Source organism: uncultured Shewanella sp., from assembly GCF_947501225.1.
GTDB lineage: Bacteria > Pseudomonadota > Gammaproteobacteria > Enterobacterales > Shewanellaceae > Shewanella.
On the sequence record NZ_CANMUW010000001.1, the window covers coordinates 346,030 to 576,715 of the forward strand.

Here is a 230,686-nt window from a genome sequence, read left to right on the forward strand (position 1 = left end):
GGTGAAGTTCTTCGGACTGACGCAAACCAGCATGAAGCTTGAGGGGATAGAGCCGCACCTGAGACTGATCGAGAGCTATAAAAAGTTGCATCAGGCCCGTAAAGCTGCGAGTTAACGCCCGTTAATTTCTTCAGCCTATAGCATAAAAAGCCCATCAATCGATGGGCTTTTTGTTAGTGCTATTTGTCCCGTTCTGACCTTTTTATCTTATTTCTACTGCTTATCTTAGCCGTTGCAGTACCACGTTTTGATCCAGGATAGGTTGAAACGGTTCATATTCGATACCACTGTCGAAGATATATTCGGTGATTAATGTGGTGGCCATCTTCAGTAACTCTTCCGACTTCCAGGGTTTCTCAAAATAGCTCTCGACTCTGGCTCGGTTGATGGCGGCAATGGTGTCCTGGTGTGTTGCCTGGCCGGTTAATAAGATCTTTTTAGTATGATGATAACGGCGATCTTGAGAGATCTCGGTGAGAAACTCCACTCCGGTTTTTTCAGGCATGACATGATCAGAGATAACCAGGGCGATATACTCACCCTCGGCATCAAGATCGTCCATCACCTCCAGCGCTTCTATCGCCGACTCACAATCTTCAATATTGAAAAATGTGGTTAATGGTGAGAGATCTTGCAGCACAGCACTCAGCACTTCTCGTTGGTCATCAACACAGATGATATTAATTTTTTCCATCGGTTCCCTCGCTTTCCTGTGCAGGTACAGGCAGTTTTATCCTGAATATGGTTTTTTCATCATTGCTCATTACCGCAATACTGCCGCCGTAACTGTTTACAATTCGCTGAACGATTGAGAGCCCAAGCCCCAGCCCGAAAGATAACCCACCTTTCTTGGTGGTAAAGTTGGGTTGAAATATTTTTCTTCGCGTGACCTCATCAATCTCAGGGCCATTGTTAGCCACCGTTATCTGTACCATATTGCGTACGTGACGAGTGGATATCTCAATAGCCGGCTCAGAGGTATGACTCAACACATCACTGGCATTTTTAATAATATTGACCCAGATCTGCACCAGCTCAGTTGAACTGGCTTTCAGCTTGGGCAACACTGCCGGGCTTATTTTTACATTAATGCCACGTAAGCTATTGTGCAACAAGGCCAGGGCTTTATTGATGCTATCGTTAACATCCAACCACTCTTCGGTATCGGTATCGGTTCGGCCCAACTGTTTTACCGATTTCACAATGCCCACCGAATGCTTGGAAGCCAGTCGCATGTCATGCAGATCTCTGCCTATCTCCCAATAGCGCAGCGCTTGATCTATATCGGTTAACCACGAACTGTCGATTTCACCATGGGGCACGGCGCGGGCAAGCCTTCGGGCGCTATCACGGTCGATTCGATAGGTTTTCATCAGCGCTTTTGCTCGGGCTCTCACCTCTGATGAACTCGCCTTCTGACCATAAAGTAAACCATGTTCGAGAAACTGCCTGGTATTCGGGTGACACTCTTCTATCAGATCAAATATTACAGCCTGCAGCCGCTCCGTCTTGCTGTTAATCACACCGACCGCATTATTTAACTCATGAGCAATGCCCGCGGCCAGTTGCCCTAACGTGGTCATCTGCTCGGCGGTATTGAGCTTGTTCTGTACCGATTCACGCTCAACCGCCTCCATGCTGGCTCGGCGCTGTCTGCGTGCTAACTCTTTAACGATCACCGGGGTAAATTGAGCCGTTAGCGGGCCATATTTTTCCGGCGATACCACAGGGGTAGAGGTATCAATCCAGGCAAGCTCGCTGTTCTCTTTTGCGATCACGGTTGTAGACGCTTCGAGGGTTTCGGCAAAAAAGCTGTGCACGCCGATAAAGGTGCCGGCGGGGGCGGTAAATACCTTGGTCTGTTTATCCTTGGCTGTGGAGGAGAAAAAACCTTCCAACTCTCCGGATCTTACCCAATAGAGGCGATCGTTATACTCCGCCTGTTTTAAGACGACCTCGCCTGCAGGAACCGTTATCTGACGAAATGGGTTCTCGAAATAATCTTCTATGAGTCGTTGTAGCGTCACTTTTTCCATTGCTTTTCTCTAAAGAATATAACTCAAGGCTGACCAATAAAACCTGTGATGTTCAAGACCCACACCATCACAAAACTCAGAGAGACACCTAAAACGCCAAGAATAACCCCAATTTTTGCCATCTGCCTGGTCTGAACATGACCGGTTGCATGGGCTAAAGCGTTCGGTGGCGTACTGATTGGCAACGACATACCGAGCGAAGCGGCGAAGGTGACGACTAAAATCAATGTGATCTCACCTCCCAGCGGCGTCAAGGATGTCATCGAGGTGCCCAGAGCCGCCATAATGGGCATTAACAGGTTCGCGGTAGCCGTATGGGACATGAAGTTAGCCATGATTAAACATAAGCTCGCCGCACCTAGCAATACCACATATGGTGAGAAGGCATCAAATGGGATGCTGTGCACCACCAGGCGTGCCAGCCCTGTTTTATCGAGCGCGAGCCCTAATGCGATACCCCCCGAAACCAACCATAAAACATCCCAGGAGATCTTCTTAAGGTCCTCTTTATTGATTATGCCGGTTAACGAGAAGATGGCCACGGGTATCAAGGCAACGGTGTAAGCGTTCATACCATGACGCGACCCCATCAACCATAGCCCTATGGTCATAATAAAGGTGATGTAAACGGTAATCGCTTTTGGCGTCTTTAAAAATTTTCCTCTTATCTTAAGCTCTATCTTCTCCTGCTTAGCGGGAAACAGATGGTTGATCAGAAACCAGGAGGCGGTCATCATCACCACCACAAAGGGCACACCAAACATCATCCACTCACCAAAGGTGATCAGGTTATCGTCCACCAAATATTTAAGCGCAATCGCATTTGGAGGGGTTCCGATTGGGGTGCCGATACCACCAATATTGGCCGCCACTGGAATGCATAATGCGAACGCGATTTTACCTGGGTCTTTGGGACCAAACAGCGCGATAACCGGGGTTAAAATCGACAACATCATCGCAGTGGTGGCGGTGTTCGACATGAACATAGAAAAGATACCGGTGATCAACATTAATCCCAGCATCACAAAGCGAGGTTCACTGCCAAACGGCTTTAATAACACCCTGGCCAGGTTGATATCCAAACGATATTTGGTTGCCGCCATGGCCAGGAAAAAACCACCAAGAAACAGCATAATGATTGGACTGGCAAAGGTCGCCATTATCTCGTTGTATTTTAACAGTTCACCAAAGTTGCTTTGCTCTTCGGCTAAGCGAAATAGAATGAAACCTTTATCGGAGAGCAGCAATAACTCTAATACGATAATAACCACGGATGTTGCATAAATTGGAATCGGTTCCATCACCCAACACAATGCCGCCAATAGAAATATTGCAATCACTCGCTGTTGTATGACTGTTAAATCATCAAAAGGAAAAAAGCTGGTGGGGAGGGATAGAACAATCAGAGGGATAAGAACGGGGATTATGTACTTCAAGTATTGGCGCATACAGTGCTGCTTCCTTACTAAACAAATCTGGTCTCTATCTATATAAACAAGTTATTTACATAGTGAAGGAATTATCTATCAAACACACAACAGCTACTTGGCGTCAGATCACCATTTAGACAAACGGTAGGCTCACTATCGCGCGTACTCAACAGCTCGGGGATCTGCTACACTGCTTTTGATAAATTTTTAATTTAAGACCAGTTTGTTATGCAACGCCCACCACTACGTCAAGCCAAAACCATCGACAATGTTTTCAGTAGTGCCTATTGGCACCTTAGTCAGCAAGATTTTACCATCAATGAGATTCGCACCAAGCTCGAGCGCAAAACCGAAAACCGGGAGTGGATCGAGACCGTGCTCGCTAATCTGCTAGAGAGCGGTTACCTAAAAAATGACTTCGACTTCGCTGTGCGTTATTGCGAGCTGGCCTTCAGCCATGAGCTCGGTGCCGGTGCCATCAGAGGTAAGTTACAACGGCGAGGCATCGCCGTCACCGAGGTTGATACCGCAATAGAGCAGGTGATGGAGGAGCAAAACATCGATGCCTTCAAGATGGCGACATCCAGGCTGTTAAGCAGATATGAGAACTTCTGCGCGACGACCCGGGAAAAGGTCTATGCCTGGATGACCAGCAAGGGTTTTTCCCGGGGAGAGATTGACCACGCACTGTCACAACATCCGCAGCGTGAAACACTGCGCAGTAAGTTAGCCATAAAAGCAGACAAGGCCGACTTGGCCACCGAGATCATCAAACTATTTAACAAAGGCAAAGGCGAAACCCTCATCCTGCAGGAGCTGAAGCAGCGACTGATCGATGTCAGCGACTTCGAAGAAACCTTGTATCAATTATCGCTCACAGGTGATGTCGATTTCTATCAAAGCTGTAAGAATGAGCTGGCAAAGAAGCGCTATGATCTATCGGACTATAAAGAAAAGTCGAAAGCGTATGCCTATCTGTCCCGTAAAGGGTTCGGCAGTGACGAGATCAAAGAGGCGATGAGCCTGGATGATGAGTGACAGAAACTGCTTATGAAATTATTAAATAAAGGGCTCCGACCCCTTTATCTTCGTTCATAAGCTTATGGCTTTGCCATATTCACCCTACCTCTCGCTCGGAGAGTTTCACCTTGTGAAACCTCGCCCTGTCACGGACGGTCACAGCCGCATCTACACTGGGTTATGTTCTCTCTTCGATTTGGTTGTACTTGCTTCAATTAGATACAAGCTATTCTTTTTAAGGAAAAACTTTCACTAAAATGTGACAAAGCATGTTGAATCCAATATGTAAGATCGATTAAAGTGTGACCACTTAAGGACAGGGCCGGGCAAACTCGAACTCAATTATTGAGTACGCCATTTAGGGAAGAAGAAGCCAATCAACTCTTTTGAACACTTTACTCTGATCCCATTTATTGGTTATCTAAATTCTCGGTTACTCCGCAAAAAATGGTTATTGTTTCACAGGGATTTTGCTGATAAGTTGCTAAAATCATTGTGAATAATTGGCACTTTCACGATTACAGTTTACTCGCGCTCCGCGCATTATAGCAAAACTGTAATTTTTCTCTTAGAAAAGCGTTATATCACGAGGTAATTTATGAGCACTGAATTAGAAAGTCGATTAGTTTTTGTTGATACATCGGCATATGAAAGTAAAAACTATCAGTTTAGTGAGCATGCGTTAGGTAAGCTGTGTGACTTTCTTGAATCAGAAAGGCTTCACCTTCTAATTACTCAAATTACGATAAATGAAATAAAAGCCCATTTGCTAGAAAAATCAGAAGAGTCTGCACGAGCTATAAAGAAAATACAAAAAGACGCTATGTTTTTAAGAAACACTCCTGAACTTGCTTGTCATGGTGTTTTCGAGAAAGTAAAAGCAGACGATATTTATAACATTGCTTTAGAAAAGTTTGAAGGTTTTCTTGAAAAGAGTTCAGCTGAAGTTGTTGATATAAAAGGTGTTGATGCTTCAGTTGTTTTCGAAAAATATTTTAAATCAGAACCACCATTTGGTGGAGCAAATAAAAAATCTGAGTTTCCTGATGCATTTGTTCTAGAAGCTGTATCTAAAGTAAGTAAAGAGAGAGGTCATACTTTATATGTGATCAGTGATGATGGCGATATGGAAAAATATGCTGCAACTTTAGACAACTTGATTCACTTAAAGAGAGTTGATGACTTTTTAGACTTGGTTGTCAGAAAAGAAGAAGAGTTAAAAGAGCCTGTTAAATTTGCTGATAGCATTCTTGAGCAGCTAGAAGCGAATTTAATTGAGAGTGTTAATGAGATAATCAGCTCATCTGAATTTTATTCCGATGAGGCAGATGGACTCGAGGATGAAATATACCAAGTCGGTATTGAGTCAATTTGTATAAACAACAAAAATATAATTTCGGTATCTGATGAGCATGTAGAGTATGAAATCGATTTTGAAGTCACCTTAAAAGCTTATTATTCTATTGCTGATTACGATCGTTCACCTTGGGATCCAGAAGATAAAGTCTATATGTTTGTACTTTATAACGACATAGTGAAAAAGCATACAGAAGTTTTTTCAGCATATGTCTACATTGATTATATGGACGGCATAAGAGCTAATGCTGAAATTTCAGAATTAGATTTTACTGAATCTTCATTTGAATTGAATGAAGAAAATAGTGAAATAATTAGCGTAAAAGAGCTAGATTTAAGTGGTGAGTAAATCTAAAAACTTAGCTACGTGTAGCCGTGATATAGCAAGGCAATAAAGTCGGATTCGTAACAGTTTGCTCGGTTCCACTTCGTTTCACATTTTAGCAAACTGTTACTCACCGCTTATTGCGGCATTAAAATGTTCTGCAGAAGTGAAGATGACTCAAACAAAAAGCCACCAGAACTCAATGCTCGGTGGCTTTCTTTTTAGCTTTGAACTTACAACTTACAACTTACAACTTAAAACTTACAGCTTCCCTTTTTCAAAATCCGCTCAAGGCTATCCATAAGAACCGCTCAAGGCTGACTTCTATTTTTAAGAACCGCTCAAGGCTGAGACCTTTCCTCGCAACTGGCAACTGGCAACTCGCAACTCGCAACTCGCTACTCGCTACTCGCAGCTCGCAGTTGTCTTAAGCCATCCTCTGTGTCGGCTTCCAGCGCAGTAGCTCAGAGGGTAATTTTCCCCCTTTAGCGGTCACGAGTCTCAAAGATTAACTAAGGTAAAAAATATCTTAGTTAGAGAGGTATTGCCTTGACGAAGGGGAGCGTCCATAGATGGTTTAGTATGTTGTTTATCTTGTCCAAACGAATCAAACAGATAACGCCATAAATCTTAGGTTAGATTATTTACTCCCCTCTCTATAGGCGTAATCCGGCAAGGGTTTTGATTATTACCCACTATAATTGTAAGGCTATCGGTTGCTTTTGGACTGGTCAACGACCAACCCTACGTCGGTTAAACAGCCGTTAATATCACTTAAACAAAAAGGTAAACCAACAAGGTAAGTGAATTTCAAGGAATTTAATTATGAACAAAATTAGCATTGCTAAGGGGGAAAAAACTCCCCCGTTTATTCTCTTTGCTGGAATACTCTCTATGGCGTTATCTTTACCGGGGTGTTTTCATAGCGACTCGAATGACAGTAGCTCAACGGTACAAAATTTACCCCCGACAGCAGATGCAGGAGTTGACCAGAGTGCGAAGGAACAAGAAAGTGTCACTCTGGTTGGTAGCGGAACAGACAGCGATGGTACTGTCATCAGTTACGCATGGCAGCAAACTTCTGGCACAGAGGTTCTTTTAAGTGATGCAAGTAGTGCAACAGCGACATTTTTTGCCCCAATGGTTAAGTCATCAGCTGATTTGGTATTTCAGTTGACTGTAACTGATGATCAAGGTGCTACAGCCTCCGATACATTAACAGTGAATGTTCTCAGCACTTATGATGGTGTTAATGGCGGCCGTTTATATGATAAATTCTGGGCACAAGATCCGACAGGTACCGGATTCACGCTTAACAACTCCAATCTCAGTACACAGGAACAACTCGATGGCATTATAAGTAATGGGGATTTTTTCCGTTGTAAGCAGTGCCACGGATGGGATGGTTTAGGTCGAGATGGTGCCTATAGTAATCGCGCACCTAATACTGGCAGACCCAATGTAGCAGATCTCGATCTCACCTCCGTGATTACCCGCTACTCTGAACAAGAGTTGTTCGCCGCGATTAAGGCTGACAGTGCAAACCGACGTGATATAGATACCGATTTGTCTACTTATGATCCTACTGAAAATAGTGTTGTAGGCGATCAAATGCCCAATTACAGCATGATACTTACCGATGAACAAATTTGGGACTTGGTGAAGTTCTTTGCTCTTGAAGCAGTAGATACCAGTCAAGTTTATGATCTAACTCTTGGGGCTGGAACCTACCCAGATCGTGACCGCACATTCTCAAACATTGGTAAGGATGGCGATGCTGCTAATGGTGATATCTTATTTGCTAATACCTGTAAAGATTGCCACGGTGCTGATGGTACGGCCTTTATGATTGATGGTGGCAAGTATTCTGTTGGTGGACATGTCAGAGCTAAGCCTTATGAGGATATACTGAAAGTTAAATTCGGCCATCCTGGCTCAATCATGGGGCCTCAATTGACCGATAATAACGATATTATCGATCTCTTTAAGGCGCTTGCCAATGCAGATAATTATCCTGATGTTCCTCCAGGGGGAGCCGGCGAAGGTATTAATGGTGGGCGGTTATACGATAAATTCTGGGCAAGTGATCCTACCGGAACAGGATTTACCCTAGCCAACTCCAACCTTAATAGTCAGGCCGAGCTGGATAATATTATGGCCTTTGGCGATTTCTTCCGTTGTAAACAGTGTCATGGTTGGGATCGTTTGGGTCGTGAAGGTGCATACAGTGATCGAGCTCCTAAAACGAGCAGACCAAATGTTGCTGATCTGGATTTAGCTGCATTAGTTGAAAGTTACGACTTGCAACAGTTATTTATTGCGCTCAAAACCGGCACCGCAACAAGACGTGATATTGCAACCGACCTTTCTACCTACGATCCCAACGGAGATACTACGGTCGGCGACCAAATGCCAAACTTAAGTCAGATATTTACCGATGCGCAAATATGGCAACTAGTCAGATTCCTTAAAGAGGAAGCTGTTGATACAACCCAGCTATATGACATTACTCTTGATGATGGGTTTTATCCTAATAGAGGCCGGACATTCTCAAATATTGGTAAGGATGGTAACAAAGCCAATGGCGACGTTATCTTCGCGCAAAATTGTGCCGGTTGTCATGGTGTTGATGGCACGTCAATTATGGTTGATGGTGGCGAATTTACCGTTGGCGCACATTTCAGAGCTAAACCCTACGAAGATCAACACAAGGTTAAGTTTGGTAATCCTGGGACTATAATGGGCGCAGTTCTTGCCGAGTCTTCTACCAGTGATATTAAGGACCTATATAAGGCATTGGCAGATACGACTAAGTACCCTGATTCGGCGCCCGCCGCCCTTGATGGTGCCGCATTGTTTGTTGCGAACTGTGGCTCTTGCCATACCGGTAATGGCTTGGGGTCTGGGTTTAGTGATAAAACCGGACGAACAGCAGCTGAAATAGCTGCCGCAATCGCAAGTGTTGGGGCTATGTCTGGCTTGTCCAGTCTGACATCGGAAGAAATTCAGGCAATAGCTGATGCTCTGGCTCCGACCCCATAATATGCTCTTAAATGGACTCTCAGGGAGAATATAGTGAAATTTATGTATTCAACCGAGTGATAGGCTTTTTAAAGTAAGGCTCTGAGTTTGTACATTCGATCTATTTTGTCTGTACAAACTTTGTATATTGTCACGTCCACGGTATCTAACAACCCGATACGGGGGACTTGGATAACAAGAGGGAGTGAGTCACTTTTCAGACTAAATACTTTTAAAGTCAATATCAAAGGTGTTTATCAATATGAAAAACTGGCAACTTCAGGGGGATATAACTAATTTTGCTCTTTAGTTTATGGCTGAGCAAAACTAAAAAAGCCATCGGCACGACTTCTATCCAGGTAAGAAGTGCCCGATGGCTTTTGCTTTCTCTTATAGCTTACAACTTAAAACTTACAGCTTCTCTTTTTCAAAATCCGCTCAGGGCTATCCATAAGAGCCGCTCAAGGCTGAGACCTTTCCTCGCAACTGCTTGTGATTGCTTTAAACTCGCTACTCGCAGCTCGTCGCTGCTTTAAGCCATCCTCTGGGTCGGCTTCCAGCGCAGTAGCTCAGAAGGTAGCTTAACTCCTTGAGCGGTTAGCGAGTTAACGCGGTTAAGATAAGCTGCGCCATACATCAGGTGCTTAGCCAGATCGACTGCGTTACGGTCCTGGTAGTTATCCAGGTAACTGCCCTTGGCCCACTGGTTGAATGCGCCCAGTGCCGGGCCTGCCCAGATCTGGTAATCCATCTCACGGCCCGCTTCGCCCGAGTTTGACCAGCGGCTGGAAAGCCCCAGGTACCAGCGGAAGATAAGTGCCATCTTACGCTTGGGGTTACCCTCGGCACGTTCGATCTGCTTAGGGTCGCGCTCGTTAAAGTGCGCCACGGTGCCGGCCCAGATCTCATCGAGAGTCGAGCGGAAAACCTGCTTCTCCAGCTTCTCACGCTCATCCGCCGGAATCGCTTCGATAGAGTCGTAGCGGGTGTAGATATCGTAAAGCTTGTTAGCACGCATCGGGAACAGGGTGCCGCGCTTAACGACCTGAAGTTTTACGCCCATCTCGAACATGTCGGCAGCGGGTGCCATAGTCACATCGGCCATCTCGGTAGTGGCGAGCAGCTTACGGGTATGCTCGCTGGCACCGGCCTCGACACAGGCCTGGTTGATTGAGCCGGTAACGATATAGGCTGCGCCCATGTTGAAGGTGGCCAGCGCCGCATCGGGAGTACCCACGCCACCACCACAACCGACACGAATTGGTGTCGGGTAGTTGAATTTAGCCTGGATCTCCTCTTTAAGTGCCAGGATAGTCGGCAGCAGAGTAACCAAAGGACGGTTATCGGTGTGACCGCCGGAATCGGCTTCGGCCGTGATGTCGTCCGCCATAGGAACCAGCTGGGCCAGCTCCATCTGCTCAGCAGTAATAGAGCCATCATCGACCAGCTTTTGCAGCATCTTAGCGGGTGCCGGCATCATAAACTTCTCGGCAACCTCGGTGCGGCTGACTTTAGCGATGACCTTGTTGGCAATCTGAATGTTGCCATGGGCATCGCGGCTAAGGCCCGCTGCGCGGTAGTAGACAATCTGCGGTGTCAGGCCAAGAAACGCCGAGGCCTCAACGGTATGTACGCCATGCTTCAAAAACAGCTCGACGCTGCCACGCTCCAGCGCCGGCTCACTCGGGCTATGGATAAGGTTGAACATGTATGGGCCGTTTGGCAGTGCGGCCTGGATGCGGTTGATCGCGGCTTCTACGCGGCTCGGGATAAGACCCGCGGCACCGAATGAGCAGAGAATGCCGGCTTTGCCCAGTGCAATCACCAGCTCTTCCGATGAGATGCCGTTGGCCATCGCACCGGCGTAATAGGCATATTTTACGCCGTGAACGCGGCGAAAGTTGCTGTCGCCCAGGCTTTCGGTACCAAGAGCTGGTGCAAAGGCGCTGACAGGCTGAGCGGCAGATGATGCTGATCCTGTTACAACCTCTGCTTGCTGGGCGATGCCGATACCTTTCTCACTGTGGTTAACCAGGTAGCAGCTGCGGCTAAAGTCTTTTAACTGCTGCTCCATAGTCGCCACATCAAAGCTGATATCGCTGTTGCTTACAGCCCAAGGCCAAGGCGCCAGGTTTTCATTTGTTGTCGTAGGATTCATTGTTGACCCTTATATTATCTGTTTTTAAGCTTTTAGCTTTTTATTAAATCAAATTCAGTTCGTTGCATGAATTGAGTTAGGACGCAGATATTTTTGCCCAATTTCCCGAAAAAAGCGCGCAGCCTATGACTATAGGTGAGCACTTTTGACACAGAAATTGAGCAAAATAGCCAGTCTATAACTCAAATTCAAAGAGCTTCTTCTATGGATATTGCAATATCGAAGACTTCGTAGATACGCAGACCATCCTTACTCAGGCTGGCGTTACCTGTGATCACCTTCTTGCCGTTTTCATCTTTAACAGAGGTGATGCTGACATCCATAGACATCTGCTTGTTCAGCGGGTTGATCTGGCCGCGATACTTCCACTTGATGTTCGACAGGATCTGACCAAACTTAGGGTTCTTAAACCCGGAGCCCAGGTCTTTACTGATGGCGTAAGTCTGCATGGTTTCGATAATCGCTTCAACACCGAGCGAGCCCGGCATAACCGGATCCTGGTGGAAGTGGAACTGGAAGAACCAATCACTTGGGTCGATGGTGCGCTCGGCGTACAGGTAACCAAGACCTTCAGTGCCGCCGTTATCGACAATTTCAACAGAGTCGATAAAGTTCAGCTGACCACCGGCCAGGCGGTAGTGTGGCTTATCGGCCGGTGCATTGAAGTGACGAACGCTCTTATCTAGCAGGTTGACAGTCGTTGTTGGTGCAACGCCGTTAGCCACATGCCAGGGCTGAGTCACCTTACCGTTATCCAGACCAAGCTGGTCTTTCAATGCCTCAGCCTTGAAGTAACCGAATACCGCGGTGCCGCGATAGAAGGGCTCGCCATCTGTGCTCAGCTCGAAGCTGAAGCTCTGGATGATGTTGGTGCCAGCCATGACGGTCGACAACAGACGTGAATCGTTGACGATAGTTTTGCCGCGCAGGTCGACTTCGCGCAGCAACTCACCGCTGCCATCTAAGTTACGGAAGAATAGCTCGAGGCCCGGGAAGCCCAGGGTCGTGCCCATGTAACCCGAGATGAAGCCGTTTGGCTGCAGTGATATCTCCATCAATATCGAGTAGGGCATCACGGCGTGGTGGCTGTTTTTATCGAAATACCAGGCATCAACAGGCACTTCATACTCGGCGATACAGGATGATGGCTTCTTGAAGTCGCCACGCTTACCGTTGACCTCGATAACTCGTGTGGTCACCTGCAGATCGCCACAAGGTGTACGAGGTGGGATCATGCCGCGATAGATGGAGAACTCGGGGCCGAAACAGTTTTCGATATTACCCGTGGCAAACTCAAACATATGATACGGCGTGAATGGCACGGTATCGGGCACGCGGTTGGGGTAGTCCGGCGTAATTGGCGCCTCGACGTGTGAAAGCGGGATCACACCCTTATTCGGCTCCTTGCTCAGGTCCGGGATCTGTGCCATCAGCGGTGCGTTTACCGATGCGGGCTGGTATTCCTTATTAAGAGACGCCGCAGGCGCTTTATTAAGTGCCGCTGATGGCTCTTTTTTCAGAGACGCTGAAGGCTCATTATTAACAGAAGCCGCTGGCGCGCTTGCCTCAGTTGTAAGAAGTGGATAGCGGGTACACTCATCCTCCTCCTTGATCATCACACCCAGGTTCTGGAAGTCGACCACGGCTTTACCGTTGAGTATGATATCGATATTCGCCTTAGCGTAAGGGCGCGGACTGAAGCCGATTTCGGTGACTTCCATGCGATAGGTCAGGGTGCCGGACTGTGGCAGTACCTGTCCGCGGCAACGAACCTGCTGCGAGGCATTTTCCAGTGGCTGGAAGCGGCCATTCTTAGTATGGGTGTGCATGCCTAAGTGCAGCATGAAGAACTGTAGTAGCTGACCACAACCTTCGGCCATCAGTGAGCCCGCCATCACCTGATCGCCCTTGAAGTGACACGGGAAGTACCAGTGATCCGGTTCCAGTTGCTTATGGCCTTCGATAAGGCCAAGCCCCCAGGTGCCGCCATTGCGTTCAACCTTGCTGACCTGCTCGATCATCAGGAACTTCTCCGATGCGAAGCACAGTGAGGGTTGTGCCGGGCCCGCATGGCTCGGGCCGAAACAGCCTTCGATATCTGCGCTCAGCAGCTTGTGGATCTCGCCATAGTTGAAGCTGGTTTTAGGGCAGTCCAGTAGCGGGTTGAAACTCTTCTTCACGGCCAGACTGCGCGCCTTAATCTCATCTTCGGTGCGGATCACCCCTTTACCGTCGGCAAGCTCTTCGTCGGTGAAGAAACCGGCGCAACCGCCGTCCATCTTCAAAATCATCTTGTCGCCGACGAAACACTCGTAGGAGAAGAAGAACAGCAGGGTGTCGCCGTTACGGGCATAGTTGTTGATCTTAATATCGTAGCGAAGAGTATCGCCGCCACGTGGCAGATCGCCCAGGAAGGTGAGGGTACAGTCGAGCAGTCGATAGACGCGCTCACCCTTGTTTTCGAAATCGATACCAAGATAGCTGATCAGCATCAAGTCACACTGGCCAGATTCAACTGCTACGGCCCATGGGATCTGACCATCGACCAGATAGGGCGCATCGACCGGAATGTCATATTCTGTGGTCATAGAACAAGGTTTGAACTCGTTCATGGTGGCATCGAGTTTCGTTACGCGAGATACCAAGAGGTAATCTGTGGTCGGCAGGCGCACCCGGCGCGAGTAGCTGTCGATGATGGCGTAATCTGAGCCAAATACATTGGCGATATCGCCCTCGGCATACTCAACTAAGTCGGCGTAGTTCCAGATACAGGGCTTAAGTTCAGGTATCGGCGCCGTGTAGGGTGGCACGTTTGCATGATCAGGTTTGAGCTCTGGTGTGGTTTTCAAGGTGTTAGCGTATGAAACAGGCGCTGGGATCGCAGTGCTCGTTACTGGTGCAGGCTCTTGACCTGTCACTTGGGCTAGCTGTTGCTTAAGCAGGGCATCGGCTACTTTCATACCGGTTGAGCGGCTCTTCAAAAATGCCTGGTGCGCCTGCTGAGCAAGCTGCTGATTGTGCGCGAATGCAGCCAGGTCACCGGATGAAACATCGATAGGTGTGCTTGGCGTAGTCGTTAACTTAGATTGAGTTGTCATGGCTTTGGCTGTCACATTCTGTTTGATCGTAGGGGCATCCGGCGCCTGAGTGGGGCTTACCGGTGCTGCTTGATGTTGTTGCTGTGGGCGAGCGATTATTGCTTTTGGCTGCTTTACCACCGAAGACTCGGTGCCCTGGGCGACCTTGCTCTTAATGGACGTTAAGTTCGCCAGTGGTGCGTCGACGATATGTCGGTAGATATCTCGTCCACCTAAGGTCACCTGCTTCAACAGTTGATGCTTGGCGTCTGATATCAGTTCACTGCTTAAACGGCGCTGCAGTGCGCGTCGCTCTGCTTCACTTTGACTGATCAGCAATTGAGAGACCTGGTTTTCACTGATATTCGTGATAAGGGCTGCGTTGTTGTCAGTCATCTTGTGATGTCGTGAGACATTCAACAGGCCATGAAGCAGGCTCGCCATTCCCGCCGCGGCGAAGCAGTGGCCGACACGACTATCGGCGCTGGTGGCGATAGCATTAGGGAAAGCCGTGTCGGTTACACCGGTTTGTGCACTTACCAGGCTTCCCGGTGCGATATTGGTTTCAGCGACGCAGAGCTTGTTTGAATCTGTACCGGTTTGGGTCAATAACTTATCGGTAACCGATGGCACATCTAGTGCGTGGCCGAAGGCGAGGGCATCTATCTGGCCATATGAGTGCGCAGCGCGAGCCTCATCTTTGACTAATACTACAGCTCCTGCGCCTTCACCGACATTCCAGCCCTGCTTCTCTGCAGCATCGACTCGCTTGTTGGCCGGAGTCATCGCCACGGGGGCAATACTATTTTTGAGTATCACCTGCTCGAAGCTGCCGGAGAGATCGACGGCGGCAATCACCACTGCATCGAGTTCATCTTCTGACATCAGGTTCTGTGCCACATCGAGACAACGGCTGACCGATTGCTCGGCGGCCGAGATGGTAAATGCCGGCCCGTTGAAGTCCCACAGCGAGGCGATCCGCGACGCCATGATGTTACCGATAAAGCTGGTGTACTGATTGAGTTTGGCTGCATCCAGCACACTGTCCATCGCAATGGCTTCGAGTGCCTGATACTCGTTACTGCTCAGAGCGACGCCCATGGCTGCGAGGCTTTCACTCAATTGAGTATGCAGGTTGACGCGACCGCGGAACTGATGCAGCTCAAGCTCGGTTTCCATGGCAACCAAGACCGCTACTTTCTGGCCCGGTTTGAGTTTGGCATCACGAATCGCTTCGTCGGTGACCCGCATCAGCATCAGCTGCTGTGAGATCAAGCGGTCATCTTCATTCGGTGGCAGTTTGAAGCGCAGGAAGTCGAGTTCGAAACTGTCGATATAGGCGCCTTGTGGCGCGTCGCCAAGGCCATATTCGGCAAGTAACTCGCGATGTTGCTCGAGTCCCTTCCAGCGCTTCTTAGGCAGTGAGATAAAACCATTGCTGTTTGATATTACTGCATCGTTAAGCCGGTTAATGCTGCTGAGAGGACCGAAGTGAGAGGCAATACCGCTTATCTTCATCGCTTCAGGTTTTACTGCTTGTTTGCTTGCGGCTGGATGAGGTGAGGCGCCCGCGGCGTCTTTTGGAGGTAAATAGCTCTCCAGCAGCAGGTGCGCATTACAACCACCGAAACCAAATACGGAGACACCGGCATGACGTAATGTATTCCCCTCCTTCATCGGCCAGGGCTGAACCTGATTTGGTAGCGTAGCCGAACCAAACATGCCATCGGGTGAAGATATTGCATCGCTGATATTGATGCTCGGCGGCAGTGCCCCCTCTTTCATGGCGAAGATCATCTTCATGATCCCGGGCATGCCTGCTGCTGTCAGCAGATGGCCCAGATTAGACTTGGCTGAGCCTATCTGTGGTATCTCTTCGCCGGCCAGCTTATCTGCAAAGAAGGTCTCCATCGAGGTAAGTTCAATCTTGTCACCCAGCGGTGTTCCCGTTGCGTGACACTCGATCACTTCGATATCTTTAGGTTCGATATCACTCATCGCATAGGCGCGCTCGAAGGCTTTGACCTGGCCTTTCGGGTTAGGGCTGAGCACAAACTGTCCCTTGCCGTCGTTTGACAGGCCTACACCGCTGACAACCGCGTAGATCTTATCGCCGTCGCGTTCGGCATCTTCCAAACGTTTGAGTACCAATACTCCGGCGCCTTCGCCCGCAAACAGGCCTTTACTGTTGGCGTCGAACGGAGCCGAGAAGCCATGTTCCGGGTAGGCATGGAAGATTGAGAATCCCATGTTGATAAAGAAAGGATCTGCACCTGAGACAGCTCCGGCTAACATCACATCGGCTTTTCCCGTGCTGAGATAGTCACAGGCTAACTTTAGTGAGTAAACTGAACTAGCGCAGGCGGCATCCAGACTTAGCTGGGCGCTGCCTAAACCGAGTGCATCGGCTACTACCTTTGAGGTGTTATGGGCGATGGAGCCGTTAGCACTGTCGAGGCTTGTTTCCTGAGAGGCGCGCGCCGTTCCTGCATTGGTCGGATTCAGGCTGAATTTTTCACTTGTCAGTTTGTTACGCAGCGCCTTTTCAACAACGCCATGATAGATAGGCAGAAACAGATCGTTTGAGCGCTCCGTGGGGAAAGATAACGCCCCCATGACCACGCCCGTGCGCTGCAACAAATCATCATTGTGAAGTGCAATGCCCGCATCTTCCAGGGCTTTGCGGCTGGTGTCCAGGGCCCAGAGAAAGCTGTTATCGAGCCCGGTTAAACTGTCAGGTGATAAACGGTAGCCATTGGGATCGAAACAAAAGTCTTCGATATAGCCCCCCTTATCGCAGTAAAACCTGTCTGACTGTCCCTGTACACCCTGATAGTCGGCGCTGTTTGCACCGAGTTTTTCATTGGTTAAGGTGGTGCGGGAGTCGCGTTTATCGAGCAGGTTTTGCCAGAACTCCTGTGGACTCTTGGCATCGGGATAGAGGGTCGCCAAACCGACGATGGCTATCTTGCTCTGCTTAGTCATTTTTTTGGAGTCAGAGATGTTTTCTGAAGAAGACATTAAGCTTCCCCTTGTATTGTTTGTTTCATCGAATGCTCACTGTGCCTTGAGCCGGCAGCACCATCACCTGATGCCCGGGTCTCGAGCTTTGCCAGCGCTATCTCTCGATTTAATCCATCGATGAGAGGCGCAGCTGAAAGCGGCACACGGTGACTGATAAGTTGGCCTAACGCCTTGAGAAGGGTGGTGATATCATCACCTCCTTTGGCATTGACGGGCACGGTGCAGCATGGGTAGCAGCCTGATTCGCTGCCACAGCTTCTGTCTAGTTTGGCAATCTTGTCGATAAGGGTGCAGTTTTGCCTATCTGCGCCTAATTCGACAAACAGCTTGGCACCTTGGCTTTGCGCGCCATGGATCAGCGAGGTAAAGTCCAGGGTGTTGCAGAAGGTGTCGGCGATTGAACGTGCGACGACTTGACTGTCGAGAGAGCCTTGCGCATTTGATATAGCGGTTTCATCAGAGGCTGCACTGATAAACTTAATACCTGTCGGTAGTGATTCCTGCAGTGGCTGAGTATAAAACGCTATTACATTAGCATGCTCTTCAAGTGCCGGCGTGGTATGCATCGCCGTTACCCGATTTGCGGCTATGCCACGTTTTTTCATCTTAGCCAGCAGTTCACGGCACTGGGTTTCACAGCCTGCAATGACACAGGTATCCCCCTGGTTTATCGCAAGGTAGGCGTGAGGGAACTCAGGAAGCAGCGCTTGAATAGGCGCTGCCGCTGAGCGAACCACAAAGCTGTTCCATACAATATCAGCCGCTGATTCATCCAGCTGCCAGGCAAGGCGAACCGCACTGAGCCTACCCGAAATAGCGCTGGTAAACAGCGGATCAGTTTTAGTCTTCTCAATCAAGGCATGTGGGTTTTTCCATACACCCAGACTCGCCCACATCGACGCTTCACCCATGGAATAACCTAAGGCGAAGTTTGGCGTGATTTTAAACTCTTTTACCAGCAGTTGGGTCAGCAGATAGCTACTACCGACACCGGCAATAGCCAGATCGCCCAGCGGCATAGCTGGCGCCACTTTAGGATCTAAGTTATAGATGGCGTCGGCCTGGAACATGGACTTCAGGTCACCTTCACGTTCCAGTTGCGAATAGAGTGACGGGAAGTAACCATGGAGCTCACTGAACATATCGCTATATACGGTGCCTACACCCGGGTAGACAAAGGCAAGACCATTTTGGTCGGTGGAGCCCAGAGGCTCGGCGGTGAAATAGCTTCCCGCCGGTGTACGATATTGTCCTTTTTCACTCATCACCCCAGGCACAGCCTCAACCATCGCATCGAGTTCCTGAAGCATGGCTTCAGGGGAGCTTGCCTGCAGCGTGATGGCGTATGTGCCGTTGGCGGTTTCAAAAGCCAGAAGATTATCGCGCATCAAAGTCAGTAGTGGCTCCCGTTTAATTAGGGGAGTCGCGCTGAGGTCTGCTCTTAACTTATCCAGACCCGCTAATAGTCCGGTTTGGCTATCAGCCGACACTATAAACTGTAACCGCTTTGAGTCGATAATCGATTTTGGTGCAATAAAGCCTGTGCCTTGAGAGACCACGAAGCTGATGCAGTTTGCCGTGTCGGCCCCCTCTGTTGTAGTGGCACTATTGGTGAGGTTGATTGCCATCACGCGAGCCTGATGGTGTTCGGTAAACCAGTAGTGGCTGGCCGCCTGTTTAGGGCTAACCGAAGCTGGATCTCTATGGTGTGTACGAGAGGCAAGGTCTTTAATGAGCTCACAAACCAGATCGAACTGCTCTGTACTATTAAGTTGTGGCAGATCCACGCGTTTGCTGACGCTATCAGGCTTTCGCTTTGCCTGATTTAATGCTCGACTCATAGTCGCATCTGCAAGCGTTGTGATATCAGATGTTGATTCAGCCTGTATCTGCATGGCAGCGAGTTGAGCGTGGGGGTGGATTCTGTTTTGCGCCGCCTTTAGCGCATGCATCATCAGCAGTGAGCTGGTACCTGTCGAGATCTGCACTAGTTTTCCCTGCTCTATCGCTTCGATAGTAGCAGTTAAGTTCGCCTCAAAGTCTTCCACCTCGATAGTGACGAGCTCTGTGGTGTGAAGCAGTTCTGAGTTGTGCAGCTCAGGCATTAACCGGGGCAGCTGTTGAGCTACCTCGGGGGCATGAAGATCGCGTGCAGTGGGAAGCACCAGGAGTGCGATGCGCAATGGCATCCCACTCTTGATAACTTGATCACTGACGCTGGCGTTAGCTGAGGGGCTAACGGTTTGTGTCGATTTGACCATCAGGCTTCTGCTCCACTCTCACTATGGGCCCCATTGCTTTCATTCAAAAAGGCGCTATTGAGGTTCTTGCTGATAGTGACTTTCGCCCCTTTCATCATCGCACTGAGTTCACCACTTTCATGGTAAAGTGCGACATCAGCGACAAGTGAACGTCCACTCGTCTTAATGACCTTGAGTTCCAGCAGCCCTTTATCACCAAATGCCAGCGGTTTGTTTGAGATAAACTCACCGATAGCCGATGGTAAGCTCGCAGCTCCGTACTTAAGCCTTGCCCAAACCAACATCGCCTGCAGCAGTAGATCTTCTGCAAATGGCTGGCTGCCACCGATATGCTGCGTGGCAACAAACTGGCCGCAATCAGAATCACTCACTTGTGGTAGCTGGCAAGATGCAGTTAAACCAGAATCATTAAACTTAAATACCTGCTTTATGCCCTGCAGACGCGGCCCGTGGAATAGGGTTCCGTTGCTGTAAAGTTCACGTGCTGTAGTCACCGGCTGCTCTGCGCCTAAATCGAAGGTTTTAGGTGCCTGCGATTCATCTTGAGCAGAAACTAAGGTCGCCTTGTACTGGGGACGTCCCTGACAGCTGATTAAGGCCTGCATTTGGCCGCTATTTCCAAGAGCCGCTGAAGGCTCGCTTTCTATCGGTGTTAACTCAAGGGTCATCTCCTGAACATCACTGCTGTCGAAGATGATCCCCTTAAGCAGCTTGTAGTCGATTACTTTGACTCGAGTACCAAGCATCTCGCTCGCCGCCTCACGCATCCACTGAATTGCACATACAGTGGGAAGCACAGGGTTACCGCTAATGCGGTGGTCTTGGATAAAGACCATCGCATCAGGGTCTAAGGCTCTTGTTACAGAGACAGGTGCTAGCGGGCGCGATGCAGTTTGCACCTCACCCGCATTAAGCTTTTTTACAGAAGCGCCTTTACTGCTTGAATCATCGCCACCTTGCATAGAGGTACCGATAAGCAGCTGAGTGCCGGTCTCACTGAGCAGTTGGGTGGCAAAAAGCTCAGCCCCTGCTTTTAGTGGGATAACGTACACGCCACGTTCGGTAAACATCTTCTTGAGCGCATCGGTAACCATGCCGCCATCCCAGGGGCCCCAGTTAAAGCTCATCACTTTAGCTTGCGGGTTACGCGCAGTGAACTGCAGCGCCGCCTTGTTAAGGATGTCGTTAGACATAGCGTAATCGCTCTGACCTGTATTGCCGTAAAAACCTGCAGCAGATGAGAACATCGCCAGTAGTTTCACTTTGCTTGAATCGAGCGCAGCAAGCAGGGCTTTAAGGCCGTTAACTTTAGTGCCGTATACGCGACCTAATTCGTCAATCGTCTTATCTTGAATATGTTTATCGGCGAGTACGCCTGCACCGTGGATAAGGCCTGTGATCTCATTTGAGCGACCATTAAGAGCCGCTGTAATAGCGGCAGTGTCGGTCACATCCATGCTGACATATTCAGCACTTGCGCCAACCCCGGCAAAGGCTTCAAGGGCAGTGTTGATCTCGATTGAGCTCTTAATTGTCCAAACTAACGCTTCAACCTGCTTAGGTGTTGGCTTACTGCCTGTAGCGATAATATGCGCAATCGCTGCAGGTTTTAGCTCGCTTATCTGCTTGCCTGTTGCCCAAGCCGGGATAGCTTGAAGCTCACTGCGACCTGCAAGGATAAAGTGAGACTGAGTGCGCTTAGCTAATGCTAGGGCACATTCGAAGGTCACACCTTTTGCTCCCCCGGTCACCAGTATTTTATCTGCTCGGTTTAGCTCTGATGCTGCATGTTTGTTGCTCGCCTCACCTGCAATCAGCGTTGTACGTGCAAGGTTGCCGTTAGCATCGAGTGAAATACCGACTTCTGGTAACTGTGCACTTGAGTCGAACAGTTCGCTGGTGATCGCGTCGCTAAGGTGCGTTGCATCTAAGTCAGTTGCAACATCTAAAGCACGGCAGAAGACAGTTGGCCACTCATGGCTCAGTGTCTTAGTTAATCCAGCAAGTGCTGCCTGATTCAGCTCTGCATCTTGAAGCTGCTTAGCGTCCAAGTAACCGAAACCTCCATCGATACGGCTAACTGTGATAAAGCTGCGGCGCTTATCACTCGGTGCATTTAGCTTTGGCTGTAGCAACTTAGCCCAAAGGAAAGCTTGGCTAACGTGAATGAAGCTTTCACTGCTCAAGTTCACTGCATCGCTTACGTTGCTGCTTTCAGCTTCAGGTTGTAGGTGAATAAAGCCACCAATTTGACCAAGTTGCTGTTCGATTTGAGCAATCACAGCGTTGATACCTGATTCATCAAGACTGTCAGCCTGAAAGCTTGCTATATCACTGCTTAGCGGTGATTGAGCCGCGCCTTTAGGTAGACGAACAACGGCTACCTTAAGACCTTGCTTTGTTAGTTTCTCTGCCAGTACGCCTGCGTTATGACCATCATCGTTAATCACTACAGTTGTGTCTGCGGCGAAACAGTTGTTGATTTGATCCGCCGCATTAAGCTTTTTTAGCGCCACCTCGCTGTGAGGAGGAAGTTCAAGAGAAGAGGTGATAGTGTCTGCTACTGACTTAACCGCACCAGTTACTGCAGCGCCTGCCGCGGCACCAGCACTGGTAAGCTTAGAGTTCATGTAGCTTACGATTTCGCCCAATGTACGACACTCAGCAAGATCTTCCGGGTTTAGTTCAGGCAGGTCTGGCAGCTCATCCTGAACGGTTCCCAGGATCTCGACGCGCTTGATAGAGTCGATACCGAGATCCGCTTCCATATCCATGCTCAGTTCCAGCATCTCAGTCGGGTAGCCCGTCTTTTCGGCAACCACAGACATCATAGTGCCTTGGACTTGATCCGCGTTTAAACCACTCACTTGAGGAGCGGCCGCGGCGCTAGCTGGAGCGACAGTTCCGGCAGGCAACTTGCTATTCATATAGGTAACAATTTCGCCCAGCGTTCTACACTCGGCAAGATCTTCCGGGTTTAGATCGGGCAGACCCGGTAGTTCATCCTGAACGGTACCTAAGATCTCGACGCGCTTGATAGAGTCGATACCCAGATCCGCTTCCATATCCATGCTCAGCTCAAGCATCTCTGTCGGGTAGCCGGTCTTATCGGCCACAACAGACATCATGGTTGCTTGGACCTTTTTCGCGCTCAAGGCTGTATCCGCACTCAAACCAGTTGAAGCTGGCGCAGCACTCACTTGAGGAGCTACAGAAGCATTACCAGCAGGCAATTTGCTATTCATGTAGCTAACGATTTCGCCCAGTGTTCTACACTCGGCCAGATCTTCCGGGTTGAGCTCAGGCAGACCCGGCAGTTCATCTTGAACCGTACCCAGGATCTCGACGCGCTTGATAGAGTCGATACCAAGGTCCGCTTCCATATCCATGCTCAGCTCAAGCATCTCTGTCGGGTAGCCGGTCTTATCGGCAACCACAGACATCATAGTGCCTTGGACCTTCTCTGAGCTCAAGGCTGTCTCTGCACTTAGACCAGTTGAAGCTGGCGCAGCACTCACTTGAGGAGCTACTGAAGCATTACCAGCAGGCAATTTGCTATTCATGTAGGTAACGATTTCGCCCAGTGTTCTACACTCGGCCAGATCTTCCGGGTTAAGCTCAGGCAGACCCGGCAGTTCATCTTGAACTGTACCCAGGATCTCGACGCGCTTGATAGAGTCGATACCCAGATCGGCTTCCATATCCATCTCAAGTTCCAGCATCTCAGTCGGGTAACCGGTCTTTTCGGCAACTACTGACATCATGGTTGCCTGGACCTTCTCTGCAGAAAGACCATTAGCAACCGGAGCTGCAGCTTGAGAAGCAGAGCCTTCAGTGGCAGTTGTAGAGAGGTTAGAGCCTTCAGCGTCTGTTGTAGAGAGCTTAGAGTTCATATAAGCAACGATTTCGCCTAATGTTCTACACTCGGCCAGATCTTCAGGGCTTAGCTCAGGCAGGCCTGGAAGCTCATCCTGAACCGTTCCCAGGATCTCGACGCGCTTGATAGAGTCGATACCCAGATCGGCTTCCATATCCATCTCAAGTTCCAACATCTCAGTCGGGTAACCGGTCTTCTCGGCGACCACTGACATCATGGTTGCCTGGACTTTTTGTGCGCTCAGGGCTGTTTGCGCGCTCAAGGCTGTCTCTGCAGAAGCGCCTGCAGCGGCACTTGTATTAGTCCCTTCAGCTGGAAGCTTAGAGCCTTCAGCCAGTTGAGAGTTCATATAAGCAACGATTTCGCCTAATGTTCTACACTCGGCCAGATCTTCAGGGCTTAGCTCAGGCAGGCCTGGAAGCTCATCTTGAACCGTTCCCAGAATCTCGACGCGCTTGATAGAGTCGATACCAAGGTCTGCTTCCATATCCATCTCAAGTTCCAGCATCTCAGTCGGGTAACCGGTCTTCTCGGCAACCACTTCAAGCATAGTGGCTTGAACTTTAGCAGCGCTTAATCCGGCAGGAGCTGCAGGAGTAGTAGCGGCAACTGGAACGGGGGTCACTACTGACTGTACAGGAGCGGCTTGATGGCTAACAGTCTGTACTGGTTTAGCAACAGGGGCTGAAGCTACTGGAGTCGCCGGAGCCTTTGCAACTGGAGCGCTAACGCCAGGAGCCGCAGCAGTGCTTGCTGTTACTTGATTTGCAACCTGAGCTGGAGCAGCCAATTGAACAGGAGTTTCTTGAATGACAGCTGGTTGAGCTACAGGTTGAACCACTTGAGCTGGTGCACTAACGCTAACAGAGGCTGGCGCGCCGTTAAGCATACTCAGTGCCGCAGTGTTGCTGTGTGCTTGCATCTCTAGGAACTGAGTGTGGCTTTGCAGAGTTTGTGCCTGAAGCTGGTGGAACTGCTCCATTGAGCGTTGTAGGCTCTGTGGGATAGCAACACCTGTGCCTGCAAGTTTGGTTTGCTCACTCATCAAGGTTGTGAAGGTCTCACCGTACTGCTGCGGGATCTCCAGGAACTGCTGATGAAGCTCAGCAGCTTGCTGCTGCGCTGCAAAGAAATTAGTGAGTGCGTCATTGCTAACAGCCGCTGATGGCGTATTAGTTACGGTTGTTGGCGCAACTTGATGAGTCTGAGCGCTAAGCTCTTGCTTATTAGACATTGGTACTGCAATCTCCACAATCTTTTCGACTACTTTTTCAACTTCTACGATCTTCTCAACTTCCACCACTTTCTCTACTTCAACTATCTTCTCTTCTACGATAGTTGAGCTTGTGACTGTGCCAGTTTCGAGAGACTTAGCCATCTTAGCGCGGGTGGCTTTGCTGATATGGTTAACCGCATTAAGAGAGATGCTCATTGGAGACTTCTTCTCCGGAGCGGCAATATCGGCCTGGTATGGATCGATATTATCGAGCTTGATACCTGCAACGGCCATCTGGACTGCGGCCTGCTTAAGCTGTAGGTCGCTATCGCCTTTAGGGCTTGGGTTGATAGAGATCGCAGTCACACCAGCCTTGTCAGCGAGGGTGCCTTGAACCAGTTTCTGCAGGATATTCTTAGGACCAAACTCGACAAAGACACGTGCACCAGCGTTATACATAGCTTCAAGCTCAGCGGTAAAGCGTACCGATTGAAGCATATGTTTCTTGAACGAGGCCTTAATCTTAGCGCCTGTGTTGGCATAAAGCTCACCCGTGGCGTTTGAGTAAAGCGCGCGCGTCGGCTTAGTGAATTTAGCGCCGTCAATTGCTTTAGCAAACGGGGCTTGAGCGTGTCCAACGAGTTCAGTGTGGAAGGCGCCGGATACAGGCAGGTTGATCGCTTTATAACCGAGCTCACTCAGGGCCTTAGCCGCTTCACCTGTTGAGGCTGTTGGACCTGCAATGACAGATTGTGTCGGCGCATTGTAGTTAGCGACTTTGACACCATCGAATTTAGCGATAGTCGCTTCAACGGCTTCAAGGTCGCTAGCGTCTTTAGTGATGATGGCGAACATGGCGCCTGCGTCGGCCTCAATTCCATCTTTAGCAGGGGCTTTTGTTGCCATGGCATGACCACGGGCAAACGCCAGCTTGTAGTAATCATCGTTTGAGATTACTCCCGCAGCGCACAGGGCACTGAGCTCGCCGAAGCTGTGACCGGCGACCATGTCGGCGTTGAAGCCGGCGGCGGTGAACAGCTCATACTGACCCATAGAGATAGCACCGATTGCACTCTGTGCATTAGCGGTATTGGTCAGCGTGGCTTCCTGCGCCTTCAGGTCATCTCTGTTAAAGACAGGCTTTGGATATAGGGTCTGCGAAAGTGGTGTCTTTTCATGTGCGGCAAAGACTCTGTCTGCGGCCACAAACTGCTGACGCATCTCAGGGTAGTAACAGGCAAGCTCTCTGCCCATGTTGAGATACTGTGAACCCTGGCCTGCGAACAGTGCAGCGACCTTGCCTTCGACAGCATTAGCGCGGTAGCTGATACCAGCGGGTAACTGCCAGCTTGTCTCATCAGTAGCAAGCTTAGCGAGCGCCTGCTTGATCTGGGTGACCAGTTCTTCGCTTGTGTTGGCAACAAGGCCGATGCGCGGTGCATTGGCATCGAGTTCACGCAGGGCATATTTTTCCGCGGCATCTTTCACAATGAATTCAGCCTGAGTTGCCGATGCGGCTAAAGCATTCAGTTCCTCTACAAGCTTCGCCTTGTCTGTGGCGCTGACGAGGAAACTCTGTGCTACCTGGCGCTGGCGGTATCTGGCCTTTTGCGCATCTTCACGGCTGTGCTCTGCGTTGTACTCCTCCAACACGAAATGGAAGTTAGTACCACCGAAACCGAATGAGCTGATACCCGCACGGCGAGGCGTACCATCGACACGCGGTAACCAGGGGCGAGTCTCGGTATTGAGATAAAACGGAGAGTTTTCGATATCCAGCTTAGGACTAGGCTGGCTGACGTTAATCGTTGCAGGTAGCACCTTGTGGTGCAGCGCCAGTGCCGCCTTGATGAGACCAGCCGTACCAGCCGTAGACTTGGTATGGCCAATTTGAGACTTCACAGAGCCCAGTGCGATGTGCTGTTTAGTGTCGTTCTCATCGCGAAATACTGAGCACAGACCGGCAAATTCAGCTGCATCACCGGCCGCAGTACCCGTTCCGTGCGCTTCGATTAATCCCAGAGTGTGAGGCTCAAAGCCGGCGTCATCATAGGCGCGTCTCAGTGCTTTAGCCTGACCTTCGGGGCGGGGTGCATAGATAGACTTGAACTTACCATCAGATGAAGCGCCAATCCCTTTGATCACAGAGTAGATACGATCGCCATCACGCTCGGCATCCTCGAGTCGCTTTAATGCAACCATGCCGATACCTTCACCGATCATCATCCCTTTCGAGTCGATATCGAAGGGTTGAATGGTCTCGTTGGTGGTGAATGCCGGCGTCTTGGAGAAACTCATATACATAGAGGGTGAGTTATCGGTACAGACACCGCCTGTGATCATCATCTCACTGCGACCTTCGGTCAACTCCGTCAGTGCCATACGCATGGCGGCGAGAGAGCCGGCACAGGCGGCATCGACCACACAGTTCATGCCACCAAAATCGAAGCGGTTGGCGATACGACCGGCAATCACGTTACCTAATGAACCCGGGAATGAGTTCTCTTCCCAGTGTACGTATTGGTCCTGGAACTTTTTGATCAGCATTTCGCTGTCTTCATCGCTGATGCCGCTGTTAGCGAAGACTTTCTTAAGCACTGGGTACTGAAGACGGGCGGTTAAACTATGGCTGATCTTCTGACCACCACCGACACCCAGGGTAATACCGATCTTGTCTCTGTCGTAACCTTCAGGCAGGTTGGCATCCGCCAGGACCTCTTTTGCTACGATTAGTGATAGGAGCTGTGAGGTATCTGTCAGTTCAAGAATGTTTGGCGGCAGGCCAAACTCCATCGGGTTGAAATCAACATCCGGCAGAAAGCCACCGCGTTTGCAGTAACTCTTGTCCGGCGCGCTCTTGTCGGCATCGTAATACTCTTCCGGCTGCCAGTGAGTCGATGGCAACTCGGTGATCGCATCGATCTTTTCACTGATAAGATCCCAGAACTTGTTCAGATAACGAGAGTTGGCAAAGATGCTGGCCATACCGACGATGGCGATAGGCATATCTTTAAGACGTTTATTAAGGCGACTATCTTCAGCAGCATTAGTGGCTTGTGAGTCTTGTGCTGGCTCAGTCGCTTTAGCTGACTTCTTAGCATTCCTGGAAGGTTTAGAGGTTTGGCTCATTATGAGTCTCCGCTGGGTGCCTGATGTTCAGGCGTCTTGTTGTTAGTCTCCGCACTTTTAATTGTGGTACCAGTACTGAGCCTGGCACCGGGGAAGCGCTGTAAGAAAGAGTGGTAGTTGCGAACGAGCAACTTACGCAGATGAAACGGCCCGTGCTTCAGCACATAGGCTATGTATCTGTTTGTGGCGTGGGTATTGCTATCTTGGTATATGTCCAGATATATCCAGTCGCTGCCCGGGTCTATGCCAAGCAGTATTGAACTCGGTTGCTCTTCGGTTAACTGAGGCGGGATGGTAAGCGATACCACCTGTACCACGTTATCGCCATCGGGACTGGATATCTCCAATGTCTCGGCCAGAGTTTCGAAGTGGAGCGTATAGGTTTGAACGTTGCTGCCCTGAACGATCGGCAGTTGATTGAAGTATCGCTCGGGCACGTGAGGGCTCTCAATATCATTTACGCGCGATACGCCATAGCGCTTCAGACACCTTGCCAGACCGGAGCGGGAAACATTGGGATTAATAAAGGTCTGAGTCGCACTGAGCAGTTTATCCAGCGGCATCTTAAGTTGATACCTGAGTCCGACAACGACGTATTCCTGCAGAGGTGTCAATGTCGTGTTGAGATGGTGCGGTGTGTTGGGCGTATTTTCTACAGAGTCACGTTTGCGCCACTTGCGCACGGTGGCTTCACTGATGTTGAGCACCTTGGAAAGTTGCGTGACAGAAAGGTCTGACTCTTGAATGAATCGACGCATCTCGGGTGTTGTAGTCGCATTACGGTGCCTTGTCTCGGTTGCGCTTCGCTTACGCTTATCCGGATTTTTATGCTCCGCTTTCTTATTTTTATCAGCTTGCTCTGCCATAGATTCAGCGCTATTCCGTTAATAATCTACTGGGACTAAATGCGGATTCATGGACGGAAACTACTGCAGAAGTCCCGGATTCGCCGCTATTTATAGGGTCTTGTTTGACTAATGGTTGAGCAGACTACCTGACCTTAAGGTTCAACACAATCACCTGGGACTTAATATTCTCTCTTCAGACCAGTTTGGGCTTACACTTGTACTCTATGTGTGTGATTTATGTTTAAAAACAGGTAGGAAAAATAAAGCGTGATCCAGGTCAAATAACAGTCACTGGTACAGGTCTATACTCTATGTTAACAATTTCGTTTTCTTCACAAGTAGCTTGCTACTTTCAGTTAGCAGCAATGCAAAGGTTTAATCCATTGACTTAATTTAATGACATGAAGGAGGCCAATATGGCTGAGTTTATAACCGAGCAGATCAGAAATCTGGCGGTGCTCGGACACACAGGGTCGGGTAAATCCTCTCTACTGGAGGCGTTACTCTTCCAAGCTAAGGCTATTACTCAAAAAGGCAGGGTGGACAAGGGCACAAATCATGCTGATTTCACTGCCCAGGAAAAATCCCATCGCCACAGTTTAGAACCCTCCTTCTTAAATCTAGATTTCGACAATCACCATATTAACCTTATCGACACACCGGGCTTGCCAGACTTCTTTGGTCGTGCACTGTTACCCCTGCCCGGCGTGGAGTCTGTGCTGCTGGTGATCAATGCATCGACCGGCATAGAGACCCTGACCCAAAGAGCATTTGAAGCGGCCCGGACCATGGGTAAAGTGGTATTGATCGCGATAAATCACATCGATGGCAATGAAGAGAAGTTACCCGGCCTACTCGATGAGATTCAGCAACGCTTCGGTCCCCGCTGTCTGCCGGTAAACTTACCGACGGCATCTTTGGATGATGTTGTCGATTGCTACCTTCATTGTGACGAGGGGGCCGCCCAGTCATCGTTTCACTCGGCGTTGTCGGCAAAAGATGATCTTATCGACACTGTACTCGAAGAGGATGAGGAGTTGATGGAGCTCTATCTCGAGCAGGGGGAATCCCTCTCCCCGGAACAGTTACATGCACCTTTGGAAACCGCGTTGCGCATGGGACACCTGGTTCCGGTTTGCTTTACCAGTGCAGAGAATGAGATAGGTATCGCCTCGCTGCTGGAGCTTATCGTTAAGCTGTTGCCGAATCCGCTGGAGGCGAATCCGCCACAGTTTGTGAAGGGCACCGGCAATGACGCCATCCCGGTAGATGTGACCCAGAAGGCTGACGACCATGTGCTGGCTCATGTGTTCAGGATCTCAATCGATCCCTTCTTCGGCCGGATGGGGGTATTCAGACTCTATCAGGGGACAATTAATGTTGGCATGAAGCTGTTTATCGGAGAGGGACGAAAAGCCTTTAAAGTGACTCATATATTCAAGTTGCAAGGCGATAAACAGATCGGGGTGCCGCAGGCGGTTCCCGGTGATATCTGTGCAGTAGCAAAGGTGGAAGAGCTTGAGGTCGGCGCGGTGCTGCATGACAGCCATGATGAAGACCAGTTCCACCTTCCCGAGTTGAACCTTCCTCAGCCAATATTCGGTTTAGCCGTTATGCCCAAGCGTCGCGGCGATGAGCAGAAGATCGCCGAAGTTCTGCATAAGTTAGTGGCGGAAGATCCCAGCCTGAGTCTGGCTAAGAATGATGCCGAGGGACAAACGATACTTCAGGGGCAGGGAGATCTGCACCTTCAGATAGCGATTGAGAAGGCCCATGAGGTATTCAATGTCGATATGGATACGGATAAACCCGCCGTCGCTTATCGTGAGACTATCACAGGTACTGCCACTGCCCGTTATCGCCATAAGAAACAGTCGGGTGGTTCCGGCCAGTTTGGTGAAGTGGAAATGACGGTCGAGCCTCTTGAGAGGGGAGCCGGATTCGAGTTTGTTTCTAAAGTGGTGGGCGGTTCGGTACCCGGACAGTACATTCCGGCCGTCGAGAAAGGGGTAAAAGAGGCCATGTTGGCCGGTGCGTTGGCCGGCTTCCCGATGCAGGATATCAAGGTTTGCCTGCTCGATGGTAAGCATCACAGTGTCGACTCGAAAGAGATCGCCTTTGTTATGGCGGGTAAAAAAGCATTTATGGATGCGGTTGCTCAGGCAAATCCTGTGATATTAGAACCCGTCGTGGAGATGAAGGTGGTTGTCTCTCAGGAGCATGTGGGTGATATCACTGGTGATATCAGCTCGTGCCGGGGCATGGTGTGTGGCACCGACTCACAGGGGGATAGCAAAGTCGTTATCGGCGTTGAAGCGCCGCTTGCTACTGTCGATGATTACTCTACCCGACTCAAGTCCATGACGGGAGGAGACGGCCAGTTCAGCATGACTTTTGCCAGATACGATATCACTCCGGACAATGTACAAAAAGCACTGATGAAAGATGCCAGGGAGGTGGCATAGTTAATCGTTAAGCCCTTATGGGCGCTGCTGGTGAACAATGAAGTCGGCAGTATGGCGGTAGAGCTTGTTAAGTGATGGCAGGGAACTCAATACCGATGAGTTCTCTGCTTTTTTGTATTGGTCGGCTTAATGGTGTCGTCCTCTCGTCTCTGTGTGGGGATACAGTGACAGAACCAGGCTCCGTCATGGAAAGGGACACAAAAAACGCCTGACATGCAGGCGTTTTCCAGTTTGCAGTGTTTTATCTGTTACTGTTTCGGACCAATCTCTTCGCTGACACCGTGCCGGAAGTACTCAGACGGCGCTTCGCCATAGGCCTGACAATGCTCGAGTGCGTATTCGGCCTGAGCCTGAATGTCGCCTCTGTTGGTTGTTCCGGCGTATAGGTGACATAGGCTGAAACAGAAGCCCCGGTACCGGCTTCGTTGGTGGCCGTTACCGTGATGTTGTTAGTGTCTTCGTTCTCCACCCAATACGGCTTTCAACTGCCCCGGAAAATCAAAAGAAACATTAATTTTATTATCCTGCATCGATCTGTGTTTCGTTTTGTGCTCAATGGGTTATAGTTGAATGGGGTTAGATCTACCGGCTCCTGTTTATGGAGTCAAAACCTATGACTGGGGAGCTCAATTATGCGTCTATGGATCATGATAAAAAGCCTGTTAACAGGGATATTGTTAACCGTTTCTCTGTCGGCCTATCCGCATGCCGAAACGGCGTCAGAAATCGTTGATAAGTCAGATAAACAGATGCGTGGTGACTCGAGTTATTCGGTTGCGACCATGAAGATCATTCGCCCCGATTGGACCCGCACCATGAGTATGAAGAGCTGGACTAAAGGTCAGCAGCTGTCGCTGGTGCTGGTTACCGCCCCGGCGAAAGACAAGGGCAGCGCTTCTCTAAAGCGGCAAAAGGAGATGTGGAGTTGGATCCCGAGTATCGAACGGGTCATTAAGATCGCCCCCTCTATGTTGAGCCAGTCCTGGATGGGCTCAGATTTTACCAACGATGACCTGATCAACCAGTCCTCTATAGTGGTGGATTACGAGCACAAGTTAATCAAAGAGGAGCTGTTCGATAACGATAATACCTGGGTTATCGATGCCATCGCCAAGCCGGATGCTCCGGTGGTTTGGAGCAAGGTAAGGCTGTGGATATCGAAACAGACCTATCTGCAGCGAAAAGTTGAATTTATCGATGAGTTTGATGAGTTGGTTAATACCATGGAGACCTTCGATGTTCAGCAGATGGGCGGTCGAAATATCGCTACCCGTATGACGATGACCCCGGCCGATAAACCCGACCAGAGAACCGAGCTTATCACCCATGAAGCCCAGTTTAATTTTGAAATAGGCGATGACTTTTTCTCCCAGAGTCAGATGAAAGCGTTAAGGGATTAAGCTTTTTGCTACGAGCTACGAGCTACGAGCTACGAGCTACGAGCTACGAGCTACGAGCTACGAGCGTGAAAGCTGTTGTCTTTTGCATATCGAAACTCTCCGCTTTCTTAGCTTTATCTTGTGCCCGGAGCTGCTTTAAGGAAGATTTATGTTAGTAAAATTGGCTTGGCGAAATCTGTGGCGACAGAAGCGGCGCACCGTTTTAACCGCGATGGCGCTGGCGCTGGCATTGGTGCTCTCTCTGTTTATGCGCAGCATGCAGGAGGGAAGCTATGCCAACAACATCGAGAACAGTGCTAAGTTTTCAACCGGATTAATTCAGTTACAACATGTTGATTTTGAGGAGAGTCAGAGCATTGAGGACCTTCTTCCCGCCACCGGTGAGTTTATTGCCGCAGCCCGTGGATTAGATGATGTGGAGCGACTATTGCCCAGGCTGGAATCTTTCGCCTTAGCGGCCGCGGGCGATAAGTCGAAAGGTGTCATGGTGCTGGGGGTCATGCCTGAACTGGAAGATGAATACTCTAATATCTCAGATAAAGTGGTAGAGGGGGAGTTTATCGGGTCCGATGACAAGTCGGTACTCATAGGTCGGGGGCTTGCCGATTACCTCTCTCTGGCTGTGGGTGATGAGCTGGTGCTTTATGGTCAGGGATATCGGGGCCAGACTGCGGCGGGGCTCTATAAGATTAAGGGAGTTGTACATTTTCCCCTGCCTCAGCTTGATAACCTGCTTATCTACATGCCGCTTGAACTGGCTCAAACACTGTTCAGCACAGGTGAACAGGTTTCTGCCTGGGTCATAGATACCCGCGAATTAACAAGGCTGGAACAGACCAAGGCCGATCTGGAGCGTGTTTATTCATCTTACGGTTCATCAAATAGGGGGAACAGTGAGGTTAAGGTACGTGACTGGGAAGATCTGGCTCCCGAGATGGCGCAGCAGATAGCCATGGATAAAGCGGGTGGTATCTTTATGATGTACCTACTCTACGGCGTGGTGGGTTTTGGTCTCTTTGCCACCATCCTGATGATGACGTTGGAGCGATACCGGGAGTTCGGAGTGATGATGGCCACCGGGTTGGTCAGGGCAAAACTACTGGGTTTGGTGGTACTCGAGTCGGGTTTTATTTCGTTACTTGGGGTAACACTGGGGCTGGCAATCGGAACCCCTCTGGTGCTCTGGTTTTACTATAATCCTATCGAGTTAACCGGTGAAACGGCGCAGATGATGTTGGAACTGGGCTGGGAGCCTATTCTCCCCATGCAGTTATCACCTTGGCTGTTCATCGATCAGATAGTGATTGTACTTGGCTTGATGATGCTGTGTTTACTCTATCCTTTATGGCGGATCTTCAGACTCAATCTGGTGACAGCGTTGAAGGGAGGTGCCCATGTTAATTAAATTGGCCTGGCGCAACCTGTGGCGTAATAAGTTACGCACCGCGATCATGCTGTCTGCCATGGCTTTCGGCTTAATCGGTGTTGTTACCATGATAGGCTTTATGAATGGTATGTATGGCAACATGATCGACAATGCCATCTCCTGGCAGACCAGTCATGTTCAGGTTCATCACAAGGGCTTTGTGGACAACCCGGAAATTAGTCTGACCATTATCGAATCTGAACGTATCACGGACGAGTTGAGTCAAATGAGCGAGGTGGTCGCCTGGTCTGAGCGTTTCATTGTCGATGGTATGGTGGCCTCGGCGCGTTCATCCAGAGGTGTGCGGATCAATGGTGTCGATATTAATGACGAGGCCAGGGTAACGCCGGTAGCGGACAGCGTGAAGGAGGGCAGCTGGTTACCGGCCGAAGGTCGCCACCCGGTTGTGGTGTCGTTAAAGACGGCACAGCGCCTGCGCTTAAAGTTAGGCTCTAAGGTAGTGATCACTTTCAGTAATGCCGATAAAGATGTCATTGGTGCCGCCTTCAGGGTTTCCGGCTTTTTCAGCACTCCCTCCAGTAATTTCGACGATGGCAATATCTATGTGAGAAGGGCCGATCTGGCAGCGATGGCCGGTATCGATGGCAGTCATGAGATAGCGGTGTTACTCGATGACAGCAACAGGATGTCAAATGCTTTAGCCGTTTCGGTAAGGGATAAGCTCCGTCTAATCACATCTGATAAGAACAGTGTCAGGGACTGGCAGCAGGTTCAGCCGATGTTGGCATCAATCATCGCACAGATGGGGCCGAGCAACGCCATTCTGCTGGGTATATTTGTGGTCGCAATGGGGTTTGGTGTGGTCAACATCATGTTGATGTCTGTGTTTGAGCGAACCAGAGAGTTTGGGGTGTTGATGGCGGTGGGTATGCAGAAGCATAAGGTGTTTGCACTGATCATACTTGAGACCAGCCTCCTGGGGGTTACCGGAGCGGGTTTGGGACTGGCTTTCAGTCTGGTGCTGATCGAGCTGCTGCAGGTTACCGGGATCCCCCTTGGCAATATGGCGGAGGGGCTGGGAGCCTTCGGTGTCGACACGACACTATACCCCCAGATAGCCGCAAGCGAGTATCGTTATATCTTTATTACCGTGGTGCTGGCCTGTGTGTTAGCGGCGCTCTATCCGGCGAGACAGATCCTGAAGCAGCGTCCGGTCGATGCCATGGCTGAAAAACATTGAGCTTAGCGGGCGCGATTATGAGCCATAGTGTGCCCACAGATGAGATTAAGTCGTAATTTGTGCAGTCAGTAATTAAGACCGGCGTCTAAGGCCGGCTTCGAAGGAAGAGGGAGAGGGGATGAGTATTCAAACGACTCAGCTTCGTAAAACTTACAATCAAGATACGGATTTTCCGGTTCATGCGGTAAAGCAGCTCGATTTGAGTATCGAACAGGGGGAGTTTGTGGCCGTGATGGGGCCGTCCGGCTCGGGTAAAACCACGCTGCTTAACATGATTGGTGGTATAGACACCCCCAGCGCAGGTACTGTGATTATCGACGGTATCGATATCTGTTCACTGAAAGATCAAGCGCTTATCGCCTTTCGTCGCGACAATATTGGCTTTATCTTTCAGGACTATAGCTTGCTGCCGGTGCTGACGGCTCTTGAGAATGTCGAGTTTGTGATGCAGCTTCAGGGACATAGTGAGATGGAGTGCAGAGAGCGGGCGATTGCGCTGTTGACTCAGGTCGGACTCGCAGAGCAGTTACATAAAGTACCGGCTAAACTCTCCGGCGGCCAGCAACAGAGAGTGGCCGTTGCCCGCGCATTGGCGCCGAGCCCCAGGTTTGTGATGGCCGATGAACCAACGGCAAATCTGGATGCTGAAAGCACTGCCGAACTACTCGATATAATGCAGCAGCTCAATGAAAAAGAGGGAACTACCTTTATCTTCTCGACCCATGATCCCAGGGTGATAAAGCGTGCCAGAAGAGTGATCGTTTTCGAAGATGGTCAGCTGACAGAGGACAGAGTGCAATGAAACCGGTTCGGTTTTGTTGCTTATCTCTCATCGCCCTGTTTTTAGCTGCATGGAGCATGGGGCGGGTATTGGCCGCCCCGATTCCCGGTCTCGAGCCTGCATCGAACTGGGAGCTCGATGGTTATGTGAAATATTTGGGCACGGGGACTTTTCCTGATACCGGCGCGGATCTTGGCGACCATCTGCTCCATCAAAGATTCAACTTCGAATATCGATTCGATAGCGCATTAAGATTCAATGTCGGCATGAGGAACAGACTCCTCTATGGTGACACTCCAAAGACGCCTGGCTATGGCGATCTCATAGGGGGTGATCCTGGATTTTGGGATATGTCATCGACCTGGCTGGATAGAGATGGCTGGGTTGGTAATACTCAGTTTGACCGAGCTTATGCCGATTGGACAGCGGGCAATGGCTGGCAGTTAAGAGTGGGGCGTTTTCGTATCAACTGGGCCATGACAACCCTGTGGAACCCCAATGACATCTTTAATGCCTACTCCATATACGACTTCGATTATGAGGAGCGCGCTGGGGCAGATTCGGTGTTGCTCAGTAAGAAACTGGGTTTTGCGAGTGCGTTAGACTTTGTTTATAATCCTAATCAGGACAGCGACCTCAATAGCTATGCGGCGCGGTATCTGCTCAATCATGATGGGTGGGATATGCAGCTGTTACTGGGTAAGTCCGGTTTCGACCGTATAACAGGAGCTGGCTTTGCCGGAGATATCTACGGCGCCGGTTTTCGTGGCGAGTTCACCTATTTTGACCCTGTTTTTGACTATTGGCCAAGAGTTGATGAAGTTGGAAACGGCATAAGCAGACTATCAACTGAGCTTTTCGGCATGGCTCAATTTATGCCACTTTCACCAATGTCCACTCCCCCCCCCATTGCTGATGAACTTGAAACGACAACTGTTGCTACGCTCGAGGCCGATTACAGCTTTAGCGGTAAACGAAACTACTTGATCAGGGGCTCTGTTCTGCATATATCAAACCCGACAGAGTCTGACAGTGCCCTGCTTTACCTTAACCTGCCCCTGACGGCCAGAACCTTGAGCTTTAGCGATTGGACCTACTATTTCGATGTGGGTTTCGATATCTCCTCTCTGAGTCGCTTAACATTGACGAGTAGCTATTATCGGGACGGCTCCTACTTTATCGGAGCCAATGGCAGTTACTCTCTGGCAGATGATTGGCAGCTGTTATTGGTAATACAACGATTCGACGGCAGTAGCGACAGCCTGTTTGGCAAAACGGCGGCGACACTTGGGTTTCTGCAGCTTAAGTGGAGTTTTTGAAGGGGGGAGGCGAAACGGATTGGAGGGGGTAGAGTATAAACACCCTTGAATGCGCCGACCCCCCGGCGCATCTCAAAGACGTTGGATTAACTGCTTAATGATATCAGTTTGGCTATCACTCTTTTTCGTTCAGGTGCTTGATGATAGCTTCGGCAGCCTCACTCTCGGTAGCCTTCTCTTGACTGCACTCGATGTTGGCTGTGGGATTTACACCTGTGGCTTCCTCTGCAATATGCAACCAGTCCGGATGCCAATAGAAACTGGCACCGCCTATGGTACTCCAGTTGCGCACGCCGCCTTTCTCGCCCTGATAGATGAGATCTTGTATTTTGTATGACATTGTTTAACCCCGATAAATATTTGTTATTAGAGTGTGTCATCCTGCGCTTAATAGGATTAATAGTTTGGGAGCAAGGTCACAATTGGAGAGATTAACTGAATTATTTCAGCTTTAAGGAGGAAAAAACCGGTTTTATCTGCTACCGACGTTTTACGGACTGAAACAAGATAGGAGAGAGTGGCCAGCAGGCTGACCACTCTCTAAAGCTGGACTTTGTAAGTTACGCCTCCGGTCGGCTCAGGCGACGAATGATCTCCTCATGTTGTGGATATTGCGCCAGTAAATTCTCCTGGCTGAAGAGCTCAAAATCTTCGAAGGTAAATCCGGGAGAGACCATGCAACCGACCAGAGAGAAGCCGGGTCGGTTCATCGCCGAGCCGAAGATACAGCCCTTAGGTACAAGAAACTGTGGCCGTTCACCCGCAGCAAGATCCATCCCCAACTGCGCCGTGGTTAACTCACCCTCTTCGGATATCATATAGATGGTCAATGATTCACCGCCATGGTAGTACCACATCTCGTCCGCCGTTAAGCGGTGAAAGTGTGACACCTCACCGGTGCGAAGCAGGAAGTAGATGCTGCTCCATAGTGCTCGGTTGTCGTCGAAGCGGCTCTGGGATGTGAAGGAGGAGCGATAGTAACCCCCTTCGACATGTTGCTCTAATGCCAGAGCCTGAATGAGTTCATCTGCTGATTGCATACTTTTACTCTCAATAAAGTGGTTTACTGAGTGTATGACACACCATGACTGAACTCAGCATCGGTAGCTGAAAAATTAGAGTTGTAGTCACTTTTCTTGGAGAGAGGGAGCAACAGTTCAAGTTATTGGGTGGGTTAGCGGGCAGGTATTACCCGACTAACCCTTTCATCTATTACTCTCCAAGCAGCCAGGACTCGACGAGTTCGCGGTTCGGGACACTGCCCTTATGTATCAGCTGCTCATCTATGATCACCGCCGGTGTCGACATCACCCCATATGCCATGATCTGTGATAGATCTGTGACCTTTTCCAGATCTATCTCTATCTGGTTCGCTTGCGCAATATCGATAATTATCTGGGCCGTTGTTTTGCAGTTGGTACAGCCAGAACCTAATACTTTGATATTTTTCAAAATGTTATCCTATAAGTATGGAGAGAAAGCATTGAACACCCAACCCACCAGAGTAAAGGAGGTCAATAGTACAAAAAATAGGGTCGTTAACAGACGCCATTGCATCACCTGTTTCAGCAAGATGAATTCGGGAAAACTGGCGGCGACTGTGCTCATACAAAATGCCAGTGTGGTACCTATGGGCAGGCCGTTGATGATAAGACTCTCCATCACGGGAATAACTCCGGTGGCGTTAGAGTATAACGGAATGCCGAGCAGTACCGCAGTTGGTACAGACCACCACTGCCCCTGACCTAAGTGTGACTCTATCCAGCCAGCCGGAACGAATCCATGTAGTGCGGCACCAAGTCCCACACCGATGAAGACCCATTTCCAGACCCGCTTGAAAATATTAACCGTTTCCTGCTTGGCAAACTGATGTCGCTCTTTCACTGTCAAACTTTCAGCCGGGGCGCTGTGAACCTTATTCTCCCTGGACAGCTGGTTCTGACCCCGCTTCAGGGCTTCGGCGGCAAAGGAGTGTAACCAGCGCTCAGCCTTTATCGTATCGAGAAACAGACCGCCCAACATGCCCACGCTCATGCCTACGGCGATATAAACTAAGGTAAACTTCCAGCCCAACAGACTCATTAACAAGAGCACGGCGACCTCATTGATCAGCGGTGAGGTGATCAGAAACGCCATCGTGATCCCAAGTGGGATCCCGGCTGAGGTGAAGCCTAAGAATACAGGGATACTGGAGCAGGAGCAGAAAGGGGTGACGACGCCAAACATGGAGCCAAGCATATAGCCGACGAAGCGGTTTTTACCGGCCAGGTAATCGCGTACCCGTTCGACATTCAACGAGGCCCGAATGACGCCGATAAGATAGATCATGACGATCAGGAGTACAAATATCTTGCTGGTATCTTCTACAAAGAAGTGAACTGCATCTCCCAGTTTGGTTTCGGCCTGTAAGCCGAGCAGAGTAAATACCAGGTAGTCGGCAAAATCGGTGAAAATTTGGAACATCCATTACCCCATTACATCTTTGAGTCATACTAACTGTGCGGCCAATGCCTGGAGAAACCTCTCAAGCTTGGCGCTGATTTATCATAGAGACGCAGCTAAAGTGAAAAGGATGCAGAAAAAAGAGAAATAATATTATTTTCGGGGGGTGTAGCAGCAAACATTGTGATTTTCATCAAGTTTTACCTGGCATGAGATACTCAGTTGCTGCTTTAATTTTATTCGGGCCCGGAGCAGACGCGACTTAGTCGCACTAAGCGTGAGCCCGTGGCGAGAGGCATACTCACACTGGGACATACCATTAATATCACATGCCTGGATAATATCGCTATCCGGAGAGGAAAGTTCAGTTAATACCCGGGGCAAGCAGTGGGCTAATTTATCGACCACATCTTTATCTGCGACAGGGGAGTGGGCTTCATCCGTCTCCTGAATCTCTACCAGAGAGAGGTTTTTCTGTTTCCTTGTATGGTCGATGAGCAGGTTCGAGGCTACCTTGAACAGCCATGCCTTGCTGTTTTTAATCTTGCAGAAGGCTTTTCGTTGCGCCATGGCACGAATAAATACCTCATGCAGTATGTCCTGTGCCAGTGAGTCATCATGGGTTTGGCTTTTTAACCAGTGAGATAGCGGGCTATGGTGTAGCTGCCAGGCTTCCATTAAGCATGGCATTGTGCTGTTTTCATTGGGGGGGAAACTTGCTTCGTTCATTAGGCTTACAATCGCGCCAACTTCAATCTGATGGTGGATAATAAATAACATACAAGCCGGATGAAACATAACTCCTTATCTGAAAAATGAGAAGAGCGCGCGGCCGGGGAAAATGTGCAAGCTTGGCGGCGCTCCACTGCTTATAGCTGAATCCATGTGTTTGAATCGTGTCTAACGGGAGCTACTGGCTTGCTCCGCGAATGCTATCGCCGATGGCGATGCTGAAGCACCTCTCTTCGTGGCCGATGGCCAGGTTGACGACATCGGCATCCAGCTTACCACTATCGGTAGAGGTTTCTAAAATCTGGCGCACCTCATCTAACTGCATACCATTCCTGTACGGCCTGTCTTGTACTAAGGCCTGAAAGATATCGGCTACGGCAATGATCCTGGCCTCAATGCTTAACTCTTTTTTGTTAGGGTGAAATGGATAGCCGACACCGTTGAGTCCCTCATGGTGGAAGGCCGCCCAGTGGGCAATCTCATCGAGCCCATCAATATGGCGAAGAATTTCAAAGGTTTCGTAGCTGTGCTGCTTCATGATGGAGAGCTCTATCTCATCGAGCGGTCCGGGTTTCTCTAAGATGTTGTCAGGAGTGTGCAGCTTGCCGAGATCATGCAGTAAGCCTGCTACTTCGATTTTCTCGCACTGCTCTGCCGATAAACCATAGATAGACGCAAGGTAGCGGGCTAGTTGCGCTACTCTCATCGAGTGCTGTGCCGTGAAAGAGCTCTTCTGATCGACGATATAGGCCAGAATTAAGGAGAGCTGTTTTAACTGGGCAATGCTCAATGACTGGCTGGACTTTAACTGTCCCATGTCCCATGTATAACGGGTGATATGGCGGTTTTCCAATGCAATCCAGAAGGCTTCCGATGCTTCGACCCGTATGAACGCTTCGATGAGGGAGGGATCGAAATAGGTACCACCATAATTGCTGATGGTGTTTACTATCTCTTTTCTCGCAAGCAAGATGTCGGATTCATAATGTGTCGCAGCCATGATATCTATGCGATCGGAGAGAAAAATCAGGTTGGCCATGCGTGCATCTTGTTGGGTCAGCTCTATCTGTGTGAGCTCCTCCCAAGGTGTGTGATGATACAAGATTGGTGTGGCAAATTTTGCAAGTGGTTCAAAGTCTTTTAACAGTCGATAGCCAACCTTGCAGTGGATATCGGCGTTATTCCAGTCAAAATGGTTGACCAGGTTGGTATGCATCTGTTCGGTAGAGACGCCGCAGTCATGGAGCATTCCCAGTTCAAATGCATATTGAATCTCGCTATCGCTGAAATTGAGTTGATTACCTATCTGGCTGGCGATATAGCCGACCCGTTTACCATGATTGGTATCGTTCATACCGACCTGAGACACGGCGGTCTCGATCGCAATAATCATCTGCCGAAGATCTACCTGTAATTGTGAAAGCGAACTCATGATATCACCCTGATTTTATAGCTATTATATGAATTACAATTAGCTATAAAATTCCATGTGCATAGCTCTCATACAGAGATGAAAACTACTCCGAAATGTACACTATTGAGTTTAGTTCAACTTTCCCTTTTGTGGCTTTCTTTACTCCGGTTAGATTAAGTATTCAGCTTGAAGTGAGCACAGGCCTCCTGCAGTGAGGAACTCGACTCCATCAACTGCCGACATTGCTCTACCGTCTCTATGGCTGTCTGAGAGGTCGAGTGAATAACACTGTCTATCTCATGCAAGCCTTGATTGAGCTCGACGGTTGCAGCAGTGTGCTCTTCGGCTCCCTGGGCGACCAGTGTCATCTGCTGCGCCGTTTCATTCATCTGCTCTACGATTCGCTCGAATGTTTCTGCGCTCTTGAGTGAATCATGCTTGCCGGTATGAATGTTATCTATGATCTCTTTGATAAGCTTTGAGCTACGCTCGGCAGCCTGACTCGAGCGAAATGCGAGGTTGCGAACCTCTTCGGCGACGACAGAAAAACCCCGGCCGTGCTCGCCGGCTCTCGCAGCTTCAATGGCGGCGTTCAGTGATATGAGATTGGTTTGCGACGCTATCTCTGTTATATCGGCCATGATCTGTTCGATTCTAGCACCGGATTGAGCCACATCCTGCATCGACTGGGTTAACTTCTCCATGGATCTCATTCCTGACTTTGCCTCTGTCAGGGCCTGTTGAGAGTGTGAGTGCAGACTCGAGACCGAATCGGAGTTGAGTGTTACCTGACTCTCTATCTGGTTCATTGCCGCGCTGGTGGACTCAATCGACCTGGCCTGAACACAGGTTCCGTCGGCAACTAAGTTTCCATGTTGGGCTAATTTCACCGAGCTGTTATCTATTACCCCGGCTCTATTTATCACATTGGCAATGATCCGGTTAAGGTCGCCCTGCATTTTTTTCAGCGAAAGACCTAACCTGTCGACATCACTGCATGGGACGATTTTCCCGGTGAGATTGCCGCTAGCGATATCGCCTGCGTGGGAGATATGGTTTTTTTGTACCTTGATCAGCCCCTGAAGCGCATTGGCAATCTGGCCCAACTCATCCCCCCTGTTTAACAGAGCTCTCCATGGGGTGTTAGAAATTGATTGAAGCTCAATGTCTCCCCTTGCAAGATCATCGATGGCAGTGACTAAGAGATGGATCCTGGTCGAGATATGGTTAATCAGGAGTATTAATACGCTCAGAACGAGGCAAGCAGTCAATAAGGCTATCCCAAGGTTTGAATATATCATTCTAACCCGTGCCGCGGCCAGCTTAGATTGCTTACTACCTGATATGACAACCCATCCTGTGTTGGGTTCTCTTTCTATCCAACCGGTGTAGGGTTCTCCCTTCTCATGCCACTCAATGACACCATTCTGGTTACAAAGTGATAAGTACTCTTGACTCCTGCTACTAACTAACTCAGGGTCAGGGTGAGCCAGAGGCGTGCAGTCGCGGTTTAATATGAAGCTTAAGCTGTCTCTGTCCTGCTCTGTGATATCTATGTAGCGGTCATAGAATTCACCCAAGGGTAAGCTGATAAACAACACATGGTTATATTTCGTTTTGGCAGAGATAGTCAACAAGGGCTTAGCGTCAACCCGGCTCAGGCGGGGAGGAGCAACATACAGCTCTGCTCCCTTACTAATCTCATTAAAATAGTTCATATTCCGATAGCTGGTGCCAATACGACCCGGATTACTCGCCGAAATTGCCACACCTTCATGATCTAGCAGAGCGGCGTTTCTGAGATGGTAGTTATCTGCAAAGCGACTTAATTTATCGGAAAATAATTCAGCATCGCTGGTTTTTTGTCTCAGCAGGCTCACGTCGGGAGCACTTTCGGCCAATGATGATGCAAGTCGTGTGTTGAGGAAGTACCAGTTGCTCAGATTTTTAACGAGCAGTGCATGGGACGATCTTACTTTTATCTCGTTAAGCTGATTCATCTGTTGACTCGACTCGCGAGTCGAGAACAGTGTCACTCCCAGCAAACCGATTAAGATCACCGGGAGAACACAAGCAATAAACTGTCCTTTTATCCGCATCAAACACCTCTATAAGACTCCGATGTAATAGTGGTTATTCTTACATGTAAAAAAGTCTGATTGTATGATCTGGTCGAGATTAGTTGTGATTGCTTTCTGGTGAAATATGTTCAGGTTCACAGTTTGACACCTGTTCTGATACAGAGGTAGCCATCTTAATCAATTTTTCTATTGAGCAATCTCAATCGGGGCAGCTTCCAGCTTATCAATCACTGCGTACCAGCAAGGCGGCTTAACGAATGGGCGGTGAACTGTTAAAATCAGTGGGATATGGCAGTCCACTTTTTGCAACCCCCTGGAGTTCGTTTGGCACCTACATCATCAACTTTGCATACCAGGCCGACAGTTAAGCTATTTTTTTGCCCCCTGGTTCTTAACTCGTTGAGCCCTGCGCAGATTCAGTTGATACACTCCTGGCTGAGCACTGAGGAGTCGTCAAAGGTTTCCCGGTATACTCAAGCCTCTGCACGGGACAGAGGGCTAATGGTGAGAGGCTACCTTCGTGCCATCCTGTCGCTCTGCTCAGGCTTTGAGGGGATCAGTTGTGACAGGGCTTTAGCCCCAGGTGATTGGCGGTTCCAGTATGGTGATAAGGGGAAACCCAGCCTTGTTCCTGAGCAAAGGGATAAGTCTGGGTTGGAGTTCAACATCAGTCATAGTGGAGACTGGTTGCTTATCGCGGTGATCAAAGATTCAATGACTGCGCCGGGCCACGTAGAGCTGGGCGTCGATATTGAACGATCTCGGGCCAGCACTGATATCTATCCGATTTTAAATCACTACTTTACTCAGGATGAGTCCGATTCGTTATTAGCCCTGGATGAGGAGGGGCAGCGTGATCGCTTCTTCGATCTATGGGCGCTCAAAGAGTCATATATCAAGGCCAAAGGTTTAGGCCTGGCTCTCTCCCTTAAGACGTTTAGTTTCGGCTTTACTCAAGTCAGGGAGGGGACCTTAGCCCTGCATGAGAATGGCAGCCTTATCGAATCATTGAGTTTATTGAGTCATCTTGATCTGTATATACATGATGAAGGTTCTTCTGCCAGGCAGAATGAAGAGGAGAGAACTCACTTAAAAATCGCCGATGATGAGTGGTCGGTGTTTTTAGGCAGGTTAGATAGCGAGTATCGTTTCGCGGTTACTGTCGGCTCCCGGGCTCGTTATGCTCTGGATGCAGATAGAATGAAGTTGGCTTGTTTGCTGGCACGCTATCAGTGAGTCAAAGCTTGGGTAAATCAAGCATAAAAAAGAGCAGGGAGTTAAGCGAACATTCGCTTCAGACCTGCTCAAGAGGGAGCGAGAAGAGAGTCTTTGTTTAATATATTGCCCTGATTAAACACCCCTGAACTATGAAAAGGACAGAGTTGACCCTCTAATGCACTTTTGCCTGTTGCTGTAAAATCGTTTACAGCTTTGTACTGAGTACAATCAACTTGCACTCAGTACATTGACTTAGTGTTATGCTCTAGTACTTAGCTTGTAGCGTTAGCCATAGCTTGTCGGTATCGTTTGAGAAGCCATAACCTGCATCGGCACCGCTGAAGCTGGCATACTTAACACCAACGCTGTAGTGTTTGGCAAATGGATATGTTGCTGCAACGCCCCACTCCTTACCCATGTCGATGTCACCATAGTCAGACTCGAAGGTGTGGTATTTTGCCAGTAATTTAAGACCCGCAAGCTTAGCGGTTAAAACTACATGTGTATCTACGATACCATTTTCCCAGTTACCCTTGCCGCCGAACAGGAACTTATCGGTCCACCCGTTGAAGGCATGTAGAGTTGCCAAAGGAGTGATGAATCCGGCTACGCCGTCATCAGAACCCAGTACTTCGTAACCGACTTTAGCGCCGAATGCACCGAAACCAATCCCGGCACCTAGCTTGTAGTAGTCTGCAGTATATTTAGTTGGGTTATCGCCACCTTCAGACTGCTGTGCATATTCAGCTTCATAGCTAAGCTTAATGGCGTCCAGCTTTAGCTTACCGGCTGCACGAATACCATAGGTATCGGTAGAGAATGCGGCAACATCTGTGTTATCTATCAGGTATGCGTAACCTGTGATGTTGGCAATATCACCCGCTTTGTAGTTCAGGTTGAGCAGGTTGGTTTCGTTTGTGTGCGACTCTTTACCGCTACCTTCAGGGAAGATACGGTTTACATTGTTCACATATGAGTAGTAAGCCGTTAGATTTTCAATCGCAGTATTTTTTACCGAGAACGCATCATAGGTCTGCTCGTTTTGACGGAAGCCGACACCACCAACGAAACGTTGGTTGTCCAGCAGGATGCGCTGACGACCATATTTCAGTAGTGTATCTGCTGGCGCCTTATAACCAATGAATGCCTGGTTAATTTGCGTGTACTCATAATCGGCAATGAGAGGCTCGTTATCGGTAGAGCGAACATCGTCAACTTCTGCCAGTGCGAAGAAGTTATACATATCGCCCGTCTTGTAATTTAAACGAGTACGGATTGTTGTTTGGTCTTGTTTATCTACGGTATCGACATCGGCTTGCTCGAAACGTAAACGGAATTGAACTTTAACTGCAGAATCATCGATAAATGCTTTCTTTAGTGGGTCAACCGTCTCTGCGGCGACAGCGGAAGAGGCTAAACCAGCTAAGATTGCTAGGGTAAGTGCACGAACTTTCATTTTACAGTCCTTTTGTTTCATTATTGTTTCGTCATCATCTCAGGAGTGTTATACGCCTTGTTGTACCATGGTTTTCTTGATCTGAAACAAGTCTGGAGTTTTTTTTATGTTCGCGGTGATTAATTGTGATTAAGATCAATAGCTTATACTTACAAAGGAGTACCTCCAAAGTAGTAGTTTTTTTGGGGGGGAGCGGTTTGTATTGAGGGATGTTTGTTTTTTGTTGCACCTGGAGCTGTAACTGTAACAAGGATCTCTTTGGGGCGCTAACGATATTGTTTCTGTATTGAGTTTTTATCAAACGGATATTGCGCCTGTTTGCAATGGCTTATCAATATCTGTACATAGGCTGCGACAAAGCCCCTGGCACTGGTTATCTGTCAGGGGCTTTAGTCTATTTGTGTTATAGCAGTTGGTGTTAATGAGCTTTCAGTGGGACAATTTCGAAGTTGCTGTCAAACTCGACTAAGGTGGAAGCAATTTTGTCAAAGGCCTTGCTGTCACCGGTTATGTTTGCCTTACCTTGCTTTAACAGAACCTCTATCTTCGCCTCTCCTAACAGGATGCGGGTGATATCGGCTTGGTTGACTGTGAGAGTCGCATCCGCTTTCTTAACCTGATCCACTTCGATATTGCTTAGGTTGCCGTTGCTCATCTCGACGTAGAGAATTTTGTTATTGTCAGGTGTGACGATATTCATGGTTATCAGACCAAGTTCAGCCGCTTTCAGGCTATCAACTTTTACGGCTAAAAAGTCAAATAGAGTCGGCAGATCCATCTCGCTGATGACATCGGCGGAGGCTGATTTTGGTGCGCCGGGTTTAATGCCGAACCTTAACTCTTGAGCTCCGGTGAGATAGATGTTTCTCCAACCCGCTCCCTCGGCTTGATAGCCCAACTGCTCATAGGTGTCGGCAAGCAGATGACGTGCAACCTGGTTACCGGGATCTGCCATCACCACTTTATTGAGTGCGGTGGCGACAAAACGGTACTCCCCTTGAGCAAAATCGGCTTGAGCTTTAGATATCACATTTTTGGCACCGCCCATATACTCGACAAATTTCACCGCTTCCGGCTGAGTCGGGAGCGGGTTCAGGTTGGCCGGATTCATGTCGAAATAACCCAGGTACATGTTATAAACTGCTTTAGCGTTGTGGCTGTAGGTACCATGGTACCCATTGGTATGCCAGGCTTTGAAAATAGACTCAGGAATAACCTCCTGGATCGCATCACCGATATCTTGAATCGTTACTCCCTGGTTGGCCAATCTTAGAGTCTGATTATGAACGAAGCCGTAGTTATCCCGCTGTAACCTTAGAAAGTCATTGATCTCTTCATTTCCCCATATCGGTGCTGAGTGAGAGGCAAACAATGTCTCGACCTCACTGCCGAAAGCATTAATCATCTCGTTGATATCTTTTGACCATTTTTGAGAGTCACGCACTTTAGCCCCGCGTAGGGTGTAGATGTTATGCATACCCTGATAGGTAAGCTCTGCAGTCCATAGTGCCTTCATCGAAGGGATATAGGTGATCATCTCTGATGCCGCTTCTGTGCCGGAGGCGTCCATGAAGATCATCTCCAGACCATCTATGGTCAATGTCTCCCATTTTCCCTTGCCATTGAGGGTGTAGTCGGGTCTAACGTAGGTTATTTCACCCTTTGAAATTCCCTTACCCAGCGCCGCATCGACGATACCATGGTCATGTTTACCTAAGGTGGCGCCGTATTGATAGGCGGCCCGACGGCTCATGGCATTACCTGCAAGCACGTTCTCATCGACGATCTCTTTGGTTATGTTGTCTGAACCATACACTTTTACATCGGGATAGAGCTCCTGCACACCCCGGGCTCCACCGAAGTGATCGGCATGGCTGTGTGAGTAGATCATGGCTACAACGGGTAGCTCACCACCTTCGGGAAGGTTTTTCATGGCAAATTCGAGTGACAACTTCGCCGCCTCTTTTGTCAGCAACACATCGTAGGCTATCCAGCCATTATCACTGCGGATCAGGGTTAGATTTGACAGGTCCGTACCGCGTACCTGATAGATGCCGTCACGAACCTTATATAGTCCATTAGCAACCATGTTGAGTTGTGCCTGACGGTGCAGAGATGGGTTGATCGAATCCGGTGCCTTATCAGTCAGGTATTCAAATTCAGAACGCATGATGGCTGCCGTCTTCTCGTCGAGTTCGGCTATCAGGTTTTTTGATGATTGTTCGAACGCGGCTCTATCATCGAAGTTGAGCGTTTTCGCCATCGCCTTGTTGGCGCTGACTGTGTGCGGGGTTGCATCTTTACCTTGATAGCTTACGCTGATGTGATCATGCTCATGTTGCGCCCCGATTGCGTTGAATGAGAGGCAGGCCATGATCGATATGCAAATAACTGATCTGTTCATAATATTTACCTTTAAATGTTGATTAAATTGAAATTTAAAAAATCTGTCAAATCACATCAGGTAACCATTGAGTTGCTGATGGCTGATTAGTTGAACTCACTATACTGAGAATGAAATCATTTATAATTAATGCAAACTAGTGATGTAACATTTATATTGTGAATGTTACTTTGAGTGAATTGATGGATTCGGCTAGAGGTGTATTCTCAGAGAGTGGCTCGGCGTTGCTGCTTATGCCCCCTTCAGAGTTTACAGAGTTTGCGGTTAATATTTATCGGATCAATAGGTGAGCGAGTTATGCCCCAGAACAGACAGTTTGATCTTAACTTATTACGGGTCTTTCTTGTGGTGTGCCGAAGAGGGTCTTTTACCCTTGCGGCACAAGAGCTGGATCTGACACAGTCTTCGGTGAGTAATGCGATAGCCCGTTTAAAAGCAGTTGTTGGTGAAGAACTTTTCCTCCGGGTTGGGCGGGGTATAGAGCCGACGGCGACGGCAAAAAATCTGTATGAGCAGTTAGATGGTCCCCTGTTATCGATTGAGAAGGTTATTCTCGGCATGGAGTCGTTTGATCCAGTTAAGACCAAGCGTCAGTTTCGGGTATACGCTAACGATGTGATTATCAGTACGCTGCAAGTACCGCTGGAGAAGATGCTGAAAGCTATCGATATCGACATCATCTTTTGTGAACCTCCCAGTCAGGATATTGAACTGGAAACCGCCTTGCAGATGGAGCAGGTCGATTTAGTTATCGATGTGAACCTTCCACACCAATCCTCACTCTCCAGACAGAAGGTGATGGAAGACACGCTGGTGTGTGTCGCTGCCAATGATCATCCAAGGATAAGAGGCCAGATCACCCGGGAGCAATATTTCAAAGAGAAACATGTATTTATGAGGTTGCGCAGGGCTAACCTAACGATTGCCGATCTATTTACTGCTCAGGCGCTTCCCAGGCGACAGATGCACAGCGAGCAGTCGTCTTTATTAGGTTTGTTGGCAACCATAGCAAAGAGTCAGGCGATAGGCTTGTCGACTAAAAGCTATGCTCAGGAGTATGCTCAGGTCTTAGGGTATCAGGTGTTAGAGGCGCCCATCGAGGCATCCCCTGTCGAAATTTATATGGTGTGGAAGAGCAAGCTGACACAGAACCCGGCTCACATGTGGTTGAGAGAGACGATTGTAACTGCCATAGAAAATGCTGAGCTGAACTCATCTGTGTAGGAGCTGTTGATGAGTTGATGCCATAAAAAAGCCCGATATCTCTATCGGGCTTAGCAGATTGCGAGCGAGGCGTTATTGTCTGGCCAGTCTGTGGTTTTCCGGTGGGTTTTCAAAGTCACTGCGATATGGGTTGATATCCAGTCCGCCACGTCGGGTATAACGTGCGTATACCGTTAATTTTGCACAGTTACAGAAGCGTTTCAGGTCGACAAAAATTCGTTCGATACACTGTTCATGAAATTCGTTATGCTGACGGAACGAGATGAGATAACGCAGCAGTTTCTCGCGATCGATCTTGGGTCCCTGATATCTGATCATCACGCTCCCCCAATCGGGCTGTGAAGTGATCAGACAGTTAGATTTAAGCAGGTTTGAGGTGAGCGTTTCAGCAACCATTACCTTGTCATCTGTGCTGTCCAGCAGGTAGTCAGGGTTGAAGCTGTAGTCACTGATTTCAATATCGAGATCATCGATGCAGCTGCCGGGGAGCTCTACGACACGTTGGCTGGAAAACTGTTTTGGTTCAAAAATTTTGACCGAAACTTCCCCGTTGGCGCATCGACTCAGATCATTAGCCAGAGTGGTTTGGACCTGCTCGACGCTGTCAAATTTAGTTTGGTTAAAGGTGTTCAGGTAGAGCTTAAAAGATTTAGATTCGATCAAGTTCTGACTGTCATAGCTTAAATGAAATTCGGCTATGGCAACCATAGGCTTGCCTTTGGCATTGAGCCATGACAATTCGTAGCCTGTCCAGATATCGGTTCCATGAAAGGGGAGTGTTTCAATCAGGCCAATAGCATCACGGTTAAGTTTACGGGGAACCCCTTGTAACAGAGATGCATCGTACTCAGCCTGATAGCCTGTCGCTTTTCCAAGCGTTAGTTCAGATAGAGCTTCTGCACCAGTATAGGGATCATGAACTTGTGTCATCAATAGGTTTTCCATGTCAAAATAGCCCTACATTATACTTAATTTTTGGACATCTGCTAAGTGTCTTCTTTACCTGCATTAGATAATTTTCTTAAAAAATATCACCAAGCTTATATCGACAGGTTAGGTGAATCTCCCCGTTATTACCCACAGGGTGAGAACTCTGTCTGTATAGAAGGGGAGTTTGATACAGACTCATCTACCGATGAGACTGTCACCTGGCGACCGGTTAAAAGAGATGAAACCGGAACTTTTAGTAATGTTGATAGCGCATTGGAGATCACATTACGTTCAGAAATTGATGACTTTTATGGTGCTTACTTTTCAGCACCTCTGTTGTTCGACTCTAAGTGGGGGGATGGGGAGCTGTTGCAGGTCTGGAATGATACCGACTTTGAATATCTGCAGCAGAACATCATTGGTCACCTGATGATGAAACGCAAGTTGCAACAGCCGCCAACCTGGTTTATCGGAGTGTTGGGAGATGGCGACAGAATGCTAACCGTAGATAATAGTGATGGCAGCGTATGGATTGAGATTCCGGGTGAGCAGCCTTGTGAAAAGTTAGGGGATAGTTTGAATGAGTTTATCGCCTCTTTAACACCCAGAGTCGCTCCGCCTGAACTTCATATAGAGGAGTCGATGCCAGAACTGGATCATCCTGGGATCTGGCATCGTATCAAGTTGATGTGGCGAAATTTAAGAGGTCATTAGAGTCCAGGTTCTAGGACCTAGCTCCTAGAATCTAGCTCTCCTTTAAAGATGATCCCAGGAGATGTTTGAGACAATCCTGCACTCGTCACAGCGGAAATGAAACATATCCAGAAGTGGTTCATCGAGTAACCACTCCTTGTTTCCACAACGAGGGCAGGGTCGTGTCTTCTCTGTTGCCAGGTTATCGCCGCCAACGCGATAGAGGTAGTAGTAGGTCGGGATCTTTGTCAGGTATTCAATTCTCCCCCTGAGATCCCAGCCACGACGGAAGAGGTCGCTCTTTGGCGAGGTTAGCTCTTCAAGTGCCGCAAATTCAGCTTTAGTGGCCGCAGCCATCTGTAGCTCATCACAGGCTTGCCACTCCGTTTGCCAGCGAATTATTCGTTTATGATCGCCGTTGAATGTCGCCGGAAGTTGATATAAAGGGATAGGTTGCAGTGTGTCGCCGTTACGAACCGGGGAGCACATATGCACGTAGCTGGTATAGAGCAGCTGCCAACTGGGTGTTTCTGTGCTGCTCACCTCGGAATTGATATCCTGGCCGATATATTTTTCTCTCGGGGCAAGAAGTTTCGCCTCTGTTAACTCGGTCAGTGCTCGCTCGACCCAAGGGCTGTTATATCGCTTGGCTAAACTGCTCTTCTCCGGCATCAAGAGTCTGACTCTGAATTCACCCTCATTGAATGCGACGGCAAACTCACGTCCTAATACCTGACCGTTAGCCCTGTAGGCTTCCAGTAATCCATTGATCGCTTTTTCGGCAGCGGTAATCGTCGTGTTGTCAAAACACTCAAATCTTAGTTCAACAACATGCATTACTTTTTCGCCCTATCTTGGTTGTTTTTCTCTAATGAGTTGAGCCGTTCACTCATCTCCTTATAAGCCGCCTTCAGTTGCTCGATCTCCTGTTTTAGTTCAGCGATTTCAGATTGTTCCTCCTTCGGCTTGGCTTTTTTCTGTGTCACAGATATCTCAGGAAGTTGATCGATTAAATCTTGTGGCATGGATTTAAACTGCTGTAAGCCTTGAATGAGGATCGGCATCGGAACACTGTTACCCAGTTTAGCCTTGATCAGTGCAAGGCTGGGAACCTTTCCGGAACCGGAGATCGATTTTGCTGCGGCTAATACCTGTTCTAAAGGGCTCATAATTAGTTAATTTTCTCATTGGTTAGTCGATATGACTAACATAAAAGTTGTAAAATAAATAAAAAGCAAATTAAAACAGTGTGATACGTGTTTTGGCCTGCGATTTGCTTTACATCCTGTCATCATAATAAAGAAACAGGAAGTCATAGTGAAAACAAATTTAATTGGTTTAGCATTTATTGGGATTACCAGCTTAGGCTTAACGGGTTGTGTGATCAATGTTGGTGAGGGTGAATCCGGCTGGGATAGTAAGGTTAGCTGGGAGAAGACTCAAATCCAAAATCGAGCTAACCTGACCAGGTTGAGTCTGGGTATGAGCCGGGAGCAAGTGCAGGTATTGATGGGACAGGCCGATTTCAACGAAGCCTATATAGAAAAGGATAAAGAGGTGCATGTGCTCTTTTATCGTACCCAGCATGTTAAAGGCGATGGCAAGACCACAAAAGATGAATGTACTCCAGTGGTTATCAGCAATGATGAACTCGTAGGTTGGGGCGAAAAGGCATACAGTAATATTTAATGCCAGTCGGCCCTATATGCAGGTCAGTCTGAGCTTAACTGGTGTGGTGTTTTGGGTAACATCTCCTGGATCACCATACCCTGTATGCCTATCCCGGCGTAGATACATAAGATAACCCAGTTACTTTCGCTAAAACGTGGCGGCACGCATACGCCGCCCATCGGCTGATCTCAATGTGGTTACTGTGGTGTTTAGAGTTTTTCGCTTAACCCATCGGGTAGCATCGCTCCATCTCTTGCAAGCCCCCCTTCGAGGTTGAGTGAAGTTTGAGCCAGAAAGGGACACAGGTTCCGGTTACTTTCTTAATTGGGTGTCCAGGTGGTCTATGAGCTCAGACCATTGGGCGTCCTCTTCGAGAGACTCCTTTAAAAAACACCTTTGAGAATCATTCCAAAACTCTGCCTGAGTGAGAAGCACATCATCAGGGATTTTGTATTTGCTGATAAACTCAGCGATGCTCTCTTCGCTATTTTCCAAACCTAGCTGTTCAAACAGGTGACTTAGATCTTGTGGTGTAGTATCCATCTCTGGCTCCGAAAAATCAGTTGTTCGTAATGAGAAAAGACTTATATCAGTATGGAACAAACTCAATAATGTGACTATTTTTAAAACGATACCTGATTAATATTTACACGGATAGGGCAGCTTGCTACATTGTTAAATAATTGATCCAGATCAAAGGTTGATTTTCATGACAATTACCGATGAACAACAATTAGAACGGTATCGGGCGGTTTACCTTACCGCCGAAGATCTACGGGTCGCCGCTTCCATTCTCTATAACGCCTACCATGATGATTCATTCTTTATCGACGCCTTGTATGGGGGGGATATGTCGATCTATGAGCAGAAGCTAAGAGGTGCTATCCGTGAAGAGTTAAATGAATTATGGCAGCAGGAGCAGGCATTAATTGGATTATTCGATGAGGAGCGTATGGTTGGTGTTGCCTGCATCGTTACCCAGCAAGTCCCTCTGGGTGAGTCCAGGTACTGGCACTGGCGGTTAAAGATGTTGATCAGCACGGGATGGCAATCGACTCAAGCCTTAATGAATAAAGAGACCTACTTGTTAGAACATCTGCCGAGCCCCTGTTGTGGTATTTTACAATTTATCGCGATATCACCATCTGAACAGAATAAGGGGCTGGGCAGTCAGTTGGTTGAAGCTGTTTTGAGCTGGTGTGACGAGCAACCTGAGCTAGATGGTATAGGTGTATTTGTCAGTGAGCAGAGTCATGCCCACCTCTTTAGTCAGCATGGTTTTGCCGTAACAGAGGCGATCACCATAGGGAAAGTAGAGGGAGAGTTACTCTTTTATCGCGGTCACGAAAATGAGTAATGAGATGAACGAACGTGGCAAGCAAAGCAAGAGATACAATAGCTTTAAAGATTTTTACCCCTATTATTTATCACAGCACCAGAACCCAAAGTGTCGGGGACTACACTATATCGGCAGCCTTTTGGTGGTAATACTCTTGATGTCAGCCATTATCAGCGGTAGCTTAGAGTTACTTATGTCGATACCTGTAGTCGGCTATGGTTTTGCCTGGCTGGGTCATCTGATGTTTGAGAAGAACAGACCTGCGACTTTCGAGTATCCTCTATTTAGTCTTATGGCCGATTGGTTGATGTTTGGTGAAAAACTTGCTCGGATTTGGAGTGGTAGTAAGTATAACCGACCTCTTTGATAACCTTATGCCTCTCCTTCTTGTAATTAATTATTTACCTGTTTATTCAGCTGGTTAACCTTAAATTCATACCGATTTCTTTATACTTCACAAAATTGCTGGATCGGTGATCTCTGTATCTTCAGCGCCCGGTGTAAGAGATCTCTCACAAGTATTCAGGTTAACTGGGCTTAATTTGTGATAAATGTGAATATAATCAAATTATTTCAGTAGGTTATTTTACATGCTATCATTTACAACCCGTTAACACTTGTGATAATCATGGGTGAAGCGTTCCGCTAGCGGAATATATTGTTGCTGTGAGCGAATTCCACAGAGCCGCTTTGATGATTCTGCCTCTTTCATCGATGGCTTGATATGCAAACATTAACAGGTAGGGCTCATATTGCATCTGTTGCGTGCGAGTCTGTCTCTTAATTCTCAAGTTATTACTCTTATAAACAATATGATAGGTAACTTTTTTTGGCTGCAAACTGTACGTTTTTTTCCAAACGGGAGCAAAGCGTCCCTTGGGTAATTCTGTTCAGGAAACATGCTCTGCATGCTTGTTTATGCTTTTATGGCAACTCAAAGAAAGAGGCATATTTTTTACTTATATCCAATCTGCCAGGCTTCTTGTGAGAGATCTCTCACATGAGTGTGAGAGATAGGAATTGTTTTGTTGTGGCAAAACCTCACCTATATTAATTTGTCTATATGAAACAATATTTTAAATGAATTACTAAAGTAAGAATTAGTTTTCATTAATGTTAAAGTTTAGTATTTGACCCGTTTTTATCTCAATTTGCTCTAAAATTTAACTCGTAAAAGGAAATACACAAACGAATGGATGCAGTGATCAGGATGATCATCAAAGTGACTGACGGAACAGCACTGAAGGGACCTATCAAGGATGAGGCACACCAGGATGGCGTGCCATACCGCTACTAAGGAAAGCTAAACAATCCAGGATGGAAGGTTTACTGTCTGGAAGGCAGATTACAGGGAGTGTATAGAAGGGATGCTACAGGGAAGATGTCGGACACGCTTATGGAGTGAGCTAGCTCGGTAAATGGATTACTGAGAGCATGGACGAGTAACTGCTCATTATGAGCCGCTACAAGGAATAAATGGATTTTGCAGGGAGAGACAGGGAAGACGTTGGACACGCTTATGGAATGAGCCAGCTCAGTGAATGGATTACTGAGATCAAGGAAGAGTAACTACTCATATGGGTAGCTACAGGGAAATAAATGGATGTAACATGGATAGTGCAGGGAGCAAATTGAACGCATGGAAGGTGCAGGGAGCACTATAAATAGCGGGATAGCTTAGCAAAGAGATAAAAGGCGCGACTTCGAAAGGGGCCGCGCTTTTTCTTTTTAATATCAGTTAATGGGTTAACTCGCTGCTCAGCGGCTTACGTCTATATCCCATTGTCAAATTATTTACATTTACCGGAATTACAGCTTCCACGTGAGCCACAGCTCCCTCCCACCGAACCACGCGCTTCTGGGGCCTCAGACCACTCAGGCTCAGGAAAGATTGGCCATTGTACTTTCTGAATTTTTTTCCCGTGCATCCAGATGTGAGCACGAAATTGATTTAAGCCATCAGTACTAAACTCAAGAATATATTTTGCCTTCCATGTCAGGCCGCTGCTGCCACCTATGCTGGGCCTGGCCGATTCCATTGCAATTGCAAGCAACTGTACCTTCTGTTTCTGACACTCACGTCCCGCGAATATTCTGCTAAGTTCAGCCATCTGTCGAAGTTGCCAGAAGAAGGCGGCAATAACTACAAGTAAAACAATGAGTAAAAAGTCTGACATCATGCTTTTGTAACCTTAAATAATCCACCAATGGCAGCTGACAGCTGCGGACTCCTGTTAGGGTTGCGAAGCTCGGTAAGCATTTGAGTTCGTAACAACGGGATCATCACAATATCAGCAAAGATTTGATTAAAAAAGTGCTGCTGTTGTGTTGCGAGAGCTTCGAGGTAAATTGTGCGGGTTGTATCGTGTTTAAGTACCGTCCAGTTTCTTGCGGCGATGGTGATCAAGGCATCGGCATCGAGTAACTGAGTTTCGGCCAGATGTAATATGGCTTTCTGCCCCAGTTCAGCATGTGATGCCAGTGCCCTGAGGTAATAGAGCTTTGTTGTTTTATCTGCGGCGATTAACTTAGCTAAAATTATTTCGGCCAATGCTCTATCTAAGGTCAGATGTTCCAGACATTGACAGATAGCTATCTGGACCTCTATCGAAGCATAATCGAAGCAGGCTTTGAGGTGCTTAAGGTGATCTAATTCATTGGCTCGAACACAGATATCGGCGATGCCTTGCAAACCGATATCTTGCCAGTTTTGTGCCTTTACCTGACCGGAGATATATTGGTAAGCAAATTCATACTGAGGTGACGCCTTTTCATTTAGTTGCTTACGTACCAAGGCGTTAAAGACGGCTAATTTTTCAGCCGAAGGCTTAAAAGCAAATGGATGGTTAGCCAATTTCTGTTGCTGCTCTTCAGACAATGCCTGAGCCGGATCACGACCCAAAGCTTCAACAACCATCTTTATAAATTGTGTTCGTGGTGCCGGTGACAGCAAGCCTCGCTCATCCAGGGGCAACTTCAGAAACCAGATATAGTGTTGCTGGCTGGCATCCCAAAATACAATCGCAAACTGAGCGTGTCCCTGCAGTGGTGACGGGTAAGGGGAGTTCAGATTCTCTATCTCGTTAAAAGCCATCATGTCGATATGCTGAACTCTTCGTCCCATATCATAAACTTGAAATTGAGTATTAGCTGTTGTGAGGAACTGGGTGAGGGTCGTTATTTCTGTCATGTGGCTGTCGTAACATCCGAGATCTGTTATTTAATGCAGGCTATTATACCCAAGCTACTTTAAGATGCGAGTGTCATAAGAAGCTGCAAAAATGTTTGCTTTTGACTGGCCCTGATCAGATGTCGATAGGCATGAACTTTATGGAGGTGGTATTATTACTAAGCTCAGTAGGGAAGAGGGGTTATAAAGCGTGCAAGTTATGTTTGTGTCATTATTTTTGTGGATGTTAAGGTAAGTAAAATGCTCTATGTAAAGACGATGGCGTTACTCGAACAGTTAGAGAGTGAGCTTAGAGTACAAGGCTTATGGTCGTCACAGAAGCCTTCAGCAGCAGCCATGAACGATAGTTCTCCTTTTAGTTGTGAAACTATGCCATTTGAAAACTGGGTTCAGTTTATTTTTCTTCCAAAGATGCATGAGTTGATAGACAGAGCTCTGCCTCTACCGGAGAAGATTGCGATTGCACCTATGGCCCATCACGTATGGGGCGGCAAGCCGGAGTTACACACTATTATTTTTATATTTGAAGAATTGGATAGATTGCTCAGTGAACAAAGATAACATGCCGGAAGAGACGGTTAAGAAAGCTATTGATAAGAGTGAGTACGAGGAGAGTCATCTCGATGCTGAAGAAGAGTTAGCGCCTGAGATTGAGATTTTATTTGAAGATGATGATCTCGTCGCCATCCATAAGCCGGCCGGTCTGTTGGTGCATCGATCCTATCTGGCACGTAGGGAACGATTTTTTGCGATGCAGTTAACGCGGGATAAAGTGGGCTGTCATGTCTTTCCGGTGCATCGCCTCGATAGGCCTACTTCCGGTGTCTTGCTGTTTGCCAAAAGCAGTGAGATGGCTAATATTTTGTGTGAGCAGTTTGCGGCTAAAACGGTCGATAAGCACTACTTGGCTATAGTCAGGGGGAATATGCATGAAGCCGATACTCTGGATTATGCCCTGAAAGTTGAGCTCGATGATTTAGGCGATAAGGATGTCGATCCTGACAAGGCGGCACAAGATGCCGTTACCAGTTATGAACCGCTGCTGAATACCGAGATCCCCTATCCATCGGGTAGGTATGCTACCAGCCGGTATGCCCTTGTTAAATTAACTCCTCATACTGGGCGTAAACATCAGTTACGACGTCATATGGCTCACCTACGGCACCCTATCGTCGGCGATACCACCCATGGTGACGGCAAGCAGAATAAATTTTTCAGGGAGCATTTCTCTATAAATCGCCTCTGGTTGATCGCTAAGCACCTCTCCTTTGACCACCCCAGAACCGGGGAGCGGATCACAATAGAAACTGAGTTGGAGGAGCAGTGGTTTACTCTGTTTGACTCTTTCGGCTGGGGAGAGGAGGAACTCTCTCCCCAAGGCTCTTGTTTAATCGCCTGATACCTTTAGTGAGGGAGCATAGCCTGGCAGCCCGGTGAGCTGGGTTAAGTTCCCCATCCCTCCAGAGTCCATGGACTAAGCTATAATCAGTAGGTTACTCTTTTTAGAGGAGATATTCATTTCTTCGTGGCGCTTAGTGTCTTAGGAGAAGTGTCGTGATGCAGGTAGCTGGTGTCAGTCGAGGTTATTGGACTGGATGGAACATTTAAGCTATTGCAGCCCTGAGCCGTTCTGAAATAACACATACGTCTGATGTGAGCCGAGCGGTGAAGGTGTTTCAGGTGCTTTTGTCGGTTAGAGCGGCGCATCTATAGAGTCCTTGAAACTTCGATTGAATCAGTTGGCAGGAAGCTGTCAATAAAGTATGTTGGGATTATAAGTCTAAATTGAACACAGGGCGATCTGAAACATGAGAAAAGTGAATCTGATTTTTGGAACTGTGTATGGAAACGCTCAATTTGTCGCTGAAACGCTATGTAATGAGTTTCAAGGTGAGGAGCGGGATGTCTCTCTGTTTCAGCATGATGAGTTAGATGACTTTATTCCTCCACAAGATGAAATCCTGCTGATTGTCTGCTCGACAACCGGTCAAGGTGATGTGCCGGATGACATACTTCCCTGGTTTGAAAGCCTCAAAAACAGCGCGCCTTATCTGCCGGAGCTGAGATATGGCGTTATCGCACTCGGTGACTCCAGTTATGAAACATTTTGTCGTGCAGGGTTACAGTTTGATGAACTGCTTACCGATCTAGGTGCTCAGCGTATTGGTGAGCTGCTGAAAATAGACGCCTGTGAAACAATGGAACCTGAGGTAGAAGCAAAGGCATGGCTGAAAAGCTGGAAAGAACTAATCGACATGGAAACCCTTGTCTAAAATATATTAGTCAACATTGGTTTAAATTTGCGCAGAGACTCAGTCAGGCGCTGTTGATCCCTATTGCTATTTTACCTGCGGCCGGGGTCATGATCGGCTTGGCGAGTAACCCCATTCCCTTCATGCCGGACCTGCTTTCGGTACTCATGCTGACGGTGGGAAATCTCATCTTTACCATGATGCCGATGCTTTTTGCCGTAGCCGTAGCCATAGGTTTCTGCAAAGATCAGGGAATAGCGGCGTTTACTGCTGTATTTGGCTTTGGTGTTTATCTGTCGAGTATGGCTGCTCTGGCTGAAGTTTATCAACTTCCAACCCGTACGCTTTTGGGGGTTGAGACCATAGATACCGGCATTGCCGGTGGAATGCTTATTGGCGCCGTTACCTGTTTTGCGGTCAATCAGAGTCAAAAGCTAAGGCTGCCTGCGGTTTTCTCTTTCTTTGAGGGGCGCAGGAGTGCTCCTTTGCTGATGATCCCGTTCAGTATCATGCTTGCGTACCTGCTCATTCACATCTGGCCGTCACTATCTCTTTGGATTGAGCGTTTTTCAAATTGGGTGGTTTATCAAAAGCCCGCCGAAGCTTTTGCGATGTATGGCGCCGTTGAAAGGTTACTCATTCCCCTGGGCTTGCATCATATCTGGAACGCCCCCTTCTACTTAGAGATGGGGCAATATGTGAAAGATGCTGAGGTAGTCCGGGGGGAGGTGGCTCGATATCTGGCCGGAGACCCGCTGGCCGGAAATTTAGCCGGCGGTTATCTGATTAAAATGTGGGGCCTGCCTGCCGCCGCTTTGGCTATCTGGCGTTGCGCCGACAGAGGGCAGAGAAACAGGGTCGCTGGCATCATGATATCAGCGGCATCAGCAAGTTGGCTTACCGGTGTCACAGAGCCGATCGAATTTGCATTTATGTTTATAGCTCCGCTGCTGTTTTTATTGCATGCTGTGATGACGGGGCTTGCTTATGCGGTCTGTATCTCTCTGGAGATCCGTCACAGTATTGTATTTTCCCACGGACTGGTTGATTTTACCCTGCTGTTTGCTAATGCCAGGAACAGTGAGTGGTTCCTGATATTGGGACCACTCACCTCTGTGATCTATTACCTGGTATTCAGGGGAGCCATATTGCTCTTCAATCTTAAAACGCCGGGTCGTATGGAGAAAGAGTCGCGCTCTCAACTGGGTCTGTTAACAATTGTCAGGGCGTTAGGTGGTGCCGACAATATTGTCGAACTAAGTGCCTGCCTGACCCGGCTAAGGATAAGTGTGAAGCAGCCGCTGTTGGTTGATAAATTAAAGCTGAAGCAACTTGGTGCCAAGGGGGTTGTCGTTGTCGGCAATGGGGTTCAGGTTGTTTATGGCACTAAGGCTGAGAGTATACGCAGGCTGCTACAGAGGTATATCGATACTCGATCTTAATTATATTGGTAAAGATTCATTTTTTAACTTTGGTTTGGGGAGTTCAGATGGAACGTAAAGTATTGATCACCGACTGCGCCGATGCGCAGGGGCTGATCACTAAGATCACCGGGGTCTGTTTTAAGCATGGCTTAAATATCATCAAGAACAGTGAGTTTGTAGATAATGCCCAGGGGCGCTTTTTTATGCGCACCGAACTCGAAGGTGAGTTTGATGATGCGTTGATCTTGTCTGATATTGATGCAGTTTTGCCCGAGTCGAGTCATGTTAAACTGGTCAGTACCGCCAAAAAACGGGTCGTTATTTTGGTGACTAAAGAGGCGCACTGCCTCGGTGATATTTTGATGAAAGCCTACTATGGTGGTTTGGACGTGGAAATTGCAGCAATTGTCAGCAATTACGATATTCTGAAGCCATTAACGGATAAGTTTAATATCCCTTTTCACTATATCTCTCACGATGGAGTATCGCGTCTCGAGCATGAGCGTATGATGAGTTCAGTGATAGAAACGTATCAGCCCGATTATCTGATATTGGCAAAATTCATGCGCATTTTGACCCCGGAGTTTGTAGAACAATACCCTAATAGAATTATCAATATTCATCACTCGTTCCTGCCCGCATTTATCGGTGCGGCTCCTTACCGGCAAGCATGGGAGAGGGGAGTAAAAATTATCGGTGCAACGGCTCACTTCGTTAACAACTGCTTGGATGAAGGTCCCATTATTAAGCAGGATGTCATTCCGGTCGATCACAGTTATAGCGCAGAAGATTTAGCCAGATGTGGCCGAGATGTGGAGAAGAGTGTGCTCAGTAAGGCGTTACAGCTGGTGTTGCATGAAGAGGTGATAGTGTATGGGAATAAGACCGTGGTGTTTTAAATGGTAATTTGTATTGAATGACGATATCAACATATAAAGGTGCAGTTAGTACCTTTATATGTTTTCCTCATCAGATGTCACTACCGAATAACAATGTCCTTGTTGAATATCTGAGAAAGAATAAGTTTTACCATGTTTTTTGCTAAATATATCTGAGTGTAGGTGTTAACTCAGTTGTTCTGGTAAAGTAACAAAACATGTAATATTTAAATTTACATCTGTGTCTGATTGGAAAATTAATTGTTTTACACAAAATAGAAGTGACCTCGATTGAGGCAACTTCTATTATTTGTCGGATATTTTTAGAGGCTTAAAAGTTTACTGCCATTATTTCGTCTGAACTGTAAGTCATAGCTAGATCTTTAATTGTGACTTTACCTTGCATGTATGGCGCAATCTTGCTGGCCGTTCTATCTGCACCCCGGCTCAGTGCAAATTGATGATAAGTTTGACCATTACATACTAAGCGAGGAAATATTCTTTGCTTATTAATGCGATAGCCTTTCATTGTATCGTTGAACTTAAACAGGCTGTTACTGGCTCCGGCCTTACAGACTTCCACCAAAGTTTTTTCAATCTGAGGGGACATGGCTGCAGAAGCACTAAAAGCTAGTGGAGTCAGAATTATGGCTGCGATGGCGATGAATTTTTTCATGGTAACTCCTGGTGTCCTTTTTTTCGGGTGTGTTATGAGTTAAGACCCTTTCCGGATGAAATGCTGTAAGTGATTTGTAGCTAAGTGTATCGAGATGTGCAGGTGGGATCAGGCTGTTTCTGTGGGTAACAAAGTGTGTATTTTTAACATTTTTTGCTCTGGATATTACTCCCATTGTTGACTAAGTTTAAGGTGTCTCTTTAGGTGATGCCGCTTGCGTGTAGTTGATTTATTTGCGCCTACTATTATGAGGTTAAGTTTGTTTTTGCAAAGGGAGTTGATATGAACAAGCAGACAAAAAAGGACTTTTTTTTAAAAGCCTCTGAAATCCCTGAAAATATATCTGTTGCCTGGGCAATTATAGACAAGCAGCTGCGCCTAAAACGTCTAAGTGAAGCATTTTTTTTACAGGTTAATAAGCCAATATCTTTAATTCTTAATCATCCAATTAATAAGTGTTTCTCTTCGATAGATATCTCAACTATCACACTTCCTCCTCATGGAACTATGGTTTTGAATTGGGTCGATGATAAAGGCAATGGTGTACAGGGGATGTTTACGCCGTTACCTAATTCATCGGATTTATGGTGTCTGCAAATTATCGAATTAAGTTTGGATGAAAAGTGGTTAATGGAATTACACCCTGACTATCATCATGCTATTCAATCTAGTGATGAATGGCTGACTCAAATAGAAAAGGTGATAGTTTCTAAACCTGAGTCTGTGTTCCAAACGGCGGTGAATCAAGCGATATCATTAACCGATAGCCAGATTGGATATCTGCATCTATACGATGAAAAGCGCAGCGAAATAACCCTCACCACCTGGTCAGATTCGGCAGTCGCTCAGTGCCGGATCCCTGAAGAAAAACATTTGAGGTTGGATGATGCAGGCTTATGGGCCGATTGCATAAGAACGCGAACGGCAGCCATTCACAATGATTGTGGTAGCGAGCAGTTGATTCAGGGATTTCCCGCAACGCTTTTTGAACTAACCCGGCATATGAGCGTTCCCATTATTTACCGCAACCGGATCGTAGGTGTGATTGGGGTTGGCAATCGCGAATTTCCATATACACCCGTCGATGCTAAATCACTGGCAGTCTTTGCATCTATCCTGTGGCATAGCGTAGAGCTGCCTCGCTCGATGAAAGTGTTATCTAAACAATCCCAGGTGATAAGAACCCAGAGAGAGAAGTTATCACATGCTTTAGAGCAACTCATCGGTGCGGTCTCAGATGCGGTTGAGTTGAAAGATGCCTATACAGCCGGGCATCAAAAAACAGTGGCTCAGCTGGCTTATCTGATAGGGGAGCGGCTTGGGTTGAGTCATGACAGGTTAGAGGGGTTAAAGTTAGGTGCGCTTATTCATGATATCGGTAAGTTAGGTATACCTACACAAATTCTATCTAAGCCTTCGAAACTCACTGATGAAGAGTTTGCTCTGGTTAAAATGCACTCAGAGCAGGGGGCTGACATCATCAGTGAGGTTGAGTTCCCATGGCCTATCATGGAGATGATTTTGCAGCATCATGAGCGCCTGGATGGCTCAGGTTACCCCAAAGGGTTAACCGAGAGTGACATTATTTTAGAAGCCAAGATCATAGGTATCGCCGATGTTGCCGATTCCGTTTTGAGCCACCGCCCCTACAGGCCCTCTTTAGGCATGAAAAAGCTCAAAGAGATCTTACTCTCAGGTAAAGGAAGCCTTTACGACTCCAAAATTGTTGATATCTGTATAGATATGCTCGCTTCTCATCAGATTGAAAATATCCAATGTTTGTCTCATCTGCCTTTAGAACCTGTTGTTTGCATCGAGCCGTATAATACTCTGGCAGAAGCCAGAGAACTGCTTTGTGAAAGTGAAGCTAAAGTCGGCGTGGTGCGTGACGAATCTAAGGGAAAAGTTATCGGGCTTGTCGATCAGATGATCCTGGATGTGTGGCACAGTCCTCTACTCGATACCGCTTCAGAGCGGACAGTAGATCGCAATATTCAAAACAAGAAAGTACATCAGGTGATGCGACATAAGGTGCCTTTAGTGGCCTCTAATACGATACTGAAAGATGCTAAACATCAGCTGGAAAATGAACTGTTGGAATATTTAGTGGTGATAGACGGAGATGAGCCGCTGGGTTGTGTGACCTGGAAAATAATGGCCAATGCACAGTCTTTTGATTTTGATACGGAACTTCAGCGGCATTAAAAAAACCAGGCAATATCTGCCTGGTTTCATTTCATGTACAGGGCTAGGTACCCGGATTAATCAACAATACGCAGAAGCTCATTGATACCTACTTTGCCGCGAGTCTTGGCGTCGACCTTCTTGACGATGATGGCAGCATAAAGATTATAGGTTCCGCATTTTGAGGGTAGGGTGCCCGAAACGACCACCGAGCCGGCCGGTACTCTTCCGTAGTGGATCTCACCTGTTTCACGGTCATAGATACGGGTACTTTGGCCAAGATAAACGCCCATAGAGATAACGCTTCCCTCTTCAACGATCACCCCCTCTACAACTTCAGAGCGTGCGCCGATGAAACAGTTATCTTCGATGATGGTTGGACCGGCCTGTAATGGCTCCAGAACACCACCGATCCCAACGCCACCGGAAAGGTGTACATTTTTACCGATTTGAGCGCACGAGCCGACTGTGGCCCAGGTATCAACCATAGTGCCTTCATCGACATAGGCCCCGAGGTTTACATAAGAGGGCATCAGTACCGTGTTCTTAGCGATGAAGGAGCCTTTGCGTACCGTCGCCGGCGGCACGACTCGTATCGCTTCCTCTTTGAAGCGTGCTTCGTCGTAATCGGCAAACTTCATTGGGACTTTATCAAAATATTTTGTTTCGCCACCATCGATAACACCGTTATCGAAGATACGGAAAGAGAGCAGAACGGCTTTCTTTAACCACTGATGTACGTGCCACTGACCATCAATTTTTTCAGCAACCCTAGCCTCACCTTTATCCAGCATGCTAATTGCTTTCTCTACGTCAGCACGAACACTCGGATCTACTGAATTAGGGGTTATTTCTGCGCGAGCTTCAAAAGCTGCCTCTATGCGTTGGCGTAAAGCCTCCATTAACGTCTCCCGATTGTCTCATTGAATAAAAATTTATACTGATTGCTATTATATACACAAGCGACCACATAATGCCGCCAGGATATGAAATATGAAAGAGTGAATTAGAATAACTCACTCATATTCATATATTCTTCATCCGAAATGTACAATTTCTTCACTATTTTGTAATTAATATGGCGGGTATTAATGTTGAGCCGGCTGAGTAAGCGCGGCGATCAACCCCTGTCTCAACTTCTCTTGTTGGGCCTCATCGAGCTGTTCGCCAGCCCCGTTTTGTAATATAAAGAAGTCTTCGGCCCGTTCACCTATGGTGGTGATTTTTGCCGCTATCAGGGTGACTTCACAGCGGTAAAATATTTCACCGAGTCTTGCTAACAGCCCCGGACTGTCGAGTGCGATCAACTCCATCATACTGGTTCCGTGTCGCCTCGAGGGGAGGAAGTTCACCTGAGTTGGCACCCTGAAAGGTTTCATCTTCCGGGAGAGTTTCTTGAATTTTGGCAACTTAGGCGTGTCACTGCTTAATGCTTTGATAAGCGTCTTTCTAAGTCCCTGGATTCTGGATATACGCGAAACCGGGCTGCCGTCCTGCTCTAAAATAACAAAAGAGTCCAGCACATAGTTGTCCTTGGAGAGCATGACCCCGGCATCGTGAACATTGATGTTTTTATTATCCAATACAGCCATGACCGTGGCGAAGAGCTTGGGCCTGTCTTTTCCGTAGATAAACAGCTCTGTGCCCCCTCTGGTGGTATGTTTGGATATGAGCACCAGAGGCTCATCTTGTTTATGTTTTAGTATGGCTTCGGCGTGCCAGGCTATCTGGTTGGGTTGATGACGCAGGAAGTAATCGGCTTTAAATCTTTGCCATAAAGCATCTAGGCTCTTCTCTTTCACGCCACGTCTGAGCAGCTCCTTTTTCGCCTTGGCCTGATGCTCCCTTACTCTGGCCCGGATATCCACAGGCTTCTCTTTTCCCCTCGCCAGTACGCGCTGAGTAGAGAAATAGAGATCCCTAAGCAGTGAGCCTTTCCAGCTGTTCCAGGTCTTCTCGTTTGTAGCACATATGTCGGCAACAGTTAGGCAGTACAGGTAGCTCAGGTGCACCGCATCTCTGACCTTATCGGCAAAGTCGGCAACGACATCTGGGTCTGATATATCGCGTCTCTGGGCCGTAACAGACATTATCAGGTGGTTTTCAACCAGCCAGGCTACCATACGCCCATCATGGTCATTGAGGCCGTGAAGCTTGCAGAAATTGAGTGCATCGATTGCACCGAGTTTACTGTGGTCGCCGCCACGCCCCTTACCGATATCGTGAAACAGTGCCGCTAAGACAAGCAGCCCCTTCTTGGGGAGCTGGTTGATGAGAACAGACCCTAATGGAAACTCATCTTTCTGCTCGGTTTGAGCGAAGTTTTCAATATTCTGCAGCAGTCTGTGAGTATGCTCATCGACCGTATAGGCATGAAAGAGGTCAAACTGCATCTGACCCTCAATATCTCTCCATGCCGGCAGATAGGCGGATAACACGCCGTGTCTGTGCATAAGCGACAGGGCGGCTATTCCTCTGGGGTGGCGTAAAATCTTCAGGAAGACCTCTCTGCAGGCGGGGAGCTCCAAAAGTGGCTGTGTCAGGGAGCGTCTGGCCTTTCTCAGACTTCGCAGGGTAGGGGCATATATCCCCTGAATATTGGAGTTCTTGGCTGACAAGAGAAACAGCGTCATCAGCTGAACCGGATCATCGAATAGCCCCTCTGTGGTGCTTTCGATGAACCTGCCGCGAAGCTGGAAATCGTCATTGATCTTCTTTATTTCCAACGCCTTGGTATGACCCAGGGTGGCCCGCTTAAAGAGCTGCAGTAACATCTGATTGAGTTCCATCACACGCCTGACGGTGCGGTAATAGCGTTTCATCATCTGTTCCACCCCCAGCTCAGTCGCATCCTCATAACCCAGCAGGTCAGCGACCTGGCGTTGAAGATCGAACAGTAAGCGGTTCTCGTCCCGCCCAGAGGTAAGGTGGAGCGCAAACCTTAACTCCCACAGGAAAGATTGGCACTCGAGTAGTTCGTCCAGTTCGTCGGACTCGAGAAAGCCATGACCAACGAGATCTTCGATGTTGGCCGCATCAAAATAACGCATAGCGACCCAGGAGATGGTGTGGATATCTCTCAGACCGCCTGGGCAGCTCTTGATATTAGGTTCAAGATCGAATGCGCTTGCCTTGGCGTGGCGCGCTATCTGTTCGTCACGCTTGGCAATGTAAAAATCACTGGCAGGCCAAAAATCATCGGCTCGGATGCTCTGATGTAAAGAGCGGTACAGTGCCTCGGGTCCACAGAGTAAGCGCGCCTCGAGCAGGTTGGTAGCTATGGTAATGTCGTTTCGCCCTTGCTCTAAGGTTTGCTCCAGGCTTCGAACGCTGTGACCTACTTCGAGTCCAGCATCCCATAAGAAGGCGATATAAGCACTGAGCGCATGTTCAGCTTCGCAGGAGAGCTCTGTTTCAATAAGGAAGAGAAGATCGACGTCAGATTGAGGGTGTAGCTCTGCCCGGCCATAGCCTCCGACAGCAATCAGGGCGATAGGAAATAGATCTAACCGCTGTTCTTTCCATTGTCGTTGCAGTAACTCATCGACGAATTGACATCGCTGCGCGACCAGACTTTTAATTGACTCCACATGACGAAAACGGGTGAGTAGATCGTGATTGAGTGAGAGCAGTTGAGCTTTGGCTAGTTGAGCTGATTCCGTGGTCATCGATTCCCTTGAGCTGGCAGTTCACTGGCTTAACCTTGAAGTAGCTAAGCCAGTGCAGATTTTCCGGTAATTAGTATTTAGTGATTGATCACTCTCGGGAAGTCCTCCTCCTCACGCAGGGTAAGTACTTCGACTCCGGTCTTAGTGATCAGTAGTGTATGCTCCCATTGAGCTGATTTTTTACCATCTGATGTCGTCACTGTCCAGTTATCGTCTTTATCAAGAATACAGGTATGGCGACCGGCATTGATCATAGGTTCGATGGTGAAACACATACCGGGACGAAGCACGGTTTTGTCATTGTTTTTGTAGTGCATGACCTGAGGCTCTTCATGAAAGCCGGCACCGATACCGTGACCGCAGTAATCTTTTACGATGCTGTATTTTTCAAGACCGGTTTTCTTGGTCTTGATGAATTTCTCAACTGTGGTGCCAATCTCACCCAGCTTCATGCCCGGACGAACCTTTCTGATGCTGGCATAGAGGCTCTCTTGAGCGACACGGCACAGGCGCATATCCTTGGCACTGACATCGCCAATCAGAAACATCTTAGATGTGTCACCGTGATAGCCATCTTTGATCACTGTGATATCGATATTGATGATATCGCCATCTTTCAGCGCGCGTGAACTCGGGATACCGTGGCAGATGACCTCATTGATGGAGGTACATATAGATTTTGGAAAGCCATGATAATCGAGTGGTGCAGAGGTAGCCCCCTGCTCTTGTGTATATTTTGCGCAGATATCATTTAACTCGTCGGTTGTTACACCAGCCTTCACAAAAGGTGCCACCATCTCCAGAACGTCAGCCGCTAATTTTCCCGCTGCACGCATTTTTTCGATCTCTTCAGCACTCTTTATCACTATACTCATTTAGCTTTCTCTCGTGTCTCTATTTATGACTTTTTCGGCGAGCATATTTTACGGCAAAAAACAGCAAAAGTTTGTGTTTGCGGTCGTAATATGGTATAAAGCGCGCCGTTATGTTTGACTCTAACCACTTGTTGGGTGATGCAGGAGATTCCGGCAATATGCTCAAGCGGTTAAAGTTAAGATGACGGCCATTATACATGGCTATTAATTAAATACTAAATCACACACGTTTCGACACATTCTTCGGGGTGCCTACATAGGTCGAAGATATGGGAAGCGTGGAGGTCTAACCCCTAAATAATTTAAGGTAATAAAATGACTACAGTTTCAATGCGCGACATGCTACAAGCCGGTGTTCACTTCGGTCACCAGACTCGTTACTGGAACCCAAAGATGAAGCCTTTCATCTTCGGTGCTCGTAATGGTGTTCACATCATCAACCTAGAGCACACTGTGCCTATGTTCAATGAAGCACTTGCTTTCATCAGCAATGTTGCATCAAAGAAAGGTAAAGTTCTTTTCGTTGGTACTAAGCGTGCTGCAAGCGAAGCTATCAAAGAAGCTGCTGTTTCTTGTGAGCAGTTCTACGTTGATCACCGCTGGTTAGGCGGCATGTTGACTAACTGGAAAACAGTTCGTCAATCAATCAAGCGTCTTAAAGACCTTGAGAGCCAGTCTGTAGACGGTACTTTCGACAAGCTTACTAAGAAAGAAGCGCTAATGCGTACTCGTGAGCTTGAGAAGTTAGAAAAATCTCTTGGTGGTATCAAGAACATGGGCGGCCTGCCTGACGTTATCTTCGTCATCGGTGCTGACCATGAGCATATCGCTATTAAAGAAGCTAACAACCTGGGTATCCCAGTTGTAGCTGTTGTTGATACTAACTCTTCACCAGACGGTATCAACTACATCATTCCTGGTAATGATGATGCTATGCGTTCTATCCGTCTGTACGCTGAGTCAGTTGCTGCTGCTGCTAAAGCTGGCCGCGGTCAAGATCTAGCTGTACAAGCTGAGCAAGACGGTTTCGTAGAAGCTGAATAATAGGGTCGATGATTTTCATCTCCCTTATTAACCAAGATACTTGATTGGTGAACAGGGGCCCTGAGGCCCCTGTTTTATATCTAATGAATTTTTAGAATTATCTGTAGAGGATTTAACAATGGCAATTACTGCTGCCCAAGTTAAAGAACTTCGTGACCGCACTGGCGCCGGCATGATGGACTGTAAAAAAGCACTGACTGAAACTAACGGTGACATCGAACTAGCGATTGATAACATGCGTAAGAGCGGTGCTGCAAAGGCTGCTAAGAAAGCGGGTAACATCGCTGCTGAAGGTGCAATCCTTATTAAGAATGGCGAAGGTTTCGCTGCTCTTCTGGAAGTTAACTGTCAAACAGACTTCGTTGCTAAAGATGCAAACTTCCTTGCGTTCGCTAACGCTGTACTGGATGTTGCTGCTGCATCTAAAGTTTCTATCGAAGACCTGAAAGCACAGTTCGAAGAAACTCGTGTTGCTTTGGTTGCTAAAATCGGTGAAAACATCAACGTACGTCGCGTTGAGTACATCGATGGTGCAAACCTGTCTTCATACCGTCACGGCGAGCGTATCGGTGTTGTTGTTGCTGGTGAAGCTGACGAAGAAACTCTAAAGCACGTAGCTATGCACGTTGCCGCTTCTAAGCCTGAGTTCGTAAACCCTGAAGATGTTCCTGCTGAGCTTGTTGAGAAAGAGAAAGCACTTCAGATCGAAATCGCTATGAACGAAGGTAAGCCTGCAGAGATTGCTGAGAAGATGGTTACCGGTCGTATGAAGAAGTTCACCGGTGAGATCTCTCTTACTGGCCAAGCTTTCATCATGGAGCCTAAGAAGACTGTTGGTGCAATTCTTAAAGAGAAAGGCGCTAGCGTTTCAAACTTCATTCGTCTGGAAGTTGGCGAAGGTATCGCGAAGAAAGAAGAAGATTTTGCTGCAGAAGTTGCTGCACAAATCGCTGCTACTAAGGCTTAATCCCCTTTTGTAAGCACTCCAAAGACCGCGGCACTTGCTGCGGTCTTATTGTATTATTTTACCTATCGGCATCAATTCAGGACAATAAAAATGAGCACGAATCCTAAACCTGCATTTCGACGTATTCTTCTAAAATTAAGTGGTGAAGCCCTGATGGGCGAAGAAGGCTTTGGCATCGATCCTAAAGTGTTAGATCGTATGGCTCAGGAGATTAAAGAACTGGTTGAGCTCGGCATTCAGGTAGGTGTCGTCATCGGGGGCGGAAACCTATTCCGTGGCGAAGGACTGGCTGACGCCGGTATGAACAGAGTTGTTGGTGACCATATGGGGATGCTTGCAACTGTGATGAATGGCTTGGCAATGCGTGATGCTCTGCATCGTGCCTATGTCAATGCAAGATTGATGTCTGCAATTCCATTGAAGGGCGTGTGCGACGATTATAACTGGGCTGAAGCGATCAGCTTGCTAAAATCAGGTCGTGTCGTTATTTTTGCTGCAGGTACAGGTAATCCATTCTGCACGACAGACTCGGCGGCGTGTCTGCGTGGTATTGAAATTGAAGCAGAAGTCGTATTGAAAGGCACTAAAGTCGATGGTGTCTATTCAGATGACCCGATCAAAAATCCAGATGCAGTAAAATATGATGAAATGGGTTACGATGAAGTTCTCGACAAAGAATTAAAGGTGATGGATCTGGCGGCATTTACTTTGGCCAGAGATCACAATATGCCATTATTGGTATTTAACATGAATAAACCTGGTGCCCTTCGTCGTGTAATAATGGGTGAGCAGGAAGGTACAATGATCAAGGCTGAATCAGTCGAGTAATATCGGCTCCAGTAGCCTGGAATCCAATAAAGAATTAAGCAATTAGTGAATTATAAAGGATATTTATCGTGATAGACGAAATCAAACAAGATGCTCAGGCACGTATGGCAAAGTGCGTAGAATCCACTAAGACTCAAATGGCTAAAGTTCGTACTGGTCGTGCACACCCAAGCCTATTAGATACAATCAAGGTATCTTACTACGGTACTATGACACCGCTTAAGCAAGTCGGTAATGTATCGATTGAAGATTCACGTACACTTGCTATCAACGTATTTGACCGTACTATGATTCAAGCCGTTGAAAAGGCCATTATGACTTCAGACCTGGGGCTTAACCCTATGTCTGCGGGTGCAACTATCCGTATTCCGCTTCCTGCATTGACCGAAGAGCGTCGTAAGGACCTGATTAAGGTTGTACGTGCCGAAGCTGAAAATGGCCGTATCGCAGTTCGTAACGTTCGTCGTGACGCTAACTCAGACGTTAAGGCGTTGGAGAAAGAGAAAGAGTGTACGGAAGATGATGTTCATCGCACTGAAGATGAAGTTCAGAAATTTACCGATGCTCATATCAAGCAGATCGATGAAATATTGACTGCAAAAGAAGCAGAGTTGATGGAAGTCTAATCTAGGACTAAGAAACTAGAGTTCAGACGCCGTGTAGCGGTATACTACACGGCGTTTGTCTATTTTAAGGGTTGTATTAGATGTCAATCGACTCCCAATCCAGTTCAGAGTTTACTCCTGAGGAGCTTACTGAACTTGTGAAGCTGTCAATACCAAAGCACGTTGCTATTATTATGGATGGTAACGGACGTTGGGCACAGGCGCAGGGGAAGCCCAGAGTGATGGGGCACAGAGCCGGTGTTAAGGCCGTACGCCGTGTCGTCAGTACCGCCAGAGAGATGGGAGTTGGTTCGTTAACTCTTTTTGCCTTCTCGAGTGAAAATTGGCGCAGGCCCGATAAAGAGGTCTCCTTGTTGATGGAGCTGTTCTTTAGCGTATTGCAGCGCGAGATAAAGTTGCTGCATAAAAATGGTGTCAGGTTGAATATCATAGGGGATATCAGCCGCTTTCCTGAGCGCTTGCAGAAGCAGATCGCATCGGCCGAATCAAAAACTGCCGATAACTCTGACTTGATTCTTAATGTTGCCGCAAACTATGGCGGTCGATGGGATATCATGCAGGCCGCGGCAGCTTTAGCTAAAAAAGTTGAGTCTGGTGAAATGAGCAGCAGTCAGTTCACCGAAGAGGCACTAAATGAACATTTATGCATGCAAAATCAACCTGAAGTTGATTTAATGATCCGCACCGGTGGTGACTTCCGTATCAGTAATTTCATTTTATGGCAGGCAGCCTATGCTGAATTGGTGTTTACCGATACTTTATGGCCAGATTTTGATGAAGGCGCTTTCAGACAGAGCATAGCCACTTTCGCATCTCGTCAGCGTCGCTTTGGCTTAACGGGATGCCAGATCGAATCGATGCAGGCTCAAAAATAAAAATTTAGAGGGATATTTTTTTGCTAAAACAACGAATAATAACAGCAATTTGGTTAATTCCCTTGGTTTTGGGGGCTATTTTTTGGCTCCCTACGGAGTACTTTTCCTGGGCCTTAGTCCCTGTATTCCTGATCGCGGCCAAGGAGTGGGGACAAATTATCGATAAGGGCTGTCAGATCACCCAATGGAGTTTTACCGTAACCATAGGTGTGCTGCTGATCGCATTGAATATCTTTGTGCCCGCAGATGAGCTCTGGTTTAAGGGCCATCTTCATCCCGTCTATCTGGCCGTGATCTTAATTGGCGCCATGTGGTGGGCTATCTCATTTCTTTTAGTCATCTCGTATCCTAAAAGCTCGGCGTTATGGCAAAAAAGCCATATGTTTAAGTCGATGTTTGGACAGTTGACGCTCATTCCTTGCTTCGCTGCCTTGATCGCCCTCAAGGGACTGAGTTCTGAGGCATCCCCCTATTACGGCGGGACCCTGGTCTTTCTGGTCATGTTAGTCGTTTGGGCTACCGATAGCGGAGCGTATTTTGCGGGTAAGTCATTAGGCAAGCATAAGTTGATGCCTAATGTCAGTCCGGCTAAAACTATCGAAGGTTTAATCGGTGGCCTGGTGACCAGTATGATTATCGTAGCTGGTGTTATGCATTATTCTCCAGAGCAGGAGCTGGGGCTCGTGATCGTGGTGACCCTGTTCGTTGCACTTGTTTCCGCTGTTGGTGATCTTTCTGAAAGTATGTTCAAGCGTGTTGCCGGTATTAAAGATTCAGGCACGATTCTCCCCGGGCATGGAGGCATACTCGATCGCATTGATAGTTTAACCGCTGCTCTGCCTGTGTTTACTCTCATATATATTGCATTTTGGATGTAACCCTATGCAGAAAATGGTAATTTTAGGCGCTACAGGCTCCATAGGTTCGAGTACATTAAGTGTTATCGAAAGTAATCCGCAGGCCTATGGTATCTATGCGCTTGTCGCCAATACCAATGTCGATAAGATGGTGTCGCTATGTGAAGCTCATCGCCCACAGGTGGCGCATATGGTGGATTCAAAGGCGGCCGTCACCCTAAAGGAAAGGTTACCTTCAGAGCTGGGGATCGAGGTTACAACCGGCGAAGATCAACTGCTCGATATCGTCAGTGCAGCCTGTGTCGACACCGTCATGGCAGCGATAGTCGGCGCGGCCGGGTTAGTGCCGACTCTGGCGGCGGTGAAAGCCGGTAAACGCGTGTTACTCGCAAATAAAGAATCACTGGTCATGTCGGGAAGACTCTTTATCGAAGAGATGCAGCGCTCCGGGGCTAAGGTTTTGCCCGTCGACAGTGAGCACAATGCAATCTTCCAGGCGCTTCCTGAGTCGATGCAGGACAATATCGGGTATTGTGAACTTGAACAGGCGGGTGTTTCTCATATCCTGCTTACCGGTTCCGGTGGTCCTTTTCTCACTTCAGAGTTAGATTCACTGGCTGCTATGACTCCGGACCAGGCCTGTAAACACCCTAACTGGTCGATGGGACGAAAAATCTCGGTCGACTCGGCAACCATGATGAACAAGGGGCTGGAGTATATCGAGGCTCGCTGGCTGTTTAATGCGACCGATGAGCAACTTAAAGTGGTGATTCATCCCCAGAGTGTGATTCACTCCATGGTGCAATATCTCGATGGGTCTGTTTTAGCCCAGATGGGTAACCCGGATATGCGAACGCCTATTGCTCACTGCATGGCCTATCCACAAAGAATTCACTCCGGAGTTGAACCTTTAGATTTTTTCAAAGTCGGACAGTTAAGCTTCTTAGAACCCGACTTTAATCGTTTTCCCTGTCTGGCATTGGCCATGGAAGCTTGCAAACAGGGGCAGGAAGCGACTACGGTAGTTAATGCGGCTAATGAAATATCGGTACAGGCATTTTTAGACAACCGGATTAAGTTTACCGATATTGCCAGAGTCAATGAGGCTTGTTTAAGTCAGGTTGCACCGCAGACGTTGAATAGTATCGAAGATATTCTTACGTTGGATCTGCAGTCGCGCAGATATGCTGCAGAATGGGTTAAGAAATTTAATTAATCTCTGAGGAAGGGAATGATCGATTTTTTATGGAACCTGGGTTCCTTTGTCATCGCTTTAGGCATGCTGATCACGGCACACGAATATGGCCACTTTTGGGTTGCCAGGCGCTGTGGTGTTAAAGTCGAGCGTTTCTCTATCGGTTTCGGTCGAGCCATCTGGCGCAAAGTGGGTCAGGATGGGACCGAATATGTGATCGCAATGATTCCCTTGGGTGGCTATGTCAAGATGCTCGATGAGCGTGTTGAAGAGGTTCCCGAGGAGCTTAAAGAGCAAGCCTTTAACCGCAAAAATGTCTGGAAGCGCATCGCCATCGTAGGCGCCGGACCCGCTGCGAACTTTATCTTTGCAATCGTCGCTCTCTACTTCATGTACCTTATCGGGGTACCGTCATTGAAACCAGTTATTGAGTCGACACAGTTCAATACCCCGGCGGCACAGATTCAGGTTGATGAGCCTATGCTGATCACCTCCGTCGGTGGCAAAGTCGTGAGGAATTGGGAGGAGGTCACCTATGCCTTAGTGGGGCATATCGGCGATCCCAGTATCGATATCTCAGTCTCCCCCCTAAGTCGCAGCGCCGATTACTCCGATGCCGGCCAAACGGCTGCGGGAACCTCATATAGCTTAGACACGAGGAACTGGCAGTTTGATCCTGAGAAGGAGTCACCGATAACGTCATTGGGACTGGATATCTTCAGGCCCGAAATTACACCCCTGATAGGTTTAGTCTCCCCCGAGGGAGCTGCGGCGGCAGCCGGTATTCAGGTGGGGGACACCATAGTGGCGCTTAATGGCGTGCCCTATGGTGAGTGGGATGACTTTGTCGACACGATTAAATCGTCTCCAAACCGAGCCGTACAGATCACTGTGCGGCGCGATGGTGAGCAGTTACAGTATAAGGTGACACCTCAAGCACGTGAAAACCCTCAGGGAGAGATGGAGGGAGTGATTGGTGTCGCACCGACTCAGGCCGAGTGGCCTCAGAACATGCAACTACAACTTGAATACGGCGTTATCGATTCAATGGTGGTTGCGGCAGATAAAACATGGCAACTTGTCGTCGTCAGCATTAAGATGATTGGCAAATTGGTCACCGGTGATGTGTCGGTGAAGAATTTAAGTGGACCAATATCGATTGCACAAGGTGCAGGAAGTAGTGCTAACTATGGTTTGGTTTACTTTTTAGGTTTCCTCGCATTGATCAGCGTGAACTTGGGCATAATTAATCTATTGCCTTTGCCGGTGCTCGATGGGGGACACCTGTTATATTACTTCGTCGAAGTGATCACAGGCAGACCTGTACCTGAGAAGATACAGGAAATTGGATTCAGATTTGGGGCAGCTATGCTGCTAATGTTGATGAGCATTGCGCTTTTCAACGATTTCTCCCGACTCTGAGCAAGGACACACACATAATTAGAAGCGCTCTATGAGATTGAATAAACTTTTTGCCTCGATGGTATTAGTCGGTGCGTCTTTATCAGGGAACGGTTGGGCAGAAACATTCCAACCTTTTGAAGTAACCGATATACAGGTCCAGGGCTTACAACGCGTAGCTCTTGGTGCCGCCTTGCTGAATATTCCGGTAAAGGTCGGTGATACGGTTGATCAAGTTAAACTCCAGCAAGCGATTAAGAGCTTGTATGCCTCAACGAACTTTGAACATATTCAAGTGAGTCGGGATGGCGGCGTATTGGTGATCACGGTCAAAGAGAGACCGACAATCAGTACGGTGACATTTGAAGGCAACAAAGATATCAAAGATGAACAGCTGCAGGAGAGTCTCGATGGCTCCGGAGTTAAAGTTGGAGAGTCATTGGACCGCACCATGTTATCGGGTATCGAAAAGAGTCTTCAGGACTTCTATTACGGTGTCGGTAAGTATGGGGCTAAGGTTGAGGCTCAGGTCATCAACCTGCCGCGTAACCGCGTTGAGCTAAAATTCAACTTTACCGAAGGCTTAGCTGCCGAGATCAAACAGATCAACGTAGTAGGTAATGAGGTCTTTTCCGACGCCGAGCTGATCGGCATGCTTGAACTTAAAGACTATGTTGCCTGGTGGGATCTGTTCGGCGAGCGCCGTTATCAAAAGCAGAAGCTTCAAGCGGATCTAGAGACGGTAAAATCTTTCTACCACAACCGTGGCTACATTCGTTTCAATGTCACCTCTACACAGGTGGCGATGACGCCTGACCGTAAGGGTCTCTATATCACTATTAATGTCGACGAGGGTGAGCAGTATAAGGTCAAGGAAGTTAACCTTACCGGCGACCTGATGGGACGTGAAGAGGTGATGGCAGCCATTCTTCCCATTAAAGAGGGAGACATGTATAACGGTGCGGATGTAACCTTTGCCGAAGAGATGTATGGCAAGTATCTTGGCCGCTTCGGCTATGCCTACCCTGAGGTTAAAACTTATCCGGAGATCAACGATGAGACCAAAGAGGTCAGCCTCAACGTCAACATCCAGCCGGGTAAGCGGGTCTATGTACGTAACATCAACTTCTCCGGTAACCAGGTTACCAAAGATGAAGTATTGCGTCGTGAGTTGCGCCAGATGGAGGGGGCCTGGTTAAACTCGGCTCAGGTTGAGCAGTCTAAGGCGCGTCTTAACCGTTTGGGCTATTTCGAAACTGTCGATACCGAAACGGTTCAGGTGCCTGGCACCGATGATCTGGTCGATGTGGCCTTCAACGTAAAAGAGCAGCCATCGGGTTCATTTAACGCCGGTGTGGGTTATGGTACCGAATCTGGTTTGAGTCTTCAGTTTGGTGTCCAGCAGAGTAACTTCTTAGGCACGGGTAATCAGGCTGGTGTTAACCTTAATACCAATAAGTACTCCAAGAACGTGAACCTCTCATACACCGACCCATACTTCACCAAAGATGGTGTCAGTCTGGGGGGAAGCATCTACTGGAACGAGTTTGATGCCCACGAGGCGAACCTTGAGCGATACAAGAACAGCTCTTACGGTATCGCGCTAAACTCAGGTTTCCCGATCAACGAAACCAACCGCATCAACGGCGGTATCGGCTATCGTCACAACTCGATCTCCGAGATCTCGGCCTACGAGCAGGCGCTGCGTTTCTATAACATCTATCGTGATGCCGATGATCCAAATGCCGACCTGGCGTTCGATAACTTCGAGGCTAATCTGGGCTGGTACCGTAGCACACTTAACCGAGGCACCTTCCCATCGGATGGTTCATCGCAGCGTTTGAATACTAAGGCGACGATTCCGGGTTCGGATCTGCAATACTTCAAGGCCGATTTCGATACCAGCTTCTATTTCCCGATCAATCGTAGCCACAGCTTTGTGTTGCTGACTAAGGCGCGTGTTGGTTACGGTAATGGCTACGGTCAGTTTAACGATAACGATCAGATCTTACCTTTCTGGGAAAACTATTACTCGGGTGGTAGTACATCGCTGCGTGGCTTCAAGTCTAACTCTGTTGGTCCGCGCTCGTTTTACCTCTACCGTGGTAGTGAGCCTTGCTCACCGGATCCGTCGGGAGATGGTTGTTACCTGCCTGGAGATCCTAACTCGATTCAGGTCAGCGATGGTCGCTCCATCGGTGGTAATGCTATCGCAACAGCCAGCATTGAGATGATTGTACCTACGCCATTCTTGGATGAGGCATACACCAACTCTGTACGTACCAGCTTCTTCGTCGATGCCGGTAACGTATGGGATACCGAGTTCGATTATGACTCATACCGTTATCTTCCTGCCCACGAGTTTGATAAGCTGGAAGATTATGCCGATCCGAGCCGGATCCGAGCCTCTGCGGGTATGAGTGTACAGTGGCTTTCACCGATGGGACCTATGGTGTTTAGCCTTGCTTGGCCAATTAAAGAATACGATGATGATGAAACAGAGATCTTCTCGTTCAACATTGGTAAAACTTTCTAAATTAAAATTAAGTTAAATTAAAGTATAATCGGCATGATTTGCTGAGATAAAGGAGTCTATTTTGAAAAAGATGTTTAATCGCGCAATGATGGTTTTGGTTCTTCTTGCTGCCCCGATTGCGGCACAGGCTGAGAAAATTGCTGTTGTTGATATGCAGGCGGTTTTCGAGCAACTTCCACAGCGTGAAGCGGTAAGCAAAACACTTAAGACCGAGTTCGGCGATCGTGTGGCCAGCGTTCAGAAGATGCAGGAAGAGCTACGTGGCATGCTTGAGAAGCAGCAGCGTGATGGTGCACTGATGAGTGAGTCTCAAAAGACAGAACTCGTTCGCAAGATGGAGTCTATGAAGTCTGAGCTTCAGCTTAAGGGTAAGGCGCTTGATGAAGATATGCGTCGTCGCCAGGGTGAGGAGCAGAACAAACTTTTAGTTAAAGTTCAGCAAGCGATCAATAAGATTGCTGAAGCTGAAAGCTATGACATGGTGCTGCAACGTGGTGCAGTTATCTATGTTAAGCCAACTGCCGATATCAGCAGCAAAGTCGTTGATGCATTAAGCAAAGGTTAATGGCAAAGGCTGATTATCGATGAAAAGCTATACTATCAAAGAACTTGCTCAGAAGTTGGGCGGTGAAGTTCAAGGTGACGAGACAGTGGTTATCACCGCTGTCGCGACATTGGAAAACGCAGCCCAAGGGCAAATCTCTTTTTTAGCTAATTCGAAGTACCGTGCCCAACTGGAAAATACCCAGGCGAGTGCGGTGCTGATCTCTGCTAAAGAGGTTGAAGGTTACAGCGGTAATGCAATCGTATTAAACGATCCCTACGTGGGCTTTGCCCGTGTAGCTCAGTTATTGGATACGACACCAAAAGCGGCGACAGGTATTCATCCGTCGTCAATCATTCATCCCAGCGCGAAGTTGGGTGAGGGTGTCGCCCTAGGCGCCAATGTTGTCATCGGCGAAAATGTCATTTTGGGTGAGAATGTGCAGATCGGTGCCGGTTCGGTGGTCGGTCAGGATAGTATCCTTGGTTCGGGGACGCGCCTTTGGGCGAACGTCACCATCTACCATGATGTTCACCTTGGCCAGGACTGTATCATTCATTCCGGTGCGGTATTGGGCTCTGACGGCTTCGGTTATGCTAATGAGCGTGGTCAATGGGTTAAGATCCCACAAACCGGCGGCGTTCGGATCGGAGACCGAGTCGAAATCGGTGCCAGCACAACCGTCGACCGTGGTGCAATCGAACACACCGAGATACATGACGGCGTGATCCTCGACAACCAGGTACAGATTGCCCATAACGACATTATCGGTGAGAATACCGCCATTGCGGGTAACTCAACGGTTGCAGGCAGTACCCAGATAGGTAAGTACTGTATCATTGGCGGAAACTGTGCAATAGCGGGTCACCTGAGTGTGGCCGATGGCACGCATATATCCGGCGCGACCAATGTTACCAGTATCATTCGTGAGCGTGGCGTCTATAGCTCAGCCACTGTTGCCATGGATAATAAATTATGGCGCCGAAACACGGTTCGTTTCAGACAACTGGACGAGCTCTTTCAGCGTGTTAAAAAGCTTGAAAAAAGTGTACCAACAGAAGATTAACTGCCTGTAGGCGGATTAAGGAAAAATTAGTGTCAAATCAATTAAATACCATGGATATCAAAGAAATCATGAACTCTTTGCCCCATAGGTACCCTTTTTTATTGATAGATCGTGTATTGGACTATACCCCGGGTGAGACGCTTCATGCGATCAAGAACGTCACTATCAATGAACCCTTTTTCCAGGGGCATTTCCCGGTACAACCTGTGATGCCGGGTGTTTTAATCCTGGAAGCTATGGCACAGGCTACAGGTTTATTAGCTTATAAGACATCTAAAGCCGATGTTTCCGATGATTCATTGTACTATTTCGCCGGTATCGACAAGGCTCGTTTCAAGCGTGTTGTCGAGCCGGGTGATCAGCTACATTTTGAAGTAAAGATGGTTAAAGAACGCCGTGGGATTGGGGTGTTTACAGGTGAAGTTAAGGTTGATGGCGAGTTAGTTTGCTCGGCAGAGATCATGTGTGCTCGCAGAGAGATCAAAAAGTGATAGATAAATTAGCGTATATTCATCCTGATGCCAAAATTGGTAAAAATGTCACTATCGGCCCCTGGACCTATATCGGAGCGGGTGTTGAAATTGGTGATGATTGTTGGTTAAGCTCCCATGTTGTTGTAAAGGGACCGACGGTTATCGGCAAGGGCAATAAGATTTTTCAGTTCGCTTCGGTAGGTGAAGACTGCCAGGATAAGAAGTATGCAGGCGAAGCTACGCGACTAATCATGGGTGACAATAATGTCATTCGCGAATCGGTGACGATTCACCGTGGTACCACCCAAGACAATGGTGAGACTCGCATCGGTTCAAACAACCTGTTTATGGCGTATGTGCATATTGCTCATGACTGTGTCGTTGGTAACAATGTCATCATGTCAAACAATGCGTCCATTGCCGGCCATGTTCATGTGGGTGACTGGGCTATCCTCGGTGGGCTGACCGGTGTGCATCAATTTGTGCATATCGGTGCCCATGCGTTTACAGCGGGTTACTCTCTTATCCTTCAGGATGTGCCTCCGTTTGTGATGGCTTCCGGTCAGCCGGGGATCCCGCGCGGCCTGAACAGTGAAGGTATGAAGCGTCGCGGTTTCTCTAAAGAGAGCCAGATGGCGGTGCGCCGCGCCTATAAGACACTTTACCGTAAAGGGTTGACAGTTGATGAGGCTGTAGAGGCCTTGAATCAAGAGACAGACGATGAACAGGTGAAACATCTTATCGATTTTGTCTCCAACTCCAGCCGTGGCATCATACGTTAATATGCTGAATCCAGGAGCCCGTTATTAACGGGCTCTTTGCTTTATAGCCAAACCACTTTGAGATGATGGATCCCGCATCTTTAAGTGGTTTGTCTATATGTCATTCAACTCCTGATTAAGTCCTGTTATCTATGAGTAAAAACAAACAAATTACTTTTGCATTGGTTGCCGGTGAGCTCTCCGGTGACATCTTAGGGGCCGGCTTAATTAAAGCATTGCAACGCCAATACCCGGATGCACGCTTTGTCGGTATCGGTGGCCCCCGTATGGAAGCGCTGGGTTTCGAATCACTCTTTTCCTTTGAAGAGCTGGCTGTGATGGGGATTGTCGAGGTCCTTTCCCGCCTGCCTCGGCTGTTGAAAGTTCGCAGGACCTTGATAGATGAGATCTGTTCCATCGAACCTGAGTGCTTTATCGGCATCGATGCCCCGGATTTCAACATCGGCCTGGAGTTAAAACTGAAAGCCAGGGGAATAAAAACCGTTCATTATGTCAGTCCTTCAGTCTGGGCCTGGCGCCCGAAACGTATCTTCAAAATAGCCAGGGCAACCGATATGGTGTTGTCGCTGCTGCCGTTTGAAAAGGCGTTTTATGACAAGCATGATGTTCCCTGTACTTTTGTCGGTCACACCTTAGCCGACGAGATCCCGCTGGAAAGTGATAAGTGCGCTGCACGCGAGCGTCTCGGGCTGGATCCCGACGCTGAATATTTAGCCCTGCTTCCCGGTTCCCGGGGAGGGGAGTTGAAACAGCTGGCCGAGCCCTTTGTTAAGGCGGCTGGCATCATCAAGGAGCAGTATCCGGATATTCGATTTGTCACTCCCCTGGTTAATCAGAAGCGTCGTGATCAATTCGAAGAGGCACTCAAACAGCATGCGCCGGATCTTGAAATTACCCTAATCGAAGGCCACTCCCGCGAGGTGATGGCGGCAGCCGATTGTATCTTGCTGGCATCGGGTACAGCGACATTAGAAGCTATGCTGGTTAAGCGCCCTATGGTTGTGGCATATCGGGTGAGTCCCATCACCTATAAGATAGCCAAGCGAATGATGCAGATAGAGCAGTACTCTCTGCCAAATCTGCTATCGGGTGAGAATCTGGTTACCGAACTCATCCAGGAAAACTGCACAGAGACCCGGATAGCCGCCGCGGTATCAGAGCAGCTGGACAGGGACTTCACGCCGCTTAAAGAGAAGTTTACCTCGTTACACAAACAGCTTAAGTGCAACGCCAGTGAACGGGCTGCCGAAGCCGTCGTCAAGTTAATCCAATAGTCCTTAACCCCATATTAAGAGTTGATTATCATCTATGGCTGTATTTAAAGCTATCACTAGCGAACAAGTCGAAGCGTTAACCTCGGGCCTGTATGCCGGGGTGGATGAGGTGGGGCGTGGCCCCTTGGTTGGCAACGTCGTTACCGCCGCGGTAATACTGGATCCGGCTAAGCCTATTGCCGGATTGAATGACTCGAAAAAGCTTACAGAGAAGAAACGCCAAGCCCTGTTTAGTGAGATCCATGAGAAGGCGTTGGCTATCAGCATCGGCTATGCCTCACCCGAGGAGATAGATGAGCTCAATATCCTGCATGCGACTATGCTGGCCATGCAGAGGGCCGTTATCGGCCTTGAGGTCGCGCCGATCAGGGTCTTGGTCGATGGTAACCGTACTCCCGCCTTTAGCCATAAGGACGCTGCTGAGGGCAGCCTGGAGAGCCATGCCGTGATCAAGGGAGACGGCTTGGTTTCCGCCATCAGCGCCGCCTCTATCGTTGCCAAGGTTATTCGCGACAGGGAGATGGATCTACTCGATATGGAATACCCTGAGTATGGGTTTGCCAAGCATAAGGGCTATCCCACTAAGGCACACTTTGAAGCGCTGGCGCTTCACGGCGTATTGCCAGAGCATAGAAAAAGCTTTCGTCCGGTGAAAGAGTGTCTCGCTAAAAACTAAGCGACTGAGCATGTTGACCCTCTATATCGGCGTATTTGACTCATAGGGTCGTGAGTAAGCTAGCCTGCTGAGATTGACTCTGTTAATCTCAGCTAAATCTGAGTTATTCCCCAATTTAAAAAGTAATAGGTACTATGTCTGATCCCCGTTTCGTGCATCTGCGTGTTCACAGTGACTTCTCTATGTCAGATGGACTGGCAAAGGTTAAGCCCATCGTCGGAAAGGTTTCTGAGTTAGGCATGCCTGCGGTGGCATTGACCGATCAGACTAACCTGTGTGGTCTGGTGAAGTTCTACGGAGCCTGTCACGGCGCCGGGATCAAGCCGTTAATCGGTGCCGATTTCTGGGTGAAAGTACCGGGATTTGATAAAGATTTTTGTGCCGTTACCGTCCTGGCCATGAATAACGAGGGTTATAAGAATTTAACACTCTTGATCAGTGATGCCTATCTGCGGGGGCATCTCGACGACAGGGCTGTCATCGACCATGAGTGGCTGGCTAAGTATAACGAAGGTCTTATTCTGCTCTCCGGCGGACGTCAGGGCGATATCGGGATGGCGCTGCTGAAGGGTAACCAGGGCCAGGTCGATTCGTTAGTCGAGTTTTACCAGACACATTTTCCCGACAGATATTATCTTGAACTATTGAGAACCGGTCGCCCCGATGAGGAGCGCTATCTGCATATGGCGGTGGAGTTGGCCGGGGAGAAGGGGCTGCCTGTGGTGGCGACCAATCAGGTCGTCTTCAATAGCCCTGAGCTGTTTGAAGCCCATGAGATCCGAGTGGCTATCTCCGATGGTTTTACCCTTGCCGATCCCCGTCGCCCTAAGAAGTACAGCGCAGAGCAGTACTTTAAGAGCAGTGAGCAGATGTGTGAGCTGTTTGAAGATATCCCCGAGGCGATTGAAAATACGGTCGAGATCGCTAAACGCTGTAATGTTACCGTTCGTTTAGGTGAATACTTCCTGCCTAACTTTCCGACCGGCGATCTGACCATCGAGGACTATCTGGTCGATGTGTCCCAAAAGGGGTTGGAGGAGAGACTGGAGTTCCTCTTTCCCGATCCCCAAGTGAGAGCAGAGAAGCGCCCTAAGTATGATGACCGACTCGACGTCGAGCTGAAGGTGATCAACCAGATGGGATTCCCGGGTTACTTTCTTATCGTGATGGAGTTCATTCAGTGGGGTAAAGATCACGATATCCCTATCGGTCCAGGACGTGGTTCCGGTGCCGGTTCACTGGTTGCTTACGCCCTCAAAATTACCGATCTGGATCCGCTGGAATATGAGCTGCTGTTCGAGCGATTCTTGAATCCTGAGCGTGTATCTATGCCGGATTTCGATATCGATTTCTGCATGGACAGGCGTGATGAGGTTATCGATCACGTTGCCGAGCTCTATGGCCGGGATGCGGTATCTCAGATCATCACCTTCGGTACCATGGCGGCAAAGGCCGTTATCCGGGATGTAGGGCGAGTCCTGGGCCATGCCTATGGTTTTGTTGACCGGATCTCAAAAATGGTTCCCGCCGAGCCCGGTATGACTCTGGCGAAGGCGTTCGAGGTGGAGCCCGCGCTGCAGGAGTCCTATGATGCCGATGAGGAGGTGAAAGACCTGATCGATATGTGTCGTATCCTGGAAGGGGTTACTCGTAACGCGGGTAAGCACGCAGGTGGGGTGGTTATCTCCCCTACAACCATCACAGATTTTGCCCCCATCTATTGTGATGCCGAAGGACTCAACCCTGTTACCCAGTTCGATAAGAATGATGTAGAAACTGCGGGCCTGGTTAAGTTTGACTTCCTGGGACTGAGAACCCTGACGATTGTCGACTGGGCGCTGCAGATGGTTAATGCCAAGAAGGATAAGCAGGGTAAGGAGCGGGTGCGCATCGAGTCCATTCCGCTCGACGATCCGGCCAGTTTCAGATTGCTGCAACGTTATGAGACTACAGCGGTTTTCCAGCTTGAATCCCGCGGTATGAAAGACCTGATTAAACGACTTCAGCCAGATTGCTTCGAAGATATGATTGCACTGGTAGCCCTGTTCAGACCTGGTCCGCTGCAGTCGGGCATGGTAGATAACTTCATCGAGCGAAAGCATGGCCGGGAGGAGGTCTCCTACCCCGATTCTGAGTACCAGCACGAGTCACTGCAATGGGTACTCGAGCCTACCTATGGCATCATCCTCTATCAGGAGCAGGTGATGCAGATCGCTCAGGTACTCGCCGGCTACTCCCTAGGTGGGGCGGACATGCTGCGTCGTGCTATGGGTAAGAAGAAACCCGAAGAGATGGCGAAACAGCGCGGTACCTTCGAAGCGGGCGCGGTGAAGAATGGTATCGACGGTGAATTGTCGATGAAGATCTTCGATCTGGTAGAGAAGTTTGCCGGTTATGGTTTCAACAAGTCTCACTCAGCCGCCTACGCCTTGGTCTCCTACCAAACCCTGTGGCTTAAAACCCACTATCCGGCCGAGTTTATGGCCGCGGTAATGTCTGCGGATATGGATAACACAGATAAAATTGTTATCCTGGTCGATGAGTGTGAGCGCATGGGAATGCCGCTGCTTCCGCCTGATGTGAACAAGGGCCTGCTTAAGTTTAACGTCGATGATGAAGGTAACATTGTCTATGGCATCGGTGCCATCAAGGGCGTGGGTGAGGGGCCGGTAGAGTCTATCCTGGCCGCCCGTGAAAATGGTCCCTTCAAAGACCTGTTTGACTTTTGTGCCCGCGTGGATCTCAAGAAACTGAATAAGCGCATCATGGAGAAGCTCATCTGTGCCGGTGCCCTGGATAACCTGGGGCCTCACCGCGCGGCGATGCTGGCGACCCTGCCTGAAGCCATTCGCGCCGCGGACCAAAATGCCAAGGCCGAAGCCATAGGTCAACACGATATGTTCGGTCTGCTCAACTCCGATCCCGAAGATGTGAAGCAGCAATTTGTTGAATGTACCCCCTGGCCAGATAAGGTCTGGCTTGAGGGAGAGCGTGAGACATTGGGGCTCTATCTGACCGGACACCCGATTAACCAGTACCTGAAAGAGCTAAAACATTATACTTCCGGGCGCCTTAAAGATGTGCACCCGACGGAGCGGGGAAAGACGACCAAGGCCGCCGGACTGGTTGTTGCAACGCGTGTAATGATGACCAAGCGTGGCTCTAAGATGGGCCTGGTTACCCTGGACGATAAGAGTGCCCGTCTCGAGGTCATGTTATTTACCGAGGCGTTTGAAAAGTTTAATCATCTGCTTGAGAAAGACCGAATCCTGATCATCGAGGGTGAGGTGAGTTTTGATGATTTCTCCGGCGGAAATCGCATGACTGCCAGAAACATTATCGATATGGGAGAGGCGAGAAGCCACTTCGCCAGTGCCGTCGAGGTCGATCTGGACAGCGGGGCTATCGATGAGGCCTGGTTAGAGCGGTTTAAAGAGATCGTTGAGCCCTGGAAAGATGGTGCCGTGCCTGTCATCGTCAACTATGTTCAGTCCCAGGCCAAGGCGCAGTTCAGGCTGGGAGACAGTTGGCGCGTTAACCCCACAGATGAGTTGATGCTGGCGCTGGAGACCTTAACTGGAGGTGGTAAGGTGAGGATCCTTTTCTAAGATGAGTGACAGTGGCCTAAACAGCGAGCTTGATGTCGAAAACTTAATCGCACAGTGTGTCAAGAAGGCATCTGTCAGAACCGGTTCAAAGTTAGTACTCGCTTACAGTGGTGGTGTCGATTCTGAGGTGTTAGCCGCCGGGCTGTCACAGTTTGCCAAAGGTCATCCCCAATATCGTTACCTGTTAGTGCATGTTCACCATGGCTTAAGCCCGAATGGTGATGTCTGGGCCGACCATTGCCGGTCACAGGCGCAAAAGTATGAGCTACCCATAGAGATTAAGCATGTCGAAGTCAGAGTGGGACCAAGGCTGAGTATCGAGGCTCAGGCCCGCAGTGCCCGCTATGATGCGATAACTGCGTCGATGGCGCCGGGCGATGCTTTGCTTACCGCCCATCATTTAGACGATCAACTCGAGACTGTGCTGCTTGCGCTCAAAAGAGGCCTGGGACCCAAGGGGCTGTCGGCGATGGGGGAGGTACAGAGATTCGACAGAGACAAGCTGTTACTCAGGCCGCTGCTGTCGGTTAGCCGTGAGCAGATTGAAGCCAAGGCCATAGGTGACTCGATAGCCCATATCGAAGATGAGAGTAATCAAGATAGTAAGTATGACCGGAATTTTTTACGCCTTGAGATCATCCCTAAGCTCAAGCAGCGCTGGAGCTCGATTGCCGTAACGGCGAGCCGAAGTGCCGCCTTGTGTGCGCAGCAGCAGGCCGTGCTCGACGAGGAGGTCAGTAAACGCTTACCCTCCGTTATCGACGAGTCCGGTCAGGGAGTCGGAACTGGCCTGATACTCAGTGAGCTTAATAAGCAGAGTGACAACTGGCAGCTGCTGTTGCTGCGTGGCTATATAGATCATCTGGGGTTTGCGCCCCTGTCACAGGTACAACTGGAGCAGGTATTGTCTCAACTGCTAGATGCCAAATCCGATGCTAAGGTTGAGTTGAGGTTAGGGGATACTCTTATCAGGCGCTTTAAAGACAGAGCTTATATCTCCTCGGTGAAGAGAGAGCAATCCGGGCAGGTAGAGGTGTCGCGCCTTGAGCTGGATCTTTGCCCCCTGTTATCGTCCGCTCCTGTTCAGCCGGAGGAGGTAAGTCGAGTGCAGAATGATGAAGCCGGGCTCTTTTTCAGGCTATCCGGAGTTAAATCTCTGCGGGTTTTTCGAACCGTTAACGGCGATAGAGTTCGTCTGCCTGAAGCTGATGAGAGGGTGTCGGTTCGATTCAATATTGGCGGAAGTACCCGCTGTGCTCCCCATAACAGACAGAAGGGGCGAGAGCTGAAGAAATTATGGCAGGAGTATGGGATCCCTCCCTGGGAACGGGACAGGGTACCCTTTATCTTCTATGACGAGCGCTTGGTATGTGCGGTCGGCTACTGGGTTGAGAAGGCATCTATCTGTAACGGGTCAAATGCCGGTTTGGGCTATACCATAGTAAGGCGTAACGGTAATTCGTAACTTAAAACCCATTTACTCTCCATCGATTCTGAAACATTGCCGTCCGGCCGCTTTTGCCTGGTAGAGCGCCCGGTCTGCCCGTTCATAAAGTACCGACTCAGACTCGTCGTCCCTCCACTGTGCAACGCCCATACTGGTCTGTATCTCATGCTTCTCGAACAGGGGCAGCGAGGACATGGCAGTTAAGATCCGTTCGCACAAGATAGCGGCGGCCCGGGTGCCTCCTTGTACCAGGACGACAAATTCATCCCCCCCGATGCGAAATGCCTGATCGGTATTTCGAATTGCACCAGTGAGTAGTTGACCAAACTCAGACAACACCATGTCACCGAACTGATGTCCGTAACGGTCGTTGAGCTTTTTGAAGTTATCCAGATCCAGTACGACTAACGAAAGGTCGTTGCTGTAGCGCTTCGATGCGGCAATTGCTTTCTTGATACTCTCGATATAATAGTGACGGTTGCCTAATTTTGTGAGGGAGTCAAACATGGCCTGCTGTGACATCTCATGAAACTGGGTGGCATTAAACAACGGCAGCAGTACTAAGGTTTGCAGTGTCTGTAACCTTTGAGCCTGTGACGGCGTCAAGGGCGACTTCAGACTATATTGCAGTGTTGCCGTCTCGCCTGAGCACTCAAGTTGTTGCTTGACCATTAGCCCATGACGTTTTCCCCAGCTAAACTGATAGTGTTTAAAGTTCAGCTTTACACCGTCTATAGGCAAATGTTGGCCCATGACTTTGCCGAAACAGGCAAAAACTGTCCTGGGATCTAAACTTTCATGTAGTTGTTGAATAATTTCCACTAAGTCGAGTTCAGGCTTATTACCTGAGTATATTTCAGGTTGATACTGATACTCATCGGGATAAAACTCTGTCGCTAGGCCAAAGTCCATAATTAGTACTCCATCAATGCCGGACTTGCTGAGGTTAACTACCCTCTCAATTGCATGTTTACTAGCAATAACTGTGCCTAATAATTTGTTAATTAAATTTGTCTTTATTTGTCATTGAGTTAATCTTTCAGGTGTCAGTAATAAAAAATGATGTGTCAGTTATTTGACTTGGAGCCAAAAATTAAATGGAACATAGTTTTCTCATTCAAGTTCTCTTGATGCTTGTAGTGGCAATTATCTCAATTGCTCTGCTCAGGCGCGCTGGTTTGCCGGCGATCCTGGCTTATCTGCTCACAGGTGTGATTAGTGGTCCTTCAGGTTTTAACTGGTTCAGCCAACATCAGATGCACTCTGTTGCCGAGTTGGGTGTGGTGTTACTCATGTTTAGCTTAGGCCTGGAGTTCTCTCTTCCCAGGCTGTGGGCGATGAGACGAACGGTATTTGGCCTGGGTAGTGCTCAGGTTGTCGTTACCACCTTGTTGGCGACAGGTATCTCATATTTAGGTTCGCTGACCTTAGTCGAGTCCATAGTCGTGGGATCGGCTATAGCGCTCTCATCCACCGCCATCGTCCTTAAACTGCTCAATGAACAGGGTTGGTTAAGAAGGCGTCATGGGGAGCTCTCGGTGAGTGTGCTGCTGTTTCAGGATCTGGCCGTCGTTCCCCTGTTGATCTTGCTGCCTCTGTTGGCGAGTGACGGCGAGGTACTGTCGGCGACGGCCATCGGCTATGCCATGGCCGAGGGGGTGCTGGCTTTCGTGGTCTTGATGGCTTTCGGTAAGTGGGGGTTACCCAGATTATTCGATGAGGTCGCGCGCTCGCGATCAAATGAACTGTTTATGCTCTCGACTCTGGTGGTGGCCCTGTTGACCGGGGCTCTGACTCAGTGGTTAGGCTTATCTATGGCGCTGGGAGCATTTATGGCGGGGATGCTGCTGGGGGAGAGTCAGTATAAGCGTCAGCTTGAGGCGGATATCAGACCGTTTCGTGATCTATTGATGGGGCTGTTTTTTATCTCTATCGGTATGCTGCTCGACTTCACCTTGGTACTCCAGTTCTGGTGGCAGATCTTAGTCTTGCTGGTGGCGGTGATTTTCGGGAAGGCGTTAGTGATCTTCGGTCTGTTAAGGGCCGCCAGGGAGTCGTTCAGAATCTCCCTGTCCACGGCCTTGAGTCTGGCTCAGGTGGGAGAGTTCAGCTTTGTGGTGTTGGCTCTGGCGGTGAATTACCGTTTGCTGGATATCGCCCTGAGCACTAAGTTGGTGATGGTGGCGGTTCTCTCTATGGCCGTCGCTCCCTGGTTGGTGAGGCACAGTGTCGATATCGCGCGTTATCTGCAAGGGGTGAGGCCCAAAGCCGATAAACCCTCTGCTATTGAACCTAATATCGAACATGAGAATGATCTCGTATTAATTCTGGGTTATGGGCGAGTGGGTCAGACTATCGCCCGCTTTATGAAAACCGAAGCGGTACCATTTTTGGTGCTCGACCTGGATCCCACCCGGGTCTCAGAGGCGAGAAAAGCGGGGGAGCCGGTCTATTTTGGTGATGTCTGTAAGCGCAGCATACTTAAGCAGGCCAAAATCCGCGAGGCTAAGCTTATCGTACTGACATTCAGTAATGCCCGTATTCTGGAAGAGGTGTTACCTCTGTGCAGACAGTTGGCGCCAGATTCTAAGATTCTGGTCAGAACCCGTGATGATACCGGGATGGAGGAGCTGGAGGAGGCGGGGGCCAGTCAGGTGATACCGGAAACGCTTGAGGGAAGCCTGATGTTAGTTTCTCAGGTGTTGTATCAGTGTGGAGTTCCGCTCACCAGGATCCTCAAGCGACTGGAGTATGAGAGGCGTAACCACTATCAGTATCTCCATGGCTTCTTCTCCGGGGCCGAAACTGACTTCACCCTCGAGCACCTTCATGCCGTTGCGCTTCCCAAGGGAGCAAGCGCGGTTGGGTTAACGTTGGCCGAGATCCCCTGGGAGAAACTGAGGGTTGAGATCAGGGCCGTGAGACGCGCCGGCTCAGAAGTTGAAAGCCCTGAGTTGAATTGGAGTATTCGTCCCGGCGATACCTTGATCATTCTGGGTAAGCCACGGCGGATCGAGAAGGCCGAACACTACCTGCTTCAGGGCTAAGAGTCCTGTTGGCCGTTAGCTTTAGCTTGCTACCAAGAGTGAGTCATTTGAGCGTAGGGGGAAATTTGCACAACTTAATCATAATCCTGCTTGCTCCGCTGTTGCTGTTACAGGGGCGCTATGTTCGTCAAAATACTCCCAGACTACCCGAGGCGGCGGGTGACAGAGGCGGAAGTCTGGGTGAGGGAAGACCTCTCAGAGTACTGCTGGTTGGAGATTCGGCTGCAGCCGGAGTCGGCGTCGATACTCAGTCACAAGCCCTGTCAGGCTGCCTTACCCGAGAGCTGGCCAGAGACTACCGGGTGCATTGGCAGCTGATCGCCAAGTCCGGTAATACAACGGCGGATCTTATCCGGACATTGGAGGAGCTTGAGCCGGGAGAATTTGATGTGGTGCTGATCTCGCTGGGGGTAAACGATGTGCTCAGCCCACTCAGGGTTAGCCGCTGGATAGAGCAGCAGGGAGGATTGATTAAGCTGTTGAGAAGACAGTTTTCCGTTCGACACATCTTGCTTACCCATGTGCCACCGATGGAGCAGTTTCCGGCATTACCTCAGCCACTGAGATGGTGTTTAGGCCAGCGGGCTAAGGCGTTTAACACCCGGCTCACTGAGTTAAGCAGGGCGGATAAAAATTGTGAACTGGTTAATATCGAGCAGGCCTTAGATAGGCGGGATATGGCTGTCGATGGTTTCCATCCCGGTAGCAAGATATACCGGGTATGGGGGGAGAGCGCTGCAGACTTGATTGCCCGGCGCCTCGGGCAGTAACGGATTTAATCTCATTATTGCTATTTTTCTATCTCAAAGAAATCCCGGATCTCATCAATCTGACACATGGCATCCTGATAGCCCAGATCGATCAGTGCGCTACAGTAAGCCCTTTCGAACAGCAGATAGGAGACGATACTCGAATCTGTCTGCTGCTTAATTCCCAAAGGCCTCAGCATAGATTTAACCGCGAAGGGCATCTCCTGATAATAGTGGGAGGCCAACTGGCTGAGATCTTCACTGGGTTTGATGACCAGAGTTTCGATATGGGTCAGTGGCAGCTTCTTGCAGTCCTCTTTGGGAATGAGTGATAGGGTGTTGTTGATCCTTTCGAGACGCTCCAGATCGCTGTTGAGCGTATCTGAAAAGATGGTGTCGAGCAGATGACCGGTAATTGTCGCCGTTTTGGGGTGGTGCTCTAACTCCTGTGGCAGCTGTTTATGGGGGCTCTCGAGATTGATCACCATGATTTTTTTGGCCCCTAAGTGAATCGGGCTGCTCAGGGGGGCGAGTTGGTGTACCGAGCCATCACCGTAATAGCCTTGATTAAGCTTTATTGACGGAAAGATGAGTGGAATGGCACTGCTTGCCAGCAGGTGCTCGGTGTTAAGCTGAGTTCTTTCCCCCCTGCGTCTGTCTCTGTGCCACTCCTTAATATCCCGGCTGGCCTGAAAAAAGGTGACAGAACGGGAGGTGTTATAGCAGGAGGTGTCTATGCTAAGGGCATTGAGGGCACCGCTGGCGATGTTTCTGTCTATACGCACGAAATTGATTAACTGGTTGAGGAGATCTCGCAGAGGGCTGCTGTTAAACAGGCTGCCGGGACCGGTGTTGACCCTATCCTCCTGAATGCTCATCAGTAACATCTTACTTAAATGGGTCAGAATACCGCCCGCCGAGGAGCTGTATATTTTACTGGTGTGGAAGTTACGCCACACCCACTCCAGCTTTCTTACACCCAGGTGAAAGCAGGATGCATGGGTTGCAATGGAGGTACCGTTAATGGCACCGGCCGATGTGCCGCATATTATCTTAAACGGGATACCATGATTGCGTGGGTAAAACTGCACTATGGCTTTCAGCACCCCTACCTGGTATGCCGCACGTGCTCCACCACCGCCAAGAACTAATGCTGTTTTATCAGGCAAAGCGATCTCCTAATGCCTTGTGTTGAAAAACAAATGATTACCCGATTTAGAATATGTGAGACCTTGTTAATGTACAAGTGGCAGTCGAATATTTAATCGTTTTCAACGGCTGGTATACTCATCGAAGGGGAGTGTCGTGCTCTTACCCATGAGTTACCAGGCTTTGAATAGGCATAACGTAAATTAATTATTCCGGGTTCGATACTCAGGACCTAGTTAATAAGTCTATAATCCAAGTCGTAAAATTGATATTTTCCTTCGGTTAAAACGGTCTAACTTGTTGTAAAATTGTTACTTTCACTCTGTAGCCTGATTATCCGAGCCTCGCTGGAAGTAGTTGATCTTCTTTATTATCACGTTAGACTGAATATTGCTCATTAACGAGGAGTTAACAATGTTGCAGCCGCTTAAAATAATAATAGCTGATGACCACCCACTGTTTCGCCAGGCCCTGACTAATATATTAGCGCCAAATTTTGATGACGTGATCCTTTATGAGGCTGAAACTATTTCAGAGTTAGACACGCTCTTGTCGGAGCATGATGATGTCGATCTACTGCTGCTCGATCTGAATATTCCCAAGGCCCACGGCTTTAATACCTTGATCAGCATCAGGAACTGTTTTCCCCATATGGGGGTGATAGTGATCTCGGGTCAGGAAGATAAGGTGACCGTTTCCAAGAGTATGTCTTTCGGAGCTGCAGGATTCATCCCTAAGTCGACTTCAGCTGAGGTGATGCTGGAGGCGATACAGAGTGTGCTCTCAGGCAAGCAGTGGCTGCCACCAGGCTGTAGTAACTTTGATGCGGTAGAAGCCGATAGTATGAGTGGTAAGATCATGAGCCTTTCACCAAGGCAACATCGCATCTTGATGATGTTTGCCGATGGAATGTTAAATAAGCAGATCGCTTATGAACTCGGCTTGTCGGAGGCAACCATTAAGGCTCATGCCAGTGCAATCTTTTTAAAGTTAGGTGTGCATACCCGAACTCAGGCCGTGATCGCCATGAGTCAGCTTCAGCTCGATAAGAGCTCCTTCTCACTCGAAGCGCAGTAGTTTTTTCGCAGACTCTGCGCAAGTGTCGCACTCATCATTGCCCGAAGTGCTATGGGCTTAATGATCTTACGCAGGTAGCCATAACCCATGTTCCTGGCCTGTTGAACGACGGCTTCGTCTATGGTCGCAGTGATCAGTATGCCGGGCAGGGGCAGATCTGATAATGCCTGCAGCTCTGTCATCAGGGCGAGCCCATCCAGGCTGTCATCGAGCTGGTAGTCGACCAGCATGATATCTATCTCACTGGCGTGCTTTTTAAATTGCTGCTTTGCCTGCTTGACTGAGCCTGCGCCGTATACCCGACACCTCCAGCCACTGAGCAGCTCAGTCATACCGGCAAGCACGTTAGGGTCGTTGTCGATACACAGCACATTGACGCCATGCAGGGTCAGGATATCTGCCTCACTTCTCTCGAGCCGTGTGGCAATGGGCGATGCTATCTCTAAGGTGAGGCTAAAGATACTGCCGTGACCTACCGATGATGAGAGTGTCAGCTGCTGCTTTAAAAGTGAGGCCAGCCCCTGAGCAATATTCAGTCCCAGACCCAGACCGTTTACTCCCAGGTGCCCCGATGGCTGCAGTCGGGTAAATTGCTCAAAGATAACCGCCTGCTTGTCCGGCGGGATCCCGGGGCCGTTGTCTACGACCTGAATCTTGATTCCACTCCCCTGCCGGCGACAACCCAGAAGGATTTTGCCATTGGGGGCATACCTGAAGGCGTTGCTTATCAGGTTTTGTAAAATTCGCCTTAGCATCACCTTGTCACTCGACACCCAGAGCCTGGTATCCACATGACGAAACTCCACATTGGCATTTTCAGATATCGCGCCGTACTCATCGACGATGGAGTCCAAAACCTCCTGCAGTGCAAAGCGCTCAATTTCGGGAACCAGGGTGCCACTCTCGATACGGGAGATCTCATTGAGGTCCAGCAGTAACTCGTTGGCTACTTTCAGCGAGTTGTCTATGTATCCCATCTGCTGCTTCTGTTTTTCGCTGAGCTGGCTACTCTGTACGAAAGCGGATGAGAACAGACGTGCCGCTGACAGAGGCTGCAACAGATCATGACTGCAGGCTTTCAGGTATTGACTCTTCTTCTGGTGGGCCTGCTCCACCTTTTGAATTGCGTCGGCAAGCTCTGCGTTGCTCTGCTCCAGGTTGAGATTAGCCTGCTCCAGCTTCCTGGTCCGTTCATAGACTCTGGCTTCGAGATCCAGATTTTTCTCCTTCAGCAGGTTTTCAGCTTCACGGTACATGGAGATGTCTGAGAAGATCATCACAAAGCCGCCGTCGGGAATAGGGTTCCCCTCGATACGGATCGTCTTGCCGTCGCTCTGGGTTCTCTCGGTGCTGTGGCGGCTCCCCTGTCGCAGAAATGCCAGACGTCGTTCGACCTGTTGTTCAATATTCTTATTAAACTTTCCCCCGTGACTCAGGTTATATCGGATGAGCTGGCTCACCGGGCATCCTATGTAGATAAGATCGTCCGGGTAGTTGAACAGCTCCAGATACTGCTTATTCCAGGCGACCAGCTTGAGGTCACTGTCGATAACCGATATTCCCTCGCTGGCATTCTCGATGGCGCTGTGAAGTACCGAGCGGCTGAACTCCATTCTATGGCTGGAGGCATCTTCGACCAGCTGTGCCACCTCATTGATGGCGATGTCCCGGCCATTGAGGGCACAGGAGATCACCAAACGGGCCGAGGCAGATCCCATCACTTTGGCCAGCATATTTTCCGTATAGAAGATAAGCGCCTGATTATGGCTGCTCTTGTCAGATGCCAGGGATGCCTGTCGGCTGAAGAGTTCCCTAAACTCCTGCTCTGCCCGCTCTTCGCCCACGAAACGTGCTACCAACAGCTGCAGATCTTTCGGCTTGATATTCTTCTGGATCCCGGGGGGTAAATTGTCGATATCCGGCCTCTCGATAAAGTGTTCATTCTGCATCTGTTCCTGAACGCTCTGTCTGGTGAGCAGTGAAACCAGCCATACCATAAGGATATTCACCAGCAGACCTATCAGGGTTGCCATGGTCGTCATTGAGTATTCGCTGCCGGCTAGAGGGTGAGGGTAAAACCCCAGTTGCGGCAACATGTTGAGTACCAGCCAAAGACTGAAGCCACTGGAGATCCCAAGGATGGCTCCGACCAGGGTGACCCTGCGCCATAAGAAGGCGGCAAACAGGGTTGGTCCTATCTGAGCTATGGCCCCGAATGCGACTTCGCCGAGGGAGGCAAGCGTATCGGGCGGTGCCAGCAAAAACATGCCATAACTCAAGAAGATGACCAGAGACACCAGCGCCTTTCGAATGCTCAACAGGTGTGAGCGGAAACGGTGAAAGTTGGTGCTCTGGATGTTGCTGAATTTAAACAAGGTTGGAAAGACCACCTCATTGCTCAACATAGTGCTCAAGGCTATCGTGGAGATGATGACCATAGAGCTGGCCGCCGAAATGGCTCCCAGAAAACTGAATAAGCCCAGCCAGGCGTGGCCATTGAAGGCGGGCAGGAATAACACATATGCATCGCTCTTGAGCGAATCGCCGTAAAGCAGGTTACCCGCTTGTCCAAGTGGTGTGGCAAAAAAGGCGAACACTAAAATATAGATGGGGAAGGTCCAGCGGCTCCATATGGCGTGCTTCTGCTCCTTGAGTTCGACGATAAGTACCTGAAACTGGCGGGGCAGACAGAGAAATGCACTGAGGACGATGAAGAGCAGGCCGAACATGGAGAACAGATTCGGATAATTAAACTGTGTCGAGGCGGGTAGGGTCTCGTTCGCCTGATTCCAGATCTGAAGGGGAGAGTCAAACAGAAAGAATGAGACAAATATTCCGACAGTCAGGTAGGCGATGAGCTTGACGAAGGACTCGAAGGCGATCGCTAACATCATCCCCGGATGGCGCTCGGTGACGTCGATGGCCCTGACACCGAAGATGATGGTAAATCCTGCCAGAATAACACTCACGATGGCACCTATCTGCCATGAGGACATGAGGTGATCTTGTCGCAATATCTCATAGGAGTTCACAATCGCTTTCAGCTGCAGGGCGATATAGGGCAGGGTGCCGAACAGGGCGACCAGAGTCACTATGAAGGCCAACAGTTGTGACTTGCCAAAGCGAGCCGCAAGCAGATCGGCGATAGAGGTGATGTTGAGTTTCAGGCTGACACGTATCAGTCTCTGAATGAAAGGCCAGGCAAAAATAAACAGTAAAATGGGGGCGATATACACAGGAAGGTATGAAAAGGAGTTGCTTGCCGCTTGCCCGGCCGTTCCTAAAAATCCCCAGGAGGTGCAATAGACGCCCAGTGAGAGGGCATAGATGACCGTGTGTTGTCGATTGACCAGTCTGTTTCGGTACTTATCACCTAAGAAAGCCATCAGGAAGAGCAGACCGATATAGCTGATGCTGATGGTGACTAAGAGCCAGTTGGGAAACATACGCTTCAATGAACCTTATTATGGAGTGCTGCTCCTATGCTGAGCAGGTCAAGACCCTGTTTGTTATAAAATTTAACATATCATATTTCCACTTCCACTTTATCTCTAATTGCTTTCGACTTAAGTATTAGCCCTTTGGTCTTGCGACTTACGGACTAAGACCGCTGCATTAATACCTATTCCCAATTGAGTGAATGCCGGGAATTCTCCATCTTGGCTGCAGACATTAAAGGGGATAGAAGATGCTTATTTCTAAAATTAAAAAGATCGCGTTAGCGGGTTCAATGTGTATATTTGCCGGTTCAGCCATGGCCGGATATGACTTCAAGGTCGGCGAAGATGGCAAGATCAGTTTCGGCGGTTATCTCAAGGTCGATGCGCGCTATGTTAACGGAGACGTTGCCTATCGTGATTTTTGGATCGGCACAGGGACTCCACTGGCCGAAGATGCGTCACAGTTCAGAATTTTTGCTAACGAGTCACGCTTTAACACCAAGTATGTCCATGGTGACGTGACTGGCTTTATCGAGATGGACTTTCTGGGTGGCGGCGGTAATCAGGTGGTCTCCAACTCGGCTAATCCACGCATTCGTCACGCCTTCATCAAATACCAAGGGATCACGGCAGGTCAGACATGGACAACCTTCATGAATACCAGTGCGATACCTGAAACGGCCGACTTTGCCGGCGCAACCGTAGGTTTGGCCTTTATTCGTCAGGGACAGGTACGCTTCGATGCAGGTAACTTCCAGTTCTCTGTTGAAAACCCGGAGAGCGTAGGCGGTGATACTGCCAACGATGATCTCCCCGATGTGGTCGCCCGCTATAACATCAAGGGTGATTGGGGCAATGTGTCGATATCGGCGCTGGGTCGTAGTCTCAATACCACCATGGGCAACAGCGAAACGGCCTTCGGTGGTTCGATAGCAGGACGTATCAAGACCTTTGGTAAAGACGATTTCAGGTTTCAATTCCACCAGGGTGAAGTGGGCCGCTATGTAGGTGTAGGCACCGCCTCAGATCTTATCGGCGAAGAGGTTGAAAGCACCACCTCCTATCTTGCTGCATATCGCCATTACTGGACCGACACACTGAGAAGTACCGTCTTGTATGGCCGCGTTGAAACAGACCTGGCCGATGCCGAGCGTACTCAGTGGAGTGTCAACCTGTTTCAAAACCTGACTCCCCAACTTGCCGTCGGATTTGAGGTCGGCAACTTTGAAATGGGCGACAAGAATGTTGACTCAGATTATGCACAGCTATCAATGAGATACGCACTCTAAACGCTCCATTTAGGGGTGGGGAAACCCACCTCTCTTTTTTAGATACATTGCTTTAGAACGACTAGCACTATTGCAAATCGCCGGACAAATCATCACACAGGTTCTCATGTGCAATGCAGGGCTAGTATCCATCATCGCTGTGACATTAATGAATAGAACCTAAGTTCAAGGAGTATGGGTGTGACAGAAACTATCCTGAAAGTAGACCAGATCTCACTCGCATTTGGTGGTGTTAAGGCACTGACCGATGTGAGCTTTGAGGTAAACAAGGGCGAGGTGTTTTCCATTATCGGCCCCAACGGAGCGGGGAAGACATCTATGCTCAACTGCATCTCGGGCCGCTATCGTCCCAACAGAGGGGCTATTCATTTTGACAACACAGATGTGACCAATCTCAGGCCCAATGACAGGGCCGACCTTGGAATCGGCCGAACTTTCCAAAATCTCGCCCTCTTCGGCCATATGTCGGTGTTGGACAACATCATGGTTGGCCGTCATCACCTGATGAAGAATAACTGGTTAACCGGCCCACTTTATTGGGCTTCTCCTGCCCAGAGTGAGGAGTTGGCTCACCGTCGCCAGGTTGAAGAGATCATCGATTTTCTGGATATCTCACATGTGCGCAAGGCCGTGGCCGGCACGCTCTCATACGGATTACGCAAAAGGGTCGAGCTGGCGCGCGCCATCGCCCTGAAGCCCAAACTTATTCTGCTCGATGAGCCTATGGCCGGAATGAATCTGGAAGAGAAAGAGGATATGGCACGTTACATACTCGATCTCAATGAGGAGTTCGGCATCACAGTGGTCATGATTGAGCATGATATGGGTGTGGTGATGGATATCTCTCATCAGGTCATGGTGCTGGACTTCGGGAAGAAACTGATATGTGGCCTCCCCGATGAGGTGATGGCAGATGAACATGTGAGACAGGCTTACCTGGGGTTAGAAGAAAACGAGCAGTTACAGGAGGTAGGCTAATGAATATGCCTAGTGCAGCGTCATCCAATAACTTTGACATGGGTGATATGGATACCTTTCCAAAGATCCTCAGACATAACGCCACCCTCTGGCCCGATGATGTTGCCATGCGGGAGAAGGAGTTTGGGATCTGGAGTGAGTTCACCTGGATGGATTACCACAACAGGGTGAAGTGGATGACCCTGGCTTTGTCGTCTATGGGGATAGAGGCAAACAGCACCATCGCCCTGCTGGGCGACAACCGACCCGAGTGGGTATGGGGGGAGGTGGCAGCCCATGCGATGAGCTGTTACTCACTGGGGATCTATCAGGACTCTCTGCATGAAGAGGTGGCCTACCTGCTTAACCGGAGTAATGCCAGTGTGGTGATTGCCGAGGATGAGGAGCAGTGTGACAAGTTACTTGAGCTCGAAGAGGGGATCCCCGGCGTCAAATATATTGTCTATTGTGATCCAAGAGGCATGCGTAAATATGATGATCCCCGTCTCATCAGCGTGGAAGATATCTATGCATTGGGACAGCGAATCGACACCGAAACGCCCAGGCTCTTCGATGCATTCGTCGATGCCGGTAAAGCCGAAAATATCGCCATCTACTGCACCACATCGGGGACAACTTCTAAGCCGAAAATCGTGTTGCTTCAAGGTAGTAAGTTTATCGACCACTGCTGCTCATATCTGCGTGCCGATCCACGAGCCCCCGGTGATAACTATGTCTCTGTGTTGCCTCTGCCCTGGATCATGGAGCAGGTGTATGCGGTGGGCCAGGCGCTGATTGCCAGGCAGATCGTGAATTTCGTAGAAGAGCAGGAGACCATGATGGCCGATCTGCGTGAAATCGGCCCCAGCTTTGTCCTGCTCGCCCCCAGAGTGTGGGAGGGGATACTGGCTGATGTGCAGGCGAGAATGATGGACTCCTCACCTCTGAAGCAGGCGCTATTCAATTTCGCCATGAACCGGGCGCAGAAGCGCTTAGCGCAGGGGCGAAAGTCACGCCTGGCCGAGGTGCTGCTGATGAAGGCGCTGCGAGACAGACTAGGTTTTTCATTTTTAAAGTCCGCCGCTACCGGTGGTGCCGCCATGGGACCCGATACCTTTCGCTTCTTCCAGAGTATCGGCGTACCCCTGCGTCAGCTCTATGGTCAGACCGAGATGTGCGGAGCCTATACGATTCATAAGGAAGATGATGTGGATTATGACAGCGTTGGTGTCGCATTCGACAGCGCAGAGGTGAAGGTGATCAACTGTGACAGCGAGGGCGTGGGTGAGGTGGTCGCGAAAACCTTAGGCATGTTCAACGGCTATCTGGGGGATCAGGAGGCGTTTGACGAAGATGTGAAGCATGGGTGGATGCACACGGGCGATGCGGGGTACTTCAAGCCCTCCGGCCACCTTGTGGTTATCGACAGAATTAAAGATCTGGCCAGAACGAGTCACGGTATCCAGTATTCGCCTCAATATATCGAGAATAAGCTTAAGTTCTCATCATTTATCGGTGAGGCGGTGATCTTAGGTAAAGAGCGGCCCTATCTGTCGGCCATCTTATGCATACGTTTCAGCATCGTCTCTAAATGGGCCGAGCAACGTGGCCTGGCTTTCACTAACTACACTAACCTGTCCTCGCTGCCCGAGGTCTATGAGAAGCTGTCTGAGGAGGTTGAGGCCGTCAATCAGACCCTGCCCGATGCCCAGAAGATCAGTAAGTTTATCCTGCTCTACAAGGAGCTCGATGCCGATGATGGTGAGCTGACCCGAACCCGTAAGGTGAGGCGTGGCGTGATAGCCGAAAAGTATGGTGACATCATCTCATCTATCTATAACGATAAACCCCATGTGGATATCGATACCGTGATCACCTTTCAGGATGGCAGTAAATCCCGAATTCAGACCCAACTTAAGGTGGCATCGGTTATCGATACAGCAAGTGTATCCGAGTCACAAATAGAGCAGAGGAGAGCGTCATGAACTTTGAATTACTAATGCAGCTCATCATCAATGGCCTGATTGTCGGGCTACTTTATGGTGTTGTGGGCATGTGCTTTGTCTTAGTCTATAAATCGACTCAGATCGTAAACTTCGCTCAGGGGGAGTTTCTACTGGTGGGTGCCTGGGTGTGTTGGGCATTTTTAATCTATATGGAGTTACCGTTTGTGGTCGGCTTCCTGCTGACATTGGGCTTTATGGCGCTGTTCGGCGTGCTGCTGCAGATGATCGTGCTGCGTCCCATGATAGGAGAGCCGATTATCTCGGTCATCATGGTGACCATAGGTCTGTCGATATTCTTTCAGTCGTTAACTAAATGGATCTTCGGCGTCTCGCCTCAGAGTTACCCTCAGGTCTTCGATACTCAGTCTGTCTCCATCTTCGGACTCAATATCGAGCTTGCCTATCTGATGAGCACTATCATAGCCCTGTGTATCATGGTGGGATTTTTCTTCTTCTTTAAATACTCCAAGCATGGTTTGGCGATGCGGGCGACCGCATTCGATCAACAGGTCGCCCAGAGTCTGGGGATCTCAGTTAAACAGGTGTTCGCCATGAGCTGGGGCATCGCCGCCACAGTTTCTGCCACGGCCGGCGTGGTGATAGGCATGGTTAACGGCGTTTCGGACTCACTCTCATCTATCGGCATCAAGGTGTTCCCGGCGGTGATTTTAGGCGGATTGGATTCTATCGTCGGCGCCATCGTCGGCGGCGTGGTCATCGGTGTGTTAGAGAATATTGCCGAATTTTTCGATAGTCAGTTCCTGCATATAGGCAACATGTACGACATCGCACCGTTTTACGTGCTGTTAGTGATCCTCTGGTTTAAGCCCTATGGCCTGTTTGGTACCCGGGATATTGAGCGTATCTAGGCGGGTTCGAGCAGACATTCAGATTAATTTAAACACATTTTTTAGTGGGCAGTAGATAGAGCTCAAGGAGTTTTTTATGTCTAGTTTGGCAATGCGTCCTTGCGGGGATTTCAGAACCAGTTACAAGAAAGACAATACGATTTTTGAAACCAAGACGATACGTCTGGTGGCTATCGCCGCCATCGCTGTCGCTTGTTTGGCGCCGTTTGTGTTGGATGGCTATTTCTTAACCCTGTTTATTCAGGTCTCCTATTTAGGGATCGCGGCGCTGGGACTCAATATCTTAGTCGGCTTTACCGGACAGATCTCTTTGGGCCATGGTGCCTTCTTCGGCTTCGGCGCATTCGCATCGGCCTGGCTTAATACCAGCTTTAATATTCCGGTTGCCCTGTGTATTCCATTGGCAGGCTTTTTGACAATGGCGGTCGGCATGATGTTTGGTATGCCCGCCGCGCGTATCAAGGGGCTCTACTTGGCCATTGCGACACTGGCGGCCCAATTTATTATCGAGGACTTTTTTGCACGCGCCGAGTGGTTTTCCGGTGGCTCTGCCGGTTCCATGGCATCGCCGGTGAACCTGTTTGGCTTCGAGTTCGATACCGACCAGAGCTTCTACTATATCGCGCTGTTTGCCCTGGTGTTCATGTATATCTGGGGTTGTAATCTGATGCGCAGCCGGGATGGACGAGCGTTTGTGGCGGTACGTGATCACTATCTTTCGGCCGAGATCATGGGGGTGAAGTTGAACAAGTATCGCCTGCTGTCATTCGGGATCTCCTCTTTCTATGCGGGGATTGGCGGTGCGTTATATGCCCACTACCTGGGTTATGTGTCGGCAGAGGGCTTCACCATCTTCATGTCGATACAGTTTCTGGCGATGATCATCATCGGCGGTCTGGGTTCGATTAAGGGAACCCTGATGGGGGTCATCTTTATGGTATTGCTTCCGGAGATGCTGGAGGCGGGTGTCGGACTGATGAAATACACCGACTGGGGCAACACCCCTATGGTGACCGACGGCTTAGCCTATATCAAAGAGATGGCTATCGGCCTGGTGATCATTCTGTTTCTGATCTTCGAGCCGGAGGGGCTCGCTCACCGCTGGGCGCAGATTAAGAACTATTGGAAGTTTTATCCCTTCTCTTATTAGGGGGCCATTTTCTTACCGAGAGTTACCCGCTCTCTTATCCGTAGCTTAGCGCTGCTAAAGGCGGGACTGTTCGTTTCAAGCAGTGTAACAGCAAGCCGCAGAAGGACTTTGTTAAGTAGCCGAAGCCATTTGCTAACGATTAACCATTAACTCGTAACGATAAACTTCTAACTATAACAGGTACCGGCAATCAGCCACTATATTGAAGGAATATGACATGTATAAAAAATTGATACTCGCCTCATCCATCTCAACAGCGCTTATGGGCATCAGTAGTCAGGTTAGCGCCGAAGAGACGATCTTTGTCGGCCACCTTGCCGATATGTCAGGCCCTACGGCCTTCGTGGGTAAACCCTATGCCGATGGTGTGAGAGATTCACTGGCCTACATCAATGCCAATGGCGGCATCAGCGGCACTAAGCTTGAGTATGAAACCATAGATTATGCCTACAAGGTGCCTCAGGCCATCGCCTCATATAAGAAGTGGCAGTCACGTAAGAACATGGTGGCAATGCAGGGGTGGGGAACCGCCGATACCGAGGCGTTAATCTCTTTTGCCGCCAAAGATCAGACGCCAATCTTCTCCGCCTCCTATTCCGGTCATCTGACCGACCCTAAGGGGATCAACCCGAATACCAAAAAACCTGCGCCCTATAACTTCTTCTATGGGGCGTCCTATTCTGACTCCTGCCGCGGACTGGTGCAGTGGGCCGCCAAAGACTGGCAGAGCAAAGGGGGAAAGGGGAAGCCCAAGTTTACTCATATCGGTGCCAACCACCCATTCCCGAATGCGCCTAAGGCGGCATGTGCCGAGTATGCGACAGAGCTGGGCTTCGATGTACAACCCGCCGTTGTGATCTCCATGAAGCCCGGTGACTTCAAGGCACAGTGCCTGAGCCTGAAGAGCTCGGGGACTCACTATGGCTACATAGGTAACTTAGGTGGCTCGGTGCAGTCACTGATTAAATCCTGCAATACCGTAGGCACCGAGATCCAGTTTATGTCCAATATCTGGGGCGGTGACAAGCTGGTATTCAAGGCGGCGGGAGAGGGGATTAAGGATTATGTCTTCCCGACCATGACCCCTTTCTGGACCGACGAGGTGCCGGGCATGAAGTTGGTGCGTGAGATATCTAAGATGTCTGACACCTCCGGCAGTGAGGAGCGTCTGCACCATTATATCCGCGGGATCTGCTCAACCTTCTTCATGAAAGAGTCGATGGAGTGGGCTAAGGCTAACGGCGGCGTGACCGGAGAGAATGTTAAGAAGGGGATGTATGCCCAGAAAAATTGGGTACCTAAGGGGCTCGAAGGCGTGTGTCTTGCCGCAACCTGGACACCGGAGGATCACCGTGGCATCAATCAGGTGAACATCTATAAGGGGAACTTCAACGGCGGAGATATTCGTGTCGAGAAGGCCGATCAGGTGACCCTTGAGCGTCGTGTTGACTGGTTAGGTTATTAATCATTCCGGGGCGTGACTCAGGTTACGCCTCCCATTATTTCAGGGAGTATGTATGACACAAGCAGCTCAGATACAGCCAGCGACACCCGTGTTATCCATCAATAACATCGAAGTTGTCTACGATGATGTTATCCAGGTGCTCAGAGGCGTGAGCATAGAGGTGCCAAAGGGGAAGATCGTTACCCTGCTGGGACCCAATGGTGCCGGCAAGTCCACCACGCTCAAGGCCATATCCGGTTTACTTAAAACTGAAAATGGCGACGTCACCCGCGGTGACATCAGTTTTATGGGTCGACAGATCGACAGGAAGAATGCCGATGATATCGTTCGCTCCGGCGTGTTTCAGGTGATGGAGGGACGCCGTATCGTCGAAGATATGACGGTGATTGAAAACCTGAAATTAGGCGCCTATACCCGCAATGATAACCAGATCAATCAGGACATTGAGATGGTCTTCAGCTACTTTCCCCGCCTTAAGGAGCGTACCGGCCTGGCAGGCTACCTCTCAGGCGGCGAGCAGCAGATGTTGGCTATCGGTCGCGCCCTGATGGCGCGCCCTAAGATGATCTGCCTCGATGAGCCCTCTATGGGATTGTCGCCTCTGCTGGTGAAGGAGGTGTTCGGCATCATAGATAAGATCAACAAGGAGCAGGGGATCACCATGTTGCTGGTGGAGCAAAACGCCAACTATGCCCTAAAGGCCGCCGACTATGGCTATATCATGGAGTCCGGCAAGATTGTACTGGATGGAACCAGCGAACAACTGCTGAATAACGAAGATGTGAAAGAGTTCTACCTGGGTGGCGGTAACGATAAGAGAAAAAGCTTTAAAAACTTAAAGTCATATAAGCGTCGTAAACGTTGGCTTTAAAAGATAAGTGATTAGGGGGGGATATGAATAGCGTATATGATTCCGATGAGCTGCAGAGTCGAACCCGGCGTGAGAGCGACCTGCTCACCCGTTTACCGGCGTTTCTGGCTTATGCAAAACAGGAGTGTGCTCACTATCGACGCACACTCAGTGATATCGATGTGACTGCCATCACCAGCAGACAGTCACTCACCTCTGTGCCCGTCACGAGAAAGTCGGATCTGATCTGTCTGCAGGCCGAAAACCTGCCGTTTGCCGGGCTCAATGCGTCGGGTTCGACCCCGGATCGCATCTTTCAATCTCCCGGTCCCATCTTCGAGCCCGGCCATGACAGCAAAGATTGGTGGCGAATGGGCACCGCCTTCTATGCGGCGGGCTTTCGTGCAGGGGAGCGGGTGCAAAACTGCCTCTCCTATCATCTCAGCCCAGGCGGATTCATCATGGACTCGGGTGCCAGGGCTTGTGGCTGCAGCGTGATCCCAGCCGGACCGGGGCAGACCGAGCAGCAGCTTGATATTATCGAGCGCCTCAGACCCGAAGGCTACTGCGGTACACCCTCATTTCTCAATATTTTGCTGCAGAGGGCGAAGGAACTTGGGCGGGATGTCTCATCGATCAACAAGGCGCTCGTATCGGGTGAAGCATTGACACCGACGCTGCAAGCCAGATTTGAAGAGGCGGGAATTTCGGTGAGCCAAGCCTATGCGACCGCAGATATCGGTCTGATCGCCTATGAGAGCTGTCCGGATAGTGGTCTGGTTGTCGCAGAAGATATCCTGCTGGAGATCCTCAGGCCGGGTAGTCAGGAGCCGGTTGCCGATGGTGAGGTCGGTGAAGTGGTGGTGACCAGCTTTAATCCCGATTATCCCCTCATTCGCTTCGCCACCGGCGATCTGTCATCCGTTATGCCGGGGATGAGCCCCTGCGGTCGAACCAATATGCGGATCAGGGGCTGGCAGGGGCGGGCCGACCAGAGTACTAAGGTGAAAGGGATGTTTATTCACCCCGAGCAGGTCGAACGTATCAGGCTATCCCATAGTCTGCTCGCCAAGGCGAGGCTGGTGGTGACAAATATCGATGACAGGGATCAGATGACACTGCACTGTGAGGTGAGTGATGCCGGGCGCAGCGACATAGATATCACCGAGGTGGCCCAGACAATGAGAGAGGTGACTAAGCTCGGTGGCCATGTTGAGCTTGTGGCACCGGGCAGCCTGAGTGATGACGGTATCGTGATTGAAGATCTGAGGTAGCCATAAACTTGTATCGTCTCTTATTTTGGGTATAAAAAAACGCCTTCAGGTTCATACCTGAGGGCGTTTTTACTGAGTCTTGTTGTCAGCCGCTTTATTTAAGCTGCTTATACCGTTCGGTATTACTTGGCAGACTTAAGGAAGTCGATAATTTGATCGAATGGGATCTCCTGCTTCTCACCCGTACGGCGGTTCTTATACTCGAACACACCGTTATCGATATTACGGTCGCCAATTACGACAACGTGTGGCAGACCGACAAGTTCCATATCGGCAAACATCACACCGGCACGCTCTTTGCGGTCATCGAACAGTACTTCCAAGCCCGCATCTTGCATGTCCTGGTAGAGCTTCTCGGCCATGTCTTTAACACGGTGAGACTTATGCATGTTCATCGGTAGGATACCCACCTTGAACGGTGCAATCGCATCCGGCCATATGATACCGCGGTCGTCATGGTTTTGTTCGATAGCGGCGGCAACCATACGGCTGACACCGACCCCATAACAACCCATCAACAGGGTTTGTGCCTTACCGTTCTGGTCGAGTACATTGGCGTTCATCGCTTCCGAGTAGTTCTTACCCAGCTGGAAGATATGACCCACTTCGATACCGCGAAGCAGGGCAATGGTACCCTGACCACAAGGGCTGGCTTCACCCTCGATGATGTTACGCAGATCGTAAGCTTCGGCCTGTGGAAGATCGCGCTCCCAGTTGATGCCAAAGTAGTGCTTATCGTCCTGGTTAGCACCGGCACCGAAATCACTCATCACGCTGACGCCGTGGTCGATATAGACCGGGATCTCAAGGCCGACAGGGCCAATAGAACCTGGGCCTGCACCAATAGCCTTACGGATCTCAGCTTCGTCAGCAAATTCGAACGGTGACAATACCGCAGGGATCTTCTCTGCTTTGACTTCGTTAAGATCGTGATCGCCACGAACAACCAGAGCGACCAGAGGCGCTTCTTCGGTTGCTCCCTTAACGATAAGGGTCTTAACCGTCTTTTCGATGGCGATGCCGTGGTGCTCAACCAACTCGGCGATGGTCTTAGCCTTCGGTGTGTTAACCAGGCTCATCTCAAGGGTCGGTGCCTGACGAGTCTCGGTTGGCATCGGTGCTTCGGCCTTCTCGATATTGGCCGCATAATCACTCTCGGTCGAGTAGGCGATCAGATCTTCACCACTGTTTGCCAGAACATGGAACTCGTGTGACATGCTGCCACCGATAGAACCGGTATCGGCGATCACCGGGCGGAAGGCCAGCCCCATGCGAGACAGAATGTTGCTGTATGCCTGGAACATAGACTCATAGGTCTCATCCATGGTCTCTTGATCCAGGTGGAAAGAGTAGGCGTCTTTCATCAAAAACTCACGTGAACGCATCACACCGAAACGTGGACGAACTTCATCGCGGAATTTAGTCTGGATCTGGAACAGATTCAGTGGCAACTGCTTATAGGAGTTAACCTCTTTACGCACGATATCCGTAATAACCTCTTCGTGAGTCGGGCCAAGCACGAAATCACGGTTATGACGATCCTGGAAACGCAGCAGCTCGGGACCAAACTTCTCCCAGCGACCGGTTTCAGCCCAAAGGTCGGCGGGTTGAACCATAGGCATCAGGATTTCAACGGAACCGGCTTTATTCATCTCTTCACGGACGATAGCTTCTACCTTGCGCAGCACACGAAGTCCTGTCGGTAACCAGCTGTAAAGGCCTGAAGCGTTACGACGGATCATGCCGGCACGTAACATTAATTGATGACTGATCACCTCTGCATCTGCAGGGGTCTCTTTTTGTGTTGAAAGCAGGTACTTGCTAACGCGCATTACCGATATCCAGTTGTTGAAATAAATAGGGCGACATTTTAGCATTTGTATGAGTGATGTCACCCATGGATTTTGACATTCGTTAGATTTTGTTGAACTTATTCCATCTCTGTTGGCCATCGATGATGAAATACGCGATTAAGCTGGTTAATTTTGTTGTCGCTGATGGCTTGCCTTAATTCACACACCTCTCTTTATAATCAAAGCTTTATTGTGAAATAGTCTTAATTAAATAAACTTGCATTTGAGATGCGTGTTTAATAATATGCATTTCAAATACCCATTAAGTTCAGCATGACTCTACCATGAGCCGATATAACGAAGTATCTATGAATCGTGCCACGCCCAACCAATACTTAATAAAGCCGACGGCGAAGAGTGAGCCGCTGTCACAGTGGCCCGAGATATTGATGGCCCAACATATTCAATTGGAATCTGAGATAAACACCATCTCAACTCTGGTCGCTCAGGGTGAGTGCCACCTGTTGCAACTCGATGCACGGCTTAAAAAACTGATCAAGGGGGTACTGACTCATCTGGAGCTGGAATCATGTTTCTTAGCCTCGGTGTTAGGTAGTTTTAACCTGTCACATCAGCATCACGTTTGCCTTACTCAAGGCTTTCAAGCGCTTGAGCAGACCTGTAAAGAAACTGTCATCTATCTTCACTCCCTTAAATTAGCCTTGGGTAACGGCCCGGTGGAACCGGAACACGCCGTCCGTATTAACCAGCTATTACACGATATTCATGCTCGTCTGGAGAGTGAAGATATTGTCTATTCAATCTTAAAAGAAGCTGCGTGAGTCAACTATGAGATTTAACTATCACGGGCAAGAGGCCCGGTTATCCTGGTTCACACAAGAGTTAGTCACCACATCGCTGGATACTGTATATGGGCGGGAGTTGCTTTGCCGTGGATATATCACCGAGACAGGGGCACAAATTCCCATGGAGGCGCTGATTTCCTATCTATACCTGCACAGCGAAATCCTTCTGACAATGACCTGTCAACAGATCAGGGATAGTTGCGACCATCAGCCTCTCGGGGGAAAGAGTATCAGCAGTTGGAGCAATATCGGCGGCCCCCTGATAGCCGAACAGCATCTATTCCGGCAGTTATGGCGTGACTCGCTTCGTTCTCTTTCCCCTCTCCAAAAACAGGCTCTGGTACTGGAAATATGCGAGAGCGATATTGGTGATGAGCAGGTGATTGAACGCGTTGCGTTTTTAAAAAAGAAGGGTTTTATGATCGCGATGGATGACTTTGGCGCGGGCCACTCCAACCTACTCAGACTCAACCAGGCTGAGTTTGACATCATCAAGCTTGACCTGAATCTGCTGAGTCAGGTGCCAAGCGATCTGTGGGCTGCAAGCTTTTATCGGGAGATCGTTAATCTATGTGCTTCTAAAGGCTGCTTAATTGTGGCTGAAGGGGTAGAAACACCTGCCCAGTCAGACTTTGTACGTTGGGCGGGCGTAGATCTGATCCAGGGATATCTATATTCAACACCCGAACTATGGGTTGATAGCGTAACTAAAACAGCCTATCAACAGCCGATAAGGGCATAAATTCGGAATATATGACTCCTAACCACTTAAAGGAAACATTGGAATGCAATCACTATTTTTAAGAATGCGCTTTATCCACTGGGTTGGCGCTATTGCGCTGTTGATAAACGCTCTGTTTTTTACCGAGCAGATTTTTTCTCAGATCTTACAGTATGTCATTGTGGTATTTTTAATCATTCATGACATCGATGAAAAGCTTTGGGGGGTAGACTCACTGAATGCGATTACTGATTATATGCGTTCATTTGAACGTAAAGACCTTTCGATACCCTGTGAAGTGAATAGTAGCTACAACAGCGAGATGGGCAAGATTTTAAGCGTCATTAATTCGTTTAGACTCAATGTTAAAGATGCCTTGACCGATATTCAGAGCCAGGCCAACACCTCGGATGATATTGCCGAGATGCTGACGAGTAAGGCGCAGAGTATCGCCGGACGGATCCAAGCCCAGGATCAGCGAGTGGAGCATCTGGCAGAGCAGTTTGATATTTTGGATCAGCAATCTCTTGCACTGCAAGACAAGGCCGAACAGACCGAACTGCAGGTCGTTCAAACACGCAAGAACCTATTGGAATCCAATGACTCTATGAGCCAGATGGTTGGAAGTATCGAGTCTTATGTCATCAGCAGTGAGACACTGAAAGAGAAATTCGATTCACTCTCAGAGCAAACTGCATCTATCGGTAATGTGGTATCAGTGATAAATAATTTGGCCGATCAGACTAATCTGTTGGCGCTCAATGCCGCCATTGAAGCGGCTCGGGCAGGTGAACATGGGCGTGGCTTTGCTGTGGTCGCGGATGAAGTTCGGCAGTTGGCCATGTCGACTCAAAATAGCCTTGATCAGATCGATCAGATTATTGTTGGCATCTCTACAGCCGTGCGGCAGGCGGGAGAACAGATGACGTTACAGTCACAAAACCTGACTACACTGTCGAAGCACTCGTCCGCCAGTCAGGATAAAGTGAACGCTGCATGTGGTAGTATTGATGGAATATTAACCTTGATCGGCCGGGAACAGGCTAAGGATAATGTGGATATTCGTTATATCCATAAGTTAGTCGGTGATGTCGCAGGTGAGATCGATGTGCTTAAACAGCTATCCAGCTCCAACGCCAACGACTGTGACGAATTGGAACAACAAGGTAAGCGATTGAATCAGACCACAGTTCAGATCGTCCAACAGCTGGCCGCATTTAAGACTCAATAAGGAGAGGAGATGAGACTCACAACCTTTACAGACTTTGGACTGCGGACCCTGATGTATCTGGCCAGCCTACCTCCTGAGCAGTTGAGCAGTGTTACCGAGGTCACTAAGGTTTATCATTGTTCTCAAAACCATTTGGTTAAGGTTGTGGGGCAGCTGAGTAAACTGGGTTACCTGCAAACAACTCGGGGGAAATATGGTGGGATCTGTTTGGCTATGTCCCCCCGGGATATCAATATTGGGCAGGTGATCCGTCAGATGGAAAAGCACCTGGATGGCGTAGACTGTACCACCTCTGAGTGTGAGCTGGTTGGTTGCTGTAAACTAAAGGCGGCGTTACAAGAGGCGATGGGGGCCTTCCTCGAGGCTATGGGTAACTACACCTTGGCCGATCTGGTGGAAAACCAAGAGCAGCTGACACAAATCTGGAAGGTTGGCGAGATGAGCGGCAGTAAAAAGAGTGGTAAATGAAAAAGTGGGAATTCAGACCGTTTCTGCAAATTTGTTATGCCGTTTCCTGTATAAATCGCTCAAAGGTATATGCTGTAGTATTAGCGAAGCTTCTCTAAGCTAAGTAAAAGCCGATCTTTAATTGTTAATTGTTCTGAGAAGATATGAAATTTAATCATCTGGGTATTCCGACCAATAGTAGCTTTGAAGGTGAAATTGATATTCCACACCTTAAAATAACGGTGTCAGATCATAAAAATAATCCATATGGTATTCAATGGATGAGGTTTTGGCCCGATGCCCCTTATCCTGAGTTGGTAAAATCGGTTCCACATGTGGCCTTTGAGGTTGATGATCTGCTCGCTGAGCTCAATGGTAAAAAGGTTATCATTGAGCCCAACTCTCCGAGCGAGGGGCTAACCGTTGCTTTCATCGAGGTCAATGGGGCTCCGGTAGAGTTAATGCAGTATGCAAAGTAAACCTATACCCAATTAAAGTGAGATGGTTAACAGTTTGCCGGTTAGGTTTAGCTTCATACTTCGGCAGAAGAGTATCAGCTTCTTTGTCGGGCGTTTTTTCCTAACAGGTGATTTTGGGAAATGGAAGATGAAACAGTCAATTGTACATATCGCTCTAGTCGTCAAAGATTACGATGAGGCGATAGATTTTTACGTCAATAAGCTCCGATTTGAACTTATCGAAGACACCTATCAAGCAGAGCAGGATAAGCGTTGGGTGGTGGTGTCGCCGCCAGGATCGAACGGCGTGACGCTGTTATTAGCTAAGGCGTCAAAACCGGAGCAGCATGATTTTATCGGCAACCAATCCGGCGGCCGTGTCTTTCTCTTTCTTAACACCGATGATTTTTGGCGTGACTATGAGCGCATGGTTGAGCAGGGAATTACGTTTGTGCGACCGCCGTCTGAGCAAGATTATGGCACCGTCGCCGTGTTCCAGGATCTTTATGGAAACCTATGGGACCTGCTGCAGCTAAATGATGATCATCCGATGGCGATTAGAACAGCATAAATATTTGGCCTTCGAATGAAGGCTGATTACATTTTCTATGTTGATTCATTTGGCTTACTTTTTATTTGAACGTAGGTTTATAAATTTAACCTTCATCGTTACCTAACGCCTGCCCGGCGAGGGGATGTGCAGATACTTCAGTGGCTCGCTGCAAGTACTTCCTTGTAAGCTCGACGACAGCATCCATGCTGTCAACGGCCACTGCCGCATCTACACTTGGTTATTCCTCTCTTCGATTGAGGTTGTCTTGGCCAAAATGTGCGCGCTTATACTTTTTTTACTAAAATTGACTTCAAGTAAAGTAGCTATACTTTCTCACGCCGCTGTTGGTCCTTAAAGAAGCACCAAAGACATGGCAATGATATGGAAAGTAAACTCACGGATTGAGTAGCATCAAGCTCCTCTCTCAGAAATAAAGAATAAGCAATGACATGAGATTTACGGCTCGCGAACTATGATTGCTAGGTAACTAAAGTATGGAACGAAGGAGAATCAAAACTTTTACCATAAAGTACCTACATTGGTTTGCAATTGTATATGCATTCATCTGGCTTGCTCCCGGTATAGTTGTTTATCCTGTTGATTTTATCAATGAAGCTATTACTGGCATCAAATACGTGGATGGTTGGACTCTGGGCATAATGTTTTGGACAGGTTCAGTTATTTTCTTACCGATTTTATTTTTAGTATTTCTGTTAATTTTCTATATTGTCAAACAAATAGAGAATAGAAGTAGATGATTGCTTGCATGGCTTTTATCAAACAAAACATCAAGTTGGCGCGTTTCACCCGGATTTTTAGGGATGGAGTTCGGCGATAGGTGCCTAAATGATAATTTATATTAGAATCATAGTGATAGTACTTTTAGCTATGATTTCAGGGATTATAATAATTGCGGCTATTACGGTCTCAGGTTATGGGACGGTAGATTTTGATGATGTAAGTTCCATCACACCATATTCTGAAGTTGTGGGCTTAATTGTCACCTCTAAAGAGACGGTTATCCTCCATGGATGGACGGAAGCGGATCATACAGTGGAAACCCCTGTTTTTTACTCGTTTTCACTGTCACCCGGAATCAATAATAGGTTTGTAAAGTCGCGAACAACTATTCCGGCTGGGCTACGGCTTGAAATAGTCGCTGTAGAAAAGTGTGAAAATTGTTATTTGGATTTTAAACCTAGAATAAAATTTAGAGTAAACCCTCGCAATCTTAAGACTGATCATGATTTACCAATATACTTAAATGATTCATTTTTAGTTGAAGAATGGGGGGGGAATAATGAACCGAACACTTATGACTATAGTGTATTTTCAGTCGATTCCTAGCTAGGACTAGCCTTAGAGGCCATATCTCCGCTTGTAATATTTTTTCTAACCAAAAATCATGAGTTAAAGGCTAGCCTCTGACTCATTTCTCTCCAAAATCGTGTTAACAAATAAACCTAAATCGAAGAGATTCCTTTCTCGAAACCAGACTCAGGTGTAAACGCAGCTGTGACCTTCCGTGACAGGGATGTCACGGCAGAGCGCCCATGGATGGGTTCACAGCGAGTCACAGAAGTGTTTGCACATTCGGGTCTTTCTAGACATCCTGTCGCCTCGACATTTGTGCATCCCTGCACAGCACGAGCCGCAGGCGATAGATAAGTCTGAAGTTCAAGGCTTCAGAAAGTTAACCCAAAATGCATTCGGTCCAATGAACCCAATCTAGGAAGATATTTGAAACTTGTTATCTGACAGGTTATTTGGAAGTGTGCAACGAAGATGTGCGGTGTATCCCTACACCTTATCCCTTCTGTCGCCGATAATCCGCGCCGGGTTACCGGCAACAATCGCATAGTCGGGGACATCTTTGGTGACGATACATCCCATGCCTATGACGGCGCAGTCGCCTATGGTGACGCCATCGACGATGCCGGCCTGTGCGCCTATCCAGACATCTTTGCCTATGACCACACCCTTGGAGCTGACATTTTGCCGGTAGATAGGCTTGCCTGGCTGCATGCCATGGTTGAAGGCATAGATGGTGACGTTATTGGCGATCCGGGTCTGGTCGCCTATGGTGATGCCAACGCGGCCGCCGTCGAGGGAGCAGCCGTGGTTGATGGCTACCTCATCACCTAAGGTGATGGGGCCATGCAGGAAGCTGTCGGCGGCTATCATACATAGATCGCCTATCCGGATATCTCTGCCCGGTTCGGCGAACAGGTTGACCTCCGGGGCGATGAAGCAGTTCTGGCCGAATGTGACTGTCTCCAGCGCCATAAACTCCGCCTGCACCTGCTCCTGCCAGGGCTTAGCCCAGCTGAGCAGCTTAGGCTTAAGATTGAAATAGAGCCAGGGCATATGGGAGAGGCGTTTCTTATGCTGAGCCTGATAGTCTGGTGTATTCATACCTGTACTCATACCGAGATGCCTGACTTTATCTCGTGTACCAGGATGCGCCCATCGATGACATGCCAGAGGATATCGAGATCAAACAGGGCGACCTGATAAAGCTTAGCATCGCTTTTGGCCTTCTTATAGGCGGGTCGGGGATCTTGTGCCAGCACACCCTTGATAAGCTCCTCCAGACGTGGGTACTGTTCAAGTTTGCTGTATCCATCCAGTTGTGCCTGTGCCTGCGGGGTAAATTCAACCTCGACCAACTGCGGTGCCTCATGAGCGATTCCGCCCGACGCATCCGGTTGTGAGTCGGAGAAGGGGATATAGGGCTTAATATCTATGATTGGCGTGCCATCGAGTAGATCCATACCTGAGATCTCTAAGATGACACTGCCCTTTTTCTGGTGGATCTTATGTAACTTGACCACCGACTGGCCGATGCCGTTAGGCCTGAAGGTCGAGCGGGTGGCAAAGACCCCCAACTTTTCATTGCCGCCCAGACGCGGTGGTCTGACGGTTGTCTTCCAGCCCTGTGAGAGATTTTCATGAAAAGAGAAGAGTAACCAGAGGTGAGAGTACTGCTCCAATCCCCTCACTGCGTCGATATGGTTATAGGGGGGGCGCAGTTCGACGAAGCCCCGGGCGGCAGGAACGAGCCCCGGCTGTCTGGGAATACCGAATTTTTGCTTATAGGGAGTGCGGCAGAAGGCCACCGCCTCGATTTGACAGTTAAAGGTCATATTTTACAGATCACTGTGTTGGACTAAGAGTGTATCGGACCGGTCGGAACCGGTTATTGGTTGTCTGTCTCAGGCATCTTTATTGCCTGCCCTATGCAGACCGCTCTGCTGAAACAACCCTGACCCTGCTCTTCGAACACCATACACTTCTTGATTAGAATAGCGTTCGCTCCTTTGTCGGCAGCGGCTCTTCTGGCAAGGGTGCGTGCCTCACTTATGGAGGCGGGGGCGTCATTGGCGCCCTCCTGACAGGTTTCACCTTCAACCAAACCGATAGTCTCGTAAGGGACTACCGGCTCTGTATTGCCTTCATATACGGTGACGTCAGATGCTTTAAAGTATTCGTTGATGGCTTCACCGTCCAGGTTGGTATTGAACTGATAGTCGCCGGCACATGCGCTGAGAAGTAAAACTAAGGGTGCGATAAAGAGCGTTTTCATAATTCAGGCCTGTCATTATAAACGTGGGTTGTAAGCTGCGTTTTGGCAATTTATGATTTTAAATCATTAAGATCGGAGTCATATCAGCGGCTATTCTGTCATGACTCCATCGAGTGGGAATTCTATCGCTTCAGGTACTTTTGATAAAGCTGTTGTTGCCGATTATTGAGATCGACGTCCCTGCCATCGATATAGACCTTTTCGATCTTAGTCGCCATAGGGTCGAGAATGTCGCCGCCTGAGATGATCAGATTGGCTCTATACCCGACGGCGATAGCCCCCATATCCTCAACACCCAATATCTTAGCGGCGTCGAGTGTGACACTTTTAAGGGCTTGCTCACGGCTCAAGCCATATGCGACCGTCTGTCCTGCTGCCAAGGGCAAGTTTCGGCTGTTCCAGTCGGATGAGAAACCCAGTGCAAAAGGAATTTGCGCCTGCTTTAGCAGGGCGGGAATTTTATAGCTCATCTCCAGAGGTTCATCTTTTCGCATCGGCAGACTCAGAGTTCGAGTATAGATCACTTTTGCGTCTATCTCGTTTAAAAGATCCGCCAGTCGCCAGGCATCATATCCACCGACGATGATTAACTTCAATTGGTACCGCTTGGCAAGGGCGGCAGCCTCCTCAATCTGTTTCTGAGTGTTGGCGTGAACGAACAGCTGAGCCGACCCCCTATAGAGCGGCAGCATAGATTGCCAGCGCAGATCCAGTTTGCCTTTACTCTGTGCTTCACGGGCAAGGTAGTAGCGATAACCGTCGGTGAACGCCTCTGTTACCTGAGCCAGCTGTTGGCGGTACTCTTTTCGCTGCTCCTCTCTCTTCTTGGGATCACTCGACAACGGCTTGAGCCTCGGCCAGTAGAGGTGAAAACCTGTCCGCGAGGGGACAATTGCCTCCTCGACGGTCCAGCTGTCTAAGGAGACCAGCGACGATTGACCCGCCAGGCTGTCCCCCTGAGGCACAATTTGAGCGTGGGTGATGCCATTGACTCTGACAGTTGGGATGATCTCTGAATCCGGGTTATAGGCGGTCAATGCCTCCAGTTGTGGATTGATGTCACCTACCTCCCGGCTGTCATTACTCGGGCGCATCATCTCGACTTCGACCAGGCCTAAGCTGGTGTCCAGTGCGATAAGCCCCGGGTAGATATGGCGTCCGCCGGCATCATACACAGTCGCCTCGGGAGCAAGCAGATCCTTGCCGATAGCCATTATCTTACCGTTTTCGATTAACAGGTCACTATCGGCCTTAACACCGTCAACGGCCGTATGAATGGTGGCGTGTTTAAACAAGATGGCCGTGCTCTGGGCGGGGGCGGGGAGAATATCGTGGGCCCAACCGGGCATGCTAACAGTGCCGGCCATGATCAAGGGCAGGGCTATTGCTGCCTTTAAGGCCATAGATAAGCGTGAGCCGCGCTTTATGTGTCCGTTTATCATAGTGAGCTCCCTGCATGGCTGGATTGGTTCCAAAAATCAAATTGAGTATCACAGTGCCACTCGGGCTCGTTTATCTCCTCGACGATCTCCCCCGGCGGGAGAGATTTTTCACTTTCTTTACTGGCTAGTATCTTTTGAATAAGCTCGGCTCTCTCTGCCGCTATGGCTTTTTGAGCCAACTTATCCTGTTTGCGGTCAAAATAAGGTTTTCCCTGGATCCAGGTAGATTCAACCTTAGCGTAAACCGACAGCGGATTTTGATCCCACAGCACAATATCCGCCTGCTTGCCCTTGGTTATAGAGCCTAAATCCGATTCGACGCCCAGCTGAATCGCAGGGTTTATCGTGACCATCTTCCAGGCATCTTCGGCGGACATATTGCAGTACATCATAGATTTGGCCGCCTCCTGATTTAAGCGCCGCTGCATCTCGTAATCATCTGAGTTGATGCTGGTGAGTACGCCTTTGTTTTGCATCAGGCAGGTGTTTTGCGGAATCGCATCATAGACCTCAAACTTATAGGCCCACCAGTCGGAGAAGGTCGATGCTGATGCACCGTGGCCGGCAAGCTCTTCGGCGACCTTGTATCCCTCGAGGACATGGGTGAAGGTTTTGACTTTAAAGTCGTAAGCTTCCGCTAAGCGTAAAAACATTAAGATCTCAGATTGTACATAGGAGTGAATATGAACATCCCTTTGTTGATCGAGCACTTCGGCTATTGCCGCCAGGCGATAGTTAGGCTTAGGCGCGATCTGATGTCGCTTTTCGCTGCTTCTGAGGCGTTTGTATGCTTTGAGCTCCTGTTGATAGGCCCTGGCCTCGTTAAATGCATCACTAAAGAGGGATTTGACTCCCATACGGCTCTGGGGAAAGCGGCGGGTGAACTTGTCGCCCCAGTTACTCTGTTTGACGTTTTCGCCTAAGGCAAACTTAATGCTGGCAGGAGCACGGTTATATTTAAGCTCCCGGGCACTCTCCCCCCACCTCATCTGGATCACCTGAGCCTGACCACCTATGGGGTTGGCGCTGCCATGTAACAACTGTGCCGTGGTGACACCTCCGGCCAATGCCCGGTAGATGGAGATATCATCGGGATTGAGAATATCACCGATATGAACCTCGGATGTTATTGCATCTGAACCCTCGTTCGTTCCGCCGTTGATGGCGATGTGGGAATGTTCATCGATAATTCCCGCTGTCAGATGTTTACCGCTCGCATCGATAAACCGGTAACCTTTCGGCGTGGATATGTTTTTCCCTAAACGTTCAATTTTGCCCCGGGAGATGAGCAGATCGCTATTTTCCAGTATCCCCTGTTTGTCGGAGGTCCAGATGGTGGCATTGCTGATGTGGAGCTTCTCCGACTCAATTGTCTCTTCAACGCCGTAGGCAACATTTGGTTTAGTGAGCCTTGAAACAAGAGATACCTCAGGTTTTTCTTTAACAACCGGCTCATCGATAACCTGTTCTGTGCGTATGCCTGCTATAGGTATCTGAGTGTTGTGTTTGTCCAGCATGCGTCCACGCAGTCCCTGACTATCGAACCAAAGAGTAAATCGGTTGATTCCTTCATATCCGGCATCACTCATCTCGGCGGTAAAGTTGAGTCTTTGGTCATGATAGGAGATGTTAGACAGTGCTATCTCCTGCTCGCCGCTTGAGAGGGTGCCGGTAATTTTATCGGCGTCGGTTTTGCTTTTATCTAATATCAGGTCGAGTGTCAGATCACCGATCCGGATCTGGTAGCTTAAATTTAATCGTTGACTGTCGCGGGAAATAAGTTGCTGCTCAGCACCTTGAAGCCAGATGCTGTGTATGGTGCCATCGGTAAAAATGTTCCCTTTGGTTATAACCAGATCGGCCATATAGCCGGGTTTTAACCGGCCACTGAAGTCGGCTATACCGGCAATCTCTGCCGCCTCGGTTGTTAAAGCGGCTAATGCCGCCTCCTCACTCAGCCCATATTCAATAGCCTGTTTGAGTCTCGGCCAGAAAGCCTCGCTCTTAATGCCGTGTTGCGTAAGTGCGAAGGGCAAGCCGGCACGCTCAACCGCCAGCAGATTGGTCGGAGCACGCTCCCAATGTCTCATCTTTGCCAGTGAAACTTCTCTCTCAATATCATCGTCACCAACTTTGGGGGCTGCCGGGAAGTTAAGAGGTAGAATTAACCCGTAAGAAAATGAATGTAATTCATCGATTCGCGCATATTCTTTACCATTCCCTAATAATGTGGTCTTTAGCTCATGGTTGGATGAAATTTGAGCGGCTCTAAGTTGGTCGTTTAGATTATCGGTATCGAAGATGACCTGCTCATTTTCAATATTCGCGAGTTTATCTAAGGCATTATTAAATTCGACAATGTTATTGTCGGTTTTAGAAAAGGATTTACGTTTATTCTCCTTGTACCAGGTCGCGTCGGCGAGGGTTTGTCTAATAAGTGCAATACTTCCCATTAATGATGTCGGGTAGTCTTGGGGGGAGCTTCCTTTATCGAATGCTAAGAAGTGGGCCGAATTAGAGCGATATATTATTTCGTTTGCCGTTTTGTCGGCTAAAGATAATGTCACACCCTGGCCGCGAAATATTCCATCCTGATGACTGCTTTGCACGCTGGTGAAACCATTGTTTATCCAACGACTGGCTTGTTCAATATTAGGGGATACATAGTTAAACCACTCTTTTTCTGAATGAATTGCTCCATTCTTTGCCTTGCCTCCTATCCGTTTTATTTCATATACCGGCGGTGTCAGCTCGGTTGAAGGGTACTCAAATTCAATGCCGTAATCGGTAAATGGATCGATAAACCCCGGGTAGACGGTATACCCTTTCAAATCGATTACGTATGCATGAGAGGGGACATTGTTATTTTTTATAACCTCGATAATCTTATTGTTTTTGATAAGGAGGGTCGCATCATCGAGTACCTTACCGGGTTCAATCATGAGCCTGGCATGGGTTAGGGCGGTTATTTTTGCACTATTATCAGTTAGTTGGTCATTTGCGTGTACAGGCTGTATATGACCGAGTACTAATGTTGCGAGTATGGTTATGGTTTTTATTCTGCGCTTCATGGTAGGGAGCTAGCGATAAACGAAACATGAGGGAAGGTTATCTTAATCTTAATGTAAATACCAAATACTTATTGTGATTTAACTTATTACAACCTCTTCATATTTCAGGTATAAAAAAACCGGCCAAGGCCGGTTTAATATAGAACTTACTGATGTAAGGCGAACTCAAACAGAGTTTTAGATGAGGAAGTCATCCATGGTACGGCCTTTATCAAGCTCGTTTTTAAATACAGTAGGCATACGACCCTGGCCGGTCCAGGTGATAGTTTCACCATTGACGTCGATGGTATATTTAGCCGGGCGCGGGGCACGCTTCTTAGGGGCTGGTTTAATTGCTGCAGCACCTAAATCGTCAATCGATAACCCAACGGCTTCCATCTGTTTACGGATTTCATCGATTTGAGCATTACGTTCAGCCATTGCAGCATTAACAGCTTCAGCTTCTGCTTCTCTTTCTGAGATGATTTTATCGAGTTTTGTCGCTAATTCTTTTAAGTCTTCTAGTGTCAGCTCTTTTACTGCGGCTTTAAAACGACGGCCATGAGTTAGTATTTCAAGAAAATCGCTCATAATGATAGGGGTCCAATTAATAAAAGTAAGTTACAGATATATCTGATGGATAATAATAGGAATTAATAGAGCAAGTATCAAATAATATTTGTATTTATTCTTCAATAATTAAATATAACATATAAAACTCCCATGTTTTGATTATTTAAATAACCAAAAGTAACCAAAAATAACCATTTTGAACAAAACTGGTAGCAAAAAAGCAAACGGGCGTTTGAACCCCTGTTGACGTTAACGTCAACAGCACGTACAGTTAACCTACTTAAGTGTAGGTTAATCCTACATCCAACTCCGCTAAGATATGACGTAAAGGAAGCCCTATGAAAGTATTGGTGCCAGTAAAACGCGTCGTCGATGCAAATGTAAAAGTCAGGGTTAACGCTGACAATACAGGTGTCGATACCGCAAATTTGAAGATGGCGATAAACCCTTTTTGTGAGATTGCTGTAGAGGAAGCCGTACGCTTAAAGGAAGCCGGAGAGGCTTCAGAGATTGTTGTTGTCACCGTAGGGCCTAAGGCCGCTCAGGAGCAGTTACGCACCGCCATGGCCTTAGGTGCCGATCGAGGCGTTCATATCGAAACCGATGAGGAGTTGTCTCCTCTGTCGATTGCAAAGTTACTCAATGGGGTACAGGGCAAGGAGCAGGCTCAGCTCATCATTCTGGGCAAGCAGTCTATCGATGGTGATAACAACCAAACCGGTCAGATGCTGGCGGCATTAGCAAAGATGCCTCAAGCCACATTCGCGTCTGAGGTTAAGGTTGAGGGAGAGCGCCTGGCCGTTACCCGTGAAATAGATGGTGGTTTACAGAGCATCACTCTGCCGCTTCCGGCTGTGGTTACCGCCGATCTTCGTTTGAATGAGCCCCGCTATGCCAAGCTGCCCAATATTATGAAGGCTAAGCGTAAGCCATTAGAAACCCTGACTCCTGCGGATTTTGATGTTGAATTGAAATCACACCAAAAAGTATTGAAAGTGACTCCGCCTGCCGAGCGTAAAGGCGGTGTGATGGTAGCTTCTGTTGCCGAGTTAGCCGATAAACTGAAAAATGAAGCGAAGGTGATCTAATGGCAATTTTAGTACTAGCTGAACATGATAATGCCGGTTTAAAACTGGATACTGCCAAAGTTGTTGCCTGTGCTCAGGCCATCGGTGGTGACGTGGATGTGTTGGTTGCCGGACATGAGTGCGGTGCCGTTGTTGATGCAGCCACTAAGCTTTCGGGAGTAAGAAGTGTGCTGGTTGCCGATGCACCTGAGTATGCCAATGCCTTCGCTGACAATACATCTGAGTTAATTCTTGGTATCGCTTCTGACTACGGACATATCCTTGCTGCGGCCTCGAGCCATGGTAAGGATATTCTTCCTCGCGTGTCGGCCCTATTGGATGTGGCTCAGTTATCGGAGGTGATCGAAGTGGTTAGCCCAGATACCTTCGTTCGTCCTATCTATGCCGGTAGTGCGCTGGCAACGGTACAGAGTTTAGATGATAAGAAGGTGATGACCGTCCGCTCCAGTGCGTTTGACGCAGTGGCAAGCGATGGTGCGGCGACAGCCGTTGCGATTGAAAGAGTCAGCGACTCACTGTCTCAGTTCGTGTCTCAGACCCTGACAGAGTCTGAACGTCCCGAGCTGGGCGCCGCTTCAGTGGTGGTATCCGGTGGTCGTGGCTTAGGCAGCAGCGATAACTTTGCCATGCTGGAGCAACTTGCAGATAAGCTGGGTGGTGCCCTGGGGGCTTCCCGTGCCGCTGTGGATGCCGGTTATGTGCCTAACGATCTTCAGGTGGGTCAGACAGGGAAAATTGTCGCACCGGATCTCTATATCGCGGTGGGCATCTCCGGAGCGATTCAGCATCTTGCCGGGATGAAAGACTCCAAAATTATCGTTGCGATAAACAAAGATCCTGAAGCGCCAATATTCCAGATTGCCGATTATGGCCTGGAAGCCGATCTTTTTGACGCGGTTCCACAGCTGCTGGAGCAGCTGTAATCGTGTAAACGTGATGTAACGTATAGGTTGTTCACCGGTTAGTTTAAACTAAATAAGCGTGAACCTGATCACATTGAGTGGCTTTGGGGTAGAATCCTCAAAGCCGCTTATGTTTTTATGACCTTCACGTTTTTTGGAGCCTCTCCAAGAAACGTCCTGAGAAGTAGAGGTGCATTAAATATCAGTAGTGACAATCAGGGTGATTCCGTTTATCTGTCATGAAAGGATTTGATGCCGAAGTAGTAAAACATATCAAGGTTTACTGCTGGGGCTGTCATCGAATAGGTGCAGCACTGCCATAGTATTTCTTATCCGGAAGATAAGAAGATTTTATACCTTTTAACAGATGGTATTACTATGGAGCGCTACTGATAGGACAGGTGTTTTCTGAGATATTTCTAGTATCCCGCCAGTTCAGTCGCCCTCCATTCGTACTTAAAACGAAGAAAAGACATTAATGACAACTTTAAGTTATGCCGATTCGGCACTTTCATTGCTGCCTCCTGTGGTTGCGATCTTACTGGCGATTGTTACTCGCCGGGTTTTATTCTCATTAGGGGTAGGTATTTTATTGGGTGTGGTACTCATTACCGACTTCTCTGTGGTGAGTTCCGGTCAGTATCTGGGGGAGCAGGTTGTGGGGCTCTTCTGGGATGATGGCAGCATCAACAGCTGGAACATCTATCTGCTGGGGTTCCTTATCTTACTTGGCATGATCACGGCCCTCATTACCGTAAGCGGTGCGGCTAAGGCTTTTGCCGATTGGGCGCGTAGCCGTATCAGAAATAAACGTGATGCAAAATTACTGACCATGTTCCTGGGTTGCGTCGTATTTATCGATGACTACTTTAATAGCCTGGTCGTGGGAAGTGTCGCCAGACCATTAACCGACAGGTATTACATCTCCCGCAGTAAGTTAGCCTATCTGCTCGATTCCACAGCCGCTCCTATCTGTGTTATCTCACCGGTTTCAAGCTGGGGGGCGTATATCATCGCCTTGATCGGTGGAATATTAACGGCGCATGGTTTCACCGACTCTGGGCACCTGAGCGTATTTATTCAGATGATCCCGATGAACTTCTACGCCATCTTTGCGCTACTGCTGTTGTTATGCGTCGCCTTCATGGGGCTGGATATCGGTCCGATGCGCCAGCATGAGTTTAATGCACAGAAGGGTAACCTCTATGATGAGGCGAAAGGTTTACCGCCAGGAGCTAACTCAGATCTGCCCGAGGCCGATAACGGTAAAATCTTAGGTTTGTTCCTGCCTATTACCGTGCTGGTATTTGCGACCTTTTACTTTATGGTCAGCAGCGGTGGCGATGCACTGGCGGCCAAGGGGCTGGAGTTCAGCATCTTGGGAGCGTTTGAAAATACAGATGTTGCATCTTCACTCTTCTTCGGTGCAGCTATCGGCCTGGCGTCGACCCTGGTATTAGTGTTTATTCAGGGGCTGGATAAGTCATATATTCTGAAGGGCATCGTTGCCGGTGCCCGCTCTATGTTGCCTGCCATCTATATTCTTCTCTTTGCCTGGACGATAGCGGGTGTCATTGGCCAGCTTGAAACGGGTAAGTATATGGCGAGCCTAGCGACGGGGAATATTCCATTTGCCCTGCTGCCTGCCGTGCTCTTTGTGCTTGCCGGGTTGACGGCATTTTCGACCGGTACAAGCTGGGGAACATTCGGTATCATGTTACCGATCGCTGCCGATATGGCGATGGGAACCCACACCAATATGATGCTACCTATGTTGGCGTCGGTACTCGCCGGAGCGGTATTTGGCGATCACTGCTCGCCCATCTCTGATACCACTATCCTTTCATCGACAGGGGCGAACTGTCACCATATCGACCATGTGATCACTCAGTTGCCCTATGCTGTGATTGTTGCACTGATAAGTTTAGCCGGTTATACGGTACTCGGTTTCACCGAGTCCCTTATTGCAGGCTTCGTTACCTGTAGCGTGCTGTTTGTCTGTTCGATTGTCATATTGAAGATCAAAGTGAATAAACGAGCCTGATAACTTAAGGCGCTGTAAAGGGGATATATAAAAAAAGCCACTCATTATGAGTGGCTTTCTTGTATTTGGGGTCAGCTGTCAGCTGACCCTTTAGCTAAATAGAGCTGTTTACTTGTCCAGTCCGCGACGTTTGAGTAGTGCCTCGGTTGTCGGCTCCTGCCCCCTGAATGCTTTGTAAGCTTCCATTGGCGCGACACTGTTACCGACCTCTCGGATAGTCTTGCGGTATTTCATGCCGATTTTACGATCTAATCCGCCCTGGGTTTGAACATAGGCGAAGGCATCGGCTGCGAGGATCTCACTCCACATGTAAGCGTAATAGCTGGATGAATAGCCACCCGGGAAGGCGTGAGCGAAATAGGTCGACTTATAGCGTGGCGGTACCGCCGGTAGATCTACACCATGCTTTTTCAGGGCGGCGGCTTCGAAACTGGCAACATCCTGCAATGGCTCTCCGGCCTTGAGTGAGTGCCACTCAAGGTCTAACAGGGCGGCCGACATATATTCCAGGGTATCGAAGCCCTGGTTGAAGCTGCGCGACTTTAACAGTTTGTTGAGCAGCTCTTCAGGGATTGGCTCACCGGTTTCATAGTGTTTTGCATAGTTTGCCAATACCTTCGGGTGAGCGGCCCAATCCTCTTCGAATGTCGATGGGAATTCGACAAAATCACGGGATACGGCGGTGCCTGACAGACTCGGGTAGGTGACTTTTGAAAACATCCCATGTGTGCCATGTCCCATCTCATGGAACATGGTGGTGACCTCATCATAACTGACGAATGTCGGCTCTCCTTCAGGGGCCTTCTTTATGTTCATCACATTGACGACGACGGGCTTGCTGTTCAATAACTCAGATTGAGTGACGAAAGAGCTCATCCAGGCACCACCACGCTTTCCTTCCCTTGCGAAGTAGTCGGCGTAGAAGATGGCCATGCTGCTGCCATCGCTATCGAACATCTCATAGGCTTTTACATCCGGATGATAAACAGGGAGATCCGGGCGAGGTTTTAATGTGACTCCATAGAGTTCCTCTAAGGTGTAGAAAACACCATCTTCGAGCACGCGGTTGAATTCGAAATAGGGTTTTATCGAGTCAGCATCGAGATCAAACTTCTCTTTACGTACCTTTTCTGCATAGTAGGCCCAGTCCCACGGCGCTAATTCAAAGTCGCCACCGGTCTTGGTTATCATGGCCTGAATATCGTCGGCTTCTTTTTGAGTGTTGGCGATAACAGCGGGAACCATGGAGCCGAACATCTTATAAACGGCTTCAGGAGTCTTGGCCATCTGAGGTGTTAATCGATAGTCGGCCCAGCTCTTATAGCCAAGCAGCTCAGCTCGTTCCGAGCGTAATTGAGCCAGTCTGGCGACTAAGCTGGCGGTTTCGTTTTCGCCACTGAGTCCGCGGTTAGATGACAGCTCCCATACCTTCTGGCGTATCTCTCTATTATCAAGCTGTGACAGCACCGGCTGGCGGGTGGTATTGGTGATGTTCAGCTGGTACTTGTTGGCATGGCCATTGTTTTCAGCATCGGTCTGGGCTGCTCTTATTGCACTCTCAGACAGGCCGGCGAGGAGCTGTTTATCATCGACAACAAGGGCGATCTCTTTAGTCATACGCAGCAGGCGCTGAGCAAACTCATTGGTCAGTGTCGACTGTTCCTCATTGAGCACGCGGATCTGCTGCTTTTGACTATCGGTGAGCTTGGCACCAGCCATGACAAATCTCTGATGATACTTCTCTACCAGCCTGATAGCTTCCGGTGTCAGATCCAGTTCATTACGAGATAGGTATAGGCTTTCAATTCGTTTAAACAGCTTGCTATTCAGGTTGATGTTGTCTGAATGAGCCGCCATCTTTGGGGCCATCTCACCCTGAATGGCTCTGAGTGTAGGGTTACTGTTTGAGCCAGCTAAGTTATAGAACACCTTAGAGGCTCGATTTAATAGCTTACCACTGGTTTCTAATGCAACTATGGTGTTAGCAAATGTAGCCGGTTCGGGGTTGTTGGCAATTTCAAGGACCTGTTGATATTGCTCTTTTATTCCCTGTTCTAATGCCGGCTGAAAATGTTCATCCTTTATCAGGCTGAAATCAGGTGCCTGGTATTGAAGTGAGCTGGCTTGAAACAGTGGGTTCTGAGCTTGTAACTGCTCAACTTGTGCCGCTGAAGCCGGTTCCTGTTGAGTCGTAGCAGTACCTGAACAGGCGCTCAGAGCCAGTGTGGCGGTAATAGTAACCGCAAGTAATGTTTTTTGCATGAACTGATGATTCCCTTTTAATTTTGCCTTCAATCTAGCAATTGTTTATTAAACGTATCTGAAACAGCATGAGTGTTGTTTTTAGTTGAGTGACTTGTGCTAAATATTCAAAATACGTGGAGATTTCTATGTATTTAAAGTTATAGAACGAACAGACAATAATAATATAATTTTGCTGAGATTAACTTGATGCTATGCACACTGTGGGCGGATTGCGGGTGATTTTGTTGAAGAAAAAGTGTTAAGATATTGCGGAATTTAAGCACAAGGGATATCGGTTTGGCGCAACTTTATTTTTATTACTCGGCAATGAATGCCGGTAAATCAACCTCGTTATTGCAGTCCTCTTATAACTACCGCGAACGTGGGATGAATACCTTAGTGATGACGGCATCGATCGATGACAGATATGGAGTGGGTAAGGTCGCGTCAAGGATCGGCATAGAGACTGATGCTCAGGTGTTTTCCGGCGATGATAACCTTGCCAAGATGATTGAGGCGGCACTCGAAGAGCAGCAGCTGCACTGCATCTTAATCGATGAGTCGCAGTTTTTAAGCAAGGAGCAGGTTAAGCAGCTGACTCACGTTGTCGACAACTTAGATATTCCGGTATTGTGTTATGGCTTAAAAACTGACTTTCAGGGTGAACTTTTCAGTGGTAGTCAGTATCTGCTCGCGTGGGCGGATAAATTAGTCGAACTTAAGACAATCTGTCATTGTGGCCGCAAGGCGAACATGGTGGTTCGCCTCGATGGTGATGGCAAGCCTATGCAGGAAGGGGAGCAGGTTGCCATAGGTGGTAACGAGAGCTACGAGTCTGTTTGCCGCCGACATTTCAGAGAGTTTCTTTGGGATTAAGCTAAACTTTCGAGCTACGAGATGTAAGCTATGAGTAATATATAAGCAACGGCGAGGTAAGGTGACTTATCTCGCCGTTTTAATCTAGTTTAGACAGTAGCAGCCGTACCTCTTCGCGGGTGCTATCTATCGCCTCTACCACAGAGACGGCACTGGACTCGCTGTCTGGTACACTCTGCCAGTTTGTCTGCCACTCCTGCTTGAGCCTTTGTGCCGAAGTTTCGATTTCAGATTCGGTTATCATACTCAGGTCGGCGATAAGGTTGACCTTGATCCAGCCTCGCCTGGGGTTGCCAGCGACGGGATCCTGATCATAATGCGCCGCGTATACGATCCCCTCCAGTTCCGAAAGTTGCAACAGCAGCTCGAAACTTGCGGAGCGCATGGTGCTGTTGTACTCGCTGATCTCCATACGCCAGACGTTATAGCTAAACCCCACCAAGGCAAATAACATGCTGAACAGGGCGGTGATCTGAAAAATGGAGACCTTTCCATCACCTTGCAGGCTGAGTCCCATGAAACACCTCTGTAATTCTCGCTTGTCTCATATTAAATGTAGAACATTGCTATGAGCCGGTAAAAAGTTTCAGGATTTAGCCGGTGAATGCACAGTTTCCGCTAAGTTAGCCTACATGTTTAGCAGTCGTCGGTGACGGCGCGGACATAATAGTCTGAGGCGGGGATCGGAGAGTGGTATTCGACATGGCATTTGAACTTCTCAGCCTTAATGTCTGCCAGCCTGTCTGCGAATTTTTTCGGAACAGCAGCGAATGAGCCATTAGCGCCGGTACCGAATACAAAGTCATCTTTGGATAATCCCATGACCAATTTGAAGTTATCCTCCACTGTGGTATCTGTTTGAGAGGTGCCAGCTGCCATAGGGTAGCCCTCTGATACATATAGTCTGGTCCCGGAGATATCGACAAAGTAGTATCCGATTATTGAGTCCCAGTTCGGGTGGCCATTACACTCATATGAGCAGTCTTTCTTATCGGCGATGCCATCGATCTGAGTTTTACTGTGAACTAACTGATTCATCGAGGCGATAGAACCAGCTATACCTTCGAGGCTCTTAGTCTGCGCTTCGTGGCTCAAAGAGAGAAACTTAGGGGCGGCGATGACACTTAATATGCCCAGAATTATGATCACTATGACCAATTCAATCAGGGTAAAACCTTGCTGTCGTTTATTTGAGCTCACAATCTTATATTTCACATGACTAATGATGGGCGAAATATACTGAAATTTAACTGCCTAAACAAGTAAACCGCAAATCAGTTAACCAATAAAACTTCATTAGTTTCAATGTGTAAACGAGTTGTGGCTGATTTGTGTTAGGCTGGTTTTACCTTGGTGATTATCTGGTTGGTATTGAGTTTAATCTGTTCTGTATATGTTTTGGTTGTGTGTTTTTTGTCAGAAATTTTACCCTGTGTATTCATTCGAATCACTGCGCGGTGTGACTCTTTGATACATGTGTATTCTTGAGGTGCGAGGTGCGAGGCGTGAGGTTATAAAAAAGCCCGGATTGGATTTCCGGGCTATCGAGAGGCTTATGTTTATCGTCAAGAGCTGAGGATTAGAACGTCATCTCAGGTACATGCTCAGGGACGACAAGCTTACCTGCCGTTTTCTCAACGATCTCCTCGACTGATACGCCCGGAGCGCGCTCCAGTAGGTGAAAAGCGCCATCCTTAATCTCCATGAAAGCCAAATCGGTTAGCACCCGCTTGATACAGCCGTATCCCGTCAGGGGGAGCTCGCACTTGGGCAGTAGCTTAGAGTTACCTTTCTTGTCGGCATGCATCATGGTGACGATGATATTGTCTGCACCCGCCACTAAGTCCATTGCGCCGCCCATACCTTTGATAAGCTTGCCGGGGATCATCCAGGATGCGATCGAGCCCTGTTCATCCACCTCGAATGCGCCCAGCACGGTGAGGTCAACGTGACCGCCGCGGATCATGGCGAAGCTCTCAGCAGATGAGAAGAAGGAGGCGCCATCGACGGCGGTGACAGTCTGTTTGCCGGCGTTAATGAGATCGGCATCTATTGTTTGCTCGGTAGGAAACTCTCCCATGCCGAGTAAACCGTTTTCAGATTGCAGCATCACATCCATGTCGTCGGGAATATAGTTAGCCACTAAGGTGGGGATACCTATGCCTAAATTCACGTAGTAGCCATCCTTAAGCTCCTGGGCTACACGTTGCGCGAGTTGTTCTCTGGATAATGCCATAATGTCTCCCTCCCTTTTAAAGAATAATCGGTGCGGCTTTAACGGTACGTTGCTCGATGCGTTTTTCAAACTTGCCCTGAATGACACGGTTGACGTAGATACCGGGTGTGTGGATATGATCGGGATCTAATTCACCCGGCTCGACGATATGCTCAGCTTCTACCACAGTGATCTTACCCGCCGTTGCCATCATAGGGTTGAAGTTTGCCGCGGTTTTACGGAAGACCAGGTTCCCCATGGTATCGGCTTTCCATGCCCGAACTAAGGCGAAATCTGCGGTCAGAGAAGGCTCGAGCACATAGTGTCGGCCATCGATCTCCCGGGTCTCTTTCCCCTCGGCGATCGGCGTACCATAACCTGTTGCGGTGAAGAAGGCCGGGATCCCGGCGCCACCGGCACGGATCTTCTCTGCCAATGTGCCTTGAGGTGTCAAAATCACCTTCAGTTGTCCCGACAGCATCTGCTGCTCGAAGGTGGCGTTTTCGCCGACATAGGAGGCGATCATGGTGTCTATCTGACGACTCTTAAGCAGTAGCCCCAGGCCAAAGTCATCGACGCCGGCGTTGTTTGAGATGGCTGTCAAACCGGTGACACCAGACTTTACCATCTGTGAGATGAGGCCTTCAGGAATGCCGCACAGGCCAAAACCGCCAACCATGATGGTCATATCATTACTCAGGCCTTTTAGGGCCTCTTCATAACTGCTAACAACTTTATTCAGTCCCGCCATTACTCTTCTCTCCTTATATTCCTATCGCTCGCGCGACCTTTGAGCCGGTTGCTCTTCCCAGAGCATGACTTATTGCATCTCCCGCAGCCGCTAACAGGTGCAGATCGATGCCGGTATCTATCCCCAGTCCATGTAACATATAGACCAGATCTTCGGTGGCCAGGTTGCCCGATGCGCCTTTGGCATAGGGGCAGCCACCGAGACCGGCTACCGAAGAATCGATAACGCTCACCCCGGTTTCCAGGCAGGCCAGGATGTTGGCCAGGGCCTGGCCGTAAGTATCATGAAAGTGCAGTGCGAGCTTGTCGACGGGAACCTTGCGGCTCACCGCTTCGACCATTTTACGGGCATTGTGCGGTGTGCCAACGCCAATGGTGTCACCCAGTGAGATCTCGTAGCAGCCCATTTCGTAAAGGATTTCAGACACCCGGGCGACTTCACCCGAGGCGATATCACCTTCGTAGGGGCAGCCCAAGACACAGGAAACATAGCCTCTGACCGGGATGTTTTCCGCCTGAGCCCGCTCCACGACAGGGATGAAACGCTCTATCGACTCTTCGATAGAGCAGTTGATGTTGCGCTGGCTGAAGCTTTGAGAGGCGGCACCGAAAATGGCAACTTCATCGGCTCCCGCGTCAAGGGCAAGTTCCAGCCCTTTCAAGTTCGGGGTTAGGGCGCTGTAGGTCACGCCGCTGTTACGCTTGATGTTTTTCAGCACATCACCCGAGTCGGCCATCTGTGGCACCCACTTGGGAGAGACGAAACTGGCAGCTTCGATACGCTTGATGCCGGCGTCGGCTAAACTTTCTATCAGGCTTATCTTGTCTTGTGTGCTGACACGTTTCTCGTTCTGTAACCCATCACGGGCGCCAACTTCGAAAATACTGACCTTATTTGGAAGCATCTCAGGCCTCACTCTCTTCAGTTTCAGTGGCTGCTACCTCAACCAACAGGCTGCCGTCGCTAACCAGTTCACCGGGTTCGAAGAAGAAAGCCGAGACTATGCCATCGAAGGGGGACTCAATTGTGTACTCCATCTTCATCGCCTCCATCACCATCAGGCCTTGCCCTGCGGTTACCGCATCGCCTTTCTCTACCAGATGGGTGACGATAGTGCCGTTCATCGGTGCCTTAAGCTTGTCTTCCGGACACTCCAGCTCCTCATCCTGTTCGGTTTGAATCGCGCGGAAGTGATAACTGGTCGAGTTGATAAACAGGGTGAAGTCATCGTTGACCCGGCTCACCGGGACTTTGATCTTGTGGCCACTGGTTTTTTGTATGTCGTGACAGCCGCTCAGACCACTATCGGCTATATCGGCTATTTCGGCGTGTAACATCTCACCCTTCAGCTCTCCCTTGAGCAGTAAGTGACAGCCATTGAGCTCAAGCTGGTAGAGAGATTGCTCGCCCACCAAGGTTTCGGTGATCTCCAGATGCTTGATCTCATGGTTATCATCGAGAAGTGCCACATTGTGCAGGCTTGCACTATTAAGCCTGAAACCGCTGACGGCGCCCCAGGGAGAGTAAGGATCCTGGCTGTTGACGGCGCTGCGTTTGGCCTCGAGCTTGCGGGCACAGAGTTGATAGAGGGTTGCTAAGGCCAGTGCCGTCTGCTCATCACTGGAAGCGGTGCCTATGAGGGCGTCACCGTATCGGTCGATAAAGTCGGTGCTGAAATTGCCCTCGCCGAAAGCTCTGTGTTCAGCGATATTGGCAAGGAACTCTATGTTGTGCTTCAGGCCGCTAATCTGATAAGACTCCAATGAGTGCACCAGACGCTGAAGTGCGCGGGAGCGCGACTCATCCCAAACGATAAGTTTTGAGATCATTGGGTCGTAGAAGTTGCTTATCACGTCATTTTCACGAATGCCCGAGTCGATGCGTACATGTTTGCTCTGCTCGGGCTCACGCAGGAAATTGAGTCTGCCGCTGGCCGGCAGGAAATCATTTTGTGGATCCTCGGCGTAGATACGTACCTCGAAGGCATGGCCGTGAATACGAACCTCTTTCTGAGTGAGGGGGAGTTCACTGCCACTGGCGACCATGAGTTGCCACTTCACCAGGTCTTGTCCCGTGACCATCTCTGTGACTGGATGCTCCACCTGAAGGCGGGTATTCATCTCCATGAAGTAGAAGCTGTCATCGGTATCGAGCAGAAACTCTACGGTGCCGGCGCCACAATAATTGATAGCCTTGGCCGCTGCGACGGCGGCTTCACCCATCTTGACTCTGAGTTCATCACTCAGCCCCGGTGCCGGCGCTTCTTCAACCACTTTTTGATGGCGGCGCTGTATCGAGCAGTCACGATCTGAGAGGTAGATGTAGTTACCCCGGGTATCGGCGAACACCTGCACCTCTACATGGCGGGGCTGACGCAGATAACGCTCCATCAGGAGCTTATCGTTACCGAAAGAGGAGATAGCCTCACGGCGGGCCGATTGAATAGCCTCGAGTACTTCATTGCTGCTTTCGACGATGCGCATTCCCTTGCCGCCGCCACCGAAGGCCGCCTTGATAAGCAGAGGGTAGCCCATCTTGTTAGCTTCTTCGATGAGCAGTTCATCATCCTGAGCATCACCGTGGTAACCGGGCACCAGAGGTACATTAGCCGCACCCATGATCTCTTTTGCCGCGCTTTTGCTGCCCATGGAGTCGATGGCGTCGGCGCTGGGGCCGACGAAGCTGATCCCCGATTTTTCACACAGCCTGGCAAAGTCGGCATTTTCTGACAGAAAACCATAGCCGGGGTGGATAGCCTGAGCTCCTGACTTCTTAGCGATATCTATGATCAACGAGCCTTTAAGGTAGGAGTCTGCCGGTGCGCTGCCACCGAGATAGAAAGATTCGTCGGCCATGGCGACATGGCGGGCGTCGATATCGGCATCACTATAGAGGGCAACCGTTCGAACCCCCATGGCTTTTGCCGTTTTGATAATACGACAGGCAATTTCGCCTCGGTTGGCGATTAGCAGTTTGGTAAACATATTATTCAGCTCCTTGCGTATTATCGGTGCAGAGATTCCATTTGGGACTGCGCTTTTCGAAGAAGGCATTGAGTCCCTCCTGACCCTCATCGGACACCCGGATTTTTGCGATACGTTCGCTGGTGTGATCAAGAGTCTGTTGATCTATTACGCCGTCTTCGAGTGTTGAGAGCAGAGTCTTAACCCATGCCATCCCTTGCGGACTGTTACTGAGCAGTTGGCCGATTAACGGCTGTGCGGCCGCGTTAAGATCGTCGTTAATCTCATGGATTATCTGCAGTTGCTGAGCCTTGGTTGCATCGAAACGCTCGGCCGTCAGCATGTAGCGTCTTGCGGCGCGCTGCCCCATGGCGCGGGTGACATAGGGGCTGATAACCGCAGGGATGAGGCCAAGCTTAACTTCGCTCAGGCAGAAGCTGGCTTTTTGGTTGGCGATGGCAATGTCACAGCAACAGATGAGCCCTAATGCGCCACCGAAGGCGGCTCCCTGTACCAGAGCGATTGTGGGTTTGGGAAACTTATCGAGTGTCGACATGAGCTTAGCTAACTGATTGGCATCGCTCAGGTTCTGCTCGAAATCCATCTTTGCCTGTTTGCGCATCCAGTTCAGATCGGCGCCGGCGCTGAAATTTTTGCCGTTGGCCTTCAGCACCAATATCTGGCAGTCGGGTTTATCGGCAAAGTATTGAAAGACATTGATCATCTCGTCGATCATCACCTCATCGAAGGCGTTGTGTTTATCGGCACGGTCTAGCACGACCTCAGCGACGCCACCTGCAAGGGAACAACTGATGTAGTTAAGGGTACTCGAAAATTCGGTTGTCATGGCTGAGCTATCCATTGTTCTTCTAACCTGATTATCTGAAAGCTAGTTATCTGAAATAACGCGACTCTTGATAAAAGACGGGTCTATTTCACTATCGGTGTTTCAATAGCGTTGTCGGCGGGCTGTACACAGCCCGCTCGAAAATCACATACGAAATACCCCAAACTTAGTCTCCTCAATCGGCGCGTTCAACGCCGCAGAGAGAGCTAAACCCACGACATCACGGGTCTGAGCTGGGTCGATGATACCGTCGTCCCACAGGCGGGCACTGGCGTGGTAGGGATGCCCCTCCTTGTCATACTGATTGACGATGGGCTCGCGGAACTCCTGCTCCTCCTGCGTCGACCACTCAACCCCTTTTCGGGCCAGACCGTCACGGCGGACAGTGGCGAGCACGCCTGCGGCTTGTTCGCCACCCATCACAGATATTCGGGCGTTGGGCCACATCCACATCATGGTAGGCTCAAACGCCCGGCCACACATGCCATAGTTACCCGCGCCATAACTGCCGCCTATGATGACGGTAAACTTAGGGACGGTGGCACAAGATACGGCGGTCACCATCTTGGCACCATGTTTAGCAATTCCCTCGTGTTCATACTTCTTGCCCACCATGAAGCCGGTGATATTTTGCAGGAATAGCAGGGGGATCTTTCTCTGGCAACACAGTTCGATGAAGTGAGCGCCTTTTTGAGCGGACTCGGAGAATAAAATGCCGTTGTTGGCGACGATACCGACAGGGTAGCCATGGATCCGCGCGAAGCCACAGACCAGAGTATTACCGTAGTTTGCTTTAAATTCATCGAAGTCAGAATCATCAACGATACGTGCGATAACCTCTCTGACATCATAGGGTTTCTTCAGGTCAGTTCCCACAATGCCGTACAGTTCATTGATGTCGAATCTGGGGGCTTTGACCGGGCTCAGCTGTGATTGGATCTGCTTTTGATGATTGAGCCTGGTGACGGCTTTACGGGCAAGCTCGAGTGCATGTTCGTCACTGTGCGCCATATGATCGGCTACGCCGGAAATTTTAGTATGCACTTCGGCGCCACCGAGTTCTTCGGCACTCACCTCTTCGCCTGTTGCAGCCTTAACCAGCGGCGGGCCGGCCAGAAAGATGGTTCCCTGCTCTTTGACAATGATCGATTCATCGGCCATGGCAGGAACATAGGCACCACCTGCGGTGCACAGCCCCATTACAACGGCTATCTGCGGAATACCTTTGGCCGACATCTGGGCCTGGTTGTAGAAGATACGTCCGAAGTGATCGCGGTCGGGAAATACCTCATCCTGACGGGGCAGGTTAGCGCCGCCGGAATCGACCAGGTAGATGCAGGGCAGGTGACAACGACCGGCGATCTCCTGTGCCCGCAGGTGTTTCTTCACCGTGACCGGATAGTAGGTGCCCCCTTTTACGGTGGCGTCGTTGGCGATAACCATACACTCTACGCCGCTCACGCGACCGATACCGGCTATGATACCAGCGGAGGGCACCACATCCTCATAGAGTTCATATGCGGCAAACTGAGAAATCTCAAGGAAGGGGGAGCCGGGATCTAACAGCTTTTCGACACGCTGGCGGGGGAGAAGTTTGCCGCGTGAGAGGTGACGTTCGCGGGCAACGCTGCCGCCACCCAGCTCAATCTCAGTAAGCTTCAATTGAAGATCCTGAACAAGGGCCGCCATATCATCATGTTTGGCCTTAAATTCATCGCTACGGGAATTAATCCGACTGCTTAGTTGAGTCACAGTTTCAATCCTTTTTAAGCTGAAATCCGACACCTGCGGGCTGGTTAATGGCCCGCAGCCGAGATAGTCCTATTTAGATTCGTTGAAGAGCTCGCGGCCTATCAACATGCGACGGATCTCCGATGTACCCGCGCCTATCTCATAGAGTTTGGCGTCACGCAGTAACCGGCCTGTAGCGTATTCGTTGACATAGCCGTTTCCGCCCAGCAGCTGAATGGCGTCCAGAGCCATCTTAGTGGCCAGTTCGGCAGAGTACAGAATGGCTCCGGCGGCATCTTTACGGGTGGTTTCACCACGGTCGCAGGATTTAGCCACATTATAGATATAAGACTTAGCCGCGTTCATGCCGGTGTACATATCGGCCAACTTGCCCTGAACCAGCTGAAACTGTCCGATCGATTTACCAAACTGCTCACGTTCATGAATGTAGGGGACGACGATATCCATGCAGGCAGTCATGATGCCCAACGGGCCGCCAGAAAGAACGACACGCTCATAGTCCAGGCCGCTCATCAAGACCTTTACGCCGTTGTTGAGTCCGCCCAGGATATTCTCTTCGGGTACCTCACAATTCTCAAACACCAGTTCACAGGTGTTAGAACCGCGCATGCCAAGCTTGTCCAGCTTCTGCGCCGTGCTGAAGCCCTTGAAGCCGCGTTCGACGATAAAGGCGGTGATCCCGTGGGCGCCTTTTTCGAGGTCAGTTTTTGCGTAGATGACATAGGTATGAGCATCGGGGCCGTTGGTGATCCACATCTTGTTGCCGTTGAGGATATAGCGATCACCCTCTTTGCGGGCATGCAGTTTCATAGAAACCACATCTGAACCGGCATTGGGCTCACTCATGGCCAGTGCCCCAATATGCTCGCCGGAGATCAGTTTTGGCAGATATTTGGCTTTCTGCTCGGCATTACCGTTGCGGTTGATCTGGTTAACGCAAAGGTTTGAGTGTGCGCCATAACTTAAACCGATAGAGGCAGAAGCACGTGAGATCTCCTCCATGGCGACGACATGAGCCAGGTATCCCATATCCGCTCCACCATACTCCTCAGGCACAGTGACGCCGAGTAACCCCATATCACCGAGGACCGGCCATAACTCGTTGGGGAAGGCATTATCGAGATCCGTTTTAGCGGCTATCGGTGCAATTTCGTTGGCGGCAAACTGCTGTACAGCATCACGCAGCATATCGACATCTTCGCCAAGGCCAAAGTTGAGAGATGAGTAGAGTTGAGTCATTGCTTGTGTCCTATCAATTTTTTAATGTAATTACGCTTTTATTATTTTTATCGTAATGAGTTAGATTTTATTTTTAGAATAGTCGCTCTTACTGTATCTGCTTGTATGGTGTCGCTTTCGCAACGAATAATATTGGTGCGCTAGGTTTTAGCTTGCTGCTTCTCAAGCGCGGCGCGGCATTGCTGCTCGGCCGAGTTCAGCTCCATTAAGACGACCTTGATGTCATCCATCTGCTGCTGCAGTGAAGACTTCTTATCCTCTACAAGCTCAAGCATGGTATGAAGCTGTGAGCTGCTGTTTTTATCAGCATCATAGAGTTCAAACAGGCGACGGGTTTCGGCCAAAGAGAAGCCCAGACGTTTGCCCCGCAGGATCAATTTAAGACGGACTCTGTCTTTCAAACCATAGATACGCGTTTGACCCCGACGTTTAGGTTTCAGCAGGCCCTGATCTTCATAGAAGCGAATACTACGAGTCGTAATATCAAACTCTTTAGAGAGGTCGCTAATAGAGTATGTGGTTTGTGGACTATGATTCTCGCTCATGAATAACACCATAAAATTTAACTTTAAATGGAACGATATATGAAGTTTACGTAAAGGTAAAGCTGGCGGCGGGAATTTATGCCCCTCTGGGGGCCAGCCCCATTCAATATTCAAGGGAGATGGGTATGTGATAATTTTTTATGGTTCTGATTTATAAGCTTTTTGTTTTGCATCGATTCTGTTCTCCCTAGTCTGCTTCTACTCAGGTTAGACTTTGGTTTAGCTGCTTTGCCTGCCGGACTGTTTTGCCGGTTAATCCCCTGCTTTTCCTCCAATCGACAGAACCTGTGGCCGGGTTTATCTCCAAGAGTGGCCGATTCAGTCAGCCAAATTAAGTTTTTGTTTAAATTCAATGGGGAGCGCGTCCCCTAATCCCAAGGTCTAATGGGCATCGCTGATATGGCTTGCATAATGGGAGAATCAACTTCTATTAGTATCGACTCATAGAGGAAGTATCAAAGGAAGGGAAAGCTGGCAGTGGAACGCCTTTAGGGAAGGTTATTAGGCTGACATCACTGTTATTGTGGGAGAGCAAAATGAAGACACGCAATTGTGAATTACACCATCAGATACATAGTAACTCATTAACTGAGCCGGATAGCTTCTGGGCCAATGCGGCAAAAGAGTTAGCTTGGGAGCGGAGCTGGGATAGGGTGCTTGACGACAGTAAGGCTCCTATCTACTCATGGTTTGCCGGCGCCGAACTTAATACTTGCTACAACGCCGTAGACAGACATGTGGAAAATGGCCGGGGAGATCAAGTAGCCATTCAGTATGTCAGTCCCGTGACTGAGTCCGAGTATGGTATCACCTACAATGAGCTGCAGGCTCAGGTGAGCAGGTTGGCTGGTTATATGGACTCGGTCGGTGTAAAGAAAGGCGATCGCGTCATCATCTACATGCCCATGGTACCTGAAACTGCTTACGCCATGCTTGCCTGTGCGAGGATCGGTGCGATTCACTCTGTGGTCTTCGGGGGTTTTGCGGCCAGTGAGCTGGCGACCAGAATCGACGATGCCAAGCCTAAGCTGATACTATCCGCCTCGTGCGGTATTGAGCCCTCGGGAGTGGTGCCCTATAAGCCACTGCTCGATGATGCGATAGCACAATCTGACCACGCAGTGGATACATGTATCATCTTAAACCGCAGCCAATACACGGCAGAGCTCGTCACCGGACGTGATGTCGATTGGCAAAGTGCGGTTGCCGATGCTCCTGATATCGCCTGTCAAACGGTAGCGGCGACAGATCCTCTCTACGTGTTATATACCTCAGGCACGACGGGGCAACCTAAAGGGGTCGTGCGTGATAATGGCGGCCATGCGGTGGCACTCTCCTGGTCTATGAAACATATCTACGATATCGGTGCCGGTGATGTCTTCTGGGCGGCTTCCGATGTCGGGTGGGTGGTTGGTCACTCCTATATCATCTATGGTCCCCTGTTGGTGGGCGCGACAACGGTTATGTTTGAAGGTAAGCCGGTTGGAACACCGGATCCAGGAATATTCTGGCGGATCATCGAGCAGTATCGTGTTAAGAGTTTCTTTACCGCGCCGACAGCGATACGGGCCATTAAGCGGGATGACCCTGACGGAGATTTTCTTAAGGATGTGGAACTTAGCTGCCTTAAAACCCTCTTTCTGGCGGGGGAGCGCTGCGACCCCGATACCCTCAATTGGGCCGAAAAGAGACTTAATAAGCCGGTGATCGATCACTGGTGGCAGACTGAAACCGGCTGGCCGGTTGCGGCTAACCTTATGGGAACAGCACCGGTTGAGGTCAAGGCGGGCTCCCCGGCGCTGCCTGTGCCCGGTTATCAGGTCGAGGTCGTGGATGAGATGGGAGATGTCGTCGAGGCGGGGGCTTCGGGTAATGTGGTGATCAAACTGCCTCTTCCTCCCGGAACATTGACGACGCTATGGAACAATGAGCAACGTTATCTGGACAGTTACCTCTCCATGTATCCGGGTTACTACCTGACCGGCGATGCGGGTTATATGGATGAAGATGGTTATCTCTACATCATGAGCCGTATCGATGACATCATCAATGTCGCGGGCCATCGACTCTCAACCGGCCGTTTCGAAGAGGTGTTGTGTCAGCATGAGGCTGTCGCCGAAGTGGCGGTGATTGGGGTCGACGATAAACTTAAGGGGCAGTTACCTCTGGGGTTAGTTGTACTTAAGAAGGGGGTGACGCTGAGTGATGAGGAGTTATATCGCGAGCTTATCGCTTTGGTTCGTGAACATATCGGTCCTGTTGCATCATTCCGTTTGGTCAGTGCGGTGCAGAAGTTACCCAAGACCCGCTCGGGTAAGATCTTACGGGGAACCATGAGAAAAATAGCAGACAATCAGGAATATAAGATGCCTGCGACCATAGAAGATCCGCAAACATTGGAGTTGGTTCGCAATGCGCTCACGCGTATGGGGTATGCCGATGCCCATGTGTAGCACTGTTTGCTGTTAACCATGCAAATACGCATGCAGCCGCCTGAGATTGCATGCGTTGATTTGGCTAAAGAGGTTAAGAGCTGGTCTAAGTGGAGCGGATCTGTTAGTCATAGCTCTCCCAGGCATCATTAAGATCTTGCCTGAGCTGGTCGGCCATTCTTGTTATCAAGCTTCTGTCGTTTTCCGATAACCTTACCTCATCTGAAATTAATTCCGGCAGAAGCCTGCTCGCCCTCTTTATCATCCAAAGTAGCTCATACTGCATCGTGTCTACTTCCTGAAGCTCAAGGTGTGAACTGTCAAAGTCCTCTTCGCTCATCTTCTGCAGCCATAGCATTATCTCAGGGCTACTCAATCCGGAACGATTAAATGTTCTGAAGATATGATTGCTGGAGTTAATAAATGATTTACTGTGTTTACCATGGGGACAGGAGCTTAACTTTTCGGTGAAAAGGTGTAGATCTTTATACAACTTCTTGAGCTTTATCCTCTGCGCTATGAGACGTTGGGGAAGGGTTGAGAAATCCTTTCTGTTGATCAGGTCGGTTACCCTCAGATATGAGCGATAGATGATATTGTGTATTGCCTGATACGATTCAAACATGAAGGTATTAGAATTTATCTGAAGGTAAGGGACTATGTCGGCCATATTTCTACCTAAGCGGGAGAGTTGGCGAGTGCGAATATGGAATAGAATGTCGGCTAAGCCGATGATCTGGCCACAATAAGATAGTTTACTCTTTAGCAATTCATGAGGGTAACCCGTTCCATCACAGCGCTCATGATGTTCCATTATTCCTCTGAGCACCTCTTCATCACAGGCCGTAACCTCTGCCACGATCGCTTTAGAGATAATCATGTGGTGCTTTATGGCGAGCCATTCATCTTCACTGTAGCTTCCCTCCTTATTCACTATTTTCGGGTCTATGTGCAGCAGACCCAGATCATGGAACAGGCCTGTGTTAAATACGTTTTGTACCTGATTAGGAGGCAGCTCCATCTCGATTGCAATCATGCTGCCGAGCCAACTACTGAACAGGGTTTGTTCAAAAATATTTGGCAGCTGCTCTCTTAATATGGTGAGTGTCTGGAGTAATATTCTCGGCACTTGTTGAACAGTGCACAGATGCTTGAGGGTAACGTCAAAATTATTGGTTCTATGTATCTGAGTCAGATCAGGATACTTAGATAGAAATTCCTTGAACTGTCTTAATAAGGCATCATTGGTAAGGCAGCCTTTGATACCTATGGTGCAGTCGAGGTTTTTCTGCATCTTGTGACCAACAAGAAAGTCTAACACTCTGCGCTCTATGTTGGCATCTTTGGGTACCAGCAGTACGCCAAACTCGTTATAGATCCCCTCTACGGCCACCACAGGCATTTTTTTATTGACTGCGGCAAGATGCTCCATGTAACAGTCGGGTTTACATGGATCATAGCTATTGTCTGAATGGGGCATATTTATCAAGGTGGCAAATCCGTTTTCTGGTCCAATTTTATTTCATGAACAAAGCATAGCTTAATTTCTCAGCCGTGTTGTGGCTGATACTTCTTGACTTAATTGTCTGGGATAAAGTGTGGTTTTTACTATGATTATAGGTGGGAGCTGTTAGTATTTATTCAATCAGTATTTAACAAATGGAATTCAGTTGTATCTGAAGATTGCAGTTTTACTCACTTGTCTGTTTGCCGCATCGGTCACAGCCGAAGAGGTCGAGCCCACACCTCCGACTGAGCCCGAAGACGACCCCTGTTTCACTCAGTCAGAGCAAGACGCTGCACTTGACCAAGCGTTCGACTACCTGAATACCAAACTCTGCCAACCCGCTATCTGGTTCGATAGCTTCTTTAAGGATGATCGAGTCGAAGATGATGCCAGGGCGGGAACCATCATACGTTGGTACAACGACTTCTCCTATTATGAGAAGGAGGGCTTCAAATACAGGGCCAACTTAAATGCGCGACTAAACCTTCCCTGGGTTAACAAGAAGTTGAAATTTATCTTCGACTCCACCGGTGAAGATGATCCGTTTTCCTTCCTGAAGGGACCTGACGACAAGAGTGAACGGGATATCGGTCTGCGCTACGATTGGTATGCGAAGGGGCGGGTTAGTTTCAATATCAAGGCCAATTTAAAGCCAAAGCTGGAGGCTCGCTGGCGCTATACCTACCCTATCTCTGAGAGTACGACTACCAGACTGACCCAGAAGGTGTACCAGGAGAAAAAGGTCACGGGTGAGTCTACCGAGTTTGATATTGAGCACGCCTTTAATCAGGAGTTTCTGCTGCGCTGGACCGCGGCTGCCAGCTTCGAAAATGATATCGATATCTGGGAGCTGGGCACCAGTATCAACCTGTATCAGTTCATCAGCAATACACAGGCGATTAACTATCGTGCCAGTATCTATGGTGTCGATGAGCCCTATCATTACATCAGTAATGCCAATATCGGTTTAAGCTATCGGCAAAACTTTGCCCGTGAGTGGCTGTTTTTCCAGATCACACCGGAATATAACTGGAGCAAAGAGGCCGATACTGAGCGACTCAATCAAGCCATCATCACCTTTACCATAGAGATCCTGTTCCAGAATATTTAGCTTTTTGCTTTAAATCGGAGCCGATGGGGGACGGAGAGTGGGTGCCTATAAGGTGAAACAGCCACCACGGAGTCACTATTCCATGGTGGCTGGTTTGTTTATCTATGAATAAAACCCTGCCTGTTCAATCTTCATCACGCATAAAAAGGTAAAGAGGCATCGGCTTAGTGGCTACTGCTATAACAATATCAGCCCGATACTGAACAGTCCGCTGAAGATCATGGTGAGCTTGGCCGTACTGCCGAGAATTGGGTTTAGCGCTTCACCTGAGGTCTTGCTAAATTCGCTGTTTAGCTTGCGGGCCAGAATCAGAGATAGCCCCGCCAGCAGGACAGGTAGCCCGGGCAGGAAGCCGAGTATGAAACCACCTATGATCAGCGCGAAAGGCAGAAAGAGAAATGCCTGGTAGAGCACTCGCGCCTGTCCCTCACCGATATGGGCCGCCAGGGTATTTTTTCCGGCCTTGATATCCGTTTGGATATCCCGGGTGTTGTTGACCAACATGATAGCGGCATTCAAAAAGCCGATGGCACTGCCGAGAATCCAGGCCGCTGTGCTGGTATCCCCGGCTTGAAGATAGTAACTTCCGACGACAGCAACCAGACCGAAGAAGATAAAGGCCGCAACCTCGCCCAAACCGTTGGAAGCTAAGGGGTAGGGGCCGCCACTGTAACCCAGTGCACCCAATATGGATGCTGCTGCGAGGATAGCGATAGGCCAACCTCCGTGGTAGATAAGGTAGGAACCAACCACAAGCGCTAACGCCAGACTGATGAATATTGCATTCCTGACTTTATGGGGCGGGAGTAATCCGCCCTGAGTCACTCTTAGCGGGCCGATTCGCTCCTCTGTATCTATGCCACTCTTAAAGTCAAAGTAGTCGTTTGCCAGGTTGACGGCTATCTGCAATAAGATGGCGCAAAGCATCGAGGTACAGGCTATAAGCCAGGTGAACTGCTCTGATTGAAGCGCTAGAGTATTTCCCACCAAGAGCGGACCAATTGCCGCCGGCAGTGTGCGAGGCCTGATGGCCAAAATCCAAGGGTTCATTTGTTTAGTCGTTTTTATAAAGGGAGTGAACAGCAGTTCTGTGAAGTCTACTGGATATTAATCGGCATATGATAACAAGTTTCTCAGGTTCTATGAAGTAACCCACTTTGATGTGTGTCTATTTTGAGAAATTATTCAATTTTTGACTATCTGAATTGCAATTTTTAACTATCTTAAACTGTATGCAATTCTGTTATCTGGTTCAAAGAAAATAGCCTGTGGATGTGGTTTTATAGCTGCTTGAAGGGAATATTTATTGATGGGAGGAGAGATAAATACCCCTTTGTAGGTTATGTATGCTCTGGCTCATTATTAACCAAGTTGTATTGATAATTGTACTGTCAGTGAGCATGTATCGAATCATTTGAGGCTATTCATTGAGGAAAAGTATCGATGCGTTTTGATAATCAAGTTGCGGTAGTTACCGGTGCTGGAACCGGGCTGGGGCGAGCATACGCGATAGCACTGGCAGAGCGTGGAGCCAACGTGGTGTTGATAGATTCGGGCTATGCGGAGAGCGAGCCGAATCTATCTGTGATGAACTACTCCGGACTCGAACGCTGTCATAAAGCGGTAGAGGAACTTGGCGCAAAGTCCCTGATGTTCAGGCTGGATGTCAGCGATATTGACGGTATAAAGCAGGTCGTCCAGGAGGTGGTAAATCTTTGGGGACGCATCGATATTTTGGTTAATAATGCAGGCGTCCACACACCTTGTGCATTTGAAAACCTAACCGTCGAGATGTGGCAAACTCAGTTAAATGTCGATCTCAGTGGCAGCTTCTATATGACCCAGGCCATCTGGCCATTAATGAAACGTCAGGGCTATGGCCGGATCATGATGAGTTGCGCCGCCAGTGGCTTGTATGGCGATATGCACGAGACCTCATTCAGTGCCAGCAAAATGGGCCTGATAGGGTTGGTAAACAGTCTCTATCTCGAAGGCGTAGAACATAACATCAAGGTCAACAGCTTAACTCCCCATGCGCTAACCGGTATGACTGAGGAACGGTTAGCCGCATCGGTCAAGCCGCTTTTTTCAACGTCATCAATTACCGCCAGTATGTTGTTTCTCTGCAGCTCCGGCGCACCGACTGGCCAACATCTGTTGACCGCCGCTGGCAGTGTAAGCCATGGTCAGTTTACCGAATTTAAACCTACCTACTTTGAAGCCGATACCTGCAAGCCTGAAACCTTGTTGAGTAGCTGGGAGCAGATACATCATGCCCTGCCGGTGAATTTTCATAAGAGCGGTGAGGATCAGGTGTTGGCCTGGGCCAGGAGAGGTGCTGCGGAAAGACACATAGTCATCGAGTGAGTTTTCGGCTTCCCCATCTAAAGCTCTGGCATAAAAACCGCTACTTGAGTTAAGCTGTTGAGCTCTTTAGTTGGGGATAAATTGCGATGAGTCAGGTGTTAAACGATCTATTATCTTTGCTCTCACTGGAGCAAATTGAAGTTGGCTTATTTCGTGGGCAGAGTCAGGACCTGGGGTTTGGTCACGTGTTTGGTGGCCAGGTAATGGGCCAGGCGTTGAGCGCCGCTAAGCAAACGGTTCCCCCCTCGCGTCATGTCCACTCATTTCACTCCTACTTTCTTCGCGCCGGAGATGAGAAGCTTCCGATCATTTATGATGTTGAAATCATGCGTGATGGCGGTAGTTTCAGTGCCAGAAGTGTTAAGGCTATCCAGAAGGGGCGTCCGATCTTTAATATGACCTGTTCATTCCAGGAGCATGAAGAGGGTTTCGAACACCAGGCTCAAATGCCCGATGTTCCCGGGCCGGAAGGCTTGCTGAACCAACAGGAGCTGGCCATGACCATGGGGGACAGGGTTCCGCCCAGGATGTTAGAGAAGTTTATGGCCGATGCGCCTATCGAGATGCGTTTGGTGAACCCTGAAAACCCTTTCTACCCCAGGGCAAGGGAGCCAAAGCGTCATATCTGGATCCGAGCAAACGGTAGGGTGCCCAGTGACCATGCAGTGAATGAATATCTGTTGGCCTATGCGTCTGATTTTAACTTCCTGGTGACGGCTGCTCAGCCACACGGGGTTTCATTTTTAACGCCCGGCATGCGTATGGCAACCATAGATCATGCAATGTGGTTTCATCGTCCATTAGACTTGAATGATTGGCTACTCTATAGCAATGAAAGTCCCCATGCCGGAGGCGGCCGGGGGTTCGTGAAAGGGCAGTTCTTCAATCAAGCCGGTGAGCTGGTGGCCTCAGCGACACAGGAGGGGTTAATCAGGCTTTCAAAGGCAAAATAGGCTTGTGAATTAAGCCTGTAAATGATGCTTGTTAATTGATCGCCTGGTAAATGTGTCTGGTAAATAAAGAGTACGATCCGATAAAATGTGTCGCGAGTTTGTGTCTAAGAAAGTGATTAGGAAGATGTTTGTAATGATGAAAAGAGCCTTCGTTTTAATTTGTGTGATGATGCTTTCTGCCTGTGTCACAGTGACCGAGGAGAAGCCGATTATTGTCAATGGCGCCGCGGGTTATCTGGAACGGATCACTCTACCCCAGGGCAGTTCAGTCACCATCGCTATTATCGATCTGGATACGCCCGGAGTCATCATCGCCCAGAAGAGCTTTGATATCGCGCGAGCACCGGTACCGTTTAAATTTATTCTTCCTGCTGAAACGATCAGTTCCGACATTAATTACGGGGTTGTATCCATGATTAAATATCAGGGAAAAGTGATTTTTCAAACCTATGATCGTTTTCCAGTGATTAACAATGGAAAATACACCACCGAGGTCCTGATGAAAGCGGTGCCGATTAAATAGTGGATCAGGTTTAATCGGGAGTCATATGGGTATTAAAGGAGCTTAGGCTCCTTTTTTGTTAGCAGATATAAGAGTAAGTCCCATTTTCGGAGGCGCAGTGTCATTGAATAAATATGAGCAGAAGTTAAGCCAGTGGTTATATGGCTCTCCCCGTCACATTCGGGCACTAGAAGTGGCTGGCACTTTGGCGTTGCCTCAGTGGAGTCTGGCGGCCGGGTTTGTGAGGAATTTGGTCTGGGACAGGTTACATGGAATGGATATCGGCCCATTTGCGGATATTGATCTTATCTATTTCGACCCTATGGATCTCTCCACGGAGAGTGAGCGGCGCTATGAGGCTTCATTGAAAGCCTTAGCGCCCGAGTACCCCTGGTCGGTAAAAAATCAAGCCAGAATGCACCAGAGAAACGGTGACAAGCCATACTCCTCCACGCTGGATGCCATGGGTTACTGGCCCGAGAAAGAGACGGCTATCGGCGTGTCGTTAAGCGCAGATGATGAAGCGGTCACAGACGGCTCTGTAACCTTGCATGGCGGCATTTTAGTTTTCAGTTCGGCCTTCGGACTCGAATCACTCTTTGAACTGAGATTGACTCATAACCCTAAACGGGACCGCTCACTGTTTGAGCGTAGGGTAGCAAGTAAGCGCTGGCTTGAGAGGTACCCCGGATTACAGCTCTCGATGTGAAGCTTTTGTTCATCAATGCCTATCGGCTGAAGCCCCTCTCTATGTTTTAGTATCGGCTATTTGCTTGTTGCGGCAATGTTGCGTTCCCGGTTGTTTAGTTTGAAGTTTTAGCTATTTTTGATTTCGCTGTTTTTTGATATTCACCTCAAAAATAAAGCTGTATCCGTCATACTCCTTTTGTTTTTTGTGATTTCGATCAAGTGGTTCTATCTATAAGTGGGTAGCTTTTGATCTAATTGATCCAGATCAATAAAGTTCAGGTGTTCGTCTGGCAGGATGCACGCGAATGTAAGGAACTTGATAATAATAAAGAACTTTCGTGTTGTATTAATGGAGTAGTATGATGAACAAAACTATTGTGTCTGGAGTAATCGCGGCCGCCCTACTATCTGCCGGTTTCGCTTCTTCCGTTTCTGCTCACCAGGCGGGCGATATTATCGTTCGTGCCGGTGTTGCCGTCGTTGCACCTAATGAGTCCAGTCCTGTCGTGGCGGATATCGCTGAGTTCGGCGTCGATGATAATACTCAGCTTGGTTTGAACTTCGGTTACATGCTGACCGATAATATCGGTATCGAGCTTCTGGCGGCTACGCCGTTCAGCCATGATATCTCATTGGGTGAGCTTGGAAAGATTGCCGAAACTAAACATCTGCCACCAACCTTAGTTGCTCAGTACTACTTTGGCTCGGCTGATTCTAAAGTTCGTCCATATATCGGTGCCGGTGTGAACTTCACCAACTTCTTCGACAACGAGTTTACCAACGATCTCGATGGTGCCTTGACAGATCTGAGTCTGGGTAACTCCTGGGGCCTTGCTGCGCAGGTGGGTCTGGATTACCAGATCAACAAAAACTGGTTGGTGAATGCCTCTGTCTGGTATGCGCAGATCACCACAGATGTTGAGTTTAAACTGGCCGGTGATGCAGTGAAGGTAGAAACAGATATCGACCCATGGGTTTACATGGTGAGTGTGGGTTATACTTTCTAAGTAGTATTCATCTATTGCTGGATACTAGATAGTAAAAAGGAGCCTCGGGCTCCTTTTTTGTTTACTTTTTCGAACCTAGCAACTCGCAACTCGGCCCTATCTCTTCCCTTCAGCCTTGGCCGCGAGACGTTCCGCCTTGGTTCGCCAGTGACGGGTGTTATAGACAAACTCCGGCAGTAACTTAGTCAGCCAGGCCACCAGACGCCAGCGTTTGGTCACATAGACTCTTCGTTTGGCCCCCTGCATCGCCTTAATTATCTGTCTTGCGACCTCATCGGGTGGTGACAGCCATAAACGACTTTGCTGCATCGCGGCCTTATCGAGCAGGCCCAGTTGAATATCTGTGATTGTGATTGGCAGCTTCAATCGCTGAGCATGCATGCTTAATCCTTCCAGATAGTTGGTCGCAAAGGCTTTTGACGCATGATAAGCCACACTGGGGCCGCCACGCAGACCTGCAATCGAGTTTACCGCTGCTAGCTGACCATAACCTTGCTCTCTGAATAAGCGAAAAGCCGTATTGCAGATGGCGGCAAATCCCTGCACATTGACTGTGATGATATCTTGCTCAGGCCTCCATGGAAGCTGGGGATCATAGCTATTCAGGCCGGTATTAACTAAGACGAGGTGGGCACCACCTAAGGTTTCCCATACCTGCTCCATGCTTGTGATGATAGATTCAGGATTGACAATCTGTAGGGGAAACAGGTGAACCTTACCGGGCAGGCTGTCTGCAAACTCTCTAAGTGAATCAGGATCTTGGGCAAGTAGAGCTAGTTCGACACCTTGGTCGGAAAGTTGTTTTACGACTTCACGACTCAGGAGTGAGCTCGCACCCACAATTATGGCGGTTGCTTGTGTCATTAGGCTATTCGGCTTGAAATTGGTAGCTTATGATAGGGAGATATACGGCGCAGGACAAGCGCTATAGTTTATACCGATTACTATTAACGCTGTGGGAGTCAAAGCCGGGTCATCGCATAGCGGTTTTCTCCGTCTGACCTCCTTGTGCAAGATGAACTGCAGTGGTCAGCTTCATTGTTTATCGATAGTTGGGCCACCCAGGAGAGCTTATTAGACTGTGAACATTTTTCAGTGTGGACATATGGACATCTAGAAGTCTTGATGTATGATTAGGAGCAGGAATATGAACAGATGGTTTAAGTCGGCGTTGCCGATAGTCGTGGCTTTTATTGCATTAGTGGGTTGTGCAACACCCAATGCCGGTGTCGATATTCTGGGGGAGATCTGGTTCAAGGAGCGAATTACCCTGCCTGCGGAAGCGGTGTTGACGGTAGAGCTTAAGGATGTCTCACTGATGGATGCACCGGCGGTAGTGCTGGCGCAGATTGAGCGCAGCGGCGTCACGACGCCGGCTCCTTTTCAGTTTTTGATACACAGAGATCAGTTTGAATCGGGGCACACCTATGCCATAGGTGCCAGAATAACCCTCAATGGCGAGTTGATGTTTATCAACACTCAAGCCTACAACATAGATATCGGGTCGAGTGAGCCTATATCTGTGCTGGTACAGAGGGTCGATCGCTAAGCAATAGAAGTCATGCTGCGCCGCGCCCTCTGTTTGATAGATTAACTTTAACGATATAGAGAATGAAAGAGGCGCGGTATGCCGGTTAAAATCCCCGATAATCTGCCAGCGGCAGGGATCTTAGAGTCTGAGAATATCTTCGTTATGTCCGAGACCCGGGCAGCAAATCAAGATATTCGTCCGATGAAGGTGCTTATTCTCAATTTGATGCCCAATAAGATTGAGACCGAGACACAGCTGCTGCGTCTGCTTGGTAATACCCCTCTGCAGGTCGATGTGGATCTGCTCAGAATTCATGATAAAGCTTCCAGGCATACCTCTATCGATCACATGAACAACTTCTATCGTGATTTTGAAGCCGTACGCCATAAAAATTATGATGGTTTGATCATCACAGGTGCCCCTCTGGGCCAGATCGAATTTGAAGATGTGACCTACTGGGATCATATCCGTGAGATTATCGACTGGTCACAATTGCATGTTACCTCGGTACTATTCCTCTGCTGGGCGGCACATGCGGCCCTCTATCATCTGTATGGATTAAACAGAAATCTACTCCAGGTGAAGCGCTCTGGTGTATTTCAACATAGACGTGCCCATCGACACTTCCCCCTGTTACGTGGGTTCGACGATGAGTTCCTGGCCCCTCATTCGCGTTTTGCCGAGATGGATATTCAACTGCTGAAGGCACATCCGGCACTGCAGGTGCTGGCCGAGTCCGATGAAGCGGGGGCCTATATGGTGCTCAGTACCAATAATCGTAACCTGTTTGTGATGGGGCACCCCGAGTATCAGCGAACGACACTTAAGGATGAGTACTTCCGCGACCTGGGGGAGGGGCTACAGCCGGAGATCCCGCTAAACTACTTCAGAAATAATGATCCGGGTCAGGAACCCGTCGCTCGCTGGTATGGCCATGGCAGCCTGTTGATAAGCAACTGGCTTAACTACTATGTCTACCAGTTAACCCCCTATAACCTGGATGATATGAGCGCTATCACTCCATGGGAAAGTGAAGGGTGATTGGGTTTCTGGACACTAGGTTCGAGCTATAAGCTATAAGCTATAAGCTATAAGCTATAAGCTATAAGCTATAAGCTATAAGCTATAAGCTATAAGCTCGACTCTTAAAACTTAAAACTTAAAACTTAAAACTCTATATTCTCCTCCCTGTTTTTCCTGACACTTCCCCTCGTTAGGCTCCCTTGCCATTTTTCAATACGACTAAATATCCAAGCTGTAAATCTTGAGTGACATTTGACCTCATACTTTGGTAGAAGTTTGACCAGCTAATACTTGCTTTACGTTCGCGTAAACGTCACAGTGATATTAATTGAGCATGATCACACTTACTAGTTGTTTTTAGATGTTGGTGCTAACTGGTCGTTCACCGACAGGGCTAAGCCATTACCGGAGTAGATATGAGTACAGAGCAGTCAAACCCAGATATCGTAATCGTTGCCGCTAAACGTACCCCTATGGGCGGATTTCAAGGGAGTTTGTCGAGTGTGGCTTCACCTAAATTGGCCGCCACAGCAATCAAGGCAATAATGGCTCAGACCGGATTAGCGGGAGAGCAGGTTGATGAAGTGCTGATGGGCTGTGTCCTGCCGGCGGGATTAGGACAGGCACCAGCCAGACAGGCAACCTTAGGCGCCGGGCTTCCACTGTCTGTCGGTGCGACAACGGTGAATAAAGTGTGTGGTTCGGGCATGAAAACAGTCATGTTAGCCCATGATCTGATTAAGGCCGGCAGCGCCTCCGTCATTGTTGCCGGTGGCATGGAGAGTATGAGTCAGGCGCCCTACCTGCTGGATAAAGCTCGTGGCGGAATGCGCATGGGCCACGGTAAGGTGATGGATCACATGTTCCTCGATGGACTCGAAGATGCCTATACGGGGGGGGCAATGGGCACATTTGCTCAAGGGACCGCCGATGACTTTAACCTGACCCGGGAGCAGATGGACAGATTTGCGCTTAACTCTCTGGAAAAAGCCAATGCCGCGATCGAGCGCGGTGCCTTCAAAGAGGAGATAGCCCCGGTTACGGTTAGTAGCCGTCGCGGCGACACCTTAGTCGATACGGATGAGCAACCCGGCAATGCGCGTCCGGATAAGATCCCGGGTCTACGTCCGGCCTTTGCCAAAGATGGCACCATCACGGCGGCGAACTCAAGCTCAATTTCCGATGGCGCAGCTGTCTTGATGCTGATGACGGCTGAGCAGGCCAACTCGCTTGGCTTGCCCGTACTTGCCACCATCAAGGGGCACGCCACTCATGCTCAAGAACCGTCTATGTTTACTACCGCCCCGGTCGGTGCGATGAATAAGCTGCTCGATAAGGTGAGCTGGAACAAGGAGGATGTCGATCTGTTTGAGATCAACGAAGCCTTCGCCATGGTGACAATGCTGGCCATCTCTGAGCTGTCCCTTGATGAGTCTAAGGTGAATGTTAATGGTGGCGCATGTGCGCTGGGCCATCCAATCGGTTGCTCCGGCGCGCGCCTGTTGGTGACGCTGATCCACGCCCTTAAGGCCCGTGGTCTTAAGCGTGGTGTCGCCTCATTGTGTATCGGCGGCGGTGAGGCGACGGCGATGGCCATCGAAGTTTAACCTTATCAATTTTAGCGTGAGTTTACCGGCAGACAGGCGGGTAATTATCAATCACAAGTAAATAAGAGATGTGAGTTAATAAGTCGTCACTTACATAGCAATCAACAAGACAATATGACCGGTTTTTGTGTGTAAATACAATAAAAATGCCGCAGGAACCGGTTCGAAACGATCTTAATGGGAAGCAATATGACAACTCAAGTTAAGCATTATATCGACGGCCAATTTGTTGCCGGTCAGGGAGATCAGCAGATTTCGGTAACGAACCCTGCAAACAACGAACAGATAGCGGTGATAAACAGTGCCACCGTAGAGGAGGTTGAAAATGCTGTCGCCAGTGCCAAGGTGGCATTTAAAAGCTGGAAAGAGGTGCCGGTATCTGAACGTGCGCGTGTGATGTTTAACTACCAACATCTGCTTAAGACCCACCATGATGAGATTGCGACTATATTAGCTCAGGAGACGGGCAAGACATTTGAAGATGCCAAGGGTGATGTCTGGCGCGGTATCGAAGTGGCTGAGCACGCCTGTAATATCGCGACCCTCTTGATGGGGGAGACCGTCGAAAATGTTGCCCGCAGCATAGATACTTACAGTTATACCCAGCCACTTGGCGTTTGCGCCGGTATCACTCCCTTTAACTTTCCGGCCATGATCCCGCTATGGATGTTCCCCCTCGCTATCGCATGTGGTAACACCTTCGTGCTTAAGCCATCGGAACAAGATCCCATGACACCTCAACGCCTTGTCGAGCTGTTCGAAGAGGCGGGGGCACCAAAAGGTGTGCTGCAACTGGTTCATGGCGATAAGGTTGCCGTGGATACCTTGCTCAAGCATAAAGATATTAAAGCCATCTCATTTGTGGGCTCGGTCGGTGTCGGCCAATATATCTATAAGACGGGAACCGATAACTTAAAGCGTGTTCAGGCTTTCGCCGGTGCTAAAAACCACTGCGTTATCATGCCCGATGCCAACAAGCAGCAGGTGATCAATAACCTGGTTGGAGCCTCCGTCGGCGCCGCGGGTCAACGCTGCATGGCGTTGTCGGTAGCTGTATTTGTCGGTGCCGCTAAAGAGTGGATCCCTGAGTTGAAAGAAGCGCTGGCTAAGGTTAAACCCGGCCTTTGGGATGATAAAGACGCGGGTTATGGCCCGGTGATCAGCCCCGCTGCCAAGGCTCGTGTGCTATCCCTTATTGAGCAGGGGAAAAGTGAGGGCGCCGAGTGTCTGCTCGATGGCTCGGCGTTTACCGTGCCCGGTCATGAGAGTGGTAACTGGGTCGGTCCGACCATGTTCACTAAGGTGTCAACCGAGATGAGCATCTATAAAGAGGAGATCTTCGGGCCAGTGCTGTGCTGCATGGAGACCGATTCTCTGGAGGAAGCCATCGATATCGTTAACGACAGTCCCTATGGCAACGGCACCTCCATCTTTACCGCCAGTGGCGCCGCGGCGCGCAAGTATCAACATGAGATCGAGGTGGGTCAGGTAGGGATAAATGTCCCCATTCCTGTGCCTCTGCCTTTCTTCTCATTTACCGGCTGGAAGGGCAGCTTCTATGGCGACCAACATGCTTACGGTAAGCAGGCGGTTCGCTTCTACACCGAGACCAAGACCATCACCTCCCGCTGGTTCGAATCTCAGATCTCAGAAGCCGAGCATGCCGCACCAAACATGACCATAGCGCTAAAATAAGCGCTTGTTGAGGCCTGTTTAGCTCGTCATCCGCTGTCAGTGTTTTTTCCGCCGGCAGCGGATTTAGGACCCGTTTTAATCAAGAATAATCACATTATTAATGCAAGGCACAATATAAAGAGGGGAGCACTTAGTCACTAAGCTCTACTCTCTGTTCAAAAACTACTTTAATAAAGAGTGTGCCGAAGGAGACCTACAGATGGATTTCAATCTCAGTGAAGACCAACGTCAATTTGCCGATCTTGCCCGGCAGTTTTCTGATGAGCAGTTAGCCCCTTTTGCCGCTAAATGGGATGAGGAGCATCACTTTCCTAAAGAGGTGATTCAGAGCGCCGGTGAGCTGGGGTTTTGTTCACTATACTCACCGGAAAGTGAGGGAGGCATGGGCCTGTCCAGACTCGACGCCTCTATCATCTTCGAGCAGCTGTCCATGGGCTGCACCGCAACTACAGCCATGCTGACCATTCATAATATGGCGACCTGGATGGTCACAAGTTTTGGCTCACAATCATTAAGAGATGAGTGGTCTGAGTCCCTCACCACGGGTCAGAAGCTCGCTTCCTACTGTTTAACCGAGGCGGGTGCCGGAAGTGATGCGGCATCACTCAAGACCAAGGCGGTTAGAGAGGGGGATGAGTATGTGATCTCCGGCGCTAAGATGTTTATCTCGGGTGCGGGGGCCACAGAGCTGTTGGTCGTCATGTGCAGAACCGGTGAGGAGGGACCGAAAGGGATCTCGGCTATTGCGGTGCCGGCGGATGCGGCGGGAATAAGCTACGGCAAGGCTGAAGATAAGATGGGCTGGAATGCTCAGCCAACCCGCGAGATCACCTTCAGTGATGTGCGCGTCCCGGTTTCAAACCTGCTGGGTGAAGAGGGTCAAGGCTTTACCTTTGCCATGAAGGGGCTTGATGGTGGACGCATCAATATCGCGACCTGCTCCATCGGTACGGCTCAGGCCGCACTGGAACGTGCAACCCAATATATGAACGAGCGAAAGCAGTTCGGTAAACCTATAGCAGCATTTCAGGCACTTCAATTTAAGTTAGCCGATATGGCAACAGAGTTAGTAGCGGCAAGGCAACTGGTGCGTCTGGCAGCGTTTAAACTCGATGATCAGGATTCCGAGGCGACCGCATACTGCGCCATGGCAAAACGTTTTGCCACCGACATCGGTTTTCAGGTGTGTGATGCGGCGCTTCAGCTTCATGGCGGCTATGGTTATATCCGTGAATACCCGCTGGAGCGACATATGCGTGATGTGCGGGTGCATCAGATACTGGAGGGCACCAACGAGATCATGCGTTTGATCATAGCCCGACGTCTGCTGAATGAGGATGCAGGACAGATCCTCTGACTTTCAAGGTTGGAAATGACTCGACCAGTTTACAAGGAATCGATTGATGACAGGAATAATTGAACGTATAGAAGGTCATACCGCCATTTTGACCATGAGTAATCCGCCGGCTAACACCTGGACCGCCGATAGCCTGCAGGCCCTTAAGCATAAGGTGGTTGAGCTCAATGAAAACAGGGATATCTACGCCTTAGTGATCACGGGGGAAGGAGATAAGTTTTTCTCTGCCGGCGCGGATCTTAAGCTCTTTGCCGATGGTGATAAGGGGACTGCGGCTTCGATGGCTAAACACTTCGGTGAAGCGTTCGAGGCCCTGAGCCAATTTCGCGGGGTCTCGGTTGCGGCTATCAATGGTTATGCAATGGGTGGCGGTTTGGAGGTGGCACTGGCCTGTGATATCCGTATTGCAGAGTCTCAGGCCGTGATGGCGCTGCCCGAAGCGTCGGTAGGCTTACTGCCGTGTGCCGGCGGTACGCAAAACTTAACCGCATTGGTTGGCGAAGGCTGGGCGAAGCGGATGATCCTGTGCGGCGAGCGACTCAAGGCAGATAAAGCACTGTCTCTGGGTCTGGTTGAAGAGGTGGTCGAGACCGGCGAGTCTCTCGATGCGGCGATTGCGCTGGCGGCGAAGGTGGCAAATCAGAGTCCAAGCAGTGTTACCGTGTGTAAGCAGCTTATTCAGGCTGGCCGGACTATGCCTCGTGCCATGTCATTACCGCTGGAGCGGGAGCTGTTTGTCGGCTTATTCGATACCGAAGATCAGGCGGAAGGGGTCAATGCCTTCCTGGATAAGCGCAAGGCCAACTGGAAAAATTGCTGATGACAATTGATAAAAATGCAGATACCGAAATGGCCACGCCGAGTGATAACAGCGTTGTGTTTCAGACCTTGGGAACCGCATCGGGTAAACAGATAGGTGTCGTGACCCTGAATGTCGAGAAGGCGCTGAACTCACTTAACCTCAGTATGGTTAACGCTATGACGCAGCAGCTGCTGAAGTGGCAGAGCGATGAAAACATCGTCATGGTGATGCTCGACGGCGCGGGTGAGAAAGCCTTCTGCGCCGGCGGCGATGTCAGGGCTATCTATCACGCCTCTGTAGCGTCGCCCGGTGAGGTGACCGAGCAGGCCGAGACCTTCTTTGAGCGAGAGTATCGTCTGGACTATCTGCTGCATACCTTAGGTAAACCGGTCATGGTATGGGGCGACGGAATCGTCATGGGCGGTGGCCTGGGGTTGATGGCCGGTGCCAGTCACAGGGTATTGACCGAGCGCTCACGTATCGCCATGCCTGAAGTCACCATCGGCCTCTATCCCGATGTGGGGGGCAGCTACTTTCTTAATCGAATGCCGGGGAAAACCGGGCTGTTTCTCGGTTTAACCGCCTACAATATGAATGCCGGCGATGCGAAGTATGTCGGGGTGGGCAACCACTATCTCAATAGTGGCAGTAAGGAGGCACTGCTGGATCACTTGGCCACCTTGGGCTGGAGTGATGAGCAGGAGTTAAATCATAGCCTGTTAACCGAGCAGCTCAATGCGATGGAGCAGGAGGTAAAAGTGCCGCTGCCACAGAGTTTGTTAGAGGCGAATCAAGCTCAGATCGATGAGTTGGTGGCAGGTTCTCTGGTCGAGATCATCGACCGTGTTTCCGGTTTTGACAGTAACGGCTCCTGGCTCGAGCGACCGATCAAGGCCTTGCTCTCGGGGAGTCCTCTCAGTTGGCACCTCATCTACCGGCAAGCTCAGCTTGGCACCTCGCTCACGCTTGCCGAGGTGTTTAAGTTTGAGCTGGGATGTAGCGTGAACTGCTGTGCTATCGGCGATTTCAGCGAGGGTGTCAGAGCCCTGCTTATCGATAAAGACCGGCAGCCCAAGTGGCGTTATCAAACGGTGTCAGCAGTGCCACAGGCGTTGATCGAAGCGCTGCTCTCAGCGCCATGGAGCGATAGTGAGCACCCACTGAAGAGCATGGGGTAAAGTCACCCGGATGGAGTCGTTGAGGGAGATGTTAAAAGGGATGTCCCATTGATGTGAGCGCTGAGAACAGAAAGCGCCTGAACGACGAATAATGAATTGAGTTTATCTTCAAATTGAAGGCTAAGGAGCATGAGATGACAAGTGTCGCATTTATCGGGTTAGGGCATATGGGAGCGCCAATGGCGGCCAATTTGGTTAAGGCTGGCTTAACGGTGCGGGTATTTGATCTGGTACCCGAAGCGATTAAGTCGCTTACGGACCTTGGTGCACTGGCCGCCAGCAGCGCCTGTGGCGCGGCGGCGGGCGCGGATGTCGTTATCACCATGCTTCCGGCCGGTAAACATGTGCGTGGGCTCTATCTTGGTGAGGAGGGCGGTGGTGAAGGCAAGGGGCTCCTTGATGTGGTTGCAAAGGGTACCTTGCTGATAGACTGCTCTACCATAGATGCGCAGAGTGCGCGGCTGGTGGCAAAATTTGCCGCAGATAAACAACTTGAGTTTGTCGATGCTCCGGTGTCGGGAGGAACGGCCGGCGCGGCAGCGGGGACACTCACCTTCATCTGTGGCGGCAGTTATAATGGCTTCGAGCAGGCTAAGGGTGTGCTGAGCAAGATGGGGGCTAACATATTTCATGCCGGGGGCGCGGGTGCGGGTCAGGTTGCCAAGATATGTAATAACATGTTGTTATCAGTCCTGATGGTCGGAACCAGTGAGTCTTTGCAGATGGGAATCGATCATGGTCTGGACCCCAAGGTATTATCTGAGATAATGAAGGTAAGTAGTGGTGGTAATTGGACGCTGGATAAATATAATCCTTGTCCGGACGTGATGGAATCTGTGCCCTCATCGAATGATTACCAGGGTGGCTTCATGGTGGACCTGATGGTTAAAGATCTGGGGTTATCTCAAGAGGCGGCACTTCTGTCTAATTCAAGCACGCCGATGGGAGCCTTAGCGCGCAGTTTATACGTTAACCATGCTCGTCAGGGGAATGGAGAGCGTGATTTTTCCAGTATTTTTGAACAGTTTACTAATTTAAAACAGATTAAAAACAAAGGGTAACTCGATGGATTTAAAAGATAAGGTTGTGGTCATCACAGGTGGCGCCGGTGGATTGGGTCTGGCTATGGCGCTGGATTTAGCCGAATCGGGTGCTAAGTTGGCACTTATCGACGTTGATCAGGAGAAACTTGAGCGTGCCTGTGCCGACATCGGCGACAGAGCCGAAGTTCAGGGTTACGCTTTCGATATCACAGATGAAGAAGATGTGATGGCCGGCTTCGGATTCATCATGGAAGATTTCGGCAAGATCAATGTGTTGATCAACAACGCGGGTATCCTGTTCGACGGCATGTTAGTCAAAGCCAAAGAGGGCAAGGTCACCGACCGTATGTCGTTCGAGCAGTTCCAGGCTGTGATCAACGTTAACCTCACGGGCTCATTCCTGTGTGGCCGTGAAGCGGCGGCCGCTATGATTGAGTCTGAGCAGGAGGGGGTGATCATCAACATCTCCAGCCTGGCCAAGGCGGGTAATGTCGGTCAGACAAACTATTCGGCGTCAAAAGCCGGCGTTGCGGCCATGTCAGTGGGTTGGGCAAAAGAGTTGGCCCGCTACAATATCCGTAGCGCAGCCGTCGCACCGGGTGTGATTGAAACTGAGATGACAGCTGCGATGAAGCCAGAGGCGCTGGAGCGTCTGGAGAAGATGGTTCCGGTCGGGCGTCTGGGTCAGCCATCTGAGATCTCTTCGACGGTGAAGTTCATCATCGAAAATGACTATGTGAATGGTCGTGTGTTTGAAATCGATGGCGGAATACGTATCTAAACGATACCTTCTATATCTTCGCTAAAAAACGAGCTTCGGCTCGTTTTTTTATTGCTTGATAAGATAGTTAGTTGTTCGGAACTGAGACTTGAAGTTGTATCTAGTGGTCAAATGCGAAAGTGAAAAAGAAAAAGAAACAGCCTCCAGCGACTGTTTCTTTGATTCGTGCTACTCAACAATACGGTAAACTTCCCACTTCATGGTGCCTGACACTATGTGAGGCTCGAGTTCGATACTCCACTGTTTATGTCCGTCTAACCCGGCGAGCTTGTCCCAGGAGTCGTTCAATTCAGCCAGGTTATCGAGCGTAATTTCAGAAACGACGGTCGACTCTAAAGCACCAACAGAACCCGTCAGAATTCTACACTTTCCCTCCCAGCCGATTTGAGCGCCAAAACTGTTTTGCCATTTTGATAGAGAGTCAATAACAGCGGGTTTGTGTCCAAATTTAGCATCTATAGACCAACGTGCGACTATCATGATAACTCCCTCCCTCTATATTGATTACGACGTAATAAATATAGTTTATCCCCCCTGTTTATCCAGAGAATGAGTATCATTGCTATTTTGTTTTGTGGCCTGCCGGTATGGCGATCTCTACTGAGCCGTTGGTTTCAGATATGGGTATTCCGGTAAAGCCACTCATGGCTGCACCTAGACCTGGTTATCTAGCTCTTCGATTGAGCATTGGCAGGTGACTAACTCGTTTATACACATTAGCTTTAGTGGTACATAGTAAATACTCAATATACAATTATTGTCAGGCGTTTTGCGCACTCAAAGAAGTATCGGCATTTTAAACTCTTCCTCTCTACTTGCATCGTGAAATTGATTCCTCTGCTAAGAGCGGTGTCAAGCTTTGTTGGTAGTATCAACAAAGCTTGATCTACTGAGAATGGTTCGTTAAATGCTCATAGGGTGCCAAAAACTTTCATTAACCAGTTTGGGAGAAGTCATGAGTCACTAAGCCTGACAATAAAACCTAATCGCAGAGAAAAAGTATCCCAGCGCAGATGGGGCTATCCATATAATGATGTCCCTTTCTAAAGGCCTGCTCAGCATCCTGTTTCTCGTTTGTTAGCTTGAAGCTGCGCTTCACTCATTGAGCCACTTAAGTATCTGCACATAATGTCGTTCATTCACATCTGCCTCATATCGATATGGGAAATGTCTAGAGATGTAGGGAACATCTCTGACCATGTGATCACAACATTTGTATTTCCCTATACAGTACCCGCCGGGCAGGCGGTAGACAGTAATGAAGGTACGACCTTCAAGCAAACTAGCAAATATCAACAACACCATAGAAAATGTAATGAGCCTTCATTCCAAGGCCGATACCTCTGGTTTACCGTCTCTTGAACTGTATCGCAAATCCGGGTGATAATGATCACGTTGCAGAGGGTAGGGTGTCGATGAGATTGAGTAACAAGATGGATTGGTTGGAAAAAGTAACCCGAAATATCATGTTGGTTGTTGGGATATCCGGGGTGCTGGTTATCTACTCTGGCTTCCTTTTTCTCATCTTCAGTGGACGCGACACCTCTGTGTTGCCCTGGTATCTGTTGCTCTCTCCCTGGGTATGCGTCTATTTTGGGTTGACGCGGAGTAAACAGCTGGCCGTTATCGAATGGTTTAAGCAAAAACTTGTCAGAAAGAAGTAGCTAACTGATAAAGCAAGATGAACTTTGGAGGTATTAATGAGAATTAACGTGCATATGAACTATCTCGTTTCGGCGTTACTTCTTACCTTGCTTGTCGCTTGCTCTGAGAAAGAGCCCACGGCGCAGATCGATAAGCGCAGTGGTTGTCAGATCGACACCTATGGCAGCTGGGCCTCGCCGATCTCTGCCAGTGACGTTTATGGTTTATCAGATAATTTCGGCGAGCTGCAGAGCGTCAACGATGCGGTTTACTTTGTGCAGTCTGATTCCGCCTCCGGTGGCAGAGTCGGGATTAAACGCCTGGATCTCGATGGCAGCGTGTCCGAGGTCGTCACCACCGAGTTTGATGTCAGATCTAAGGTGCATGAATACGGTGGCTCCCCCTTTCTCGGTATCGGTCAGAGCCTTTTTGTCTCCAGGGCTAAGGATCAGCTTCTCTACCGAATAGCCCCTAACCAAGAGCCCGTGCCCCTCACTCCTAACGGTACCCGTCATGCCGATTGTGTCTCCTACTCCAAAGGCTCCCGTATCATCTGTGTCAGGGAGGATCATCGTGCTCAGGGAGTGCCGGTGGCCAGCCTGGTGGCACTGAACCTTAATTTCTCCGGTGAGGGGGAGGTGCTCAGCTCCGGGGCAGATTTTTATTCGGCTCCCAGAGTTTCACCGGACAACAATCAGATGGCCTGGATATCATGGAACCACCCCAATATGCCCTGGGATAATACCCAGTTATGGGTCGGTGAGCTCGAGCCCAAGGGAGGCTTGCATAATGCCCGCCGCCTGATACCAGAGCATGAGGGAGCGATTACCCAACCCCTGTATAGTCCCGATGGTCAGCTCTATTTTATTGCCGACTTCAATAACTGGTGGAACCTTTATCGCATCAGTGTCGAGGGAGAGCTCGAACATGTGCTGGATATGGAGGCGGAGTTTGCGGTTCCCGATTGGAAGTTGGGCAATCACAACTATGCTTTCGAGTCTGACAATACCATCATCGCCAGCTATAGCCATAATGGTGAGGCATCGCTAATTCGCATCTTTCTCGATACCGGCTTGACTGAGCCGATAGCGGTGGATTTCGGTGAGATATCTCAGGTAGTAAAAGGCGACAACGGCATCTACTTTGTCGGCGCTAAAGTGACGCCGGAAAAGGGGATCTATAAGGTGAATGGGCGTGGCACCCAGCTGGTTTACGCGCCCGAACTGCCTGTGCTCGATCCAGCCTATATCTCAAGAGCCGAAAGTATCAGCTTCGAATCGGGCAATGGTGAGCAGGTTTATGGCTATTACTATGGGCCGGTCAACCCAGACTTTATCCCGCCTAAAGACTCCAGGCCGCCCCTGCTGGTGATGTTACACGGTGGCCCCACGGCTAAGGCGAGTCTCGCCTTCAGGCGCGACATTCAGTTTTGGACCAGTCGGGGATTTGCGGTGATGGATCTCAACTATCGCGGCAGTTCAGGCTTCGGGCGTAAGTATCGCCAGAGTATCTATGGCCGCTGGGGCAAAGCGGATGTCGAAGATGCGGTCAGAGCCGCTGGCCACCTGGTGAATAAAGGTTGGGTCGATGGTTTGCAGCTTGCTATGCGCGGCAACAGTGCGGGAGGCCTGACCGCACTGTCTGCATTGGCTTTTTATGACACCTTCAAAGCCGGCGTGAGTTATGCCGGGATCAGTGATATGGAGGTACTGAGTAAAGATGCCGATAAGTTTGAGTCAAAATATCTTGAACATCTGGTCGGAGTCAGCACCGATGCGCGCAACATCTATCGTCAGCGCTCCCCTCTGTATCATCTGGAGGAGCTGGATGAACCTCTGCTGTTGATTCAGGGGGGGGATGATGATCATGTTGCCCAGAAACAGTCGAAAAAGATATTCAATGCGCTTAAAGCCAAGGGAGTGCCGGTTTCTTATCTGGCATTTAATGGCGGGGAGCATGAACTCAAGGAGCAGCATAACAAGATCAAGGCGCTGGAGGTAGAACTGGCTTTTTACGGCAAGGTTTTCGGTTTTACACCGGCAGGAGAACAAGCGCCGCTTCGTCTTGAGAATGCCGGTAACCTTAAATCCGGTGAATAGACTCTTTTCGCCGGTATAGCCTGACGGCTAATCCAACTCGTTCCTGCTCAGCTTAAGCTGCTGATGATGGAGCAGTCGGGCTGTTTACCTCCACGGCACTCCTCCACCAGGTGCTTGAGTTGGGATTCGAGCGCCTGAAGCTTAACTATCCGCTCGCTGACCCTTTCGAGGTGTGCCTTAGCTAACTCTTTTACATCCCCCGCATCCCTGGCAAGGTTGAGTTTTAGAACGAGCAGGGATCGGCAGTCATCGAGAGAGAAACCGAGCTCTCTGCAGTGATGGACGAACTTCAGGGATTCAACCTGAGACTTACCATATTCACGATAACCATTGTCACCGCGTGTGGCGCAGATGAGTCCGATATCGTGATAATAGCGAATACTCTTGACTGATAATCCCGTCTCTTTAGCGACTTCACCGATTTTCATTTTCTCTCCTCATCTTCCGCACTCAGATAGGCTATTTTTAAATTAGTTGAAAAAGACGTTTGACTCTCCCACTAGGGGAGACATTACGCTTGTTTTAGTCGTTATACCAGTCGAGTGAAAAAGGGACGGGAGAAACCATCTTATGACGAGCGTGACTTTATATGTACCCAAAATGAATTGTGCCAGCTGCGTTGCCAAGATTGAGGGAGCGTTTGAACAGTTATCCCGGGAAGGCGGAGGAGAGAAGGTCGAGGCACGGGTCAATCTGGCAGAGAAGCAGGTGTTGATCAATGGTGATATAACTGCGGATTCAGCGATGGCGACGGTAGCCGCTGCCGGTTATGACAGTGAACAGATACTCGATGCCAGGCTTGCGTCCGAGGCCAAGGTTGAGGCGGAAAACAGAGAGTATCATACCCGTATAATTCAATCGGCACTTGGCCTGGGGCTGGGGATTCCTATGATGCTTTGGGGCCTGTTCGGGGGCGAGATGATGGTCAACAGCCCGGAGCAGCAGCTTATCTGGGGCGTGATGGGCATGATAACCCTGCTGCTTCTGGTCACCACCGGAGGACATTTCTATCTGGGGATGTGGCGTGCCCTTAAGGCGGGTACGGCAAATATGGATACCCTGATCGTGCTCGGTACCACGAGCGCCTGGCTCTACTCTATGATAGTGGTGTTGTCGCCCATCTGGTTTCCTCCTGAGACCCGTCATGTCTATTTTGAGGCCAGTGTGATGATATTGGGTTTAATCAACTTAGGTCACGCGCTGGAGCTCAGGGCTAAGGGTAAGACGGGTGAGGCGGTACAGCGGCTTATCGGTTTGCAGTCAACCACGGCCGTCAGGGTGACAGACTCGGGTGATGAGGAGGTTGAGATAGCCTGGGTCAAGATAGGCGACCACCTCAGGCTTAAACCCGGTGGCAGAGTTGCGCTCGATGGCGAAGTGGTATCGGGGCATTCACAGCTCAATGAGTCCATGTTGACCGGAGAGCCGGTTCCCGTGAATAAATCCGTGGGAGATACTTTGAGCGCCGGCACAGTGAACGGCAACGGCAGCATAATATTCAGAGTAACAGCAGGCCTTAATGATACCCGTCTGGCGAAGATCATCGAGCTGGTACAACAGGCACAAACATCTAAGCTGCCGATAGGCAGGTTGACCGATAAAATTTCGGCTTATTTTGTGCCTGTTGTGGTGCTGATAGCCCTCGTTGCTTCGATTACCTGGTTCTTGGCTGGTCCCGCCCCTCAGCTGTCACATGCACTCATAGTATTGACCAGCGTGTTAATTATCGCCTGTCCCTGCGCCTTAGGTTTGGCGACTCCTATGTCGATAATGGTGTCGGTGGGTCGTGCGGCGCAGATGGGGGTGCTGATAAAAAATGGTGAGGCGTTGCAGACTGCGAGTAAGGTGAGCTGTGTCGTACTCGATAAGACGGGCACCATCACCCTAGGCAGACCCTCGGTGACCGATATCCTGTCGGCGTCTGCTGATGAGGATGCTCCCGCCTCGACTGATGTTCTGTTAAAAGGGGTTGCAAGCCTGGAGCAACACTCGGAGCATCCGCTGGCCGATGCCATGGTGAGTGAGGCAAAATCCAGGCAGTTGAAACTCGTTGAACCCGAGCAGTTTACCAACTATCAAGGCAAGGGCATTGTCGGTGTTGTCGATGGTTTTGAGTGGGCCGTAGGCAATGCAGAGTTGATGAAAATCCGGCGTGTGAGCAAGCTGGAGCTGTTGGAAGAGAAGGTCCTGTCCCTTGCCGGAATGGGAAAAACGCCGGTCTTTGTCGCTAAGGAGGGGGAGCTGAAGGCGGTTATCGCCATAACAGATCCGCTAAAACCCGACGCCTTAGCGGCGATTACGGCGCTGAAACATTCAGGCAAGCGGGTCATACTGCTCAGCGGAGATAACCTTAAAACTGCGAGTGCGGTAGCGGGTCAGGTAGGGATAGAAGAGGTGATAGCCGGTGTGCTACCCGAGCAGAAGCAGCAACATATTATCGACCTAAAAAGCTCTGGTGAGACGGTGGCCATGGTGGGAGACGGGATTAACGATGCCCCGGCTCTGGTCAGTGCTGATGTGGGTATCGCCATGGGAGATGGCACTCAGGTAGCGATAGAGAGTGCGGATCTCACTTTTCTTTCCGGCAGGTTATCGGTCCTGGCCGATACCTTCTCCCTGGCTGATGCGAGCATGAGAAATATCAAGCAGAACCTGTTCGGTGCCTTTATCTATAACAGCCTAGGCATCCCCATTGCCGCAGGTGTCCTGTTTCCCTTTACCGGAATGCTGCTTAGCCCGGTTATTGCGGGGGGCGCGATGGCACTGTCTTCACTGACGGTGGTTACCAATGCCAATCGGCTAAGACGTCAGAAGCTCAGCTAAAGAAATTTGATCATAGGGGAGTGCAGCATCACTCCTCTTTTTATTGCTCAACTGCCGTTCTATTTACTCACCCCAAAGGCATGAGTGGCCGTGCCGGTTGACATCACGTAATCTTGATAAATCGGACTCACTCAACTATACTTTCGCGCTTAATTTTGCTCACTCAAGTGCTGGCAGCGTGAGCTTGCCGCGCATCGCATAACTGAATTCGGAATATTTAAACTTGATTACTACAGCTAATATCACCATGCAGTTTGGCTCTAAGCCACTGTTTGAAAACATCTCAGTCAAATTTGGCGGCGGAAACCGATACGGTCTGATCGGCGCCAACGGCTGTGGTAAGTCAACCTTTATGAAGATCCTGGCGGGCGATCTTGACCCTACATCGGGTAATGTCTCATTAGATGTGAATGAACGTCTGGGTAAACTAAGCCAGAACCAGTTTGGCTATGAAGAGTTCAGCGTCGTCGATACCGTTATCATGGGCCATGCCGAACTTTGGGAAGTAAAGAAGGAACGTGACCGTATCTACTCTCTGCCGGAGATGACTGAGGAGGAGGGGATCAAGGTCGCCGAACTTGAGATGGAGTTTGCCGAGATGGACGGTTATACCGCCGAGTCTCGTGCCGGTGAACTCTTAATGGGTGTCGGCATCGGTGTCGAACAACATTTCGGTTTGATGAGCGAAATCGCCCCGGGTTTTAAGCTACGTGTTCTGTTGGCACAGGCGCTATTCTCAGATCCGGATGTGCTGCTGCTCGATGAGCCTACCAACAACCTGGATATCGATACGATCCGTTGGTTGCAGGAGATGCTTAATCAGCGTAGCAGTACCATGATCATCATCTCTCACGACAGATACTTCCTCAACTCTGTGTGTACTCATATGGCAGACCTCGATTATGGTGAGCTGCGTGTGTACCCCGGTAACTATGATGAGTATATGATGGCGGCGTCCCAGGCTCGCGAGCGTTTGATGTCTGACAATGCGAAGAAGAAGGCGCAGATCGCCGAGCTTCAAGGCTTCGTGGCGCGTTTCTCGGCTAACGCATCTAAAGCTAAGCAGGCGACATCACGTGCAAAGCTTATCGATAAGATCAAGCTTGACGAAGTCAAAGCATCCAGCCGTGTGAATCCATTTATCCGTTTCGAGCAGGAGAAGAAACTGTTCCGTAACGCCTTGGTTGTCGAAGAGCTGGCAAAAGGATTCGATGAAGGCCCGCTGTTTAAAGATCTTAACATCATCGCCGAGGTCGGCGAGCGCATCGCGGTTCTGGGTGAGAACGGTGTCGGTAAGACAACCCTGCTTCGCACTCTTATCCATGATCTTCCACAAGATAAGGGGACTATTCAATGGTCTGAGAACTCTACCATTGGTTACTATGCCCAGGATCATGAGTCTGACTTTGAAAATGATATGAACCTGTTTGAGTGGATGAGCCAGTGGCGTAAGCCCGAAGATGATGACCAATCTGTGCGTGGTTACCTTGGCCGTATGCTGTTCAGTTCAGATGATATTAAAAAGTCGGTGAAAGTACTCTCCGGTGGTGAGAAGGGGCGCATGCTTTTCGGTAAGCTTATCATGCAAAAGCCTAATATTCTGGTGATGGATGAGCCAACCAACCACATGGATATGGAGTCAATTGAATCGTTAAACAATGCACTGGAGTTGTATGAAGGCACGCTAATCTTCGTCAGCCATGACCGTGCGTTTGTATCTTCTATCGCTAATCGCATCATTGAGATCACCAAAGACGGTATCAATGACTTCAAGGGAAGCTATGATGAGTTTCTTAGGAGCAAAGGCGTAGAAGTCTAAGCCTTTATCGTTGGCGAATGAGTGAAAAGCCCCGCAGAGTCGGGGCTTTTTTATGTCTGGCCATAAATGTTCCATTCATTTATTGGCATTTCCGCCATCCTTGGCAGTCAGAACATTTATGAATATTTCCCAAGGTCATTGATGTTCCATACATCATTATGACATTTCCACCGTCCCTGGCGGTCTGATGGGTAGAAATATACGTTATGCCCGGATTCATAGGTTCTAGGTGCTAGCTCCTAGCTCCCTAAAGGCAGGTAATAAAAAGGCGAGCCATCCGGCTCGCCTTTTCTGTTTGACGCTTAGTATTGAAGCGTTATATCAATTGGTATTATGCAATACTGAAAAATATTCCGGCTAATACCGCACTCATCAGATTCGCGAGAGTAGCGGCAAGTACGGCCTTAAAGCCCAGGTTTGCAACATCACCGCTGCGCTGCGGTGCCATCACCCCTATGCTGCCGAGCTGAATTGCAATCGAACCTATGTTGGCAAAGCCACATAGTGCGAAGGTGATGATTATCTGTGAATGAGCGGTGAGCTGATCTTTCACGGCGGTGAAGTCCATAAAGGCGACGAACTCATTGAGGATCAGCTTCTGCCCGATAAATCCTCCGGCCTGCATCATCTCGTTGGCGGGGACACCTATGATAAAGGCTACCGGCGCGAAGATATAACCCAGCAGGCTCTGCAGCGTGACACCTTCGAAATCAAACCATAGACCAAGTTGTCCGAGTCCGGCATTAAACATGGCGATAACGCTGATAAATGCGATAAGCATGGTACCGATAGCGACGGCGACCCGCATACCATTCATGGCGCCCGAGGCTAAGGCGTCGATGGCGTTGCTGTGTTCACTCCTGTTTATATCGATATTCTGATCTTCATCCACAGTCTCGACTTCGGGTACCAGTAACTTCGCCATCATCAGGCTGCCAGGTGCCGCCATGAAACTGGCCGCGATGAGGAACTTAAGGTCGACACCGAGCCCCGCATATCCACCCAAGACACTGCCGGCCACCGATGCCATTCCTCCCGTCATCACTGCGAAGAGCTCGGAGCGGGTCATTTTTGGCAGGAAAGGTTTAACCAGCAGCGGCGACTCACCCTGACTCAGAAAGATGTTCCCGGTGGCGACCAGAGATTCGGCGCGGCTGATCCCGAGTAACTTCTGTAGCGCCCCGCCGATGAGTTTTATCACCCATTGCATGATGCCAAGGTAGTACAACATAGAGATGAGGGCGCTGATAAATATCACCAAAGGCAGTACCCGCACCGCAAAGATGAATCCTGTGCTTGCAAGGTCGCCGAACAGAAATTTAATCCCTTCGTCGGCAAAGCCCAATACAGAGGCGACGCCCTGACTGACGCTACCCAGTACCTGTTGTCCCATAGGGACATAGAGCACTAAGGCGGCAAAACCGGCCTGAATGCTTAAGGCTCCGAGAACGGTACGCCATTTAATTGCACTGCGATTTTCAGAGAAAACCCAGCCACAGAGTATAAGAAATAATATCCCGGCCAAACTAATCAATAACTGCATTTTTTACCCAAATTTGCTCTACAAAAAAAGTAAGTCAAAGATGAACTGAATGCTTGTTTGATGACGCAGCGGCTCGCTTTTTTAGAGCGACATTTGACGTCGTCGAGTGAAGACACTTAGACGAGCGATTTGAGTTGTCCGGCCATTAATACAAGAAAAGATCACCTTTAAAACTTACAACAGTTTTGCCGGTCCAGCTCCGTGGGTCGATCACATCTCCTTGTAACAGCCGGCATTGAACCTGAGGTTCGAGCCGGAAAAGGATTATACAAAAAACAGATAAGATGAAAAGTAATTAATGTTGCTTAATTACGGTTTGGGTGAGTTTTAGGCTGTTTGTCGAGTTTTTATGGTTTATCTCACCGGTTTTAGAGTATTTAGTGAAATTTTATTACCTAAAGGCGCTGCAAGGGGAGAAATAGTAAGGCCTGCAAGCAGGCCTTATAGAATCGTTTCATTCGGTATTGCCTTATGGATTACTTACTGAAACGTGTCTGCAGGTAGTCGAATACGGCGCGGATACCGAAGGCTTCACCACCGATGGGACGGCCCGGTAGTTTACGGTTGTTCCAGGCCATCACGTCGAAATGGCTCCAGCTGATATCTTCATCGACAAAAGCCTCGAGATAGAGGGCTGCGGTTATCGCACCGCCAAAGGGCACCTTGCCACAGTTCGCCAGATCGGCGATATCACTGCCGGTCAGCTCATAGTATGGCTTATGCAGCGGCATGCGCCAGACAGGATCCTGAACGGCCAAACCGGAAGCGGTAATGCCTGCTGCGACCTCATCATCATTACTGAAGAAGCCGGGAAGTTCGGTACCCAGAGCGATGCGCATTGCACCTGTGAGGGTGGCAAAATCTATCATAAGCTCAGGCTTGTCACTGTTTGCCTCTGCCAGTGCGTCACACAGTACCAAGCGGCCTTCTGCATCGGTATTATCGATCTCAACCGTGAGTCCTTTACGTGTTTTGATGACGTCACCGGGTCTGAACGCATTGGCCGATACCGCATTTTCAACTGCCGGAACCAGTACGCGCAGACGAACAGGTAGCTTACTGGCCATGATCTGATGGGCCAGGCCGATAACGTGGGCGGCCCCCCCCATATCTTTCTTCATCAGGCGCATGCCGGCGCCGGGTTTGAGATCCAGTCCACCCGAGTCGAAACAGACCCCTTTACCGACTAAGGTGACTTTCGGTGCGTCTTCATCACCCCATGTGAGATCAATGAGGCGTGGCTGGTTTTCGCTGGCACGGCCTACCATGTGGATGGTCGGGTAGTTCTGCTCCAGGAGTTCATCTCCGACGATCTGGGTGACGCTGGCACCAAACTCTTCGGCCAGACTTTCCATCGTCTCACCTAAGTGCTGTGGCATCATATCTGCTGCCGGGGTGTTGACTAAGTCCCGCACGATAGAGACCGATCGTACCATCTTCAGCGCTTCGTCGGCTTGTGCCTGTGTAGGCAGAACCAGTTGAGGGTAAACCTTGTCACTTGCCTTATATCTATCGAAGGTATAAGCCCCCAGTCCCCAGCTGAATGCGGCGACCTTTACCTGTTCATCGGAGCCGGTTATGGCGTATTGGCCAGCGGGTAGCTGGGTGACGAGATCGCCGCACAACCAGTAAGAATCTGTCTCACTGCTGACTAAGATCACCTGCGCCAGTTCGCCATTGGCATCCGGGATAAGGCTCATCCCCTTACCGTTGAATTGTGTTGTTGCCAGCCAGTTTTGTGTTTGTTGCCCTTGCTGCGCCAGCCAGTCGGCATAAGAATCGGAATGTAAGATGGTCAGTGGTGTGCCTGGAACGCCTGAAATCAGTAAATCAGTCATGTGGGATTCGTACTCTCTGCTGGTAGTTAAAGTAGTTAGGGAAGAGTGAACAACTCATTAATACATAAGATAGGGTAACAGGCTATGATTTCAGGGGGAAGCGGATAGGGGATTTGGTTACCACAATATAGGCAGGAGTATCTTGTACCTACTCTTTACTGCCTGCCAATACCGGAGACTTTCTCTGTCTTTTTTTCTCTGACAAATTGTTGAACGAGCTGGGAAGAACATCGACGCCGACAACTTTTCCGAGTTTAACGACGACTGGGATGGTGATCGGAGCGAAAGGCAATACCGCAAACATACCCAGCCCCACTCCTTTTAACAGGTCCCCGAACTGCCTGTTCGCTTCACGTAACTCTTCGCGATTGGCTTGTTTGCGGGTATAACGCCTGTAGGTGACCAGCATCTCTTTGGTCTCCTGTTTCTCCTGCGCTAATGCTTCCTTGAGGATAAGCAGATCGCGTTTTAAACGTATCGAGAAGCGTCGCTTGCTGATGCGTAAAACTCGAATTGGCGCTTTATGAACATGGGCATATATTTTCATGGGGCGGATTGTCTCATAGGCTGTCTCATTGGCATAGTAAAGGTTCCCTCTTTGTGTAAGTAATTCTTAAGATTGTCACCTCTCTACTCTTTAAACCTAGTCGATAGTGCTCGTCTCAGTGGAATGACCATTGGGTCATTTCATGATTATTCATTGTTGCGACTCATCCTCATTCATGGCTTCATCGTCAATCCACTATGAATTTGTGCATTTGATATTTCGGTGTAAACAATTAGTAACAGCTCGGTGTGTGAGATTTTTAGCGATTTCTTTAGTTTTGCGACCGGTCACTCTGGTTCAGGCAGTTGATTCCTGTAATATCCGCGCACGTTGATAAACAATGACGTTTATTGAGTAACTAACACGAAGAGATCCGGTTATGTGGAATAGGTTGAACAGTTCGATGATGATTTGCCAGATGATGTTTGGCATGTCTTTTTACGGTGTCATGGTGATCCTGACCCGTTTCTTTCTGGAAGATCTGAATTATTCAGAAGCGGATACTATGATGGTCGTCGGTGCTTTTTCTGCTATCGGGCCACTGTTTGCCATTGCCGGTGGCTTCATCACCGATAAATTTCTCGGTGCCTATCGCTCTCTGACTCTGGCATTCATCTGTTTTGCATCGGGTTACGGACTGCTGGTGCTGGGGGCATCTATGCTCAATGTGCCTCTGAGTCTGGCGGGTATCGCACTGGCAAGTTATGCAAGAGGCTTGATGTTCCCCTCTTACTCACCACTTTTCAAGCGAACCTTTGCGACCGAGGAGGCCTTCGAGAGTGGTTATGCGGTTAACTACTCCATCAACAACATCGGCGCATTCATCAGCCAATACCTGTTTCCGCTGATCGTGCTGGTCATAGGTTTCAGCGGCAGCTACCTGCTGTGCGCCGCCATGGCAGTATTGGCCTTCGTGTTGATGCTGATAAGCCGTAAGCCTCTGCTCGAGGTGAGTTCAGAGATTGACAGGCAGCCGGTCAGTATGAAGAACTGGGTGCTGTTCCTGATCAGCTCGGCCGCCATGATAGGTTTAGTCTTCTTCATGTTCTCTAATATGGATGTCGGTAAGAATATCGTTTACGCCATCGGCTTAGGCGCTATCGGATACTTTATTTCGATTATGGTTAAGTCGGAAAAGAGTGAGGCACTAAAAATGGGCACCATATTGATCATGGTGCTGCTGACCATCGCCTTTTTTGTCTACTACGGCCAGATGATGACCTCGATGACCTTAGTGACTATCAATACGATGCGAGGTGATCTATTCGGCATTATCCCTATTGCGCCGGAGGCATCTATGGCGATGAACCCAATGTGGTGCATGGTAGCAGGACCGTTGATCGCCTTGGTATTTACAGCACTGGAGAAGCGCGACATCCACTTCACTATTGCGACTAAGGTGGGATTCGCCTTTATCTTTACCGCCATCGCCTTCGGAATATTAACCTTAGCGGTGATGACGGTAGGCAGTGATGTAGTTATCCGTCCTGAGGTGTTCCTGGTTATTCACTTCTTCCAGGCCTTAGCGGAAGTTATTGTCGGCAGTATGGTTGTCGCTTTCATCTTGTCTGTGGCACCTAAACATATCGAAGCCTTCTCGGTGAGCCTGTTCTCGGTTGCAACCGCGCTCAGTGGAGTCGTTGGCGCCGTGTTCTCTACCTCCATCGCCGTTGAAAAGGGGCAGGCTATCACTCAGGAGGTGGTACATAACTTATATGGTGATTACTTCGGTATGTTGACGATCATGGCCGTGGTTATGGTCGGTGTTGCATTTGCCGCTTCTAAGCTTATCAAGAAGATGTTGGGCAGCGATGAAGATAAGGCTCAAGGCTTGAGTGAAGATGAGGTTGTGAATGCCCAGGGATAACGGCTTGCAGTTAAATGGTTATTCCTCTCATCATTGAGAGGAATAACCGAACATTAGGATAACCGGATTGAAAAGTAAATTACCCTGCCCTCAGGCTTAGAATCGAAGCCAGCTCAATCGGCTCAGGATACCGGCAAAAGTTAATGTTTCGCTGATCGATAGCATAAATCGACATTCTGTCGGCTAATTCGTTCCCCTCAATGCCCACATGAGCCGCCACATGAGTGATGTGGAGCTTCTCTTTAATCTCCTCATATATGGCGTGAGATAGCTGGATTATCTCCAGATTTTTAATATCGCCGGCAGTTTTTCGTTTCCATCCTTTCTGTTTCCAACCATAAGCCCAGTTAGTGATACAGTTAATCGAGTATTGAGAGTCACTTAAGATATGAACACTCTTGCCTTTTTGAAGGTTGTCCTGAGCGATTAAGAGTGCCTGATACAGCGCATTTAACTCAGCGGTGTTGTTAGTGCCAGAGGGGTTATAGAGCCCATACCAAAGCTCAGACAGTTCGCCATTGCGGTAGACAGCGATGCCGGAGCCGGCCTCTCCGGGGTTGGGCTCACAGCCACCGTCGGTGTATATCTCTACATCATATCTTTGGTTTTGTTCGGTGGCGTTGGCTTTTACGGGTCGCTCGCTCAGCTTTGGTGCCGAAGTCGTTTTAGTGGATGCGTTTGAGGAAAGGGAGGATGCCGCTCCCTTACCGAAAGCCGCCTCGGCCTCGGCTCGGCTGGGAAATGATTTGTAGCGCGCTCCCGGAAATTTATCGACCAGTTTTTTTGTCTGATCCCAGTTGGTAAAGATACCGGTTTCTCTGCCTTGCCACACTACGTAAAACTTCTTTGCCATTGTTCTCTCTTCTATCTATGAGCAGGGGGAATCGTTCCCTATAGCGTTCATGTCTGATGCGTCGTGTTGAATACTACCCCATGAGGGGGGAAAACATAAGTTATGAGCTTGTCAGCCTTTATGAAATTAGCGCTTACTCCCCATACAACCGGACAGTAGCCTGGCAAAAAAATCACTGCCCCTTTTCTGGCAGAACGCGATGTTACGTTCTGGAATCGATTCCGGATCATCATAATTTGCCAACGCCAGCTCCATGCTCGCCTCGCGTATGATATGTAGGGTCGGGTATGGCGAGCGGTTAGTGAAGTTGGAAGGGGCATCCATCGCTTCACCATCGAAGCAGTAATCGGGGTGGAAACTGGCGAGCTGATATATCCCCTCGTAGCCTTGTTCGATGAGTAGATCGTTGGCGATATCGACGAGATCCAGATAGGGATAAAACCCTTCGAAGCCTGCGGGGATAATAAACAGGGTCGTTTCTATCCCGGGGTTAGCATCCAAGTGCTGGCACTCACTTATTAACGCCTCGAGTACATGGTGCATCTTAGTCTCATCGATAACGGCATAACGAATGCTGCGACGCTCTACTTCACGCCGCGCGAAAGGACAGATGTTGTACTTCATTATGACGCGCTCTACCCAGTTCTGTGTGTGCCGCGCTATGGCTTGAAGTTCGGTTTCCTGCTCTTGCTGTTTCACTCAGTTTTCTCCTTGCCCTGTTCTGGCTGGCCGTTTATGGGGCGATAATAGGGATGATAGATGCCACAAGCAAGAGTGCCATGGTGATGTTGAAGATCTTTTGTTGCTGGCTATTTTTTAATAACCGCTTTAATCCCACGCCGAATCCCAGCCATAGAATGGCCGTGGGGAAGGCGACGCACATGAAGACGGTTGCAATGGTCAATACTTGAGGCGGCAGTGGCGACTGTACGCTGGTGAAGGCTCCGACTGCCCCGATTGACATGATCCAGGCCTTAGGGTTGACCCATTGAAATGCGGCAGCCTGGATAAAACTTAGCGGGGTAGCGGTGTTCTTACCTTCAATCTTGCTGCTGTTATTGGCGATCAACCAGGCGAGATACAACAGGTAGGTGATGCCCGCATACTTGATGATCGAGTGCATGATGGGGTGAGCCTGAAATACTGTGCTTAGGCCTAAGCCTATGGCGAGAACCATCGCGGGAAAACCGATGCAGACACCAGACAGATGGGGGAGGCTTCTTCTCACACCAAAGTTAACGCCTGAGGTCATGAGCATGATGTTATTGGGACCGGGGGTGACACCTGATGAGAAGGCAAAAAGAGCAATAGTTAAAACCAGTTCCATGAAGATCCGCTGTTGGAGATATAAAGCTGCATTTTAGCGGAATTTTATGATGAGCTACAGAGATGATATGGCTTGAGCCGATATTGATTGCTCACAGAGGTTTTTGGGTTAACTAATTGTAATTACTTATGAGTCAGCTTAGGTTAATCTTTAACGGGGTATTATTGGAATATATTTAAGAGGGAATCTTGTATCATGTTCAAAAAACTCAGCTGCCTATTGTTAACATTTATTTTGACCGCCTGCGTCACTGTCGATGTTCCCAAATCTAACCCCACACGCGCCACTATGGTAACGAGCGGGGATCTCAGTTTTCTGTCATCAAACACGCCACGTTTTGCCTGGCATCCGTCGCTGGCCAGAGTGGCGGCTGAGGAGGGAGTCAATGATAAGGTTGTCGACCTTATGCGGAGCTCTATGATGAAGGTGATGCAGTCTAAGGGCTATCATCTGGTCTCTGTCGATGAATCACCGGATCTGTTATTAGGTTTCGGAGTTGCGCTGGAATCACAGATGAGTGATGCGCAGATACTGGATAAGGCGGGTCTGGTTCCGGGCCTCTCTACCTTTGGTGTCGATGCCGATAAGCATGAAAAAGGTTCGGTGCTGCTCGCGCTGTTTCATCCACACATGGCCGAGCCTGCATGGCGGGTATTAGCACAGGGGTTCACAGATTCGGATCAGAGCAGGGATGAGCGTCAACAGCGAGTCGATGAGCTGGTCTCACTTATGCTGGCGGCGGTGCCAAGTATCTAGCTAAATTCTTGCACCTAATCAGTCGATGTTTCTCACCAGCTTCTGCAGTTGGCAAGTTGCTGGTGACATATGAGTCACTAAACTTCCACCTCTCAAGGTTTAGCAGGCGGACCATTTTAGAGATTTTTACAAATTGAAATTTTCAGTTACATTTTTTTGTCTGTCGTGCGTGTTGAGTCAAGATGTTTACCTCTTTATCGGTAGCCTTTAGGTTTTGATTTTTAATACTTTTGTTTCATTGTTAAATCTCTGCCTTGGTCTATATAGCATTCATCGCTAAAAGCACCACTCTATAGAGGTTTTAATTTTATTAAGCCATACCTTCAGCTCCTACAATTTCAATTGAAGCAGTAATAAATTGTGAGGTGCAGTGATGAAATTTTTAAAACTACCTATCTTTTTAATGACATTGATCTTCAGTGTCGCCTGTCTGGCTGCGGGTAACCCAAGGCCTGGATTTCCCCACGATACCCTGATTTTTCATGTTAAGAAGGCTGCCAGTGGGGTAGTTAACTGTGACGGTGGACACGCATCTTTTATCCGATATGACGAGGCGGCTATGGAGATCGTGCCGGTGGATATCTATATCACCATGGTCGACTGGTATCAGGTCGACAATGACGATGATGGCCTGTTTGATGAAGATCCTGCAGACGGTCTCGATAATGATTTAGATGGTGCTGTTGATGAAGATGGTGTCGAGCCCGGTGCAGAGACGGCATTTACCGACTGTGACGGTTTAGACGGTGAAATTACACTCGTGATGCGTGATACCGACCCTCGTGCGGGCTGGATATCAACCCAGGAGTGGTTTATCCGCGGTATCGGTAAGCCAGAGCAGGAGTTTGCTTTTTCTACAAATGCACAACAACAGACTTGTGACTGGGAGGCTGGTGATGATGGCCTGCTTGGGACTGATGATGATGTAGTTGTCTGCAGTTGGGGAGATTGGATTCCACTCGGTAATGTCAGTACCAGCGACTACAATGGTGAAATTTGTGTCAAGCAGGTCTCATTGAAGGGGAAAAACAGTAAGAAGGGAGGCGGTAAAACAGAGTTTTGTGATATCACTGAAGAGTTTCAGGTCGATGTGGATGTTAACGGAGATGGCTTCTATGAAGAGGAGTTTGATGAGTTAGATCAATTTATCTTCTCCGTGAGCTGCCTCGATCTGACAGGCACAGATGTCGATTGCGAGTTGAGCCGTATTATTTGGGATATGGATGATAGTACCACCAGTAAGGCCAAGGCTCAGGTGTTTGTGAGCCATACAGGTGAAGCTATGATTAAGAAAGGGAAAATACGCGGAAAGCATGGCCAATAGACCTTAATTATTAATAATGTCATTAAATAATCGCAGTCAGTTTTCTGGCTGCGATTTGCCTCTTTTTACTTGCTTCTTCGGGGCCGGTTTATACCGGCCCGTTTTTATAAATATTGAAAAAGCTGTCTTATAACAAGTTTAGAAGCTGGCTTTTATCCCCAAGTTTACCGTAGTCCCCAGCCCCTTAGTGTTATAGCCATTATAGGTAAAGGCCTGAGAGCGGGCCGAGTAGTAATCTTCGTTGAGCAGGTTTTCTACACCGAGAGACAACTGCCAGTTGTTGATCTGATAACTGCTACTTAAGTTCACTAGTTTGTAACTGCTTACCGGTGCCTGAGTACCCGCATATTTACCATCAACCGCTTCAAAACGCTCACGATCGCCAACATACAGGTAGCTGAGCCCTATATACGCAGCATCAATCGGGTTCCAGTCGATGCTGGCGGTGAATTTGGGGGCTGAGATGATGCTGCCATCGAGGTAGCTATCTGTCTCGGTGTTTTTACCTTCCATCCAGGTATAGGTGATCCCCGTTCTAAGATTGTCCTGAACTTGGTAGCTTAGTTGAGCTTCATATCCCCAGATCTTGTGGGGAGCGCGAACTGGCAGATAGATGCCTGTGGCCTCATCATACTTGGTTGTTGTCCCTAATTCAGATTCACTGCGGTAAGCTGAGAATTCATAGTTAATATCTTCATATTGACCAGATAAACCGACTTCGTAGTTGTCTACAACAGATGATTCTGTCTGAACCAGAGAGATATCCTCAACAGTCGCCGTGCGTAGCAGTCGACCAAGATCTGGGATATCGGCACCTTGAGAGAAGCTGATAAACGGACTCAAATGTTCATTCATATTATATCTGACACCTAAGTTGAAGGTCGTGGTGTCATACTCAATATCACCACCTTTAACATCCATTGGGACTGAGCAGGTGGCCTCGTTTTTACATAGTTTTAAGGTTTGGTAGTCATCGACCTTGAGATCTACGTTGTCCTGACGAACTCCGGCCTTAACGATCCAGTCACCGTCGATCACCATTTTAGTTTGCAGGTAAGCGGCAAGGTTAGTCATGTCCATCTCTGGTACCCAGATCCGGCCATCGTCCAAAGGTTGTGAGCTAATATCGTTGAGGGCATCCAGGCCATAGATAAAGCTGACTTCAACCCGGTCCCAGTCGACTTGGGTATTGAAGTTGACCCTGAGGCCTTTTTTATCTGATTTGATTAACGACTGACCACCTGAGTAGCCTTCACTTGGATTAGCCAGACTAGTCGAGAAGAAGAACATGTTTTCGATGACCTGGGCGTATCCATCTAACGTGAGCTGAGTATTAGTGAAGAGCTCATCGTCCATGTATTTGAGCATCAGGTTGTGATTACCACGGGGCCCTTGTGGCTCTCCGATCCTTGCAACCCCTGTTGTATTCTCGATCGCATAGGTTTTAATGCCACTGTTAACATTGCCTGTTACATCGGTCAGATCGGCGAGCTGCTGGGATTCATAGTAGTTATAAGTTAGCTGGAGGTATTTCTCCTCATCAAAATCATAACCAAATTTAGTAAATAAGTTTTGGGTTTTTGCCTCGGAAAGCCCATAAATTAATCCGATAATATCACCTTCTGCATCGCGCTGAAGGCCGGTTTCTTCGATGGCCCCACTGAGTACATAACTGAAATTATCATTGGTACCGTCTATGGAGGCATCGAAACGATATCCCGGCGTATCTTCAAACTTTACCGCACTGAATTTACTCGAGGCGCCCAGCTGTACTCTGGCTTTGTCATCGTCGGTGGCTTTCTTGGTGATGTAGTTGATGATGCCGCCGGATGCGCCGTTTCCGTAGATAGAGGTCGCCCCCTTGATCACCTCGATACGCTCGATGGCACCGGCATCGATGGAGCGGATGCCCAGCTGACCATTTCTAAGCGGAGTGGATTGAGGTACGCCATCAATCATCACCAATGCTTGTCTACCACGCAGTGTTTGGCCAAAGTTACTCGAAGTCCCTGAGCTTGGCGCCATGCCGGGAACCCGAAAGGCGAGAATATTTTGTAGCTCGGAGCTGACCAACATATCTTGTTTTAGCGCCTCGTTGTCGATCAGAGTGACCGAAGAGGGGACCTCGTCGATGCGCTCTACCGAGCGGCTTCCCGTTATTATCATACGCTCCATAGAGAGCGCATCCGCACCGGTCTGTTCGGCGGCCAGACTGGTGAAAGAGGGTAGGGTGAGACAAAACAGGGCGCATTGGGTGGCGAGGGCTGTCTTGCTTAATGGGAACGGCATGGTATTTCCTTATAGGGTTTAAAGTGTGCGAATGATAATCGTTATCATGTGTGTTTGCAGGATATTTACATCTGTTGCAATTTTGTTGCTGCACGTTAATTTGAATTTTGGGGGGAGCCGATTGTTTTTTTGAGTCATATACTTGAGCCGCAGAGTAAGATTGATAACTTTGACCTGCGACAGCCAGCTAACATTGAGCCGATGATAATAACCAGCAAGTTTTCAATCATAATCCTGTTACTTTTGGTTTTCATCGCAAAGGGCAACGGAGCAGAGGTCGATATTATTTCCTGTGGGCTTTCTGATGGCTATCCTCCTTACCAATTTCAAGAAAGTGATAGTAGCGCCACAGGTTTTGACGCAGAGGTGTTGAGGTTGGTATTTAACAGGGCGCAATTACACCTTGAGCTGCACCAGATGAATTGGGTCGATGTGGTTGGCGGTTTGAGGTTTTCTCATATGCTCCACTGTGCCGGGGGGATGGAGATAACAAGGGGCAGAAAGAGATATTTTGACTTTACCTCGCCTTACTACTCTCGCAAAAGTGCCCTGTTTGTGTTGGCCGAAAATCCGGATGTTACTCGCCTCGATGACCTGGTGGGTAAAATTGTCGCCGGAGATAAAGACTCATCATTAGAGGCAGAGATAGCAGACAGCAAGATGCTCGGTAGATTACGCACTGTCCAGACCAAGAGTAAGGCTGCGTCGATGAAGCTGATGAGGGATGGCAAGGCCAGCGCGGTTATTGCGACGGTTGAGGTTGGTTACTATCTAGCCGATGAGCTGGGTATGGAAGTGAGAATTGTGATGCTCGCAGAGAGTGAAAGCCCTGTCAGCATAGCGGTGAAGAAAGGGCATCAGCGGCTTTTGCGCTTACTCGAAAGTGCACTGCAGCAACTGCTTAAAGAGGGGGAGATCGATCAATTATATGAGCAGTGGTTTCCCCAGGCACAATGAGCCCGTCGACATCTTAGATACCTGCCTCAACACTGGCTGTTTTATTCAGACTAATCTATTCAGGGTGCCTGTTATGGTGACACCCTGAACCTAACTTAATGAAACTGAAACGTCGGCAAGCAGATATTTGAATTACGCCAGTTTAAATTTACTGACCAGTTCATTGAGCTGCTCGTTTGCTGCTGAGAGGTTTTGTGTACTCAGCGCGGTCTGCTGCCCGTTCTTCAACAACTCCAGCGCCATGGCCTCTATGGTGTGCATGTTGCGGCTGATCTCATCGGTTACCGCACTCTGCTGCTCGGATGCCGTCGCAATTTGACTACCCAAATCATTAATTTCTACGATAGAGCCGGTCATGGCATCCAGACTCGAGGTTACCCGGGATGTATTTTCGGCGACTTTCTGGCAGCTGTTTTTAGTCTCGGTCATCACTTTTTCAGCCGTTGCCGCATCGCGGCGCAGTGTGGTTAAGATCTCCTCAATTTGAGCGGTGCTGGATTGTGTGCGGGAGGCGAGTGAACGAACCTCGTCGGCGACTACCGCAAATCCTCGTCCCTGCTCTCCGGCGCGAGCGGCTTCGATGGCGGCATTAAGTGCCAGTAGATTGGTCTGCTCGGCGATGCCTCCTATTACGTCGAGTACCTCCACGATCTGCTTGGTATTTTCGCTCATGGTATTGATGCTGCTGGTCGCCGTATTCATCTCCTCCACTAGGGCTATGACACTGTTTGACGCATCGACGACCGTGACCTTAGAGGCTTTAGCCTCTTCGTTGGCTTGTTGGGTGCTCGATGCGGTTTGCACCGCACTATGCGCCACGGCTTCGGCCGAGGCGTTCATCTGAGTGATCGCCGTCACCGCCAGCTCTGTCTCCGAGGTGTGGCTGTTGAGTGCCTGGCTGTTTCGCTCCGATTGGCTGTTAAGCTGTGATATCCCCTCGGTGATCTCTTTGGATGATTTTGAGATATCGAGCATCATAGCCTGGAGATAGCTGATAAAGTTATTGACCGAATGGCCAATGTCTCCCAGCTCGTCGCGGGTAGCGATCTCCAGCCTGGAAGTGAGATCGGCTTCACCGGTGGATAGGGTCTCAATGCGTTTTTTCAGCATGATCATATCGGTGATTATCTTGTTCAGCAGCCAGACACAGAAAATGAGTGCGATCACGATAAGGCAGCTCGCTACCGCGATGCTCTGGTAGATTTTACTGTCAAATATCTCACGGGTTCCCTCGACCAGACCCTGTTGAATAGAGGTAACATCAGATTCATAGGCACCGGTACCTATGACCCAACCCCATTCGGGGAGAATTTTTCTGACGTATGAGATCTTGGCTTCGGCGTTATCGGTTGCCGAGGAACTGAGCGGAAGCAGTACAAAGGCATCGGCTTGGTTGCCCAAAGCACGCTTGGCCAGCTCCGCATTTGCTGTTTGTTGGCCTATCAGGTTTTTTTGGGAGTGGGCCAGAATTTTACCGTTTGCATCCTGCACCCAAAACTCTCCATTTTCACCATATTTTGCCGCCATAACGGTCTGTAGTGCGGCTGTTATCTTGTCCTGCCTGAGGGTACTGATGTATTCACCGGTGGCAATTACCAGGTTGAGAGGTTCAAAATAGAAGGAGGCTGAAAGCTTCTCCTCCACCCTGCCGGTAGTTGGGTTTGAAAAGAAGTAGCTGGTGAAACCTATCTCATTGTTTCTCGCCGCTGCAACAATATTTCGGGCGTAATAGTTGCCCTTTTCATCGACAACATCGCGGCTGTTGCCCATAGATACGCCACCGATACCGGCGGCTTCATTGGTCAGGGTATCTGCATCATAGGCAAACAGGTAACGCCCCTTTCCCCATTGGTATTCGTTGATGAAGGTATAGACCATCATATCGGGGTCATCGGTGAGGTTATTCTCATACATGCGGTTGATGATATTGCGAAACATGACAATCTCATCGCCCAGCGCCTGCCTGATGTTTTCGACCCTGGATTGTTGGTAGAAGTCGTTGACCGAGCGGCTTAGGGTATCTACCTGTCCGATGAGATTCTGCTTTACTAAGCTTTCCACTTTATTGCTGATGTTAAGCTTTTCCTGTTTGAGCACCGCTTGTTCAATCACCACCATGTTGGCGATGAAATAGCAGGAAACAGCAACGAGTAAGGCACCTACTAAAATGATTAATTTAGCTTTTATTGTCATTTTCATGAAAACCACCCTAGGATGAATTCGATTAGACATAAGAAAAATCTAATAGATATTAAGTGATAAATAGCACTCAAATACAACATGGTGGTTACAAAAGTGTGAAGCCGGTGTAACTCCGATATCTCAAATGGGATCCGATTAACAAATATTTCAAAATTAACAGGTTAGCGAGGAAGGATATTGCTGAAAAATCAATGAGGAGGAGCTAATGTAACTAATTGTAAATAAAGCTGTTATGTGAATTTTTATGGCCGTTTATCGGGTGAAGTCAATTGGTGTCTGAGCCATGTTTGAACTGTTAGAAAATAAGCCAGTTCTCTTATCGTAGAGGTACCGGCTTATGATAGTGGTCGATTATCCGACACTTATCTCATAGGAGGTAAACTTACGCAGGTTAATGACGCCCGTATCGAAGATAAGGTACTGGCCTTTTATCCCTAAAAGGACTCCGCTTACTACCGGATCCTTATCGAAATTATGTGAGCTTATCTTGGTCGGGAACTCATTGACCGGGAAGTGGATCTCCTGAATATCTTCATTGAGCTTCTCGATGGCGTATTCGCCATATGTCATGCAGAGTTCATGGATCTTAGTTTCAACTAGTGGCAACAGTTCGGCAGCTTGGGCCTTGAGATCGATATCCTCAGCATTACCTTTGAGCATGGTTCGCCAGTTGGTCTTATCCTTGATCATCTTCGCCAATTCGACCTCCACCAAGCCTGAGATCTGTCTGCTCGAGACTTTTAAAATGGGTAAGCCCTGGGTTGCCCCTTGATCTATCCAGCGAGTCGGTAGTTGAGTGTGACGGGTGATCCCCACCTTGAGCCCGGAGGTATTTGACAGGTAGACATAGTGCGGGACAAAGCAGTTATCTTCACCCCATTGAGGTTCGCGACAGGTGCCTTGGGCAAAGTGGCAGGTTTCCGGCTTCATGATACACATATCGCAACTTGCCAGCTTCTTCATGCAGACAAAACAGTGTCCCTGTGAGTAGCTCTTCTTCGTTCGCTTTCCGCAATTACTGCAGCAGATCTTTCCGGTATGGGTCAAAGTTACTGTTGTGCCTATGAGAGGGTTCATGGCTAACAGCTCATCTCCGATGGGCAACTGATATTGAACTTGCGCGTTTTCATCCAGCGTGGCGCGCATTTTTTTGATTGTACCTAACATAGCGGTTCCTGGCATAAACATACTTATCTGAGATTGTGCATAGTGTTGAGCAAGACATTGCGCCGAGGCGGTTGATCTTCTCCTTTATTCGCTAGTCTAACAGATTGTTTATGTGTTCCCTGATAGATTTATTAGATTGCTAAAAGAGGGAGGGTATCGGAGAGGGAGAGCGAATCTCACTCTCCTCGTGGGCTTATATAATTTGTCGTTAACCGGCCAGCCTATCCAGCACCACATCATCACCTATGGCATAAAGCGCGCTCATAAGTGCTTCCTCCTGTTCCGCTTGCTTTATTCCCAGATCGAAACTGGCCCTGAACAGGGGGACACCCGTATGGCTGGCGCTCTCATAGCGGGTGCTGAAGTGCTCGATGTTGATGCCCAGGGCACTGATCTTATTTGATATGTCATGTACCAGACCGGGTCTGTCATAGGCAACCAGTGAAAAGCTTAGGTGTTTAATCTGATTCGGGTTTTTACTGGTTTTAGCATAGGTCATGCTCAAGCCTTCGATGCACTCTAAGTTTTCGGCCAACAGATCCCAATTAGCGGCGGGGACCTCTAACAGGAGGATAGCGGCAAAAATTCCATCGAGGTGGCGCAATTCTGAATCGAGCCAATTACCACCATGACGGCTCACGGCATGTGCTATCTGTTCGACTAACCCTTTTCTGTCTGCAACCTGCAAGGTGACCAAGTATCGTAACATATTGATTTTACTCCTTTGATTAAATATTATCTCTGGGTTCGAACGCTGTCACACTAGTGTCATCTTTACGTCATATAATTCGACGCATCAAAATAATGAGAGTGTTTCTAACCTATTGTTAGCACAGCAGTTGAAACAATCCCAGTGAAAACTCTACTGGCTATTTAATAAACGAGGTTCCAATGGTAACTCAGGTAATAAAACCTGATCCTAAGGCTAAAAACCTACTGATAGGTAAAGGCTCGAGTAGAAGGGCGATTCAGGATAAGTTGACTCAGGTCGGGGTGACGATTGGCGGAACCATGGTGTTTGTCGCCCTGTTGTTGATCTTCTTCTATCTCCTGTATGTCGTTAAGCCCATTTTTGATGGTGCCGAGGTCACGCCACAGATTAGCGTCGATATCGCCGGTGATAGCAGTCCTGCGTTAATGGTCGGCAGTGATGAGCAGAACGAGATCATCTACCGGGTATCTGACTCCGGTCAGGTAGACTTTTACGATGCAAAACATGGAAACCTGATTGAGAGTGAAAGGCTTTCGATCCCCGAGGGGGTAGAGGTCGTAGGTAGTGCGGCTTCTGTTGCCAGTGAGCAAAGGTTCGCCCTGGGGCTCGGCAACGGCCAACTGATTCTTGCCGGTATTAACTTTGGTGTTACTTATCCTGATAACCAAAGAGTCATCACGCCTGACTTACGTTATCCGGCAGGTGCGCAACCATTGACCGTCGATGAGAACGGTGCTCCGCTTAATAACCTTACCTTCGGTTATAACAGCGAGAAGATGAGCTTCGCTTACCAAGACCAGGCAAAGGTGTGGCATCTAACCCGCCAAGAGGGTGAAGAGAACATGATGACCGAGGAGGTCGAGTGGACTTCGACTACCGGCTTGATTAACGATGCCCCTGTGAGTGTTCAGCAAAGGTTAATGTCTCCTGATCAGCGACAACTGATGTTGCGAAGCGGCGATAAACTCTTTATCTATGATATTCGTGATGCAGATGATATCTCCCTGCTGCAAGTCCTAGAGCTTGAGCTTGCCAGGGCTAAAGTTACCGATGTAAGTCTTCTCGCCGGCGCGAGTTCAATTCTGGTCAGTTACGACTCCGGGCTGGTGGTGCAATACTTTCAGGTTAACGGTGAGCGTGGACGCCAATATCAGGAGATACGTACATTTGAGAGTGGCTCATCGATCGCCAGTGTTGCCAGTGAGTTTTATCGTAAGAGCTTCGTGACGGTGAGTGACAAGGGGGATTTGACACTCCTTTATACGACCAGTGAGCGTGAACTCTTTTCAGAGACATTCGATCTGAAGAACCCCGGTAAGATAGGTTTCAGCCCAAGAGCCAACGCTCTGGTAGTCGAGTCGGGTTCCAAGTTGCACCTGTTTGCCGTCGACAATTCACATCCTGAAGTCTCCTGGAGTGCGATGTGGAGTAAGGTCTGGTACGAGGGGTACCCGGAACCTAAGTATGTCTGGCAATCGACGTCAGGTTCAGATGATTTTGAGGCTAAGCTAAGCCTGATGCCATTGGCCTTCGGCACGATGAAGGCTGCACTCTATGCCATGTTATTTGCCACGCCACTGGCTATTGCCGGCGCGGTATACACAGCCTATTTCATGTCGCCGAAGATTCGCTCCATTGTGAAGCCGACGATTGAGATCATGGAGGCCTTACCCACAGTTATCCTGGGCTTCTTAGCCGGCTTATGGCTGGCACCTTTGATAGAAGATAATCTGCCGGGCATCCTGGTTCTGCTGGTGCTGTTACCACTGTCGATTCTGACCACGGCATTTATCTGGCACAACTTGCCCGGAAAATGGAAACAGCGTCTGCCTGAGACCTACCAGGAACTGATGCTACTGCCTGTGATCATCTTTATCGGCTGGCTCTCTTTCGCAATCAGTCCGGCCATAGAGGTCGCATTCTTCCATGGGGATTCTCGTATGTTCATCACTAATGAGCTGGGGATCACTTTCGATCAGCGTAATGCCTTGGTTGTCGGTATTGCGATGGGCTTTGCAGTTATTCCTACCATATTCTCTATTGCCGAAGATGCCGTGTTCTCGGTGCCTCGCCACCTTTCGAACGGTAGTTTAGCGCTGGGGGCGACCAACTGGCAGACATTGACCCGTGTGGTTCTGCTTACAGCCAGCCCGGGGATCTTCTCTGCGGTGATGATGGGGCTGGGTCGCGCCGTGGGTGAAACTATGATTGTGTTAATGGCTACGGGAAATACCGCCATCATGGAGTGGAGTGTGTTTGAGGGAATGCGTACCCTGGCCGCAAATATCGCCGTAGAGATGCCGGAGTCTGCGATCGGCAGCTCCCATTACCGGGTTCTTTTCCTGGCTGCTTTTGTGCTGTTTATCTTTACCTTCCTCTTCAACACGATTGCCGAAGTGGTAAGACAGCGCCTGCGCGAACGTTACAGTTCTCTTTAATGAGTAAAAAATGATGACTGAAAATATGAACATGAATATATCTGTTTTCGAGCCTGAAGTTGTGTTTGGGAGTAACTGTCATGGGTAAGTGGTTTAAGTCCGGTTCGCCATGGATATGGATGACAGGTGGGGCGGTAAGCATCAGCTTAATTGCCGTACTGGGTTTGTTGTTGATGATTGCCTGGCGTGGCCTGAGCTATTTCTGGCCGGCAGAGATATATCAATGGGAGCTCAATGATCCCCAGGGTAATCGTTACACCTTGATTGGTGAGATATACGATAGAGAGGAGGTACCAACCGAACGCCTTATTTCAGCTGGACATGTGTTTGAGCAGCCCCCCGGTGAAACCGTGACCCGTTATCTGGTGAAAACCGGTAACCGTGAATTTGTCGGCTTGGATTTTCGTTGGATACTGGCGACAGATATCATCTCTCGCACTAAACCGGAAAATATTGCGGTGATCGAGAGAAGCAAAAATGGTGACTTTTATGGTTATCCCATCGCGATTGTCGAAAATGGACAGCGCTTGGCACCCGATGATATCGAAGCTTCATTTGAAGCACATATCGAGCGCGCCGTTGCGCTTAACGACAAAGCCGTAACACTGCAAAAGAGTGAGATCGGCTCCATCAACTATGCCCTGGAAAAGCTGCGTTTGCAGGAGCGACGTTATGAACTCGATGGGCAACTGACTGATGAGCGCAAGGCGGAGCTCGATAGCAGGAAAGCGGCCCTACAGGCAGATTATCTGGTGCTGGAAAAGTCGTTCTTTGCCCTTAGAACCGAAGCGGCAAGGGATTCGGTGATTATTAAAGATATGCGTGGCGAAGAGGTTGTACTGAAACTCGATACTATTCTCGATGTGACCTACTCCAACCGCATAGGCATGATAGGTAAAATTGGCCACTGGTTCGCGGGAGTAGGAAGCTTTATCAGTGACGATCCCAGAGAAGCTAATACCGAAGGAGGTGTGTTTCCGGCTATCTTCGGTACCGTTTTCATGGTGCTCTTGATGGCGGTTATCGTGACCCCCTTTGGCGTTATCGCTGCAATCTACCTGCATGAGTATGCTAAGAAAGGACCGATAACTAAGATGATCCGCATTGCGGTGATTAATCTGGCCGGTGTACCTTCGATTGTTTATGGTGTGTTCGGTCTGGGCTTCTTTGTTTACATGTTTGGTGGCTCCTTGGATCAACTCTTCTACCCGGAGGCGTTGCCTGCCCCGACTTTCGGTTCTCCTGGCGTGCTCTGGTCGGCATTAACCTTAGCCATATTGACACTGCCGGTTGTGATTGTATCGACCGAGGAGGGGCTTAGTCGAATTCCCAGCGCCGTGCGTCAGGGGAGCTTAGCCCTGGGAGCAACTAAAGCCGAGACGCTCTGGCGAATCGTGATCCCCATGGCGAGCCCGGCCATTATGACCGGTTTAATTTTAGCCGTTGCTCGTGCAGCGGGTGAGGTGGCTCCCCTGATGTTGGTGGGAGTCGTAAAGTTGGCGCCGACTTTGCCAATCGACATGAACTTTCCATTCGTGCATCTTGAACGTAAGTTCATGCACTTAGGTTTCCATATTTATGATGTAGGTTTCCAGAGTCCGAACGTGGAGGCGGCGAGACCTCTGGTCTATGCGACGTCGTTCCTGCTCGTCTCAGTCATAGTGTCATTAAACTTGACTGCAATCGGTGTTCGTAACCACCTGCGTGAGAAGTATCGCTCTCTTGAGCATTAAAACGAACAAATATCGCCACGCAGTGGCATAAATAGGACGGCGAAGCCGTGCTGTTAAAGTGATAGGATATAAAATGATTTCCATAGATAAGTCTGCTATGAACACAAACTCAATCGATCTGAGTAATTTGAGCCAGGAAGAGACAGCCCTGGAGATCCGTAACTTAGATCTGAAATATGGTGAGAAACAGGCGCTCTTCGATGTGTCGATGAAGATCCCCGAGAAACAGGTGACAGCATTTATCGGTCCCAGTGGTTGTGGTAAGTCTACACTGCTGCGCTGTATCAACCGGATGAATGACCTGGTTGATAACTGTCATATCGGTGGTGAGATCTTACTCAATGGACAGAATATCTATGATAAAGAGGTCGATGTTGCCTCTCTGCGCAGAAATGTCGGCATGGTGTTCCAGCGGCCAAATCCATTTCCAAAATCAATTTATGAAAATGTGGTTTATGGACTGCGCCTTCAGGGGGTGAATAATCGCCGGGAGCTGGATGAGGCGGCCGAGCGCTCACTGCGTGGCGCAGCAATATGGGATGAGGTGAAAGACAGACTACATGACAACGCTTTCGGTCTCTCTGGTGGTCAGCAGCAGCGTCTGGTGATCGCTCGCGCTATCGCCATCGAACCGGAGGTACTGCTTCTCGATGAGCCGACGTCTGCACTCGACCCCATCTCGACACTGACGATTGAGGAGTTGATCACCGATCTAAAATCTAAATACACGGTAGTGATCGTTACCCATAACATGCAACAGGCGGCGCGGGTCTCTGATCAGACCGCTTTCATGTATATGGGCGAGTTGGTCGAGTATGCCGATACTAACACCATATTTACCACGCCGAGGCAGCGGAAAACGGAAGATTACATTACAGGCCGATACGGATAACTGAGCCGTTTCATATCGGGATTAATACGCTTAGTTGTCAGGTTTAATAGAATATAAAAGGTGTGATTTGCAATGGAAAATATGAATTTAAATAAGCATATATCGGGACAGTTCAATGCCGAGTTAGATGATATCCGTAATCGTGTGTTAGCCATGGGTGGATTAGTCGAGCGTCAATTAGAGCAGTCTCTGGATGCGTTGAGCACCCTGGATTCTGAGTTAGCGCAGAAAGTCATCGAGGGCGATCATAAGGTTAATGGGATGGAGGTGACCATAGATGAAGAGTGTACCCGCATCATAGCCAAGCGTCAGCCGGCGGCCAGTGATCTGCGCCTGGTACTGGCCATCTCAAAAACCATTACCGATCTGGAACGTATTGGCGATGCGTGCGTTAAGATAGCCAAAGCCGCGATGGATAAACGGTCTAAAAATCAGCAGCCTCTGTTGGTCAGCATCGAGAACATGGGACGTCATGCCACGCGAATGCTTAATGCAACACTGGATGCACTGGCTCGTATGGATGCCGAAGTTGCGCTGGAGCTTCACAAAGAGGATTTTAAGTTAGATAAGGAGTATGAGGGGATCATCCGTCAGTTGATGACCTATATGATGGCCGATCCACGCTCCATACCTGAGGTGTTAGATGTACTGTGGGCTGCGCGGGCCGTCGAGCGGGTGGGGGATCGTTGTCAGAATATCTGTGAGTACATCATCTATTACGTGAAGGGAAAGGATGTACGTCATGTCTCCTATGAGGAGATGGAGAAAGACCTTAACCTTTAACTGTTGGTACTTCGTCAATTTAATAAAAATAAAACCTTTAAAAACAAGCGGCTACTTAGCCGCTTGTCTGTTTATATGAACTCTGCTCAGATTTAAAGCCGAATTTCATGTATAGTATACATATCTTTGTGTATAGACAGATTGTATTCAATAGTGCCGGAGCAGATTAAATTCTCAAGATTTGGTCGCTATTGAATGGGATTTGTCGTTTTAGCTTTTTAATCAAATTTAAGCTTGAAACCTTGGCCGAAAAGCCAAGTATATAGCCTTTGTTGGCGTTCACAAATTGTGATTTCCGCCACAGATACAGTTGCGAGAAACTGTATGATGCCTCACCGTCTAATGTTGGCCGGAATCTCTTGTAGTTGAGTGAGTTGTATCAACTATTTGCTAATTTGCGAGAGTTTTATGTCGATAAAATCCAGTATTAATCCTCCTGTTTTTTTCTCATCTGTTTTACTTATTGCGTTTATGGTACTTGTCGGTGCGCTTTGGCCTGTACAAGCACAAGCTGTTTTTAAATCTGCTCAATCCTGGTTTGAGCTTAAAGCCGGTTGGCTTTACGTTCTAGGTGTTGCCATCTTTTTGATATTTATAATCTTTGTGATGGTGAGCCGTTTCGGTGATATTAAGTTAGGTCCGGATCATGCCGAACCCGATTACAGCTACAAAAGCTGGATAGCCATGCTGTTTTCTGCAGGTATGGGAATTGGCTTGATGTTTTTCGGTGTTGCCGAGCCTGTTATGCACTACCTGGCACCACCGGATGCGACGCCCGAGTCTATTCAGGCGGCCAAAGATGCCATGAAGATCACTTTCTTCCATTGGGGGATCCATGCCTGGGCTATCTACGCAGTCGTTGCCCTGAGTCTGGCTTACTTCTCCTACAGACATAAATTGCCACTGCTTCCCAGAAGTGCACTGTATCCTCTGATTGGTGAGCGTATCTATGGCCCTATAGGTCATGCGGTGGATACCTTCGCCGTTTTAGGTACCATGTTCGGTGTGGCAACATCTTTAGGTTTTGGTGTTTTACAGGTCAACTCCGGTCTGCATTACCTACTCGATGTGCCGGTGAATACCTATATACAGGTTGGACTCATCGTTGCCATCTCGCTGATTGCGACACTCTCGGTTTTCTCAGGATTGGATAAAGGGGTTAAACGACTCAGTGAGCTGAATTTAGGTTTAGCGGTATTGCTGTTGCTATTTGTGCTGATCTTCGGGCCAACCGTCGAACTGTTGCAAGCTTTTGTACAAAACACCGGTGCCTACTTGAGCGACATAGTCGGCAAGACATTTAACTTATATGCCTATGAGCAGAAAAATGACTGGATTGGTGGTTGGACTCTGCTCTACTGGGGCTGGTGGATCTCATGGTCACCATTTGTCGGTACTTTTATTGCCCGCGTCTCCCGTGGCAGAACTATCCGTGAGTTTTTAGTCGGTGTGTTGTTTGTACCTTCAGCTTTCACCTTCCTGTGGATGACAGTCTTTGGCAACACGGCGATAGATGCGATTATGAACCATGGCGCATCTTATCTGACCGATGCCGTATCGTCTGATGTCTCGGTGGCGCTGTTTGTCTTTTTCGAGCATATGCCGCTCTCTCTTGTGTTATCGACTATTGCACTGTGTTTGGTTGTGACCTTCTTCGTCACCTCTTCCGATTCGGGCTCACTGGTTATCGATAACCTGACATCCGGTGGTGATCACGATGCCCCCGTATGGCAACGCGTCTTTTGGGCGTTACTACAGGGGGTCGTGGCTTCCGTGTTACTGCTTGCCGGGGGGCTGCAAGCGCTACAAACTGTCGCGATTGCCAGTGCCTTGCCTTTCCTCTTAGTGATGCTCCTGATGTGTTTCGGTTTATATAAGGCGCTGCAGGATGACTGGCTTAAGATCAATAGTGTTCAGCTGCATAATACCAGTGTGCAGTTCAGTAAAACTAACGTGAATTGGGAAGATCATATCGATGTTCTGGTGTCTCACCCGAGCCAGAAAGATGCCCAGGATTTTCTGGATAAAGTGGCTACACCGGCTCTGGAAAAGGTGTGTGAGAGCTTTATCAGTAAGGAGATCCCGGCCGAAGTGTTGCATTTCGACAATCGTATTCGTTTCGTCATTGCGAACGAAGAGTATGATGACTTCGCCTATGGATTGCGTATTCGTGCATTCTCAATAATCAATCCTATCGAGAGTGAACTGGATGAGGGAGAAACGGAGTATTACCGGGTGGAGGTGTTCCTGGAACATGGTGGCCAACATTATGATGTGATGGGCTTCACCGAAGAGCAGATCCTGGCCGACGTGGTGACTCAATATGAGAAGTATCTTCATTACCTGCACCTGTCCAGTTCAGAGTACTTAGGTTAAAAGACAGGTTAAGCCGGGACAGGGTAAATATTTTGTCTCAAAAACCCAGTTAAAATAAAACAGCCCTGATGGTATCATCAGGGCTGTTTTTTATATTCACTCATTCAGCGATTAATTATCGTATTCGTAGCCTCTGTGAGAGGCGTTTAACAATGGGTATGAATCAAGGTTCAAACATAAGTCGAGATAAAACCATGTCAGCAAACCAAGGCCAGAGTAAGTTAGATAGAGTATTGGCAGAAGCCAGAGAGTATAAAGCGAAGCGAGAAACTGGCTATCGGGAGCAGGCGCTTAAGCTCTACCCCTGGGTCTGTGGGCGTTGTACACGAGAGTTCAATAATGCCAACCTGCGTGAGCTAACTGTCCACCACAGAGATCATAATCATGATAACAACCCATCAGACGGCTCTAACTGGGAGCTGTTATGTCTCTATTGCCACGATAATGAGCACTCTAAGTATGAGGAGTTGATTCAATACGGTTCGACAAAGGAAACAGAGGTTGAGGCTGCGACCTATAACCCTTTTGCCGATCTCAAGGGCATGATGAGTAAGAAGTAAGAGGCCCTTGGGCTCCAGTTAATCTGGTGCCCGTGGGTTATCCGGTTGACCGAAACGCATCAGAGACAGGATTAAGAGCTCTGATGCTCATGTGAATAGGGACTCGGGGCCAGCTTAAGCTAATGCCTCCTCTTCGAGGCGCGCCGCGACCTCCTGCCACCTCTCCTTGCTTATCTTTTGACTATTTTCCCCTTTGCCTAACTCCGCCTTACGGCCTGGGATCTTCTTCCAGACCTGGGCCTTGAACGCGTCATCGGCTTTACTCCAGCCGACGATTTCATCGATATTTCGATAGCATCCCATGCAGATATCGTCTTCGTTTACACCGCACTTCGCCACACAAGGAGATTGAATCATGTCACATCCGTTATTATTAGTTGATAACCATATTTTTATTGATGCGGATTTTAATGTTCTTTGTCATGGTATTCAAGGTGAATTAATGTTAGGTGGCTATTCTGGTGGGGGAGAGTCTGGCCCGGAACGATGATTGTAGAGTTGAGTGTTTAATGAGTATTGGCTCACTGAATAACCGATAACAGCATCAGTTATAGGTAATAGGCGGTGAGTAAGTTAAACTTACATATCTATATATCTATTTTTTATCTCAACTTTTCAAAGGATTGAAAGACATCGGGGGCTTTATGAAAGTGTTATTGCGCTTAACGGTTATGAGCATGCTGGCTCTGTTTACAACGGCGTGTTCACTGTTGGAAGTTAAGCTTGAAAGTGGTATCGAGCCTCTGCCTCAGGAACAGCTCAATATGCGGGTATTCAGTCGCGACTTCAGTAGTTCGTTTTATAGTCAGGTCGAACTAGCAGCCGATGAAATTGCATCATTCGAAGGTGTCGAATCGCAAGATATTTACCTCAAATCAAATGCTTTGATGTGGAAGATCTACTCTGAACAGGCACTGCAGAGAACAATTTTTCAAACTTCACCTGTCGCGGCCATGGTCGATACCTGGGCATTTACTGCGCAGATGACAGCATTCTATGAAGACGGCGCGGGGAAGAGGCTTTTTGGGTCGCAGCAGCGACGGGTCGTCGAGGTCAGCCAGGCGTTGCAATCTGAGTTCGAGTCGACCGCGAAAGGTTTTTTAAAGCCCGGGGAGTTTAAAAAAAATCGTGAATTCATCGAACAGTATGTGGCCGAAAACCCACTAACCGAGATGACCTTCAGTCGAAAGTCGGCATTTAATGATTGGTTGAAATTCAGAGAGATAAACGAGTTTGAAGCGGTGACAACCTTTGGCTCTGTGCCTGAGGTTATGAGCGATATATCTGAGCGTATGGCGATGATCTCGGCGCAAATGCCTAAAATTTTGGGGTGGAAGGCCGAGTTGTATGCCATGCACTCCAATATTAATGCCGAAGAGATACAGAAGACCCTGGAGCATATCAGTGTTACATCGGCAAAATTTCAGGAGTTGATGGCGCAAAGTCCCGAGATGATGCAGGCTCTGGCGGTCGATATGCGCCGTGAACTGAGCCCCCTGTTACAGCAACTCAGTGACTCGACGGACAGCAAACTGGCTCAACTGTCAAAAGAGCGGCAAGCACTGGAGCTGATGGTGAAGAGTGAACGTATGGCTTTGGAGCAGATGGTAGCAAGAGAGCGTGTTGCCGCAGCGGCTAATTTAGATGAGCTGTCCAAACATACTGTTGAGGTGGTATTTCAGGAGCTGACCAAGACCCTTAAGAGTTTGATCCTCTACTTCGTCCTCTTTCTCTTCGTCGTATTCTTCGCTCCTTTAGGCTTAGGCGTATGGCTGGGGAAGCGTATGGAAGTTAAGAAAACGCAAAAAGCACATTAGTTTTAAGTTTAGCACTCGCCTGAACGCTGTCACCTACAGACATTTTGTTTAAAAGTGGGTGACGGCGATAGAGTTAACCGCCGTTGATTTATATTCTTCGCACCGCGTAACGTTTTTCTGATTATGCTTCCTAAGGCTTCTGCTTTATAATCCCGGCTCGTACCTCGTACCTCGTAGCTCGTAGCTCGTACCGCAATCTCAGATATCCCGAAAATCGAGTGGCAACTATTCAGACTATGCATAATATCCCGAAAAAGTCCTCACACAGTGTGCTATTTGAACGACTGAACTCCCTGTTGCTGCAAAGCCGAGACCTGTGGCAAGTCAGGGCATTCGATTGCACGTCGCTGCCATGGGCGGATAAGTTTCCCCATTTGGCCGAATCTGTTTGGGCCATCCCTGATAAAGCGATCGATGATCTAGACAGAGTCCAGTCAGAGCTGATTGCAGTGCTACAGCCGGCCTTAACTCAAGATCTTTCGGATGCAGGCCGGGAGTGGGATCTGAGCCTGTTGAATATCTCTGCACCTATGTGCGATAAACCTGCTGCTGACCTGCTACCGACTAAAGCACTCTCCCACTTCAGTGCAGGTATTAAAGGGCGGAAGTTTGAACAGATCAGCGCCTTCACGGCGCAGTTAACCCGGTGTGACAGCGAGGTCCTCGAGTGGTGTGCCGGTAAGGGCCATTTGGGGCGACTCATTGCAAAGGTGCATAATCGACCAGTTGTCAGCCTCGAGTGGCAACAGAGTCTGTGTGATGCGGGCTCAGCTTTTGCCAGGCAGTGGCATCTGCCACAGCGTTTCATCTGCGGCGATGCGTTTGAAGCTAAGCTGAGTCAGTTGAAGGCTGAGCAACAGGCTGTGGCTCTGCATGCTTGTGGCGATCTTCACGTTCGCTTACTTCAGTTAGCTTCTGCAGCCGGAACGAAAAATATCGCATTTTCGCCATGCTGTTATCATCTCATTCGCGCCAAAGAGTATGAGGGGCTCAGTGTCGGTGGTCGCAATAGCCAGTTAACATTGAGCCGGCATGACCTACAGTTGCCACTTCAGCAAAGCACCATAGCCGGCAGCAAGCAACAGCAGTTGAGGCATAAGGAGATAGCATGGCGCCTGGGATTTGACTCGCTGCAGCGAGAGGCCAGGGGCCAAGATCGATATCTGCCTATACCTTCGGTTAAGCAGAGTCAGCTTAGTGGAGATTTCAGCGACTTTTGCCTCTGGGCTGCGCAGACCAAGTTGGTGAATTTACCAGATAGAGTCGATTTTGGATATTTTGAGCAGTTGGGGTTAACCCGTCAGCGCTTGACCCGACGAGTCGATCTGGTCGCTCATCTCTTCCGTTCTGTGCTCGAGCATTGGTTGTTACTGGATAGGGTCTGCTTTCTTGAGGAGCAGGGCTATAGTGTCACGCTCAACCATTTTTGTTCCGAGCGGGTTACCCCCCGTAATGCACTCATTCAGGCTAAAAAATAGGCGAAAACGGCTTTTACGAAAAATTAAAATCTAAGTCACTGTTTATTAAGGTGAGGCGGGTTAATGTGTGAACGTTTTCTAATCAAAGAGCCGTGACTTTGTAGTTAAGCATAGAGTTAATTGTTGAAAAAATCGGACCTTGGGCCGTTTTTTATTGAATCATTAGCTTTTTCTTGCTCAAATGTCGGGTTAACACTAAATAACAATATTTATTGGCTGTCGAAGCGCCGATATAGTGAGCGAAATAATACTGTTTCATGAAATATTCCCGAGTATTTATCAATAGCCTGGCGTATGAACTGGCACCTGAAGTGGTGTCCACTTCCGAATTAGAATCTCGATTGGCACCGCTATATAAAAAGTTTCGTATTCCTATGGGCCAGCTGGCTGCATTAACCGGGATCCAAGAGCGTCGCTGGTGGCCTAAAGGTCACAGACTGTCAGACGGAGCATTAGCGGCTGCACATAAAGCCATCGATGAAACCGGTATACAGGTTGGCGATCTCGGCGCTGTCGTCTATACAGGCGTTTGTCGTGATCAGCATGAACCGGCCACGGCATGTCGTATCGCCGCCGAACTTGGCGTATCGAAAGACACCGCAATCTATGATATCAGTAACGCCTGCTTAGGCGTCCTGTCCGGTATCCTGGATATTGCCAATCGTATCGAGCTGGGTCAGATCAAAGCCGGTTTAGTTGTCTCTTGTGAGTCGGCACGTCACATTGTCGATATCACTATCGATAATATGCTCGCCGAGCCCACCATGCAGAACTATGCCCAGTCTCTGGCTACGTTAACCGGTGGTTCCGGTGCGGTTGCGGTGCTATTGACCGATGGTAGTCTGCCTCTTCAGAGTGAACGCCAACATCAACTGTTGGGCGCGAGTCATCTGTCGGCTCCCGAGCACCACAATCTTTGTCAGTGGGGCTTACAGGAGGCGGGGGTACACCTCTATCGTGAGTTTATGCGCACCGACGGTGTCGCCCTGCTCAAAGAGGGGGTTGAACTTGCACGCCATACCTGGAGCCACTTCTTAGAACAGAGAAACTGGCTGGTTGAGCAGGTCGATAAAGTTATCTGTCATCAGGTTGGGGCATCTAACCGTCGTCAGGTGCTCGATGCACTGAATATTCCTCAAGAGAAAGAGTTTCCTACTTACCAATTGCTGGGCAATATGGGGACAGTATCTCTGCCTGTCACCGCAGCAATGGCTCATGATCAAGGTTTCCTGCAGAAGGGGGACCAGGTCAGCTTCCTTGGCATAGGTAGTGGTTTAAACTGCATGATGCTTGGGATCAAGTGGTAACACTTTCCAGATAAACACCAGTGATCACTATGGGGAGTGAGTGGTTGACTCGGCAGTATAGATTTTCATGGCTGCCGGGTGAGTTTAATCACCCTATGTGCACTATATAGTCGATGGCCCCTAATCCGGCCATAAAATAAGAATATTTAGGAAGCGTCATGTTAGACACTCTGTTTCCCTTCAAGCGCAACTATCTAGACAGAAACGGCAATAAGTTACAGTATGTGAATGAAGGAGAGGGCGAGCCTGTTGTCATGGTTCATGGTAACCCCAGCTGGTCTTTCTATTATCGTAATCTGGTTTCCGCTCTGCGTGACAATCATCAGTGTATCGTGCCGGATCATATCGGTTGTGGTTTATCGGATAAGCCCGATGACAGTGGTTATGACTATACGCTTAAGAGTCGTATCGACGATCTCGAAGCCCTGCTCGAAAGCCTTGAGGTGAAGGAGAATATCACCTTAATCGTGCACGACTGGGGAGGAATGATTGGCATGGGCTACGCCGCTCGTTATCCCGAGAGAATTAAACGTCTTGTCATACTCAATACCGGTGCTTTCCATCTTCCTTCGTCTAAGCCCTTTCCCTGGCCTCTGTGGATCTGCCGAAATACCCTGTTAGGCACAGTTTTAGTCCGTGGTTTCAATGCCTTCTCCTCTATCGCGTCCTATGTCGGTGTGAAACGTAAACCTATGTCGAAGGAGATAAGGCAGGCTTATGTCGCTCCCTTCAATTCATGGGCAAATCGTATATCGACGTTGAGATTTGTTCAGGATATTCCTCTGAAACCCGGCGATAGAAATTATGAGCTAGTCTCTGAAATTGCGGCGAGCCTGCCGAAGTTTGCTAAGGTACCAACACTTATCTGCTGGGGTTTACAGGACTTTGTGTTTGATAAGCACTTTCTCGACCAGTGGAAGAGTGAGATGCCTCATGCCGTTGTGCATGAGTTTGCCGATTGCGGGCACTATATTCTCGAAGATGCAATGGATGAGGTGGTAGGCCACGTCACTGACTTTATGTCGGCTAACTCTCCTGTCAATAATAGCTAAACATACCTGGCCAGAGGCTCCGGCGGTTCTGATTTGAACCGCCGGAGAATAAATAAAGCGGGAAAGGTGACCGATTATGTCTGACTCATCGAAAATGGATAGGGGAGCCGGTGCTAATCTTTGCCGTCACCTGAATTACGCCGCAGAGCACTTATCAGCTGAGCTAGCCGTTGCCGTGCAGCAAGCATCCGGCTCAATATTTTCTGCTAAATCATCGCTGCATTACCGGGAACTGACCTTCAGAGAGCTCGATAAGCGCAGCAATAAGCTCGCCCATGGGTTAAACGCCTACGGCATTAAACGTGGCATGAAAGCCGTGTTGATGGTGACACCCAGCATCGATTTCTTCACTCTGACCTTCGCACTCTTTAAAGCCGGTATCGTTCCAATTCTTGTGGATCCCGGGATGGGGGTTAAGAACCTTAAGCAGTGTTTCATCGAGTCTCAGCCCGATGCCTTTATCGGCATTCCTAAGGCTCATATGGCCAGAAGGCTATTCTCCTGGGGGAAGGGATCGGTTAAGCATCTTGTGACAGTCGGCGGCAGCGGGTTATGGGGCGGAGTGAGTCTCGATGCCCTGATAAGTCGGGCGAGTGGGACTGCACCTGAAGATTCCTATGAGATGGCCTGGCTCGATGAAGATGAGATGGCAGCCATTTTATTTACCAGTGGCAGTACCGGTACGCCAAAGGGGGTCGTGTATTCCCATAAAATGTTTGAAGCGCAGATAAGTGCGTTAAAACACGACTATGGTATCGCTCCGGGTGAGCGGGATCTGGCGACCTTTCCACTCTTCTCTCTGTTTGGCCCGGCCCTTGGGATGGCTTCTATCGTACCTGAGATGGATGCCAGTAAGCCCATTACCGCCAATCCGGATTATCTGTTTGCCGCGATAGAGAAGTATCAATGCAGTAATATGTTTGTAAATCCGGCGCTGATCGAACGACTGGGGCGGGCAGGCGTTACATCGTCTCATACGCATCAATTACCCAGCATAAAACGGGTTATCTCTGCCGGTGCTCCAGCTACCATCGCCTCGATTCAGCATTTCAGCCAGATGCTCAGTGATGGGGTCGAGGTGCTGAACTCCTATGGTGCAACCGAGTCTCTGCCACTAAGCAAAATTGGCAGTGAGGCCCTTTTTGCAACAACCTCTGTCACCGACAACGGTGGTGGTATCTGCGTTGGAAAGCCGATAGAGGGGGTCGATATCGCCATTATCGATATCAGCGAGGCGCCGATCCCCCGGTGGGATGAAGGTTTAAGGTTAAAGCCGGGCGAAATAGGTGAGATTGTCGTCAAGGGACCTATGGTCAGCCGCAGTTATTACTGCCGGGACAGCGCCACACAATTAGCGAAGATCCATGATGGCAACAGCATTCGTCATCGTATGGGCGACTTAGGTTATCTGGATGATGAAGGCAAGCTCTGGATGTGTGGCCGTAAGGCGCACCGGGTAGATGCAAGTCGAAGTGCCAAGGGGGAACCTGGCCGATACTTCTCTATCCCCTGTGAGCGGATCTTTAATACCCACCCACAGGTAAAACGCTCCGCCTTGGTCGGTGTAGAGGTGGGGGGGGAAACGGTGCCTCTGTTGTGCATAGAGCTCGAAAAGTCGCCTGGATGCGCCATGGCGGCGGGCTTGTTCGCCGAGCTTAACGAGATCGCCGGTCAACACCTGCAAACAAGAGGGATAAAGCGCTTCCTTATTCATCCTCAGTTTCCGGTCGACATACGTCATAATGCCAAAATTTTCCGTGAAAAACTGGCCGTTTGGGCTCAGAAAACTCATAAGGAGTAGTCAGGTGTCAGTCAGTCATTCTCCTTTGAAAAATCGCGTCGCGGCGCTGGATGCGTATCATATTGATGAACAAGTGGCGCTCAATAAGTTGAGAGGCCAGGTTAAGCGGGCGTTTGTTACCGGGGCCGGTGGCTTTCTGGGCAAGGCTGTTTGCCGGCGATTGATCGCCGCTGGCATAGAGGTTACCGGCTATGCCCGTGGTACCTATCCGGATCTGTCTGCCATGGGGGTCGATATGGTTCAGGGGGATATCGCCGATGCCGATGCCGTTGTCGACGCGATGAAGGGTTGCGACCTGGTGTTTCATGTGGCTTCTAAAGCCGGTGTGTGGGGCAGTAAACAGAGTTACTTCTCGCCCAATGTCGATGGTGCGGCCAATGTCATTAACGCCTGTAAGAGGCTTCATATTGAGTATCTGGTCTATACCAGTACTCCAAGTGTCACCTTTGCCGGCGTGGATGAGGCGGGAGTCAATGAAGCGGCACCCTATGCCGAAAAGTACCTAAACTATTACGGTGAGTCTAAGGCGATTGCCGAGCAGATGGTACTCGACGCCAACGGCTCAGATCTAAAAACGGTCGCTTTAAGACCGCACCTGATCTGGGGGCCCGAAGACCCCCATCTAGTGCCTCGCGTTATCGAAAGAGCCCGCGCCGGGCGGCTCAAGTTAGTGGGGCAGGAGGATAAACTTGTCGATACAATCTATGTTGGCAATGCTGCCTACGCGCATATACTCGCAGCGCAGAACCTCACCGATGTGAATACCTCTGCAGCCGGTAAAGCTTATTTTCTGAGCAATGATGAACCGATTACCATGGCCGCCATGCTCAACAAGATATTGAACTGTGTTGACCTGCCTGAGGTCAATAAGCGAGTACCCGCTAACCTGGCATATGCTGTCGGTGTGTTACTCGAAACTGTCTATGGCCTGCTTGGCAAAACACAAGAGCCTTTGATGACCCGCTTCGTGGCGAGGCAACTCTCTACCAGCCACTACTTCGATATCTCGGCGGCTAAAAGAGATCTGGGCTACTCGCCCCTGGTGAGTATTGATTCGGGGATGGAGAAGTTGAGAGCATATCTTAACGCTAACCCAGTTTAAATCGAGCCGGGCGGAGTCAGTCGAAGGGTATGAGTCCGGCCGGTTATAGAGTGAAGCATCAGTGGCATTCAAGGAGTGAAAGATGCAACAAGATAGTGAGGATAAGCGGCTTATCCGGAGTGCCAGCTGTAACTGTGGTCAGCTATCGGTGACCTGTATCGGTGAGCCTAAGAGAGTGTCTGTGTGTCACTGCACAGCATGTCAGAAACGTACCGGTAGCGCCTTCGGTGTTCAGGTTAGATTTGATGCCCCAAATGTCGATTTTGCCGGGCAGAGCAGGAGCTATCGCCGCACCGCAGATAGTGGCTCTGAAGTCTGTTTTCATTTCTGTCCCGACTGTGGCGCGACATTATGGTTTATTCTCGATGTCGCCCCCAAGGATGTGGTGATCCCTATGGGGAACTTTGCCGATGAGCACTCTTTACTCGCTGAGCAATCTAACCTCAGATTACCTAACCCTAAGATCTCTATCTATGAGGAGCGCGCTCAACCTTGGGTCATACTCCAGGGCATAGATGAGAGACATAGCTGATATTACCCAAGTCCCTGCACAAGGCGACGCTCAGGTCTCGAGTGTCGTTCAGCAATAACTCTGACCCACTTATCCTGAATCATTTATGCCCAATGATGGGGCTGAACCCGAAAATGACTGTAGTTGCTATACTCATAACTCTTGCTGTTTAGCCTGTTCTGGCTCCTGAGCAGGTTTAGTCATTGAATATCTGTCGGGAAATGATGATGAATAGTGACGATCTTAGCTTATATAGTGATGCGTGGAATGCACATGACATCGACAAGATCATGGCCTATATGTCTCAAGATTGTGTGTTTGAAACTGCCGGTGGGGAGGAGAAGTTCGGTACCCGATATACCGGCTATAGCCAGGTTAAGAAACGTTTTATGTCGGTTTGGCATGATTTCCCGGATGTGCGTTTTGAAAATGTCAGCCACTTTGTAAGCGCCGACAGAGGTTGCAGCGAATGGACATTTGTCGCAACAAACATGGATGGCTCAACTCTCGAGATAGAGGGGTGTGACCTCTTCACCTTTAAAGGCGGTAAGATTGCGGTTAAGCGTACATTTTTAAAAAACCGTAAGTGACCCGTTTGCATATCAATTAATGTTCCGTGGAGGGAGGGTTATGAACAGGACCTTAAAATCGATAAACCCCGCGACGCTCGAGGTCGTCGGAGAGGTCGAAGTCACGTCTACACAGGAGCTCCATAAACAGGTTAGGGTAGCAAGAGAGGCACTGAAAACATGGAGAGAGATCTCTTTAGACGACAGGGCTAAATGTTTAGAGAATGCCGGTCAGGCCTTAGTGGATAACGCCGAAGATTTTGGTGAGATACTGAGTAAAGAGATGGGCAAGCCCTTGAAAAGTGGTATTGGTGAGGTTCGAAGTTGTGGCAATGGCATGGCGGGGAAAGTTAAAGCGATTAAGTCAGCCTTGCAGACGGTAGTTCACGACACTAACACTACACAAACCCGGATAACCTACCGGCCACTAGGCGTTGTCGGCGTTATCAGCCCATGGAACTACCCCATGGCGATGCCCCAGTGGATGGTTATTCCAGCACTGATGGCGGGTAATACTGTGATATTAAAACCCTCGGAAGAGACGCCCTTGATAGCACAGTGTTACGTAGACACGCTAAACCAATTTCTCCCGGCGGGGGTATTACAAATAGCTCACGGAGCGGATGAGCAGGGAAAGGCTCTGGTAGAAGCCGATATCAACCTGATCACTTTTACCGGCTCCCGTGCCGTTGGCATAGATATCATGAAGCGCAGCGCAGACGGCCTGAAGCGATTGATTCTCGAGTTAGGCGGCAAAGACCCTCTCATCGTGTTAAGGGATGCAGATATTGAGAGCGCCGCCGATTTTGCGGTGAGTAATAGTGTGGATAATTCAGGTCAGATGTGCGTCTCAACCGAACGGGTGTTTGTACATGAGGATATCGCCGATGATTTTGAGCTGCGGGTAACAGAGTTATCGAAAAAGATCAGGGTGGGTCCCTGGAATGAAGCCGGCGTGCAGATGGGACCTATGATCCACAGCAAACAGAGCTTACATGTGGCCAATCAAATCGATGATGCTATAAGCAAAGGCGCCCGTTTGTTATTCGGAGGAAAACACCTAAGGAGTGGTTATGTGATGCCGACGGTGCTGGCAGGTGTGACAGAAGATATGTCTATCGCCGGAGAGGAAACCTTCGGGCCCGTTATTTGTATCACACGTTATCGCGATCTCGATGACGCAGTGTGTCAGGCAAATGATACGGTTTACGGGTTAGGTGCCGTGGTGTTTGGTCGTGATGAGGTAGCGACTGAGCTGGTTGCCAGCCGCTTAGAGGCCGGCATGATAGGCATCAATAAGAGTGTTTTTGGTGTCGGGGATAATCCCTGGGTCGGCGCCAAGCAGAGTGGCTTTGGTTATCATGGTTCCGGCGACGGATATCGCCAGTTCAGTCAGGTAACCGTTATCAGTAAAGCCCTTGATTAGGGAGACTTCCCCTGCGCAAGAGGTTTATATGAAACAGCTCTTTAAATATGAGGAGTCAGCGTCGTTACAGTTCAGGTCTGAGCCTTTGGGGTAACTCAAACTCCCTCTGTTTACCCGTAATCGGACAGGGAAACTTCAGGTAGCATGAGGTCAGTTGCAGGTTGACCTCTGAGTCATCTGCAATGCCATGTTGGCGGTCTCCGACTACAGGGTAGCCGATAGATGCCATATGAATACGGATCTGATGTTTACGCCCTGTTTCTATCTTCACCTGAACGAGTGAGCGGTTTTGTGATGCATCATATTTAAGCAGCGTGGCGTGCGAACGGGCAGGCTTACCATCGACCTCGCTATCGATTGTCACAGATTCACCGGTGCCATTATGGGAAAACTGCCCCTCAACGATGACCTGATAATATTTATCTAATGACCTCTGTTCGAATAACTTGGCTAACGCCGCCGTTGTTTGTCGGCTGTGGCCGATAAGTACCAGGCCTGTGGCCGCCCTGTCTAACCTGTGGATGATGAATGCAGGCCGTTGCGGAGTCAGGTGGGTCTCAACATAACGATTGATCGTCGTATGATCACCCCACTTTGAACCTTGGCACAACATGCCGTATGGCTTGTACCAGAGACTGTACAGGCCCTCATCGGCGATAAGCTCGGCATTTTCGACCTCTTGCGCGAGCACCTGCTGGTTATAGTAGAGGTGGAGCTCATCACCTATCTTAAGTGCTCTCTTGGCGCGGCGTAACCTCTGTGTCTGCTTACCGCGTGTCAGCCAGACGGCTCCCTTGTTCATTGCCTGTTTGATTATCTGTTTCGATAAACCAGATTCAAGGGCTAATAGCGCGGCTGCGTCATCATCAAGGGAGGACACTTTAATATGGATTTCTATCTGGTTTTTACTCATCGACGATAATTTTTGGTGTTGAGGACCCGTGAATTTTACACTAATTCAGTTAAACCGACTGCCCTAATTACCGGCAAAAGGGACAGGGTCGTAAAATTTGATTCTTAGCCGCTCAATACCAAAAGAGAGGTTAGTGCAGAGTAGGGGTATTCATATTGATCAGCGCGATCCCAATAATAATGAGCACCATACCGAAAACAGTATCAAGATTTGGCACATTGCCCTGAATGGCACCGATCAATACGATTAACACTATGCCCGCGCCACACCAGATAGCATAGGCTACGGCGGTGGAGATATGGGTGGTCGCCAGAGAGAGAAAGTAGAAAGCACTGGCGTAGCCGATACCACACGCCATGGAGGGAAGTAAGCGACTAAACCCTGCTGTTACCGGTAGCAGCGTGGTTGCTACCACTTCCGAGATAATAGCTATAGCAAGATATAAGTAGCTGTTCATTGTGTCTCCTTTGGTGAGGTCGCCCCCAATTAAAAAATGGCCCTGCGAGAGTGAAGGGCCGAAAAACACTGAGTAATAAAAGGAGAAGTAAAAAGAAGCGGGTTAAATATTTTTTGCTTCCGATACTCACAGGACGATGATGAGATCCGTAAGTATTATCGAACTAAAGGGTTTAACCCCTGTTTGACTTCGTGGGCCATTGTCTCTGTTACTTTTTTACTAATCATTATTAAGAGTGCTTATGACCCCTGATAGTCATGGAGTGCTGTCTGAAGAGTCAGACCATCTGGTAGGTGAGTTAAACATTTCCTATATTTAAGGAAAATATACTTGTCCCGACAGGTTCTTGCTTCTAATCTAAATGGTAATTATTACCATTTGTGCTTGTGTGATAACCATACGGGGATAATGCCGGAGTGAAAGATGGACACTGAACTAGTATTTAAAGTAAAGCATTGGATTGACAACGATCCTGACCCTCGCACCAAGAGGGAGCTACAAGCGTTACTCGATGCCGGCGATGAAACTCAGCTGAAGCAGCGTTTCTCGGGACGTCTGGTATTTGGTACCGCAGGGATCAGAGGCGTGGTCGGGGCGGGGCCTATGCGAATGAATCGCTTAGTGGTTCAACAGACCTCGGCTGGGGTTGGCCTGTACCTCAAGCAGCAGGTGCCGGATGTTGCACCGCGGGGAGTCGTCATAGGATACGACGGACGACATGACTCTAAGCAGTTCGCCCGGGATGCGGCCGCTGTATTGGCAGCCATGGGGATCAAGGTCTATTTGACCTGTGAGGTTGCGCCAACCCCACTCGTCGCCTTCGGTGTCACCCATCTTGGCGCCGCGGCAGGTATTGTGGTGACGGCCAGTCATAATCCCCCCCAGTACAATGGTTATAAGGTCTACTGGGGCAACGGTGCACAGATCATCCCACCCCATGATAGCGGCATTGCCGCATGTATAGAGAGTGCGGCAACAGGGCCCGTCGTGATGCAGGAGCTGGACAACGCCATTGCGACTAAAAGTTTGGTCATGTTGGAAACTGACTTTTATGAGGCCTATCGTCGGGGAGTTAAAACAGCAGGCATTTTACAGAACCATACACGGCCGGATCTGGTCAGCCTCTCCTATACGGCGATGCATGGTGTTGGTGCCCAAATGGCAGAAACGGTACTCAGGGACGCCGGGTTCAATCATCTCTATTCGGTTGCCGATCAGCGAGAGCCCGATGGTGACTTTCCAACGGTCAAGTTTCCCAACCCCGAAGAGAGCGGGGCGATGGACAGGGTGATAGCCGAGGCTAAAAAGCATGATGCGGTTTTGGCTTGCGCCAATGACCCCGATGCCGACCGATTTGCCGTTGCCGTGCGCAGGTCAGGTGAAGCCGAATATCAGATGTTAACCGGTGATCAGGTCGGTGTGTTGCTGGGCCATTATCTACTGACACACAGCGCAGAAGATCAAAGGTTTACCTGCACCACAATTGTCTCATCCAGCCTGTTATCAAAAGTTGCCGCGAGCTTCAATGCGACATGCCGTACAACATTAACCGGCTTCAAGTGGCTGACTAATGTGGGAATGAGCGAGCAGCGCGATGATAATCGTTTCCTGTTCGCCTACGAGGAGGCTTTAGGTTATACCGTAGGCTCTATGGTTTGGGATAAAGATGGTTTGTCGGCACTACTGGCCTTCTCACAGCTGACGGCCGAACTTGCTGCGAGCGGTAAGACGATTTGGAATCGACTGGAAGAGATATATCGCGAGCATGGCTTTCATCTCAATGCTCAGGTCAGTATTGCTCTGCAGCCTGATACGCCGAATATTGGAGCCTATCTGCGTGAGACACCGCCAGACTCCATAGCCGGCCGTGCCATCATCTCTGTCGATGATATCAGCTGCGGTCTGCGACGCTTTGCCGACGGTCGCACCGAGACTATCGAGCTGCCAAACAGTGACGTGCTTATCTATCGACTGGAGGGCGGCGGACGCGTCATTGTCAGGCCTTCGGGTACTGAGCCCAAGATAAAATGTTATTATGAAATAGTAGAAACGATGACGGATGAGGATTCACTTCAAAGCGTGCAGCAAAGGGCGCAAGCGCTGATGAATGAATTTATATCGGCCCATCAACAGTCGTTACCTCAATAGTATCTGACCTAAATAGAGTTGCAGTAACCCGTCGAGCTGTTGAATATTGACGCCGGTGAGCCGCTGAATTTTATCGAGCCGATACCTTAGTGTGTTTCTATGGATAAACAGGGTATCGGCACACATCTTCAGATCGCCGAAGTGAGTAAGGTAAGCGGCTAATGTTTTTTCGAGCTGACCACTCTTATCATTATCAATTAAAGCTTGATAGGCTGTGGTCAGCTCCACTCCCCGCCAATCTCCTTTGAGCGTAGACAGGAGTACGCGGAGGGAGTAATCTTCAAAGAGATACTTTTTTTTCCCCGGATGCAGCTGTCTGCCTAACGCTAAGGTTTCTTTAGCCGTTTGATAGGAGCGGCTGATATCTGCAGGCTTAAGGAAGAACTGTCCGAGTGATATGTTCAGCCTGGCGGCCATCTCGTCGGGCAAGCGCGACAGTAGCTGGTCGATCCGTTCACTTTCCAGATCCGGGTTCCACTGTTTACCATCGAGATATGCGGGTTTCAAGATAACCAGCTCAGTCATCGATGTCATGGCCACTAAGTTTCCACGTGACGGATTTTCAAGTAGATTCAGCACCATTTTAAGTACTGAATTGGCAGAGGTCTGCTGTTCATCTCCCTGTACCCGAATCACTGCGGCCACGCGCGGTTCGCTCAGATCGATTCCCAGTTGAGCGGCCCACTTTAGCAGGTGGTCATTGAACTCATTGTCAGGTTTAATCAGTTGAAGAATAAACTCCTCCTTTTGACGATATTGCCATTGAGCGAGCTCCAGTGAACTGGCTTGTTCGACAATGAGTTCGGCGGTCATCTTAAGGAGCTCACCATAGCTGCGAAGGTGTTCAGGCTCCCCTGTGATGCCGATAACACCTATGATCTCCCCTTTGTAATGTAGGGGAAGGTTAATACCCGCTTTGACGCCGTGTAGATCCGATGCGGTAGCCGAGGTGATCTCAACGGTTCGATTCTGGCTGATGGCGAGTAGGGCACCTTCATGAGTCGCGCCGATTCGGTGGGGATCGCCCGATCCCAGAATAATGCCATGGTGGCTCATGACATTGATGTTATGGGCGATGATTATCATAGTACGGTCGACTATCTGTTGTGCCAAACGCGAGTCTAGAAAGTACAAGGTGGGATCTCTCAAAATTTTTTGTCAGCTTAAGGTATTTCTATACCAATTAGTATAAGAAAGTGATCTACTCAGAGTTATTTTGGCAAACTAATTCAAGGCGAATGGATGAGGGAATGGTGCTCCCTTTTGAAGTCATTCAACGCAGAAGCAGGCAGCCAGAAACACTCGCTGAGCGATCATATCTTTTTACTGATTGGTATTATATTGAGGGCCAACCTATCAGCCCATTTTTGTGGGAGTAAGCCGACTCGATGAAGCAGTCCAATCTGAATCGGCTGCTTCACAGTAATACGCCCTGAGAGAGTCTAACAAAACAGGAGGAGCCCCCCTGTTAGCCGCTACTCTCTGTACTGCTTTATCGCCCATCTGCCCGGTGAGTCCGGGTCAGCAATCAGTACGTTTAGATGGTTACTCTCCGGGTGGGTGAGTGATGTTTGCAACAGGTAGTTTGAGGTGTTACTGAAGCTCGGTTGTGTACCCGATGGGATCACTATGACAGAGGTTTCGGCCAGGTTTGTGTCGTAAACATGCACGTTAGATGTTTGAGTGAACCCCAGATTCAGTACCAGTGCCTGTTTGGTATCCACATTGTAGATGTCAACGCTGCCGGGGGCGAGAGCATTGGCGTGGGTGAAGCGATAACTGTTGACCACCCCATTGAGTTTACTCACCCGATGTAAGTTCCGCCTTTCAAGGCCCGAGGTCTTGCCCATTGCGAGCAGGAAAAAAGCCTGCTGCGCAGAGCTAAAATCCATGGTGTTAGTCGATAACACAGACTGGTTATTAAATGAATCCTTGAGCCTGAAGGTCAGCTTGGCCTGAGGCAAGCCTTCCCAGCCGAAACTGGCAGAGCGCAATTTTTGAAGATAATCCAGATTCGATGCTATCTCAACTTCGTCTATGGCGGCATTTTTATAAAACAGGTCAACTTTGGTGTGTAGTCGGGCTGTATCTGGAGCTGAAATTAAATTTATGACATCTGCGCTGAATTCGTGTTTATTCGATCTATCCGGTGCCGTTGTCGCTTTGCCCTCGGCTCCGCCGCCACCGCAAGCTAACAACATGGTACAGATAGAAGATGCCATACAGATCTTTAAGAAAGGTGAAAACAAGGTTTAGGTTCCATCTAAAGTTATTCCAATATTTGGTTATTTTATCCCTGTGCTTAGCTGTTTATCAACTTTTTGAATTCGATTTCAACTCTGGACTCGCATTTTATGCTGATGCTCTTGTCTGCTGGGTTATTTCTTGGATAGTTTGTTTTGGTACATATAGTCGTCGGCAAGTTTGAGCAGCTCCTCTAACTCCGCCTTGTCGCCGGGTCTTATAACCGCATAGCCGAAGGAGTATTTAATGGGGGGATCTATCTGTTGCTGCGCCAGCAAGCTATTCATCCTTTCGGTAAACAGCGTCACACAGCTCTCACTCTCAGCATGAATTAGAACGATAAACTCATCTCCTCCCCATCTGGCAACGAGATCACAGCTTCTGCTATTTTTTTTAAGCGTTTTAGCAAATTTTTGTAGCATGATATCGCCGACATCATGGCCGTATGTGTCATTGGCGCGTTTGAACTCATCGAGATCGAAGTAGAGCAGGATTAGCTTTCTGTTCAGCCTTTGGGCGAGCTCCTGAGTGCTTCTCAGCAGATCGGTAAAGCCCCTGCGGTTGAAGATCTGCGTTAACGGATCCGTATAACTCAGAGTGAGTAACTGGTTCTCTTTATAGAGATGACGAAGATCGCTGTCAATCACCTCTTTAATGACGCCCAGAGCATTAATATATTTTTGAGGGTAGTCGGTCACTTTAGTGTCGAGTACACACAGGGTGCCAAACACACTGCCATCGGGCCAGGAGATAGGAAGCCCCAGATAGGAAACATAATTATCTTCGGTGTATTCAGGATTGTTACTCCACTGTGGATCTTGCTTTGCGTCGCGGACGTAGAGCTCTGAGGAGCTCTTTACTACATGATGGCAGTAGATATTACTGTCCAGGTTGTTGCTACCGGGTTGATAGTGGGTTTCAGGTTTCTCTGAGGCGATAATCACCTCTATCCCCTTTAAATTTGCCTGATTGATAAATGTGGCCGGCGCATTAAACATGTCGGCAACGGTATTAACTAAGCGTTGCCATCGCTGCCAGTCTATCTCCTCTATCTCAAGATTAAGAATAGAGGAGTAAGGGTAGGGAGGAAGTGTCTTGCCGGGCAATTCGCTCACGAAGCAACCTTATTTTGTTAGCTGGTAAGCTTAAGTTTAGCCAACCGCTGACATTTTGTGGGAGATTGAGAGATTTTAAAACGAGCTTACATTACCGATGCTTTTAAGCCGGTTTGGTGAGAGGGGGTTAAGGTACTATCTTATGATCTGCTTTACTCTCTGTTTGAGCATGGGGAGTAGCTCAGCTTCAAATTCCGGATGTCGTTTAAGCCAGATATTGTTTCGTGGGCTGGGGTGAGGCAGCACTATCCGGGATGGCCAGTACTCTTTCCAGTTAGCCACTGCTGATGTGACCGATATTTTTCCTGGTTTTGTAGAGGCGGTGCCGGAATCTTGTGGGGGGGTAGCCAGATGATAGTCGATAGCGTACTGCCCAAGGATCACTGTGAGCTCGATTTTATCTAAATGGCTAAGGATTGCCTGACGCCAACTTTTGGCACACTCCGGCATCGGAGGCTTATCGCCTGCCTTTTTGCCACCTCGTATTATATGTCCGGGAAAACAAAACCCCATAGGTATTATGGCAAACAGGTTCGGGTCATAAAATTGTGAGCTCGAAACACCGAGCCACTCTCTGAGCCTGTCTCCGCTCATATCCTGAAAAGGCATTCCCTGATCATGGGCCTTTTGTCCGGGAGCCTGACCCGCAATAAGAATTTTTGCATTGGCGTCGAGCTGAATGATAGGTTTCGGCGGGCAGGGAAGTTCCGCCCGACATTTTTGACAGGCGGATATCTGCTGAATTAACTCGTTGAGGCTGGTTTCACTGCTCATTGTGCAATCTATATCAGAAGGCGCAGAGGTCTGTCGCTATGAGATTAACTTCTGCAGGGTTTGATATAGCCAGTAAGCCATCAAGGGGTAGCCGATGATTAAGGCAACAAATGCGATGATGCGTGCCTTGTTATCGCTATGGCTTTTTAGTGCCATATGCGCAACCAGGATGGAAAACAGTGCCACCGGCGGGAACAGATAGGCGATGGTGAGAAACACCAAGGCACCCAGTGCGAGGATCAAAGAGCCGTGCGGACTCTGAGCCCGTTTACTGAGTGTGAGCTGCAGTGGGAGCAGCGCCAGTGCAACGGCGATGATGATCAGGCCTATGTTAAACGCCATATCCGCGAAGCCTCTGTGATCTATCACTGTAAGAACCAATGCAATTGCCGGAATAATGAGTGAACAAAGGCTATGGACCTTACTGAAACGCCGGCTCTGGTATCTACCGGCGAAGAAGAAGAGGGCGTTCAGGATAAGATTTAATATGGTAAAGCTACCTAAGACCAGGATGATAAAAGCCGTTGCTGTAGAGCCGGCAGAACTAAAGGCGAAGGCGGGTGCGGGAATAAGTAATAAAAGTGTGCTGGCCAGCACTCCTCGTATACTCATGGTTGAGTTAATTATGTTAGCAAGTTTTGTGCTGAACTTTGATACGTTTGTATCTGTAATTAAAAGATTAAACAGTGAAGTCATGGGATCTCATGAGGCATAAAAAAGAGTTGCATTAAGATCTACTAAAGTGAGTGATAATTCAAGCCAATTTATAAGCTTGAGTGAAATTTAACTGCAAGTTCAGATCCAGCTCAAGGTTTGAAAGTGGGATATAAAAAGGCCAGTTTCCATACAGATGGAATCTGGCCTTTCTTATAGCTTATAGCTTATAGCTTATAGCTTATAGCTTATAACTCATACTCAGCATGATGAGATGCGCAGTATAGTCGTGGCTGTTAGAGCCGAAGCTCACAACATTCCAGATACCATCCGGTGCAATCTCATTTGCCGCATCATTATCCTGATACTTTTCCATCTTATAATCTAATCTCAGCGCCATTTTTGGTGTGGCTTGATATTGACCATAGATGTTGACGTTATGTGATTTAGCATAGTAATCGCCATAGTCACCTGTAATGCCTTGCGTGACTTGAGTGCTACTGTCTGAATCTGAGTAGGTGTAGTCAACGCCCAAGCGTAACTTCTTCTCCATCAGATTGTTATAGCTAAATCCGGCACCGATAACATCGACCTGATCTTCGACTGTACCGGTCCAGTTTGGTGCGGCGAAGTTGCTGCTACCAGCTTGATCTGAGTCTATGTTTTGACGGTTGTAGAAGGCCGTCACAGTCATATCGTCGTTGAGCAGGTAACTGACACTCGCATCATAGCTCAAATCTTTCGATTCGGTCAGACCGATCTGGGTCTCATTATAGTCATCGATGGCGTAACGGGTACCGAAGTCTAAAGTAAGTGTATCGATCGGGCTGTGGGTCACACGAGCTTCAATCATAGTACGCTTACGGTCAGCCAGGTTGTATTTACGCAGCAGGTCGTTAGACTCAGAAGAGGTCCACTGGGAAGCCTCATAATCTGAGCCATCACGCTCGCCATAACTACCCTTGATCCACATATCCCAGTTATCGAACGAACTTAGACGGAACTTAGTCCACAGCGTATGTTCGTCGGTGGTTTCGCGGTCCTGGTAACTACGGTCATCGGTACGGTAATCGTATCCGGCCTCGAGTTTCATACCACGGGTAATACGATAATCGACACCTAATTTAGCGCGTTGGGTGGTGATATCGTAAGGCGTGTTATAAGCGGCCTGACCATTAACCTCATCGATACTGATCTGAGTCCACTGCTCGACATTGGTCTTGTTGTCACGATCTGTGTAATCGTAACTAGCATTAAGACGCACACTTCGGTTGATACGTGAGACTAACTTGAGGTTAACCCCGGTCATGTCAACACGGCCATCGAGAGATTCAGCCGGAACCTGATAACCATAGCCTGAAGTAACAAACTCTTGATCTTGAGTCATCTGCCCGTAGTGGACACGACCGCTCATGATAGTTTTGTCGGCGATGACTTGTCCCATCAATGAAACCGTATGAGACTCGTTATCCGGATCCAGTGACATATAACCACGATTCGCCGCACCAAAGGTTGGGTTAAAGGCGTTATCGAAGCCTAACTGGCTATATTCATTCTTGAAGATAGAGCCATTGTAGTTGATGGCTGTAAACCAGTTATCGCCACGAAGCTTGATGCCGGCTTCGATGGTATCTGTTGTGTAATCAACAGGTTCGGCAAGCATCATAGATTGGTTATAGAAGCTACCCGAAGTCTGCTTAAGGCCTGATTTATCCTCACGTTGATAGTTAACGTAGGTGCTCCAAAGCTCTTCGCCTTGATACTCTATACCCATTCCGGCGCGCTTACGCTTAAGCGATAGCTCCGTTGGGTTCAAGCTGGAGTAGAGTTGACTCATCTCCTGGCTGGATCCCGCTGTTTGCCAGTTACCAGGCAGGGTGAGGTCATCTCCACCAACGCCTTGATACGGGGTCATTGCACTGTCAGTCTTATAGGTCGCAATTTGACGGTAGTTCAGGTTCAGGTTGTATTGCCCCGCCTTACCGGCATTGATATCTAAGCGGCCATTTTCCATGCCAAGGTTATCGGCCTCGATACTGGCGCGGTATCCGCCTTTACCTGCATAAGTAAGGTCTGCATCGACCTTGCCTGCGAACTCATCTTCGGCGGCAAAGGCATTGGCTGAGTGAATGTCATCGCTGTCGTTGTAGCCGGCGCCGACACCTACAGTGCCTGCAAAGCCTGTTTCAACTTCACAGCGCTTACAGACCCACTTGTCGAACTTAACTTTACTCGTGTTCGCATTTTGAAGGCCGTAGCCTTCGGCTGCGACAGCAGTGCTAGTCATTAAGGTTCCGGCAACACCTGCGTTAGCAAGTAGAGCGAGGGTGACTAAATTTAACTTGAATTTCATCTTCTCGTCTCCTGATTAACGCTGGAACAGTTTGCCAGATGGATGGTTAGAACCATGGATCTGACTATGACAGTTCAGACAGCTGTTGCCACCGGTGAAGGCGTTATCACCAACACTCGAGCCTTGACCTGTGTTACCAAAGTTAGCCCTGCTGGCATGCCCATCACTGGCGTGACATTGCTGACAAAGTTGTGGAGCACGAGTCTTAAGCATGCCTTCATTGACGCTGCCGTGAGGGTTATGACAGGTCACACAATCCTCAGTTACGGGTGCATGCTCCCACAGCTTTGGGCCACGTTTCTCGGCGTGACATGAATAACAGGTCTCATTGACGCTTGGCTTAACCAGGTCTGAATCTGCTAGTGTGCCGTGTGGATTATGACAGTCACTACACACCATTTGAGCCCATTTCATTGGGTGGCTTGAGCGCTTGTTCATGTCTGCCTTTTGCTTGGTATGACAGCTGGTACAGACTTCCATTTCGGTGTTCTTGGATAACACAGGATCTTTGTCGGTATGAACCGAGTGGCAAGATGCACAGGCGACGTCGGCATTGTCATGGTGTCCGCCATTCCACGCCATGCGCTTATCGTCCTGGTGACAGCTCATACAGACGCTGTTTTGCTTCTCTGCTGATAGAGTAGAGTCAGGACCGAATGCGATCATCGGCTCCTTGCCACCTTTGTTATGCTTACCCATAGGGCCGTGGCACGCTTCACATTGAAGACCTGCCATCGGGCTCTTGCTTGAGTCAATTGAGCCGTGAACACCCTTGAAGATATCCATCACTTTTTCTGACTTACGGTGACACATTAAGCAAGAGTCTGCGCCTTTAGGTGAGTACTTACCTTCGGCAAACTTTTTATCCAGTGTCGCTTCTACTTCATCCGGGGTCATCTTGGCGTCCCACTTAGAGGCTGTTGCAGTCGATGCAAAACCGAGTGAGAGTACCGCCGATACCATAAGGGCAGGTAAAACTGCCATAGATAGTGTTTTAAATTTGTTTGTGATTTTCATATTAGGCTTCCTAATTTGCACAAATAAGAGAGAAAACGGGGGGAGGTGACTCCCCCCTCTTTTCAACAAAGTTTTGGCAAATTACATCTTCACCTGAGTGTGATCGCTGATGGCTGGGTTATGACAGAAGAAACAAGTTTCCAGCTGCGCTGCATCGTTTGCAGCTTCATAAGAACCATCGATAATCGCACCTTGACCAACTGCGTGTAGTTGAGCGCTGTCTGAGGTATGGCAAGAGGTACATGTTGCGGCAATCGGTGTGGTGTATCCACCCGGTGTAGCCAGTGCGCCTTTAACTTTGAACGCGTCAAGGTTAAAGTCGTTATGACACTGAGCACAATCTTTGATAATGCCCTGCTCGCCGTGAACCACGTGCAGTTTCATCTCGAATGCGCCTTTTTTACCACCGCTCATATATGTACCGTCAGGCGTGTGACAAGTTACACAGCCGTCGACACCTACAGTCATCTGACCGTTAACTTCGCGACCGAGTTGTTCGGTCATAACGAAACCTGCATGGTAACCTTTGTGTAGCTCCCACTCAGTCCCATGGCAGTTTTCACATGCGGCAAAGTTGACCGAATCGATATGACGAGTGCTCGGCGCTTCACCTGAAAGTGTGCCGTGTGCCAGCTCAGCCTTCATACCGGTTGTCGCAACGCCTTCGGCGCAGTCGATGATCTGTGCACCATCACTACATACTTCAAGACCGATAAAGCTAAATGCTGTGTCGGTATCTGTGCCTGCTGCACCGAATGGAAGAGTGCCTGTATTAATCACTAAGTTGCCATCGGCAATTTCAGCGTTGTTGGCCAGCTCACCACTTTGAACAAGATCCAGTGCGACCTTGTGCTCACCATTCCCCGGGCTTGGGTTATAACCCATGATTGGGAAGTTAGGACCAACGTTGGTGATGCTCTCAACTCGCTTAAGCTTGGGTAGTAAGCTTGCGGCGTCGAGTGTATTGCCTTCAGCGTCGGTAAAGCTGATGGTCAGGTTAGCACTCTTATCATCCTGAACGGCTGTAAGTGTCGCATTCATGCCAATCTGATCGATGACAGCTTTCTTCTGCAGTGCATCTTCGGTGTGAAGTTCTTCGGTCCAGCTTGCATTGTGACAAGCGACACAGTTGCTGTTATCAGCCTGTTGAGAGTGTCCCTGACCCGCCTGGAAGTCGATATTGGTGTGACAGCTGGTACAAGTTTCCATGGTCGGAACGCGTGTCCAGTTACCCCATTCGGTCAAGCCTTCGGTGCCGTTTTCAGGCGCAACGTGACAGTTTTGGCAGTTATCCTGAACGATGTGATGTGCCGTCTTCGCGTCTTTAGTGAACTCGCCAGTTTCTCTGTCGGCCTTGTAACCCTTAGCCGAGTTGTGAACGTTGTGGATCAGATGGCTCCACTCGATCTCAGGCTTGCCACGCTCCTCAGCGTACTCTTTAGTATGACAAGTTGCACAAGTTTCTTGTGTCATGTAGCTGTGGTAGATCTTCTCGCCTTCGGCGTGACAGGCATTACAGCTGGCCGTTGAGACGATATTCTTGGTGTATGTGGCTTCATAGCCTTCACCACTGAAATCTTCGACGATCTCAGCCTGAGGTACCGTTGTGACGCCATCTAACAGTGTTGATGCTTTGGCGATCACATTGTAGCGCTGCGTTAGCGCTGAGTTGTATCCTTCAACTTCGATGTCGAAGGTATAACTGCCATCTTGGTTATCGATGAAAGTTTTTTGTGAGCCGATGACCTGCCATTGTGCGTTATCACCGGCACCGGTCGAACCTTGTGGAAGTAGCTGGGCAACCTTTTTAACTTCGAAGTCTTTCAGGCCAACGACAGGAAGATCCTCTTCATTAGTCGCAAAGACTTCAATACGAGGCATACCATCGACATAGGTGACCTTAGTCACGTCTAAGTTCAGCGTGTTGATATACTCAGCAGCCGGTCCGCCAGGCTTGCCGTTATTGCCATCATTACCATCATCACCACCACAACCGGTTAAGGCCATAGAGACGGCGCTTGCTGCCAGAAGCAGCGCAAATTTATTATTTTTTACGTTCATCATTTTTTCCCTGCATAGGTTTGACATCGGCTCAAGTGCTGGCTGCAAGATGATAGTGATTCTCATTTGCATTTTTTCATTATAAATGTGCTACTTAAGTCAATGCTGGAAATAGAATTCCCCAAGGAAAGGCTAACGTAATAGGGGCTTAAAATCTGCAAATCAGGTCTTATTGTGTGACCCAGATCAGGCTATTTATAAAGGGGTATAGGGTGGTGAAAAAAAAGCTTAGCCTAAATCAATAAAATGCTGATTTTATCGGCGTTTAGGTCAATATTTTGTATGAAAATGATACGGATTTGTTTGTGTTTGTGAATAGAGAATTCTGTTTATAAGATAGTAAAAAGGGAGGCGATGCCTCCCTTTATTTAGGTAGCGGTGATGACTTAAATAACCACCGCTAAAGCGACTTCATTATCACTAAATTAGTGGCCGTGAAGTGCGATTACTTTTTCTGGTGTATGACAAGTCTGACAAGCTTCAGCAGCACGTGTGCGTACGTCTTCTGGGCTTGTGCCATCCAAAATACCACCGTTAGTGACAATGTGTGACTTACCGGCTTCACTCAGGTACTTCTGGTGACAGCTTAAACAAGTACCGGCATCTGATGAAACGAAGATACCTGTGCTGTCAAATGTCTCCATGTTAGGGTAGTTCCAAACACGCTCTGGAGAGCGGCCCAGCTCAAACCCGTTATCGGTATGACATGTCTTACAGTCAGTCTTAACCACAGTCTTAGAGCCAACACCTGCATACTTGAGGTAGTGGCCTTCGGCATGGTGCGCCTTGTAAGCGAAGCTTGTTGGCTTATCAAACTTACCTGAGTTGCGCTCTGACTCTTTGATAGACTTGTCAGGTGTGTGACATGACTGACAGTTTACACCGTTAGAATCATGATAGAACTCTGCGCCGTGACAGCTGTGACACTTAGCATCATCAACGATTGAGCGGCGAGCTACAGCTGGCTCATCAGATTGACCGTTGTTCCAGATGAAACGCATTGGCTCATCCTGAATGTAAGCGGCTTTTGCGTTACTGGCAATGGTCACGCCATCTGCTTCGTAGCAAGACATAGGCTCTACAAGCGGACGACCATAGCCGCCTTTCTTAAAGCATGTCTTGATAACAGGAAGCAGCTCGAAGCTCTTTCCGTTGATATCGGCTGGTAACTCCAGATTTGCACTGACTACGCTGAACGTCTTGCTGGCTTCATCATAAGTTGCTTGTGATGAATCATATAAGCTGATACGACGCTCTGAGTACTTGCTACCTGTCTTGTATTCAGGGTAGTCGGCATCGATATCCCAAGACACAACAATATATGGATTTGAGTAACCTTGCTTGTAGACAAACTCTTTAGCAATTGGAGCACCCGCATCATCGAGAAGCTGTACATCGAAGCTCAGACCTTGGCCTTCAGGCTTGATGTTAGTGAACGTTGCTGAATAGTTCTTGCTGAGTTCATAGGCTTTTGTTGCATCGCCATGAGCTTCAACACCGCTGCGGGCGTAACCCTCTTCGATGTGGCAAGACAAACAATCTGTACTGCCGTGCATCTGAGATGGTTTCTCTGTATGACAACCCACACATGCTGTGTTACTCAGGTTAGCTTTAAACAGGTCGGCATCAGCCGGTGCGTTTTCGCCCTCGACATGACAAGCGGCACAGTCGGCAGCAGGTTTTTGCGGGAACATCACCTTGCCATAGTCATGAATACCACCGCCATAGCCGATAACTTTGTATGGAGCAGGTACCATACCATCAGCCGTGCTGGTCATTCTGTCTTTACCTTTGTGGATCGCATGGATCATGTAGGTAAAGTCGACACTGTTACCACTTTCAGGATCGCCTGAAGTTGCAGTGTGACAAGATGCGCAGTTTTCAATGTTAATGCGACGACCGCCGTGCAGCTCAAGGCTCTCAGGCTGGTGACAGGTGTAGCAAGTTTCAATTGAAACGACGTTACGGGTTTGAATCCCCTCGGTTGCGCCACTCGATGGCTGCCAGTCGTAGTTAGCATTAGCTGCGAAGTTGGCAAGCTCGAGTTCTACAGTAGCTCGCTGTGTACTCTCAGCGTTGTAAATCACTTCCACCGGCTCGACTACGCTGCCGATGTTTTGCTGGAAAGTATAGGTATAGCTACCGTCTTCGTTATCGACCAGACAGGTTTCACAGTCAGCGGCTTTCTCAACACCTGCCTGGAACTGGTTTGATGGGTTGATATGCGACTCACCCTCAGGAATCCAGTCTGGATTCGGTGCTTTTTCTGCGTTGATATAGGCTTGCCACTGATAGCCTCTATCGACCTCTGTCTCACCCATCATCTCTGTGACGTGGGTAAGTTGAGCGATACCGAAGCGTAGGTCGTGATCTTTGGTCAGGCCAAGAACGGCGACACCATTGTCATTTTGTAGTTTGAAGTCGACAGTTACTACGCCAGCCTCGACTGCTGCGTTAGTAAATACCGCATTAACACTTTTTGCGGCATCGATGTTTACACCGATAACGCCATCTTTGCCATCTTCACCATCTTTACCGTCGCTGCCGCAACCGGTAACGACAAATGATAGCAGTCCTGCACCTAATACAGCTTTGGTCGCTGCACTAAAATTGAACTTTTTCATCATGATTATTCCCTGCAATAGTTTTAATCATCACTAAATTATGTTGATTAAGCTCATTCTTATATGAGAGTGATTCTTATTATCAAATCTTTAAAAAACAACTGTTTAGTGTGTGGAATTAATTTCCATCTATAGGCTATCTAAGCAAGGACTTTTTAGCAGGTGTTTTAAGTGCTTTATGTGAGTTATGTCCGACTATTTCTTTAGGGGTAGGTGAATCGGAGATGTTTTTGAGGCAGAACAATAAATATCCCTTTTATTTTAACCGTTTTGTTGCAAAATTATTTATTTAAGCTTCAATTAATCTTTTCATTATTTTCGGCGAACTCCTCTCTTTTTCTACCTTGAACCTTGCTTTGAAAAGAACTGTTACAAGTGTTGCCTGATAGGGTGTTTTCCTGGCCTTAAACCTCCTCTTTCAAGTGGGCTGTATAGACAGATAAGGGAGGCCGTCCCCCTTATCTGTAGGCTTAATACAGGGTTTAATGAGCGTGCAGTCTCATTAATTGCTCAGGTGAATGACAGGTCGAGCAGGTTTCACTGGCGCGAGTGCGTACGTCTTGTTCATCTGTACCATCAATAATTCCGCCATTAGTCTTGATATGGCTGACACCGGCCTCACTGAGGTACTTTTGATGGCAAGATAGACAGGTGCCGGCATCCGACGATACCCAGATGTCTTCACCTGTGAGTTTATCACCAAAGCGCCAAACCCGGTCGGCGGCTCGACCCAGTGTAATTCCCCCGTCGGTATGACAGGTCATACAATCTGTTTTCATCACAGTTCCAGATTGCACGCCTGCATACTTGAGATAGTGCCCCTCTGCTGCGTGGGCCTTATAGGCGAAGCTTGTCGGCTTCTTTCCGCCTGGGTAGCTGTCATCAGACCTGGTTGTTTTGTCCGGTGTGTGGCAGGTCTGGCAGTTTATACCATTGTCGTAGTGGAATACCTCCTGATTATGGCAGCCCAGGCACTTTGCCGTGTCTATGATGCTGCGCCTCATGGCTATCAGACCATCAGGGTCGATTCCCGTACCGGACCAGACAAATTGGTAGGGGTTCTCTTTCACTTCGATGGAGCGGGTGTTGTCAGAGCACTCGGTCATCTCCACCTGGGTAACACCATATCCTCCCTTGTTGAAACAGACCTCGACGGCCGACCAGAGCTCAAAGGTCTTGCCCTCGGCATCGACCGGCATATCGAAATTACTGCCTGTGATGGTGAACGTCTTCGAGTCCGCATCATAACTGCCCTCACTTAGCCTGATGCGCCGGTTGCTATAGGAGGCTTCCATGTACGCCGGATAGTCTTTATCAATGTCCCAGGCAACGATGACACGTGTACCCTGGTTGATAAATTCGCCTGCAACGGCCGCCCCCTCTTTATCGAGAATGCGCAGATCGAATGTCATCTTGCCTTCGTTCGTCAAACCGATATTACTGAACTCGACGCCCATTTCCCGGGCATCGTTATAGGCTTTCATTACATCACCGTGACGTTTCTCTGCGCTTCCTGTTCCGGGGTAGGTATCACTCGAGTTATGGCAGCCCACACAGTTAGTACTGCTATGGTTTTGCGATGGTTTTTCGGTGTGGCATCCCACGCAAGCGGTATTACTGAGATCCGCCTTATAGAGGGCGGCATCGGACGGTGCTCCTTCGCCCTCAAGGTGACAACTGCTGCAATCGGCTGCGGGGGGTTGAGGATACATCACCTTGCCGTAATCATGAATTCCGCCGCCGTAACCTATGATCTTGTAGGGCGCTGCAACCATGCCATCGGCGGTGCTGGTCATCCTTTGGTTACCTTTGTGGATGGCATGGATCATATAGGTAAACTCGACACTGTTTCCGCTTTCAGGATCGCCTGAGGTCGAAGTATGACAAGATGCGCAGTTTTCAATCGCAATTCTTCGCCCACCATGCAGGGCGAGGCTTTCCATCTGGTGGCAGGTATAGCAGGTTTCGATGGAAACGACATTTCGGGTCTGGATCCCTTCGCTGCTCTCTGACGACGGCTGCCAGTCCAGAAAGGCATTGGCTGTTACCTGAGGAAGCTCAAGCTCAAGGGTCGCCCTTTGGGTTGAGTCCGCGTCATAGGTTACAGTTAAAGGTTCGGTCACCTCTGCGATATTGACCTGATAAGTGTAGAGGTAACTGCCGTCACCATTATCGGTGAAACAGGTTTCGCATTCTGCAGCTTTTTCGACATTGGCCTGATATTGATTAGATGGCTTGATGTGTGATTCACCTTCCGGGATCCAGTCGGGATTGGGTTCTTTTTCTGTATTGATATAGGCCTGCCAATGAAAGCCCCTGTCGACTTCTGCTTCACCAATAGTTTCGGTAACACGGGAAAGCTGCGCAATGCCAAAGCGAAGATCATGGTCTTTTGTCAGACCCAACACGGCGACGCCATTGGCGTTAGCCAGATTAAAATTAATGGTCACCTGGCCATCTGATACCACCGCCTGAGTGATATTCGCCGACAGTGTCGTCGTGGTATCGATATCGACACCTATGACGCCATCTTTTCCGTCCTCTCCGTCTTTACCGTCGCTTCCACAACCAAGCAGCAGGGCCGAACAGGTTAGCGCAACCACACTTAGCGCCGAACATTTTCTTTTTATATCCATAACTTTGTGTTCCATTTTGCATCATCAAAGGGCAGGGCACTCATTAAATCACAGCTTGAGCGCCCGATATCCGGGGTCTTCTTAGTCGTTCGGGTGCACGATTGATATATCCACAGGGGCTCCGGTACCATGGCAGGTGCTGCAGCTTTCAGTACCTGCTGTAGCGTCGGCTTCACTGCCCATAAACACGGCCCCTTGCTGAATCATATGGTTCTTGGCCGTTTCGCCTGAGTGGCAATCGCTGCAGATGGCGGCGGTTGCACTGGTAAAGCTTCCGTTATCCATGGCTAAGGGCCTGACGCCCGAGTAGAGCGGAAGAGAGATGCTGAGAAGACCATCGCCATCGCTGATGTGGCATTGTGCGCAGTTGCCTATCTGTCCCGGGTAGTTGAGGGTTTCATAGCCTTCACGTTGCGCACTATGGAGTGCATGGATCAGGTGCTTGTAGTCTGCAGACGAGATCGACGGATTAGCTGCCGCGGCGTCGGCAGTCATGTTTGGGTTATGACAGAGCTGGCATTGTCCCTCAAGATCATTTCGTGCACCGTGGAAATTGAGAGCCTGTATACCATGACAACTGCCACAGCTCTCGTTGGTTACCACGACCCTTCTTCCGGTATCTGTAAGTTCTGCTGCTGAGAAAAACTGATGACTGGATTTGATATTTACCGTGGAAAACTCACCCTCTTCACAATCTCCCAACTTACCCTGTGATGAGCAGAGTTTACCCTGGATAGCTAAGACCCCCTTGTCTGACTCACTTCCGGCTGGAATGGTCAGCCCGCTGATGGTATAGGTATAGTTGCCGTTACTGCCGGAAAGTGGCGGGACCTGTTGCAGTTTTATCGATTTCGCCGAAGGCGCATAATCGAAGCTGGTACCCCAATTCCCATAGACACGGAGATCGTCGATGAAATCGAGTTTATCTGCGCTATCGGCGTAAACCGTATTCGTTGCCGGGTTGGTTAGCGTGATACTGAATGTGACTGTGTCGCCAGAAAGGCCGGCACTCACTATTTCAGCCTTGAACTGTGACAATGCCTCATCGTCACCGCCATCATTGTGGACACTCGAAGTCCAGTCGGGGTTATGACAGGCAACGCAGTTGCTGTTGTCGCTTTGGGCCGGGTGTCCCCTGCCTGATGGGAAATCGATATCGGTATGGCAGGAGCCGCAGGCCTCCATCCCCGGTACACGATTCCAGTTCATGTTTTCAGATAGGGATTCATTGCCGGCGTGACAGGTTTGACAGTTTGCCAGTTCGCCGGGGAAGCCCGTTAGATGTTTAGCATGGATCATCTGCGGAAAAATATTATCCGGGTTACTCACCCTATCGGCGTTGTGACAAGTTACGCAGGTCTCGATCTCATTGTACTTGCTACCATGAAAAGACAGATCGCTATGACAGGTGTTACATGTCTCCATGGTGATCAGGTTACGTGTATAGCTGATGTTGCCGCTGTCGCTCCAGTCGAAGTGCTGGTTAGTGGTAGGCAGTGGCGTACCGTCGGGCAGTGTGTCTCCGCCTAACTTGATTACCACTCTCTGGGTGGCCCCCGGCATATAGCGGACACCATTTAGGCCATCAAATTTGCTACTGAATATGTAGCTATAGTTACCGTTCTTATGGTCGATCAGTTCCCCGGTGCAGCTTGATGAACAGCTCTCGGAGGTAAAGTACTGCCATTGACTGGCGTTGCCGGCATTGGTATAGCCCTGAGGAAGCAGTTGGGCAGCGATATATGTGCCTGTATTGATCCCAACTATCGGCTCATCGTCCTGATTACTGACCCGGTAGTTGACCCTTGCTATGCCCGAATCTATGCTGACATCGGCTATCTCGACCGTCAGGCTGTTAATATCACTCGCCGGAGGGCCGCCGGGATCGCCGGGGTTACCCGGAGCTCCGTCATCACCGCCGCATGCCGTAAGGAGCATAGTCAGGGTCAATGGTATTAATTTGTACACATTCACTCTTGTCGCTGCTTTATACTGTCTCATCATCTCTTCCTTGGAATCTGTGCTAATTCTGCCCTTGCTAAATCCTATGTTTTCAACTCTTATGTTTACAAAAAATGCTTTAATCAAGAGGTCCCGTTATCAGGCCCGGAAAAATTCTGCTTACAGGTGGTAACTCAAGGTTAACCCAAGGTAGTGGGCACGGTAATCCTGGCTGAGCGAGCTGAAGGTCAGTACATTGGGGATGGCGTCCAATGTAAGCCCATTGTTACTCCAGTCCTCATCTTCATACTGCTCAAAGAGCCAATCGACGCGGATTGAAAGCTTTTCACTGAATCGGTAGTCGGCAAATGCGTTGATGTTGTGTTTGGTCGAATAATAATCACCGAATTGTGCTGTAACTCCCTGAGTGACTTCAGTATCACTTTGGCCATCGGAGTAGTTGTAATCGAGACCGAGGGAGAGTTTGCTGTCCATTAAGTTTTCATACTTCACGCTGGCACCGACGAGACTGGAACGCTCATCTTGATTGGCATACCAGTTCGCCTCGCCGAAGTTAGTGCTACCTGCCTGATCGCTGTCCCGCCAATCCTGATTGACAAATGCATTAAAGCTTAACGCTTCGTCGAACAGATACTGTATCGATACGTCGTAACCTGTAGATTCAACATAGGTTAACCCTATACCTGTGTCGGTATAGTCATC

At 49.0% G+C, this 230,686-nt stretch carries 182 protein-coding genes and 1 riboswitch (2 of these 183 running past the window's edge); of the genes, 102 read left to right on the forward strand and 80 right to left on the reverse strand.

Annotated elements, in window-relative coordinates; genetic code table 11:
* Positions 1 to 115, forward strand: partial view of an OsmC domain/YcaO domain-containing protein gene (locus Q1B47_RS01455; RefSeq protein ID WP_299787500.1) — the final stretch only. 2,066 nt of this gene lie to the left of the window's left edge; 115 of the gene's 2,181 nt are visible here — the last part of the coding sequence; its start codon lies off the left edge, out of view; it ends in the stop codon at positions 113 to 115.
* A 105-nt stretch (positions 116 to 220) separates the two neighbouring features.
* Here Q1B47_RS01455 and Q1B47_RS01460 read toward each other — a convergent pair whose 3' ends face one another.
* Genes Q1B47_RS01460 through Q1B47_RS01470 form a run of 3 tightly spaced genes read right to left on the reverse strand, consistent with a single transcriptional unit; the run spans position 221 to position 3,484 of the window.
* On the reverse strand, positions 221 to 694 hold the full coding sequence (locus Q1B47_RS01460) for a response regulator (RefSeq protein ID WP_299787503.1): 474 nt from the start codon (positions 692 to 694) through the stop codon (positions 221 to 223).
* Positions 681 to 2,036 (reverse strand): ATP-binding protein, encoded by a 1,356-nt coding sequence (locus Q1B47_RS01465; RefSeq protein WP_299787506.1) that lies wholly within the window; start codon positions 2,034 to 2,036, stop codon positions 681 to 683. The genes Q1B47_RS01460 and Q1B47_RS01465 overlap by 14 nt, the downstream gene beginning before the upstream one ends.
* Positions 2,037 to 2,059: 23 nt before the next feature.
* On the reverse strand, positions 2,060 to 3,484 hold the full coding sequence (locus Q1B47_RS01470; RefSeq protein ID WP_299787509.1) for an SLC13 family permease: 1,425 nt from the start codon (positions 3,482 to 3,484) through the stop codon (positions 2,060 to 2,062).
* Between the two features lie 210 nt (positions 3,485 to 3,694).
* Between Q1B47_RS01470 and Q1B47_RS01475 the strand changes: the two genes are divergently transcribed.
* From Q1B47_RS01475 to Q1B47_RS01485, 3 genes are all read left to right on the forward strand, one after another.
* Positions 3,695 to 4,504: a RecX family transcriptional regulator gene (locus tag Q1B47_RS01475; protein ID WP_299787512.1), complete on the forward strand. Its 810-nt coding sequence runs from the start codon at positions 3,695 to 3,697 to the stop codon at positions 4,502 to 4,504.
* 580 nt (positions 4,505 to 5,084) lie between these two features.
* Complete coding sequence (locus tag Q1B47_RS01480) at positions 5,085 to 6,191, forward strand: PIN domain-containing protein (protein ID WP_299787515.1); 1,107 nt, start codon at positions 5,085 to 5,087, stop codon at positions 6,189 to 6,191.
* A gap of 801 nt (positions 6,192 to 6,992) precedes the next feature.
* Complete coding sequence (locus tag Q1B47_RS01485; RefSeq protein ID WP_299787519.1) at positions 6,993 to 9,209, forward strand: c-type cytochrome; 2,217 nt, start codon at positions 6,993 to 6,995, stop codon at positions 9,207 to 9,209.
* Between the two features lie 511 nt (positions 9,210 to 9,720).
* Here the strand turns inward: Q1B47_RS01485 and pfaD are convergent.
* The 5 genes from pfaD to Q1B47_RS01510 form a co-directional block, all read right to left on the reverse strand.
* Entirely contained in the window at positions 9,721 to 11,346 is a 1,626-nt protein-coding gene (pfaD, locus tag Q1B47_RS01490) for an eicosapentaenoate synthase subunit PfaD (RefSeq protein ID WP_299787522.1), read from the reverse strand.
* A gap of 188 nt (positions 11,347 to 11,534) precedes the next feature.
* A complete protein-coding gene (locus Q1B47_RS01495; RefSeq protein WP_299787525.1) occupies positions 11,535 to 17,444 on the reverse strand; it encodes a beta-ketoacyl synthase N-terminal-like domain-containing protein in 5,910 nt (1,969 codons plus the stop codon).
* The gene (locus Q1B47_RS01500) at positions 17,444 to 19,708 is read right to left on the reverse strand and encodes a PfaB family protein (RefSeq protein WP_299787528.1); all 2,265 of its coding nucleotides are present in this window, start codon (positions 19,706 to 19,708) and stop codon (positions 17,444 to 17,446) included. Before Q1B47_RS01500 ends, Q1B47_RS01495 begins: the two co-directional genes overlap by 1 nt.
* Complete coding sequence (locus Q1B47_RS01505; RefSeq protein WP_299787531.1) at positions 19,708 to 27,930, reverse strand: type I polyketide synthase; 8,223 nt, start codon at positions 27,928 to 27,930, stop codon at positions 19,708 to 19,710. Before Q1B47_RS01505 ends, Q1B47_RS01500 begins: the two co-directional genes overlap by 1 nt.
* A complete protein-coding gene (locus Q1B47_RS01510; protein WP_299787534.1) occupies positions 27,930 to 28,796 on the reverse strand; it encodes a transcriptional regulator in 867 nt (288 codons plus the stop codon). The genes Q1B47_RS01505 and Q1B47_RS01510 overlap by 1 nt, the downstream gene beginning before the upstream one ends.
* Before the next feature lie 398 nt (positions 28,797 to 29,194).
* On the opposite strand from Q1B47_RS01510, the gene fusA reads away from it, so the two are divergent.
* Positions 29,195 to 31,243, forward strand: coding sequence for an elongation factor G (fusA, locus tag Q1B47_RS01515; protein WP_299787536.1), 2,049 nt, complete (start codon positions 29,195 to 29,197; stop codon positions 31,241 to 31,243).
* Between the two features lie 241 nt (positions 31,244 to 31,484).
* On the opposite strand, the gene Q1B47_RS01520 is transcribed toward fusA, so the two are convergent.
* A complete protein-coding gene (locus Q1B47_RS01520) occupies positions 31,485 to 31,712 on the reverse strand; it encodes a hypothetical protein (RefSeq protein WP_299787539.1) in 228 nt (75 codons plus the stop codon).
* 163 nt (positions 31,713 to 31,875) lie between these two features.
* Here Q1B47_RS01520 and Q1B47_RS01525 point away from each other — a divergent pair, with 163 nt between their 5' ends.
* The 5 genes from Q1B47_RS01525 to Q1B47_RS01545 all read left to right on the forward strand — a co-directional run bounded on the left by Q1B47_RS01525 (position 31,876) and on the right by Q1B47_RS01545 (position 37,370).
* Entirely contained in the window at positions 31,876 to 32,643 is a 768-nt protein-coding gene (locus Q1B47_RS01525) for an outer membrane lipoprotein-sorting protein (protein ID WP_299787542.1), read from the forward strand.
* 148 nt (positions 32,644 to 32,791) lie between these two features.
* A complete protein-coding gene (locus Q1B47_RS01530) occupies positions 32,792 to 34,048 on the forward strand; it encodes an FtsX-like permease family protein (protein WP_299787545.1) in 1,257 nt (418 codons plus the stop codon).
* Positions 34,038 to 35,270, forward strand: coding sequence for an FtsX-like permease family protein (locus tag Q1B47_RS01535; protein WP_299787548.1), 1,233 nt, complete (start codon positions 34,038 to 34,040; stop codon positions 35,268 to 35,270). The genes Q1B47_RS01530 and Q1B47_RS01535 overlap by 11 nt, the downstream gene beginning before the upstream one ends.
* Before the next feature lie 118 nt (positions 35,271 to 35,388).
* Positions 35,389 to 36,072, forward strand: a complete 684-nt coding sequence (locus Q1B47_RS01540) for an ABC transporter ATP-binding protein (RefSeq protein WP_299787551.1) — start codon at positions 35,389 to 35,391, stop codon at positions 36,070 to 36,072.
* Positions 36,069 to 37,370: a hypothetical protein gene (locus Q1B47_RS01545; RefSeq protein WP_299787554.1), complete on the forward strand. Its 1,302-nt coding sequence runs from the start codon at positions 36,069 to 36,071 to the stop codon at positions 37,368 to 37,370. Before Q1B47_RS01540 ends, Q1B47_RS01545 begins: the two co-directional genes overlap by 4 nt.
* A gap of 115 nt (positions 37,371 to 37,485) precedes the next feature.
* On the opposite strand, the gene Q1B47_RS01550 is transcribed toward Q1B47_RS01545, so the two are convergent.
* The 7 genes from Q1B47_RS01550 to Q1B47_RS01580 all read right to left on the reverse strand — a co-directional run bounded on the left by Q1B47_RS01550 (position 37,486) and on the right by Q1B47_RS01580 (position 44,057).
* Positions 37,486 to 37,710: a hypothetical protein gene (locus Q1B47_RS01550; RefSeq protein ID WP_299787557.1), complete on the reverse strand. Its 225-nt coding sequence runs from the start codon at positions 37,708 to 37,710 to the stop codon at positions 37,486 to 37,488.
* 220 nt (positions 37,711 to 37,930) lie between these two features.
* Positions 37,931 to 38,410: a cupin domain-containing protein gene (locus Q1B47_RS01555; RefSeq protein ID WP_299787560.1), complete on the reverse strand. Its 480-nt coding sequence runs from the start codon at positions 38,408 to 38,410 to the stop codon at positions 37,931 to 37,933.
* A 172-nt stretch (positions 38,411 to 38,582) separates the two neighbouring features.
* Complete coding sequence (locus Q1B47_RS01560) at positions 38,583 to 38,822, reverse strand: thioredoxin family protein (RefSeq protein WP_299787563.1); 240 nt, start codon at positions 38,820 to 38,822, stop codon at positions 38,583 to 38,585.
* A gap of 9 nt (positions 38,823 to 38,831) precedes the next feature.
* Positions 38,832 to 39,833 (reverse strand): permease, encoded by a 1,002-nt coding sequence (locus Q1B47_RS01565; protein WP_299787566.1) that lies wholly within the window; start codon positions 39,831 to 39,833, stop codon positions 38,832 to 38,834.
* Between the two features lie 132 nt (positions 39,834 to 39,965).
* A complete protein-coding gene (locus tag Q1B47_RS01570; RefSeq protein ID WP_299787569.1) occupies positions 39,966 to 40,541 on the reverse strand; it encodes a sigma-70 family RNA polymerase sigma factor in 576 nt (191 codons plus the stop codon).
* A gap of 181 nt (positions 40,542 to 40,722) precedes the next feature.
* The gene (locus tag Q1B47_RS01575) at positions 40,723 to 41,976 is read right to left on the reverse strand and encodes an HD domain-containing phosphohydrolase (protein WP_299787572.1); all 1,254 of its coding nucleotides are present in this window, start codon (positions 41,974 to 41,976) and stop codon (positions 40,723 to 40,725) included.
* 155 nt (positions 41,977 to 42,131) lie between these two features.
* Entirely contained in the window at positions 42,132 to 44,057 is a 1,926-nt protein-coding gene (locus tag Q1B47_RS01580; RefSeq protein WP_299787575.1) for a methyl-accepting chemotaxis protein, read from the reverse strand.
* A gap of 483 nt (positions 44,058 to 44,540) precedes the next feature.
* Here Q1B47_RS01580 and Q1B47_RS01585 point away from each other — a divergent pair, with 483 nt between their 5' ends.
* Positions 44,541 to 45,275: a 4'-phosphopantetheinyl transferase superfamily protein gene (locus Q1B47_RS01585; RefSeq protein ID WP_299787577.1), complete on the forward strand. Its 735-nt coding sequence runs from the start codon at positions 44,541 to 44,543 to the stop codon at positions 45,273 to 45,275.
* A 247-nt stretch (positions 45,276 to 45,522) separates the two neighbouring features.
* Here Q1B47_RS01585 and Q1B47_RS01590 read toward each other — a convergent pair whose 3' ends face one another.
* Positions 45,523 to 46,713 carry an alginate export family protein gene (locus Q1B47_RS01590; protein WP_299787580.1) on the reverse strand — a complete coding sequence of 397 codons (1,191 nt, stop codon included), beginning with the start codon at positions 46,711 to 46,713 and terminating at the stop codon, positions 45,523 to 45,525.
* A gap of 418 nt (positions 46,714 to 47,131) precedes the next feature.
* Entirely contained in the window at positions 47,132 to 49,117 is a 1,986-nt protein-coding gene (locus tag Q1B47_RS01595; protein WP_299787583.1) for an alkyl sulfatase dimerization domain-containing protein, read from the reverse strand.
* Between the two features lie 297 nt (positions 49,118 to 49,414).
* Between Q1B47_RS01595 and Q1B47_RS01600 the strand changes: the two genes are divergently transcribed.
* On the forward strand, positions 49,415 to 50,341 hold the full coding sequence (locus Q1B47_RS01600) for a LysR family transcriptional regulator (RefSeq protein WP_299787586.1): 927 nt from the start codon (positions 49,415 to 49,417) through the stop codon (positions 50,339 to 50,341).
* 72 nt (positions 50,342 to 50,413) lie between these two features.
* On the opposite strand, the gene queF is transcribed toward Q1B47_RS01600, so the two are convergent.
* On the reverse strand, positions 50,414 to 51,271 hold the full coding sequence (gene queF / locus Q1B47_RS01605) for an NADPH-dependent 7-cyano-7-deazaguanine reductase QueF (RefSeq protein ID WP_299787588.1): 858 nt from the start codon (positions 51,269 to 51,271) through the stop codon (positions 50,414 to 50,416).
* Between the two features lie 60 nt (positions 51,272 to 51,331).
* Between queF and syd the strand changes: the two genes are divergently transcribed.
* Positions 51,332 to 51,985 carry a SecY-interacting protein gene (syd, locus tag Q1B47_RS01610; RefSeq protein ID WP_299787591.1) on the forward strand — a complete coding sequence of 218 codons (654 nt, stop codon included), beginning with the start codon at positions 51,332 to 51,334 and terminating at the stop codon, positions 51,983 to 51,985.
* A gap of 42 nt (positions 51,986 to 52,027) precedes the next feature.
* On the opposite strand, the gene Q1B47_RS01615 is transcribed toward syd, so the two are convergent.
* Together Q1B47_RS01615 and Q1B47_RS01620 are read right to left on the reverse strand one after the other, a co-directional pair.
* Positions 52,028 to 52,801, reverse strand: a complete 774-nt coding sequence (locus Q1B47_RS01615; protein WP_299787594.1) for a Zn-ribbon-containing protein — start codon at positions 52,799 to 52,801, stop codon at positions 52,028 to 52,030.
* Complete coding sequence (locus Q1B47_RS01620; protein WP_299787597.1) at positions 52,801 to 53,133, reverse strand: hypothetical protein; 333 nt, start codon at positions 53,131 to 53,133, stop codon at positions 52,801 to 52,803. The genes Q1B47_RS01615 and Q1B47_RS01620 overlap by 1 nt, the downstream gene beginning before the upstream one ends.
* Before the next feature lie 148 nt (positions 53,134 to 53,281).
* Here Q1B47_RS01620 and Q1B47_RS01625 point away from each other — a divergent pair, with 148 nt between their 5' ends.
* Positions 53,282 to 53,653, forward strand: a complete 372-nt coding sequence (locus Q1B47_RS01625; protein WP_299787600.1) for a DUF3192 domain-containing protein — start codon at positions 53,282 to 53,284, stop codon at positions 53,651 to 53,653.
* 23 nt (positions 53,654 to 53,676) lie between these two features.
* Here the strand turns inward: Q1B47_RS01625 and Q1B47_RS01630 are convergent, their stop codons facing one another.
* Complete coding sequence (locus Q1B47_RS01630; protein WP_299787603.1) at positions 53,677 to 53,799, reverse strand: hypothetical protein; 123 nt, start codon at positions 53,797 to 53,799, stop codon at positions 53,677 to 53,679.
* Positions 53,800 to 53,947: 148 nt separating this feature from the next.
* Positions 53,948 to 54,178, reverse strand: coding sequence for a DUF2789 domain-containing protein (locus Q1B47_RS01635; RefSeq protein WP_299787606.1), 231 nt, complete (start codon positions 54,176 to 54,178; stop codon positions 53,948 to 53,950).
* Between the two features lie 166 nt (positions 54,179 to 54,344).
* On the opposite strand from Q1B47_RS01635, the gene Q1B47_RS01640 reads away from it, so the two are divergent.
* Together Q1B47_RS01640 and Q1B47_RS01645 are read left to right on the forward strand one after the other, a co-directional pair.
* A complete protein-coding gene (locus Q1B47_RS01640; protein ID WP_299787609.1) occupies positions 54,345 to 54,992 on the forward strand; it encodes a GNAT family N-acetyltransferase in 648 nt (215 codons plus the stop codon).
* A complete protein-coding gene (locus tag Q1B47_RS01645) occupies positions 54,985 to 55,341 on the forward strand; it encodes a DUF962 domain-containing protein (RefSeq protein ID WP_299787612.1) in 357 nt (118 codons plus the stop codon). The genes Q1B47_RS01640 and Q1B47_RS01645 overlap by 8 nt, the downstream gene beginning before the upstream one ends.
* A 1,423-nt stretch (positions 55,342 to 56,764) precedes the next feature.
* Here Q1B47_RS01645 and Q1B47_RS01650 read toward each other — a convergent pair.
* Positions 56,765 to 57,154 carry a DUF3301 domain-containing protein gene (locus Q1B47_RS01650; RefSeq protein WP_299787615.1) on the reverse strand — a complete coding sequence of 130 codons (390 nt, stop codon included), beginning with the start codon at positions 57,152 to 57,154 and terminating at the stop codon, positions 56,765 to 56,767.
* Positions 57,151 to 58,164, reverse strand: a complete 1,014-nt coding sequence (locus tag Q1B47_RS01655; RefSeq protein ID WP_299787618.1) for a DUF3549 family protein — start codon at positions 58,162 to 58,164, stop codon at positions 57,151 to 57,153. Before Q1B47_RS01655 ends, Q1B47_RS01650 begins: the two co-directional genes overlap by 4 nt.
* 240 nt (positions 58,165 to 58,404) lie before the next feature.
* Here Q1B47_RS01655 and Q1B47_RS01660 point away from each other — a divergent pair, with 240 nt between their 5' ends.
* The 5 genes from Q1B47_RS01660 (at position 58,405) to purU (ending at position 62,739) form a co-directional block, all read left to right on the forward strand.
* The gene (locus Q1B47_RS01660) at positions 58,405 to 58,725 is read left to right on the forward strand and encodes a YqcC family protein (protein WP_299787621.1); all 321 of its coding nucleotides are present in this window, start codon (positions 58,405 to 58,407) and stop codon (positions 58,723 to 58,725) included.
* Positions 58,712 to 59,563, forward strand: a complete 852-nt coding sequence (gene truC, locus Q1B47_RS01665; RefSeq protein ID WP_299787624.1) for a tRNA pseudouridine(65) synthase TruC — start codon at positions 58,712 to 58,714, stop codon at positions 59,561 to 59,563. Before Q1B47_RS01660 ends, truC begins: the two co-directional genes overlap by 14 nt.
* Positions 59,564 to 59,972: 409 nt before the next feature.
* A complete protein-coding gene (locus Q1B47_RS01670) occupies positions 59,973 to 60,437 on the forward strand; it encodes a flavodoxin (RefSeq protein WP_299787627.1) in 465 nt (154 codons plus the stop codon).
* Positions 60,389 to 61,858: a PTS transporter subunit EIIC gene (locus Q1B47_RS01675; RefSeq protein ID WP_299787630.1), complete on the forward strand. Its 1,470-nt coding sequence runs from the start codon at positions 60,389 to 60,391 to the stop codon at positions 61,856 to 61,858. Before Q1B47_RS01670 ends, Q1B47_RS01675 begins: the two co-directional genes overlap by 49 nt.
* Positions 61,859 to 61,905: 47 nt before the next feature.
* Positions 61,906 to 62,739 (forward strand): formyltetrahydrofolate deformylase, encoded by an 834-nt coding sequence (gene purU / locus Q1B47_RS01680; RefSeq protein WP_299787633.1) that lies wholly within the window; start codon positions 61,906 to 61,908, stop codon positions 62,737 to 62,739.
* Positions 62,740 to 63,049: 310 nt separating this feature from the next.
* Here purU and Q1B47_RS01685 read toward each other — a convergent pair whose 3' ends face one another.
* A complete protein-coding gene (locus Q1B47_RS01685; RefSeq protein WP_299787636.1) occupies positions 63,050 to 63,394 on the reverse strand; it encodes a DUF3718 domain-containing protein in 345 nt (114 codons plus the stop codon).
* Between the two features lie 282 nt (positions 63,395 to 63,676).
* Here Q1B47_RS01685 and Q1B47_RS01690 point away from each other — a divergent pair, with 282 nt between their 5' ends.
* Positions 63,677 to 65,599, forward strand: coding sequence for an HD domain-containing phosphohydrolase (locus Q1B47_RS01690; protein ID WP_299787640.1), 1,923 nt, complete (start codon positions 63,677 to 63,679; stop codon positions 65,597 to 65,599).
* Positions 65,600 to 65,655: 56 nt separating this feature from the next.
* Here Q1B47_RS01690 and dapD read toward each other — a convergent pair whose 3' ends face one another.
* The 3 genes from dapD to map form a co-directional block, all read right to left on the reverse strand.
* Positions 65,656 to 66,480, reverse strand: a complete 825-nt coding sequence (gene dapD, locus Q1B47_RS01695) for a 2,3,4,5-tetrahydropyridine-2,6-dicarboxylate N-succinyltransferase (RefSeq protein WP_299787643.1) — start codon at positions 66,478 to 66,480, stop codon at positions 65,656 to 65,658.
* Positions 66,481 to 66,666: 186 nt separating this feature from the next.
* The gene (glnD, locus tag Q1B47_RS01700) at positions 66,667 to 69,246 is read right to left on the reverse strand and encodes a bifunctional uridylyltransferase/uridylyl-removing protein GlnD (protein ID WP_299787646.1); all 2,580 of its coding nucleotides are present in this window, start codon (positions 69,244 to 69,246) and stop codon (positions 66,667 to 66,669) included.
* A 77-nt stretch (positions 69,247 to 69,323) separates the two neighbouring features.
* Complete coding sequence (map, locus tag Q1B47_RS01705) at positions 69,324 to 70,121, reverse strand: type I methionyl aminopeptidase (RefSeq protein WP_299787649.1); 798 nt, start codon at positions 70,119 to 70,121, stop codon at positions 69,324 to 69,326.
* Between the two features lie 315 nt (positions 70,122 to 70,436).
* Here map and rpsB point away from each other — a divergent pair, with 315 nt between their 5' ends.
* The 17 genes from rpsB (at position 70,437) to tilS (ending at position 90,338) form a co-directional block, all read left to right on the forward strand.
* On the forward strand, positions 70,437 to 71,165 hold the full coding sequence (gene rpsB, locus Q1B47_RS01710; protein ID WP_299787652.1) for a 30S ribosomal protein S2: 729 nt from the start codon (positions 70,437 to 70,439) through the stop codon (positions 71,163 to 71,165).
* 118 nt (positions 71,166 to 71,283) lie between these two features.
* Positions 71,284 to 72,132 (forward strand): translation elongation factor Ts, encoded by an 849-nt coding sequence (gene tsf, locus Q1B47_RS01715; RefSeq protein WP_299787655.1) that lies wholly within the window; start codon positions 71,284 to 71,286, stop codon positions 72,130 to 72,132.
* Between the two features lie 90 nt (positions 72,133 to 72,222).
* The gene (pyrH, locus tag Q1B47_RS01720; RefSeq protein WP_299787658.1) at positions 72,223 to 72,960 is read left to right on the forward strand and encodes a UMP kinase; all 738 of its coding nucleotides are present in this window, start codon (positions 72,223 to 72,225) and stop codon (positions 72,958 to 72,960) included.
* A 68-nt stretch (positions 72,961 to 73,028) separates the two neighbouring features.
* Positions 73,029 to 73,586 carry a ribosome recycling factor gene (gene frr / locus Q1B47_RS01725; protein WP_299787662.1) on the forward strand — a complete coding sequence of 186 codons (558 nt, stop codon included), beginning with the start codon at positions 73,029 to 73,031 and terminating at the stop codon, positions 73,584 to 73,586.
* A gap of 80 nt (positions 73,587 to 73,666) precedes the next feature.
* Positions 73,667 to 74,461 carry an isoprenyl transferase gene (locus Q1B47_RS01730; RefSeq protein WP_299787665.1) on the forward strand — a complete coding sequence of 265 codons (795 nt, stop codon included), beginning with the start codon at positions 73,667 to 73,669 and terminating at the stop codon, positions 74,459 to 74,461.
* Between the two features lie 20 nt (positions 74,462 to 74,481).
* The gene (locus tag Q1B47_RS01735; protein WP_299787668.1) at positions 74,482 to 75,339 is read left to right on the forward strand and encodes a phosphatidate cytidylyltransferase; all 858 of its coding nucleotides are present in this window, start codon (positions 74,482 to 74,484) and stop codon (positions 75,337 to 75,339) included.
* 4 nt (positions 75,340 to 75,343) lie between these two features.
* Positions 75,344 to 76,534 (forward strand): 1-deoxy-D-xylulose-5-phosphate reductoisomerase, encoded by a 1,191-nt coding sequence (gene ispC, locus Q1B47_RS01740; protein ID WP_299787671.1) that lies wholly within the window; start codon positions 75,344 to 75,346, stop codon positions 76,532 to 76,534.
* A gap of 15 nt (positions 76,535 to 76,549) precedes the next feature.
* Entirely contained in the window at positions 76,550 to 77,935 is a 1,386-nt protein-coding gene (rseP, locus tag Q1B47_RS01745) for a sigma E protease regulator RseP (RefSeq protein ID WP_299787674.1), read from the forward strand.
* A gap of 31 nt (positions 77,936 to 77,966) precedes the next feature.
* Positions 77,967 to 80,450, forward strand: coding sequence for an outer membrane protein assembly factor BamA (gene bamA / locus Q1B47_RS01750; RefSeq protein ID WP_299787677.1), 2,484 nt, complete (start codon positions 77,967 to 77,969; stop codon positions 80,448 to 80,450).
* A 70-nt stretch (positions 80,451 to 80,520) separates the two neighbouring features.
* Positions 80,521 to 81,015, forward strand: a complete 495-nt coding sequence (locus Q1B47_RS01755) for an OmpH family outer membrane protein (protein ID WP_299788775.1) — start codon at positions 80,521 to 80,523, stop codon at positions 81,013 to 81,015.
* Between the two features lie 19 nt (positions 81,016 to 81,034).
* Entirely contained in the window at positions 81,035 to 82,060 is a 1,026-nt protein-coding gene (gene lpxD / locus Q1B47_RS01760; protein ID WP_299787680.1) for a UDP-3-O-(3-hydroxymyristoyl)glucosamine N-acyltransferase, read from the forward strand.
* 29 nt (positions 82,061 to 82,089) lie between these two features.
* Entirely contained in the window at positions 82,090 to 82,551 is a 462-nt protein-coding gene (gene fabZ / locus Q1B47_RS01765) for a 3-hydroxyacyl-ACP dehydratase FabZ (RefSeq protein WP_299787683.1), read from the forward strand.
* Complete coding sequence (gene lpxA / locus Q1B47_RS01770; protein WP_299787685.1) at positions 82,548 to 83,315, forward strand: acyl-ACP--UDP-N-acetylglucosamine O-acyltransferase; 768 nt, start codon at positions 82,548 to 82,550, stop codon at positions 83,313 to 83,315. The genes fabZ and lpxA overlap by 4 nt, the downstream gene beginning before the upstream one ends.
* Before the next feature lie 131 nt (positions 83,316 to 83,446).
* On the forward strand, positions 83,447 to 84,589 hold the full coding sequence (gene lpxB, locus Q1B47_RS01775) for a lipid-A-disaccharide synthase (protein WP_299787688.1): 1,143 nt from the start codon (positions 83,447 to 83,449) through the stop codon (positions 84,587 to 84,589).
* 34 nt (positions 84,590 to 84,623) lie between these two features.
* The gene (gene rnhB / locus Q1B47_RS01780; RefSeq protein ID WP_299787691.1) at positions 84,624 to 85,265 is read left to right on the forward strand and encodes a ribonuclease HII; all 642 of its coding nucleotides are present in this window, start codon (positions 84,624 to 84,626) and stop codon (positions 85,263 to 85,265) included.
* Positions 85,266 to 85,399: 134 nt separating this feature from the next.
* A complete protein-coding gene (dnaE, locus tag Q1B47_RS01785; protein ID WP_299787694.1) occupies positions 85,400 to 88,873 on the forward strand; it encodes a DNA polymerase III subunit alpha in 3,474 nt (1,157 codons plus the stop codon).
* Between the two features lies 1 nt (position 88,874).
* The gene (gene tilS / locus Q1B47_RS01790) at positions 88,875 to 90,338 is read left to right on the forward strand and encodes a tRNA lysidine(34) synthetase TilS (RefSeq protein ID WP_299787697.1); all 1,464 of its coding nucleotides are present in this window, start codon (positions 88,875 to 88,877) and stop codon (positions 90,336 to 90,338) included.
* A gap of 12 nt (positions 90,339 to 90,350) precedes the next feature.
* Here the strand turns inward: tilS and Q1B47_RS01795 are convergent, their stop codons facing one another.
* Positions 90,351 to 91,232 (reverse strand): GGDEF domain-containing protein, encoded by an 882-nt coding sequence (locus Q1B47_RS01795; protein ID WP_299787700.1) that lies wholly within the window; start codon positions 91,230 to 91,232, stop codon positions 90,351 to 90,353.
* Positions 91,233 to 91,417: 185 nt separating this feature from the next.
* Between Q1B47_RS01795 and Q1B47_RS01800 the strand changes: the two genes are divergently transcribed.
* Together Q1B47_RS01800 and Q1B47_RS01805 are read left to right on the forward strand one after the other, a co-directional pair.
* Positions 91,418 to 93,367 (forward strand): monovalent cation:proton antiporter-2 (CPA2) family protein, encoded by a 1,950-nt coding sequence (locus Q1B47_RS01800; RefSeq protein WP_299787703.1) that lies wholly within the window; start codon positions 91,418 to 91,420, stop codon positions 93,365 to 93,367.
* Positions 93,368 to 93,432: 65 nt separating this feature from the next.
* Entirely contained in the window at positions 93,433 to 94,137 is a 705-nt protein-coding gene (locus Q1B47_RS01805) for an SGNH/GDSL hydrolase family protein (protein ID WP_299787706.1), read from the forward strand.
* A 20-nt stretch (positions 94,138 to 94,157) separates the two neighbouring features.
* Here Q1B47_RS01805 and Q1B47_RS01810 read toward each other — a convergent pair whose 3' ends face one another.
* On the reverse strand, positions 94,158 to 95,285 hold the full coding sequence (locus Q1B47_RS01810; protein WP_299787709.1) for a patatin-like phospholipase family protein: 1,128 nt from the start codon (positions 95,283 to 95,285) through the stop codon (positions 94,158 to 94,160).
* Positions 95,286 to 95,679: 394 nt separating this feature from the next.
* Between Q1B47_RS01810 and Q1B47_RS01815 the strand changes: the two genes are divergently transcribed.
* Positions 95,680 to 96,342: a response regulator transcription factor gene (locus Q1B47_RS01815; RefSeq protein ID WP_299787712.1), complete on the forward strand. Its 663-nt coding sequence runs from the start codon at positions 95,680 to 95,682 to the stop codon at positions 96,340 to 96,342.
* Here the strand turns inward: Q1B47_RS01815 and Q1B47_RS01820 are convergent.
* Positions 96,303 to 99,788, reverse strand: coding sequence for a PAS-domain containing protein (locus tag Q1B47_RS01820; RefSeq protein WP_299787715.1), 3,486 nt, complete (start codon positions 99,786 to 99,788; stop codon positions 96,303 to 96,305). The genes Q1B47_RS01815 and Q1B47_RS01820 overlap by 40 nt on opposite strands.
* Before the next feature lie 242 nt (positions 99,789 to 100,030).
* Here Q1B47_RS01820 and Q1B47_RS01825 point away from each other — a divergent pair, with 242 nt between their 5' ends.
* The 8 genes from Q1B47_RS01825 (at position 100,031) to Q1B47_RS01860 (ending at position 109,642) form a co-directional block, all read left to right on the forward strand.
* A complete protein-coding gene (locus Q1B47_RS01825) occupies positions 100,031 to 101,071 on the forward strand; it encodes a DcaP family trimeric outer membrane transporter (RefSeq protein WP_299787718.1) in 1,041 nt (346 codons plus the stop codon).
* A 180-nt stretch (positions 101,072 to 101,251) separates the two neighbouring features.
* Positions 101,252 to 102,049, forward strand: a complete 798-nt coding sequence (locus tag Q1B47_RS01830; RefSeq protein WP_299787721.1) for an ABC transporter ATP-binding protein — start codon at positions 101,252 to 101,254, stop codon at positions 102,047 to 102,049.
* Positions 102,049 to 104,013 carry a long-chain fatty acid--CoA ligase gene (locus Q1B47_RS01835; RefSeq protein ID WP_299787724.1) on the forward strand — a complete coding sequence of 655 codons (1,965 nt, stop codon included), beginning with the start codon at positions 102,049 to 102,051 and terminating at the stop codon, positions 104,011 to 104,013. Before Q1B47_RS01830 ends, Q1B47_RS01835 begins: the two co-directional genes overlap by 1 nt.
* Complete coding sequence (locus tag Q1B47_RS01840) at positions 104,010 to 104,903, forward strand: branched-chain amino acid ABC transporter permease (protein WP_299787727.1); 894 nt, start codon at positions 104,010 to 104,012, stop codon at positions 104,901 to 104,903. Before Q1B47_RS01835 ends, Q1B47_RS01840 begins: the two co-directional genes overlap by 4 nt.
* 76 nt (positions 104,904 to 104,979) lie before the next feature.
* Positions 104,980 to 106,053 carry a branched-chain amino acid ABC transporter permease gene (locus tag Q1B47_RS01845; RefSeq protein WP_299787730.1) on the forward strand — a complete coding sequence of 358 codons (1,074 nt, stop codon included), beginning with the start codon at positions 104,980 to 104,982 and terminating at the stop codon, positions 106,051 to 106,053.
* A 217-nt stretch (positions 106,054 to 106,270) separates the two neighbouring features.
* The gene (locus Q1B47_RS01850; RefSeq protein WP_299787733.1) at positions 106,271 to 107,518 is read left to right on the forward strand and encodes an ABC transporter substrate-binding protein; all 1,248 of its coding nucleotides are present in this window, start codon (positions 106,271 to 106,273) and stop codon (positions 107,516 to 107,518) included.
* 52 nt (positions 107,519 to 107,570) lie between these two features.
* Positions 107,571 to 108,389 carry an ABC transporter ATP-binding protein gene (locus Q1B47_RS01855; RefSeq protein WP_299787736.1) on the forward strand — a complete coding sequence of 273 codons (819 nt, stop codon included), beginning with the start codon at positions 107,571 to 107,573 and terminating at the stop codon, positions 108,387 to 108,389.
* Positions 108,390 to 108,412: 23 nt separating this feature from the next.
* Positions 108,413 to 109,642: an AMP-binding protein gene (locus Q1B47_RS01860; RefSeq protein ID WP_299787739.1), complete on the forward strand. Its 1,230-nt coding sequence runs from the start codon at positions 108,413 to 108,415 to the stop codon at positions 109,640 to 109,642.
* A gap of 122 nt (positions 109,643 to 109,764) precedes the next feature.
* Here Q1B47_RS01860 and Q1B47_RS01865 read toward each other — a convergent pair whose 3' ends face one another.
* Positions 109,765 to 111,474, reverse strand: a complete 1,710-nt coding sequence (locus Q1B47_RS01865) for a proline--tRNA ligase (RefSeq protein ID WP_299787742.1) — start codon at positions 111,472 to 111,474, stop codon at positions 109,765 to 109,767.
* A gap of 305 nt (positions 111,475 to 111,779) precedes the next feature.
* Here Q1B47_RS01865 and Q1B47_RS01870 point away from each other — a divergent pair, with 305 nt between their 5' ends.
* The 7 genes from Q1B47_RS01870 to Q1B47_RS01900 all read left to right on the forward strand — a co-directional run bounded on the left by Q1B47_RS01870 (position 111,780) and on the right by Q1B47_RS01900 (position 117,058).
* Complete coding sequence (locus tag Q1B47_RS01870; protein ID WP_299787745.1) at positions 111,780 to 112,277, forward strand: hypothetical protein; 498 nt, start codon at positions 111,780 to 111,782, stop codon at positions 112,275 to 112,277.
* 7 nt (positions 112,278 to 112,284) lie between these two features.
* Complete coding sequence (locus Q1B47_RS01875) at positions 112,285 to 113,043, forward strand: EAL domain-containing protein (RefSeq protein WP_299787748.1); 759 nt, start codon at positions 112,285 to 112,287, stop codon at positions 113,041 to 113,043.
* A 43-nt stretch (positions 113,044 to 113,086) separates the two neighbouring features.
* Positions 113,087 to 114,253 carry a methyl-accepting chemotaxis protein gene (locus Q1B47_RS01880; protein ID WP_299787752.1) on the forward strand — a complete coding sequence of 389 codons (1,167 nt, stop codon included), beginning with the start codon at positions 113,087 to 113,089 and terminating at the stop codon, positions 114,251 to 114,253.
* A 9-nt stretch (positions 114,254 to 114,262) separates the two neighbouring features.
* Entirely contained in the window at positions 114,263 to 114,721 is a 459-nt protein-coding gene (locus tag Q1B47_RS01885) for an Rrf2 family transcriptional regulator (protein ID WP_299787755.1), read from the forward strand.
* 143 nt (positions 114,722 to 114,864) lie between these two features.
* Entirely contained in the window at positions 114,865 to 115,179 is a 315-nt protein-coding gene (locus tag Q1B47_RS01890) for a hypothetical protein (RefSeq protein WP_299787758.1), read from the forward strand.
* Positions 115,180 to 115,306: 127 nt separating this feature from the next.
* Positions 115,307 to 115,729, forward strand: coding sequence for a VOC family protein (locus Q1B47_RS01895; RefSeq protein WP_299787761.1), 423 nt, complete (start codon positions 115,307 to 115,309; stop codon positions 115,727 to 115,729).
* 828 nt (positions 115,730 to 116,557) lie between these two features.
* A complete protein-coding gene (locus Q1B47_RS01900; RefSeq protein ID WP_299787764.1) occupies positions 116,558 to 117,058 on the forward strand; it encodes a hypothetical protein in 501 nt (166 codons plus the stop codon).
* Between the two features lie 453 nt (positions 117,059 to 117,511).
* On the opposite strand, the gene Q1B47_RS01905 is transcribed toward Q1B47_RS01900, so the two are convergent.
* From Q1B47_RS01905 to Q1B47_RS01930, 6 genes are all read right to left on the reverse strand, one after another.
* Complete coding sequence (locus tag Q1B47_RS01905) at positions 117,512 to 118,138, reverse strand: acyltransferase (protein WP_299787767.1); 627 nt, start codon at positions 118,136 to 118,138, stop codon at positions 117,512 to 117,514.
* Complete coding sequence (gene tsaA / locus Q1B47_RS01910) at positions 118,135 to 118,857, reverse strand: tRNA (N6-threonylcarbamoyladenosine(37)-N6)-methyltransferase TrmO (protein WP_299787770.1); 723 nt, start codon at positions 118,855 to 118,857, stop codon at positions 118,135 to 118,137. The genes Q1B47_RS01905 and tsaA overlap by 4 nt, the downstream gene beginning before the upstream one ends.
* 53 nt (positions 118,858 to 118,910) lie before the next feature.
* A complete protein-coding gene (rcsF, locus tag Q1B47_RS01915) occupies positions 118,911 to 119,297 on the reverse strand; it encodes an Rcs stress response system protein RcsF (protein ID WP_299787773.1) in 387 nt (128 codons plus the stop codon).
* 122 nt (positions 119,298 to 119,419) lie between these two features.
* Entirely contained in the window at positions 119,420 to 120,664 is a 1,245-nt protein-coding gene (locus Q1B47_RS01920; RefSeq protein WP_299788778.1) for an amidohydrolase family protein, read from the reverse strand.
* Positions 120,665 to 120,735: 71 nt separating this feature from the next.
* On the reverse strand, positions 120,736 to 123,810 hold the full coding sequence (locus Q1B47_RS01925; protein ID WP_299787776.1) for an amidohydrolase family protein: 3,075 nt from the start codon (positions 123,808 to 123,810) through the stop codon (positions 120,736 to 120,738).
* Positions 123,811 to 123,987: 177 nt separating this feature from the next.
* Positions 123,988 to 124,380 carry an H-NS family nucleoid-associated regulatory protein gene (locus tag Q1B47_RS01930; RefSeq protein WP_299787779.1) on the reverse strand — a complete coding sequence of 131 codons (393 nt, stop codon included), beginning with the start codon at positions 124,378 to 124,380 and terminating at the stop codon, positions 123,988 to 123,990.
* A 320-nt stretch (positions 124,381 to 124,700) separates the two neighbouring features.
* Between Q1B47_RS01930 and Q1B47_RS01935 the strand changes: the two genes are divergently transcribed.
* The 3 genes from Q1B47_RS01935 (at position 124,701) to Q1B47_RS01945 (ending at position 128,396) form a co-directional block, all read left to right on the forward strand.
* Positions 124,701 to 125,450, forward strand: a complete 750-nt coding sequence (locus tag Q1B47_RS01935; protein WP_299787782.1) for an electron transfer flavoprotein subunit beta/FixA family protein — start codon at positions 124,701 to 124,703, stop codon at positions 125,448 to 125,450.
* Entirely contained in the window at positions 125,450 to 126,373 is a 924-nt protein-coding gene (locus Q1B47_RS01940; RefSeq protein WP_299787785.1) for an FAD-binding protein, read from the forward strand. The genes Q1B47_RS01935 and Q1B47_RS01940 overlap by 1 nt, the downstream gene beginning before the upstream one ends.
* A 156-nt stretch (positions 126,374 to 126,529) precedes the next feature.
* Positions 126,530 to 126,749: riboswitch (Lysine riboswitch) on the forward strand.
* An 81-nt stretch (positions 126,750 to 126,830) separates the two neighbouring features.
* A complete protein-coding gene (locus Q1B47_RS01945; protein ID WP_299787788.1) occupies positions 126,831 to 128,396 on the forward strand; it encodes a Na+/H+ antiporter NhaC family protein in 1,566 nt (521 codons plus the stop codon).
* Between the two features lie 108 nt (positions 128,397 to 128,504).
* Here Q1B47_RS01945 and Q1B47_RS01950 read toward each other — a convergent pair whose 3' ends face one another.
* Positions 128,505 to 130,658 (reverse strand): M3 family metallopeptidase, encoded by a 2,154-nt coding sequence (locus tag Q1B47_RS01950; RefSeq protein ID WP_299787790.1) that lies wholly within the window; start codon positions 130,656 to 130,658, stop codon positions 128,505 to 128,507.
* A 279-nt stretch (positions 130,659 to 130,937) separates the two neighbouring features.
* On the opposite strand from Q1B47_RS01950, the gene Q1B47_RS01955 reads away from it, so the two are divergent.
* Positions 130,938 to 131,516, forward strand: a complete 579-nt coding sequence (locus Q1B47_RS01955; protein ID WP_299787793.1) for a thymidine kinase — start codon at positions 130,938 to 130,940, stop codon at positions 131,514 to 131,516.
* Positions 131,517 to 131,595: 79 nt separating this feature from the next.
* Here Q1B47_RS01955 and Q1B47_RS01960 read toward each other — a convergent pair whose 3' ends face one another.
* The 10 genes from Q1B47_RS01960 to Q1B47_RS02005 form a co-directional block, all read right to left on the reverse strand.
* On the reverse strand, positions 131,596 to 132,033 hold the full coding sequence (locus Q1B47_RS01960) for a hypothetical protein (protein ID WP_299787796.1): 438 nt from the start codon (positions 132,031 to 132,033) through the stop codon (positions 131,596 to 131,598).
* A 119-nt stretch (positions 132,034 to 132,152) separates the two neighbouring features.
* Entirely contained in the window at positions 132,153 to 132,716 is a 564-nt protein-coding gene (locus tag Q1B47_RS01965; protein WP_299787799.1) for a prepilin-type N-terminal cleavage/methylation domain-containing protein, read from the reverse strand.
* A gap of 379 nt (positions 132,717 to 133,095) precedes the next feature.
* Positions 133,096 to 133,752 carry a CoA transferase subunit B gene (locus Q1B47_RS01970; RefSeq protein ID WP_299787802.1) on the reverse strand — a complete coding sequence of 219 codons (657 nt, stop codon included), beginning with the start codon at positions 133,750 to 133,752 and terminating at the stop codon, positions 133,096 to 133,098.
* 16 nt (positions 133,753 to 133,768) lie between these two features.
* A complete protein-coding gene (locus Q1B47_RS01975; protein ID WP_299787805.1) occupies positions 133,769 to 134,482 on the reverse strand; it encodes a CoA transferase subunit A in 714 nt (237 codons plus the stop codon).
* Between the two features lie 13 nt (positions 134,483 to 134,495).
* Entirely contained in the window at positions 134,496 to 135,386 is an 891-nt protein-coding gene (locus tag Q1B47_RS01980; protein WP_299787808.1) for a hydroxymethylglutaryl-CoA lyase, read from the reverse strand.
* A gap of 1 nt (position 135,387) precedes the next feature.
* Positions 135,388 to 137,466, reverse strand: a complete 2,079-nt coding sequence (locus Q1B47_RS01985) for an acetyl/propionyl/methylcrotonyl-CoA carboxylase subunit alpha (RefSeq protein ID WP_299787811.1) — start codon at positions 137,464 to 137,466, stop codon at positions 135,388 to 135,390.
* A 1-nt stretch (position 137,467) separates the two neighbouring features.
* Positions 137,468 to 138,307 carry an enoyl-CoA hydratase-related protein gene (locus tag Q1B47_RS01990; RefSeq protein WP_299787814.1) on the reverse strand — a complete coding sequence of 280 codons (840 nt, stop codon included), beginning with the start codon at positions 138,305 to 138,307 and terminating at the stop codon, positions 137,468 to 137,470.
* Between the two features lie 129 nt (positions 138,308 to 138,436).
* Positions 138,437 to 140,044: a carboxyl transferase domain-containing protein gene (locus tag Q1B47_RS01995; protein WP_299787817.1), complete on the reverse strand. Its 1,608-nt coding sequence runs from the start codon at positions 140,042 to 140,044 to the stop codon at positions 138,437 to 138,439.
* A gap of 69 nt (positions 140,045 to 140,113) precedes the next feature.
* Positions 140,114 to 141,283, reverse strand: a complete 1,170-nt coding sequence (locus Q1B47_RS02000; protein ID WP_299787820.1) for an isovaleryl-CoA dehydrogenase — start codon at positions 141,281 to 141,283, stop codon at positions 140,114 to 140,116.
* Between the two features lie 140 nt (positions 141,284 to 141,423).
* Entirely contained in the window at positions 141,424 to 141,828 is a 405-nt protein-coding gene (locus tag Q1B47_RS02005; protein WP_299787823.1) for a MerR family DNA-binding transcriptional regulator, read from the reverse strand.
* 536 nt (positions 141,829 to 142,364) lie between these two features.
* Here Q1B47_RS02005 and Q1B47_RS02010 point away from each other — a divergent pair.
* Positions 142,365 to 144,281: a propionyl-CoA synthetase gene (locus Q1B47_RS02010; RefSeq protein WP_299787826.1), complete on the forward strand. Its 1,917-nt coding sequence runs from the start codon at positions 142,365 to 142,367 to the stop codon at positions 144,279 to 144,281.
* Between the two features lie 103 nt (positions 144,282 to 144,384).
* Here the strand turns inward: Q1B47_RS02010 and Q1B47_RS02015 are convergent, their stop codons facing one another.
* Complete coding sequence (locus Q1B47_RS02015) at positions 144,385 to 145,740, reverse strand: HD domain-containing phosphohydrolase (RefSeq protein WP_299788781.1); 1,356 nt, start codon at positions 145,738 to 145,740, stop codon at positions 144,385 to 144,387.
* Between the two features lie 190 nt (positions 145,741 to 145,930).
* Between Q1B47_RS02015 and Q1B47_RS02020 the strand changes: the two genes are divergently transcribed.
* Positions 145,931 to 146,878, forward strand: coding sequence for a hypothetical protein (locus Q1B47_RS02020; protein ID WP_299787829.1), 948 nt, complete (start codon positions 145,931 to 145,933; stop codon positions 146,876 to 146,878).
* A gap of 177 nt (positions 146,879 to 147,055) precedes the next feature.
* Here the strand turns inward: Q1B47_RS02020 and Q1B47_RS02025 are convergent, their stop codons facing one another.
* Positions 147,056 to 147,928: a 1,4-dihydroxy-2-naphthoate polyprenyltransferase gene (locus Q1B47_RS02025; RefSeq protein ID WP_299787832.1), complete on the reverse strand. Its 873-nt coding sequence runs from the start codon at positions 147,926 to 147,928 to the stop codon at positions 147,056 to 147,058.
* A gap of 393 nt (positions 147,929 to 148,321) precedes the next feature.
* On the opposite strand from Q1B47_RS02025, the gene Q1B47_RS02030 reads away from it, so the two are divergent.
* The 5 genes from Q1B47_RS02030 to ompW all read left to right on the forward strand — a co-directional run bounded on the left by Q1B47_RS02030 (position 148,322) and on the right by ompW (position 152,397).
* Entirely contained in the window at positions 148,322 to 149,245 is a 924-nt protein-coding gene (locus Q1B47_RS02030; RefSeq protein ID WP_299787835.1) for an SDR family NAD(P)-dependent oxidoreductase, read from the forward strand.
* Positions 149,246 to 149,331: 86 nt separating this feature from the next.
* Entirely contained in the window at positions 149,332 to 150,198 is an 867-nt protein-coding gene (tesB, locus tag Q1B47_RS02035; protein WP_299787838.1) for an acyl-CoA thioesterase II, read from the forward strand.
* A gap of 124 nt (positions 150,199 to 150,322) precedes the next feature.
* Positions 150,323 to 150,721 (forward strand): YbaY family lipoprotein, encoded by a 399-nt coding sequence (locus Q1B47_RS02040; RefSeq protein ID WP_299787841.1) that lies wholly within the window; start codon positions 150,323 to 150,325, stop codon positions 150,719 to 150,721.
* A 97-nt stretch (positions 150,722 to 150,818) separates the two neighbouring features.
* A complete protein-coding gene (locus Q1B47_RS02045) occupies positions 150,819 to 151,409 on the forward strand; it encodes a nucleotidyltransferase family protein (protein WP_299787844.1) in 591 nt (196 codons plus the stop codon).
* Between the two features lie 340 nt (positions 151,410 to 151,749).
* Positions 151,750 to 152,397, forward strand: a complete 648-nt coding sequence (ompW, locus tag Q1B47_RS02050; RefSeq protein ID WP_299787847.1) for an outer membrane protein OmpW — start codon at positions 151,750 to 151,752, stop codon at positions 152,395 to 152,397.
* Positions 152,398 to 152,493: 96 nt separating this feature from the next.
* Here ompW and Q1B47_RS02055 read toward each other — a convergent pair whose 3' ends face one another.
* Positions 152,494 to 153,261, reverse strand: coding sequence for an SDR family NAD(P)-dependent oxidoreductase (locus Q1B47_RS02055; protein ID WP_299787850.1), 768 nt, complete (start codon positions 153,259 to 153,261; stop codon positions 152,494 to 152,496).
* Between the two features lie 283 nt (positions 153,262 to 153,544).
* On the opposite strand from Q1B47_RS02055, the gene Q1B47_RS02060 reads away from it, so the two are divergent.
* From Q1B47_RS02060 to Q1B47_RS02100, 9 genes are all read left to right on the forward strand, one after another.
* A complete protein-coding gene (locus Q1B47_RS02060; RefSeq protein ID WP_299787853.1) occupies positions 153,545 to 153,946 on the forward strand; it encodes a YbaY family lipoprotein in 402 nt (133 codons plus the stop codon).
* Positions 153,947 to 154,024: 78 nt separating this feature from the next.
* Complete coding sequence (gene metA, locus Q1B47_RS02065) at positions 154,025 to 154,969, forward strand: homoserine O-succinyltransferase (protein ID WP_299787856.1); 945 nt, start codon at positions 154,025 to 154,027, stop codon at positions 154,967 to 154,969.
* A gap of 398 nt (positions 154,970 to 155,367) precedes the next feature.
* The gene (locus Q1B47_RS02070) at positions 155,368 to 156,558 is read left to right on the forward strand and encodes an acetyl-CoA C-acyltransferase (RefSeq protein ID WP_299787859.1); all 1,191 of its coding nucleotides are present in this window, start codon (positions 155,368 to 155,370) and stop codon (positions 156,556 to 156,558) included.
* A gap of 189 nt (positions 156,559 to 156,747) precedes the next feature.
* The gene (locus Q1B47_RS02075) at positions 156,748 to 158,253 is read left to right on the forward strand and encodes a CoA-acylating methylmalonate-semialdehyde dehydrogenase (protein WP_299787862.1); all 1,506 of its coding nucleotides are present in this window, start codon (positions 156,748 to 156,750) and stop codon (positions 158,251 to 158,253) included.
* A gap of 199 nt (positions 158,254 to 158,452) precedes the next feature.
* Positions 158,453 to 159,610: an acyl-CoA dehydrogenase family protein gene (locus Q1B47_RS02080; RefSeq protein ID WP_299787865.1), complete on the forward strand. Its 1,158-nt coding sequence runs from the start codon at positions 158,453 to 158,455 to the stop codon at positions 159,608 to 159,610.
* 46 nt (positions 159,611 to 159,656) lie between these two features.
* Complete coding sequence (locus tag Q1B47_RS02085) at positions 159,657 to 160,430, forward strand: enoyl-CoA hydratase (protein WP_299787868.1); 774 nt, start codon at positions 159,657 to 159,659, stop codon at positions 160,428 to 160,430.
* Entirely contained in the window at positions 160,430 to 161,590 is a 1,161-nt protein-coding gene (locus tag Q1B47_RS02090) for an enoyl-CoA hydratase/isomerase family protein (protein WP_299787871.1), read from the forward strand. The genes Q1B47_RS02085 and Q1B47_RS02090 overlap by 1 nt, the downstream gene beginning before the upstream one ends.
* A gap of 134 nt (positions 161,591 to 161,724) precedes the next feature.
* Complete coding sequence (mmsB, locus tag Q1B47_RS02095) at positions 161,725 to 162,651, forward strand: 3-hydroxyisobutyrate dehydrogenase (protein WP_299787874.1); 927 nt, start codon at positions 161,725 to 161,727, stop codon at positions 162,649 to 162,651.
* A 4-nt stretch (positions 162,652 to 162,655) separates the two neighbouring features.
* Positions 162,656 to 163,414, forward strand: coding sequence for an SDR family oxidoreductase (locus tag Q1B47_RS02100; RefSeq protein ID WP_299787876.1), 759 nt, complete (start codon positions 162,656 to 162,658; stop codon positions 163,412 to 163,414).
* A gap of 168 nt (positions 163,415 to 163,582) precedes the next feature.
* On the opposite strand, the gene Q1B47_RS02105 is transcribed toward Q1B47_RS02100, so the two are convergent.
* Positions 163,583 to 163,894, reverse strand: a complete 312-nt coding sequence (locus Q1B47_RS02105) for a hypothetical protein (RefSeq protein WP_299787878.1) — start codon at positions 163,892 to 163,894, stop codon at positions 163,583 to 163,585.
* A gap of 935 nt (positions 163,895 to 164,829) precedes the next feature.
* Here Q1B47_RS02105 and Q1B47_RS02110 point away from each other — a divergent pair.
* Together Q1B47_RS02110 and Q1B47_RS02115 are read left to right on the forward strand one after the other, a co-directional pair.
* Positions 164,830 to 165,078, forward strand: coding sequence for a hypothetical protein (locus Q1B47_RS02110; RefSeq protein WP_299787880.1), 249 nt, complete (start codon positions 164,830 to 164,832; stop codon positions 165,076 to 165,078).
* Between the two features lie 36 nt (positions 165,079 to 165,114).
* On the forward strand, positions 165,115 to 167,157 hold the full coding sequence (locus tag Q1B47_RS02115; RefSeq protein WP_299787882.1) for a prolyl oligopeptidase family serine peptidase: 2,043 nt from the start codon (positions 165,115 to 165,117) through the stop codon (positions 167,155 to 167,157).
* 47 nt (positions 167,158 to 167,204) lie between these two features.
* Here Q1B47_RS02115 and Q1B47_RS02120 read toward each other — a convergent pair whose 3' ends face one another.
* Positions 167,205 to 167,585 (reverse strand): MerR family DNA-binding protein, encoded by a 381-nt coding sequence (locus tag Q1B47_RS02120; RefSeq protein WP_299787884.1) that lies wholly within the window; start codon positions 167,583 to 167,585, stop codon positions 167,205 to 167,207.
* 142 nt (positions 167,586 to 167,727) lie between these two features.
* Between Q1B47_RS02120 and Q1B47_RS02125 the strand changes: the two genes are divergently transcribed.
* Both Q1B47_RS02125 and Q1B47_RS02130 read left to right on the forward strand, forming a co-directional pair.
* Entirely contained in the window at positions 167,728 to 169,980 is a 2,253-nt protein-coding gene (locus Q1B47_RS02125) for a heavy metal translocating P-type ATPase (RefSeq protein ID WP_299787886.1), read from the forward strand.
* A gap of 223 nt (positions 169,981 to 170,203) precedes the next feature.
* On the forward strand, positions 170,204 to 171,799 hold the full coding sequence (locus Q1B47_RS02130; protein ID WP_299787888.1) for an ABC-F family ATPase: 1,596 nt from the start codon (positions 170,204 to 170,206) through the stop codon (positions 171,797 to 171,799).
* A gap of 331 nt (positions 171,800 to 172,130) precedes the next feature.
* Here the strand turns inward: Q1B47_RS02130 and Q1B47_RS02135 are convergent, their stop codons facing one another.
* The 3 genes from Q1B47_RS02135 to Q1B47_RS02145 all read right to left on the reverse strand — a co-directional run bounded on the left by Q1B47_RS02135 (position 172,131) and on the right by Q1B47_RS02145 (position 175,727).
* Positions 172,131 to 173,342: a NupC/NupG family nucleoside CNT transporter gene (locus Q1B47_RS02135; RefSeq protein WP_299787890.1), complete on the reverse strand. Its 1,212-nt coding sequence runs from the start codon at positions 173,340 to 173,342 to the stop codon at positions 172,131 to 172,133.
* A gap of 476 nt (positions 173,343 to 173,818) precedes the next feature.
* The gene (locus Q1B47_RS02140; RefSeq protein WP_299787892.1) at positions 173,819 to 175,180 is read right to left on the reverse strand and encodes a M17 family metallopeptidase; all 1,362 of its coding nucleotides are present in this window, start codon (positions 175,178 to 175,180) and stop codon (positions 173,819 to 173,821) included.
* A 148-nt stretch (positions 175,181 to 175,328) separates the two neighbouring features.
* Positions 175,329 to 175,727 carry an LETM1 domain-containing protein gene (locus Q1B47_RS02145; RefSeq protein ID WP_299787895.1) on the reverse strand — a complete coding sequence of 133 codons (399 nt, stop codon included), beginning with the start codon at positions 175,725 to 175,727 and terminating at the stop codon, positions 175,329 to 175,331.
* 403 nt (positions 175,728 to 176,130) lie between these two features.
* On the opposite strand from Q1B47_RS02145, the gene Q1B47_RS02150 reads away from it, so the two are divergent.
* On the forward strand, positions 176,131 to 177,594 hold the full coding sequence (locus tag Q1B47_RS02150) for an MFS transporter (protein WP_299787898.1): 1,464 nt from the start codon (positions 176,131 to 176,133) through the stop codon (positions 177,592 to 177,594).
* A gap of 79 nt (positions 177,595 to 177,673) precedes the next feature.
* Here Q1B47_RS02150 and Q1B47_RS02155 read toward each other — a convergent pair whose 3' ends face one another.
* The 3 genes from Q1B47_RS02155 to Q1B47_RS02165 form a co-directional block, all read right to left on the reverse strand.
* Positions 177,674 to 178,447: a ribonuclease H family protein gene (locus tag Q1B47_RS02155; RefSeq protein WP_299787901.1), complete on the reverse strand. Its 774-nt coding sequence runs from the start codon at positions 178,445 to 178,447 to the stop codon at positions 177,674 to 177,676.
* Positions 178,448 to 178,573: 126 nt separating this feature from the next.
* Entirely contained in the window at positions 178,574 to 179,146 is a 573-nt protein-coding gene (locus Q1B47_RS02160) for a DUF1415 domain-containing protein (protein ID WP_299787904.1), read from the reverse strand.
* Between the two features lie 34 nt (positions 179,147 to 179,180).
* Entirely contained in the window at positions 179,181 to 179,774 is a 594-nt protein-coding gene (locus Q1B47_RS02165; RefSeq protein WP_299787907.1) for a LysE family translocator, read from the reverse strand.
* A 195-nt stretch (positions 179,775 to 179,969) separates the two neighbouring features.
* Here Q1B47_RS02165 and Q1B47_RS02170 point away from each other — a divergent pair, with 195 nt between their 5' ends.
* Positions 179,970 to 180,530, forward strand: a complete 561-nt coding sequence (locus Q1B47_RS02170) for a DUF4136 domain-containing protein (RefSeq protein ID WP_299787910.1) — start codon at positions 179,970 to 179,972, stop codon at positions 180,528 to 180,530.
* Positions 180,531 to 180,903: 373 nt separating this feature from the next.
* Positions 180,904 to 181,854: a hypothetical protein gene (locus Q1B47_RS02175; protein WP_299787913.1), complete on the forward strand. Its 951-nt coding sequence runs from the start codon at positions 180,904 to 180,906 to the stop codon at positions 181,852 to 181,854.
* Between the two features lie 138 nt (positions 181,855 to 181,992).
* Here the strand turns inward: Q1B47_RS02175 and Q1B47_RS02180 are convergent, their stop codons facing one another.
* Positions 181,993 to 184,143 carry a TonB-dependent receptor gene (locus Q1B47_RS02180; protein WP_299787916.1) on the reverse strand — a complete coding sequence of 717 codons (2,151 nt, stop codon included), beginning with the start codon at positions 184,141 to 184,143 and terminating at the stop codon, positions 181,993 to 181,995.
* 129 nt (positions 184,144 to 184,272) lie between these two features.
* Here Q1B47_RS02180 and Q1B47_RS02185 point away from each other — a divergent pair, with 129 nt between their 5' ends.
* A complete protein-coding gene (locus tag Q1B47_RS02185) occupies positions 184,273 to 185,100 on the forward strand; it encodes a transporter substrate-binding domain-containing protein (RefSeq protein WP_299787918.1) in 828 nt (275 codons plus the stop codon).
* 132 nt (positions 185,101 to 185,232) lie between these two features.
* Here Q1B47_RS02185 and Q1B47_RS02190 read toward each other — a convergent pair whose 3' ends face one another.
* The 3 genes from Q1B47_RS02190 to Q1B47_RS02200 all read right to left on the reverse strand — a co-directional run bounded on the left by Q1B47_RS02190 (position 185,233) and on the right by Q1B47_RS02200 (position 189,178).
* On the reverse strand, positions 185,233 to 187,299 hold the full coding sequence (locus Q1B47_RS02190; protein WP_299787920.1) for a methyl-accepting chemotaxis protein: 2,067 nt from the start codon (positions 187,297 to 187,299) through the stop codon (positions 185,233 to 185,235).
* A 354-nt stretch (positions 187,300 to 187,653) separates the two neighbouring features.
* Positions 187,654 to 188,469, reverse strand: a complete 816-nt coding sequence (locus Q1B47_RS02195; protein ID WP_299787923.1) for a DUF2797 domain-containing protein — start codon at positions 188,467 to 188,469, stop codon at positions 187,654 to 187,656.
* Between the two features lie 208 nt (positions 188,470 to 188,677).
* Positions 188,678 to 189,178 (reverse strand): ACT domain-containing protein, encoded by a 501-nt coding sequence (locus Q1B47_RS02200; protein ID WP_299787926.1) that lies wholly within the window; start codon positions 189,176 to 189,178, stop codon positions 188,678 to 188,680.
* A 182-nt stretch (positions 189,179 to 189,360) separates the two neighbouring features.
* Here Q1B47_RS02200 and Q1B47_RS02205 point away from each other — a divergent pair, with 182 nt between their 5' ends.
* The 6 genes from Q1B47_RS02205 (at position 189,361) to Q1B47_RS02230 (ending at position 197,963) form a co-directional block, all read left to right on the forward strand.
* Entirely contained in the window at positions 189,361 to 191,619 is a 2,259-nt protein-coding gene (locus Q1B47_RS02205) for an ABC transporter permease subunit (protein WP_299787928.1), read from the forward strand.
* Positions 191,620 to 191,699: 80 nt separating this feature from the next.
* A complete protein-coding gene (gene pstA, locus Q1B47_RS02210; protein ID WP_299787931.1) occupies positions 191,700 to 193,352 on the forward strand; it encodes a phosphate ABC transporter permease PstA in 1,653 nt (550 codons plus the stop codon).
* A gap of 73 nt (positions 193,353 to 193,425) precedes the next feature.
* Positions 193,426 to 194,244, forward strand: a complete 819-nt coding sequence (gene pstB / locus Q1B47_RS02215) for a phosphate ABC transporter ATP-binding protein PstB (RefSeq protein WP_299787934.1) — start codon at positions 193,426 to 193,428, stop codon at positions 194,242 to 194,244.
* Between the two features lie 72 nt (positions 194,245 to 194,316).
* Positions 194,317 to 195,027, forward strand: a complete 711-nt coding sequence (gene phoU, locus Q1B47_RS02220; protein WP_299787937.1) for a phosphate signaling complex protein PhoU — start codon at positions 194,317 to 194,319, stop codon at positions 195,025 to 195,027.
* 408 nt (positions 195,028 to 195,435) lie between these two features.
* On the forward strand, positions 195,436 to 197,403 hold the full coding sequence (locus Q1B47_RS02225; RefSeq protein WP_299787940.1) for a BCCT family transporter: 1,968 nt from the start codon (positions 195,436 to 195,438) through the stop codon (positions 197,401 to 197,403).
* Positions 197,404 to 197,597: 194 nt separating this feature from the next.
* Complete coding sequence (locus Q1B47_RS02230; protein ID WP_299787943.1) at positions 197,598 to 197,963, forward strand: YajD family HNH nuclease; 366 nt, start codon at positions 197,598 to 197,600, stop codon at positions 197,961 to 197,963.
* A gap of 114 nt (positions 197,964 to 198,077) precedes the next feature.
* Here the strand turns inward: Q1B47_RS02230 and Q1B47_RS02235 are convergent, their stop codons facing one another.
* The gene (locus Q1B47_RS02235; RefSeq protein ID WP_299787945.1) at positions 198,078 to 198,320 is read right to left on the reverse strand and encodes a DUF1289 domain-containing protein; all 243 of its coding nucleotides are present in this window, start codon (positions 198,318 to 198,320) and stop codon (positions 198,078 to 198,080) included.
* Here Q1B47_RS02235 and Q1B47_RS02240 point away from each other — a divergent pair.
* The 10 genes from Q1B47_RS02240 to Q1B47_RS02285 all read left to right on the forward strand — a co-directional run bounded on the left by Q1B47_RS02240 (position 198,319) and on the right by Q1B47_RS02285 (position 209,026).
* Positions 198,319 to 198,453 (forward strand): hypothetical protein, encoded by a 135-nt coding sequence (locus Q1B47_RS02240; RefSeq protein ID WP_299787948.1) that lies wholly within the window; start codon positions 198,319 to 198,321, stop codon positions 198,451 to 198,453. The genes Q1B47_RS02235 and Q1B47_RS02240 overlap by 2 nt on opposite strands.
* Before the next feature lie 154 nt (positions 198,454 to 198,607).
* Complete coding sequence (locus tag Q1B47_RS02245; RefSeq protein WP_299787951.1) at positions 198,608 to 199,780, forward strand: chemotaxis protein; 1,173 nt, start codon at positions 198,608 to 198,610, stop codon at positions 199,778 to 199,780.
* A gap of 236 nt (positions 199,781 to 200,016) precedes the next feature.
* Positions 200,017 to 201,258 (forward strand): methyltransferase, encoded by a 1,242-nt coding sequence (locus Q1B47_RS02250; RefSeq protein WP_299788784.1) that lies wholly within the window; start codon positions 200,017 to 200,019, stop codon positions 201,256 to 201,258.
* A 257-nt stretch (positions 201,259 to 201,515) separates the two neighbouring features.
* Complete coding sequence (locus Q1B47_RS02255) at positions 201,516 to 202,565, forward strand: 3-oxoacyl-ACP synthase III (RefSeq protein WP_299787954.1); 1,050 nt, start codon at positions 201,516 to 201,518, stop codon at positions 202,563 to 202,565.
* Positions 202,566 to 202,723: 158 nt separating this feature from the next.
* Positions 202,724 to 203,617, forward strand: a complete 894-nt coding sequence (locus Q1B47_RS02260; RefSeq protein ID WP_299787956.1) for an alpha/beta fold hydrolase — start codon at positions 202,724 to 202,726, stop codon at positions 203,615 to 203,617.
* Between the two features lie 76 nt (positions 203,618 to 203,693).
* Positions 203,694 to 205,418, forward strand: coding sequence for an olefin beta-lactone synthetase (oleC, locus tag Q1B47_RS02265; RefSeq protein WP_299787959.1), 1,725 nt, complete (start codon positions 203,694 to 203,696; stop codon positions 205,416 to 205,418).
* 4 nt (positions 205,419 to 205,422) lie between these two features.
* Positions 205,423 to 206,520 (forward strand): 2-alkyl-3-oxoalkanoate reductase, encoded by a 1,098-nt coding sequence (oleD, locus tag Q1B47_RS02270; protein ID WP_299787962.1) that lies wholly within the window; start codon positions 205,423 to 205,425, stop codon positions 206,518 to 206,520.
* Between the two features lie 82 nt (positions 206,521 to 206,602).
* Positions 206,603 to 207,052 carry a GFA family protein gene (locus Q1B47_RS02275; protein WP_299787965.1) on the forward strand — a complete coding sequence of 150 codons (450 nt, stop codon included), beginning with the start codon at positions 206,603 to 206,605 and terminating at the stop codon, positions 207,050 to 207,052.
* 206 nt (positions 207,053 to 207,258) lie between these two features.
* Entirely contained in the window at positions 207,259 to 207,621 is a 363-nt protein-coding gene (locus Q1B47_RS02280; protein WP_299787969.1) for a nuclear transport factor 2 family protein, read from the forward strand.
* Between the two features lie 40 nt (positions 207,622 to 207,661).
* On the forward strand, positions 207,662 to 209,026 hold the full coding sequence (locus Q1B47_RS02285) for an aldehyde dehydrogenase family protein (RefSeq protein ID WP_299787972.1): 1,365 nt from the start codon (positions 207,662 to 207,664) through the stop codon (positions 209,024 to 209,026).
* 64 nt (positions 209,027 to 209,090) lie between these two features.
* Here the strand turns inward: Q1B47_RS02285 and Q1B47_RS02290 are convergent, their stop codons facing one another.
* A complete protein-coding gene (locus Q1B47_RS02290; protein ID WP_299787975.1) occupies positions 209,091 to 209,939 on the reverse strand; it encodes an RluA family pseudouridine synthase in 849 nt (282 codons plus the stop codon).
* Between the two features lie 130 nt (positions 209,940 to 210,069).
* Positions 210,070 to 210,396 (reverse strand): SMR family transporter, encoded by a 327-nt coding sequence (locus Q1B47_RS02295; protein WP_299787978.1) that lies wholly within the window; start codon positions 210,394 to 210,396, stop codon positions 210,070 to 210,072.
* Between the two features lie 423 nt (positions 210,397 to 210,819).
* Here Q1B47_RS02295 and Q1B47_RS02300 point away from each other — a divergent pair, with 423 nt between their 5' ends.
* Positions 210,820 to 212,544: a phospho-sugar mutase gene (locus Q1B47_RS02300; protein ID WP_299787981.1), complete on the forward strand. Its 1,725-nt coding sequence runs from the start codon at positions 210,820 to 210,822 to the stop codon at positions 212,542 to 212,544.
* Here Q1B47_RS02300 and Q1B47_RS02305 read toward each other — a convergent pair.
* The 12 genes from Q1B47_RS02305 to Q1B47_RS02360 form a co-directional block, all read right to left on the reverse strand.
* Positions 212,533 to 213,678 (reverse strand): sugar diacid recognition domain-containing protein, encoded by a 1,146-nt coding sequence (locus tag Q1B47_RS02305; protein ID WP_299787984.1) that lies wholly within the window; start codon positions 213,676 to 213,678, stop codon positions 212,533 to 212,535. The genes Q1B47_RS02300 and Q1B47_RS02305 overlap by 12 nt on opposite strands.
* 341 nt (positions 213,679 to 214,019) lie before the next feature.
* The gene (locus Q1B47_RS02310; protein ID WP_299787987.1) at positions 214,020 to 214,766 is read right to left on the reverse strand and encodes a hypothetical protein; all 747 of its coding nucleotides are present in this window, start codon (positions 214,764 to 214,766) and stop codon (positions 214,020 to 214,022) included.
* Positions 214,767 to 214,922: 156 nt separating this feature from the next.
* Positions 214,923 to 215,903 (reverse strand): sensor domain-containing diguanylate cyclase, encoded by a 981-nt coding sequence (locus tag Q1B47_RS02315; protein ID WP_299787990.1) that lies wholly within the window; start codon positions 215,901 to 215,903, stop codon positions 214,923 to 214,925.
* A 135-nt stretch (positions 215,904 to 216,038) separates the two neighbouring features.
* Positions 216,039 to 216,677, reverse strand: a complete 639-nt coding sequence (locus Q1B47_RS02320) for a uracil-DNA glycosylase family protein (protein ID WP_299787993.1) — start codon at positions 216,675 to 216,677, stop codon at positions 216,039 to 216,041.
* A gap of 36 nt (positions 216,678 to 216,713) precedes the next feature.
* The gene (locus Q1B47_RS02325; RefSeq protein WP_299787996.1) at positions 216,714 to 217,289 is read right to left on the reverse strand and encodes a hypothetical protein; all 576 of its coding nucleotides are present in this window, start codon (positions 217,287 to 217,289) and stop codon (positions 216,714 to 216,716) included.
* Positions 217,290 to 217,572: 283 nt separating this feature from the next.
* Positions 217,573 to 219,684 (reverse strand): MtrB/PioB family decaheme-associated outer membrane protein, encoded by a 2,112-nt coding sequence (locus tag Q1B47_RS02330; RefSeq protein ID WP_299787999.1) that lies wholly within the window; start codon positions 219,682 to 219,684, stop codon positions 217,573 to 217,575.
* Positions 219,685 to 219,699: 15 nt separating this feature from the next.
* Entirely contained in the window at positions 219,700 to 220,701 is a 1,002-nt protein-coding gene (locus tag Q1B47_RS02335; RefSeq protein ID WP_299788002.1) for a DmsE family decaheme c-type cytochrome, read from the reverse strand.
* Positions 220,702 to 220,782: 81 nt separating this feature from the next.
* Complete coding sequence (locus Q1B47_RS02340) at positions 220,783 to 222,765, reverse strand: OmcA/MtrC family decaheme c-type cytochrome (protein WP_299788005.1); 1,983 nt, start codon at positions 222,763 to 222,765, stop codon at positions 220,783 to 220,785.
* Between the two features lie 422 nt (positions 222,766 to 223,187).
* Complete coding sequence (locus Q1B47_RS02345; protein WP_299788008.1) at positions 223,188 to 225,389, reverse strand: OmcA/MtrC family decaheme c-type cytochrome; 2,202 nt, start codon at positions 225,387 to 225,389, stop codon at positions 223,188 to 223,190.
* A gap of 479 nt (positions 225,390 to 225,868) precedes the next feature.
* On the reverse strand, positions 225,869 to 228,022 hold the full coding sequence (locus Q1B47_RS02350) for an OmcA/MtrC family decaheme c-type cytochrome (RefSeq protein WP_299788011.1): 2,154 nt from the start codon (positions 228,020 to 228,022) through the stop codon (positions 225,869 to 225,871).
* 81 nt (positions 228,023 to 228,103) lie between these two features.
* Entirely contained in the window at positions 228,104 to 230,023 is a 1,920-nt protein-coding gene (locus Q1B47_RS02355; RefSeq protein WP_299788014.1) for an OmcA/MtrC family decaheme c-type cytochrome, read from the reverse strand.
* 120 nt (positions 230,024 to 230,143) lie between these two features.
* On the reverse strand, positions 230,144 to 230,686 hold the final stretch of the coding sequence (locus Q1B47_RS02360) for an MtrB/PioB family decaheme-associated outer membrane protein (RefSeq protein ID WP_299788017.1). Its footprint extends 1,581 nt past the window's final position; only the last 543 of its 2,124 coding nucleotides appear in the window; its start codon lies beyond the right edge, outside the window; the stop codon is at positions 230,144 to 230,146.

Bases quoted from the DNA above. Each gene is read 5' to 3' on its own strand.
- Q1B47_RS01475 (WP_299787512.1), top strand. From the start codon at position 3,695: ATGCAACGCCCACCACTACGTCAAGCCAAAACCATCGACAATGTTTTC.
- Q1B47_RS01905 (WP_299787767.1), bottom strand. From the start codon at position 118,138: ATGAGTACAGGTATGAATACACCAGACTATCAGGCTCAGCATAAGAAA.
- glnD (WP_299787646.1), bottom strand. From the start codon at position 69,246: ATGACCACGGAATCAGCTCAACTAGCCAAAGCTCAACTGCTCTCACTC.
- Q1B47_RS01480 (WP_299787515.1), top strand. From the start codon at position 5,085: ATGAGCACTGAATTAGAAAGTCGATTAGTTTTTGTTGATACATCGGCA.
- Q1B47_RS02135 (WP_299787890.1), bottom strand. From the start codon at position 173,342: ATGCAGTTATTGATTAGTTTGGCCGGGATATTATTTCTTATACTCTGT.
- Q1B47_RS02105 (WP_299787878.1), bottom strand. From the start codon at position 163,894: ATGATAGTCGCACGTTGGTCTATAGATGCTAAATTTGGACACAAACCC.
- Q1B47_RS02195 (WP_299787923.1), bottom strand. From the start codon at position 188,469: ATGTTAGGTACAATCAAAAAAATGCGCGCCACGCTGGATGAAAACGCG.
- Q1B47_RS01840 (WP_299787727.1), top strand. From the start codon at position 104,010: ATGAACTTTGAATTACTAATGCAGCTCATCATCAATGGCCTGATTGTC.
- Q1B47_RS01945 (WP_299787788.1), top strand. From the start codon at position 126,831: ATGACAACTTTAAGTTATGCCGATTCGGCACTTTCATTGCTGCCTCCT.
- Q1B47_RS02110 (WP_299787880.1), top strand. From the start codon at position 164,830: ATGAGATTGAGTAACAAGATGGATTGGTTGGAAAAAGTAACCCGAAAT.
- dnaE (WP_299787694.1), top strand. From the start codon at position 85,400: ATGTCTGATCCCCGTTTCGTGCATCTGCGTGTTCACAGTGACTTCTCT.
- Q1B47_RS02285 (WP_299787972.1), top strand. From the start codon at position 207,662: ATGAACAGGACCTTAAAATCGATAAACCCCGCGACGCTCGAGGTCGTC.
- Q1B47_RS01920 (WP_299788778.1), bottom strand. From the start codon at position 120,664: ATGGCCGGCACTGTTAGCATGCCCGGTTGGGCCCACGATATTCTCCCC.
- Q1B47_RS01500 (WP_299787528.1), bottom strand. From the start codon at position 19,708: ATGGTCAAATCGACACAAACCGTTAGCCCCTCAGCTAACGCCAGCGTC.
- Q1B47_RS01930 (WP_299787779.1), bottom strand. From the start codon at position 124,380: ATGAGCGATTTTCTTGAAATACTAACTCATGGCCGTCGTTTTAAAGCC.
- Q1B47_RS01645 (WP_299787612.1), top strand. From the start codon at position 54,985: ATGAGTAATGAGATGAACGAACGTGGCAAGCAAAGCAAGAGATACAAT.
- Q1B47_RS01555 (WP_299787560.1), bottom strand. From the start codon at position 38,410: ATGCAATCAGCAGATGAACTCATTCAGGCTCTGGCATTAGAGCAACAT.
- Q1B47_RS01635 (WP_299787606.1), bottom strand. From the start codon at position 54,178: ATGGATACTACACCACAAGATCTAAGTCACCTGTTTGAACAGCTAGGT.
- Q1B47_RS02125 (WP_299787886.1), top strand. From the start codon at position 167,728: ATGACGAGCGTGACTTTATATGTACCCAAAATGAATTGTGCCAGCTGC.
- Q1B47_RS01800 (WP_299787703.1), top strand. From the start codon at position 91,418: ATGGAACATAGTTTTCTCATTCAAGTTCTCTTGATGCTTGTAGTGGCA.
- Q1B47_RS02085 (WP_299787868.1), top strand. From the start codon at position 159,657: ATGACAGGAATAATTGAACGTATAGAAGGTCATACCGCCATTTTGACC.
- Q1B47_RS01850 (WP_299787733.1), top strand. From the start codon at position 106,271: ATGTATAAAAAATTGATACTCGCCTCATCCATCTCAACAGCGCTTATG.
- Q1B47_RS02025 (WP_299787832.1), bottom strand. From the start codon at position 147,928: ATGAACCCTTGGATTTTGGCCATCAGGCCTCGCACACTGCCGGCGGCA.
- Q1B47_RS02250 (WP_299788784.1), top strand. From the start codon at position 200,017: ATGCATAATATCCCGAAAAAGTCCTCACACAGTGTGCTATTTGAACGA.
- pfaD (WP_299787522.1), bottom strand. From the start codon at position 11,346: ATGAATCCTACGACAACAAATGAAAACCTGGCGCCTTGGCCTTGGGCT.
- Q1B47_RS02070 (WP_299787859.1), top strand. From the start codon at position 155,368: ATGAGTACAGAGCAGTCAAACCCAGATATCGTAATCGTTGCCGCTAAA.
- Q1B47_RS01600 (WP_299787586.1), top strand. From the start codon at position 49,415: ATGCCCCAGAACAGACAGTTTGATCTTAACTTATTACGGGTCTTTCTT.
- ompW (WP_299787847.1), top strand. From the start codon at position 151,750: ATGATGAACAAAACTATTGTGTCTGGAGTAATCGCGGCCGCCCTACTA.
- Q1B47_RS01950 (WP_299787790.1), bottom strand. From the start codon at position 130,658: ATGCAAAAAACATTACTTGCGGTTACTATTACCGCCACACTGGCTCTG.
- Q1B47_RS02350 (WP_299788011.1), bottom strand. From the start codon at position 228,022: ATGGATATAAAAAGAAAATGTTCGGCGCTAAGTGTGGTTGCGCTAACC.
- Q1B47_RS01545 (WP_299787554.1), top strand. From the start codon at position 36,069: ATGAAACCGGTTCGGTTTTGTTGCTTATCTCTCATCGCCCTGTTTTTA.
- dapD (WP_299787643.1), bottom strand. From the start codon at position 66,480: ATGGAGGCTTTACGCCAACGCATAGAGGCAGCTTTTGAAGCTCGCGCA.
- Q1B47_RS02230 (WP_299787943.1), top strand. From the start codon at position 197,598: ATGTCAGCAAACCAAGGCCAGAGTAAGTTAGATAGAGTATTGGCAGAA.
- Q1B47_RS01615 (WP_299787594.1), bottom strand. From the start codon at position 52,801: ATGCATGTTGTTGAACTAAGATTTGAGTGTTTTGACAACACGACGATT.
- Q1B47_RS02030 (WP_299787835.1), top strand. From the start codon at position 148,322: ATGCGTTTTGATAATCAAGTTGCGGTAGTTACCGGTGCTGGAACCGGG.
- Q1B47_RS01670 (WP_299787627.1), top strand. From the start codon at position 59,973: ATGAGAAAAGTGAATCTGATTTTTGGAACTGTGTATGGAAACGCTCAA.
- tsf (WP_299787655.1), top strand. From the start codon at position 71,284: ATGGCAATTACTGCTGCCCAAGTTAAAGAACTTCGTGACCGCACTGGC.
- Q1B47_RS01460 (WP_299787503.1), bottom strand. From the start codon at position 694: ATGGAAAAAATTAATATCATCTGTGTTGATGACCAACGAGAAGTGCTG.
- Q1B47_RS02340 (WP_299788005.1), bottom strand. From the start codon at position 222,765: ATGATGAACGTAAAAAATAATAAATTTGCGCTGCTTCTGGCAGCAAGC.
- Q1B47_RS01795 (WP_299787700.1), bottom strand. From the start codon at position 91,232: ATGGACTTTGGCCTAGCGACAGAGTTTTATCCCGATGAGTATCAGTAT.
- rcsF (WP_299787773.1), bottom strand. From the start codon at position 119,297: ATGAAAACGCTCTTTATCGCACCCTTAGTTTTACTTCTCAGCGCATGT.
- Q1B47_RS01825 (WP_299787718.1), top strand. From the start codon at position 100,031: ATGCTTATTTCTAAAATTAAAAAGATCGCGTTAGCGGGTTCAATGTGT.
- Q1B47_RS02235 (WP_299787945.1), bottom strand. From the start codon at position 198,320: ATGATTCAATCTCCTTGTGTGGCGAAGTGCGGTGTAAACGAAGACGAT.
- lpxD (WP_299787680.1), top strand. From the start codon at position 81,035: ATGAAAAGCTATACTATCAAAGAACTTGCTCAGAAGTTGGGCGGTGAA.
- Q1B47_RS01895 (WP_299787761.1), top strand. From the start codon at position 115,307: ATGAAACAGTCAATTGTACATATCGCTCTAGTCGTCAAAGATTACGAT.
- tsaA (WP_299787770.1), bottom strand. From the start codon at position 118,857: ATGACCTTTAACTGTCAAATCGAGGCGGTGGCCTTCTGCCGCACTCCC.
- purU (WP_299787633.1), top strand. From the start codon at position 61,906: ATGGAACGTAAAGTATTGATCACCGACTGCGCCGATGCGCAGGGGCTG.
- Q1B47_RS01730 (WP_299787665.1), top strand. From the start codon at position 73,667: ATGTCAATCGACTCCCAATCCAGTTCAGAGTTTACTCCTGAGGAGCTT.
- Q1B47_RS01505 (WP_299787531.1), bottom strand. From the start codon at position 27,930: ATGAGCCAAACCTCTAAACCTTCCAGGAATGCTAAGAAGTCAGCTAAA.
- Q1B47_RS01535 (WP_299787548.1), top strand. From the start codon at position 34,038: ATGTTAATTAAATTGGCCTGGCGCAACCTGTGGCGTAATAAGTTACGC.
- Q1B47_RS02190 (WP_299787920.1), bottom strand. From the start codon at position 187,299: ATGAAAATGACAATAAAAGCTAAATTAATCATTTTAGTAGGTGCCTTA.
- Q1B47_RS02255 (WP_299787954.1), top strand. From the start codon at position 201,516: ATGAAATATTCCCGAGTATTTATCAATAGCCTGGCGTATGAACTGGCA.
- Q1B47_RS01655 (WP_299787618.1), bottom strand. From the start codon at position 58,164: ATGACAGAAATAACGACCCTCACCCAGTTCCTCACAACAGCTAATACT.
- Q1B47_RS01595 (WP_299787583.1), bottom strand. From the start codon at position 49,117: ATGAACAGATCAGTTATTTGCATATCGATCATGGCCTGCCTCTCATTC.
- Q1B47_RS01590 (WP_299787580.1), bottom strand. From the start codon at position 46,713: ATGAAAGTTCGTGCACTTACCCTAGCAATCTTAGCTGGTTTAGCCTCT.
- Q1B47_RS01990 (WP_299787814.1), bottom strand. From the start codon at position 138,307: ATGGATAGCTCAGCCATGACAACCGAATTTTCGAGTACCCTTAACTAC.
- Q1B47_RS02040 (WP_299787841.1), top strand. From the start codon at position 150,323: ATGTTTGTAATGATGAAAAGAGCCTTCGTTTTAATTTGTGTGATGATG.
- Q1B47_RS01985 (WP_299787811.1), bottom strand. From the start codon at position 137,466: ATGTTTACCAAACTGCTAATCGCCAACCGAGGCGAAATTGCCTGTCGT.
- Q1B47_RS01860 (WP_299787739.1), top strand. From the start codon at position 108,413: ATGAATAGCGTATATGATTCCGATGAGCTGCAGAGTCGAACCCGGCGT.
- Q1B47_RS02290 (WP_299787975.1), bottom strand. From the start codon at position 209,939: ATGAGTAAAAACCAGATAGAAATCCATATTAAAGTGTCCTCCCTTGAT.
- Q1B47_RS02145 (WP_299787895.1), bottom strand. From the start codon at position 175,727: ATGAAAATATATGCCCATGTTCATAAAGCGCCAATTCGAGTTTTACGC.
- Q1B47_RS01675 (WP_299787630.1), top strand. From the start codon at position 60,389: ATGGCTGAAAAGCTGGAAAGAACTAATCGACATGGAAACCCTTGTCTA.
- rpsB (WP_299787652.1), top strand. From the start codon at position 70,437: ATGACTACAGTTTCAATGCGCGACATGCTACAAGCCGGTGTTCACTTC.
- Q1B47_RS02165 (WP_299787907.1), bottom strand. From the start codon at position 179,774: ATGGAACTGGTTTTAACTATTGCTCTTTTTGCCTTCTCATCAGGTGTC.
- Q1B47_RS02310 (WP_299787987.1), bottom strand. From the start codon at position 214,766: ATGGCATCTTCTATCTGTACCATGTTGTTAGCTTGCGGTGGCGGCGGA.
- rseP (WP_299787674.1), top strand. From the start codon at position 76,550: ATGATCGATTTTTTATGGAACCTGGGTTCCTTTGTCATCGCTTTAGGC.
- Q1B47_RS02225 (WP_299787940.1), top strand. From the start codon at position 195,436: ATGTCGATAAAATCCAGTATTAATCCTCCTGTTTTTTTCTCATCTGTT.
- bamA (WP_299787677.1), top strand. From the start codon at position 77,967: ATGAGATTGAATAAACTTTTTGCCTCGATGGTATTAGTCGGTGCGTCT.
- Q1B47_RS02155 (WP_299787901.1), bottom strand. From the start codon at position 178,447: ATGGCAAAGAAGTTTTACGTAGTGTGGCAAGGCAGAGAAACCGGTATC.
- pyrH (WP_299787658.1), top strand. From the start codon at position 72,223: ATGAGCACGAATCCTAAACCTGCATTTCGACGTATTCTTCTAAAATTA.
- Q1B47_RS02015 (WP_299788781.1), bottom strand. From the start codon at position 145,740: ATGCCCCATTCAGACAATAGCTATGATCCATGTAAACCCGACTGTTAC.
- Q1B47_RS01660 (WP_299787621.1), top strand. From the start codon at position 58,405: ATGCTCTATGTAAAGACGATGGCGTTACTCGAACAGTTAGAGAGTGAG.
- Q1B47_RS01935 (WP_299787782.1), top strand. From the start codon at position 124,701: ATGAAAGTATTGGTGCCAGTAAAACGCGTCGTCGATGCAAATGTAAAA.
- Q1B47_RS01940 (WP_299787785.1), top strand. From the start codon at position 125,450: ATGGCAATTTTAGTACTAGCTGAACATGATAATGCCGGTTTAAAACTG.
- Q1B47_RS01880 (WP_299787752.1), top strand. From the start codon at position 113,087: ATGCAATCACTATTTTTAAGAATGCGCTTTATCCACTGGGTTGGCGCT.
- fusA (WP_299787536.1), top strand. From the start codon at position 29,195: ATGGCTGAGTTTATAACCGAGCAGATCAGAAATCTGGCGGTGCTCGGA.
- Q1B47_RS01495 (WP_299787525.1), bottom strand. From the start codon at position 17,444: ATGTCTTCTTCAGAAAACATCTCTGACTCCAAAAAAATGACTAAGCAG.
- Q1B47_RS02320 (WP_299787993.1), bottom strand. From the start codon at position 216,677: ATGAGCAGTGAAACCAGCCTCAACGAGTTAATTCAGCAGATATCCGCC.
- Q1B47_RS02295 (WP_299787978.1), bottom strand. From the start codon at position 210,396: ATGAACAGCTACTTATATCTTGCTATAGCTATTATCTCGGAAGTGGTA.
- tesB (WP_299787838.1), top strand. From the start codon at position 149,332: ATGAGTCAGGTGTTAAACGATCTATTATCTTTGCTCTCACTGGAGCAA.
- Q1B47_RS02300 (WP_299787981.1), top strand. From the start codon at position 210,820: ATGGACACTGAACTAGTATTTAAAGTAAAGCATTGGATTGACAACGAT.
- pstA (WP_299787931.1), top strand. From the start codon at position 191,700: ATGGGTAAGTGGTTTAAGTCCGGTTCGCCATGGATATGGATGACAGGT.
- Q1B47_RS01960 (WP_299787796.1), bottom strand. From the start codon at position 132,033: ATGGGACTCAGCCTGCAAGGTGATGGAAAGGTCTCCATTTTTCAGATC.
- Q1B47_RS02000 (WP_299787820.1), bottom strand. From the start codon at position 141,283: ATGACTCAACTCTACTCATCTCTCAACTTTGGCCTTGGCGAAGATGTC.
- Q1B47_RS02075 (WP_299787862.1), top strand. From the start codon at position 156,748: ATGACAACTCAAGTTAAGCATTATATCGACGGCCAATTTGTTGCCGGT.
- Q1B47_RS01525 (WP_299787542.1), top strand. From the start codon at position 31,876: ATGCGTCTATGGATCATGATAAAAAGCCTGTTAACAGGGATATTGTTA.
- Q1B47_RS01820 (WP_299787715.1), bottom strand. From the start codon at position 99,788: ATGTTTCCCAACTGGCTCTTAGTCACCATCAGCATCAGCTATATCGGT.
- Q1B47_RS01620 (WP_299787597.1), bottom strand. From the start codon at position 53,133: ATGAGCCCTTTAGAACAGGTATTAGCCGCAGCAAAATCGATCTCCGGT.
- Q1B47_RS02330 (WP_299787999.1), bottom strand. From the start codon at position 219,684: ATGAAATTCAAGTTAAATTTAGTCACCCTCGCTCTACTTGCTAACGCA.
- Q1B47_RS01875 (WP_299787748.1), top strand. From the start codon at position 112,285: ATGAGATTTAACTATCACGGGCAAGAGGCCCGGTTATCCTGGTTCACA.
- Q1B47_RS02120 (WP_299787884.1), bottom strand. From the start codon at position 167,585: ATGAAAATCGGTGAAGTCGCTAAAGAGACGGGATTATCAGTCAAGAGT.
- Q1B47_RS01970 (WP_299787802.1), bottom strand. From the start codon at position 133,752: ATGGCATTATCCAGAGAACAACTCGCGCAACGTGTAGCCCAGGAGCTT.
- Q1B47_RS01870 (WP_299787745.1), top strand. From the start codon at position 111,780: ATGAGCCGATATAACGAAGTATCTATGAATCGTGCCACGCCCAACCAA.
- Q1B47_RS02090 (WP_299787871.1), top strand. From the start codon at position 160,430: ATGACAATTGATAAAAATGCAGATACCGAAATGGCCACGCCGAGTGAT.
- Q1B47_RS02245 (WP_299787951.1), top strand. From the start codon at position 198,608: ATGAAAGTGTTATTGCGCTTAACGGTTATGAGCATGCTGGCTCTGTTT.
- Q1B47_RS01835 (WP_299787724.1), top strand. From the start codon at position 102,049: ATGAATATGCCTAGTGCAGCGTCATCCAATAACTTTGACATGGGTGAT.
- Q1B47_RS02200 (WP_299787926.1), bottom strand. From the start codon at position 189,178: ATGTTACGATACTTGGTCACCTTGCAGGTTGCAGACAGAAAAGGGTTA.
- Q1B47_RS01510 (WP_299787534.1), bottom strand. From the start codon at position 28,796: ATGGCAGAGCAAGCTGATAAAAATAAGAAAGCGGAGCATAAAAATCCG.
- Q1B47_RS02175 (WP_299787913.1), top strand. From the start codon at position 180,904: ATGAAATTTTTAAAACTACCTATCTTTTTAATGACATTGATCTTCAGT.
- rnhB (WP_299787691.1), top strand. From the start codon at position 84,624: ATGGCTGTATTTAAAGCTATCACTAGCGAACAAGTCGAAGCGTTAACC.
- Q1B47_RS01845 (WP_299787730.1), top strand. From the start codon at position 104,980: ATGTCTAGTTTGGCAATGCGTCCTTGCGGGGATTTCAGAACCAGTTAC.
- Q1B47_RS01575 (WP_299787572.1), bottom strand. From the start codon at position 41,976: ATGAGTTCGCTTTCACAATTACAGGTAGATCTTCGGCAGATGATTATT.
- Q1B47_RS02115 (WP_299787882.1), top strand. From the start codon at position 165,115: ATGAGAATTAACGTGCATATGAACTATCTCGTTTCGGCGTTACTTCTT.
- metA (WP_299787856.1), top strand. From the start codon at position 154,025: ATGCCGGTTAAAATCCCCGATAATCTGCCAGCGGCAGGGATCTTAGAG.
- Q1B47_RS02140 (WP_299787892.1), bottom strand. From the start codon at position 175,180: ATGACTGATTTACTGATTTCAGGCGTTCCAGGCACACCACTGACCATC.
- queF (WP_299787588.1), bottom strand. From the start codon at position 51,271: ATGACACAAGTTCATGATCCCTATACTGGTGCAGAAGCTCTATCTGAA.
- Q1B47_RS01465 (WP_299787506.1), bottom strand. From the start codon at position 2,036: ATGGAAAAAGTGACGCTACAACGACTCATAGAAGATTATTTCGAGAAC.
- tilS (WP_299787697.1), top strand. From the start codon at position 88,875: ATGAGTGACAGTGGCCTAAACAGCGAGCTTGATGTCGAAAACTTAATC.
- Q1B47_RS02005 (WP_299787823.1), bottom strand. From the start codon at position 141,828: ATGAGCGAGAATCATAGTCCACAAACCACATACTCTATTAGCGACCTC.
- Q1B47_RS01865 (WP_299787742.1), bottom strand. From the start codon at position 111,474: ATGCGCGTTAGCAAGTACCTGCTTTCAACACAAAAAGAGACCCCTGCA.
- map (WP_299787649.1), bottom strand. From the start codon at position 70,121: ATGAGTATAGTGATAAAGAGTGCTGAAGAGATCGAAAAAATGCGTGCA.
- Q1B47_RS01690 (WP_299787640.1), top strand. From the start codon at position 63,677: ATGAACAAGCAGACAAAAAAGGACTTTTTTTTAAAAGCCTCTGAAATC.
- Q1B47_RS01640 (WP_299787609.1), top strand. From the start codon at position 54,345: ATGACAATTACCGATGAACAACAATTAGAACGGTATCGGGCGGTTTAC.
- Q1B47_RS01565 (WP_299787566.1), bottom strand. From the start codon at position 39,833: ATGTTCCAAATTTTCACCGATTTTGCCGACTACCTGGTATTTACTCTG.
- Q1B47_RS02275 (WP_299787965.1), top strand. From the start codon at position 206,603: ATGCAACAAGATAGTGAGGATAAGCGGCTTATCCGGAGTGCCAGCTGT.
- Q1B47_RS02180 (WP_299787916.1), bottom strand. From the start codon at position 184,143: ATGCCGTTCCCATTAAGCAAGACAGCCCTCGCCACCCAATGCGCCCTG.
- Q1B47_RS02150 (WP_299787898.1), top strand. From the start codon at position 176,131: ATGATGATTTGCCAGATGATGTTTGGCATGTCTTTTTACGGTGTCATG.
- Q1B47_RS01900 (WP_299787764.1), top strand. From the start codon at position 116,558: ATGATAATTTATATTAGAATCATAGTGATAGTACTTTTAGCTATGATT.
- pstB (WP_299787934.1), top strand. From the start codon at position 193,426: ATGATTTCCATAGATAAGTCTGCTATGAACACAAACTCAATCGATCTG.
- Q1B47_RS01855 (WP_299787736.1), top strand. From the start codon at position 107,571: ATGACACAAGCAGCTCAGATACAGCCAGCGACACCCGTGTTATCCATC.
- Q1B47_RS02100 (WP_299787876.1), top strand. From the start codon at position 162,656: ATGGATTTAAAAGATAAGGTTGTGGTCATCACAGGTGGCGCCGGTGGA.
- Q1B47_RS02335 (WP_299788002.1), bottom strand. From the start codon at position 220,701: ATGAAAATCACAAACAAATTTAAAACACTATCTATGGCAGTTTTACCT.
- Q1B47_RS02260 (WP_299787956.1), top strand. From the start codon at position 202,724: ATGTTAGACACTCTGTTTCCCTTCAAGCGCAACTATCTAGACAGAAAC.
- Q1B47_RS02080 (WP_299787865.1), top strand. From the start codon at position 158,453: ATGGATTTCAATCTCAGTGAAGACCAACGTCAATTTGCCGATCTTGCC.
- oleC (WP_299787959.1), top strand. From the start codon at position 203,694: ATGTCTGACTCATCGAAAATGGATAGGGGAGCCGGTGCTAATCTTTGC.
- Q1B47_RS01980 (WP_299787808.1), bottom strand. From the start codon at position 135,386: ATGCTTCCAAATAAGGTCAGTATTTTCGAAGTTGGCGCCCGTGATGGG.
- Q1B47_RS02055 (WP_299787850.1), bottom strand. From the start codon at position 153,261: ATGACACAAGCAACCGCCATAATTGTGGGTGCGAGCTCACTCCTGAGT.
- Q1B47_RS02355 (WP_299788014.1), bottom strand. From the start codon at position 230,023: ATGAGACAGTATAAAGCAGCGACAAGAGTGAATGTGTACAAATTAATA.
- Q1B47_RS01975 (WP_299787805.1), bottom strand. From the start codon at position 134,482: ATGGCGGGACTGAATAAAGTTGTTAGCAGTTATGAAGAGGCCCTAAAA.
- Q1B47_RS01470 (WP_299787509.1), bottom strand. From the start codon at position 3,484: ATGCGCCAATACTTGAAGTACATAATCCCCGTTCTTATCCCTCTGATT.
- Q1B47_RS01570 (WP_299787569.1), bottom strand. From the start codon at position 40,541: ATGAACGAAGCAAGTTTCCCCCCCAATGAAAACAGCACAATGCCATGC.
- Q1B47_RS02345 (WP_299788008.1), bottom strand. From the start codon at position 225,389: ATGATGAAAAAGTTCAATTTTAGTGCAGCGACCAAAGCTGTATTAGGT.
- lpxB (WP_299787688.1), top strand. From the start codon at position 83,447: ATGAGTAAAAACAAACAAATTACTTTTGCATTGGTTGCCGGTGAGCTC.
- Q1B47_RS01485 (WP_299787519.1), top strand. From the start codon at position 6,993: ATGAACAAAATTAGCATTGCTAAGGGGGAAAAAACTCCCCCGTTTATT.
- Q1B47_RS02060 (WP_299787853.1), top strand. From the start codon at position 153,545: ATGAACAGATGGTTTAAGTCGGCGTTGCCGATAGTCGTGGCTTTTATT.
- Q1B47_RS01890 (WP_299787758.1), top strand. From the start codon at position 114,865: ATGAAATTTAATCATCTGGGTATTCCGACCAATAGTAGCTTTGAAGGT.
- mmsB (WP_299787874.1), top strand. From the start codon at position 161,725: ATGACAAGTGTCGCATTTATCGGGTTAGGGCATATGGGAGCGCCAATG.
- Q1B47_RS01550 (WP_299787557.1), bottom strand. From the start codon at position 37,710: ATGTCATACAAAATACAAGATCTCATCTATCAGGGCGAGAAAGGCGGC.
- Q1B47_RS02170 (WP_299787910.1), top strand. From the start codon at position 179,970: ATGTTCAAAAAACTCAGCTGCCTATTGTTAACATTTATTTTGACCGCC.
- Q1B47_RS01580 (WP_299787575.1), bottom strand. From the start codon at position 44,057: ATGCGGATAAAAGGACAGTTTATTGCTTGTGTTCTCCCGGTGATCTTA.
- Q1B47_RS02205 (WP_299787928.1), top strand. From the start codon at position 189,361: ATGGTAACTCAGGTAATAAAACCTGATCCTAAGGCTAAAAACCTACTG.
- Q1B47_RS01585 (WP_299787577.1), top strand. From the start codon at position 44,541: ATGGTGAGAGGCTACCTTCGTGCCATCCTGTCGCTCTGCTCAGGCTTT.
- phoU (WP_299787937.1), top strand. From the start codon at position 194,317: ATGGAAAATATGAATTTAAATAAGCATATATCGGGACAGTTCAATGCC.
- Q1B47_RS02325 (WP_299787996.1), bottom strand. From the start codon at position 217,289: ATGAGTATACGAGGAGTGCTGGCCAGCACACTTTTATTACTTATTCCC.
- Q1B47_RS01755 (WP_299788775.1), top strand. From the start codon at position 80,521: ATGTTTAATCGCGCAATGATGGTTTTGGTTCTTCTTGCTGCCCCGATT.
- Q1B47_RS02240 (WP_299787948.1), top strand. From the start codon at position 198,319: ATGTCACATCCGTTATTATTAGTTGATAACCATATTTTTATTGATGCG.
- Q1B47_RS01685 (WP_299787636.1), bottom strand. From the start codon at position 63,394: ATGAAAAAATTCATCGCCATCGCAGCCATAATTCTGACTCCACTAGCT.
- ispC (WP_299787671.1), top strand. From the start codon at position 75,344: ATGCAGAAAATGGTAATTTTAGGCGCTACAGGCTCCATAGGTTCGAGT.
- Q1B47_RS01885 (WP_299787755.1), top strand. From the start codon at position 114,263: ATGAGACTCACAACCTTTACAGACTTTGGACTGCGGACCCTGATGTAT.
- Q1B47_RS01925 (WP_299787776.1), bottom strand. From the start codon at position 123,810: ATGAAGCGCAGAATAAAAACCATAACCATACTCGCAACATTAGTACTC.
- Q1B47_RS02010 (WP_299787826.1), top strand. From the start codon at position 142,365: ATGAAGACACGCAATTGTGAATTACACCATCAGATACATAGTAACTCA.
- Q1B47_RS02280 (WP_299787969.1), top strand. From the start codon at position 207,259: ATGAATAGTGACGATCTTAGCTTATATAGTGATGCGTGGAATGCACAT.
- Q1B47_RS01815 (WP_299787712.1), top strand. From the start codon at position 95,680: ATGTTGCAGCCGCTTAAAATAATAATAGCTGATGACCACCCACTGTTT.
- Q1B47_RS01650 (WP_299787615.1), bottom strand. From the start codon at position 57,154: ATGATGTCAGACTTTTTACTCATTGTTTTACTTGTAGTTATTGCCGCC.
- Q1B47_RS01530 (WP_299787545.1), top strand. From the start codon at position 32,792: ATGTTAGTAAAATTGGCTTGGCGAAATCTGTGGCGACAGAAGCGGCGC.
- Q1B47_RS01540 (WP_299787551.1), top strand. From the start codon at position 35,389: ATGAGTATTCAAACGACTCAGCTTCGTAAAACTTACAATCAAGATACG.